Raw genomic sequence first — 230,686 nt, 5'->3', positions numbered from 1 at the left:
CTCCTAGTTGGTGCATGGTCCGGCGCAGGCTTGCGGGCAAGCCTGGCCAGGGGATTAATAGCGGTAGACGCGGCCGTCAACGATGCGCACGCGATTGCCGGGGCGCAAGTCATTCGCGTTGTCCTGCACCACGGTGCGGTATTCGCCGTTATCGAGGCGCACGCTGATCTGGTAGCCCTGCGCTTGCTGCCTGCGGCCTTCCACCTGATTGCCCACGACGCCGCCGGCGACGGCGCCCGCCACGGTGGCGGCCGTGCGTCCGCCGCCCGAGCCGATGGTGTTGCCCAGCAGGGCGCCCGCGATGCCGCCCACGACGGCGCCGGCGCCGCTGGTTTGCCCGCCGCCCTGCACAAGCTGGATGGAATCGACGGTGCCGTACATGGCGGACTCAGGCTGGTTGGCTGGATAGTATGGTTGTTGTGACTGGTAAGAGGGGCCGGTGGCGCAACCGCTCAGTACGGCGGTGGCGGCGAGCATCAGTGCAGCCATGGTGGCGTTGGTTTTCATTTTATTCTCCTGACGAGGTGAGGGTGTAGTGCCATCTTAGTCATGCCCCCGTCCCCGGTCTGTACGCTGCCGCACGTACTTATTTCGTGTCGAAATGGTATTTTTTACCACGGCGATCCCGCGAAACGTTGTTATTTCTCCCTGTCTGCCTCCCGCTTTCAAAATAAATTACTTGTGTACGGCAGCGTACAGAAGAGAGGCGGCGATCCACGTAAAACGGTAGTCATGCCAAGCAGACATGCTTGCTACCACCAGGGAGAAATACATGAACAAGAATAAGCTTTTCACCGCCATCGTCGTCAGCCTGGCGTGCGCCGCCTGGGGCGGCCAGGCAGTGGCTGCCACGCCGGAAGCGAAAGCGGCGTACAAGGCGGCCAACGAGCAGGCGGGCCTCAATTACAAGCTGGCGCATGCCGAATGCGAAAAAATCACGGGCAACCCGAAGGATGTCTGCATCGCCGAAGCGAAGGCCGTGCGTGCTTATGATGAAGCCGTGGCCCAGGCGCAATACACGAATACCCTGCGTGCCTACACCAAGGCGCGCATCAAGATTGCCGATGCCAACTACGACGTCGACCTGGCGCGCTGCAATGCGCTGACGGGCAACGACAAGGATGTCTGCGTCAAGCTGGCCAAGTCCACCAAGGTGGCGGCCCTGGCCGACGCCAAGGCGGACAAGAAAGTGATCGAAGCGCGCAGCGATGCGCGCGAAGCAAAAAGAAAAGCCGAGTACAAGGTCGCGACAGAAAAATGCGATGCATTAGCCGGCGCAGCCAAGGATGACTGTATCAAGGCTGCAAAAACCCAGTTCGGTTACTGAGCTCCCTCCGGCGCGCAGTCACCAGACTGGTATAAGAAGCTCATTGTGAGCACATTGATTGACCACTCCTAAGGAAACCACCATGAAATTCACTAAATCTATCGCTACTGGCCTTTTCGTCGCTTCCCTGTTCGCCGTTGCAGGCTGCGCTTCGACCCCAACCAAGGAAGGCACGGGCGAGTACATCGACGACGCGGCCATCACCACCAAGGTGAAAGCCAGCATCTTCAACGAGCCTACCCTGAAATCGACGGAAATCAACGTTGAAACCTTCAAGGGCGTGGTTCAGCTGAGCGGCTTCGTGGCCCAGCCGTCGGATGCCGCCAAAGCAGGCGAAGTCGCCCGTGGCGTCAAGGGCGTGAAGTCGGTGAAAAACGACATCCGCGTCAAGTAATGGCCTGACCTGCCGCAGCGGCCCGCCCCACGGCTGGCCCTGCGGCCCACCACCGACCGTCGCGGGAATCGCATGCATATCCAGCCTACAGATACCCCGCCCGAGCCGGTGGCGGCCGCCTCCACCGAGCCTGCCGGGCCACCTCCCGGCGCGCCCGTGGAGAATCCGGACGCATCCCTGCGTTTGCCGCTGCATGTCAATGCGCGTGGCATGGCGCTGGGCATCATCGCCACCGTCAGCTTCATTTATGCGCTGCAGTGGGCACAGAAATTCCTCATTCCCGTCATCTTCGGCATTTTCATTGCCTATACCCTCAATCCCGTCGTCGCCTGGCTGGAAAAGCTGCGCCTGCCGCGCGCCATCGCCGCCACCGCCGTGACGGCCCTGATCCTGTTCGGCTCCATCGTCGTCGTCGAGCGCGTGCAGGGCGAATTCGAATCCATCGTGGAAGAATTGCCGGCCGCCACGCATAAACTGTCGCGCCTGATCGCCGCCAATACGGGCGGCAAGAACAGCACCTTCCAGAAGATGCAGGCCGTCGCCAATGAAATCGAGCAAGTGGCCGCCGGTGCCGAGGCGCGCCGCAACAACCGCCGCGCCGCCGCGGCCGAGGCGCCCAACTTCAAGATCATGGACTGGGTCTGGGCCGGCTCGCTGGGCCTGGTGGGCTTCCTCAGCCAGGCCACCATGGTCATCTTCCTCGTGTTTTTCCTGCTGCTGTCGGGCGATACCTTCAAGCGCAAGCTCGTCAAGCTGACGGGGCCGTCGCTGAGCCGCAAGAAAGTCACCGTGCACATCCTGGAAGACATCAATACCTCCATCCAGAACTATATGTTCATGCTGCTCGTCACAAATGGCTTGCTGGCCGTCCTGATGTGGATCGCCCTGCGCGTGATCGGCCTGGAAAACGCGGGCGCCTGGGCCATCGTGGCCGGCTTGCTGCACATCATGCCGTATTTCGGCCCCTTGCTCATCACCATCGCCACGGGCCTGGTGGCCTTTTTGCAGTTCGAATCGCTGGAAATGGTCTTGCTGGTGACGGGCACGTCGATGGCGATTGCCACCCTGGTGGGCACCTTTGTCACCACCTGGATGACGGGGCGCATCGCCCGCATGAATCCCACGGCCGTGTTCATCAGCCTGCTGTTCTGGGGCTGGCTGTGGGGCGTCTGGGGCTTGCTGCTGGGCGTGCCCATCATCGTCATCGTGAAAGTCGTGGCCGAGCGCGTGCAGGGCATGGAAGTGGTGGCCGAGCTGCTGGGCGAATAGTTTGCGGTAACTCAAGAAAAACGGCGCCCGCGGGCGCCGTTTTGACTTGCCGCAGCCGGCTCAGGATTGGTGGCGTTTCAATATCTTGACTTGCACGTCGCCATCGTCCGTCTTCGGCATATCCTTCATGCTGCCCAGCTGCAGGGCGAACTGGCGCGTGAATTCGGCGCCCAGGAAGAAGATTTGCGCCGAGTAATATACCCACAACAGCAGGGCCACGAGCGAACCGGCCGCGCCATAGCTGCTGGCCACGCCGCTATTGCCGATATACACGCCAATTGCATATTTCCCCAGGGAAAACATGAAGGCCGTGCCCACGGCGCCGATCACCACGTCGCGCCAGGACAGGCGCACGCGCGGCAGCATTTTATAGATGACGGCAAACAGGCTGGCGATGACGGCAAAGCCGATCAGGTTCGACAGGATGGTAAACAACACGGCCGTGTCTTTCCACACGCCTTCCCAGAAATTGGCGAGGATGGCCATGGCTGCATTGACCACCAGCGACACCATCAGCAGGAAGGCCAGCACCAGCACGAGGCCAAAGGACAGCAAGCGCGTGCGCAGCATGTCCCAGGCGCCCGCTTCCTTCAAGGGCGGCACTTGCCAGATTTCATCCAGGCTGGCTTTCAGTTCGGCAAACACGCTGGTGGCGCCAAACAGCAGCAGGGCGCTGGCGATGAGGGTGGCGATGCGGCCCTGCTCATGATTCTTCGCGCCGGCCAGCACCAGCTGGATGGCTTCGGCGCCCTGCGTGCCCAGCAAGCCCTGCAATTGCCCCATCAGCTCGCCGCGCGCGGCGGCTGGACCATAGAAAAAGCCCGCGATGGCGATCACCAGCACGAGGATGGGGGCGATGGAAAACAGGGTGTAATAGGCGAGGGCGGCGCCCTTGCTCGAGGCGCGGTGTTCCAGCCATTCGGTGACGGAACAGACGATGACGCTGCGCATCTGCTTGCTGAACGGCGCCAGGCCGGCCAGTCTGGGATAGCGGGGGGAAATATTCATGATGGCTTTCAATGCAAAAAAGGGGCGCGAGCCCCTTTTTCTATTCACGAGTGGCGTACCACTGTTGAGCTTACTGCACGCGGCGTTCGATGGTGATCTGTTCCACTTCAACGCGGCGGTTTGGTTCCAGGCACTTGATCAGGTCGGCACGCTTCTTGTTATCGCAGGTGACGACAGGATTGGTGGAGCCCTTGCCTTCGGCCGTCAGGCGGTTGGCGGCGACACCGTGAGCGACCAGGTATTCCTTGACTGCATCAGCGCGCTGCTGCGACAGTTTCAGGTTGTACTTGGGCGAACCGATGCGGTCGGCATAACCGCTGATGACGACGTTGTTGACGTCCGGCGCTGCGTTCAGCACGCGGGCGATTTCGTCGAGCTTGGTCTGTGTCGGACCCAGCTTGGCGCTGTCGAACGCGAACAGTTCCGTTGCCGCCATCGTCACTTTTTCAAAGCGTGGCGGCGGTGGTGGCGGTGGTGGCACGACCACGACGACTTCTTCACGCACTGGCGGCGGTGGCGGTGGTGGCGGCGGTGCAGGCGGTTTGTCGAACGCGTAGTTCAGGCCCACGGTGACGTAGTAGTTGTTGGACTTGCTGCTCGGGTCGAAGGTGTTGCCACGCAGGAAGCCGTGCACATTGCGTACGTCAGCTTGGAGGGACAACTGATCCGTGATGCTGGACTGGAAACCCAGGCCCACGCTGGCGTACGGCGAGCTCTTGCTGCGTTCACCGAAGGCGAAGCTGGTGTCCTTGTCGCGCTGCATGCCGGCACCGACCAGCAGGAAGGGGCGGAAGGCTTTGCGCGAGAACATGTACAGGCCGTCTACGCCCAGCGTATTTTGCTGGTAGCGCTGACCGCCATCCTTGGAGCGGGCATACGTGGTGCCCAGCTGGATATCCCAGTCCGGCGAAACGGGTTTACCGAAACGCAAGCCCGCGCCATAGCCGGTTTTATCCGTGGCGAAGTCGGAATCTGGCTTGAGTGCGTTGATGCTAGGTTGAATGTACCAGGAGGGATTGATTTCCTGGGCCTGTGCGCCGAGGGCGGAGCACAGTACTGCGGCGGCGACGGCGATTTTTTTTAGATTATTCACAAGTAACTCCCAACGTTGATAAGAGATTTTCTCTACTGCATCAATGCGACAACTGCCAGACATGCTATTGCTAGAGGTAGACAACAATTCCAGGTGCGCTTTCTTGCGATAAATGCACTGCTGTTGGACTAGAGAATACGGTTGCAGGTTCAACTGGTCGGTGCGTTGGCGCACAAAGCATTGTTGTATATCAATGGTGTTGCAGATTCACGACAAAGACTTCGGTGTTGAAAAAAACTAATTCGCCTCGGGAAACTTTTGCAATCACGGCCACTTCCTGGCGCCGCGACCAGAGGCAATCGTACGACTTGTTACCAGCGTGCCACTGTATATTAGCAACAATGATGAGCTTGATAACTAATATTACATTGATGTTGTATTCCTGCCGCGTTCTGTTGCCTTGCCGGGCTTCTTCCAGGCAACTTTTACGCGCCGCAGCCAGCTCCGCCACTTTTCATCAAGGAGTCACCCGTGCCTGATCACCCCCGTGTTGTTTCCTCCCCGCTGTCTGGCAAACTGGGCCCGCTATGTCTGCTGGGCCTGCTGCTATCGCCGGGTCTGGCCATGCCGGCCTGGGCCGATAGCGGCGTGTCCCTGTTTTCGCCCAGCGGCACGGTCAAGGCCGTGCGCCAGGTGCGGGCCCAGTTCGCCACGCCGATGGTGCCGTTCGGCGACATGGGCTTGCCCGCGCCGTTCGCCATCGATTGCGGCAAGGCCGAGCCTGCCGTCGTGGCGGGCGCGGGACGCTGGGCCGACGAGCGCAACTGGAACTACGATTTCGAGCGCGACTTGCCGGCCGGCGTGGCCTGCAGCTTTACCTTGAAAGCGGGGCTGAAGGACGTGGCGGGCCAGGCATTGCAGGGCACTGGCGCTTACCGCTTTTCCACGGGCGGCCCGGCCATCGTCGAGGCCGTACCATATGACGGCCAGCCGTATATCGATGAAAACCAGATCTTCGTGCTGGGCCTGGACGCCGCGCCGAACGAGGCCAGCGTGGCCGCCAACGCGTATTGCCGCGCCGATGGCATCAATGAAAAGATTCCCGTGCGCTTGCTCAAAGGCAAGGAACTGGAGCAGGTATTGACCCTGCGCAAGAGTTTTCTCGACCGCTACCTGACCGTGTATTTCAAGAAGCGGGGCACGCTGTGGAAGGTGGGCATGCCCGTCGCCAGCAAGGGCGCGCCGCCGCTGCCCGTTACCGTGCTGCAATGCAAGCGCAGCTTCCCCGCCAACGCCAAGGTGTCGCTCGTGTGGGGCGAGGGCATTGCCAGCGCCAGCGGCATCGCCACGGACAAGGCGCAAACCCTGCAGTTCAAGACGCGGCCCGACTTTACGGCCAAGTTCAGCTGCGAACGCAGCAACCCGAAGGAGCAGTGCATTCCCTTCCTGCCCATGCGCGTGCAGTTTTCCGCGCCCGTGAGCGCGGCGCAGGTGCGCGCCATGACCTTGAAGGGCGGCGGCAAGACGTATGCGCCGACGATATCAAAAGACGAGGAAAAGGCGGAATTCCTGTACGGCGCCACCTTCAACGGTCCGTTTCCCGTGCAAGCCAGTTTCGTGCTGAATTTGCCGCCGAAATTGACGGATGACGCGGGCCGCGCCTTGCTCAACCGCGCGCGCTTCCCCATGACGGTGCGCACGGGCGAACAGCCGCCGCTGCTCAAGTTCCCGGCCCCGTTCGGCATCATCGAAGCGAAGGGCGACGGCTTGCTGCCCGTCACCGTGCGCAATATCGAGCCCGTGCTGTCTGGCAAGGAAATCGCCCAGCCAGCCGCCGCCACGGGCGCCACCTTGCGCGTGCCCGACAATGACGACAAGTTCGTCATCGAGTGGATGCGGCGCCTGGCCGGCAATGGCGACGGGGGAGAGTACTGGCAGCCGTACGCCCAGTATGCGGGCAACATGAGCAAATCCGTGCTGGCGGACGCGGCCGGTACGCGCCCCCTCAGCTTGCCCCGTCCGGACGGCAAGAAAACCTTTGAAGTGATCGGCATCCCGTTGCAGAAGCCGGGCTTTTACGTGGTCGAGCTGGCCAGCCCCATCCTGGGCAAAGTGCTGCTGGGCAAACCGACGACGGCCTACATCCGCACGGCCGCGCTGGTGACGAACCTGGCGGCCCACTTCAAGCATGGCGCGCAATCGTCGCTCGTGTGGGTGACGTCGCTGGACAAGGGCGCGCCTGTTGCGAAAGCGCAAGTGGCCGTGCGCGACTGCGCCGGCAAGCTGCTGTGGCAAGGCGCCACGGGCGCGGACGGCGTGGCACACATTCCCGGCGAGCTGGCCAATTCCAGCTGCAAGAACAATGGCCGCTACTTTATCAGTGCGCGCAGCGGCGGCGACATGACGTTCACCCTGTCGGACTGGGTGGGCGGCATCGAAGCCTGGCGCTTCAATTTGCCCACGGACGACACGCGCGCCGACAACACCTTGCTGGCCACCGTATTCGACCGCACCTTGCTGCGCGCCGGCGAAACCGTGCACATGAAGCATTTCATCCGCAAGCACACGGGCGAAGGCATGAGCCTGGTCGACAAGAACAACGGCCCCGGCAGCGCCACCTCCATCGTCATCACGCACCAGGGCAGCGACCAGAACTACCAATTGCCCCTGCGCTGGTCGGCCGGCGGCACGGCGGAAAGCGACTGGCTCATTCCCGCCGACGCCAAGCAGGGCGAGTACAGCGTGACGATGGCGGGCCGTCCTTCCGGCAGTTTCCGCGTAGAAGCGTTCCGCGTGCCCACCATGAAAGCCGTGCTGCAGGGACCGAAGGCCCCCGCCGTGCAGGCGAAGCAGCTGGCCCTGGATGCGCAAATCACCTATCTGGCCGGCGGCGCCGCCACGAATGCGCCCGTCAAGCTGCGCACGGTGCTGCAAGACAAGAGCGTGACGTTTGCCGACTATCCCGATTACAGCTTCAGCAATGGCGACGTGAAGGAGGGGCTCGTCAAGCAGGGCACGGGCTACGACGACGATGAGGGCGAATGGCAGGACGAAGGCCATGGCGCGGCCGGCGCGGGCGCGGCGGCCGCGCGCACGCAAAGCTTGACCCTGGACAAGGCGGGCGGCGCGCGCATCGTCATCGACCAGCTGCCGCAGCTGTCCACGCCGCGCGACCTGGTGGCGGAAATGGCCTTCCAGGATGCGAATGGCGAGACAGCCTCGGTGGCTGCGCGGGTGCCGCTGTGGCCGTCCAACTATGTGATCGGCATCAAGCCCGACGCCTGGGCCTTGAGCAAGGATGCGTTCAAGTTCACTGTGGCCGTGCTGGGCACCAATGGCAAGCCCGTGGCGAACGCCCCCGTTGCCGTGGATTTCTTCCAGCGCAACAGCTATTCGCACCGCCGGCGCCTGATCGGCGGCTTCTATGCATATGAAAACAGCAGCGAAGTGGTCAAGCTGGGCCCCGCGTGCTCGGGCAAGACGGACAACAAGGGCCTCTTGATCTGCGACGTGAAGGCGCCCGCCAGCGGCAATCTGATACTGCGCGCCCGCACGCAGGACAGTGCCGGCAATGCGGCCGTCGCCAACCGCGAAACCTGGGTGGCCGGCAGCGGCGACTGGTGGTTCAACGCCAGCGACAATGACCGCATCGACGTCTTGCCTGAAAAGAAACGCTATGAACCGGGCCAGGAAGCGAGCTTGCAAGTGCGCATGCCCTTCCGCTCGGGCACGGCCCTGATCACGGTCGAGCGCGAAGGCATCCTCGACACCTATGTGCGCCAGCTCAATGGCCGGGAACCGGTGGTGGCTATCCCTGTCAAACCGAATTACGCGCCGAATGTGTATGTATCCGTGTTTGTCGTGCGGGGCAGGGTCGATGGCGTGCAGCCGACGGCCCTGGTCGACCTGGGCAAGCCAGCCTACAAGATGGGCATCGCACCGCTGAACGTGGGTTGGCAGGCGCATGAACTGAACGTGATGGTCGTGTCCGACAAGGAGGTGTACAAGACGCGCGACAAGGCGGAAGTGTCCGTGCGCGTGCGCCGCGCCGACGGTAAAGCCTTGCCGGCCGGCGCGGAAGTGGCGCTGGCGGCCGTCGACACGGGTTTATTGGAACTGATGCCCAACGATAGCTGGAAGTTGCTCGATACCATGATGGCGCAGCGCAGCCTGCAGGTGGAAACGGCGACGGCGCAGATGCAGGTGATCGGCAAGCGCCACTTCGGCCGCAAGGCCTTCCCGGCCGGCGGTGGCGGCGGCAAGGGCGCCAGCCGCGAACTGTTCGACACCCTGCTGTTCTGGAAGGGCACCGTCAAGCTCGACGCCAAGGGCGAAGCGATGGTGCAAGTGCCGCTCAACGATTCGCTGACGGGCTTCCGCATCGTCGCCATCGCCAGTGCCGGCAAGGAATTGTTTGGCACGGGCAGCACGGACATCCGCAGCTCGCAAGACTTGATCCTGCTGTCCGGCTTGCCGACCCTCGTGCGCGAAGGCGACCAGTTGCGCGCGGGATTCACCGTGCGCAACACCTCGGCCACATCCTTGAACGTGGACCTCAACGCCACGGCGGCCGGCAAGGCCTTGCCGCGCCAGAGTGTGACCCTGGCGGCGGGCGAGGCGCGCGAAGTGGGCTGGGATTACCAGGTGCCGCTCGGCGCGGCCAGCATTGTGTGGGAGATCGGCGCGAAGGCGGGTAGCGGGTCTGGCAACACTACGGACAAGCTGAAAATCACGCAAAAAGTGGGCCAGGCCACGCCCGTGCGCACGTATCAAGCCACCTTGCAGCAGATCGACAAGCCCGTCAATATGTCCGTGCAAATGCCGGCCGGCGCCTTGCCGGGCCGGGGCGGCATCCAGACCAGCTTTGTCGCCAAACTGGGCGGCGAACTGCCCGGCGTGCGCGAGTACATGGCTGCGTATCCGTACACCTGCTTCGAGCAAAACACGTCGAAAGCCATCGCCCTGCAAGACCAGGAGGCGTGGAACAAGCTGGCCGCCAGCTTGCCCGCCTACCTGGACAGCGATGGCATGCTGAAATACTTCCCCATCATGGAGCAGGGCAGCGACAGCTTGACGGCGTATGTGCTGTCGGCAACGAGGGAGGCGGGCTATGCGATTCCCGAACAGACGAAGAACCGCATGGAAGAAGCCTTGACGGCCTTCGTGCAAGGCCGCCTCGTGCGCCGTTCCGCGCTGGACACGACCGACTTGGCCGTGCGCAAGCTGGCCGCGCTGGAAGCGCTGTCGCGTTCCAACAAGGTGCCGCCCGACGCCCTGGAGAGCATCAGCATCAACCCGAACCTGTGGCCGACGTCGGCCATCATCGACTGGAGCTTGTTGCTGCAACGCACGCCAAGCCTGGCGCGCCGCGATGCATTGCTGGCCGAGGCGCAGCAGATTCTGCGTTCGCGCCTGAACTTCCAGGGCACGACCATGGGCTTTTCCACCGAGCGCAAGGATAACTGGTGGTGGCTGATGGTGTCCGGCGACGTCAACGCCAACCGGCTGTTGCTGGCCGTGATGGACAATCCCGCTTGGAAAGATGACATCGGCCGCCTCGTGCGCGGCAGCATGGGCCGCCAGAAGAAGGGCCGCTGGGATACCACGGTGGCCAACGCCTGGGGTACCCTGGCGATTGCCAAGTTCTCGGCCAAGTTCGAGTCCACCCCCGTGACGGGCGCCAGCGCCGTCAAATTGGGCAGCGATACGCAAGCGCTCGTGTGGAATGGCGCGGCGAAAGTGGGGCCCGTGCTGCAAGCGTGGCCGAAAGGCACGGACACCCTGGGTCTGGCGCACAGCGGCACGGGCAAGCCGTGGGCCACCGTGCAAAGCCTGGCCGCCATCCCGCTCAAGGCGCCCGTGTCCAGCGGTTACTCGATCAAGAAAACCATTACGCCCGTGGAACAGAAGACGGCGGGTGCGTGGTCGCGCGGCGACGTCTACCGCGTGCGCCTGGACTTGTCGGCGCAGGCGGACATGAGCTGGGTGGTGGTCGACGACCCGATCCCCGCCAGCGCCACGGTGCTGGGCAACGGCCTGGGCCGCGATTCGCAGCTGCTGACGGCCGGCGAAAAATCCACGGGCTGGGTCTGGCCCACGTTCGAGGAACGGGCCTTCGACGCCTTCCGCGCCTATTACGCCTTCGTGCCGAAGGGTAACTGGAGCGTGGAATACACGGTGCGCCTGAACAATGCCGGGGATTTCAGCCTGCCCGCCACGCGCATCGAAGCCATGTATTCGCCGGAAATGTTTGGCGAGTCGCCGAACGCGAATGTGAAGGTGGGGCAGTGAAGAGTTTGATTTTTGTCACGGGCTGCCTGCTGGCCGGCCAGGTTCTCGCCGAGGTGGTCCTGACGCAGGCCCAGGTGCAGGCCGCCTACCGCAGTTCGGAAGCGCAATTGCTGGACCGCAGCGGCGCGCCCCTGCAATCCTTGCGCGTGGATATGAAGGTGCGGCGCTTGCCGTGGGTGCCGCTGGCCGACATCTCGCCCGCCGTGCAGCAAGCCGTGCTGCTGGCGGAAGACCAGCGCTTCATGCGCCACGGCGGCGTGGATGTGTCCGCGCTAGCCACGGCCGTCTGGGACAATCTGTTTTCCAAGAAACCCCGGGGCGCTTCCACCATCACCATGCAGCTGGCGGGCCAGCTGGATGCGGACTTGCAGGCATCCTCGGGCGGACGCAGCCTGCGCCAGAAGTGGGACCAGATGCGCGCCGCCCAGGCGATCGAGGATAGCTGGAGCAAGGCGCAGATTTTCGAAGCGTATTTGAACCTCGTGTCGTTCCGCGGCGAATTGCAGGGCATCGCGTCCGCCTCGTACAGCCTGTTCGGCAAGGCGCCGTCGGGCCTGAACCAGACGGATGGCATCATTTTGGCCAGCCTCGTGCGGGCGCCGAACGCGCCGCCGGCCACCGTCACGCGCCGCGCCTGCGCGCTGGCGAAGGAATGGCGCATGGACAGCAGTTGCCAGCTGATCGGCCAGCGCGTGCAGACGGCCTTGCAGCGCAACGCGCTGTACGCGGACCTGGCGCCGGCGCCGCAAGTGGCGCAGCAACTGTTGAAACAGCCGGGCGCGCAAGTGGCCAGCACGCTCGACGGTCCCTTGCAGCGTTTCGCGCAGGAAAATCTGCGCCAGCAACTGGCATCCTTGCGCGAGCGCAATGTCAACGATGGCGCCATCATCGTGCTCGACAACCGCAGCGGAGAGATTCTCGCCTATGTCGGCAATGCGGGCGGCAGTCATGTGGATGGCGTGGCGGCCTTGCGCCAGGCTGGTTCCACCTTGAAACCATTCCTGTATGAACTGGCCATCGAGCGCCGGCTGATGACGGCCGCGTCCGTCATGGACGACTCGCCGCTCGACGTCGCCACGGCGTCCGGCATGTATGCGCCGCAAAACTATGACCGCAATTTCAAGGGATACGTCAGCGCCCGCACCAGCCTGGCCAGTTCGCTCAATATTCCCGCCGTGCGCACGGTATTGCTGACGGGGCAGGACGGCTTCTACAACCGCCTGACGGACGTGGGCCTGTCCAGCTTGACGGAACCGGCCGAATACTACGGCCCTTCGCTGGCGCTGGGCTCGTCCGAAGTGACCTTGCTGGAACTGGCCAACGCCTACCGCGCGCTGGCGAATGGCGGGCTGTACAGCACGGCCAGCCTGCAGCCGGGCCAGGCTGGCAAGGACAAACGCCGCGTGATGGAAGCGGGCGCCGCCTTCATCGTGGGCGACATCCTGGCCGACCGCGCCGCGCGCAGCATGACCTTTGGCTTGCGCAACGAACTGGGGACGAATTTCTGGAGCGCCGTCAAGACGGGCACGAGCAAGGACATGCGCGACAACTGGTGCATGGGCTATTCGGCGCGCTACACGGTGGGCGTGTGGGTGGGCAACTTCGATGGCAAGCCCATGTGGGACGTGTCGGGCGTGACGGGCGCCGCGCCCGTGTGGCGCGACGTCATGGATTACCTGCACAAGAACGTGCCCAGCCATGCGCCGAAAGCGCCGCCCGGCGTGCTGCAGCAAATGGTGGCGTACCAGCCCGCGCTGGAAGCGCCGCGCCGCGAATGGTTTATTGCCGGCACGGAAAGCCCCGTCATCGCCGTCGTGGGCGACACGGTGAAGCCGCCCGCCATCGTTTATCCGGCCGACGACAGCATCCTCGCCATCGACCCCGACATCCCGCCCGCTTTGCAGCGCGTATTCTTCCAGGCCCAGGGCAGCCACGCCTTGCGCTGGGTGCTCGACGGCAAGGACCTGGGCGGTGCAGCGGAGAGCATCAGCTGGCGCCCCGTGCCCGGCAAGCACGCGCTGGCCCTCGTCGACGACGCCGGCAAGACGGTGGCGCGGGTGGCGTTCCAGGTGCGGGGAAATGCGCTGGCGCAGCTTGCCGCACAGGGTAAGTAATCAGTTCGATGGATAGTTCGCCGGGTCGATGGCTGGCGTGACGTAATGCCGCAATACATCGCCGCCGTGCGGGTGTTTTTGCGTGCGGCGTCTTTCGTCCGATGGCGGACTGACCAGCACGATGGTCGCTTCTTCCGGATTACGCAGATTCACCACGGCGCTGACGCCGCCGTCGCGGTAGCTGCCCATCACGCCGACGGCCATTTGCACGAACAGAGTGGCCGCGCCCGTGTTGCCCAGGCGCTGGTCCGTATCGATCCACTGCTGCGGCTTGCCGCTGTCGAGTTCCGTGCCGCCGTCTTCCGCATGTTTCAACAAGGTCTTGTGCAATGCAATTAGTTGCGCCTGCTTGCCGCCCGTGGCGGCGACCAGGCGTGCCGGGGCGGCGGGGCGCTCGGCTTCCGGCAAGCTGTGCAGGGCCTCCTGCCAGCCCGCCTGCAAGGCCTGTTCGCGCTGGTCGCGGCGCGTGAGCGGCTTGCCGTGTTCATCCGTCATCCTGACGAACGTGGGCCTGTGGATGAAGCCGAAGGTCGGCAGGCGGTCCAGTTGCGCCAACTGTTCCTTGTTGAAGGGCACAGGAAACCAGGGCGTGGGCTGCCACTCTTTCGGCGGATGATAGGTCTTGTGCTGGAGCTTGTCGAGCATGCTGAAGCTGCCTGTGCCACGGATGTCGGGACGCTGCGCGAATTGTGCGGCGACGGGCAGCCATTCGGCGATTGAGGGCTGGCGCCGGGTGGTGGCTGCCGGGTCGCTTTCCAGACGTTCCTGGGGCACGGTGCCCATCAAGTCATAGTAGGCCAGATACAGGCGCCGCGCCACGCCGTAGGTATTCAAGTCATCGACGCTGTCCTCGGGCGGCGCATCGTCGTAGGCGAACTTTCGCACGGCATCGATGCGTTCGCGCCGGGCCAGCACGAACAGGGCCGAGGCGTCGGGCATTTCGGGAATGTAGCGGCCGTCATGTGTGAGCGACGGAGAGTTGTCCGGGCTGTACAGGTTGCGCGTGGGCATGCTGTCTTCGGAATTGAGCACGATGTAAGGCACGTCGGGATGGGCATCGAAAAAGGCGAACACGTCTTCCAGGATGCGGTCCGGATGTTCGCTCAGGCGGCGTGGACCACTGGCGAACAGATGCCAGTGCAGACCGGATGACGCGGCGCCACCGGCCAGGCCTATGGCTGGAGAGTCGGGGCTGTCCAGCATGCGCGAATTAAAGATTGGTGGCTCAGCATTGAAAACGGGGACGCCAAAATACATGGGAGTATCCCTCGCCCCATTCTCCAGTGTGTCGCCACCGCGGCCACCTGCTATTCCAGCTCTTTGCATGGCATCCCAGGTGTACTTTTCCTTGTCCCGTTCGCGGATGCTGGCATAGGCGTTTCCCTGCTGCAGCGCTTCCCACAGTTTTCCCTGCCGGTATTTGTCCAGGGTGACGCCGAGACCGATCACTTCCAGCACATATTCCCGCTTGTCCTGTTCGCTAGGCGCCGCCTGCTGCACTTGCGGCTTTGCGACGGCCACGGGCTTGGGCGAATGCAGCCAGCGAGAGCCGAGCAATGTAGCTGCCACGATGGGGGGGATCAGCAAGAACCATTGCAGGTGCTTCCATATTTTTCTGCTCATTGTGAACTCCAGCAAGAAAGGGGATGGAATGAACATTAGTAGCAGTGCCAACACGATGGCAGCTGCACCAATCGAATACTGCCAGCGTGGGAATAAATTTTTCATCTTGGAATATCGTCGCTTGATTTATGGACGACCGGAGTGATGAGCGACTCAGTGCGTCTACCGTTGACTATTTCACAAATGACGGTAGACGGCAGGCCTGCTTGCAATGCGGGCACAAAGGCTGGTAACTCTCCCGAACTGTAATAATGGGCATTACCTTCAATGATTTGCTTGCGTTGTAGAGGTTCTGCAGCCCAATAGGCTGCAAATTTTTTCATGAAATCCTCCCATCTCAGGATGGATTGTCTTATAGGATTTTTTTTGTCGTTTTGCAGCCGCCAATCCGCCACCGCACACAAATACCGGTAAAACCTCGGATCGCTGCTCGCCTTCCCGCTGCCGATGGCCACGTCATACGCAGTCACGTTGCGGTGGTTTTCCGCGTTGCCGATGATGGCGCCGTGGAAGGATTTGGGGCTGACCTCGTTCTGCCAGCGCTGGCGCGCCTCGTTCGGGGTTTCTTCGCGGTCCACGCGCAGCCTGTCGCCGCCGCCCGGGTGGCGCGAGACGCGGTCGAGCTTGCATTGGTCGCCCGCTTCCTTGCCCAGGTTCAGGGCCTTTTCCACTTGCTCGCGCTCGCCCGCGCCGAACATGCCGGCGCCGAATTCGGGAATGCGGTGTTTTAGCGGGCGCGGGTCGGCGATGATTTCCTGCTTGCGCATGCGCAAACCTTGCTTGCTGGTCACCGCGATGGCCGCGTCGATCGGGTCGACTTCCTCGCACGGTCCTTGCTGGTCGCGCGGCAGCCTGGCCTGGTCGGAATCCTTCGGGAATTGCCCAGGGCGGATCTCGCCGCCGTCCAGCACGGCCGCCCTGGGTACGCGCAGCGCTTCGCCATTGATCGTGCGCAAGCCTTCGCGCCTTCCCGCTGCCGTGGAAAAGACATTCCATTTGCTGGGCTTGACGGGCGGCCAGGGCGCTTCGTCATGGCTGGCGCGGTGACCCCGGTTGGCGCCCGCCACGTGGGCATGGTCATCCTCGCCTTCCACGCGCAGGGCGAAGTCGTGCGGCGGCAGGCCCACCGGCACCGGCCCGCGGTTCTTGCCGGCCGCATCGGGGCGTTGTTTGTTGGTAAATACGCGCTGGTAAAACCCTTTGCCCAGTTCCGCCAGCGGCTGGCGGCGCTGGAATTCCTTTTCCCAGTAGGTGGGGCCGTCGCCCCAGATGCTTTTGTTCGTCTTGCCCTTGGTTTTGGACAGGCCATGGCCATCGACGTGGTCGGGTATGCCTTGCCAGCCTATGCCCTGCATATTATCCAGCGCCACAGTCATGTCTTCGGGGCAAAAGTACAGATAAACCTTGCCCCGGTTGTCGCGGTCCGCTTCCGCGCGCCATGCGGCGCCCGCCATGCCATGGCAGATCGTGTGATCCTTGATGTGCGCAAAGGCGGGCGTGGCGTGCTTTTTTGCCACCACGCCCTGCACGATCTGTACGAGGGTTTGCAAGCGTGCATGCAGGGTCTGGCGGTTGTCGATGGCGTCGTACTGGCTTTCCATCACAGCATCGCGGCCGCCGCCGAAGATGCGGCTCGCCTCCGCCGCGCCGAAAAACATCGTCGTGTCTTCCACCAGGCTGTAGGGCGGATGCGTGAGGATCAGGGTGTCGGCGGGGCGCTTGCCCTCATCGAGCAGGAAGGCTTGCGCCAGCAGCGAGATCAGACAGCCCTGGCTGTGCGCGACGATGGATACCACGTCGTTGCTGTCGTAGTCGCGGATCATGGCGATCAGCGCGGCCAGGCGCTTGGCCGCCAGCACCATGTACATGCGGCCCGGCGCCGTCATCAGTGGACGCACGGGGTCGCCGCCCACATCGTAGGGTGAAAACAGCCCCTTGTTCCACATGTCGGGCAGGGTGTTGGTGGCATTGCCGAACGGACCGCCGTTCTTCGACATGTCCTTGTCCAGGCGGTTGCCGTAGCGGTCAGTGTTTTGGCCGTTGACCACTTTGCTGGCGTTGCCGCGTTCGCGAAAGCCCCAGTAAAACGGAATGACGGGGCTGTACGTCGCCTCATCAGGCTTGCGCTTGAAATACACATCGTCCGGGTCGGCGATGGTTTCACGCTTGTCGGCCTCTTGCGGCAGGCGGTAGGCGGCTGGGGTGAAAACGTGGCCGCCGCCGTACATGCGCGCGTCGAGTCCCTGGCACAGCCCCTTTTCCACGGCACTGAAACTCGTGCCCACGTCATTGACGCCATGGATGACGATGACGTTGCCCGGCAGTTCGGGGCGGATGCGCACGATGGCTTCCTGCGTGCGGTCGCAGTGCAGCAGGGCGGTGCTCTTGCCGCTGATATACGGAAGTTTGGGATACGCCATCGCCGCTCCAGGCTGACCAGACAGGTCAGTGTAGAGGGGCGGGATGACTGATTAATTGCGTTTCCGCAAGCATTGCGGAAAAGAAGGCGTCCTTACGGCGCGCTGATGATCTTCGTCAGCGCGATGCGGTACGCGGGCTGCACGTCGCCATCCTTGTCCAGCTTGTCCGTCATGATCGCGCCATAGCCTTGCGCGTACCACACGTATTCGCCGCTTTTACCACGGCTCTTGCCGCCGACGTCGCGCAGTTCGAACTTGCAGGCGTCTGGGAAGCGGCGGCCGCCCAGTTCCAGGCGTTCCCAGCCGAGGAAGGTGATGGAGAAATCGCGTTTATCGGTGCGCGTGGAGGTGGTGATCTTGTCGGACAGGCCCGCCAGCGGGTAGTGGGTGCTCGTTTGCGTGTCCGTGAACTGCACGCGCACTTCCTGGCCCGGGCGCATGTTGGCGGGGATGGCGGACTGCGGCGTGTAGACGTTCTTGCTGCGCACGGTGCCGTCTTCGTTGTAGTGGATGGCGCCCGTCAGGAAGACCTGGCCGTCGCGGATATCCTGGTAGGACGTGGCCAGCAGCACGCCGCCGTCGAGGATCAGCTGCGTGCCTTTCTGTTTCTTGCCCTCGAACATCTCTTCGACGTTGACTTGCGCGTCGCCATTGTTCTTGCTGAATTTGATGCCTGTCGTCAATTCCATGCATTCGCCCACCGTGGGCGCCGCCTGTACGCTCGCGGCCGCGAATACGCTGGCCGCCGCCATTCCACACCATGCTGCTTTCATTGTCATCCTGGATATATTGCAAAGGCGCGATGATAGCGTGCCTTGGAGCAATGTGGCGCAGCGCTGGAGGCAGACTTAGCGGGCCGGTGCGACTGGCGTCGCTGACGGCGCGGTGGCCGGTCCGCTGGCGGCCGGGGTGTCCGGCGTGGCCACGGGCTTGCCGCGCCGCGTGCGCTTGTCCGTGCGCGTCTTGCCGGGCTTGGCGTCGTGGATCGGCTTGCCTTTGTTATCGAGCTTGTCGGATTGGTCCGATTGCTGGCCAGGGTCCCTGGCATTGTTGGTGTGGTTGCCCGTCTGGTTCACATTCGTCGTCGACTGGGCTTGCACCCAGGCGCCGCCGACGGTCATCAGGGTGGCGGCCAGCAAGAGAGCGGCGGTTTTCATGGCGGTATCCTGTGAGAAATGAGGTTGAGCTTGCATTCTCACACAGGAGTCCGTCCGCACGGGTAGGACGCCGCCTCATGGCCGTGTCGGCTATTTGCTTCAGATCAACGGAACTGTTCCGTCGAGATATCGAAGCGCTTGAGCTTGTCGTACAGGGTCTTCTTCGGGATATTCAGGCTGGCAGCCGCGTCGATGACGTTGCCATTGTGGCGGCGCAAGGCTTCCTCGATGATGGAAATTTCGAAGGTGTCGACTTGTTCGGCCAAGGATGCTTCGCGGCAGCCTGCCGGGCTCAGGGTGTCGTCGAGCAGGCCCAGCACGAAGCGGTCGGCCACATTGTGCAGCTCGCGCACATTGCCGGCCCAGCGCTGCGCCATCAGCGAGGCGATCAGTTCGCCGCTGACGAGGGCGGCCGGCTGACCGTAGCGCAAGGCCGCCTGCAGTACGAAGAATTCGAACAGCAGCGGGATATCCTCGCGCCGGTTGCGCAGGGCGGGCAGGGTCAGGCTGGCCACGTTCAGGCGGTAATACAGGTCGGGCCGGAACTTGCCCTGTTCCGCCAGCACATTCAAATCCTCCTTGGCGGCGGCGATGACGCGGAAATTGACTGAAATCAATTTGTTGGAGCCGAGCCGTTCCACTTGGCGTTCCTGCAGCACGCGCAGCAGTTTCACTTGCAGGGCCAGCGGCATGCTTTCGATTTCGTCTAAAAACAAAGTGCCGCCGTTGGCGTATTCGATCTTGCCGATGCGCTGGCGCTGCGCGCCCGTGAATGCCCCTTCCTCGTGGCCGAACAGTTCCGATTCGAAGATCGATTCGGGCAGGGCGCCGCAGTTGATGGCCACGAACGGGTGGTCGCGCCGCTCGCTGAAATCGTGCAGGCAGCGGGCGATGAGTTCCTTGCCGGTCCCCGTTTCGCCGAGGATGATGATGTCGGCCGATTTCGGCGCCAGGTTCAGCACCAGCTGGCGCACCTTGGCCATGGCCGCGCTGCGGCCCACGATGCGCGCCTCGATGCCGACCCGCTGTTCGAGCTGGCGGCGCAAGTTCATGTTTTCCAGCACCAAATGGCGTTTATCCAGGGCGCGGCGGCACACTTCCACCAGCAAGTCGGCGGAAAACGGTTTTTCGATGAAATCGTAGGCGCCACGGCGCATGGCGCCCACGGCCATCGACACGTCGCCGTGGCCCGTGACGAGGATGACGGGCAGGCTGGCATCCTGCGCCACGGCGATATCGAGCAGTTTCAAGCCATCCATGCCGGGCAGCTTGATATCGCTCAATAAAATGCCCGCAAATTCCGGCACCAGGTAGGGCAGTGCTTCCTCGGCCGTGGCGACGGCCGTCACTTGCAAGCCCGCCAGCTCCAGCGATTGCCGCGCGCCCTTGCGCACGACGGCGTCGTCTTCCACCAGCAGCACTTGCATGCCTTCAAAATTATTCTCGTGCATCGGGTGTTTCCTCTGTCTCTTTATTCTTTTCCCCCGGGGCGCAGCTGAGGGTGATGGTAAATTGCGCGCCGCCCCCTTCCTGCGCGCTGCGGTTGCGCACGGCCAATGCGCTGCCGGCCGCGCGCAGTATGCCAGCGCTGATCGACAATCCCAAGCCCAGCCCGTGTTCCTTGGTGGTATAGAAGGGGTCGAAGATCTTGTCCAGCGAAGCGAGCGGGATGCCGGGGCCATTATCGGTGATATGCAGCACGGCGAGGTCGCCTTCGCGGCGCACCTGGAACCAGATCTGCACGGGCTCGTTTTCCGGCACGGCATCCATGGCGTTCGTGATCAGATTGGTAAACACCTGTTCCAGGCCGATGGCGTTGCACAGGACGATGATGTCGTCCTCCAGCCAGCTTTCATGCAGGGTCAGCCGCTGCGAATGCTTGCGCGTGCGGATTTGCAGCATGGTTTGCGCAAACGCCTGGCGCACGCTGACGGGTTTGCGGGCATCGTCGCTGCGCCGCGCAAAGCCTTTCAATTGCGACGTGACGTAGCCGAGACGCTTGACGAGGTCGGAAATGGTCGACAGGTTGTCGAGCGCGTCGTCGATGCGCCCGCGCGCCAGGAACACCTTGGCATTGTCGGAAAAGGTCTGCAGGGCGGCCAGCGGCTGGTTCAGCTCGTGCGTGACGCCGGCCGCCATCTGGCCGATGGCGGCCAGCTTGCCGCTTTGCACCAATTCCGCCTGGGCATAGCGCAGGGTCTGCTCGGCCCGCTCGCGCTCGGCCACTTCCGCCTGCAGGCGGCCATTCGCGTGCACGAGGTCGGCTGTGCGCTGCTCGACCTTGATTTCCAGCTGTTCATAGGCGCGTGCCAGCGTCTGTTGCGCATTGAGCTTGTCGGCGATGCGGCGCCGGCGCTGACGCGCATACATCAGGGCCAGCAACAGCAAGGCCCAGCCCAGCGCGGCGGCGATGGCAGCGTTGCGCGCCGCCTCGTCGACCTGGTCGAGCTCGGCCAGCACGGTGATCTTCCATTGCAGCGGGCCCAGGGCGCGGTTCACGGCCAGATAGTCTGCGTTGCCGGACAGGGCGGGCGTATCGCCCGTCTGCGGACGTTCCAGCGTCATCACGCTGGCGCCATCGGCGAACTGGCGCCGCAACCGGTGCGGCAAGATGGGTAGGTTTTCCTGCAGGAACTGGCGCTGCGCGCTGATATCGTTCTTCGCGGCCGGCGACAGGGGCGCCAGGGTCTTGAACTTGAAGGCGGGCGTGGTAGCCAGGATCAGCACGCCATTTGCATCCTTGACCCAGATCTGCTCGCCGGCGCCGGGCGTGCGCCACGATTGCTCGATCCAGTCCAGGTTGACCTTGGCGGCGACGATGCCGATGATGCGCCCGTTGCGCTGCACAGGTTGCGAAATGAAATAGCCGGCCTCGAAGGTGGAGGCGCCGATGCCGTAGAAGCGCCCGATGCCGCCCGCGATCGCATCCTTGAAGTAGGGCCGGAAACCGTAGTTGACGCCCACGTACGAGCTGCGGTCTTGCCAGTTGCTCGACGCCAGGGTCGTGCCCTTGTCGTCGAGCACGTAGACGGCAAAGGCGCCCGCGCGGCGGTTCATGTCGACCAGGTAGGCGTTGATCTGCGTGACCTTGTCGGCGCTGGGCTGTTCCAGCAATTGCGCCACGGCATCGCTCTGGGCCACGGCCAGGGGCAGGAATTCGTACTTGTTGAGGGCGCCGCCGATGGACGCCGCATACAGTTCCGCGCGCGAATCGAGCGTGCGGTGCAATTCATCGAGCTGGCGCTGCTTGACCCAGGCATACGACGCCCACGTCAGCACGACCAGCGATCCCACGGCCAGCAGGGGGCCGAGCGCGGGTCTCAGGGTCCATTTGCCGAATGCCATGGTGCTCCGTGTGTCGGGTTAAGCTTGCGTGTGCCGCAAAGAAGGAATGGTAGTGTACGGCGGGATTCACCCGAATGGGTGAATCCTGATTTACGACTGACATGCAAAGTTGCAGTGTCTGACAAAACCGTAGCGAGCGGAAGGGAGAGGTGGCCGAGAAGCGGAACCGTACTCTAGTACGGTGAGCATCGCAGGCCGCCTATACCGACGCGCAGTAGGTTTGGTCAGACACCACTAATCAGCGGTGCTGGCCATCGTCTCGGCGTTATGATGACGCTGTTGCTCTTCCATCACCATCTCGCCCAGCATGCGCTTCAGGCGGTTGAACTCCGGGTCGCTCGGGTCGCGCGGGCGGGGCAGTTCGATGGCCACGTCGCGCTTGATGGTGCCGGGACGGTAGGTCATGACGATGGTGCGGTCGGCCAGGTAGATCGATTCCTCGATCGAGTGCGTGACGAACACGATGGTGGTGCCGAAGACTTTCCAGATTTTCAGCAATTCATCTTGCAGGTTGCGCCGCGTCAAGGCGTCCAGCGCGCCGAACGGTTCATCCATCAGCATGATCGGCGAATCGAGGGCCAGCACGCGGGCAATCGCCACGCGCTGGCGCATGCCGCCCGACAAGTCTTTCGGGTAGCGGGCACGGAATTCCGTCAAGCCCAGCATGCTCAGCAGCATGTCGACCCGTTCCTTGATTTCGGCTGGCGTCTTGCCGGCGATTTCCAGGCCGAAAGCGATATTGCTTTCGATGGTCATCCAGGGGAACAGCGCGTATTCCTGGAACACCATGCCGCGGTCGGGACCGGGTTCGGTGATCAGCTTGCCGCCGGCCAGGATCTGGCCCGACGTCGGCTGCGAAAAGCCGGCGATGGCGTTCAGCAGGGTCGACTTGCCGCAGCCGGATGGTCCCAGCAGGCAAATGAACTCGCCGCTGGCGATTTCCAGGTTGATATCCTTCAGGGCGATGACGTCCGCGCCGCCCGTGGTGAAGATTTTATTGACTGCATTGATATTGATCGTGGTCATGGCCGTTCCTCTCAGTGTTCCAGGCCGCGGTGCCACTGCAGCAAATGATTATTCAGGGCATTCATGGCCATGTCGATGGCCAGGCCGAACAGGCCGATGGTGAACATGCCGGCGATAATCTTGTCAGACCAGAAATATTCGCGCGCTTCCAGGATGCGGAAACCGAGGCCGCTATTGACGGCGATCATTTCCGCCACGATCACGACGATGAAGGCCGTGCCCATGCCGATGCGCGCGCCCGCCAGGATGTAGGGCGTGGCGGCCGGCAGGATGACGCGGCGGAACATGGTCATCTGGCTGGCGCCTAGGTTGCGCGCGGCGCGGATGTAGATGCCGTCGACCTGGCGCACGCCGGCGATGGTATTCATCAGCACGGGGAAGAAGGAGCCGATGCTGATCAGGAAGAAGGCGGGCGGGTTGCCCAGGCCGAACCACAAAATGGCCAGCGGAATGTAGGCGATGGGCGGAATCGGGCGCAGCACCTGCACCAGCGGGTCGAACAGTTTATAGATGGTCTTGTTGGTGCCCATCAGCAAGCCCAGCGGCAAGGCCAGGCCGGCGCCGATGGCGAAGCCGCCCAGCACGCGCGACAGGCTGGCCCAGGCGTCATGCGGCAACTCGCCGGAGAACATCCACACCAGGTAATTGCCCGTTTCGGGCGTGTAGGCTTCCATCGGCACCAGGTATTCATACCATTTCACCAGTACGGCCACGGGCGAGGGCAGGATTTGCGGGTTGATCCAGCCGAACGTCGACATGGCTTGCCACAGCAGCAGCACGGCCACGGGCACGGCGGCACCGTGCGCGAAGCGTTTCATCATTTGAATATTCATCGTGATACTTTCAGATTAGCGTGGTCATGGTTAGCGTGGAACATAGGACTTCTTGGCTTTGTCCAGCAGGTCCAGCTTGACCCAATCCTGTGCTGCAGGCGGTTTGGCCATGCGGCCCACGCCGAATTTCACCATGTAATCGGTGGTCAGCTGCACGTGGCTTTGCGTGATGTCTTCCGTGAAGATGGCGTTGTCGATGGCGTCGCGGTAATCCTCGGTGGTGATCTGGTTCTTGAACATCGATTCGCGCACGTATTTTTCCGCCAGTTTCGGGTCGGCCAGGAAGGCGCGCGTGGCGGCGACGAAGCAATCCATGAAGCGCTGGGCCACGGCAGGTTTCTCTTTGTACATCTTTTCCGTCATCACGAGGGCGCGCACGGGCTCGCCCAGCGGCGTGTCGTAAGGCTTGATGATGGCCGCGCCGTATTTCTTGTGGATGGCCTGGGTCGAGTACGGCTCGGACTGGCTCATGACGTCGATATCCTTGGTCAGCAGCGCCTGGTTCAAGTCCGGGTAGCCCATGTACAGGATTTGCACGTCCTTGCCCGGCTTGTCGGACCAGGTCAGCTTGGCCTTGGTCAATTCGGCAAACAGCAGGATTTCCTGCGGGCCGCCGCGCGTGACGCCGACTTTCTTGCCTTTCAGGTCGGCGATGCCCTTGATGTTCAGGTCGGGACGGCCGACGATCTGCACGCCGCCCTTGGCGAAGCCGCCCACCAGGTACACGGGCAAGCCCGTGGCGCGGCCCGTGATGGCCGCTTCCAGCGCGCTGGCGGACACGTCGATTTCACCGGCAATCATGGCCGGCACGATGTCGAGGCCCTTGGCGAAGATGCGCTCTTCAATTTTCAAGTCGTATTTGGGCGCGATTTCCTTCATGTAGGCGACGGCGCCGTAATGGGCGAATTTCAGGTTGCCCAGGCGGACCAGGTCGGCCGCATGGACGGCCAGCGGGAATTGCGCGGCCAGTGCGACGGCGACGGTCAGTGCCTTGGTGTTCAGGAAGGACGAGATGCGGAAGGTGCGTGCCATGCTGTTGTCTCCAAAAGGTAGATGGTTTTATATAGTGGGTCGGGCTGCCGCTCTGACGGCGGTTATGAAAATATAAAAGCATCTTCCGTGCCAGTGGAGCGCATTTTGACGTTTATTGCAAGTGATTGTTTATAAAGGTTTAATTTGAATCTAGTGAAAATAGGAAATGGCGTGATTCCGTCTTTCCGCACGACGAGGGGAAAGGCTGTGCGGATTGCCGCATTTTCGGGGCCGCATGCCGGTGAACCTTCAGGGCGTGGCCGACTCCAATCGTAAAAAAACGCGTTGCAAACAGGCTGGCAACGCGTAACTCCCCCGTGGAGTAGGGATGGCGCCGCGCGGGCGCCCGTCTGAGGCCGTGTGCCGGCCTCGACTGTAGGCTTACTTCGGCGCCGTGGCCGGCGGCAGGGCGGGCGCGGTGGCGGGATCGGTCAGCGGCGCAGGCGGCGTCGTGCTGCCGGCACCCGCTTCCGGCATGGCTGGCGCGACGGGGGCAGGCATCACTTGTGGCGTGGAAGCGGGATTGGGCGCCGTTTCGGGCAGGGGCGGCTCGGCCGGTTTTTTACAGGCGGACAGGGTGACAAGCAAGGCGGCGGCCAACAGGGCGGGCATTTTCATGATGTTTCCTTTGCAAGAGTCGAAGATTCGCGATGCGGGCGGCAGGCGCCGCGCGCGAAGCTTGAATTTATTGCAATGGCGTTTCCGCTTCTGTTCGCTATTTCACTTTGCGCCACGAATGGCGGCACAGGCTCGTCATGCCGGTTTTTAGATGTCTTTTTTAGATGCCACGAGAGAAAGAATTCAGTAGGGCAATATTTTTCACTTTCTTGCTTCTAATGTTCGTTAACGCACAGACCGCAGCCGCCGACACGGGCATTCTGTGCCCAGACGCTCAGGATTCGTGGTGTTCTGGTATAAAAATTGCCAAGAACTTAACAATCCGGGCTACCGGCAATCGTTTAAAAGGAGTATTCAAATGCATGCAATGACTCAGTCTCACGTGAAGAGCGAATTAAAGGCAGCGCACCAGGAACTTCGTAGCCCCGAAAAAGGCTCGCAAATGGTAGAACGCGCAGCACCTATCCCCCCGGAACGCATGAATCCCATTTCCATGGCACCGATCGAGCGCGTGCGTTCGACGTCGGCCACCCTGCGCCGCATCGAAAACATGCAAAAGCTGATCGGCGAATTGTCGCTGCACGAGATGCTGGCCGACGAAATCGCCTGGTTCCTCAAGTTTTCGCCATCGGGCGCCCGCAAATACATCCGCGACCTGCGCGAAGCGGGCGTGATCGAACTGGCCCGCTACATCGAAGGCACCGCCACCTACCTGGGCAAGGCAGTGTACCAGCTGACGCCAGACCCTGAGCGCGTGCGCGCCTTCCTGGCCGCCATCGTCCAGCCAAAACGCGAAGGCGCGCCACCGCGCAAGGATCGTCCAGGCTTGCGCGAGCAAAGCATGGCAGGCAGCGGCCGTCACTTCCACATCCTGGCCGATGACACGCATTACGCCATCCGCGTCAACCGTGGTCCCGTGACGCGCGATCCGCTGGTCGCCGCCCTGTTTGGTGCGCCGCAGCAAAAGGCTGCCGAGTAATACGGCGCTTGAACGGCCGCCTGGCGGCTGGCGGGCGTCGCTTGTAGTTCGTATTATCAGACGCATGTCGAAAGCCGGGTTGCGACCCGGCTTTTGGCGTTATGCCGAACCATCCGAGGTGAGTCGATTGAACGTGGTCTGATTGAAAAGACTGCAAGCATCCCCATGTGGGCTGGACTGCTGCCCGCGCCGTGCGGGTTCACTTGAAGGAGCTTGTCCTTGTCTGCCTACGCCGTGTTCTCCTGCATTGCTCTTATTGTCCTGAAACGGGCCGCCGCATGAACCCGCTGCTGTGGATCGCCCTCGTCACGGTGGCCATCGTCTTTTCGCTGTGGTTCCCCCGCTGGCGTTTGAAGCGGGCCCTGGCGAAACCCTTGCCGGCCGCAGGCCTGGCCGTGCTGGAGAACAATATCCCCGTCTATAAGCATATGCCGGCGCCGCTGCAGGAGCAGTTGCGCCGCCTCGTCGTGCAATTCCTGTATCAAAAGAAATTCGTCGGCTGCGGCGGCCTGGAAATCACGGACGAGATGCGCTATACGATTGCCGGCCAGGCTTGCTTGCTGCTGCTGAACCGCCAGACGCAGGTGTATCCCGAACTCGACACCATCCTCGTGTATCCGACGGAATTCATCGTCACGCGCAATGAAGTGGGGCCGGGCGGCGTGGTGACGCCGTCGGCGAATGGCTTGCTGGGCGAATCCTGGGGCGATGGCCGCGTGGTGCTGGCCTGGGACCACGTGCAGCGGGGCGCGGCCGACTGGAGCGACGGCCACAATGTCGTGCTGCATGAATTCGCCCACCAGCTCGACAGCGAATCGGGCGCCGCGAATGGCGCGCCCTACCTGCCCAGCGTGTCGAGCTACCGCAGCTGGGCCACCGTGCTGTCGCGCGACTTCGACAACCTGCGCCACGACGCCATGTACCAGCAGCAAAGCGTGATGGACCATTACGGCGCCACCAATCCCGCCGAATTCTTTGCCGTGGCCACGGAAACCTTCTTTGAAAAGCCGTACCAGATGGCGGAACACCATGAAGAACTGTATGCGCAATTCTTGCAGTACTACAAGGTCGACCCGCGCGACTGGATGGCGCCGCCCGTGGAAGCCGAACACATGGCCTCGCCATTCCCCAACTACGCACCGCACTGGTAAGCGGGAACGTCAGCCCAGCAGCCGCTGTTTCAGCGCGGGATAGCTGCTGCGCGACACGGGGATGCCCGTGCTCGTCTGCGTGTCGAGCGCGTATTTGCCGCCCGCGCCGATCTGCAGCCGCTTGAAGCCCAGGCTGTTGACGATGTAGGAGCGGTGCACGCGCAGGAAGTGGGGCGGCAGCAGGGCCATGAGCTTGTCGATAGGCAAGTCGTGAAAGCACTGCTCGCCGCTGCACAGCACGATATTGCTGTAGTGGCCATCGGCTTGCACGTGGTCGATGTCGGCCATGGCGATCCATTCCAGCGCCCCCCGTTTCTTGACGGCCAGCGAGGCCGCTTCCGTGTGCCGCCCCGTATAGCGTTGCAGCGCCTTGTGCAGGCGTTCGCGGCTGAAGGGCTTGGCGACGAAATCGAGCACGCCGAATTCGAAGGCCGTGATCGAGCGTTCCGCGTGGGCCGAGACGATGATGGTCTGGAAGCGCGCATCGGCGGCCAGGCGCAGCAAATCATAGCCGTTCGCGCCGTGCAGGTTCAAATCCAGCAGCAGCAAGTCGATCTGCTCCTGCGCCAGGGCGGCCAGCGCTTGCGGCACATTGTCATGCAGCACGAGATTGCCGAGGCGCGCGCCGAAATGCGCGCGCACTTCGCGTTCCAGGCCTTGCGCGATCAGCGGTTCATCTTCCAGTATCAACACATTCATGGCGCCGCCGGCAAGGTAAAGGTGAGGCGCCAGCCTGCTGCTTGCTGTGCGCTGGCATAGTTGGCCGCATCGCCGAACACGGCGTGCAGGCTGGCGCGGATGTACTGTTCGCCCACGCCGCTGCCCGCATGGGGGCGCGCCTCGCCTTCGGGCAGCAGCAAGGTAAGTATTTGCGTTTGCGCATGTTGTGCGATGCGCAGGATAAAGGCCGCGCCGTGGCGGTAGCGGTTGTGGCTGAACGCATTTTCCAGCGCCGTCAGCAACAGGGCGGGCGGCACGGTGATGCCCGCCGCCTCGCCGTCGAGCTGCAGGCGGCACGGCTGCTGCAGGCGCGTGCCCATGATGCTCAGGTAATTCTCGCACAGGGCCAGTTCCTGCGTCAGGGCAATGCTGGGCTGCTGCGCGAATTCGTTGAGCATGCGCAATTCGGCCCCCAGCGCCTCGATGAAGGTTTCGGCCGCTTGCGGCGATTGCGCGTTGAGTTCGCTGATCAGGCTGAGGGAATTCATCAGGAAGTGCGGTTGCATGCTTTTGCGCAAGAGCTGGTTTTCCAGCTGCTGGGCGCGCGCCGCCTTGCTGCGTTCGCGCAATAGCTGCGCCAGCAATTGCGCGCATACAGGCAGCAGCAGGAAGCACACGACGAGGGCGAAGCCGCCTTCGGCAAACTGGCTGCCCGTCAGCAGGAACAGGGCGCACGACGCCAGCGCGATCAAGGTGCCGCCGCGGCTGCCCGGCAGGCGGCGCCACAGGGCGCCGAGGTTGAGCGCCAGGCTGGCCGCCAGGCCCGTCAGAAACATCAGCCAGCAGCGCGCGTCGAAATGCGTGGGCAGCGCGCCGGCCAGCGCGATGCCCGCCAGCAGGACCGCCGCCGCCAGCGGCCAGCGGGGCAGGCGGTAAGCCGTATAAAAATACAGGGGCAGCAAGGCGGAAAACAGCCAGGTCAGGGCGCTGACGGCGTACAGGCGCGGCATGTGCGAGGGATAGGCATAGCCGGCAAAGCTGCGCCACAGTTCCGCCACCAGCAGCAGCGCCGCCGCCAGGCACAGCGCCGCAAACATGGCCCAGTGCCGCTGTCGCTGGTACAGTACCGTCAAGGCGAGAAACAGCAGGGCGACGGCGCCCAGCGCCCCGGCCAGCAGCAGTGGCGGCAACCGGTACCAGGCCAGCGCCGCGCGGTAATCTTGCCGGTCGACCAGGTACAGCGCATAGAATGGCGATGCAAGGTGGGCCGGCACCTGCTGCGTCGACAGCAGCAGGCGCAGGTGGTGCGTGCCCATGGCCAATTGCTGCGGCCTCAGGTGGAGGGCGAAATCGACGTCGCCCGCGCGTTCCCCGCTGGCCTGGCGGGCCGGCTGGCCATTGCTGCCGATCAAGACCCCATCGAGCCACAGCTCGCTGGAAGCCAGCGCCGACAGCACCAGCAATTGCGTCGACGACGGCGTGGCGGGCAGGGCGACATCGCGCTCGACGCACAGCAGCTGGCCCGGCCGGACCAGCTGCTGCAGCGAGGCGGGCGCGGAAGCCGTGTTGCCGCAGGTGCGCCAGCCGTCGTCCAGCGAGAGCGGATGCATGGCGCAGGCGAAAGAGGGCAAGGCCAGGCAGCACAGCAACAGGTAGCGGAAGAGGGAGGGCATGGCGGGCATTGTAGCTGCTCATATGCTACCCCGTTGCTACTCCTTTGCAACATTTTTATCGACGCCGGTGCCGTTCGTGCGGGCCACGTGCATTTCGTGCACGGCCCGCCAACGGCGTGTGAAAGACACTTACCATGCATTAGCGCCGTGCTGTGCACACGGCCCTCACCATGGAATCATGACTATGCAAAGCAGCAAATACTACGGTTTCGCCAGCGCGCTGGCGCTGTTCTGCGGCGTGGCGCAGGCCGCTTCCGCCTCTTCCTCTGTTTTACCCGCTGCTCCTTCCGCCGCGCTGGCCGCGCGCCTGGCCGATTTCGACGGCTGGGCGGCCCGGCGCATGGCCACGGAGCGCATTCCGGGCGTCACCGTCGGTTTCAGCCAGGGCGATGTGGAATGGGTAAAAGGCTATGGCTATGCGGACCTGGAAAACCGCGTGCCGGCCACGGCCCAGTCCAGCTACCGGCTGGCGTCCGTCACCAAGCCCATGACGGCGGTGGCCATTTTGCAACTGGTCGAACAGGGCAAGATCGACCTGGATGCGCCCGTGCAAACCTATGTGCCGTATTTCCCCGTCAAGCCGTTTCCCGTGACGGTGCGCCAGCTGCTGGGCCACCTGGGCGGCATCGACGCCTACCGCGATAGCCGCGTCGAGCAGCATTTCAAGGAACACAAGGATACGCGTCAGTCGATCGCCGTCTTCGAGCAGTTCGACCTGATCGCCGAACCGGGCACGCGCTTCCGCTATACCAGCTATGGCTACAACTTGCTGGGCGCCGTCATCGAGGCCGCCTCGGGCGAAAGCTATGGCGGCTACATGCGGCGCCACGTGTGGGGGCCGCTGGGCATGGACGCCACCGTGATGGACGACCCGGACGCCGTGATCGCGCACCGCGTGCGCGGCTACCGGCTGGCCGGAAAGGAGTTGAAGAATTCGGAATTCGTCGACATCAGCAGCCGCTTTTCGGCCGGCGGCACGCGCGCCAGCGTGCCCGACATGCTGGCCTTCGGCCGGGGCGTTCACGCAGGCAAGATCCTGTCGGCGGCCAGCGTGGCCGCCATGGTGCAGCCGATGGCCACGCGCGCGGGCCGCTTGACGAATTACGGCATGGGCTGGGAAATCTTGCCGACGGGCGGGCGCTACGCCATCGCCCACGGCGGCCAGCAGCCGGAAACCGTTACCTACCTGTACAGCTTTCCTTCGCGCAAGCTCACCATCGCCGTCGCCGCCAATCTCGAGCGCGTCAATCCCGAGGCCTTCGTGCAGCGCCTGTTCGAAGTGGTCACGGGTGAACCGTGGCAGCTGAACACGTATATCGCCGACGCGGGCGCGCAGCGCGCCTACCAGGTGGCGCAAGGCCTGTTCGAGGAGGGCCGGGCCTACGCCGAACGCACGGATCAGGCGTATGCCGATGCGGCCGCCACGCGCGCAGCCTTCACGCACATCAACCGCCAGGCGCTGGCGCCCGACGCCCAGGCGGCGCGCGCCTACATCGAGGCGGCCCGCCATCCCGCGGGCGGCCGCGTGTTTCTCGTGGCCGGCGCCAGCATGGCCGGGGCCTTGCGCGCATCGGGCGTCGACCTGAATACCTACTCGCGCGGCGGCGCGCTGGCGTTTGCGCGCGACTATATCCGCTTGTCGCAAGATGCAAAGGCCGGCACCGTGCCCCGTTTCGATCCCGCCTTCGAGCAAGCCATCGTGGCCCTGGCCGCCAGCTGGGACCGCACGGCCGCCATCGCCTGGCCGGCCGCACCCGCCTCGGCATCCATCGCCGCCCTGGATAGCCGGTTGCGCACGGCCTTCCGCGGCCAGCGCGCCTATCCCGATTTCGTGCCCGAACTGCTTGATCTGGCGCAAGCGTCGGCCGCGCGCGGCGAGGCGGACGCGGCGCTGGCGGCCAGCCGTCTGGCCGTGGAACTGTATCCGCTCAGCGACCGCGCGCATGCGCTGCACGGCTTGACCTTGTTGCGCGCCGGAAAGACGGAACCCGCCCTCGCGGCCCTGCGCCTGGCGCTGGCCCGCGACCCGCTGGGCGCGGCCAGTCCGGCGGCGCTGAACGGGGAAGCGTACCGCTTGAAAGGCAGCGGCGCCGTGGCGCAAGGCATGGCCGTGCTGCAGGCGGCCGCCAGCCTGCATCCGCGCGACGCGAATCTGCAGGACAGCCTGGCCGAGTTTTATGTGGAGCAAGGCTTGCGCCCGCAAGCGCTCGAGGCGTACAGGCAGGCGCTGCAGCTCGACCCCCGCTATCCGGGCGCCGTGGGGGCCAGGGCGGCGATCATCCGCCTCGGCGGCGAGACGAAGGCGCTGGCGCCTTAGATGACGCCTTACAACACCTAACAAAACCGTAGCGAGCGGAAGTAAGGCTCGGCGCCCCCGTTGGCTTGAGAAGCGCAACTGTACGAAGGTACGGGGGCGCCGAGCCAGTGAGCATCGCAGACCGCAAATTACGACGCGCAGTAGGTTTTGATAGGTGTTCTTAGATGAATTCTGCATAAGCAAGGGTGAAAAGATTCCTTTTTGGAAATAAGAGCGCTGCGGTCTAATGGCGGCATTCATTGTCCACCAGAGGAATTTCATGCAGACCCGCCTACACTTCGCCGCGCTTCTTTTCACCTCCATCGCCTTCACGCAGGTGGCGCAAGCGGATCAGCTGGCCGCCATCAAGGCGAAGGGCGAGCTGGTCTGCGGCACCCTGGGCACGGACGAGCCGAACAGTTTTATCGACGCCAAGTCGCGCCAGCTGGTCGGCTATGAAGTGGACCTGTGCCGCGCCATCGCCCAGGGCCTGGGCGTCAAGCCGGTGATCAAGCAGCTGGCCGTGGCTGCCCGCATTCCGGAACTGCAGCAGGGCCGCATCGATATCCTGACGGCATCCTTGACGCACAACAAGGAACGCGAAGCGCTGGTCGATTTTTCCCTGTCCACGTTTTACACGGGCCAGCGCGTACTGGTGAAAAAAAGCAGCAATATCACGACGGTCGCTGGCCTGGCCGGCAAGAAAGTGCTGACCGTCAAGGGCGGCACGCAGGAACCGAATATCCGCAAGGCCGTGCCCGGCGTGGACGTGGTGACGTTCGAGACGGCGGGCCAGGCCTATCTGGGCTTGCAGCAAGGCAAGGGCGTTGGCTATGTCGACGATGAAGTATCCCTGCTCAACAACTACGCCAAGCTGGGCGCCGCGCAAAAGGATTACATTGTGCTGCCGCAAAACATCAGCCAGGAAGTGTTTGCCTTCGGCATCCGCAAGGGCGAGACGGGCGTGAAAACCGCCGTCGACAAGGTGCTGCGGGAGCTGGAAAAGTCGGGCGAGGCGGAAAAACTGTTCTTCAAATGGTATGGCCCGACGAGCAATGTGAAATTCCAGAAACGCACATTTAAAATTGAATCGGACAAGATCGACGCCTGAACCTTGCCTGACTCTTCCGCATGTTTGATCTGAATTTTTTGCTGGCCGGCGACTACCGCGACTGGTTGCTGTCCGGCTTGCTGCTGTCATTGCAACTGATGGGCATCACCTTGCTGTTGTCGCTGCCGCTGGCGTGCGGCGTGGCCATGCTGCGCCTGGCGCCGTCGCGCCTGCTCAACGGGCTGGGCGCCGCGTATGTCGAGCTGATCCGCAACGTGCCCTTGCTGGCCCACTTCCTGTTCTGGTATTTCGGCGCGCCCGAACTGCTGCCCGACGCCTGGAAGGAGCGCTTGTATGCCGGCAATATCGAAGCCGTCAGTGCCGTCACGGCCCTGACTTTATATACGGCCGCCTACATGGCGGAAGACATCCGCAGCGGCATCCGCGCCATTCCTGCCCAGCAATTCGAGGCGGGCCGGGCGCTGGGCTTCGGCTTTCTCGCCACCATGCGCCTGTGCATCGTGCCGCAAGCCTTGCGCCTGGCCGCGCCGCCGCTGCTGTCGCAAACCCTGAACCTGTGGCAAAACACCAGCATCGCCACCGTCATCGGCGTGGCTGAGCTGATGTACCAGACGCAGCGCGTGGAAGCGGCCTCGTTCCGCAGCGTGGAAGCGTTCGTCTTCGCCAGCGTGGCTTATCTGGCCGTTTCGCTGGTGATCGCGGGCCTGGCGGCCTTGCTGCAAAAGAAGGTATCCTGATGCTGGAACTGATCCACGATTACTGGCTGTATTTCCTTGTGGGACGCTATCCCGAGGGGCCGCTGGGCGGCCTGGCGCTGACGGTGCTGCTGGCCAGCCTGGCGCTGGCGCTCAGCCTGCCATTCGGCTTGCTGCTGGGGCTGGCGCGCCTGAGTCCCTGGCGCCTGCTGCGCTGGCCCGTCGCCGCGCTGATCCACGTGGTGCGGGGCATCCCCTTGCTGCTCGTCATCTTCTGGGCGTATTTCTTCCTGCCCAGCATCACCGGCCATGAAAGCGGGCAATTCGGCACCATGCTGGCGGCCCTCGTCATCTTCGACGGCATTTATCTGGCGGAAATCGTGCGCGCCGGCGTGCAAGCCGTGCCGCGCGGCCAGGTGGAGGCGGCCCGTTCGCTGGGCTTGAACTATCTGGACAGCATGCGCACGGTGGTGCTGCCGCAGGCGCTGCGCCACATGCTGCCCTCGCTGGTGAACCAGTTCGTCTCGACCATCAAGGAAACCTCGCTCGGCACCATCATCGGCCTGGCCGAAGTGTCGTTCATCGCCTCGCAAGTCAATGGCCTGGTGCTGACGAAACCCATGCAAGTGTATTTCTTGTTGGGCATGACGTACTTTGTTTTATGTTTCAGCCTGTCGCGCGCCGCCTTCTGGCTTGAGCGGCGCCAGGCGCGACTCTTGAAAGCGGCTGCATGATTACCTTTGACAACGTCAACAAATACTATGGCGAGTATCACGCCTTGAGCGGCATCAATGAACACGTCGCCAAGGGCGAAGTGCTGGTGGTGTGCGGGCCGTCCGGTTCCGGCAAGTCCACCCTGATCCGCACCATCAACCGGCTGGAACCGATCGCCTCGGGCCGCATCACGGTGGCGGGCCAGGACATCCACGCGCCGGGGCTGGACGTGAACGCCTTCCGTTCGCATATCGGTTTTGTCTTTCAGCAATTCAACCTGTTTCCGCACCTTTCCGTGCTGGACAATTGCGCACTGGCGCCGCAGCGCTTGCGCGGCCTGAGCCGCAAGGAAGCGGAAGAGCGGGCGCTGGCCCTGCTGGAACGGGTGGGCCTCGCGCACAAGGCGTGCGCCATGCCGGCGGCCCTGTCGGGCGGGCAGCAGCAGCGCGTGGCGATTGCCCGCGCGCTGGCCATGCAGCCGCCGCTGATGCTGTTCGATGAACCGACCAGCGCCCTGGACCCGGAAATGGTGGGCGAAGTGCTGCAAGTGATGCGCGACCTGGCGCAGGGCGGCATGACGATGGTGTGCGTGACGCATGAAATGGGCTTTGCGCGCGAAGTGGCGGACCGCGTGTGGTTCATGGATCACGGGCAAGTGCTGGAACGGGCCGCGCCCGAGGATTTCTTTGCGCGGCCTCAACATGCGCGCGCGCAGCAATTCCTGTCGGATATCCGCAGCCCCTTCAGCGCGTCTGCTTGAGTGAGCATATGATTGGGCATGGGAGTAAGCGGCTGTGTGCGTAAGCGAACGGTATCCTGGCGTTGTCTGGCGCACGCTATCGAGGCGGCGCATGGTGCGCCAGCAGCCGACGAGGAGGGCCGTATCATGTCACGCATCATCGCAGGTCATTTTCAGTTGCAGGAGCAGATCGACGTCGCGCGCGCCGCGCTGAACCAGGCGGGCTTTTCCGACAGCCGCATCAGCGCCTTTTTTGTCAACCAGCCGGGGCAGCATGATCTGCACGCGCTGGGCGGCGACCGCGACATGTCGCCGGGCGCGAAGGAAACGCCGGAGGGCGTGGTGGAAGGCGTGGCCGTCGGGGCCGCCTTGGGCGCGGGTATCGGCGCGGCCACCGCCCTGGCGACAGGGCCGCTGGGTCCGGTCGTCGGGGCGCTGGTGGGCGCCCACGTGGGCTCGCTCTACAGTTTCAACAAGATGAAGGAAGCGGGCGAAGCCGAGAAGAATGGCGAAGACAACGGTGAAAACCGCCGCCAGCCACGCCATCCGGGCATGCTGATCGCCGTCGCGCTGGGCGGCCTCGACGAGCGCGAACGGGCGCTCGAGGCGCTGCACCGGCTGGGCGCCGAGCATATCGAGGAAGCGGAAGGCACGATCGCCAATGGCGACTGGCATGATTTCGATCCGCTCAGCATTCCCGTGCTGGTGGCGTGAATTGGCGCTTCTGTGGCGCAAGATGCATAAATTCCGCGCTGCATGAAATTTAGGTATGATCCTTGTTAGTATTAGTAATTATTGGTAAACAATGCCGACAGGGATAGTTTCCGCGCGCCCGAAGTGACACTGGACCAAGGTGACTGCCCGTAGTACTTGCCTCGCATGCTAACGAGTATGGATAGGAGGGCGCGTCATGACACAGGCATGGTTCATTCTGACACGGGCCGATGGGCGCGACATCTGCGCGCCCTCGCCGGCACAGCTGGCCGATGCGCTGGCCGAGGTGTACCGCGGCGGCGCCGTCACGCCGGACGGCAGCCCGGCCGCCGTCCTGTTGCGCTTTGGCTACGACGATGGCTTGATGTATCAGGTCGAGGTCGCTAGCGGAGGCGAAGTCACTTTCGAGGAATGGTCGGACCGCGATTGTGAAATCGCCCTGGCCACGCCGCGCCACATGTCGGCGCTGCCGCAGGACGCGGCCCTGCAGCTGTGGCAGTGGCTGGCGCAGCGCCAGGTGGCGAAGATCCGCAGCCAGCCCTGGCAGGGCGGCTAGTCCTGCCATCAGTCCGCCCGCCTAGTGCGCCATCAGCACGGGGATCGTCATGCTTTGCAAGATCGTGCGCGTGACGCCGCCCAGGATGGTTTCGCGCAGGCGCGAATGGCCATACGCCCCCATCACCAGCAAGTCGGCCGACAGGTCGGCCGCCTGCGACAGCAGCGCTTCGCCGATATCGCCGCGCCGCACGCCACCGCCATCGAGCAAATGCAGCCGCGCTTCCACGCCGTGGCGCGCCAGGTAGTGCGTCAGTTCGGCGCCCGGCTGTTCGCCGTGCTCGGCGGTATGTACCTGGGCGTCGAAGATGGCCACGTGGACTTGTCCGGCGCGCTGCAGCAGGGGCAGGGCGGCGCTCACGGCGCGGCTCGCTTCCTTGCTGGCGTTCCAGGAAATGAGCACATTGCGCGCGGCCGCCGGCGGCGCCAGCCGGGGCAGCGGCGGCGCATACGGCACGATCAGCACGGGACGTCCCGAATGCAGCAGCACATAGGCGGGAAAGTCGCGCATCACGGACGGCGATCTATCGCTGGCATTGTATTGACTGATGACGACCAGGTCCGCATAGCGGGCCAGCAGGCTGATGCCGCCCGCCGCCTCGTCGTCGAGCACGCGCTGTTCGAACGAAGCGACGCCGGCCGCGCGCACCTGCGCCTCGAAACCGTCGAGGGCGCGCGTCGCCCGCTCGCGCAGAAAATTGAGGTGCAAGCTCAGGTTCGGGTCCGCATCGAGGTCGGGCTGGTTCTGGTACAGCAGGCGCGACACGCCCGTCAGCGTCACGCCCGTCAGGTGGCCGCCGCACGCCTGGGCGATGCTGGCCGCCGCGTCGATGCGGGCGGCGCGCCCGGCGCTGTCGTCGATGTGGAGCAATACGGTCTTGTAGGTCATGGCCTGTCCTCTCGCTGTGCAGTAGTGGCCATTCTGGCACAGTCCCGGGTGCCGGCCGCGCACGACTGCGGCCGGTGCTTGTTGCCTCAGCTCATGGCGATGATGATGATGTCGGCGTCGCAGTTGCGGTAATGAATCACGATGACGATGACGCGCCGCAATTGCGCCGCCTTTTGCGCCACCTCCAGCATGGCGCGGCTGGCGCGGTTCTTCATCGTCACCTGCACTTGCGAGGCATCGCTGACGGGAATGCCCATGGCTTTCAGCGCCGCTTTCGGATTGGCCATCAAGGCCAGCGCATGCTGTGGATCGAGCTCCGCCTGATGCACGGATTCCACGTCGCTCATGCCGGGATTGATATCGTTGAACAAGTCCCTCAATGCTTCTGTGTCGTCCTGGATTTCCATCGCGTTCTCCCTGTGAATCCTACCGTCAAGCAAGGTTTGCACGACTTGCCTGTCGAGGTGCCATCACCTCTTTGAGGAGTATAATTTTGATAATTGTCTCTGCATGGATGCAGCGCAGACGGACGCTGCAATACGCAGGCTCAGCCTTTGATCTGGCGCAATGCCCGCTTCAAAAGTGCCACCTACACTTGATCCCACGCAGAACAACCATAACAAGCGGGGAGAGACAGCAATGAAGGAACAAAAGGTAGCACTGGTCACGGGCGGCATGGGCGGCCTGGGCACGGCCTTGTGCCGGCGCCTGCATGCGGCGGGCTTTGCCGTCGTGGCCGCGCATACGCCGGGCAATGCGCGGGTGGGCAGCTGGCTCGACGAACAACAGGCGCAGCAGTATTATTTCCACCCGCTGGCCCTCGACGTGAGCGATTTCGATGCCTGCAGCGAGGCCGTGGCAAGCGTGCTGGCAAAGTTCGGCCGGATCGACGTGCTGGTCAACAACGCCGGCATCACGCGCGACCAGAGCATGCGCAAGATGGAATTGCCGCACTGGGCCGAGGTCATGCGCACCAATCTCGACAGCCTGTTCAACATGAGCAAGCAAGTGCTCGAACCGATGCTGGCCAACCGCTGGGGCCGCATCATCAATATCTCGTCCGTCAATGGCCAGAAGGGCGCGTTTGGCCAGTGCAACTATGCGGCCGCCAAGGCGGGCGTGCACGGCTTCAGCAAGGCGCTGGCGCTGGAAGTGGCGCGCCACGGCATCACCGTCAACACGGTCTCGCCCGGCTACCTGCGCACGCAGATGGTGACGGCCGTGCCGGCCGATATCCTGGAAACGAAGATCCTGCCGCAGATTCCCCTGGGCCGCCTGGGCGAGCCGGACGAGGTGGCGGCCCTGGTCGCTTACCTGGCGTCCGACGAGGCGGCCTTCGTCACGGGCGCGAATATCGCCATCAATGGCGGGCAGCACATGAGTTAGGCAAGCTGGCAGCTTGCAGGAGGGCAATGGCAGTAGAGGAGACCCGTCCACCCAGCCGGCGCACAGAAGCTGGCGGGGGACGCAAGGCAGCAGCAAGGAAGGAAAGCAGGGGGCAGGGCAGTGATGCCTTGCCCTTTGTCATGCTGCAACGGCTGGTGACATGCGGCACCGCTGCCCGGCCTAGCGCTGGGCTTTTTCCAGTCGCGTCTGGCAATCGATGCACAGGCGTGCTTCGGGGCGGGCATTCAGGCGCGACAGGCCGATGGCTTCGCCGCAGTTGTCGCACAGGCCGTAGCTGCCGTCGGCAAACTTGGCCAGCGCGTGCTTGATGATGGCCAGCTGCGCCACGTTGTGTTCGGCCGCTTCGCTGACGAGGGCGTTCAAGGTGCGCACGCTGGCGTTGTCGGCCGGTGAGGCTTCGATTTCATTGAGCAGCGAGGCGCGCGCGTCCGCTTCGGCCGCTTCATTCTCGATCTGTTCCAGCAACGCCAGCTTGCGTTGCTCCAGCACGCCCTGCAGGCGCTGCAGCTGGTCTTGCGGCAATCCATTCATGGCCATCACCCGTTAAGAGTCTGTCCTATATGGTAGTCCAGGATGGGCGACTCTGCTTGCGCTACCACCCGCGCCGCGTTTGACGCGGCGCAGGCTGGCAGCGGCCGTTCTATGCTGGTTCTTTCAGGCAGTTGATCATCCAGGCGACGCCGAACTGGTCTTTCAGCATGCCGAAGCGCTTGGCCCAGAATGTTTCCGCCAGGGGCATCTGGATGGTGCCGTCGCGCGCCAGCGCGTCGAAGGCCCGTTCCGCCTCTTCCGGCGTGTCGACGGTCAGGCAAATCGCGCTGCCGCTCATGCCCTTGGCGCCCTCGTCGCAGCCGCCGTCCGAGCCCATCAGCATGGTCGGCCCCAGCTGCACGGAGCCGTGCATGATCTTGTCGTACCAGTCTTCCTTGACTTGCTCCTGGGCCGGCGAGCCCCGATACGGCATCAGGCACAGGTCGCTGCCATGCAGGTGCTGGCGGTAATATTCCAGCGCTTGCGCGCAGTTTCCATCGAATTGCAAATACGGTTCGATACGCATGTTGGTCTCCTCTGGTCATCGTCCCGCAGGCACGATTGCCAGGCGGGGACGTCCCAGTATAGGCGCTTGCCAGCCGATTTCAATCAGTCCGGCGCCATCTCTTGCAGCCGCTCACGCACTTTGCCCAGGGCGCCGAGGATGCGCTCGGGATTGCCGGCGAGAACGGCGCTTCCCAGGTGCAACAAGCTCGTCGCCAGGCTGATCCAATGCCGCACGTCGTCGTTGCGGGCGATGCGCAGGCGCACCGTGTCGAGCAGGCCGCTGAGCTGGCGCTGCGCCGTTTCCAGTCCCGCCACCGTGTGCCCGGCCGCATCGGCATACAGCTGGTTGGCTTGCTGGCGCAAGGCCACTTCCAGGGCGAAGACGGCTTGCGCCTGGCTCAGGCTGATGCCATTTCCCCCCTGGCTGGCGCGCTTGCGGATGGCGCGCATGACGGCGCCGTGCAAGGTGACGGCCGCCTGCGACAGGCTGTCGGCCAATTGCTCGACGCGCATGGCGCTGCTGAGAGCCGCTTCGCGGCGTTCGCTGCCTACCGATCCGTCCATCTTGCCTCCGTGGTGGTGAGGGCGGCGGCGAGCTGGGCGTGTTCGCGCCCCAGTGCCGCCAGTTGCCGGCGCGCCAGGGTATGGCGCAGGCCAGCCAGGCGGTATTCCTCGATCTTGCTTTGCTGCATGTTTTTCGCCAGCACGGCCAGCAGCCGCTGCTGCGGCGTGTCCGCATACGCGATTTCCACGTCGAGCAAGCCGAGCACCATGTCGCGTTCGTTGTCGCCGCTTTTGTCGTACAGCGCCAGCAAGCTGTCGAGCGCGGCCAGCAGGGCTTGCAGCGGCGCATCGCCCTCGTGCAGCACTTGTGCCAGGTGCGCCTGCTGGCCGGCCGCGCCGCCCAGGCGCGATAGTTGCTGCAGCAACAAGGTGTAGGCGCTGACATGGCGGTCGTCGATGCCGCTGCCCGGCCAGGCGCGGATGGCGGCGCCGGCGCCGGCCAGTTCGGACTGCACGTCATACGCATCGGCATCGGCCAGCCGGCCCAGTGCCTGCAGGTACAGGCGCACGGCTTGCGCCAAACGCGCCACGTCCGCCTGTGCGGCGCGGCGCTGCGCATCGAGCAGGCGCTCGCGCGCGTCTTCGGCCGGCGACAGATAGGGGCGGGCGCGCTGGTAAGTGTCCACGTGGCGCTGCGCCAGTTCGTTGAAGGCGGTCAAGGCATCGGTGCCGGCAGCCAGGGCGCGCACTTGCGCCAGCTCGGGGCGCGCGGTGGCGCAGCCGCACAGCGCGGCAGCCAGGAAGAGGCTCAGGCACAGCTTCAGGCAAAGGGCGCGGCGATGGCGGGCGGGCAGGGTGGACACGGCACCTCTCGACAGGAAATACTGTATGGAAAGGTATTGTCGTGCCGGCTTGCGCCGGCCGCCTTGTGCGGGCGCAAGCGCGCTGCGATCAGGCGCCCAGCGTGCCCGCTGTGCCCGTCAATTGTTCGCGCCAGCCCAGTCCCGCGACGGTGTCGCTGGCGGGGCGGTATTCGCAGCCGACCCAGCCTGCGTAGCCGACCTGGTCCAGCAGTTTGAACAGATGGCGGTAGTTGATCTCGCCCGTGCCCGGTTCGTGGCGGCCCGGCGTGTCGGCGATCTGGATGTGGCGGATCAGCGGCAGCAGGGCGCGGATGGTGTTGCTCAGTTCACCCTCCATGCGCTGCATGTGATAAATGTCGTATTGCAGGAAGACATTGCCGCGCTGGCAGTCGGCGATGATGTCGGCCGCCTGCTGGCTATGGTTCAGGAAGTAACCGGGCATGTCGTAGCGGTTGATCGGCTCGATCAGCACGTTGATGCCATGCGGACGGCAGGCGTCGGCCGCATATTGCAGGTTGGCAATCAGGCTTTGCCGCGCCCGCTCCAGGCTCATGCCGGGCGGCACGATGCCGGCCATGCAGTGCAACTGCTTCGCCCCCAGCGCCAGCGCGTAATTGAGCGCCAGTTGCACGTTGCCGCGGAATTCCTCGCCCCGCCGCGGATCGCAGGCGATGCCCCGCTCGCCGTGTTCCCAGTCGCCGGGCGGAAAGTTGAAGAGGGCCAGATGCAGCTGGTGGCGTTCCAGCCGCATGGCGATCTGCCGCGCCTCGACGGCATAGGGGAAAAGAAATTCGACGGCATCGAAGCCCGCTTCCCTGGCGGCGGCAAAGCGGTCCAGGAAGGGCAGTTCGGTAAACATCATGCTGAGGTTGGCAGCGAAGTTCGGCATGGCAGCACGCAGGTGAGGATGATGGACACTATCCTAGCCCAAATCGGCAAATGGTGGCGTGCATAAAAAAACCGTCCCAGAAGCAAGTCCTGGAACGGTTTTTAGCGTTGCGTTCAATACATGGTTGAAAACCGTAGCGAGCGGGAGTGATATCGGTTCGAGTAGCACAGCCGTACTGAAGTACGGCGCGCAACGGAGAATCGATAGCGCCCCGCGCAGTAGGTTTGCAACCGTGTATTAGCGGCCGCGGCCGCCGGAGCGATGGTTCGCCGCCGAACGCGGCGCATTGCCCGAACGGTTGCCGCCGCCACCGCCGCCCGATGGGCCGGCGCTGCGTGGCTTGGCACCGCTGCCGCCCGTTTTCACGCGCACCACGGCGCCCGCTGGCGCACGGCTGTTGTTGCGGTGACCGCCGGTGCCGCTGCGCAATTGCACAGGCTGGGCGCGGGCGTTCAGGTCCGGCTCGAAGCCTTCGATGACTTCGCGCGGCAGGGTTTGCTTGATCAGCTTTTCGATGTCTTTCAACATTTCGTGCTCATCCACGCAAACCAGCGACACGGCTTCGCCCTTGGCGCCGGCACGGCCCGTGCGGCCGATACGATGCACATAGTCTTCCGGAATGTTCGGCAAGTCGTAGTTGACGACGTGCGGCAACTGGTCGATATCGATACCGCGCGCGGCGATGTCGGTGGCGACCAGCACTTGCAGGGTGCCATCCTTGAACTCGGACAGCGCGCGCGTGCGTGCCGACTGGCTCTTGTTGCCGTGGATGGCCAGGGCGCCGATGCCGTCCGCGCCCAGTTGCTCGACCAGTTTATTCGCGCCATGCTTGGTGCGCGTAAATACCAGCACTTGCGTCCAGTTGTTCGACTTGATCAGGTAGGACAGCATCGGGTGCTTCTTGTCGCGGTCGACGGGATGGATCTTTTGCTTGATCACTTCCACGGTCGAATTGCGGCGCGCCACTTCGATCATGGCCGGCTTGTTCAGCAAGCCGTCGGCCAGGGCCTTGATCTCTTCCGAGAACGTGGCCGAGAACAGCAGGTTCTGGCGTTTTGGCGGCAGCACGGCCAGCACTTTCTTGATGTCGCGGATGAAACCCATGTCCAGCATGCGGTCGGCTTCGTCCAGGATCAGGATTTCCACTTTCGACAGGTCGACGGTGCCCTGGCCCATATGATCTAGCAAGCGGCCCGGCGTGGCGACGAGGATGTCGACGCCATGTTTCAGTTGCTTGATTTGCGGGTTGATGCCGACGCCGCCGAAGATCACGGCCGAGTTCAATTTCGTGTACTTGCTGTAGGCGCGCACGCTTTCCTCGACCTGCGCGGCGAGTTCGCGCGTCGGTGCCAGGATCAGGGCGCGGATCGGGCGCGTCGAAGTGTTGCTGGTGATGGCCGCGCCATTGGCGTCGGTCGACAGGCGGTGCAGCACGGGCAGGGTGAAGCCGGCCGTCTTGCCGGTACCGGTTTGTGCGCCGGCCAGCAAGTCGCCGCCAGCCAGCACGGCGGGAATCGCCTGCGACTGGATCGGGGTCGGCACGGTGTAGCCGTGTTCGGTAACGGCACGTACGATAGCGTCGGACAATCCGAGGGAGGAAAAGGACATGGTAACTTTATTGTGAGATCGGCCTGTCGCCATCGTGGGGCGCCAGTCGCAGGCAATCAGATTAGGGGTCGAAAGACAGCGGCAAGGGGACTGGTCATATGTGCCGCACACGCGAAGTATAACAGCATGGCAAAAACGCGCCTGTTTTGTTTCAGGTTTGCAATGCCGCAAGTAAAGAAAAATGCGGCAAGGGCGCGCTGCCCTGGCGTAAATCTGGGTAGAATTCCCGCCTGCACCCCTTGCGCGGGGGGATCGCCGCGCTGCCGGGGTTCTTGTTCCTGGAGGAATACCATGCGCATTGCCGACCTTCGCATCGCCACCCGCCTGTACGGCGGCTTCGGCGCCATTGCCTTGCTGCTGGCCGTCCTGGTCGCAGTGGCCACCTTGAATTTCTCGAAACTGGCCGATGCCAACGCCATCAATACCCACACCTACCAGGTGCTCGGGGAAAATGACGCCATCCTGGAAAGCCTGATCAATATGGAAACGGGGCAGCGCGGCTACGTGATCACGGGCGCGGAGGCGTCGCTGGAACCCTACACCGTGGGCAAGACTTCGTTTCGCAGCCACCTCGACAAGACGCGCGCCTTGACCAGCGACAATCCTGTCCAGCAGCAACGCCTGGCGAAACTCGATGCCGCCCAGCAAGCCTGGCTGGCCGGCGCGCTCGACCCCGTGATCGCGCTGCGGCGCGCCGTGGCGCAGGGCACGGCCCCCATCGAACCCGTGCTGGCGCTGGAAAAAGAGGGCCGGGGCAAGCAGGGCATGGACGCCATGCGCGCGTTGCTGAAGGAAGTGGGCGACGCGGAAACGGCGCTGCTGGCGCAGCGTTCGCAGGCGCAGACGCGCTGGGTCTTGCTGGGCGGCGGCGCGGTGGCCGTGTTGCTGGCCGGCATGATCGCCATGTGGCTGGCCAGAAATATCAGCCGGCCCCTGCGTTCGGCCATCGAGGTGGCCAGGCAGGTGGCGCAAGGCGACTTGACGGTGCCGGTGGCGGTGGGCTCGAAGGATGAGACGGGCGAGCTGATGCAGGCCTTGCAGGACATGACTGCCAGCCTGCTGCGCATCGTCACCGAGGTGCGCAGCGGCACGCAAACCATCGCCACGGCTTCGCGCCAGATCGCTTCGGGCAACCTCGACCTGTCGGCGCGCACGGAACAGCAAGCCAGTTCGCTGGAAGAGACGGCGTCGTCGATGGAAGAACTGACGGGCACGGTCCAGCAGAATGCGCAGAACGCCCACGAAGCCAATGGACTGGCCGCGTCGGCCGAGTCCGTGGCGGGCAAGGGCGGCGCGGTGGTGGCGCAGGTGGTCGACACCATGGGTTCGATCAACGATTCCTCGCGCAAGATCGTCGACATCATCGGCGTGATCGACGGCATCGCTTTCCAGACGAATATCCTGGCCTTGAACGCGGCCGTGGAAGCGGCCAGGGCGGGCGAGCAGGGACGCGGCTTTGCCGTCGTCGCCACGGAAGTGCGCAACCTGGCACAACGTTCGGCCAGTGCCGCCAGGGAAATCAAGGCCCTCATCAACGATTCCGTGGCACAGGTGGAGAGCGGCGCGCGCCTGGTCGACGAGGCGGGCCGCACGATGCACGAGATCGTCGACAGCGTGCACAAGGTCAGCAGCATCGTCGGGCATATCTCGGCCGCCAGCGACGAGCAGCGCTCCGGCATTGAGCAAGTCAACCGGGCCATCGGCCAGATGGACCAGGTGACGCAGCAAAACGCTGCGCTGGTGGAAGAGGCGGCCGCGGCGGCCGAAGCCATGCAGGAGCAGGCGGCCCGCCTGGCCGACGCCGTGGCCGTGTTCAAGACGGCGCAGGCGGCCGCCACGCCGGCGCTGGCGTCCCGTCCCGCCGCGCGCCGTCCAGTGCCGCTCAAGGCGGCGCGCGCCGCCGTCCGCCTGCCCGCCAAGGGGGCGCAGCCCCATGCGCCGCAAGTTTCAGCCAGGAAACAGCGTCCGGAGGACGATGCGTGGGACGAGTTCTAGGGCGAGCGCCGCAAGCCTAGTCGTCGACCTCCGCGACGGCGTAGTCCACGCCCTGCGCATCGAGCCAGGCGCGCACGGCGTCCAGGCCGTGCCACGGTTCCGGGCGCAGGTACTGGCATACATACAGGCCGGCCTCCGTCAGCCTGGTGTCCGTGCCGGGCATGCCGTCGGCCGCTTGCGGCAGCGCCGCCAGCAGCTGTTCGATGTGCTGGCGCTGGCCGGCCGTCAGGCTGGCCGCGATCCTGAATTCAAATCCCATGTTTTCCTCCGTGCGATTGGTTGCGGTGCGCTTATTTTATATCATCGAAAAAATCGAATATAGCTTGGCATTCTTTCCGTTTTTGTTTTCCTTTTTGTGCGTGCATACTGCCTATCACTGACACGCAACATGGCAGCGCAAGAAGGAAAGCGCAAGATTGTGCGGGCCGGATACCACTACTTTGATATTCAATTATTTTCACTGAGGAAAACATCATGCCTATCGCTACCGCCCAAGCCGCCCAAAAACTGCTGACCCCGAACGACCATACCCTGATCATGATCGACCACCAGTCGCAGATGGCGTTCGCCACGCGCTCCATCGACCTGGCCTTGCTGCGCAACAATGCGGCCCTGGTCGCCAAGGCGGCCGCGGAATTCAAGGTGCCGACGATCCTGACGACGGTGGCGGCCAAATCGTTCTCCGGCCCTATTTTTGACGAAATCCAGTCCGTCTTCCCGGAACAGGCGCCCATCGACCGCACCAGCATGAATACCTGGGAAGATGCGCGCATCGCCGACAAGGTGAATGGCTACGGCAAGGGCAAGATCGTGCTGGCCGGCCTGTGGACGTCCGTGTGCATCGTCGGCCCCGCGCTGTCGGCGCTGGAACAGGGTTTTGACGTGTACGTGATCGCCGACGCCAGCGGCGACGTCTCCGACGAAGCGCATGCGATGGCCATGCAGCGCATGATACAGGCGGGCGCGCAGCCGATGACGTCCGTGCAATACTTGCTGGAACTGCAGCGCGACTGGGCCCGCGGCGAGACCTACAACGAGACGGTGGCGACGGCCGTGGCGCACGGCGGCGGCTATGGCCTGGGCTTGATCTACGCCAAATCCATGTTCAATGCCAGCGAAGGCCATTGAGATTTTATTGATATCGCGCCACCGCCGCCCGCCGGCGGGGGCGTATCCTTCACCTGAATCGGGAGTTCCCATGCATGCACACACGATCTTGCTCAATGGCCGTTTCCACACGGTCGACAGGGCGCAGCCGCTGGCGTCCGCCGTCGCCATCGCCGATGGCAAATTTCTCGCCGTGGGCGACGTCGAGGACGCGATGCGTCATCGCGGCCCCGCCACGCAAGTGATCGACCTGGCTGGCCGCACCGTCATTCCCGGCCTGAACGACTCGCATTTGCACCTGATCCGCGGCGGCTTGAACTACAACCTGGAATTGCGCTGGGAAGGGGTACCCTCGCTGGCCGATGCCTTGCGCATGCTCAAGGAACAGGCGCTGCGCACGCCGAACCCGCAATGGGTGCGCGTGGTGGGCGGCTGGACGGAATTCCAGTTCGCGGAAAAGCGCATGCCGACCCTCGACGAGATCAATGCCGCTGCGCCCGACACGCCCGTCTTCATCCTGCACCTGTACGACCGCGCCCTGCTGAACCGCGCCGCCCTGCGCGCCGTCGGCTACGATAAAAATACGCCGAACCCGCCCGGCGGCGAAATCGTGCGCGACGCTGCCGGCAACCCCACGGGCTTGCTGATCGCCCGGCCGAACGCCATGATCTTGTATGCGACCCTGGCGAAAGGCCCGACCCTGCCGCGCGAATTGCAAGTCAATTCCACGCGCCAGTTCATGCGCGAACTCAATCGTCTGGGCATCACCAGCGCCATCGATGCAGGCGGCGGCTTCCAGAATTATCCCGAGGATTACGCCGTCGTCGACGAGCTGGCGCAAAAAGAGCAGCTGACCATCCGCATCGCCTACAACCTGTTCACGCAGAACAAGGGCGCCGAATTGCAGGACTTCCAGAAGTGGACGGGCATGGTCAAGCCGGGCGACGGCACGGACTTTTACCGTCACAATGGCGCCGGAGAGATGCTGGTGTTTTCCGCCGCCGACTTCGAGGATTTCCTCGAACCGCGCCCGGAGCTGGCGGCCGGCATGGAAGACGAGCTGGAAAAGGTCGTGCGCCACCTGGTCGAGCAGCGCTGGCCGTTCCGCCTGCACGCCACCTATGACGAGTCGATCGGCCGCATGCTCGACGTGTTCGAAAAGGTCAACCGCGACACGCCGTTCGGCGGCTTGCACTGGCTGTTCGACCACGCGGAAACCATCAGCCCGAAAAATATCGACCGGGTCAAGGCGCTCGGCGGCGGCCTGGCCATCCAGCACCGCATGGCTTTCCAGGGAGAGTACTTCGTCGAGCGCTATGGCGCCGACGCGGCGAAGGCCACGCCGCCCGTGCAGCGCATGCTGGACGCGGGCGTGCCCGTGGGCGGCGGCACGGACGCCACGCGCGTGGCCAGCTACAACCCGTGGACGGCGCTGTACTGGCTCGTCTCGGGGCGCACCGTGGGCGGCCTGGCCCTGACGGATGCGGCGGGGCGCCTGTCGCGCGACACGGCGCTGGAACTGTGGACGGCGGGCAGCGCCTGGTTTTCCAGCGAGCAAGGCAAGAAGGGGCGCATCCGCGAGGGCATGCTGGCCGACCTGTCCGTGCTGTCGGCCGATTATTTCACGGTGCCGGAAGAGGCGATCAAGTCCATCGAATCCGTGCTCACCATCGTCGGCGGCAAGGTCGTCTACGGCCAGGCGGAATTCACGACCCTGGCGCCGCCCCCGATTCCCGTGCTGCCCGAGTGGTCGCCCGTGCGCGCGGTGCCGGGCCATTACCGGCCCGTGGCCAGGCCGGCGCAGGCGGCCATGCCGCACCAGTGCGCGGGCGCCTGCGGCGTGCACGCGCACGCCCACGACCGGGCGCGCAAGTCGGCCGTGCCGATCAGCGATTTCTCCGGCTTCTGGGGCACGCTGGGCTGCAGCTGCTTCGCTTTCTAGTAGAGGACAGAGCCATGCGCTACAAGAAAGTCATCCTGGGCCTGCTGCTGGCCTTTGTCGTGGGATTCGTCTGCCAGCTGGCGCACATCCCCGTGCCGGCGCCGCCCGTGCTGGGCGCCGCGCTGCTGGTGTTCCTGACCAGCTGCGGCTACTGGCTCACGGGCCTGTATTTGCAGCGCCGTGAAACGCAAGGGGAGGCGCCATGAACGTCATGCTGGCAGGATCGGTACTGGGCTTGCTGGTGGGGGCCGTGTGCCGCTGGTTCGACCTGCCGTCGCCCACGCCGCCCACGCCCACCGGCGCGGCGATGGTGGTAGCCATGACCCTGGGTTTTGTCGTGGCGGGGCAGTGGCAGGGGTAGGCGCTTATTTGGACAGGCGCAAAATGGCCGAGGCGAGCCGGGTGAAGCAGGGACTCAGGTCGCTGTCGCTGGCCGCATAGCAATACAGGCCCACGGGTTCGGCCGGCTTGCGGCAAGCCGCTTTCGCATCGGTGGTATTGGCCAGGCAGCGCAGCAAGTCTTCGCCCAGCTCGTTGTCCGGCCCTTCCTTGGTTTTCAGCGATGCGCCCATGCCCAGGGTAAAGACGAAAATGCCTTCCTGGCGCGCCTTGGCCGCCATCGCTTCGACCAGGTTGCGCGAGGCGCGGTGCACATTCGTCCATTGCGCCTGCGCCGTGGCGGTGGAAGCGGTCACGACGCGGGGCGAGTTGGTGACGATGGGAAACTCACGCAGTGCCGCGTCATTCGTCGCGTTATACCATGCGGGAAGCGCGGTGATCTGGCTGGCGGCGCAATCGCCGTACTGGAGCGAGTCGCTCACTTTCATCCTGTACAGGCCCGCCAATGCCGGGTTTTGCAGTTTCGGAAAGGTGGCGAGGCCGCCTGCGTCCTTGCATTTGTTGTCCTTGTTGGGGAAGTACGAGGAAAACGCCGCCGGCGAACCATCGGAGAAAAACACGATGACGCGCAGGCTGGAGCGGTCGACCTGCGCGATATCGTTCAGCTGCTTGCGCGCCTGGAACATGCCGGCGGACGAGTTGGTGCCGCCGACGAAGGCGAATTGATCGATCTTTCCATCTTTCATGGTCATGCCGCTGCGGTCGAAACCGCGGTCGGTCTGCCTGATCGGGACGTCGATTTGCGCTTCCGAGGCGAAGTGCAGCAAGCCGACCCGGTCGACCGTGGCGTTGAACTTGTTCAGGAAGGACTTGCCCGCCGCCCGCACGGCGTCCGCATTGTGTTCCAGCGAACGCGACGTATCCATCACCAGCACCATGTCCAGGTCCTTGCGGATGGTTTGCGCGCTGGCGGCCACGTCCAGGGTCTTGAAGCCGAGTACGCCCATCAGCGAGACGGGCAGCGAGGCGCTGGCCGAGACGTCGATGGTGACGGTACCCTTGTCGAACGTGACGTCGACGGGATGGAGGGTCGGCGTCGACAGCAGGAAGTGGTCCGGATAATTGACGTCAAAAAAATCCTTTGCCGACTGGCGCGCCCTGGTCCGCTGTTCCTCTTCCGAGTTGCCTGCGGTGACGCCGCGCGCCGCCGCCAGGCTGGCCGAGTCGACGGCCGCGTTGAGCTTGGCCTTGACGAAGTAGCCGAGGGCCGAATCGAGGGCCAGGCCCACGGAGGCGATCAGGACGACGGCCGACAGCGCCACCATGACCAGGACTTGCCCGCCTTGCCGCTTGTGTGGAATGCGCATCAGAATACCGTCATCGAAGTCAGGTTGGGCGCCAGCACGGGCGTCGTGCTGTTGCCAAATTTCAATGTGCCGAACAGCATGTCGAAATTGTAGAAAGTTTCCACGGCGTAAATCAGTTCGCCGTCGGCCAGCTGGTTCTGCATCAATGACACCGTGGGGGCGTATTCGTCCTTGGCGATGCCGGTGCACGTGCCATCGCGCCAGCTGCCGCATTGCCACACCTGGCTGGCGGGCAGGTAGCCGCTGGCCTTCGCGCCGGCGTCCCAGCGGTACTGTTCCAGCACGATATTGCGCAAGCCGCTCTGCGCCGTGTAGCCCATGATCTTGGTGATGTAGATCATGCCGCGCCCGTGCATGTCCAGCGGCGGCGTGCTGGCGGCCAGCGCATTCATGATGCCCTGGCTGGAGCCGCTCAGGTCGGACGTGGCGCGCGCGGACAGGTTGGCGCCTTCGCGGCTGATATTGAGCAGGATGGTCTTGGCCTGGATGGCGCGCGACAGGTCGGCCAGCATGAACAGCAGCAAGGCCAGCAAGGGCAGCACGATGGCAAATTCGATGGCGGCGATGCCGCGCGCGGCGCGGCGCGGAAAACGGGGAGCGGGTGCGCGCATCACAGACCGCCAAAGCTTTCATTGCGCATGGTGGCCGCCACCACGAAATGCGCCTGGCCATCGCGGAACAGGGCACGGATCATGGGCGTGGCAAACGCCCAGCGGCAATCGACGGAAATGACGACGATATCGCCGGCCTGGCCGAACATGGCGGCGCCTACCGCATCGCTGCCGTTGACGGAGATCACGGGGCTGACCTTGTCATACATGCCCATGGAGCTGTCGCGTATTTTTTGCATGACGGCGTGGTAGCGCTGCTGGTTGGCGCTGTCGGGGTCGAGGTCCTTGGCCCCCGTGACGGCATAGCGCGCGCCTTCGCGCACCGCGTGCTGCATGGTCATATTGGCAAAATAAGCCATGCTCAATTCAATGATGCCGATTATCAGCATGAGAAAGACCGGTGTTATCAGGGCCAATTCGACCAGGGTGGCGCCAGCCTGTCCGCTTTGCTTGCGGAATATGCGGGAATCGGCCTGTTTTAAGCGCATGGGAATAATCCGGTTAAGTTCCGCGATGACGAATGTCGGGCGGATGGCATTGCGCCATTTGACTGGCAATTATTCTATATCGATTTTCAAGGGCGTGTCCGCCATTTAAATTATTACAGGTCAAGATAATCGCAATTAACTGCGTTATTTCAAACGTGCCGGCCCCGTCGCTACAGGGCCGGGAGTAATATGCGCGGGTATGAAAACAGGCCTGGTGTCAGGATTGTCCTGCGTGCAGGCAAGGACTTGTTTTGCAAGGTGATGCAACAAAAATGCTGCAATGTAAGCAACAGCAGCGGTGGCAGCAGCGATGGCGCGCCCGTGGCGCACCCGCCCCGGCCACGCTGCCCATCCATCGGTTCACGCCCGGCATGCGGCGACCGCTGCCCTGGGGCACGCACCGCGTTGGCGCGTGCCGGCCCAAGGCCTCTTCCTTTGTGCCCCCATGACTTCTTTCCCCCGCGTGCGGCAGCAGAAGGCGCGCGCGGATGAGGCAGGCAAGCCGATTCGGATCAACAGCATTCCCCGATGGGAGTGGGCTACAAGTAAAGAGGTAAAGCATGTCAACAAACAATGTCATACGCGTCATGCTGGTGTCGGACCACAAGACCTGGCTGTGGGGCCTGGAGCAGTTGCTCGCCGGCGCGCAGCCGCCGATGCAGGTGGTGGCCAGCTCCACCGAGATCGACAGCGCGCTGCTGCTGGCGCGCACCCTGTGTCCCGACGTCATCGTGCTCGACGCCGATCTGGGCTGCGGCGGCGCCTGCGCCATCGATTATCTGCCGCAGCTGCTGGGCAATGGCGTGTCGCGCGCATTGCTGTTCAGCGGCACGCAGGACCAGGCCGCCTGCGGGCGTGCCGTGCGCAGCGGCGCGCGCGCCGTGGTGGGCAAGGAAACGCCCGTCAAGCAAATGGTCGACGCCATCGCCCGCCTGCATCAAGGCGAATTGTGCCTGGACCCGGCGCTGCTCGACAGCATGCTGGGCGTGCTGAACAAGCCGGAAGCGGCGCCCGACCCGGAAGAGCAGCGCATCGCCAGGCTGACGCTGAAGGAGCGCAAGATCGTGGCCATGATGGTGGAAGGAAATGGTGCGCTGAACCGTGCGATCGCCCAGCGCGCTTTTATCTCGGAGCAAACCTTGCGTAATCATTTGACATCGATCTACAGCAAGCTCGATGTCACCAACCGCCTGGAATTATATGTGTACGCCACCCGCAACCGGCTGGCCGAACCCGTCCATGCGGAGTGACAGTACATATGTCCTGATTATAGACAAAAAATTAAGATGGTTTGTACTGCGCATAAAATGACTTTTCTCTGATTCGATTTAATGTTTGTTTATATAAAATACACGCATCAGAAATTGGCAAATAAAAACAAAGAGAATGTTTTTATTTTCAGACTGTATTTTCAGTTTTTATCATGTTTAAAACTTGACCTGAAAGGGAATAATATGAATTTCATTAAAAACTTTATCGCCGAAGAAGATGGCGTGACGGCCATCGAATATGCGCTGATCGCTGCGCTGGTGGCTGCGGCGCTGGTCACGGCCGTCGGCTATTTCACCACCGGCCTCGATGGCGCCTTCAAGGCGATTGGCACCAAGCTGACGGGCGCGGCGATCTAAGGCGCCTGCCCACCGCGCTGCACCCCGACAGGCCGGCTGCCCCTGCGCACCGGCTTGTCGACTTCCCGCCCAACGATGCGCATGCCGTCATGCCATCGGCTTGCATCAGGTACACGATGGACCCTCATTCTTTCTGGACGTTCAGCCCCGCCTTAGTCTTGTGGGGGCTGCTTGCCGCGGCTGTCTGGCATGACGTGCGCCGCCGGCGCATTCCCAACCGGCTGGTGTTTTCCGGCGCCTTGCTTGGGGTGCTGCTCAACAGCGTGGCCTGGCCCGGAGCGGCGCCGGCCGGGCCGTGGCTGGCGCTGGGCGGCCTGGCCGTCGGCCTGGGCTTGTTGCTGCCCATGTATGCGATGAAGGCGCTGGGCGCGGGCGACGTCAAGCTGATGGCGATGGTGGGGGCTTTTCTTGGTCCGCGCCCCGCCGTGTTTGCCGTGCTATGCAGCCTGCTGGCGGGCGGCGTGCTGGCGCTGGCCGTCGCCCTGTGCCAGGGCACGCTGCGCCAGGCGATGAGCAATGCCCGGCAATTGCTGCTGCAAGGCTGGCTGCGCGCCGCCGCAGGCGAAGTGCCGCGGGTCGATGCGCCCGCCGTGCCGGGCGGCAAACTGCCGTACGCGATCGCCATTGCCGCCGGCACCGCCATCTGGCTGGCCCTGGCGGCCGGCGGCTATGCATGATGTGCTTGTCCGGAAACCCAAGTTTTACCAAGAGGAAAAATCATGAGAAATAGCCGCGTTGCGATCGTGCTGCTGCTGGCGCTGCTGATGGCGGGGGGGGCCGTGCTGGCGGCGGCGCGCTGGATGTCGGGACAAGGCGCGCCGGCCAGCCAGACGGTGATGGTCGCGCTGGTCGATATCGGCGTGGGCGCGAAGGTGACGCCGGCCATGCTGCGCGGCATGGACTGGCCGGCGGGCGCCATGCCGCCGGGGGCGTTTGGCGAGGCCGGCGCGCTGGACGGGCGCATCACGCGCACGGCCGTCAGCAAGGGTGAGCCTGTGATGGAAAGCAAGCTTGCGCCGCCCGGCGCCACGGGCGGCCTGTCGGCCATCGTGGCTGCCGGCAAGCGCGCGATGACCGTGCGCGTCAACGACGTGGTGGGCGTGGCCGGTTTCGCCCTGCCGGGCAACTTCGTCGACATTCTCGTGCATACGCAGGATGACCGCGCCAGGCCGGCGGGCGGCGGGCCGCTGGCCATTTCCAAGATCGTGCTGGAACGCATCCTGGTGCTGGCCGTGGCGCAAGAGTCCGGCCGCGACGACAACAAGCCCAAGGTGGTCAATGCCGTGACCCTGGAGCTGACGCCGGAGCAGGTGGAAAAGCTGGACCTGGCGCGCAGCGTGGGCAGTCTGTCGCTGGTGCTGCGCAACCAGGTCGATCCGGCGCCCGTCATCACGGGCGGCGCCACCAAGGAGTCGCTGCTGGAACTGAAGGCGCCGGCGGCCGCGCCGGTGCGCGCGGCGCGGCGCCAGGCGGCCCCGGCACGCGCTCCCGCGCGCGACAGCATCACCGTCATCAAGGGCATGGATACGAGCGTCCAGCAATTTTAAAAATCAGCAGGCAAGCGAGCAAGGATGATCGATGAACAAATTTCGTAAGCACGCCGCGAGTGCGGGCATGCGCCTGGCCCTGACGCTGGGCGGCGCGGCGGCAAGCCTGGCCTGGCCGGGCGGCGCCAGCGCGGCGGCGCCGGCCAGGCAGGCCGTCATGTCGCCCGTCGCGGCGCCGGCCATGTCGCTGGGCGCCGATATCGCCCGCCTGGGCGCGCCCGTGCGCATCGCCGTGGGCAAGTCCACCTTGCGCAGCCTGAGCCTGCCGGTGTCGCAGATCGCCGTCAACGATCCGCGGGTGGCCGGCGCCAGGATGCTGGGCTCGTCCAGCCAGCTGTTCGTCTGGGGCCTGGCCCCGGGCAGCACCAACCTGATCCTGTGGGACCGGCAGCAGCGCCCCGTGATCGTCGATATCGAAGTCGAGATCGATGTCGAGGGCTTGCAGGCGCAGCTGGCCTATGTCTTCCCTGGCGAGCGCGCCGTCAAGGCCGGCGCGGCCGGCGGCAGCATCGTGCTGTCGGGGCAGGTGAGCGACAGCGTCAAGGCCAGCCAGATCCTCGACATGGCGCAAGCCTATGCGCAGCGCGGCGCGGGCGAAGCGGCCGCGCCGGCCGACGGCGCCGCCAGCGCGGCCGGCGGCGTCAAGGTCATCAACATGCTGACGATCGCGGCGCCGCAACAGGTCATGCTGGAAGTGAAAATCGCCGAAGTGTCGAAGACCCTGGTCGACCAGCTGGGCGCCAGCGTGGGCATCAGCGGCACGCGCGGCAACTGGAGCTACGGCTTGCTGTCGAACTTGCTCAGCGGCAACCCCAGCCAGCTGGGCGCCGTGCACGGCAAGAATGGCAACGGGCTGACGCTCGACGCGCAAAAGCGCGACGGCCTGGTGAAGGTGCTGGCCGAACCGAACATCATGGCCATCAGTGGCCAGGAAGCCAGTTTCCTGGCGGGCGGCAAGATTTTCATTCCGGTCGCGCAAGACAGCACCACCAACAAGATCACGCTGGAGGAAAAGGAATTCGGCATCGCCGTCAAGTTCACGCCCACCGTGCTGGAAGGCGGGCGCATCAACCTGAAGGTGGCGCCGGAAGTATCGGAGCTGAACCGCGAAGGCATCGGCATCACCACCGGCGGGGGCGCTGCCACCAATGCCGTGTTGCCGGCCTTTACCACGCGGCGCACCACCACCACGGTGCAGCTGTTCGACGGCCAGAGTTTTGCCGTTGGCGGTTTGATCAAGAACAATGTGACGACCAATATCAAGGCATTGCCCTTCCTGGGCGAGATCCCCGTGCTGGGCGCGTTGTTCCGCAGCAGCGATTTCCAGACCGACCGTACCGAGCTGGTGTTCATCATCACGCCACACCTGGTCAAGCCGCTCGACGGCACGCTTGACGGCGATATTGTCTTGCCGACCGATGCCTATGTGGCGCCCAGCCGCAGCGAGTTCTTCTTGCAAGGAAAAATGGAAGGCGCTGGCGCGCCACGGCCACGGCAGGAAGCGGCCACGCAGACGGCGCCCGCCGGCCCGGACACTCACTAGGAGCACCTCATGCAGCATTCCCTTTCCCTCTCTGTGCTGCTGGCCGCCCTGGCCGCCAGCGGCTGCGCCGCCACGCCGAACCTGGACCGCCAGTTCGGCCACAGCGTCGAGCAGCTGCGCCTGCGGCAAGTGCTGTCGCCGCAGGCGGGCGCGAACCGCGATCCCGTGGCCGGCATGGACGGCAAGGCCGCCCAGGCCGCCTACGCGGCGTACCAGAAAAGCTTTGCCGCGCCCGCGCCGCAAGGGGCCGCCTTCACCATCGGCGTCGGGGGGCGCCAGTGAAGCTGGCACCGTCACCACAGAACCAGCAAGGCATATCGTGAAAATCGCCATCCATTCCACGGATCAAAAAACGCTGTCCGAACTGGGGCGGCTGCTGCGCAGCCGCAACCGGCTCGACGAGATCAACGCCGGCGGCGAAACGCTGGAACCGCTGCAGGCGGCGCAATCGCTGCCCGACGTGCTGATCTTCGACCGCCCGTCGAACGACGGCGCCGACCTGGCCGCCATCGAGCGCCTCAGCAACCAGCATCCGCGCATGGCCTTCATCGTGCTGTGCCACCAGCAGGCGCCTGAATTCCTGCTGCAGGCCATGCGTGCAGGCGTGCGCGACGTGCTGCCGTTTCCCGCCGCGCCGGCCAGCCTGTATGCGGCGCTCGAACGCATCGAGGAAAAGCTGGAGCGGCGCGAGCATGGCAACGGCAAGGTGCTGGCCTTCATCTCCTGCAAGGGCGGCAGCGGCGCCACCTTCATCGCCAGCAACCTCGGTTATGCGCTGGCCGCCGGCGGCCAGCAGCGCGTTGCCCTGATCGACATGAACCTGCATTTTGGCGACGCCTCGCTCTTCGTGTCCGAGAACAAGCCGCTGGCCACGCTGTCCGACGTCACGCGCGACATCCACCGGCTCGACGCCTCGTTCCTGGCATCGAGCATGCTGCACATTCTGCCCAACTACAGCGTGCTGGCCGCGCCCGAGGATCCCGCGCACGCCAGCGAAGTGGCGCCCGAGCACATCGACGCCGTCATCCGGCAAGCCAGGCGCCAGTACGATTTCATCGTGCTCGACGTGGGCCGCAACCTCGACGCCGTCAGCGTGCGCGCGCTGGACCACGCCGACATGATCTTCCCCGTCCTGCAGGCGACCTTGCCGTACATCCGCGACGGCAAGCGCCTGCTGGGCATGTTCCGCTCGCTCGAATACGCGAACGACAAGGTGCATATCATCGTCAACCGCCACGACAAGGGCGGCGAAATCCGCCTGCGCGACCTGGAAGCGGCGTACGGCACGGCGGTCTACCGCACGGTGCCGAATCACTACGCCTCGGCGGCCGCCTCGGTCAACCAGGGCGTGCCTATCCTGCAGCTCGACAAGGCCAGCCCGATCACCCGCTCGCTGCAGGAGTTCGCCGCCAGCCTGGCCGGCGGCGCGGCCAGCACGGCGCGCCAGGGCTGGCTCGGCCGCGTCCTGCGGCGCGCCTGATCCAGGCGCTTGATCCCCATCCCAGAACAGGAGCACTTCATGGCTACTTCCCCCATCGCCGCCTTGTCCATCCGCGAACGGCTCGGCAGCGCCAAGATCGCCGCGCTCGCGCCGCAACGCATGGCCGTCATCGACAACCACGGCTACCGCGACCTCAAGCTGCGCATCCATGGGCTGCTGCTCGAACGGGTCGACCTGGAAAGCATGCAGCGCCTGTCGCAGGAGCGCATCCGCGAAGAATTGCGCGGCCTGGTCGAGCGCCTGCTGGACGAAGAGGCGGTGGTCATCAACGACGCCGAGCGCCGTAGCCTGACGCGCGACATCCAGCACGAGATGCTGGGCTTCGGGCCGCTCGAAACGCTGCTCGCCGATGCCAGCGTGTCGGACATCCTGGTCAACGGCCACAAGCAGGTGTATGTGGAGCGGGGCGGGCGCCTGGAGCTGACCGACGTCTGCTTCGACGACGATGCCCATTTGATGAAGATCATCGACAAGATCGTCTCGCGCGTGGGCCGCCGCATCGACGAATCGAGCCCCATGGTCGACGCGCGCCTGCCCGACGGTTCGCGCGTCAACGCCATCATCCCGCCGCTGGCCATCGACGGCCCCGTGATGTCGATCCGGCGTTTCTCCGTCGATCCGCTGCGCCTGGCCGACCTGGTCGCCTACCACAGCATGACGGCCGAGATGGCCGAGGTGCTGCAGGGCCTGGGCAAGGCGAAGATGAATATCCTCATTTCCGGCGGCACGGGCAGCGGCAAGACCACCATGCTCAATGTGATTTCCGGCTTTATCGGCCAGACGGAACGCATCGTCACGGTGGAAGACGCGGCCGAGCTGCAATTGCAGCAGCCGCACGTGGTGCGCCTGGAAACGCGGCCCGCGAATATCGAAGGCAAGGGGGAGGTGAGCCAGCGCGCGCTGGTGCGCAATGCGCTGCGCATGCGCCCGGACCGCATCATCCTGGGCGAGGTGCGCGGCGCCGAGGCGCTCGACATGCTGGGTGCCATGAACACGGGCCACGAAGGCTCGATGGCCACCATCCACGCCAATACGCCGCGCGACGCCATCACGCGGCTGGAAAACATGATCAGCATGGCGGCGGCCAACCTGCCCAGCAAGGCCATCCGGCAGCAGATCAGCTCGGCCGTGTCGGTGGTGGTGCAAGTGTCGCGCCTGATCGACGGCAAGCGCAAGGTCACGTCGATCCAGGAAATCACGGGCATGGAAGGGGAAGTCATCACGATGCAGGAAATCTTCAGTTTCCGGCAGACGGGCGTGGCCGAGGGCGGCGCGGTGGTCGGGCATTTCTCGGCCAGCGGCATCCGCCCGCGCTTCCTCGATCGCTTGAACAGCTTTGGCATCGGCGTGTCCGCCGCCCTGTTCGAACCCACCGCGGCGGGGCGCTGACCGGCCATGCTTTCCTACCTTGTCTATCTGTTCCTTTTCCTGGCCGTGCTGCTGGTGGCTGGCGCCTGGCTGGCGTGGCAAGCGGCGCGGGGAGCGGGCGCGGCGCGGGTGGCGCGGCGCCTGCAAGCCATGTACACGGCCAGCGATGGCGAACAGGCGCTGTCGATCACCAAGCAGCGCCCGCTGAGCGTCCATCCCTTGCTGCACGGCGTGCTGGAAGGCTTGCCCGGCGCGCGGCGCCTCGACCAGCTGCTGCTGCAGGCGGGCATGCGCTGGTTCGTGGCCACTTTTCTGGGCTATTGCCTGCTGGGCGGGACGGCCGGCCTGCTGCTGGCCGGCGCGCTGCCGCTGCCATGGTATGTGCGCCTGGGCCTGGCCGCGGGCGGCGCCGCGCTGCCATATCTGCTGGTGCGCCGCGCCAGAAGCAAGCGGCTGGTGCGCATCGAGCAGCAATTGCCGGACGCGCTCGACCTGATGAGCCGCGCCATGCGCGCCGGCCATACCTTTCCCACCGCACTGAAAATGGTGGGCGAGGAAATGACGGGACCGCTGGCCGACGAATTCCGCGCCGTGTTCGACGAAGTCAGTTTCGGCGTCGCCATGGCCGATGCGCTGGGCAATCTGGCCGCGCGCGTGCCCAGCACGGACTTGCGCTATTTCGTCATCGCCGTGCTGATCCAGCGCGAAACGGGCGGCAACCTGACTGAATTGCTGAGCAGCATCAGCGCCATCATCCGCGACCGCTTGAAATTGCTGGGCCAGGTGCGCGTGCTGTCGGCCGAAGGGCGCATGTCGGCCTGGGTCCTGGGTTTGCTGCCGTTCGGCGCGGCGTTGATGATGCATTTGATGAATCCGCAGTTTATTGCCGTGCTGTACACGGATGGGGGCGGGCGCAAGATGGTTGGAGTATCGCTGGGCTTGCTGATGCTGGGCGTGATCTGCATCAGAAGAATTATCAATATCCGGGTGTAAGATGAAAGAACAGACACGATGAGCACGATGAGTACGGCGCAGCTGGCCTTGCTGGGCCTGCTGTTCCTGATTGTTTTCGCGCTGGCCTTGCTGGTGTTGCGCCTGTGCACGGGCAGTGCCGTGCAGGAGCGGCTGCAGGCGCTGGGCGATGCAGGCGCCGCCGGCGATGGCGGGCGCCATGCCAGGCGGCGCTGGCTGGCGCACGCCGTCAGCCTGACGCGCCCGCTGGCCAGGCTGTCGCTGCCGGACGAGGGCTGGGAAAGTTCGCCCATCCGCAGCCGCTTCGTCCATGCGGGCTGGCGCAGCCAGGCCGCGCCCGCGCTGTTTTACGCGGCCAAGACAAGCTTGTTCGTGGGCTTGCCGCTGCTGGCGTATTTTCTGCTGCGCCAGGGCGGGCACAATATGCTGTTGTGGCTGGTCGCGGCGGCCGCCCTCGGTTACTACCTGCCCAATGCCTGGCTGTCGCACTGCCTGAAACAGCGTCAGCGCGAAGTGTTCGAAACCTTTCCCGATGCGCTGGACCTGATGACGGTGTGTGTCGAAGCGGGGCTGGCGATGGATGCGGCGCTGGCGCGCGTGGCGCAGGAAATCGGCCTGAAAAGCGCCGTCCTGGCCGAAGAGCTGCAACTGGTGACGCTGGAATTGCGCGCCGGCAGCGCCAAGGACAAGGCCTTGCGCAACCTGGCTCTGCGCACGGGAGTGGAGGATGTGGACGCGCTGGTGACCCTGCTGATCCAGGCCGAGCGCTTCGGCACGAGCATCGCCGCGTCGCTGCGCGTGCAGTCCGACCAGCTGCGCACCAAGCGGCGCCAGCGCGCCGAGGAAACGGCGGCCAGGATCGCCCTCAAGCTGCTGTTTCCGCTGATCTTTTTCATCTTCCCCTCGCTGATGGTCGTGCTGATGGGGCCGGCGTTCCTGCAGATTTACCGCGTGCTGCTGCCGGCCATGCGGGGCAGCTGAAGACTGGCCGGGGCGAAAAAAAAGCTGCCGGAGGCGACTCCGGCAGCTTTTGTTACATCAGCGCGGGCCTGGCAATCAGGCGAATGGCGTCAGCAGGGTGATCATCTGGCCAAAGATCTTCGGGCTGGCGGCGATGACGTCGCCCTTGTACAGGTAGTCCGATTCGCCGGAAAATTCACCGACGATGCCGCCCGATTCCGTGATCATCAGGGCGCCGGCGGCGATATCCCAAGGCTTCAAGCCTTTTTCGTAGAAGCCGTCCAGGCGGCCGCAAGCGACGTAAGCCAGGTCCAGCGCGGCCGAGCCGGCGCGGCGTACGCCCTGGCTGCGTTCGCCCATGATCGCGTACATCTTCAGGTATTCGTCCAGCGCGCGGGCGCTGCCGGCCACGTAGCCGGTGCCCAGCAAGGCGTTCGAGATACGGTCCAGTTTGGTGACGCGGATGCGTTTTTCGTTCAGGTAGGCGCCGGCGCCCTTGGTGGCCGTAAACAGGTCGTTGCGGACCGGATCGTAGATGACGGCTTGCGTGACGACGCCGCGATGCGCGAGGGCGATCGAGATGCAGTATTGCGGGAAACCGTGGATGAAGTTGGTGGTGCCATCGATCGGGTCGATGATCCACTGATATTCATTCTCGTCGTGCGAGTTGGCGGAAGCTCCCGATTCCTCAGCCAGGAACGCGTGGTCCGGGTAGGCTTTGGACAGCACCTCGATGATGGCTTGTTCGGCCGCCTGGTCGACGTCGGTGACGAAATCGTTATGTTGTTTTTCCGTGACGACGACGCGGTCGAGGTCAAAAGAGGCGCGATTGATGACGGCGGCGCCGCGGCGGGCGGCTTTGATCGCCGTGTTGAGCATTGGGTGCATGTGAGCTTCCGTTAAAAGCACGCGACCGCCCAGCGTCGCCTTTCGGCGCCGGTACGATAGAGTGCAAGAATGAATTAAAGAGCGGAGCGGTGCCGAAGTGGTTAAAATCCCGGCCTGGAGTCAGCGTTTTGTGACTCCGTTTCCCGAAATTTCCTGTATCGATACCGCGCAATAGCGCTATTTTAAATGAATCTGCCCGAAATCAACACGTCTCTTTTCAAACGCCTGCGATTTATTCTTGTCGAAACTAGTCGATCCGGCAACATTGGCGCCGTCGCGCGGGCCATGAAAACGATGGGTTTTTCCGATCTGGTGCTGGTCAATCCCCGCTTTCCCGATGCCTTGACGGACGCGGAAGCGGTGGCTTTCGCCAGCGGCGCGCAGGATATCCTGTCCGGGGCGCGCATCGTCGGCTCCATCGCCGAGGCGCTCGAAGGCTGCAATTACGCGGCGGCCGTCTCGGCCCGGCTGCGCGAATTTTCGCCGCCTGTCACGGCGCCGCGCGCCATCGCCGCGCAGCTGGCGGCCAGCGAGGACTTGCACGCGGCCGTCATCTTCGGCAACGAGCGCTTCGGCTTGCCCAACGAGATCGTCGAGCAGTGCAATGTGCTGATCAACATCCCCGCCAATCCCGAGTATTCCTCGCTGAACCTGTCGCAGGCGGCGCAGGTCGTCGCCTACGAATGCCGCGTGGCGGCCCTCGGCGATGGGCAAATCGCCAGTCCCGTTGGTTTTCACGGCGACGCGGCCAGCCTGGCGCAGGTCGACGGCATGTATGCGCACCTGGAACAGGCGCTGGTGGCCATCGATTTCCTCGACGCCGACAACCCGAAAAAACTCATGCCAAGGCTGAAACGCCTGTTTTCGCGCACGGGGCTGGAAACGGAAGAAGTCAATATCCTGCGCGGCATCGCGCGGCATATCCTGGCGGTGGCGAAAAAAGGCCCATGATAGAAACCCGGCTGCTGCGCCAGTTCATCGCCGTCGCCGAGGAACTCAATTTCCGTCGCGCGGCCGAACGGCTGCACATGGCGCAGCCGCCGTTGTCGCAGGCGATATTGCGGCTGGAAGAAGCGCTCGGCTATCCCGTATTCGAGCGCACCAACCGCAAGGTCAGCCTGACGCCGGCCGGCACGACTTTCCTGGCCACGGCCCGCCAGGTGCTGGCCAGCCTGGAAGAGGGCGTGGCCGCCACGCGCCGCGTGGCGCAGGGCATCGAGGGCCACTTGCGCCTCAGTTTCATCCACATCACGCCCTACGCCCACGTGTTGACGGCCTTGCGGGCCTTCCGCGCCGCCTCGCCCGCCGTGCAATTCACCTTGCGCGAAGCGTCGACGCAGCAGCAGGTCGAGTGGCTGGAAAAAGGCGAGGTCGATGTCGCCCTGCTGCGCGCGCCGGGGCGCAGCACGCCGGGACTGCGCTTCGAGCGCCTGTCCGGCGAAGACATCGTCGTTGCGCTGCCGTTGAACCACCGCTGTGCGGGCCAGGCGCGGGTGGACCTGGCGGACCTGGCCGCTGACGATTTCGTCGCCTCGCCGCGCGAACTGGGCCAGGGTTTCCACGACCAGCTGGCCAGCCTGTGCCTGCATGCGGGCTTCGTGCCGCAGGTGGCGCAGCAGGCGCGCCGTTTGCAGACGGTGCTGGGACTGGTGGCGGCCGGTTTTGGTGCGGCCCTGCTGCCAGCCAGCCTGGCGGCGTCCATGCCGGCGGGCGTCGTCATGCTGCCGCTGGCAAGCAGCGCGCCCGCGCCGCTGCGCCAGCTCGACCTGTACATGGCGTGGGACCCGCGGCGCACATCTCCCGTGCGCGAGCGGCTGCTGGCGCAATTGCGGCACTTTTCCCCGCATTGAGACTTTGAACGTCTCGTTTCAAGATAAATAAGATATTTTACAGATGGTGATCGCGGGGCCAGCATGGCGTTTTGATTGTCAGGAACTGCCATGTCCACTTTGTCCTCGCGCACAGTGCTGCCGTCCGCCGCGCTGCCACTCTCCATTTATCTGCTTTCCCTGTGCAGCTTTGCCTTCGGCTTGTGCGAATTCATCGCCGCCGGCCTGTTGACGCCCATGGCGCGCGACTTGCACGCCAGCGTGGCGGCGGCCGGCGGCGCCATCGCCGCGTATGCACTGGGCGCGGCCATCGGCGCGCCCGTGCTGACGGCCCTGTTGGCGCGCCGGCCCGTGCGCCAGGTGCTGGTGGCCACCATGCTCGTGCTGGCGGCCGGCAGCGTGGCCATGGCGGCCGCGCCGGCGCTGGGCGCGCTGCTGGGGGTGCGCTTTGCCGTCGGCCTCGCGCATGGCGTGTTCATGGCCATCGCCTCGCATGCGGCCACCAGCCTGGTCGACCCGTCGCGCGCGGGCCGGGCGCTGTCCATCGTCTGGTTGGGCCTGACCCTGGCGCTGGCGGGCGGCGTGCCGCTGGGGACGTGGCTGGGCGCCGTCGCGTCGTGGCGCTGGGTATTTGCGGTGATCGGCGTGCTGGCCCTGTGCGGCGGCGCGGGCTTGCGCCTGGCCATGCCGGCCGCGCGCCAGCAGGCTGCCGCCACATCTGCCCTGGCCAGCCTGCGCGCCATCCTGCAACCGCCCCTGCTGCTGGCGGCCGGCGTGGCGGCGCTGGTCAGCGTGGCCACCTTCAGTTTTTTCACGTATGTCTCGCCCTTCCTGCTGCAGCTGGGCGGACTCGATGCGGGCTGGCTGGGCGCCGCCATGCTGTGCTTTGGCGCGTGCGCCATCGGCGGCAACCTGCTGGGCGGCTGGTGCGCGGACCGCCCCCACGCGCTGCGCGCCACCATGCTGGCCCTGGCCGCGCTGGCGCTCAATCTGCTGGCCTTTTATCTGTTGCGCGCCTGGCCCCTGGCCATGCTGGCCCTGTGCGGCACTTTGGGCTTGCTGTTCTTTGCCCTCGTCACCCTGTCGACCATGGGTTTGCTGCGCCTGGCGCGGCGGCATTGCCCGGGCAGCGACGCCGTGGCGGCGGGCTTGAATATCGCCGCCTTCAATGCGGGCACGGCGCTTGGCGGCGCACTGGGCGGCGCGCTGATCGTCGCCTGCGGCTTGCCCAGCATCGCCATCGGCGGCGCGCTGGCTGCGCTGCTGGCCATGCTGCTGCTGTGGTTTCAGTCGCAAAAACTAGACTCTCCGCTCTAGTTTTTGCATTCAAACGCCCACTGCCTTTGGCGTACACTGGCTTGCAAAAGGCGGTATAAAACAAGGGGAGACATGGCAATGCAACGCAGATCGTTTCTGAAACTGGGTGTGCTCGGCGCCTGCGCGCTGGCCGCCGGCGGCGCCGCGTACCGGCTGGTGCGCGGACCGGCGCCGCCTGGCCGCTTCGTGCTCGATGGCGCGGCGCGCGCGGCGCTGGCCGCCATCGTGCCGGCCATGCTGGGCAGCGCGCTGCCGCGGGAAACCCCCGCGCGGGCCACAGCGCTCGATGGCGCCATCGCCGGCGTGGACACGGCCATCCGCGGCTTGCCCCTGGCGGCGCAGCAGGAAGTGCAGGATTTGTTCGGCCTGCTGGCGCTGGCGCCCGCGCGGCGCTTCGTCGCCGGCGTAAAAGATGGCTGGCGCGAAGCCGACCCCGCCCAGGTGGCGGCCTTCCTGCAGGCGTGGCGCACGCATCGCCTGGCCACCTTGCAGACGGCCTACCTGGCCCTGCACGACCTGATCCTCGGCGCCTGGTATGCCGATGCCGCCCACTGGGCCGCCATCGGCTATCCGGGACCGCTGCCCGAACTGAGCGCATAAGGCATCCATGAGCACATCCCCCATTCCTGACCCCATCGCCATCGGCGTGGCCGGCGGCTGGAGCGTCACCGACGCCAGCACCCTGAATGCCGACCGCACCCTGGAGGCGGATGTCGTCGTCATCGGCAGCGGCGCCGGCGGCGGCGTGACGGCGGAAATCCTCGCGCTGGCCGGCCTGAAGGTCTTGATCGTCGAAGAGGGCGGCTTGAAGTCTTCGCGCGACTTCAAGATGCGCGAAGCGGACGCCTATCCCGCGCTGTACCAGGAATCGGCCGCGCGCAAGACGCGCGACAAGGCCATCAACATTTTGCAGGGGCGCACCGTGGGCGGTTCGACGACCGTCAACTGGACGTCGAGCTTCCGCACGCCGCCCGGCACCCTCGATTACTGGCGCAAGCATTTTGGCTTGTCCGGCTATTCCGTGGACGCCATGGCGCCGTGGTTCGCCATGATGGAAAAACGCCTGCACGTGAGCGACTGGGCCGCGCCGCCGAATGAAAACAACGACTTGTTGCGGCGTGGCGCCGCGGCGCTGGGCATTCCCACGGCCGCCATCCGGCGCAATGTGAACGGCTGCTGGAACCTCGGCTACTGCGGCATGGGTTGCCCGACCAACGCCAAGCAATCGATGCTGGTGACGACGATCCCCTCGGCGCTGGCGCTGGGCGCGGGCTTGCTCGTGCATGCGCGCGCGGAACGCTTCAGCTTCAAGGGCGAGCGCATCGACAGCCTGCAGGTGACGGCGCTCGATGCTGCCGGGCAGGCGCCCACGGGCGTGCGTCTGACGCTGCGCGCCAGGCACTTCGTGCTGGCCGGCGGGGCCATCAATTCGCCCGCGCTGCTGCTGCGTTCACAGGCGCCCGATCCGCACGGCTTGCTGGGGCGGCGCACCTTCCTGCATCCGACGGTGATTTCGGCGGGCTTGTTCAAGCAGCGCGTCGACGCCTATGCGGGCGCGCCGCAGACGATTTATTCCGACCATTTCCTGCACACGGCGCCCATCGATGGCCCCATCGGCTACAAGCTCGAAGCGCCGCCCCTGCATCCGCTGCTGATGGCCACCACCATGGGCGGCTTCGGCGACGAGCATGCGCGCACCATGCGCGACTTCCCCCATGCGCACGCCTTGCTGGCGCTGCTGCGCGACGGCTTTCACCATGAAGCGGCGGGCGGCAGCGTATCGATCGACAGCTTCGGCGCGCCCGTGCTCGACTATCCGCTCACGCCCTTCATCTGGGATGGCGTGCGGCGCGCGCTGCTGTCGATGGCGGAAATCCAGTTCGCGGCCGGCGCGCGGAGCGTGTATCCCGTGCACGAGCTGGCCAGCCATTACACCAGCTGGGCGCAGGCGAAACAGGCCATCGGCGATTTGCCGATGAAGGCACTGCTGGCGCGCGTGGTGTCGGCCCACGTGATGGGCGGCTGCGCCATGTCGGACGATGCGCGCCTGGGCGTGACGGGCGCCGACGGCCGTTACCACGGCGTGCGCAACCTGTCCGTGCACGACGGCTCGGTGTTCCCCACCTCGATAGGCGCCAATCCGCAATTGACGCTGTATGCGCTGGCCGCGCGCCTGGCCAGCGGCCTGGCGCGGGAACTGACGGGCAAGCCCGCGCCCGTTCCCGTCGCAGGCACGGCATGATCGCGCGCATCCTCAAGTGGCTGATGCTGCTGCAGGTGCTGGCCGTGTTGGCGGTGGCGTACCTGGCCATGCATGTCTGGGGCTTGGCGTCGCCGGTGCTGGCCCTGCTGCTGGCGGGCGCCATGCTGCTGGCCGTGCGCGCGCTGGTCGTGGCGCGCAATTTCCGGGAAAGCCGGCATCTTGGCAGCCCCGTGCCGGCGGAATATCAATTGGGTGCCGGGGGCGCCGCGCGCCTGTTTTTCGGCGAACTGCGCGCCACCCTGTGGACGTCGTCGTGGGGCATGCTGCGCCCGCGTCTGCATGCGGCCGACACCGTCGCTGGCCAGGGCTTGCCGGTGCTGCTGATCCACGGCTATGTGTGCAACCGCGGCTACTGGGCGCAGCTGAGCCGGCAGCTGGCGCGGGCCGGCATCGCGCACGACGGCGTCGACCTGGAACCGATAGGCGCCGATATCGAGGAGTTCGTGCCGCAGGTCGAGCAAGCCATCGCGGCGCTGTGCGCCCGCACGGGCAGCGACCGCGCCATCATCGTCGCCCACAGCATGGGCGGCCTGGTGGCGCGCGCCTGGCTGCGCCATTACGGCGCGGCCCGCGTGGCGCGCATCGTCACCATCGGCACGCCGCACCACGGCACGGCGCTGGCCAATGTGGCGGCGGGCGCCAATGCGCGCCAGATGAGCCGTATCCATGGCGCGCCCAGCGGCTGGCTGGCGCAGCTGGCCGCCAGTGAGACGCCGGAAACGCGCGCCATGATCACCTCGATTTACTCGCACCACGATAATATTGTCGCGCCGCAATCTTCCGCGCATTTGCCCGGCGCGCGCAATCTCGCCTTCGGCGGCATCGGCCACGTGGCGCTGGCCAGCGATGCGCGCGTGCTGCGTCAGCTGTTGGCGGAAATCACTATCAAGACCGAAGTCGCCCAGCCCCCATCTTCCCCCGTTTTGCCTGACTCCTGTTGTGTTTTATCTGCATGGCAAGAATGTCTCTTTTGACTCTGCTGTTGCCCGTGTTTAACAGCGTCACGGGCAGAAAATGCTGTTTTCCACTGGCGTACTGTATTAAGCTAACGTCAGAAGACGGCCGGCGGAAATTTGTTCCCGAGGCCGCTTGCGAAGCTCTGCAGGTACCCTGCGCACAGATATTTTTCTGGATGTATGGCAAGATGTTATAGGATTGTTATGTTAGCCGCGCATGCGGAAAGTTGAACGCAGGCGGAAAATGAGTCCATGCAGTTTTTATTGGGGGCGCTAATTGTCCGCACGTATCCTGATTATTGAAGATAACGCCACCAATATGGAATTGATGGTGTATTTGCTGCGTGCCTTCGGGTACACGCCGCTGGCAGCCTATGACGGCGAAGAGGGCGTGCGCATGGCGCGCAGCGAATTGCCGGACTTGATCATTTGCGACGTGCATTTGCCCAAGCTCGATGGCTACGGCGTGGTGGCGGAGCTGAAGAAAGACCCGCGGCTGCGCGCGATCCCGGCCCTGGCCGTGACGGCGCTGGCCATGGTGGGCGACCGCGAACGCCTGCTCGAGGCGGGTTTCAATGGCTACATCGGCAAGCCGATCGAGCCCGACCTTTTCGTTGCGGAGCTGGAGTCTTTTTTACCCGGGGCGCCGTCGACGCCAGTTAAAAACGACATAGCCACCATCCTGATCGTCGATGATCATGTGCTGAACCGCGAATTCCTGACCGCGCTGCTGGGTTATGGCGGCCACCGCCTGCTGGAAGCGGCGAATGGCGCCGACGCGCTGGAAATCCTGCGCACCGAGCGGCCCGACCTGATCATTTCCGACATCCTCATGCCGAACATGGACGGCTACGAATTCGTCACGCGCGTGCATGCCGATCCCGCGCTGACCGACGTGCCCATCATCTTCTATACGGCCACCTACCGCGAGCAGGAAGCGATCTTGCTGGCGCAGGCCTGCGGCGTGCGCTGGGTGCTGCCCAAGCCGTCCGACCCCGAGGTCATCGTGCGCACCGTCAACGAGGCGCTGGGGCTGATGCCGGCGGCGGCACAGGTGCCGGGGGCGCCGGGCGCCGGCGGCGCGGCGCTTCCCGCCTCGGGCAAGCTGGCGGGCATCGAGCACCAGGTCAGCGGCTATCTCGATGAACTCGAATCGAGCAGCCAGCAGATTTCGCAGCTGGCCAGCCAGCGCGAGGGCCAGGCCGCCATCCCCGAAGACCTGGGCGTCATGACGGAGCGCCTGTCGCGTTCGCTGTCGAGCCTGCAGGCGGTCAGCCTGCGCCTGACGGCCTTGATCGAACTGGGCATCGAGCTGGGCGCCGAACGCGATCCGCGCGCCCTGATCGAGGCGGGCTGCAAGGTGGCGCAGAATATCTGCGTCTCGAAGTACGCCTGCATCGGCGTGCTGGAAGAGGGCGCCGAAAAGCTCAGCTATTTTTCTTCGTGCGGCGCCGAGAAAAACCTCGAACGCATCGCCAGCGCGCCGCGCACGGGTATCCTGAACCGCTTGCTGGAGCAGCGCCAGCCCTACCGGGTCAATGGCTTGAAGGGCGACCCCGGCGCGCTGGGCCTGCCCGACACGCACCCGCCCGTGCACTCCTTCCTGGGCGTGGCCATCGCCTCGCGCGAACGCAGCCACGGCTGGCTGTACCTGGTCGACAAGCTGGGGGCGACTGAGTTTTCCGAAGTCGACGAGCGGGTCGCCGCCACGGTGGCGGCGCAGATCGCCGTCGCCTACGACAACCTGCTGCTGTACGACGAGATCAAGCGCCATCACGAGCAGCTGACACTGGACATGGCGGCGCGCATCCGCCTCGATGAAGACTTGCGCCGCTTCCGCCTGGCGATGGACGCCACGGCCGACGCGATTTTCCTCGTCGACCGCGCCGGCATGTGCTTCGTCGACGTCAACCAGACGGCTTGCCGCATGCTCGGTTTCGAGCGCGAGGATTTCCTGCGCGTGGGGCCTGGCCGCGCGCACGAGGGCGAATCCCAGCTGGAAGAGCTGTACAACAAGCTGCTGGCCGGCGACCAGGGCGGGCCGATGACGGAATTGCAGCTGCAGCGCAAGGATGGCTCGCCGCTGTCGGTGGAAGTGCAGCGGCGCACCCTGCGCTCGGGGCAGAGCTGGATCCTGGTGGCCGTGGCGCGCGACATCACCGAGCGCAAGGATGCCGAGCAGCGCCTGATGAAGCTGGCCCATTTCGACACCTTGACGGGCTTGCCGAACCGCAGCCAGTTCTACGTCTCGCTGACCCATTCCCTGGCCCAGGCGGCCGAACACCAGTGGGCCGTGGCCGTGCTGTTCATGGATATCGACCGCTTCAAGAATATCAACGACACCCTGGGCCACACCATCGGCGACGACCTGCTGCGCCAGTTTTCCAGCCGCCTGGTCGATTGCCTGCGCGTGCGCGATACCATCGGCCGCTTTGGCGGCGACGAATTTGCCACCATCCTGGTGCTGCCCGACGGCGCCCAGCATGCCGTGGGCGTGGTCCACAAGGTGCGCGAGGCGATGCGCAAGCCCTTCGACTTGCAGGGCCATGAAGTGACGGTGACGGTCAGCATCGGCATTTCCGTGTACCCCGACGATGGCGTCGATGCGGACACCCTGATTCAATATGCCGACACGGCCATGTACCGCGCCAAGGAGGCGGGCCGCGACGCCTTCCGCTTCTTCACGGCGGAAATGAATGCGCAGTCGATGGCGCGGCTGGACATGGAAAACGCCCTGCGGCGCGCCATCGACAACGAGGAATTCGTGCTGTTCTTCCAGCCCAAGGTGAATATCATCTCGGGGCGCATCAGCGGTGCCGAAGCGCTGATACGCTGGCGCCGCCCCGGCCACGGCATGGTTTCGCCGGCCCTGTTCATCCCCCTGCTGGAAGAAACGGGACTCATCGTGCGCGTCGGTAACTGGGTGCTCGACGAAGCGTGCAAGAAAATCAGCGAGTGGGGCGCCAGCAGCATCGGGCCCGTGCACCTGTCGGTGAACGTCTCGGGCATCCAGTTTTTCGTCGGCGGCCTGGAAGAGGAGGTGCTCAAGGCCATCCGCAAATACGAAATCGCGCCCGAGCTGCTGGAACTGGAGCTGACGGAAAGCTCGCTGATGTCGAACGCCGAGGAAACCATCGCCGTGCTGCGCAACTTGAAGGCGCTGGGCATCCAGATTTCCATCGACGATTTCGGCACCGGCTATTCCAGCCTGGCCTACCTGAAGCGCTTTCCCATCGACAAGCTGAAGATCGACATCGCCTTCGTGCGCGAAGTCACCAGCAATCCGGATGACGCGGCCATCGTGCTGGCCATCATCAGCATGGCGCACAGCATGAAGCTGGAAGTGATCGCCGAAGGCGTGGAAAACGATGCGCAGCTGGCCTATTTGCGGCGCCACGGCTGCGACGAGATGCAGGGGTATTATTTCAGCCGCCCCGTGCCGCACGAGGAATTCGAACAGATGTTGATGGGCGGCAAGTTGCTGCAGGCGCCTGAGGATGCTGCCGGCGAAGAGCAGCAAACCCTGCTGATCGTCGACGACGATGTCTTCATGCTCGACGTGCTCAGCGACTTCCTGGCGCAGGACGGCTACCGCATCCTCACGGCGCAGACGGCCGCCGAAGGCTTCGACATCCTGGCGCGCCACAAGGTGCAGGTGATCCTGTGCGACCAGTGCATGCCGCTCATGAGCGGCACCGAATTCATGGAGCGGGTCAAGCACCTGTGTCCCGACACTTTCCGCATCATGCTGTCGGCCTTTGCCGACCTGACGCCCATCATGGCGGCCATCAATCGCGGCGCCGTCGACCGCTTCTACACGAAACCGTGGAAAGGCGCCGTGCTGCGCGAGAATATCCGCGAAGGTTTCCGCCTGCACAAGCTGCTGCATGGCCAGGTGAAGGCGGCGGCCTAGGCGCTGGCCGCTGCGTGCGCTGGCGCACCTTCTGAGGCAGCTTTCTATCGGATTAGACTCCCGTCTCTAGTTTTGCTCACTAGAATAAAAAGTATCCATGAAGTGGCATGGCCTTTCATATGACGGGAGCTGGCGATGGTGAAGAAATTGAAGGAATTGGCGGAAGACAAGGAATTGGCGAACGCCGTGCGCTCGTCGGCACAGCAGATATGGCAAGCGGGCCTGGGCGCCTTCGCCAAGGCGCAGGAAGAGGGGGGACGCGTGTTTTCCCGGCTGGTGAAGGAAGGCACGGAATTCCAGAAGCGCGCCGAAGACAAGGTTTCCGGCGTGAGCGACAGTGTCAGCAAGCTGGCCGATGGCGTGGGCAAGCAGGCCAGCGGCTCCTGGGACAAGCTGGAACAGGTGTTTGAAGAGCGTGTCGCGCGCGCCCTGGCCACCATCGGCGTGCCCACGCAACAGGATATTTCCGCACTGCATGCGCAGATCGACGCCTTGAGCCGGCAAGTGGCGGCGCTGTCGGCCCAGGCCGCGCCGGCGCCCAAGCCGAAGGCCGCGGCCAAGCCCGCCGTGAAGGCGGCGCCGAAAATTGCACCGAAAACTGCGCCGAAAGCGGCCGTCGCCAAGGCCCCGGCCAAGCCGGCAGCCCGGAGCGCGCCGCGCGCCGCGGCCAAGCCGGCGAGCAAAGCGGCGAGCAAGCCGGCGGCGAGACCGGCGGCGAAGAAAAAAGCGCCGGCCGCCTGAGCCGGCGCCGCATCCCTCCAGCCTGCGCGAGCAGGCTTTTTCTTGCCCGGGCTTTTCGCCGGCGCCCGGGGGCGGAGTGTTTCATTACAGCTATCTTAGGTGGTATGCTTGAGGCAGAACACAGAGAGATTGCCCGCCATGCTACAAAAAGCACCACGCCGTACCCGCGAACGCATCCTGGAGTTGTCGCTGCGCCTGTTCAATGAGTTTGGTGAGCCGAATATCACGACGACCGTGATTGCGGAAGAGATGAACATTTCGCCCGGCAACCTGTATTACCACTTCCGTAACAAGGACGACATCGTCAATTCCATCTTCGTCCAGTTCGAGGCGGAAATCGAACGCATCCTGACCGTGCCCGACGGGCGCCGCTCGAATATCGAGGATGTCTGGCTGTATTTGCACCTGATGTTCGAACTGATCTGGCGCTACCGCTTCTTCTATCGCGACCTCAACGATTTGCTGTCGCGCAACCGCAAGCTGGAATTGCACTTCAAGCTGATCCTGGCGCACAAGATCAAGGTGGCCACGCAGCTGTGCGAAGACTTGCGCAGCGAACAGTCGCTGGAAGCGTCGGACATGGAAGTGGCCGCGATGGCGACGAATATGGTGGTCGTCGCCACCTACTGGCTGTCGTACGAATATGTGCGCAACCCGCGCAAGTACAGCGAGCAGCAATCGATGTCCGACGCGCTGGCGCGCGGCTGTTACCAGGTGCTGTCCCTGATCGGGCCGTATTTACGCAATGAAACGCATTTGCTGTTTCGCAAACTGTCGGAAGAGTATGTGACAAAACTCAAGAACGACTGACGCGACTGCTGGCGCCACGTCGTCATTTACAGGAGAGATATATGGCTTGGAAACAATTTCCTTATCCGGACGAAGCATATGTCTACACCCCGCAAACCCTGGAAGCGGCCTGGGCGCGCCTGCATGCGGGCGATGTGGAACCCTTTCCCACGCACCCGGCGCTGGTGCAGGCGTGGCTGGCCTTCCATGCGGGCGACTTCGAGCGGGCCGTGAAACTGGGCCTGGCTGTCGGCGTGCCCGGCTATGCGGTGGCGCACAAGGCGACCTGCATCTATGCCACGCACCTGGAAGTGGATGACAGCCGGAAACTCGACATGTACGAGGAAGTGGCGGAGCGCTGCGAACGCCAGCAGAGCGAGCAGCCGGACAATCCGGCCGGCTACTACTGGCACGCCTACAGCCTGGGCCGCTATGCGTTGGGCACGTCCGTCGTCAAGGCCCTGGCGCAGGGCATGGGCGCGCGCGTGCGCAATAGCCTGGACCGCACGATGACGGTGGCGCCCATGCATGCGGAAGCGCATATCGCGTTTGGGATTTATCATACGGAAATTATCGACAAGGTCGGCGCCATGATAGGCGGCCTGACCTACGGCGCCAACAAGGAAGATGGCTACCAGCACTTCAAGACGGCGCTGGCCCTGACGCCGTATTCGGCGCTGGCGCACAGCGAATATGCGCGCGCCTTGAATATGCTGGACGGAAAGAAAAAGCTGGCGGAAGCGCTGGCCCTGTATGAAAAGGCGGCCGAGTGCGTGGCACTGGACGCCAAGGAGCGCCTCGAGGTCGAGGCGGCGATCGATGAATTGAAAGGGTAGGGAATACTGTGATCAAGGCTTTATGTGTGTATTGCGGCGCCAACGCGGGCGTCTCGCCGGACTATGCCGTGGCGGCGCGCGAACTGGCGCGCGTGCTGGTGGCGGAAAATATCTCGCTCGTGTATGGCGGCGGCAAGGTGGGACTGATGGGCGTGATCGCCGATGAAGTGCTGCGCCTGGGCGGCGAGGTGACGGGCGTGATTCCCACCCAACTGGTCGAGCGCGAAGTGGGCCACACGGGCTTGACGCGGCAGTTCATCGTGAAGGACATGCACGAGCGCAAGGCGATGATGGCCAGCCTGTCCGACGCCTTCATCGCCATGCCCGGCGGCTATGGCACCCTGGAAGAGCTGTTCGAGATGCTCACCTGGGCGCAGCTGGGCTTGCACGCCAAGCCCATCGGCTTGCTCAATGTCGACCGTTTTTATGACGGCTTGATCGCTTTCGTGCAAAACGGCAAGGAGCAGGGCTTCATCCGCCCGCAGCACGCGGCGTTCCTGAACGCCGATGCCGATCCTGCGGCCCTGGTGCAGCGGTTGAAGGATAGTGCGCCGTAAATCTTCTTTGTGAAGTCTCATCCAGAGCCATGCATTGTGAAATGCATGGCTTTTTTATTTCTGTGCGGGAAAATTGATCAAGATCAATTAATTAATTAATATAAATATAGCTAGAATGTTTCCACACAGGCATGTTTTTTTGAAAATGAAGATGCTTTTTATGTATGAATGTGTTCTACTGCAATTGTTCAAAAGACAGGCATGTCGGACACCCAGCGAGGCGCCTCCCGTTTCCCGCTACGACGCCTAGATATTGCAAGTTGCCACAACCTCGCTACTTCATCATCTTGAAAGGATACTATTGTGAAACCAATGACTCTCTTGCGCGCGACTGCCGTCGCCGCCATTCTCGCCGCCGGCGGCGCCCACGCACAAACCACCGTCATCGGCTTCGATGCGCTGGAACACCCTGGCATCCTCGGCTCCGTCTTCGATTCCTATTCCGAAGGCGGCTACGATTTCGACAGCAGCTTCCTGGGCCTGTTGAGTTCCGCACATCAAAGCAACTTTGCCTATGCCGGCTCGGCCGGTCTTGGCGCCACCGTGCTGACGACGACAACCTTGAGCCGTACCGATGGCGCCGCTTTCTCGCTGAGCTCGATCCGCCTGGCTGATTTCGTGAGCTTGCCTGGCCCTTACGACGTGACGTTCTTCGGCCATCAGGTGGGCGGCGGCACGGTGACCCAGACCTTCAGCCTCGATGGCAGCCATAACTTCAGCGATTACACGTTCACGGGTTTCAATAACCTGCTGTCGGCAACGTGGCAGGAGGGCGCCTTGCACACCTTCCAGGTCGACAATATCGCCGCCAGCGTGAGCGCCGTGCCGGAACCGGCCACCTACGGCATGATGCTGGGCGGACTGGGCCTGCTGGCCTTCCTGCGCCGCCGCAAGAACGCCGCCTGAGCCTGAGCACGCTGCCGGTCCCGCCGGCACATGCGTCATGAGCCCCCCGTCTTGCCGGGCGGCTACTCTGACCCACACCAACAATGCCGCCCAATGGATGCCCGGGGCGGCATTGTTATGTGGATGTCATGACCACAGGCGCTGGCCGGACAGGTCGAGCTGGGTCAGGTACAGGCGCACGTCGAATTCGTACTGGTGGTATTGCGGTTCCATATATGTGCACAGCTTGTAGAACGCCTTGTCATGCTGCTTTTCCTTCACGTGCGCCAGTTCGTGCACGGCGATCATGCGCAGGAATTCCAGCGGCACTTCCTTGAACATGGTGGCCACGCGGATTTCATGCTTGGCCTTGAGCTTGCCACCTTGCACGCGCGAGATCGAGGTATGCAAGCCCAGCGCGTGCTGGATCACATGGATCTTGCTGTCGAACGCCACCTTGTTGATGGGGTCGGCATTGCGCAGGAATTCATTCTTCAAGTCCTGTACATACTGGTATAAAGCCTTGTCGTTGCGTACATCGTGCGCGTTCGGATAGCGTTTCAACAGGACGTCGCCCAGCTTGTCTTGCGCGATCAGTTGCTGCACTTGCGCTTGCGTTTGTTCGGAATAGGCGCTCAGGTATTTCAGGGATGGCTGCATGCGGGGAAGGGCGGGGCGTGGCGCGGAGGTGTCGGTAAGGCGAGAATGTACCATACCGCCGCCCCCCGCGCTGCGCCAGCCCTTGCACGGGGCTGCCTGGGCTGCCAGGGCCGCCCCTGCCTACCTGCATCAGGCCGCGCGCCGCAGGGGCAGCCCGGCGGCCTGTCCCGCTCAGCCCGCTCCGCCTGCTCCACCCTTGTCGTCCTCGTCCTTGCCGCCTTGCCGGCCAGTGCGGCCCTGCTCGGTGCCGCTGCTGCGCGTGGCCGTGCCGCTGCTGCGCGTGGCCGTGCCGCTGCGGCTTTCATTGGCGCGCTGGGCCGATTGCCGGCTTTCGCCGCCCTTGCGGCCGATTTCCGCCATGTGTTCGCGGTTGCGGCTGACGGCTTCGCCGCCTTTCTGTCCGGCCCGGCGCGCTTCTTCCGAGTCGAATTCATGCGCCGTGCCCTTTTGATGGGCTGCCTGGCCGCCCTTGCTGGCGATTTCGCGTTGCTGTTCCTCGTTCATGGCGGCGAAACCGCGCTTGCTCGGGCCTTTGCCGCTGCCCGATTCGCCGGCTTTCTGGCTGCTGCCAGCGCCTTTGCCCTGTTCATTACCTTGATTGCTAGCCATGTCGCTCTCCTTGCTGTCGAGTGGGGTCAAGTGGTCAATTCAAGTGCTCAATGCGCCTGATCGGATTGCCTGCCGGTATCGCGGCTGCGGCCGGCGCCATTGCTGGGGGCCGTGGCGTGCATCTTTTCGATCATTTCACGCTGGCGCTGCGTGGCTTTTTCCGTTTCCTCGGCCGTCTTGCGCACCACTTCGTCAGCGAAGGCTACGGCCGTGCGCCTCGCTTCGGGCAGGTGGTTCTCTGCCGTGCGGTTCATTTCGACATTGGCGTTGGCGACGAGGTTGCCGAGCTGCTGCTGGTACTGCTGCAGCTTGTTGCTGCTCGGCTGCAACTGGGCCGCGGCCAGCGACATGAACTCGCCCGTGTCGCGCGCGCACAGCAGTTGCTGGCTGGCGCTGCTCCATTCCTGCAGCAAGTCTTGCGCCAGCCGCAGATGCAGCTCGCTCAGTTGCTGCGCCGTATCGACCAGCTTGCGCGATAGTTCCGTGGCGAAATTGCACTGGGCCTCCAGGTGGGACTTCAGGGCAGGGCTGAAACTGGGGGAAATACTGTTTGTGAACATGTTCTACCTCAATGAAAAACGGATCCAGGAAACACCCGGTGCACCGGATGCGGCGTATGGTGAAACAAGCAAAGGGATAGACGCCGGATGGCGTGCCAGGTTCCACGCCAGTGGCCCGTTTGGCGGGGGAATGGCGCCTGGCAGGCGGAAAAATGCGATGACTTTGTGTTAGATCAAATGAACGTGAATCGGCCTGCCGCTGCCGGCAGCCACGTTGCTTGTGTGGAAAATGCGGGTTGACTGGCCTGGCCGTGCGACAATAGTCGGCTCGCGGCAGCGCAGCCGATGGCCGGCGCGCGTGGCTGAGCCGAGCATAGCCCACTTTTTTTGCTTTATTCCGCGACCATGACGCATCCCGAATACATCCTGACCCTGTCCTGCCTGGACCAGCGCGGCATCGTGCACCGCGTGTCCGGCTTCCTGGCCGAACGCGGCTGCAACATCCTCGATTCCGCCCAGTTCGGCGACCAGGAATCCCAGCTGTTCTTCATGCGCGTGCATTTCGCGCTGGAAGACGGCGCCGTCAGCGACGCCCAGTTGCGCAGCGACTTCGCCGACCTGTCGCAAGCCATGCAGTTGAACGGCCCCTTCCACGGCCAGCTGCACGATGCGCGCGTCAAGCCGCGCGTCATGCTGATGGTGTCGAAGATCGGCCATTGCCTGAACGATTTGCTGTTCCGCTACAAGAGCGGCTTGCTGAACGTGGAAATTCCCGCCATCGTGTCGAACCACATGGAGTTCTACCAGCTGGCGGCCAGCTACAATATTCCGTTCCACCACCTGCCGCTGGCCACCGGCGCGCCGGAAGCGGCCAAGCTGGCGCAGGAAGCGAAGATCATCGACTTGATGGACACGCACAAGATCGACCTGGTGGTACTGGCGCGCTACATGCAGATCCTGTCGCCAGGCCTGTGCCAGGCGCTCGACGGCCGCGCCATCAATATCCACCATTCCTTCCTGCCCAGCTTCAAGGGCGCCAAGCCGTATGCGCAGGCGCATCACCGCGGCGTCAAGCTGATCGGCGCGACGGCCCATTTCGTCACGGGCGACCTGGATGAAGGCCCGATCATCGAGCAGGACGTCGAGCGCGTCGACCATGCGATGGATGCGGAAACCCTGACGGCCATCGGCCGCGACGTCGAGTGCGTGGTGCTGGCGCGCGCCGTGAAATGGTTCGTCGAGCACCGCATCCTGAAAAATGGCGACAAGACCGTGGTTTTCCGCTGATACCGACTTCACTATTTACTTTACCGAGACAGAAACACGATGGCCCTCAAAGCAACAATTTTCAAAGCCGATCTGCAGATCGCCGACATGGACCGCAATTACTACCAGGATCACGCGCTGACCCTGGCACGCCACCCGTCCGAAACGGACGAGCGCATGATGGTGCGCCTGCTGGCGTTCGCCATCCACGCCGACGAGGCGCTGACGTTTACCAAGGGCCTGTTCGACACGGAAGAGCCCGACCTGTGGCAGAAAGACTTGACGGGCGCCATCCAGCTGTGGATCGAAGTGGGCCAGCCGGACGAAAAGCGCATCCTGAAGGCGTGCGGCCGTTCGGAACAGGTCATCGTCTACAGCTATGGCGCAACCAGCCACATCTGGTGGAAGCAGATCGCGAACAAGCTGGAACGGGCGAAGAACTTGACCGTGATCAACTTGCCGTCGGAAGCGGCGCAAGACATGAGCAAGCTGGCGCAGCGCACGATGCAGCTGCAATGCACGATCCAGGATGGCCAGATCTGGCTGACGGACAGCGTCAATACGGTCCTGATCGACCGCGAACCGGTGAAGCCGGCCCGCTGATGTAGCCTGTCTGAAACGCAAAAAGCCCGGATCGCTCCGGGCTTTTGTCATTGCGGGGGCTTAATTCGGCGCCGCGCCCAGCCGCTTGATGCTGCTCGAACGCTGCATGCTGCGGCTGATGCGCGGGTCGCCGTAGTAGCTCACTTCGCCCGAGCCGCCGATGCTGATGGTCAAGTCATCCTTGGCCCACACTTGCGCCTCGCCCGAGCCGCCGATGCTCACCTGCACGTCGCGCGCGGCCAGCTTGCCCGCCTGGATATTGCCCGAGCCGCCGATGGAGGCCGTCAGTTGCTCCGTCTTGCCGCTGGCCTTGAAGTTGCCGCTGCCGCCGATGGCGATGGAAACCTGGCGGCTGTCGAGGTCGCGCGCGTGGATGGAGCCGGAGCCGCCCACGTCGAAGCGCAGATTCTCGCCGCGCAAGCCCGTGGCCGTGATGTTGCCCGAGCCGCCCACGCTGATGCGTTCCACCTGACGCGCCTGGATGACGATGTTCAGGCTGCTCTGGCGGAAGTTGGCGTTGCGCTTGGCGGGGCGGATGCGCAAGGTGCCGTTTTCCACCGCCGTCTCGATCAGCGGCAGGATATTGTCGTCGGCCTCGATGGTGATGCTGTCCGTGTTGCCGATACGCAATTCGACCGTGCCCGGCACGTTCAGCGCCACGGCATGGAAATTGCCCACTTCGCGCGTCTGCTTTTGCAGCTTGCCGCTGCCCTGGATGCTGTTGCCGGAAATCCAGTCGAGCGGCGAGGCCAGCGCCGGCACGGCCGGGAGGGCCAGCGCGCAGGCGGCCAGCAGCAGGACGGTGGCGGCGCGGGCACGGCGTGGGTGGAAAAGTGTCGGTGTCATTCTTGCTCCCTGTTTGGAATTGGTATACTTGCATGGTATGCCAGCCGGCCGCGCCTGCGTAGTGCGCTGCGACAGACTGCACCGGCAGCGGCATGGAATGCAGGAGGATGCGACAGGATGGCATGAGGTATCATGCCGGTATTGGATATACGACGACCGGCACGCGCCGGTCACACTACTGGAATTACATGCTGATCATCACCATCAAACAGGGCAAGGAAAAGAGCTTGCTGGGCCAATCGTGGATTTACGCGTCCGCGATTGAAAAAGTCGAAGGCAAGCCGCAGGAAAAAATGAAGCCCGGCTCGACGGCCATCGTGCAAAGCTCATCGAAGCAATTCATCGCCCGCGCCGCCTACAATTCGAAGTCGCAGATCCGCGCGCGCATCTGGAGCTTCAAGGAAGACGAACCGGTCGACCACGCGCTGATCAAGCGCCGCGTCAAGGCCGCCATCGAGAAAAAATTATCTGCCATCAAGAAGGCGGGCGAAAACCAGCTGTTGACCCTGATCAAGGGCGAAGACGAGGGCTTGCCCGGCCTGGTGGTGCAGCTGTTCGGCGGCGTGCAAGGCTACCTGATCTGCGAATTCAATGCGGGCGGCGTCGATGCGTGGAAAGTGGCCATCGTGCAATCGCTGATGGCGTCCACGGGCTGCGCCAACGTGTACGAGCGCTGCGACGACCTGATGCGCAAGGGCGAAGGCTTGCCCCTGATCGACGGCGCCCTGGCCGGCGAAGAGCCGCCCGATGAAGTCATGCTGACGGACAACGGCGTGCGTTATGCGCTGGACCTGAAGACGGGTCACAAGAGCAAGTTCCGCTGAGAACGGCTGTTTGACGTGAAAAAACCGGCGCTGGCCGGTTTTTTTCGTATGCGCGCCGGCAAAACGTTCAGGGCAAGGAGATGCAACGCCGCCATGGACGTTTTTCAGGCGCGCTACTCCAGCGGCACGCTGCGGTATTTATTGACTTCCAGGGCCGACACGGCCGGCGCGTCATTGCCCCACGAGGCGCGCAGGTACGTGACCACGGCCGCCACTTCCGCGTCATCCATGACGGGGCCGAACGGCGGCATGCCGTAGGGGCGCGGGTTGCCTTTTGTCCCGGGCGCGAAGCCGCCGTTGAGCACGAGCCGGATGGCGTTGACGGCCGACTCCGTCGTCAGCGCGCGGTTGCCGGCCAGCGGCGGGTAGCCGGGCGGCACGCCCTTGCCGTCGGCCAGGTGGCAGCTTGCGCATTGCGCCTCATACAGTTTCGCGCCCAGCGCTAGTTGCTGCCGGGCTTGCTCTGACGTGTCGCGCGGCGCCCGTTGCGCGGGCTGCGCGGGGCCGGGCAGGCTTTTCAGGTAGACGGCCATCGCTTGCACGTCGGCATTGCTCATGTGCTGCAAGCTTTGCCGCACGACTTCCGCCATGGGGCCGAAGACGGTGGCGCGCGGTGACACGCCCGTTTGCAGCAATTCCACGATATGCGCCGTGTCCCAGTCGCCCAGGCCCGCTTCCGCATCCGACGTCAGCGACGGCGCATACCAGCCCAGCACGGGAATCAGGCCGCCCGACAGGCCGTCGTCGCTGCCGCCCAGGGTCGTGCGGCTGCTATGGCAGGCGCTGCAGTGGCCCAGGCCCTGCACCAGGTAGGCGCCGCGGTTCCATTCCATGCTTTTGTCCGTCAGCGGCTGGTACACGCCCGGCTTGAAATACAGGGCGCGCCAGGCGGCCAGCGCGATCTGCTGGTTGTAGGGGAAGCGCAGCGCGTGCGGTGCGTTTGCTTGCCGGTGCGGCGGCACGCTCTGGAAGTAGGCGTACAGGGCGTCGCTATCCTCGCGCCGCACCTTGGTGTAGCTGGTGTAGGGAAAGGCCGGATACAGCAGCCGGCCATCCTTCGACTTGCCGTTGTGGATCGCGCGCCAGAAATCGTCGGCCGTCCAGCTGCCGATCCCTGTTTCCCTATCGGCCGTGATGTTGGGCGAAAGCACCTTGCCGAACGGCGTCTGCAAGGCCCGGCCGCCTGCGTAGGGCACGCCGCCGCGCGTCGTGTGGCAAGCCATGCAGTCGCCCGCCTTGGCCAGGTAGGCGCCGCGCGCGACCAGCTGTTCCTGGCTCAGGGTGCTGGCGGTGGCCGGCGGTCCCACGTCGTCCGCCGGCCACAGCAGGAATTTGGCGCCGGCTGCGCCGATGGCGACGATGGCGGCCGCGAATATCCATTTTTTCATGGCGCCACCTGCGCGCCGGAGCCTGGCACGCCACCGCAATGCAGCGGCAAGGGCAGGGCGATGTTTTCCGCGGGACGCGCGTCGGCGCTGGCCACTTGCGTGCCCAGCCAGGCCGAGACGGCGCCCACGTCCGCATCCGACAGGCGCTGCGCCACTTGCGCCATGCAGTCTGGCGCGTGGGCGCGGCGGATGCCGTTCTTCCACGCGCCCAGCTGGGCGTTGATATAGTCGCGCGGCAAGCCCAGCAAGCCGGGGATGGCGGGCGCCACGCCGGCCAGCTGCTGGCCATGGCAGGCGATACAGGCGGGAATCTTCTTGCCGGCATCGCCATGCAGCACCAGCTGCTTGCCCCGCGCCAGGGCCGTCGTGCCGGCGCTGCTGGGCTGGGCCGGCGGCGGGGCAGGGTGCTGTGCCGCAAAATAGTCGGCAATTTCGCGCAAGTAATCGTCAGGCAAGTGTTCCACCATATAGTTCATCATCGGATACTGGCGCCGTCCCTCGCGAAAGTTCAGCAGCTGGTTGTACAGGTAGCCGGCCGGCTTGCCCGCGATGCGGGGAAAGAAGGCGTCGTGGCGTTCCTTTTGCGCATGACAGGCCGTGCACGCCTTGATGCGCTGTTCCAGGCTGTCGTGGCTGGCGGAAATGCTGGCGGGCGCGGCCAGCGCCATGCCGGGCAGTGCGACGGCCAGAGCCAGGGTCAGCACCGGCACGAGGGGGGAATGCAGTAGCATGGAGAGTTGCATGGAAAAGTAACCTGTCTCGTCGGTCGATTATGGCGTGCCGGTGTTGCTGCCCGGATGTTGTTACCCTAGCATATAACGGGTGCTGTCACTGTGACAGGATCAGTTGTGCAATAAAACTACGGATCAGTTTGAGGAGCAGGGTTGAAACGATATGAGGAATTGGCGGAAGAAGTCGCCGCCATGATCAGCACGCAGCTGTTGTTGCCTGGTGATAAGTTGCCTTCCGTGCGCCAGCAGCATGCGCGCAGGGGCGTGAGCCCGTCGACGGTGTTCCAGGCCTATTATTTGCTCGAAGCGCGCGGCATGATCGTCTCGCGGCCCCGCTCCGGTTACTACGTGGCGCCGCAGCGCGCCGCGCTGGCCCCCGAGCCGGACAGTTCCCGCCCGCTCGACGCCAGCACCACGGTCGATGTCAGCGACCTTGTGTTCGAAGTACTGGGCGCCGTCGGCGCGCGCGATATCGTGCCTTTCGGCTCGGCGTTTCCCAGCCCGCATCTGTTTCCGATGGAAAAGCTGGCGCGGGCCGTGTCGGCCAGCATGCGCCGCCTCGACCCGTGGAGCACGGTCACGGATCTATCGCTGGGCAATGCCGAACTGCGCCGCCAGATCGCCCTGCGCTACCAGCTCGACGGGGTGCTTGTTTCCAGCGACGACATCGTCATCACGAATGGCGCGCTGGAAGCGCTGAACCTGTGCCTGCAAGCCGTCACGCGGCCCGGCGACACGGTGCTGATCGAGTCGCCCAGCTTCTATGCGTGTTTGCAGGCGCTGGAGCGGCTGGAACTCAAGGCCGTGGAAATTGCCACCAGCCCCCGCGACGGCGTCGACCTGGCGGCGCTCGAGGAATTGCTGCTGCGCCACCGGCCCAAGGCGTGCTGGCTGATGACGAATTTCCAGAATCCCCTGGGCAGCCTGATGTCGCCGGAAAAGAAGCGCGCGCTGGTCGAACTGCTGGCGCGCCATGGCGTGCCGCTGATCGAGGATGACGTGTATGGCGAGTTGTATTTCGGCAAGCAGCGCCCCGGCTTGACGAAAAGCCATGACAGCGCGGGTCTGGTGATGCATTGCAGTTCGTTTTCCAAGACCCTGGCGCCCGGCTTTCGCCTGGGCTGGGCCGTGGCGGGCCGCTACGCGCGCCAGGTCGAGCGCCTGAAGCTGACGACCAGCCTGTCTGCGCCCATCCCGCTGCAGATGGCGCTGGCCGATTACCTGGCGGCAGGCGGCTACGACCGCCATTTGCGCCAGCTGCGCCTGACCCTGGCGGCGCAGCAAAATACCATGCTGCAAGCCATCGCCGTGCATTTTCCGCCCGGCACAAGGGTTACGCGGCCGCAGGGCGGTTATTTCGTCTGGGTGGAGATGCCTGCCGGTATCGACGCGCTGGCCTTGCACCGCAGCGCGCTGGCGGCCGGCATCAGCATCGCGCCCGGCCCCATTTTTTCCGCCACGCGCGCGTTTCGCCACTGCATCCGCCTCAATTACGGCCACCCGTGGAACGCGCAACTGGAAGAAGCCATCGCCACCTTGGGGCGGCTGGCGCTGGCGGCGGTATAGCGGCGAAAAAAAAAGTCCCTTGCGGCAGCAAGTGTTCCATTCCAAAAAGAAATATTACTGTTATATTGATGTATCTATAACTAATGATGGGAATCATAATGGATAACACGCAGCCGGAAGTGGGTCGTACACAAGATACGACGATCGCCATTCTGTCCCACGTTGGCGGCCTGTTCACCAGCTGGGTGGCGCCGCTGATCATTTATTTGATCAAGAAAGATGATGCGGATAAATTCTCGGCCGAGAACGCCCGCGAAGCGCTGAATTTCCAGATCACCCTGATCATCTGGTATTTCGCCTGCTTCATCCTGTCGTTCGTGCTGATCGGCCTGTTCCTGTTCTGGATCGTGGCGCTGGCCAACCTGGTGTGCTCGATCGTCGCGGCCGTCAAGGCCAGCAATGGCGCCACTTACCGCTATCCCTTGACCTTGCGCCTCGTCAAATAAGGCTGTGCCGGCCGCCGGGTGTCAGCCCGGGCGGCCGGGCAGCGCGAGGAATGCGGCAAAGCCGGGCGCCACCGCGGTGGTGGCGCCTGTTTCGTGCGACCACAGCACGACCACGGGTTCGCCCGATGGCCCCGTTTGCGCATAATCAAAACAGTAGTAATCGCCCGTGCCGAACTGGGCGAAGGGCAGCAGGCTGCCGGCCTCGTCGCCTGTCCCCGCATTCTCCAGCCATTCCTGCCAGCCTTCGCGGTAATGGCGTGCTATCGATTCCCACGTCTTGCGCGCATTGGCCGCGTCGTAGACGGGAAACACGCTCAAGGCGCCCAGCGCGCGGCCATTGTTCTCCAATAACCATTGCACATGGGATGCGGGCAGCTGCCGCCCCAGCGCCTGTTCGGCGGCGGCGATCGCGTCAAGCGTGGTGCCGATGGACTTGTTCTTGCTCATGCTGCAGGAAGGCGCGCCGGCTCAGGCGGCGATAGGCGGCGGGGCTGGCGGCGTGCTGGCGCGCGGGGCTTTTTGCGGCGCGACCTTGCCGCCGTCGGCGATCCAGCGGCGGTACACGCGCAGGGCCACTTGCGCATCGTCGGCCGCATACAGGATCTGCTTTTCCGTCAGGCGCGACGTGGCCCAGTTGGTGGTGGAAATCTTTTTCGATTTCTGCAGGTGCAGGCCGAAGAACTTGGCCACGGCCGTCTTCGCGCCCAGGTCGTTGCGCTGGCCGCCGCGCAGGGCGACGGACAGGTCGAGCACCTGGGCCGGAGCGATGCCCAGCTTGTTGCGCAGGCGCTTGACGTCGTCGGACAGGCCGAAGCCCACCTTCAGGGTGGTGGTCGATTCGAGGATGGCCTTGAGTTCGGCCAGGGCAGGCGCCGGCGTGCTGCCCACCTGGAACAGGTAGGCGATGTCGTCGGTGGCCAGCTGGATCAGGTGCGGTCCCGTGGAGGATTCGCCCTTCACAAAGGTCGGCTTCGATTCCGTATCGAAGCCGATGGCGTCCGCTGCCAGCAGGGCGGCCATGGCCGCCTGCGCATCATCGCTGGTGCGTACCAGCTTGACGTGGTCGAGTGCAATGCCTTGATAGGGGGGCAGTGGCGGTGCGGCAGCTGTGTCCATGAAACCGGATCAGCCTTTGCGCGAGAATTTCGCGGTCAGCTGATTCAGTTTTTCCAGGCGCAAACGGTTCGCTTCTTCGGCGGCCGCGGCATCGCGTTCGGCTTTCTTGCGCTCGGCTTCCTTCTTGAAGCGCTGCTGCAATACTTGCGTGGCGTGGTCGCGGTGGGTTTGCGTCACTTCCGCGCCGGCGGTGCCGTCGAGGTCGTAGCGTACCTTGGCTTTTTCCATCACGCGCAGGTAGCGCAGCGAACCCGTGTGGATGCCCAGCGCCGTGCGCATCAGCTTGCGGTCCAGGTCCGGCAGGCGCGCGAGGATCTGCTTGTCGATACCGATCGACAAGGGCAGGCAATCGCGGAATGGCGGGAATTGCTCCTGGAACTGTTTCAGCAGCGCGCGCGCGGTCAGGCCGGCAGGCGCCGGCGTGGTCGCTGCGGCCGGTGCCGCCGCAGGGGCTGCATCGACTGGCGTGTCAGGAGTGGTGGCTTGCTGGTCTGGCGTGGAGCTGGTCATCGACATCATTGGTTGGGCTATAAAAGGGGAGCATAGCACGCGCCACAGGCAAGTGCATTGTCTTTTTTGGCAACTTGACCTGCGATAAGCGGGTTCGCACTACAGCCGGCACAGCGCGAAATACGGGAAATGTGTATAATGTCGGCTTGCGCTGATGACTGGACCCTGTTTTTGAAGGTCTGGCTCAGGTGTGCAGGGGATAGGAGCAGTGCGGCGCAGGGCCACCATTATTGATATTTTTGATATCGGTTATTCCACTTATCAATTATTCAGATAACGGGCCTTCGTGCATAATCTTGCTCTCCGCTGTGTCTTCACTGAACAACAATAGATTCAAGCCCGTTCTGGTACGGGCTTTTTTTCATTCCGCAATGTACATCGCTTATTTATCTGACCCGGCTTCGGCCCCGCGCTCCTCATGCCGGATGCGCGGGCTATGAACGTCACGATAGACAGGCGCCGCTGCCCTTGACGGCAGCCGCAACAATACGCTCCATCGAGTCCGGTTTCGCAGGCTTAGGTGGAATCATTCACTTCGCGCCGACACCATCTGGTCTCGCATTAAGAGATATCTCATGAAGAATACGCCAAAAACTTTAACGTTGTCCGCCAAGGCGCCACGCCCAGCCGCGGCGCCGCTTGCCGTACCCAAAACGACTTTATCTTACTTCATCGATAATGCGCAAGCGAATCCGGAAGCCACCGTCACGACGGCGCCGACCGTCGTCACCGTGGTGAAGAAAAGCCGCTCGCGCCTGGCTGCCGTGCCGCCGGCCGAAACGGTAGCGGAAGCCGCTGTTGCCGCGCCCGTGGCCGACGCCGCCGACGCCGTGGAAGCGGCGCCCGTCAAGACGCCGAGCGTCAAGGTGGCGCCAAGCGCCAAGGCGGCGCCTGCGCCGCGCAAGGTCAGCGAAAGCGCCGCCACGAACAAGGTGGTGACGGCAGCCCGTTCGAAGGTCGTGCGCGCCAAGCCAGAAGCGGCGCCCGTGACCATCATCACCGGCGCGCAAGTGGTCAGCAAGACCACGGACGCCGACGCGCTGGCCGCTATCGATACCTCGAATTACTTCTTGCCGACCGTCAAGGTGCCGGGCCGCCGTGGCCGCAAACCGAGCGAATTCACGCCGGAAAACGACGAAGTGGCAGCACTGAACGCCGTCGAGCGCGCCGAACTGAAGGCCGTCTCGAAAGCGCGCGACCGCAAGGCCAAGGGCGGCCTGGCCGATGCGCTGGGCGATCCGGAAGCATCGGCAGCGGACCTGGAACGCCGCCGCAAGCAGATCACGGGCTTGATCAACATGGGCAAGGAACGCGGTTTCCTCACCTATGCCGAGATCAATGACCAGTTGCCGGAAAACATCATCGATCCGGAAGCGATCGAAGGCATCATCGCCACCTTCAACGACATGGGCATCGCCGTCTACGAGCGCGCCCCTGACGCGGAAAGTCTGTTGTTGACCGACAACGTCGCCACCGTCACCAGCGACGATGAAGTGGAAGCGGCTGCCGCGACCGCCCTGTCGACGGTCGATTCCGATTTCGGCCGCACCACCGACCCCGTGCGCATGTACATGCGTGAAATGGGCGCCGTGGCGCTGCTGACGCGCGAAGGCGAGATCGAGATCGCCAAGCGCATCGAAGGCGGCTTGAAGGACATGATCCAGGCGATTTCCGCTTGCCCGACCACCATCGGCGAAATCGTTGCGCTGTCGCAAAAAATCGCGCGCGACGAAATCAAGGTCGATGAAGTGGTCGACGGCTTCGTCGATTTGAACGAAAGCAATGCCCCGGCGCCTGCCGCTGCCGCCGCGCCCGCCGCCGCCAGCGGTGACGACGAGGAAGAGGAAGAAGAAGCCGAGGAAGAAGACGGCGACGCCAATGGCGGCGCGGCCGGTTTCTCCAGCGAGCAATTGGCCCAGCTGAAAAAGAATGCGTTGGAGAAATTCAACGTCATTTCGACGCAGTACGACAAGATGCGCAAGGCGCCCGAGGGTTACAACTCGAAAGCCTACGTCAAGGCGCAGGAAGCCATTTCGCAGGAATTGCTGGGCATCCGCTTCACGGCCAAGGTCGTCGAAAAGCTGTGCGACACCCTGCGCGGCCAGATGGAAGAAGTGCGCCACATCGAGCGCGCCGTGCTGGAACTGTGCGTGAACAAATGCGGCATGCCGCGCGCCCACTTCATCAAGGTGTTCCCGGGCAATGAATGCGACCTGGAATGGGTCGACCGCGAAGTCGATTGCAAGTATCCGTACAGCGCCATCCTCAGCCGCAACGTGCCTGCCGTCAAGGAACTGCAAAAGAAGATGATCGACCTGCAAGCCCGCGTGGCCCTGCCGCTGGCTGACTTGCGCAAGATCAACAAGCAGATGGCTGCCGGCGAAAAGCGCGCCCGTCACGCGAAACGCGAAATGACGGTCGCCAACTTGCGCCTGGTCATTTCGATCGCCAAGAAATACATCAACCGCGGCTTGCAATTCCTCGACCTGATCCAGGAAGGCAACATCGGTCTGCTGAAGGCTGTCGATAAATTCGAGTACCGCCGCGGCTACAAGTTCTCGACCTACGCCACCTGGTGGATCCGCCAGGCCATCACGCGTTCGATCGCCGACATGGCCCGCACCATCCGCGTGCCGGTGCACATGATCGAAACGATCAACAAGATGAACCGCATCTCGCGCCAGATCATGCAGGAAACGGGCAGCGAGCCGGACCTGGCGACCCTGGCCGTCAAGATGGAAATGCCGGAAAACAAGGTGCGCGAGATCATGAAGATCGCGAAAGAGCCGATTTCCATGGAAACGCCGATGGGCGAAGATGGCGATTCGCAACTGGGCGACTTCATCGAAGACAACACGACCCTGGCGCCGCTGGACGCCGCGCTGCACGCCTCGATGCGCAACGTGATCAAGGAAGTGCTGGACTCCCTGACGCCGCGCGAAGCGAAAGTGCTGCGCATGCGTTACGGCGTGGAAATGTCGAACGACCACACGCTGGAAGAAGTGGGCAAGCAGTTCGACGTGACGCGCGAGCGCATCCGCCAGATCGAAGCGAAAGCCATGAGCAAGCTGCGCCAGCCTTCGCGTTCGGACAAGCTGAAAACCTTCTTGACGCAAAATTAAGTAGTCAGCAGGCAATAAAAAAGAGGCGCAAGCCTCTTTTTTTTCGCCCGTGCCGTGCGCGGCCTTACAGGAAATGCATGCGCTGGCCTGACACGCCGGCGCGGTGACGGCGCTGCAGTTGATACAGCGCCACGCCGCTGGCGGAGATGAGGAAGGTGACGACCAGCCATTCCAGCGGGTTGCGGCGCGGCGGCGGCGGCGACGCTTGCGACGGCACGGCGAAGGCCTGGAATTTATGCCCCGTGTAGATGGCGCCCACCACGAGCCCGGCGTCCGTGATCTTGTTCGTCAGGTACAGGCCGTCGTCGCGGCGGCGCACCGTCATCACGCCTTCCTTGTAGACAAAGGTCATCGGTTCAAAGCCGTTGATGCTGACGCTGCCGACGACGTGTCCGGCCGCGTTGACTGCCGTGGCGTAGCTGTCGCCCTGGCCGATCATGGCGCCCAGGTCGAGCATGCGCTTGCCGTCCCAGGCAAAGGCGTGCCAGCGGCGCTTCTCCGTTTCTGAAGCGCCCACGATCAGGCCTGCGTCATTGATGGCGGTAGCCGAGCTGATGCGTCCGCCGGGCAGGGTGCCGATTTCCTGCATGCCCGTGCCGGGGCGGTAGACGAAGGCGCGGCGGTAGCCATCGCCGCGCTGGGCCGTGCCCACCACCACGCCATGGTTGTTCAGGCCGCTTGCATAGCTGCTGGCGCCGCCCAGGGTGCCCAGGTCTTGCAGGCTGTGGTCGGCTTTCGTGACAAAGGCGTGGAAATCGCCGCCGCTGGTATCGGCATAGCCGGCCACCTGGCCGTCGCGCGCGATGGCCGTGGCATAGCTGCTGGTGCCGCCCAGGGTACCCAGGTCGCGCATGCCGCCCGCCACATCGTAGTGGAAGGCATGCCAGGCGCCACTGGCCGTCTGTGCCGAACCGACCACCACGCCATGGGTATTGATGGCCTTGGTGAAACCTTCATTGCCACCCAGTGTGCCCAGCTCGCGGATGCGGCCATGCTGATACGTGACGGCGCGGCGCCGTCCTTCTTCCTCCATGATGATGCCGGCCACCAGGCCCGCCGGGTTCAGGTCGGACGCGATACTGCCGTTGCCATCCCTCTCGCCAAAGCCGCGTTCGGCATAGATGGCGGCGCTGGCGGTGGGGACGACGGTCAGCAGGCACAGACCGAGCAGTGAGGCATGGAAGCGTAAGAACCGTGGCTGCATGATGGTTTCCTCAAAGAAAAAAACTTACTATACTTTCTTATGTTGAAAATACATACTTAATTTGCTACTGTTTTTGCTAATTTTTGTATTTCATCATGCTCGGCCGGCGCGCCTTTCCTCGCGTGCGGCAGGCGGATGGCCAGCGCCGTGCCCTGGCCCTCCTGGCTGTCGATGCGCAGTTCGCCGCCCAGCGCATGGACGCGTTCGCGTATGCTCTTCAGGCCGAAGGCGGCCTTCTTGCCGTGGGCGTCCGGCTGCATGCCGATGCCGTTGTCGCTGATGCGCAGCACGATGGCATCCGTATCTTGCGCCAGCGCCACTTCCACCTCGCTGGCCTGGGCGTGGCGCACGATGTTCGACAGCGATTCCTGCAGCACGCGGAAGATGGCCGACGTCTGGCGCTGGTCCAGGCCCAGGTCGGGCGCCTCGCTGTCGAGCGAGAGCTGGTAGCGGATGGCGCCGCGGCTTTCCATCTGGCGTATCAGCCATTCGGCTGCCGGGCCCAGGCCCAGCTCCAGGGTGCTGGGATGCAAGTCATTGATGATGGTGCGCACCGAGCGGATGGTGGCGTCGATGGTGTCGAGCACGCGCTGGGCGTGGCGGTGCAGGCGCGGGTGGGTCCTGGCCGTGCGCGCGTGCAGCAGCGACACGTCGATGCGCAGCACCATCAGGTTCTGGCCCAGGTCGTCATGAATGTCGAGCGCGATGCGGCGCCTTTCCTCTTCCTTGATGGTCTGCTGGTGGTCGGTCAGTTCGCGCAGCTGGGCCAGGGTGCGCTGCAGGTTCTCCTCGTTGCGCTTGCTTTCCGTGATGTCGATGCCCATGGCGATGATCATCTGCGGCCGGCCTTGCGCATCGAAGATGGGTTTTTTATGCGTCTGCAGCAGGCGGTTTTCCTGCAGCCGCGCATTCCACACGAGTTCTTCGCGGATCACCACCTGGCGGCTGGCAAACGCTTCCTGGTCCGCCGCGTGGAATGCCTGGGTCTGGTCCGAGGGAAAGTGCTGCACGTCGCGTCCCTCGGCGATATCCTGGAACAGCACGCCCCATTGCTGCTCGCAGGCCTGGTTCATCAGCAGCATGCGCGAATCGGCGTCTTTCAGGAACAGCGACAGGGGCATCATGGAAATGATGTCCTGCAGCCGCTCTTCGCTGCGCGCCAGGGCCGCTTCCGTTTGCGCGCGCATGGCGATTTCCGCGGACAGCTGGAGATTGACGTCGAGCAACTGGGCCGTGCGCAGGGCCACGCGGCTTTCCAGCTCCGCATGGGCGACGGTCAGTGCATGTTCGGCCCGCTTGTGTTCTGTGATGTCGCTGGCCATGACCAGCGCTCCCGTCAGGGTGCCGCGCTGGTCGTACAGGCGGCGTCCGCTGAGCATGGCCCAGCGTTCCGAGCCGTCGCCATGCTGGTAATGCAGTTCTCCCATGCAACTATCCGTCGCCGTCTGGCGCAGCGGACACAGGCGCAGCAAGGTGGCTTCGTCGTGGAATTCGTCCATCGAGTGGTCCAGCAGCTGTTCCGCGGGGACGCCCAGCATGTCGCACAGGCGCTGGTTGACGTGCAGGATGCGGCCGTGCGCATCCGTTTGCCACATGCCGTCCTGCGCCGTTTCGCTCAGGTGCTGGTAGCGCATCAGGCTATCGTCGAGCTGCGCGCGCGTCAGGGCCAGGTGGCTGCGCAGCTTGCGCATCAGCCAGAGGACGGCGACGGCGGCGGCCAGCAGCAGCAGGGCCAGCCAGACATGCTGCCAGAAATCGAGTTCTTGCCAGGCTGCGCCGGCGAACCAGCCCAGCATGATCAGGATGAGGGCGCCGCAAGCGCCACTCAGGGTTTCAATCGACCATTTGCTCATCCGCGTCCCTGGCGTCGTGGTTGGCCGCTGCCGTGCGCCTGGCGCCGGAGAGGGGAAGGTATCCGACGCTAGTGTAATACCAATTGTTGTTTTCTTGAGAATATTTTTCCATTGGGCAAGCAAAAGGGCCGGCCCTTGCGGTGCCGGCCCTGTTTGCAGATGGCAAGGCGGTGCGATCAGCCCGTGTTGCGCAGGCCGGCCGCCACGCCATTGATCGACAGCTGGATGCCGCGGTGCACCCTTTCGTCGATCCGGCTTTCCGCCGACAGGGCGCGGTTGCGCTTGATCAACTCCACCTGCAAGTGGTTCAGCGGGTCGAGATAGGCGAAGCGGTTCTGGATCGAACGGGCCAGCAGCGGATTGCCCGCCAGGCGTTCCGTGTTGCCGGTGATCAGCTCCAGGCAGCGCAGGGTGTTGCCGTGCTCGTCCGTGATGCGCTTGTAGATGCGTTCGCGCAAGCCCTGATCCGCCACCAGTTCCGCATAGCGCGAGGCGATCGCCAGGTCCGTCTTGGCCAGCACCATGTCCATGTTCGACAGCAGGGTGGCGAAGAATGGCCATTCGGCGTACATGGCGCGCAGGGTGGCGATCTTGTCATCTTTCGCGGCCCCGTCGGCTTGATTGATCCACGTTTCGATGGCGCTGCCGAAGCCGAACCAGCCCGGCAGCAGCAAGCGGCACTGGCCCCAGGAAAAGCCCCAGGGAATGGCGCGCAAGTCTTCGATGCGCTGGTTGGCCTTGCGCGAAGCGGGGCGGGAACCGAGGTTCAGCTCGGCGATTTCCGCGATCGGCGTAGCCGAGAAGAAATACTCCGTAAAACCCGGCGTTTCATACACGAGGTGGCGGTAGGCGTGATAGGCGAGGTCCGACAGTTGCGCCATCACGGCTTCGAACTGCGCCAGCTGGCCGTTGCGGGCCGGATTGGCTTCCTGCGGCGCCAGGCTCGCTTCCAAGGTGGCGGCCACCAGCAATTCCAGGTTGCGCCGGCCGATTTCCGCGTTGGAAAACTTCGAGGCGATGATCTCGCCTTGCTCCGTCAGGCGGATCTGGCCGTTGACGGTGCCCGGCGGCTGGGCCAGGATGGCTTCGTAGCTGGGTCCGCCGCCGCGGCCCACCGTGCCGCCGCGGCCATGGAACAGGCGCAGCTTGACGCCGGCCTTCTGGAAGTCGGCGACCAGCGCCAGTTCCGCCTTGTACAGTTCCCAGTTGGACGTGAGGAAGCCGCCATCCTTGTTCGAATCCGAATAACCGAGCATGACTTCCTGCAACTGTCCCTGCTTGGCGATCAATTGCTTGACCAAAGGCAAGGCCATGACCTGGCTCATGATGCCGGCCGCGCGCTGCAGGTCGGGGATCGTCTCGAACAGGGGGATGACCATCAGCTCGCAGATGCTGTCGCCAGTTTGCCAGTCGGTGCGCAGCAAGCCCGTTTCCTTTTGCAGCAGCAATACTTCCAGCAAGTCGGACACGGTTTCCGTGTGCGAGATGATGTAGTTGCGGATGGCCCGCGCGCCGTAGCGCTGGCGGATGTCGCGCGCCGCGCGCAGGATCGCCAGTTCGGAATCCGTTTCCGCCGCGTAGGCGATGTAGGGCGAGTACAGCAGGCGCGGCTGGGCCAGTTCGTTCAGCAGCAGCGCCTGCTTATCTTCCTCGGACAGGGCCGTGTAATCGGCGGCCACGCCGCTCTTGGCGAACAGGTCGGCCAGCACGCGCTCGTGCACGTCCGAGGTCTGGCGCATGTCCAGCGACGCCAGGTGGAAACCGAAGATGTCGGCCGCGCGCGCCAGGGTGGCCAGGCGCGGGCGCACGAGGGCGGCGCCGTGGTGCGACTCGAGCGAGGCGACGATGGTGAGCAAGTCGGCCACAAAGGCGGCCGCGTCCGGGTAGGCGGCCGCTGCGCCCACTTCCTTGCGCAGGATGTTGGTGGCGCCCAGGGCGCGGGCCGTGGCGGCCAGGCGCGCATAGATGCCGATCAGGGCGCGGCGGTACGGTTCGTCGCTGCGGTGGGGCGAGGCGTCCGGCGACTGGTCGGCCAGCGCCTGCAGTTCGGCGCTCACGCCCACCATCAGGGTTGAGACGGACAACTCCGCGCCCAGCGCGTGCGCTTCGTCGAGGTAAAAGTCGAGGATGGTGGTGGCGTGACGCGCCAGCGCGTGCTGCATGGTGCCCGCGTTGACGTTCGGGTTGCCGTCGCGGTCGCCGCCGATCCAGCTGCCCATCTGCACGTAGGCGGCGTTGATGGGCTCGATCGTGCCGTCGCCGTTCGGGTACTCGGCGGCGATATCGTCCTCGATGTCGTCATACAGGCCCGGCAGTTCGCGCAGGAAGGTGATGCGGTAGTAGGACAGGGCGTTTTCGATCTCGTCGGCCACCGTCAGCTTCGAGTAGCGCAGCATGCGCGTCTGCCACAGGGTGGCCACGCGCGAGCGCAGCAGCTGCATGTTGGCGTGCCGTTCTTTCGGCGTCTGCGGCAAGTCGCGCTCGGCCAGCAGGCGGGCGATGTCGTGCTCGGCGTCGAGGATGCTCTTGCGCTGCACTTCCGTCGGGTGGGCCGTCAGCACGGGGGCGATCAGGGCGTCCTGGAAGAAGGTGTCGACCGTCTTGCGCGGCACGCCGGCCAGGCGCAGTTTTCTCAGCGCGAAGCTGACGCTGCCCTTTTGCGCCGGCGAGCCGGCCAGCAGGTGGGCGCGGCGGCGGCGGATGTGGTGTTGATCTTCCGCAATGTTGGCCAGGTGCGAAAAGTAGGAAAAGGCGCGCACGACGGAAATCGTCTGCTCGCGGCTCAGTTCCTTGAGCATGGCGTCGAGTTCCAGCGCGGCACCCGCGTCCGCTTCGCGGCGGAAGCGCACGGACGTCTGGCGTATGGTTTCCACCACATTGAAGACGGCGTCGCCTTCCTGTTCGCGCAGCACGTCGCCCAGCAGGCGGCCCAGCAGGCGGATGTCTTCTTTCAGCGGCGCGTCCTTGTCGGAGCCGGCCGCTGGAACTATTTCTGGTGCTACTGCGTCATTGAGCATAATAAAGAACCAAAGTAAGTGTAAAAGCAAGGGAATGTGGATCGCACCGGGCGTTTGGCCGCAGAGGGGAGGGGGCGCATGATAAAATTTGTGGTCTTCAACATGGACGCTAGCCTGACTTGGCCTTCTAGGCTAAGCGATAACGATTATAGCGACGCCAGGCGCCACCCGATACAAAATTGATATCAGACGGGCGAAATGGCAACGATAATGACAACGACAGCCACAGCGAAAGAACTTGTTTTGAAAGCATCCGAATTGACCCCGAACGAATTGAATATTCCTGCCCGCCTGGTGATCGCCACGCGCGAGAGCCGTCTTGCCATGTGGCAAGCTGAACACGTGCGCGCCCGCCTGGCCGCCCTGTATCCGCAGTGTAGCGTCGAAATTCTCGGCATGACCACACGCGGCGACCAGATTCTGGACCGCGCCTTGTCCAAGGTAGGCGGCAAGGGCCTGTTCGTCAAGGAGCTGGAAGTGGCGATGGAAGAAGGCCGCGCCGACCTGGCCGTGCATTCGCTGAAAGACGTGCCGATGGAGTTGCCGGAAGGCTTTGCCCTGGCCGCCATCCTCGAGCGCGAAGACCCGCGCGACGCGTTCGTGTCGAACGATTACGCCAGCCTGGCCGAGCTGCCGCACGGCGCCGTCGTCGGCACCAGCAGCCTGCGCCGCCAGTCGCTGATCGCCGCGCGCTATCCGCACCTGACGATTCTGCCCCTGCGCGGCAACCTCGATACGCGTTTGGGCAAGCTGGACCGTGGCGACTACGCGGCCATCATCCTGGCCGCCGCCGGCTTGAAACGCCTGGGCCTGGCGTCGCGCATCCGCGCCGTGCTGGCGCCGGAAGACAGCTTGCCGGCCGCAGGCCAGGGCGCCATGGCGATCGAGATCCGCAGCGGGCGCGCGGACGGCGCCGACCTGGTGCGCCTGCTGGCGCCGCTGAACCACACGGCTACGGCGCAAGCCGTCACGGCCGAGCGCAAGGTGTCGAAGATCTTCGGCGGCAGCTGCCAGATTCCGCTGGCCGCGTTCGCCACCGTCGAGGGCGGGCAGATGCGCTTGCGCGCCATGGTCGCCACGCCGGACGGCGCGCGCATGGCCAGCGCCGATGTTAGCGGTGCTGCCGGCGCGCCGGAACAGCTGGGCGAGCAAGTGGCCGAATTGCTGCGCGGGCAAGATGCCGCCGGCATCCTCGCCTCGTGCGCCGTCACTCCCGACAACCATGAAGGCCTGGCGCCGCATGCCTGACACCGTGGTGATCACGCGGCCCGCGGCGCAAGCGGGGCCGCTGGCCGCCCGGATCGCGGCGCTGGGCTTGCCCGTGCAATTGCTGCCGCTGCTGGAAATCCACGCGCTTGACGGCGCAGAGGAATGCGCGCGGCTGCAAGCCGTGCTGGCCCGCCTGAGCGATTACGACCTGGTGGCGTTCGTCTCGCCCAACGCCATCGATTGCGTCTTCGCGCATCTACCCGCCTGGCCCCCCGGCCTGCCGCTGGCCGTGGTGGGCGAGGGCAGCCGGATGGCCTTGGGCGCGCATGGCGTCACGGACGCCAACGCGACCATCACGAGTCCGCTGGACACGGCGCGCAGCGACTCCGAACATTTATTATTGGCGCTGGACTTGCCGGCCCTGCGCGGCAAGCGCGTGCTGATCGTGCGCGGCGATGGCGGACGCGATTACCTGGCCGACGGCTTGCGCGCTGCGGGAGCAACTGTCGAGTTCGTCACGGCCTACCGCCGCAAGGTGCCAAGGCTGACGCCATCCTTGCGGGCGACCCTGGAAAACCTGTTGCAGCATAATAATGACTGGATCATCACCAGCTCGGAAGCGCTGCGCGGCTTGCTGGCGCTGCTGGGCGAAATGGATGCTGAAAAGGCAGCTGTTGTGAAAATGCAACAGCAGCATCTGATCGTGCCGCACGCCCGCATTGCACAAACGGCGGCGGCCCTGGGTTTTGCCCGAGTCACCTTGACAGGATCAGGCGACGCAGGAGTGCTCGCCGCGTTACAATCACGACCATGAACGAAATGCCTACACTCTCCGAACCGAATGCAACGCCTGGCAGCGCCGTGAAGACGGCGCCGCAGGCGGCCGACCAACCTGCCGGCCGCGCGCCGACCCTGCTGGAACAGCTGCAAAAGCCCATGAGCATCGCCGTCATCGTGCTGGCCGTGCTGCTGGCTGCGCAAAGCTGGTCGACCAGCAAGCAGATCCGCAACCTGCGCGAAGAAGTGGCCAAGCGCCTGCAAAAAGGCGATGTCAGCAATGCCGAAACGGGCGTGCTGGCGCGCAACGTGCAAGAAGGCACGAAAGAGCTGCAAATCAAGGTGGGCGCGCTGGAAAACCGCCAGAGCGAAACGCAAAGCCAGCAACTTGCGCTGGAACAACTGTACAACGATTTGTCGAAGAACCGCGACGAGTGGGCGCTGACGGAAATCGAGCAAGTGCTGTCGACGGCCAGCCAGCAGCTGCAACTGGCCGGCAACGTGCCCGGCGCGCTGATCGCCCTGCAAAACGCGGACCGCAGCCTGTCGCGTTCCGACAAGCCGCAATTCATCACCATCCGCCGCGCCATCGGGCGCGACATGGAAAAATTGAAAGCCCTGCCCAGCGTCGATTCGACGGGCGTGGCCCTGCGCCTCGACGCCGTGATCGCCCAGGTCGACTCCCTGCCGATGCTGTCCGACGAAACCCCGGCCTTGCCGGCCGCACCGGAAAAACCGGGCAAGGCCAAGCCCGTGCGCGATGCGAGCGGCAAGCTGATGGGACCGCCTGCGCCGGAACCGCTGCTGCAGAAAGTGCGCGACGGCTTCAATACCTGGAGCGGCGACATGTGGGCCGACGTGCGTCAATTGATACGCATCCGCCGCGTCGATACGCCGGAAGCGCTGATGCTGTCGCCGACGCAATCGTATTTCTTGCGTGAAAACGTCAAGTTGCGCCTGCTCAATGCCCGCATGGCCTTGTTGTCGCGCAATGAAACGGCTTTCCGCAACGATTTGATCGCCGCGCAGGATGCGCTGGCCAAGTATTTCGACACCCGCGCCAAGAGCACGCAGACGGCGCAAGCCCTGCTGCGCCAAGTGCAGGGCAGCAACCTGGCCATCGAAATGCCAACCTTGTCCGACAGCCTGACGGCTGTGCGCAACTACAAAGCGAAGTCCTGAGCCCATGCGTCTATTTCTCTGGTTACTCGCCCTGATGGCCGCGGCGATCGGTATCGCCGTGACGGCCCGTTTCAATCCCGGCAACGTGGTGCTGTTCTATCCGCCATACCGCATCGATTTGTCGCTGAATTTCTTCCTGTTGCTGCAGGTCGTGCTGTTCGTGCTGCTGTACCTGCTGGTGCGCGCCGTGCGCGCCACCGTGCGCATGCCGGCGCAAGTGGCGGCCTACCGCCAGCGCAAGCGTGAGCGCGACGGCAACAAGGGCTTGCGCGAAGCCTTGAAAGCCCTGTTCGAAGGCCGTTTCGGCCATGCCGAGAAGGCCGCCTTGCGCGCCGCCGAGCTGGAAGAGAACGCCGGCCTGGCCGCGCTGATCGGCGCGCGCGCCGCGCACCGCATGCGCCAGTCCGAACGCCGCGACAGCTGGCTGTCGCGCGTCGAAGGCGATGCCAGCCTGAAAACGGCCCGTTTGATGACGGTGACGGAATTGCTGGTCGACGACCACCAGCCGGAAGCGGCCCTGGCCGCCGTGCGCGAACTCAATGCCAGCGGCACGCGCCACATCCACGCGCTGCAATGGTCGCTGAAAGCCGAGCAGCAGGCGAAGAACTGGCCGGAAGTGCTGCGCCTCGTGCGTTCGCTCGACAAGCACCGCGCCTTGCATCCGGCCCTGTCGTCGCGCCTGCGCGAACTGGCCTACGACCATCTGCTGTCCGACCCCTCGCATGACGCCGAGTCGCTGATGCGCGTGTGGTCCACCGTGCCAAGCGCCGACCGGGTCAAGCCGTACATCGCCTGCCGCGCCGCCACGGCCCTGAATGCGCGCGGCTTGCACGATGAAGCGCGCCTCGTGTGCGAAGAATCGCTGGCCGCCGACTGGGACGAGCGCGTCGTGCGCGCCTACCGCGAAGCGGCGGCGCCAAGCGGCACGCCGGCCCTGCTGCTGCAGATCGAACATTGCGAGCAATGGATGAAGCAGCGTCCGCTGGATGCGGAACTGGCGCTGACCCTGGGCACCTTGTGCCTCAAGCAAAAACTGTGGGGCAAGGCCCAGCGCCACCTGGAGCAGGCCTTGTCGGATGCGAACGAGCCGCAAATGGTGCGCGACGCCCACCTGAAGCTGGCGCAGATGCACGACGCCCTGCAGCAGACGGAACAGGCTGCCGCGCATTACCGGCAGTGCGCACTGGCTACCATCCTGTAAGCCACGCGCAGACGTAAAAAAGCCGTTCAGTGCAGACTGAACGGCTTTTTCTTTGCGCGCACCCCATGGCGGAGTGCGCTGCTACCTTGCTAATTTACTTCTTCGAGCTTTACTTCTTCGTTACCGCAGTGCCTTCCGGCAAGGCATATGCGACCAGGGTGTCGCTCATCTTCGTGCCCAGCGAACCGTGGCCGCCGGCCATGACGACGACGAACTGGCGTCCCGACTTGTTCGACACATAGCTCATCGGCGTAGCCTGGCCGCCGGCTGGCAAGCGGGCTTTCCAGATCACTTTGCCGTTGCTGACGTCGTAGCCGCGGATGTAGTAGTCGAGCGTGCTGCTGAGGAAGGTCACGCCGCCGCCCGTGGTGACCATGCCGCCCAGGCTGGGCACGCCCAGTGGCAAGGGGATCGGCACGGGACCGCTGTCGCGCGTGGTGCCGTTCTTGTGCATCCACACTTTCTTCATGGTACGCAGGTCGACGGCGGCCACATAGCCCCACGGCGGTGCCTGGCATGGGAAGCCCAGCGGCGACAGGAAGGCCTTGATTTCCACGGCGAACGGTACGCCCGTCTGTGGCTGCAAGCCCATTTCGCCACCCGTGCCGCCCTTGGCCGTCGTTTCCGCGCGCGGCACGAGTTTTTCCAGGAAGCCCATGTAGTCTGGGTTGACGATCAACAACTGGCGCACGGGGTCGATGGCCGCGCCACCCCATTCGAAGATGCCCAGCGGGCCCGGCGAGATGACGGCGCCCTTGCCAGCCGTTTGCGGCGTGAACGGGCCTTCATAGCGGCGTTCCTTGAAGATGATGCGGCAGGCGAGCTGGTCGAACGGCGTGGTGCCCCACATGTCCGCTTCGCTGATATTGCGTTCTGGCAAGAAGGTCAGGGCCGAGAACGGCTGCGTGGGCGACAGGGTGTCGCCGGCGGCAGGATTGCTCGTTGGTACGGGTTTTTCCGGCGCCGGCACGACCAGGCTGCCGTCGCGGCGGTCGATCACGTAGATGTCGCCGCGTTTCGTCGTGGCAACAACAGAGGGCACTTTACCTTTCGGCGTGTCGATGTCGACCAGGCTCGGCTGGCCGCCGATGTCCATGTCCCAGATATCGTGGTGCACGGTCTGGTAGACCCAGCGTACTTTCCCCGTCGCCAGGTCCAGCGCGACGATGGCGCTGTTGAATTTCTCGCCATTCTTATTGCGGTTGCCGCCCCAGGTATCAGGGGTTTCATTGCCCATCGGAATGTAAACCATGCCCAGCTTTTCATCGATGCTGGCCACGCCCCACGAGTTGGGCGAGTTGTTGGTGTAGTTCTTGCCTTCAGGGAAAGGCGCCGTATCTTCCGGCGTGGCCGGGTCCCAGTTCCACATCAGCTTGCCGGTGACGGGATCGTAGCCGCGGATTACGCCCGATGGCTCTTCCGTCGAATGGTTGTCCGTCACGCTGGCGGCGATCACGGCCATTTTCTGCGAGACGGCCGGCGGCGACGTTGGCATCAGGAAACCGCGCTTGATCATGGCCATGTTTTTATACAGGTTGACGACGCCGTTGTTGCCAAAGCTCTTACACGACTCGCCCGTATCGGCATTGACGGCGATCATGGTGCCGTCCATGGTCGGCGCCAGGATGCGGCGCGGGCATTCCATGCTGGCAGCTTCGGGAGCCGGATTGTTCTTCGCCCGGCCCGCGTTCACGTCCCAGTAGGCGACGCCACGGCAGATCATGTGCTGGTAGCTGGCCGCATCGCGGTTGATCTTTGGATCGTGGCGCCAGATTTCCTTGCCCGTGTCCGGGTTCAGGGCGATGACGATATTGTGCGGCGTGCACAGGTACAGCATGTCATTGACCTTCAGCGGCGTGACTTCGTTGGCGATCTCGCCCGGGTCGTTGGGACCCTTGAAGTCGCCCGTGTGGTAGGTCCAGGCTTCTTTCAGGCCGGAAATATTCGCGGGCGTGATTTGCGCGGCCGGGGCATAGCGGTCGCCATAGCCGGAGCGGCCATACGCGGACCAGTCGTTGTGCTCGACGCCGGGCGCGAAATCGCCGGAGGCCGTGGCGGCCATGTTTTCGGCCGGCACGTCGCCATGCAGGTCATGGTAATCCTGGAACAGGGCGATGACGCCGGCGATGACGGTCAGGGCCACGGCGGCGGAGAGGGCCGTCTTGCCCGCTTGCGGCTGTTTCGCTGCGCCGGCGGGAGGAGCCAGGCGGCGGCTGACGAAGGGCAGCAGCAGCCAGACGGCGGCGGCAAACCAGATGTCCAGGCGCGGCAGCAATTGCCACCAGTCGAATTTCACTTCAATGAGGGACCAGATGAGGGTGGCGAGCAGCAGCAGCGCCATGAACGGTTGCGCGCTGCGCTTGCCCTGGAATACCAGCGCGCCGGCGATCAGCATGCCTATGCCGGCCAGCAAGTAGTACCAGGAGCCGCCGAGCGTGGCCAGCCAGATGCCGCCGCCCAGCAGGGCGAGGCCAAACAGAATGAAAATAACGCCGGTGACCTTTAATAAAGGACCGGGCCGGAAAGAGGGAATCATCATATTCCTTTTTGCAAGGATTTATCGGTGGCGCGTGATGCGCCATATTGAATTCAGGGAAGGCGTCGATTGCAGAATATACAAAGTTTGGAATCACCAGAATGTGACAGTTTATCAGAATTGATGATTGTCTTCCGGTAGCGCCATTTTTTGGCGGGGCTCTTATTTGAATCAAATAAACACTTCAAATAAGAACAAATATTATGCTGGATAACGATTTTGCGGGGCTGGCAGGCCGCCTGGAGGGCAGGGGACGGGGTGTCGCGCAATAATGCAGGGGCGCCGCGGAATGAATGAGAATAAGACTGTTGTTATAAGTGGCTGCAAAAAATGCAATGCGGATTATAATAACCATGCCTGGCGTGTGGCGATATTCAAATGAAAATACGCAGATATTCCATCGGCATTAATTCAAGGAATCGGTAGTATTGCTTAGGTGTTTATACTTATTATTGCCGATGGTTTGTTTATTCTCTCGATGGCCGGCTGCGCGCGCCGGCGGGCCATGCACGCCACTGTTGCTGGCTGGACGCGCAAAACGCCGGCGGGCCGCTGCTGCATCGCACAAGCTGCCTGTACTTCGCTATAATTGCGCGGTTAAAACACAATCCGCTAATGAGGAACCCCATGAGTTTGAATAACGTCTCTTCCGGCCGCGATCTGCCGAACGATTTCAACGTCGTCATCGAAATCCCGATGAACGCCGATCCGATCAAGTACGAAGTCGACAAGGAAAGCGGCGCGATTTTCGTCGATCGCTTCATGGGTACCGCCATGCATTACCCGTGCAACTACGGCTACGTGCCGAACACCCTGTCGCCGGACGGCGACCCGGTCGACGTGCTGGTCATCACCCCGTTCCCGCTGATCCCGGGCGTGGTCGTGCGCTGCCGTCCTATCGGCGTGCTGAAAATGACCGACGAGTCGGGCGAAGACGCGAAAGTGCTGGCCGTGCCAGTCGACAAGGTCCTGTCGATCTACAGCCACTGGCAAAAGCCGGAAGACCTGAACGAGCTGCGCTTGCGCCAGATCCAGCATTTCTTTGAGCACTACAAGGATCTGGAAAAAGGCAAATGGGTCAAGATCGACGGCTGGTATGGTCCTGAAGTGGCCAAGGAAGAAATCTTGAACGGCGTTGCCGCCTTCAAGACCGACGCCGCCAAAGCCTAAGAACACCCGGTAAGAAAAACGCTCCCCGCCTGCGATGGCCGGGAGCGTTTTTTTATGCGCGAAACGGGCTGTGCTCGTTCAATTCATCGAGGTAGGCGTCGATGCCGCCCCGTTCGCGCTCGAGGAAGCGCTGCACGGCGTCCGCAAAGGCCGGGTGCGCCAGCCAGTGGGCGGACCAGGTCTTTTGCGGCAGGAAGCCGCGCGCCATCTTGTGCTCGCCCTGGGCGCCCCCTTCGAAGGTGGCGATGCCGTTGGCGATGCAAAACTCCAGCGGCTGGTAATACGCCGTCTCGAAATGCAGGCAAGGCACGTGTTCGAGCGCGCCCCAGTAGCGGCCATACAGGGTGTCGGCCGTGTGGATCACCAGCGAGGCGGCAATGGCCCGGCCTTCGCGCTCGGCGATCACCAGGAGTATGTTCTGCGGCATGCTGAAGGCTATGCGCCGGAAGAAGTCCAGGCTCAGGTAAGGCGAGGAGCGGTGTTCCGCATAGGTATTGCTGTAGCAGCGGTGGAACAGTTTCCAGTCAGCATCAAGAGCATCCACCCCGCGCACCTGGCGCAGGGTGACGCCCGCTTCGCGCACCTTGCGCCGCTCGGCGCGGATATTCTTGCGTTTCTTGTGTTCCAGGGTGGCGAGGAATTGCTCGAAATCCGTGTAGCCCGGATTGAGCCAGTGAAACTGCACGCCACTACGCATCAGGTAGCCAGCTTCCTCCAGCTGGCGCGCTTCGCTTTCCGGCGGGAACAGGATGTGGCAGGACGATACCTCGCTGGCTTGCTGCTGGGCCTGCAGGAAGGCCAGCAGGGCCGCGCGCGCCTCGCCATCGCGGGCCAGCAAGCGCGTGCCGCTGACGGGCGTAAACGGTATCGCGGACAGCAGTTTCGGGTAATATTCGAGACCATGTTGCTGATATGCATCGGCCCAGGCCCAGTCGAACACGTATTCGCCGTACGAGTGCATCTTCAGGTACAGGGGCAGGGCGGCGGCCAGCACCTCGCCTTGCCACAGCACCAGGTAATTCGGTTGCCAGCCCGTGTCCGCGCTGGCGCAGCCGGACTCGTGCAGCGCGTGCAAAAAGGCGTAGGAAAGGAAGGGAGTGGCGTCCGCCTGGCTTGCCAGCAGTTCAGACCAGGCCGCTTCGCCAATTTCAGCCAGGGTAGTGACGATAGCCGTGCGATAATTCATTGTTGTAGTGTGCATTCATCACTCTCGGGGCGCCGCCATCGGCCTGCGCGCCCCTGTCTTGTTTAATAGAACGAAATATCCATCATCATCATGACAGTCAAAGTCGCAATTGCTCAAATGAATAGTACGGTCGGCGATCTGGCCGGCAACCGTGCCAAGATCTTCGACCTTTCCCGCCGCGCGTTCGAGGCGGGCGCCGATATCGTGCTCACGCCGGAACTGTCGCTGGTCGGCTATCCACCCGAGGACCTGTTGTTGCGCAATGCATTCTACGCAAAAACGCAGGAAGCGTTTGCGGGACTGGCTGCCGACCTGGCCCAGTTCAAGGATTTGCACGTGGTGGTGGGCTTGCCCCTGCAAGACGAGAAGGGCGTGCGCCACAATGCCGCCTCCGTGTTGCTGAACGGCGAAGTGCTGGGCACCTACCGCAAGCACGACTTGCCGAATACGACCGTGTTCGATGAAAAACGTTACTTTACGTCATCCGACCAGGCTTTCGTGTTTGGCGTGAAAGGCGTGCGTTTCGGCATCAATATCTGCGAAGACACGTGGTTCGAGCGCGCACCGATGCGCGCCCGCGCGGCCGGCGCGCAAGTGCTGCTGGTGCCGAACGGCTCGCCCTACCACATGAACAAGCAGCATCTGCGCTATGAAACCATGCGCAAGAACGTCAGCGCGCAAGGCATGGCCCTCGTCTACGCCAACCTGGTCGGTGGCCAGGATGAGCTGATTTTCGACGGCGACTCGTTTGTCATGGATGCGGCCGGCACGATTTGCGCCCAGCTGCGCCATTTCGGGGAAGACTTGCAGGTCGTCGACTTCGACGGCGCCACCCCCGTGCCGCAGCCGCTGGCCGCACCGTTGACCACCGAAGCGCAGGTGTACCAGGCGCTGGTGCTGGGCGTGCGCGACTACATAGGCAAGAACGGCTTCCCTGGCGTGCTGATCGGCATGTCGGGCGGCGTCGATTCCGCGCTGACCCTGGCCATCGCCGTCGATGCGCTGGGCGCCGACAAGGTGCGCGCCGTCATGATGCCGTCGCAATTTACGGCCGATATCTCGTGGATAGACTCGCGCGACATGGTAAAACGCCTCGATGTGCGCTACGATGAAATTCCGATCAAGCAAACTTTCGACGCCTTCCGCGCCACCCTGGCCGAGGAGTTCGCGGGACTGGCGGAAGACGCGACGGAAGAGAATATCCAGGCGCGCATCCGCGGCACCTTGCTGATGGCCCTGTCGAACAAGCATGGCAGCATCGTCTTGACGACGGGCAACAAGAGCGAGATGGCCGTTGGCTATTGCACCCTGTACGGCGACATGGCGGGCGGCTTTGCCGTGATCAAGGATATCGCCAAGACCCTCGTCTACCGCCTGTGCGCGTACCGCAACAGCGTGTCGGACGTGATACCCGAGCGTATCCTGACGCGCGGACCGTCGGCCGAGCTGCGCGCCGACCAGCTGGACCAGGATTCCTTGCCGCCGTATGAAATACTCGACGGCATCATGCAGTTGTACATGGAAGAAAATCGGCCGATCGCCGACATTATCGAGGCTGGCTACCCGCCGGCCGACGTGGCGAAAATCACGCGCCTGATCAAGATCAATGAATACAAGCGGCGCCAGTCGCCGGTGGGCATCCGCGTCACGCACCGTGGCTTCGGCCGCGACTGGCGCTATCCCATCACTTCCAAGTTCTACGAGTAAGCAGCCATCTGTCCACAATCCAACAATTTTAAGGAGTAGCCATGAAACAGATTACCGCCATCATCAAACCATTCAAGCTCGACGAAGTGCGCGAGGCCCTGGCCGATGTGAACGTGACGGGCTTGACCGTGACGGAAGTGAAGGGCTTTGGCCGTCAGAAAGGCCATACCGAGCTGTACCGTGGCGCCGAGTATGTGGTCGACTTCTTGCCGAAAGTCAAAGTCGAAGTGGTGGTGGACGACAGCGTGTCGGAACTGGTGGTCGACGCCATCATCAAGGCGGCCCGCACGGGCAAGATTGGCGATGGCAAGATCTTCGTGCGCGACGTGGAGCAGGTCATCCGCATCCGTACGGGCGAAACGGGTCCAGACGCCGTCTAGCACCAGCCATAAGCTACTGCGCGTCGTGCTTTGCGGCCTGCGATGCTCACCGTGCTTCAGCACGGTTGCGCTTCTTAGCCACAAATCGCTGCCGCTCGCTACGCTTCTGGCAGGCGCTATGTAGATGTTCTTCAGCAGACCGTAGGTCGGATTAGCGCCAGCGCGTAATCCGACATGAGTTGCCAATAATATTATGGATTACGCATCAGCACCGTTCAGCGCCCCAAGCGCATGTCGAATTTCCAGCAGATCAGGCGCAAGATGGTGATGCCGCTGGCGCTGGTCCACAGCGCGAAGTCGTGCTCGGCGCCGAAGTGCATCTGCAATAAATAAGCCCAGCAGCCGAAAAACGCGCAGATCGCATACGGTTTGCCGTCGCGAAACACCATCGGCACTTCGTTACAGACGATGTCGCGCATCACGCCGCCGAAAATCCCCGTAATCACCCCCATCATCGAGGCAATAAAGATCGGCATGCCGGCGCGCATGGCTTCGGCCACGCCCGCGATGGCGAACATGCCCAGGCCGATGGCGTCGGCGATGACGATCAGGCGTTCCGAGACGATCTGGCGCAAATGCTGGATCAGGGGCGCGGCCGTCAGGGCCAGCACGAAGATCAAAATTGCGTATTCCTGGTGCGACACCCAGAACAGGGGCCGCTTGTCGAGCAGGATGTCGCGCAGGGTGCCGCCGCCGAATGCCGTGATGAAGGCCACGACGAACACGCCGACCAGGTCCATGCGCTTGCGGCGCGCTTCGATGAAGCCGGAAAACGCGCCCACCAGGATGGCGATGACCTCAATGATCTTGATCAGCGAGCCAGGCGGCAATTGGGGTGGCATCATGGGTGGAGCGCTTGAGCAGGAAATAATTGTCACAGGTTAACATGACACGGCCCCGAATGGTGACAAACGGGGCCGTGTGCAGTGCGGAACTGGTGACTGAATTGTAATTGCTTGCTGTCAAGCCTAGCGGATGGGCTGCAGTGCGGAAGAAAGCAATACCACCAGCGCGCCATCGCCCCCTTCGGAGCGGCGCGCCTGGCAAAAGGCCACAACTTCATCCTTTTGCACGAGCCAGCTGTGCACCATCGATTTCAAGACCGGTTCCTGGCCTTTCGAGCCGAAACCCTTGCCGTGGATCACGCGCACGCAGCGCAGCTTGCGCCTTGTCGCCTGGTTCAGGAAGGCGCCGATGCCGTCGCGCGCCTCGTCGCGGCGCAAGCCGTGCAAGTCCAGCTCATCCTGCACGGGCCAGTGGCCCTTGCGCATCTTTTTCACGACGTCCGGTCCCACGCCGGGGCGGGCGTAGTTCAGGGCCGGATCGTTTTCCAGGTAATGGTCGACTTCGAACAAGTCCGACAGCGATTCGCGCAGCACGGCCGCGTCGTCCTCTTCCGGAGAGAGCTTGCGCGCCGGCTGCTGGGCCGTCATGGCGCCGGCCTTGGGCAGGCTGGGCACGTAGCGGTCCGACTCGGGCAGGCGCTTGACGCCGCCGATGCTGGCCTTGAACAGATTGCTTTCCACGGCCTGCACCTTGGCTTGCTGGACGCGCTCCGCCGCAGCTTGCGCGCGCGCGTCCGCCTGCTCCTTGAGCTGCTTGCTGACCGCTTTCAGGTCGGCAAAGTCTTTCATCGACGCCATGCGACGCTTACTCCTGGCCTTCCAGGTAGCGCTGGGCGTCCAGTGCTGCCATGCAACCCGTGCCGGCGCTGGTGATGGCCTGGCGGTAGATGTGGTCTTGCACGTCGCCGGCGGCAAACACGCCCGGCGCGCTGGTGGCGGTGGCCATGCCTTCCAGGCCCGTCTTGGTCTTGATGTAGCCGTTGTGCATTTCCAGTTGGCCTTCGAAGATGCCCGTGTTCGGCTTGTGGCCGATGGCGATGAACACGCCGTGCACGCTCAGCGCTTCAACCTTGCCGTCGATGGTCGACTTGATGTTCAAGCCCGTCACGCCGCCTTCGTTGCCCGTCACTTCGTCCAGGGTGTGGTTATATTTCAACACAATCTTGCCTTCGGCAACCTTGGCGTTCAGGCGGTCGATCAAAATCGCTTCCGCGCGGAACTTGTCGCGGCGGTGGATCAGGGTGACTTTATTGGCGATGTTCGACAGGTACAGCGCTTCTTCGACGGCCGTGTTGCCGCCGCCGACGACGGCTACTTCCTGGTTGCGGTAGAAGAAGCCATCGCAGGTGGCGCAGGCGGAGACGCCCTTGCCCATGAATTCCGCTTCCGATAGCAGGCCCAGGTATTGCGCGGATGCGCCCGTGGCGATGATCAGGGTATCGCACGTGTATTCGTGGCTGTCGCCCTTCAGGCGGATCGGTTTTTCATTCAGGAAAGTGGTGTGGATGTGGTCAAACACGATTTCCGTATTGAAACGCTCGGCGTGCTGCAGCAGGCGCTGCATCAGGTCCGGACCTTGCACGCCCATCGGGTCGCCTGGCCAGTTTTCCACGTCGGTGGTGGTCATCAGCTGACCGCCTTGTTCCACGCCGGTGACCAGCATCGGGTTCAGGTTGGCGCGGGCGGCGTAGACGGCGGCGCTGTAGCCGGCTGGGCCGGAGCCGAGGATCAAAACGCGGGCGTGTTTGGTAGTGGTCATAATGAGGCTTCTCTATGAGTGGGGTCTATCCGAATTGGGGGCATACGCGCGAAGAACAAGGGCGTATTGCGCTTGCGCAAGCAATCCACGATTATAGACCAAGCCGCCTGTAGCGACGAATCGTGGGGCCGTCCGGGGCATATATGGCTTAGAATACTTCCTTATTATGGGAAATTCCCTTTCAGAAACATTTTTCACCTTGCAGCGCTTCCCAGAATGACTAAACCAGCCCAGGCCAATCAAAATAGCTATACCCGAAAACCGGTCGAACGCCGGCCCCTGCCCAACCGGCTGGTGCGGCTGTTGTCCGAGGCGCGCTGGTTCGCGCTGGCCGCGTTTGCCTTGTATTTCGTGCTGATCCTGGCCAGCTTCAACAAGCTTGACCCGGGCTGGTCGCACGCCACCAACGTCGACAAGGTCGCCAACCTGGGCGGCAAGCTCGGTGCCACCTTTTCCGATCTGTTGCTGTATATCTTCGGCTTTTCCGCCTGGTGGTGGTGCGTGTGGCTGCTGCGCACGGTGTGGCATGGCTATCGCCGCCTGAGTAAGCGCTTCCTGCTGGAAGAGGAAGAGGTGGAGCGCGAGCACCATGTCGAGATGCTGATCCGCATCGTCGGCTTCTCCATCATGCTGATCGGCAGCATGGGCCTCGAATACCTGCGCATGGCGAAAAGCCTGCACGTGCAGCTGCCGCGCGATCCGGGCGGCGTGCTGGGCCAGCTGGTGGGCCACTCGGCCCACGTGGCGTTCGGTTTCACGGGCGCCACTTTATTGCTGTTGCTGCTGTTTGGCCTGGGTTTCAGCCTGTTCTTCCATGTGTCCTGGCTGCAAGTGGCCGAGCGCATCGGCGGCGCCATCGAAGACGCTTTCAACTGGTTCGTGCTGCGCTACCAGGACCGCGAAGACCGCCGCCAGGGCGAAGTGGCCGCCGTGCGCCGCGACGAAGTGGTGGTCATCGAACGGGCCAAGCACGTGGAAAAGCATGTGGCCGCGCCGCCCGTGAAGATCGAGCCGCAGGTGGTCACCGTCGTGAAATCGGAGCGCGTGGAAAAGGAACGCCAGGCCCATCTGTTCGAGAACCTGGGCGATGGCAAGCTGCCGCCCTTGTCGCTGCTCGACGAGGCGCCACCCGTGGTGGAAACGGTTTCCGTGGAAACCCTGGAATTCACGAGCCGCCTGATCGAAAAGAAACTCTCGGACTTTGGCGTGGATGCCAAGGTAGTGGCCGCTTACCCCGGCCCTGTGGTCACGCGCTATGAAATCGAGCCGGCCACGGGCGTCAAAGGCAGCCAGATCGTCGGCCTGGCGCGCGACCTGGCCCGTTCGCTGTCCTTGACGTCGATTCGTGTCGTGGAAACTATTCCTGGCAAGAATTACATGGCCTTGGAATTGCCGAACAGCAAGCGCCAGATCGTGCGCCTGACGGAAATCCTCGGCTCCAAGGTCTACAACGATGGCGTGTCCAGCCTGACGATTGCGCTGGGCAAGGATATCGCCGGCAAGCCCGTCGTGGCCGACCTGGCGAAAATGCCCCACTTGCTGGTGGCCGGCACCACCGGTTCCGGTAAGTCGGTCGGCATCAATGCGACGATACTGTCGCTGCTGTACAAATCCGACCCGCTCGACGTGCGCCTGATCCTGATCGATCCGAAGATGCTGGAAATGTCCGTCTACGAAGGCATTCCGCACTTGCTGGCGCCCGTCGTCACCGACATGCGCCAGGCCGGCCACGCGCTGAACTGGGCCGTGAACGAGATGGAACGCCGCTACAAGCTGATGAGCAAGATGGGCGTGCGTAATCTGGCCGGCTACAACGCGAAGATTGCCGACGCGAAAAAGCGCGAAGAACACATCCCGAATCCGTTCAGCCTGACGCCGGATGCGCCGGAGCCGCTGGAAAAACTGCCGACCATCGTCATTATCATCGACGAGCTGGCCGATTTGATGATGGTGGTGGGTAAAAAAGTCGAGGAATTGATCGCGCGTATCGCGCAAAAGGCGCGCGCCGCCGGTCTGCACTTGATTCTGGCCACGCAGCGCCCATCTGTAGACGTGATCACGGGTTTGATCAAGGCCAACATTCCTACGCGTATCGCCTTCCAGGTGTCGTCGAAGATCGACTCGCGCACCATTCTGGACCAGATGGGCGCGGAAACCCTGCTGGGCATGGGCGACATGCTGTACATGCCGCCCGGCACCGGCTTGCCGATGCGCGTGCACGGCGCGTTCGTGTCCGATGAAGAAGTCCACCGCGTCGTCAGCCATTTGAAGCTGCAGGGCGAACCGAATTACATCGAGGGCATCCTCGAAGGCGGCACCCTGGAAGGCGACGGTGCCGAAGGCGGCGCGCCGGGCGAGGGCGGCGGCGAGGCCGATGCCCTGTACGACCAGGCGGTGGCGGTGGTGCTGAAAAACCGCCGCGCCTCGATTTCGCTGGTGCAGCGCCATTTGCGCATCGGCTACAACCGCGCCGCCCGTCTGCTCGAGCAGATGGAGCAGAGCGGGGTGGTATCAACCATGCAATCCAATGGCAACCGGGAAATCCTGGTGCCGGCGGCAAGTGCCGAACAAGGGTAAAGAATGAAAAGCAATACTTTCGCAGCAAAAATGATGATCGGCGCGGCCAGCGTTGCCTGCAGCCTGCTGTTCGCGGCCAGCGCCTCGGCCAGCGCGCTCGAGCAATTCAAGAGCTTTGCGGCCGGCACCAAGTCGGCCAAGGGCGAGTTCGTGCAGCGGCAAGTCAAGAAGGCGGACGCCAGCGGCAAGGCGAAAGTGTCGACGCCGGCCAGCGGCACGTTCGAGTTCGCCCGTCCGGGCAAGTTCATCTGGACCTACCTGAAGCCGTACGAGCAGTTGCTGCAAGCGGACGGCGACAAGCTGTATATCTACGACAAGGACTTGAGCCAGGTGACGGTCAAGAAACTGGGCGACGCGCTCGGTTCCTCGCCGGCGGCCATCTTGTTCGGCAGCAACGACCTGGAAAAGAATTTCACCCTGGCCGAAGCGGGCACGCGCGATGGCCTGGAATGGCTGAAAGCGACGCCGAAGGCCAAGGATACGACCTTCGATGAAATCACCATCGGCCTGCGCAACGGCGTGCCGGAAGCGATGGAATTGCGCGATTCGTTCGGTCAGACCTCGGTGCTGGCGTTCAAGAACTTCCAGAAGAATCCGGCGCTTTCGGCCAATCACTTTAAATTTGTCATGCCCAAGGGCGCCGACGTCATTAATAATTAAGACTGTCGCGCCTTGCGTATGAGCCGGCCTCGCAGCAATGCGGGGCTTTTGCATTCTTATTAGGTAACTCATTATGGCGGATCTCTTTTCCACCGCGCCTCGCCAGCCGCTGGCCGAAGCCTTGCGGCCAGCCACCCTGAACGAAGTCATCGGCCAGATGCATCTGTTGGGCGCGGGCAAGCCGCTGCGCCTCGCGTTTGAAGCGGGCAAGGCCCACTCGATGATTTTATGGGGACCGCCCGGCGTGGGCAAGACCACCCTGGCGCGCCTGATGGCGAATGCCTTCGACAGTGAATTCATCGCCTTGTCGGCCGTATTTGCTGGCGTGAAAGATATCCGCGCAGCCATGGACCAGGCCCGCCACAGCCTGGACCAGTTCGGCAAGCACACCTTATTGTTCGTCGATGAAATCCACAGGTTTAATAAATCGCAACAAGACGCCTTGCTGCCCTTCGTTGAATCGGGCCTGGTGACGTTCATCGGCGCGACGACGGAAAACCCCAGCTTCGAAGTCAATTCGGCGCTGCTGTCGCGCGCGCAAGTGTATGTGTTGAAATCGCTCAACGAAGACGAGATGAAGCAGTTGCTGGCCAAGGCGCAGTCCACGGCCTTGATGCACCTGAGCTTCGACGAGGCGGCGGCCGACACCCTGATCGGCTACGCGGACGGCGATGCGCGGCGCTTCCTGAATTTGCTGGAGCAGGCCGAGACGGCCGCCAGCTCGACGGGCACGACCAAAATCGACGCGGCCTTCGTCGACAATGCGCTCACCTTGAATTCGCGCCGCTTCGACAAGGGCGGCGACAATTTCTATGACCAGATTTCCGCCCTGCACAAGTCCGTGCGCGGTTCCAACCCGGACGCGGCCCTGTACTGGTTTTGCCGCATGATCGACGGCGGCGCCGACCCCCGTTATTTGTCGCGGCGCATCGTGCGCATGGCCTGGGAAGACATCGGCCTGGCCGATCCCCGCGCTTTGACCATGGTCAATGACGCGGCGGAAACATATGAACGGCTCGGTTCGCCCGAAGGCGAGCTGGCGCTGGGCCAGGCCGTGATTTACCTGGCGATTGCCGCGAAAAGCAATGCCGGCTACAACGCGTTCAACACGGCCATGGCCTTCGTCAAGAAAGATAAATCGAAGGAAGTGCCCGTGCACTTGCGCAATGCGCCGACGAAGCTGATGAAGGAACTGGGCTACGGCCACGCCTACCGCTATGCGCACGATGAACCTGATGCGTATGCGGCCGGTGAAACGTATTTTCCGGACGGCATGGCGGAACCAGGCTGGTACCAGCCCGTGCCGCGCGGCCTGGAAAGCAAGATCGCCGACAAGCTGGCGTGGCTGCGCGAGCTGGACAGGAAGGCAGGGAAGGGCTGAGGCTTACAGGCCCAGCAAGGTAAAACCGTCATCCTGCGGCGCGTAGCCCACCAGCTGGCGCGTCGCCGCGATCGACAAGCGTTTATAACGGTTGTCCGACACGCCATGCACGACGTGGTAGCCGGGCGGCACGTCGGCGGCGATGCAGCGGGCCAGCAATTGCACCACGTCGCGCTCGCTGATGAAGGCGGCGATGTCGCGCGCGCTGTGTTGTTGACCTTTCTCAAACTGCGCCACGTTGGCGATGCGCACGGCGATCGCCGTCATGCCATGCTGGTGGGCGAACGCGGAGGCCACGCCTTCGCCGAAGGCCTTGCTGGCGCCATACATGTTCGCCGGGCGCGCCGGCATGTGCTCGTGCACCTGCACATCGAGCGGATAGCCTTCCACGGCTTGTGCGCTGCTGGCAAACACGACTCTTTTCACGCCTTGCGCCTGTGCCGCGCGGAAGATATTGTGCGTGCCGATGACGTTCGGTTGCAGCAGTTGCGCATCGAAATCGGCGCTGGCGTGCGGCACGCCGGCCAGGTGCAGCACCATGTCGATGCCGGCGCAGGCGGCCAGGCAGGCACTATAGTCGCTCACGTCGAGCTGAATGAACGGGCAGGGCGCTTCGGCCAGCTTGCCTGTGTGCAGGTCGGCCAGGCGCAGGGAAAATTCCCCGTGCCGGCTCTTCCAGAAAACGGTGCCGATAACGCCGGCGGCGCCCGTGACGAGGACGCGCGGTGGTGGTGCTTGAGTCATGTATTCCTAATATTCAAGGTGTGAGGCAGTGCCAGGTTCAGCCAGCGCAGCAGGGCGGGGCGCGGTGCGGCCGTGCCATGGACGCGGATGTGTCCGCTACCCACGGCTTCGACCAGCACCAGGCCGTCATTCGGTATCGTGTAGCGTTCGCCGCTGCGCAGCACGCAATCCTCGAACTGGGCGTAGGCCGTGATCCACGCCGTGCCGGACAGGCATTCGATGACCTTGGCGTGCGCTTTTTCCAGGCGCAAGGGCCGTTCGTTGCGTAATTCGTGGTCGGTATGCATGGCGTCGCTCCTGTTGTGCTGACAGGAACAGCTTAGGCCCTTGCCGTGAACCATGACAGATGCAGGAAATCGAAATTGTGATGAATACAGTACACTTCGCCGTAGACTGTGCTTATCAAAAAAGCGGACAACTGTATCTGTGCCGGCCCCGCGCGGCCGCCGCATACTGAAGGGATGAACATGAGCGCGCATTTGAATCTGTACGAACACCTGGCCAACGAGCTGGGTGCGCTGATCGACTCGCGCGTGTTCGCGCCCGGCGACCGCCTGCCGTCGATACGCCACCTGGCGCAGCAAAAGCGCATTTCCATCAGTACCGTGATGCAAGCCTTGCGCCTGATGGAAGACCGGGGGCAGGTCGATGCGCGGCCCCAGTCCGGCTATTTCGTGCGCCACCGGGCGCCGCGCCGGCCCTGCAGCGCCGACGCCCAGCACCTGAAGGAGCCGGCCTTTGTCGGCATCAACAATCTGTTGATGCGCGTGCTGAAGGATAACGAAACGGCGAATATCGTGCAGTTGGGCACGGCATGGCCGCCCGACGAGATCCTGCCGATCAAGCGCATGCAGCGCACCATCAGCGCCGTGGCGCGGCGCGATCCCGTCCTGCTGAGTAAAGTCAGCTGCTACGACATCAGCGAAGGCAATTTCCTGCGCCAGGTGGCGCGCCGGGCGCTGGACTGGGGCAAGCTCGACCCGCACGAGATCGTCGTGACGAATTCCTGCACGGAAGCGATCAGCCTGTGCCTGCGCGCCGTCGCCAAGCCGGGCGACACCATCGCCATCGAGTCGGCCACGTATTTCGTGCTGCTGCAGATGATCGAAAGCCTGGGCATGAAGGCGCTGGAAATTCCCACCGACCCGAAGACGGGGCCGTCGCTCGACGCGCTGGAACTGGCCCTGCGCGCCGGCCTCGTGCAAGCGTGCCTGTTCGTGCCGAACGCGAACAACCCGCTCGGCTGCGTCATGCCGGAAGTAAACAAGAAGCGGCTGGCGGGGCTGCTGTCGGAATTCAATATTCCGCTGGTGGAAGACGACGTATATGGCGACCTGTGCTTTGCGCCGCAGCGTCCGTGGCCCGTGAAGGCCTATGACACGAGCGGCAATGTGCTGTTGTGCTCCTCGTTTTCCAAGGCGATCACCCCCGCGTCGCGCGTGGGCTACGTGCTGGCCGGGCGTTTCGCGCAGGAAGTGGCGCTGCTGAAAACCGTGTCGAGCGGCGCCACCAGCCATTTCTTCCAGGCCGTGCTGGCCGACTTTCTGGAAGGCAGCAGCTACGACCAGCAGCTGCGCAAGATGCGGCGCACCCTGGTGCAGCGCATCGCCCGCATGTCCGACGCCGTGGCGGCCAGCTTTCCGGCGGACTGCATGCTGTCCGAGCCGCAGGGCGGTTTCGTGCTGTGGGTGCAGATGCCGCCGCAAGTCGATGCGCTGGCCCTGCATGGCCAGGCGATCGCGGACGGCGTGGCGTATATGCCGGGCCAGCTGTTCTCGGCCTCGGGCAAGTTCGGCAATTATCTGCGCCTCAATTGCGGCAATGCGTGGACGCCGCGCATCGAGCAGGCTATCGGCCGCCTGGGGCATCTCGTCAAGGACGCCTTGTAGAACGCCTGTCAAAACCTACTGCGCGGCGCGCTTTGCGGCCTGCGATGCTCACCGTGCTCTAGCACGGTTGCGCTTCTTAGCCACAAATCACTGCCGCTCGCTACGGTTTTGTCAGGCGTTGTTCATTCCCTTGTTTTCCCTTCAGTCCCCGTTTTTCACCGTTCGCTCCCTGTTTTTCGCCGCTGGTCGCAAGCCGGTGGCGTTGTTTGCGGCCGTTGGCTAAAGTACCACCATACCAGCAGCAGTCAACGAAACAAACTAACCAGGAGTCACATCATGAACGCACTGAAAAACATGGAAATCACCTTTGTCGCCGCCGCCATCATCGCCATCGGCGCCAGCTTCGCCACCGCCGGCGCGAATACCCTGGAAGTGAGCGCCAGCAGCAGCGTGATCGCCCAGGCCGCAGACATGCCTGTCGTTACCGTCAGCGCCCGCCGCCTGACCGCTGCCGAAAAAGCCGCGTTCATTTAAGCAATAAGCCAAGCAGAAAATGTAAAGCGGGCGCGAGTGCCCGGCCAGGCCGCCATGACGATGGTTGACCTTGCGCAAAACTCATCGAAGTGAACTGGGTCTTGGTACAATGAGTGCTTTCGATACATCGGCACCGCCATCCACCCATGATAGATATCCAACTTCTCCGTAAAGACATCGCCACCGTCGCAGAACGCCTGGCGACGCGCAAATTCCAGCTCGACGTGGCAGGCTTTACCGCCCTCGAAGCCGAACGCAAGGCGATCCAGACGCGCACCGAAGAGCTGCAGGGCAAGCGCAATGCGCTGTCCAAGCAAATCGGCATGTTGAAAGGCAAGGGGGAAGACACCTCGGCCGTGATGGCGCAAGTGGCCGGCCTGGGCGATGAGTTGAAAGCCGATGAAGCGGCCCTGACCCTGGTGCAAGCCAAGCTGAGCGATTTCATCATGGCCGTGCCGAACTTGCCGCATGAATCGTCGCCCCTGGGCACGGACGAGTCGGGCAACGTGGAAGTGCGCAAGGTCGGCACGCCACGCACCTTCGATTTCGAGGTCAAGGATCACGTCGACGTGGGTGGCCCGCTGGGCCTCGACTTCGAAGTGGCCACGAAGCTGACCGGTTCGCGCTTCTCCGTCATGAAGGGCGGCATCGCCCGCCTGCACCGCGCACTGGCGCAATTCATGCTCAACACCCACGTGGACGAGCACGGCTACACGGAATGCTACACCCCGTACATGGTCAACGCCGATTCCTTGCGCGGCACGGGCCAGCTGCCGAAATTCGAAGCCGATCTGTTCTCGGTGAAAAAAGGCGGCGCGGAAGGCGAGGGCGAGACCTTCTACCTGATCCCCACGTCGGAAGTGTCGCTGACCAACATCGCGCGCGATGAAATCCTGGCGCTCGATCAACTGCCCCTGAAAATGACGGCCCACACGCCATGCTTCCGCTCGGAAGCGGGCAGCTACGGCCGCGACACGCGCGGCATGATCCGCCAGCACCAGTTCGACAAGGTGGAAATGGTGCAAGTAGTGCATCCGGACACGTCGTACCAGGTGCTGGAAGAAATGGTCGGCCATGCGGAAAGCATCTTGCAACGCCTGGGCCTGCCATACCGCGTGATGTCGCTGTGCACGGGCGACATGGGTTTCGGCGCTACCAAGACCTTCGACCTGGAAGTATGGCTGCCGGCGCAAAACACCTACCGCGAGATTTCGTCCCTGTCGAACTGCGAAGCCTTCCAGGCCCGCCGCATGCAGGCGCGTTTCCGCAACGCGGCCGGCAAGCCGGAACTGGCGCACACCCTGAACGGCTCCGGCCTGGCAGTGGGCCGCACCTTGGTGGCCGTGCTGGAAAACTACCAGCAAGCGGACGGCAGCGTCGAGATCCCGGCCGTGCTGCGCCCCTACATGGGCGGCCTGACGCACCTGAAGGCCTGAAAGGCTCACGCAGCCCGGTGAATGGAAGGCGCAAAATAGTCCTTCCATTTTTTCAAGCGGCTGCTATAATCTTGCCTTCTCGCAGCAATGCGGGAAAAGACCGCAGCAAATGGAGAGGTGGCAGAGTGGTCGAATGTACTTGACTCGAAATCAAGCGTACGTTAAATCGTACCGTGGGTTCGAATCCCACCCTCTCCGCCAGAACAAATAGAGAAAGCTCCCGCAAGGGAGCTTTTTTTATTTGTGGCGGCGAAGAGGAGCAAGGCGCCTGCGCGCCTTGCGCGTGGGATTCGAAGACGAGCGCGTACTCGCGCGAGGCTCCCCGAATCGTCAAATTGGTTTTCACGCGTGCGCCAAGGTGGCGTCTACAAAGGCGAGCCGCGCCTTGTACGAGGCTCCCCGAATCGCCCGATCAGTTTTTTGGTTTGGCTACCAGCCCTCAGTTGCAAATCGCCAATAAAACCCCTACCCAACCCAACAATCCCCATGCTAAAATAGCGCCTCGTTCAAACAGGCACGTCAGTTTGAACGAATAGACCGCAGTAAACGGAGAGGTGGCAGAGTGGTCGAATGTACTTGACTCGAAATCAAGCGTACGTTAAATCGTACCGTGGGTTCGAATCCCACCCTCTCCGCCAGAATACATAAGAGAAGCTCCCGCAAGGGAGCTTTTTTTATTCCCCCAAGGTCAAAAGACCACCAGCGCAAAGTCCAGGTAGAAAAACCGCCCAAAGCGCGCAGCGCAAGGCGTTTTTTCCTCCATTCAGACTTTGAAAGCCAGCGTCCCCACTACCGCAAGCTAGTGCACGAGCTTGGCCACCGCAAACGCGACGCCCGACATGGCAATGATCGTCCCCACGCACGACAGGATGACAGCCGACTTCGCCTCAGCCACATCTGACTTGGTCGCATAATTGGAGCGCACCACAGCGAGGTCCAGTTTCAAGCCACTGACATCCGTCTTGAGAACGCCGACATCGGTCTTGAGAGCAGCGACATCCGTTTTCAGACCAGCAACATCCACCTTGAGGCCAGTGACATCCGTTTTCAGACCAGCAACATCCACCTTGATGTCAGCCACATCGACCTTTACATCCTTTACGCCCAGTTTCACACTGGCCATGTCTTTTGCCAGTGCGTTGACTTGCTCGTCCATGGCGCAATCCTCCGTGCTTGTCACTGCATGCTCCTCGCTTTTTTCACCGCTGTCAAACAGTGTCCCGAGGGTATCGCGCATGGCTTTGCTATTGCTTGCCAGGCGTTGCGCCAGCGCCGTCACGCGCTGCAAGTCGGCCATTCCTTCGCCCTGTAGCTGCTCCGTGGCAGTCTGCAACTCCACGGTGATCTGCTCGCTGAGACTGGCTGCGACCTGCAGCCACGCATCGATCTTGCGCTGGCGTGACTGTGGCGTCAGCGCGCCATGCCGCACCTGCGTATCGCTCAGCTTGTGCATGCTGTTCATGCTGCGTCCTCTTCACGTTGGGGCCGATGTCGCCCACGCTACTCTTCGCCGATGGTGTCCGCCTTGACCCCGCTCACCCTATGGTAATCTACCGTATCCCCATCCTGCCCCCACCAATAAATAATGAGCCGATTCTGGAGCACCATCGTCAGCGAGCTGACCCCCTACATCCCGGGCGAGCAACCGAAACTGCCCGGCCTGGTCAAACTCAACACCAACGAAAACCCCTACGGCCCTTCGCCCCAGGTGCTGGCCGCGCTGCGCGCAGCGGCCAACGACAGCCTGCGCCTGTATCCGGACCCTTCCGCCAGCGAATTGAAGCAAACCCTGGCCGATTACCACGGCTTGAGCAGCGCGCAAGTGTTCGTCGGCAACGGTTCCGACGAAGTGCTGGCGCTGGCCTTCATGGCCTTGCTCAAGCACGATGCGCCGCTGCTGTTCCCGGACATCAGCTACAGCTTCTATCCCGTGTATTGCAAGCTGTACGGCATCGATTACCGCACGGTAGCGCTCGACGATGCCATGCGCATCCGTCCGGAAGACTACCAGGGGCCGTGCGGCGCCATCATCTTCCCCAATCCCAACGCGCCGACAGGCGTGGACTTGCCGCTGGCCGGCGTGGAAACCATGCTGCGCGACCATCCCGACGCCGTCGTGGTGGTCGATGAAGCGTATGTGGATTTCGGCGGCGAGAGTGCCGTGGCCCTGGTCGAGCGTTATCCGAACTTGCTGGTGGTGCAGACGTTCTCGAAGTCGCGCTCGCTGGCCGGCTTGCGCGTGGGCAGTGCTTTCGGGCACCCGGACCTGATCGAGGCGCTGGAAAGGGTGAAGAACAGTTTCAATTCGTATCCGCTGGACCGGCTGGCGCTGGCCGGCGCCGTCGCGTCGCTGCACGACGAAGCGTATTTCCAGCAAACGCGCCAGGCCGTGATCGCCAGCCGCGAGCAGTTGACGGCGGACCTGGCGGCGCTGGGCTTCGAGGTGCTGCCCTCGGTGGCCAATTTCGTGTTTGCCCGCCACCCGCAGCATGACGCGGCGCAACTGGCCGCCGGCTTGCGCGCCCGTTCCGTGATCGTGCGCCATTTCAATGCACCGCGCATCAGCCAGTATTTGCGCATCAGCATAGGCAACCCGGACGAATGCGCAGCCCTGGTGGCGGCGCTGCGCGAACTGCTGTGCTGACCTTCTTGCCTGCCAGCCTGGCCGATGGCGAGGCGCTGGCCAGCCTGCGCGTGGCTGCCATGCGCGCAAGCCTGGAGCGCATCGGCCGCTATGACCCGCAGCGGGCGCGCCAGCGCTTCCTGGCCACGTTCGACCCCGATTGCACCTGGCAGTTGCGCCATGACGACACGCTGGCCGGCTTCTATGTGTTGCGGCCGCAAGCGGACTATCTGTTGCTCGACCACCTCTACCTGGCGCCCGGCTACCAGCGGCAAGGCATGGGCGCGGCCGTGCTGGCGCGCGTGTTTGCCGAGGCCGATGCGGCCCGCAAGAGCGTGCGTGTGGGCGCCTTGCGCGGCAGCGAGGCGAACCGTTTCTATGTGCGTCACGGCTTCGTGCCCGATGGCGAGGAAGAGTTCGACCTGTATTATCGGCGCGCCCCCGCGCCTTGAGGCTGCCGGCGGCGACTGTTTGTGCAACAATAATCGGATTCATTCATCGACAGGACGGACAATATGGCAAAAGTGGCATTCATCGGTTTGGGCGTCATGGGTTTCCCCATGGCAGGTCACCTGGCGGCGGGCGGGCACGACGTCACCGTGTACAACCGCAATCCGGCCCGCGCGGCCGCCTGGCTGGAACAGCACAAGGGCAGCAGCGCCGCCACGCCGGCCGCCGCCGCTGCAGGCGCCGAGTTCGTGTTTACGTGCATCGGCAACGATAATGATCTGTATCAAGTCATCCTGGAAGAGGGCGGCTTGCTGTCCGCCATGGCGCCGGGCAGCATCCTGATCGACCATACGACGGCCTCGGCCGAAGCGGCGCGCACCATCCATGCGGCGGCGAAAGAGCAGGGCGTGTTCTTCCTCGACGCGCCCGTGTCCGGCGGCCAGGCGGGCGCGGAAAACGGCAAGCTGACCGTGATGGTTGGCGGCGATGCGGAAGCGTATGCAAGGGCCGAGCCCGTCATCGCGCTGTTCTCGCGCGCCGTCACCTACATGGGTGCCTCCGGTTCCGGCCAGCTCACAAAAATGGTCAACCAGATCTGCATCGCGGGCCTCGTGCAAGCCTTGAGCGAAGGCATCGCCTTTGCGGAAAACGCGGGCCTGGACGCGGCCCTCGTCGTCGACGTGATTTCCAAGGGTGCGGCGCAGTCGTGGCAGCTGGAAAACCGGGGCAAGACCATGATCGAGCGCAAGTTCGACTTCGGCTTCGCCGTCGACCTGATGCGCAAGGACCTGGGCATCTGCCTCGCCGAAGCCAAGCGCAACGGCAGCGACTTGCCCGTGACGACCTTGACGGACCAGTTCTATGGCGAAGTGCAGCAGGCGGGCGGTAACCGCTACGATACATCCAGCCTGATTACCCGCCTGAACAAAAAGTAAGCCCTCAGGCTCATAGTTAAAGAGCGGCGCGTCCCTGCAAAGGGCCGCGCCGCTTGTCGTTTACGCCAGCATCAACCTTAAAACGTCAGTTTCCGGAACATCCGGTTTCAATTTTCATGGAAAAGCATGGACTTCGCTAGCTCATCGTGTATTATTAAAAAACGAGATGAAATGTCCCAATTTTTAAAACATTATGAGCGGACCCGCATGAAAACCAACTCCTCAGCGATAACACGCGTTGTCGACAAGAACATTCCCTACCTGTCTTCCGCCGTCGCCATCTGGCGTCCCCGCGCCGTGCTGCGCAGCTGGCCCGGCGTGGCCATCGCGCTGGTGATCGCCCTGTCGGCCACCTTTATTTCCAGCAATTACGGCGGCCCCCAGTTGCTGTATGCGCTGTTCTTCGGCCTGGCCTTCCACTTCCTCGCATCCGACCCTACCTGCAAGCCCGGCATCGAGTTTTGCAGCAAGGTGCTGCTGCGCACGGGCGTGGCCCTGCTGGGCGCGCGCATCACCTTCAACCAGATCGCTTCCGTGGGCGTGACACCCTTATTGATCGTCGTCGGCGGCCTGGTGGCCACCCTGGGCTTTGGCTATATGCTGGCCAGGTGGCTGAAACGGCCCATCACGGAAGGGATTTTGTCCGGTGGTTCCGTGGCCATCTGCGGCGCCTCGGCCGCGCTGGCCATCTCGGCCGTGCTGCCGCAAACCAAGGAAAACGAGAAATTCACGCTGCTGACGGTGGTGGGCGTGACGTCGCTGTCGACCCTGGCCATGATCGTCTACCCGCTGCTGGTCAAGCTGCTGGGCTTTGACCCGACGGAAGCGGGCGTGTTCATCGGCGGCACCATCCATGACGTGGCGCAAGTGGTGGGCGCCGGCTACCTGGTCAGCAACCACACGGGCGACGTGGCCACCTTCGTGAAACTGACGCGCGTCGCCTGCCTCGTGCCTGTCGTGCTGGGCCTGTCGATCATGTTCAAGCGCAAGGACGGCAAGAGCGAAGTCGATGCGCCGCCGCTGGTGCCGTTTTTCCTGATCGGCTTTGTCTGGCTCGTCATTACCAACAGCCTGGGCCTGATCCCGCAGGAAGTGAATGGCTGGATCAACAATGCTTCGCGCGCCTGCCTCGTCATCGCCATCGCCGCGCTGGGCGTGAAAACGTCGTTCCAGTCGCTGGCCTCGCTGGGCTGGCGTCCCGTGATCATGCTGGTGATGGAAACGGTGTGGATTGCCGCCTTCGTCGCCATTGCCGTCCTGCTGACGCGCTAAGCGAACCGGGCCCGCCATGAAGATCCTCGTCCTCGGCGCCGGCGTGGTCGGCACGGCATCGGCCTGGTATTTGCGCCAGGCGGGCCACGACGTGCGCGTGTTCGAGCGCCAGGCGGGCGCCGCGCAGGAAACCAGCTTCGGCAACGGCGGACAGATTTCCGTCTCGCATGCGGAACCGTGGGCCAATCCCGCCACCCTGCGCAAGGTCGTGCGCTGGCTGGGCAAGGACGATGCGCCGCTGCTGTTCCGGCCCCGCCTCGATACGCTGCAATGGCAATGGGCCTTGCACTACCTGCGCGAATGCCTGCCGTCGCGGGTGGCGCGCAATATGCGCCAGATCGTTGCCCTGGCCGAGTACAGCCGGCAGAGCCTGCAAGCCTTGCGGCGCGAGACGGGCATCGCGTATGACCACCTGGAGCGGGGCATCCTGCATTTTTATACGGAGCAGCAAGAGTTTGACAAATCGCAAGCGGGCGCCGCGCTCTTGCGCGAACTGGGCTGCCCGCGCAACACCGTCAGCGCGGATGAAGTGATACGGCTGGAGCCGGCCCTGGCCCATGCCCGCCGGCACATCGTCGGCGGCGATTTCACGGCCAGCGACGAGTCGGGCGACGTGCATCTGTTTACCACGGCGCTGGCGGCCCGCGCCGCGGCGGCCGGCGCGGATTTCCAGTACGGCACCACAGTGACGCGCCTGCTGGCGGACGGCGAACGCATCACGGGCGTGGAATGCATCGATGCGCACGGGCGCCACCGCCTGGAATACGCGGACGCCGTGGTGGTGGCCATGGGCAGCTTTTCCGCGCCCCTGCTGCAGCCGCTGGGCATACGCTTGATGTTGTATCCGGGCAAGGGTTATTCCGCCACCTATCCGATCCTTGACCCATCCGCCGCACCGACCGTCTCGCTGACGGACGACGGCTACAAATTGGTGTTTTCGCGCCTGGGCGAGCGCTTGCGCGTGGCGGGCACGTGCGAGCTGAACGGCTACACGCGGGAACTCAATCCCGTGCGCTGCGCCGCCATCACGCGCCGCGTGCAGGCGCTGTTTCCCCACGCCTGCGATTACAGCGACCCCGTCTACTGGGCTGGCTTGCGCCCCCTGACGCCGTCGAACGTACCCTACATCGGCGCCACGCGCTACCGCCAGCTGTTCCTCAACACGGGTCACGGCACCCTGGGCTGGACCATGGGCTGCGGCGCGGGCAGGGCGATCGCCGACCTCGTGTCGGGACGCCGGCCGGAAGTCGATTTTGCGTTTTGCGGCGAGCCGCCCCGGCAAGAGACCGCTTTGGTTCAACTTAGGAGAGCACCACGATGAGAGACGACGCCACCCCCAGCCAGCCACCCAGCGGCCTGACCCTGGCCGGCACCACCTACCAGTCGCGCCTGCTGGTGGGCACAGGTAAATACAAGGATTTCGAGGAAACGCGCCTGGCCATCGAAGAGAGCGGCGCCGACATCGTCACCGTGACGATCCGCCGGGTCAACATCGGCCAGGAAAAGGGCGAGCCGAACTTGCTCGACTTCATCCCGCCATCGAAATACACGATCCTGCCCAACACGGGCGGCTGCTACAACGCGCGCGACGCCGTCTACACCTTGCAGCTGGCGCGCGAGCTGCTGGGCGGCCACCCGCTGTGCAAGCTGGAAGTGCTGGGCGATGAAAAGACCTTGTTCCCGAACATGCCGGAAACCTTAAAGGCGGCCGGGGAGCTGGTGCGCGACGGCTTCCAGGTGATGGTGTATTGCAGCGACGACCCCATCCAGGCGCGCATGCTGGAAGACCTCGGCTGCATCGCCGTCATGCCGTTGGCGTCACTGATCGGTTCGGGCATGGGTATTTTGAATCCGTGGAACTTGTCGCTGATCATCGAGCAAGCCCGCGTCCCCGTGCTGGTCGACGCGGGCGTGGGCACGGCGTCGGACGCGGCCATCGCCATGGAACTCGGTTGCGACGGCATCCTGATGAATACCGCCATCGCGGCGGCGCGCGAACCGATACGCATGGCGCGCGCCATGAAACTGGCAGTGCAGGGCGGGCGCGAGGCTTACTTGGCCGGACGCATGCCCCGGAGAGCGAACGCCATGAGCGCTTCGCCCTCGTCGCCGATGGCCGGGCTGATCGCCTGAGCCACCGCATTTACCCGCAATTGCAGCACCGTAGTCGATTATCGTTTCAAGCGTTTATAAAAACCACAATACCTGGAGATGACATGAAACACACACTCGTAGCGGCAGCCATCCTGGCTTCCTTCCTTGCCGGCAACGCCAGCGCCCAATCGTCCGTCACCGTGTACGGCTTGCTCGACGCGGGCCTGACGTCCGAACACGGTGGCGCGGACGGTTCCGTCACCAAGCTGGCCACCGGCGTGCAGTCGGGCAGCCGCATCGGCTTCAAGGGCACGGAAGACCTGGGCAATAATCTGAAAGCTAACTTCTTGCTGGAAAATGGCCTCGACCTCGACACGGGCGCCAACCGCCAGGGCGCCTTGTTCGGACGCAAGGCTTACGTGGGCCTGTCGGGCGGCTTCGGCGCCGTGAACCTGGGCTTGCAGCACAACCCGCTGTTCACCGCGCTGGACAATATCGACCCGTTCGAGACGGGCATGACGGGCGCCTCGATCAACCTGATGAGCGTGGCCAGCCTGCGCACGAAAAATTCCATCATGTACGAGACGCCGAAGGTGAACGGCTTGTCGGCCGCCGTCATGTACGGCCTGGGCGAAAAGCCGGACAGCAACACGCTGGGCCGCACCATCGACTTTTCCATCGACTACGCCAACGGCCCGCTCGTGCTGACCCTGGCCCACGACAACCGCAAGGATACGCCGCTGAACACGGCGAAAGTCACCTTGCTGGGCGGCACCTACGACTTCGGCCCCGCCAAGCTGCACGCCGCGTATGAGACGGACAAGGACGATGCGGGCACGGATTTCCGCAACTACATGCTGGGCGCATCGGCCCCCGTGGGCGCGGCGGGCAGCGTGATGGCTTCGTACATCCGCAAGGATGACCGCACGAATGCGCGCCGCGGCGGGCGCCAGCTGGCCATCGGCTACACGTATGCCTTGTCCAAGCGCACGAATCTGTACACCTCGTACGGCCGCATCAGCAACGATGGCGCGGGTACCAACTTCGTCGGCGATGCATCGAGCGGCGGCAGCGTGCCCTTGCCTGGGCATAACTCGAGCGCCTTTACGGCCGGCATGCGCTTGAAGTTCTAAGCGCGACGGCGCGGCGAGGGATGGCGGCTTGTCTGTTGCGGATAAGCCGCCATTGTTGTTTCAGGAGTGGGGCAAAGTCACGGATTCCGGATTCAGGAATGAAACAGTCCGATTTTTCATGAAATTTCATTGACAGCGCATTTCGCAACCGTTAAATTGAACAAGTATTTCAAATATCGGAACAAAATATACCGATTTTTCATAAAACCGTAAGGAGACTGAGCCATGACCGATTTGTCCGACCAAAAAGCCGCCGCCGCTGCCGTTCCAGTGGGCCCGCAAAAGATGACGCCTTCCGAAGCGTTCGTGGAAACCCTGGCCGCCAATGGCGTGACCGACATGTTCGGCATCATGGGCTCGGCCTTCATGGACCCGATGGATATCTTTGCCCCCGCCGGCATCCGCCTGATTCCCGTCGTGCATGAGCAGGGCGCCGGCCACATGGCTGACGGCTATGCGCGCGTTTCGGGCCGCCATGGCGTCGTCATCGGCCAGAACGGCCCCGGCATCAGCAATTGCGTGACCGCCATCGCCGCCGCCTACTGGGCGCACACGCCCGTCGTGATCATTACTCCCGAGACGGGCACGATGAGCATGGGCCTGGGCGGCTTCCAGGAAGCGAACCAGTTGCCGATGTTCGAGGAATTTACGAAATATCAAGGCCACGTCACCAATCCCGCCCGCATGGCGGAATTCACGGGCCGCTGCTTCGACCGCGCCATGTCGGAAATGGGCCCGACCCAGCTGAATATCCCGCGTGACTATTTCTATGGCGAAATCAAGGCGGAAATCCCGAAACCGAACCGCCTGGACCGCGGCGCCGGCGGCGAGCAAAGCCTGAACGATGCGGCGGAACTGCTGGCCAAGGCCAAGTTCCCCGTGATCATCTCGGGCGGCGGCGTCGTCATGGGCGAAGCCATCGAAGAGTGCAAGGCTCTGGCCGAGCGCCTGGGCGCGCCCGTCGTCAACAGCTATCTGCACAATGACTCGTTCCCCGCCAGCCACCCGCTGTGGTGCGGCCCGCTCGGCTACCAGGGTTCCAAGGCGGCAATGAAACTGATCGCCCAGGCCGACGTCGTCGTCGCCCTCGGCTCGCGCCTGGGACCGTTCGGCACCTTGCCGCAGCACGGCATGGATTACTGGCCGAAGAACGCGAAGATTATCCAGATCGATGCGGACAACAAGATGCTGGGCCTGGTCAAAAAGATTTCGGTGGGCATCTGCGGCGACGCCAAGGCGGCCGCCAAGGCGATTATTGCCCGCCTGGATGGCAAGCAGCTCGATTGCGACGCCACGCGCGAGGAACGCTATGCCACCGTGCAAGCGGAAAAGGCCGCGTGGGAAGAGGAATTGACGAACTGGACGCACGAGAAAGATGCGTACAGCCTGGACATGATCGAAGAGCAAAAGAAAGAGCCGGGCAATTACCTGCACCCGCGCCAGGTCCTGCGTGAGCTGGAAAAAGCCATGCCGGAAGACGTGATGGTGTCGACCGACATCGGCAACATCAATTCGGTGGCGAACAGCTATTTGCGCTTTGAAAAGCCGCGCAGCTTCTTTGCGGCGATGAGCTTTGGCAATTGCGGTTATGCCTTCCCGACGATTATCGGCGCCAAGGTTGCCGCGCCGCACCGTCCGGCCGTGTCGTATGCAGGCGACGGCGCCTGGGGCATGAGCTTGATGGAAACGATGACTTGCGTGCGCCACAACATTCCCGTGACGGCCGTGGTGTTCCACAACCGCCAGTGGGGCGCGGAAAAGAAAAACCAGGTCGATTTCTACAACCGCCGCTTCGTGGCAGGCGAGCTGGACAACCAGAGCTTTGCCGAGATTGCACGGGCCATGGGCGCCGAAGGCATCACGGTCGACAAGCTGGAAGACGTGGGTCCGGCCCTGAAAAAGGCCATCGACATGCAGATGAATGAAGGCAAGACCACCATCATCGAAATCATGTGCACGCGCGAGCTGGGCGACCCGTTCCGCCGCGATGCCCTGAGCAAGCCGATCCGCCACCTGGACAAGTACAAAGACTACGTGTAATCAGTCTGCCCGATCCTTGTATGACCCCGGTAATCGCGCCGGGTTTTATGTGCCGGAACCATGTTTCATGCTTCCATGGTTCCGGCATTTTTTTACCGAATTGGAGTCGCCATGAAAGCCCTGCACCGCATCATCGCGCAAGCCCGCGCCGTGCCGAAAAACATCGTCTTGTGCGAGGGCGGCGACGTGCGCGTGCTGCAGGCGGCCGCGCGTGCGGCCAGCGACGGCCTGGCGCACATCACCATCGTCGGCAAGCCGGCCGCCATCCTGGCCCTGGCGCGCGAACAGGCGCTGGACCTGGATGCCGTGCGCCTGGTCGACCCGGAAACGTCCGACGAGTCGGAACACTATGCCCAGCAATTGTTTGTGCTGCGTCAAGCCAAGGGCATGACGGTGGAGCAGGCGAGGATCGCCGTGCAAGATCCCTTGTGCTACGCCAACCTGATGGTGCGTCTGGGCGACGCGGACGGTTGCGTGGCGGGCGCCGTGCACACGACGGCCGACGTGGTGCGCAGCGCCATCCAGATCATCGGCGTCGCCCCGGCCTTCAAGCTCGTGTCGAGCTTTTTCCTGATGATGCTGTGCGAACCGTTTCACAGCCTGAAGGGCGGTTTCATCTTTTCCGACTGCGCCCTCGTCGTCGACCCGAAGGCGGAGGAATTGGCCGACATCGCCATGGCCGCCGCCGACAGCGCGCAAGCCTTGCTGATGGAAGAGCCGCGCGTGGCCATGCTGTCATTTTCCACCAGCGGCAGCGCCCACCATGCGGCCGTCGACAAGGTGCATGCAGCAACGGACCGGGTCAAGGCCCAGCGTCCGCTGCTGGCCATCGATGGCGACGTGCAGCTCGATGCGGCCATCGTGGCCGAGATTTCGCAAAGAAAAGTCAAGGATTCCGTCGTCAACGGCCGCGCGAACGTGCTGGTGTTCCCGAATCTGGACGCGGGCAATATCGGCTATAAATTGGCCGAACGCATGGGCGGCGCCGTCGCCATCGGCCCCTTGCTGCAAGGCTTGAACAAACCGGCCAACGATCTGTCGCGCGGTTGCTGCGCCGACGACGTGTATAACGTGATTGCCGTCACGTCCGTGCAGGCCCAGGGTGGGCGCTGAGTTGTTCAGCCTGCCCGTGCTGGCGCTGCTGGGCGTGGTGGCGGCGGGCACATATTTCCAGACCGTCACGGGTTTCGGACTGGGCATGATCGTCATGGGCGTGGCCAGCGGCCTGGGCCTGGCGTCTGTGCCCGCGCTGGCGGCCCTCGTCAGTTTGTTGTCCCTGGCCAATTGCCTCGTGGCCTTGCCGGGCGCCTTGCACCACCTGGACTGGCGCGCCATCCGCGCCGCCAGCATCGGCTTGCTGCCGGCCATGGCGGCCGGTGTCTTGCTATTGGGATATCTGGACCAGGCGTATGCGCCCATCCTGAGGCTCTTGCTGGGCGCGGCCATCGTGTATGGCGGCGTCAGCATCCTGCTGCAGGCGCCGCCGGGACCGGGCGCGGCGGATAAACGCAGCTTCTTCATCAGCGGCGTGTGCGGCGGCCTGTTCTCGGGCCTGTTTTCGCTGGCGGGACCGCCGCTCGTGTACCAGTTTTATCGCCAGGAAATGAGTCTGACCACCATCCGCTACAGCCTGATCTTCCTGTTCGCCATCAGCGCGGGCGGGCGCTCGCTGATGGCGGGCAGCCAGGGCCAGCTCGATGCGAAAGTCTTGCTGCTGTGCACGCTGGCCTTGCCCGTCGGCGTGCTGGCCACGATGGCCGGCAAGCGCTATCCGCCACCGATCGCCCAGCGCGGCATGCGCCGCATCGCGTTTGCCGTGCTGACCGCCATCGGCATTTCGCTGATGGCGGCGGCCGTGCCGCAGCTGCTGACCTAGGCCTTGAACGTCAATAAAGGTTTCAGGCGGGCCACCGATTGCAGCAAGCCCGCTTCCTCCTGCGCGGCGATGACGGGACCGATCTTTTTATACGCCATCGGCGCTTCCTCGACGCGGCGCTCTTCGCGCAAAGTCACGCACTGGAACGCCATTTCGTCGCCGCCCACCGTGGGCCGCATGGCGCGCATGGCCTGGCGGCGGATGCTGCGTCCCGCGCCGTGCGAGCACGACCACAGCCAGTCGGGATTGCCCATGCCCGTGGCTACATAGGAATAATCGCCCATGGAACCGGGGATCAGCGCCAGGTCGCCTTCGCGCGCGGGCGTGGCGCCCTTGCGGTGGATGTTCATGTCGTGTTCGCGCAGGATGACGTTGTGCGGCACGTCCACCACCAGGCGGGACTGATCCTGCGCAAACACCTGCGCCAGGCTGTCGCGCACCAGCTCGGCCAATACCATGCGGTTGACCCAGGCATAGCGCGACGCCACGCCCATGGCGTCCATGTACTCGCCGGCCAGTTCACCCGTCAAGCCGTACAGGCCGGACTTCGGATGGCGCACGCCTGCCGGCCACGCTTCTTTGGCGCGGTCCATCCAGCGGCTGCCGACAAAAAAGCCCACGTCGCGGCTGCCGCTGTGGATCATGACGACCACTTCGCCGGGCACCAGTCCGTGCCGGTACGCGGCATGGCGGTCCATGACGGCATCGACCACCTGGATTTCCACGAAGTGGTTGCCCGATCCCGTGGTGCCCAGGCTGGGGTCGCGTATCACTTCGCGCGTGCCCACCAGCGCTTCGGGCGCATGGCGCAAGCCTCCGCCCAGTTCGCGCAAGGCGATGCAATCGTCGAGCTCGCGCAGCAAGCGCTGCTTGTCGACCCGTGGCCACAAGCCATCATTGTGCAGGCTGTCGATGAACGCTTCCGGCCCCACGTCGAACAGGGCGGCAAACGCTTTCGAGCGCAGCGGCACGTTGCGGCCGTCTTCCAGCAGCACATGCTTGAGCTTGGCGAGCAGTTGCGGCTTGCGCGCCTCGAACTGCGCCAGGGTCAAACCCGTCGTGATCAGGCGCATGCCGCAGGCGATGTCCGTGCCGGGGATGGCGGGAATCACCATGTCGGGGCTGGTGGCGACGATGCTGCCTACAGGGGCGATGCTGCCCGGGTGAAAGTCGGGCGTGGCGCAGGCCTTGCAGACATGGCCATCCTGGCCCGGCACGGCGACGGCGGCGAATGCCATCAGCTGGCGCACGGCTTTTTCCTCGATGGGAAAGTTGTGGGGCAGCAGCACGGACGCCTGGGCGTGCGGATTGCTGAGTGTATAAATGCCGTCGGCATAGGCGACAGCGATGCCCTGGCGGCGCAGGGCTTTTTGTAATCTGGATAGGGGAAACACGATTCTGCTCCGGAAATAACGAATGCACGGCCTTTTTGCAAGGGCCATGTTTGTTTTCCACGCAGCAGCGACAGGAAGTGCCGCCAGCTTAGCAAACTTTGTGCGGATTGCAAAGCCGCCGGCCCCGACAGTGCGCACAAGAGGGCGCACGATACGCAGCGCCACTTGCAAAATAATCAAACAGCCCTTATATTCGCGGTTCTTTCTCGAACCTCTTCCTTATTGGAGCCAAAAGTGCCTCGCTTCTTCGCCATCACCTGCTAACGCTGACGAAATGCTCTCTGCAGCATCGTTCGGCGCGTTGACGCCCCCGATTGCTGCGGCACTGTTTTTGCTCCTTCCGCACACGTATCCGAGACGCTAGTCTCGATCGTCCACGCCCGAACACGTCGTCAGCACCCCTGACCCTGTATGGACACGCCCCGGTGAACGCGGCGTGGGACGCTATGTTTTTACAATCTTTGCCCTTATTCAAATACCCGCGCACGCCGCACCTGGAAGGCTCGCGCCTGCAGGATGGCGACGACGGTTCCGACCAGATGCCCCTGAAAAAGCTGGCCGGCCGGTACGTCGTCATCGAGGAAAAAATCGATGGCGCCAACTCCGCCGTGTCGTTCAGCGATGCGGGCGAGGTGCTGCTGCAGTCGCGCGGCCACTACCTGGCGGGCGGCGGCAGCGAACGCCAGTTCAACCTGTTGAAACCGTGGGCGCATGCGCATGAACACGCTTTGCTGCATCTGCTGGAAGATCAATTTGTGCTGTTTGGCGAATGGTCTTACAGCAAGCATTCCGTGTTTTACGACCGCTTGCCGCATTATTTCAACGAGTTCGACGTGTACTGCCGCCGCACGCAGATGTTTTTGTCGACGGCGCGCCGCCACGCCATGCTGGCCGGCTCGCCCGTGCTGTCCGTCCCCGTGCTGTACGCGGGATTGATGCCGACTTCGCCGAAACAGCTGTGGCAGCTGCTGCGCCATTCGCTGGCCAAGTCCCGCCTGTGGCGCGACGCTTTCGAAGGCGTCGTGGCGCGCGAACGGCTGCCGCTGGACCTGTGCTGGAAGCAGACGGACAAGTCCGACCACGCGGAAGGCCTGTACCTGAAGGTGGAAGACGACGAGCAAGTGCTGGCCCGCTACAAGCTGGTGCGGCATGACTTTACGCAAACCATCCTCGACAGCGGCTCGCACCACAGCACGCGTCCATTGATCCCGAATCTGCTGGCCGAGGGCGTCGACCTGTACGCGCCGCAGCCGCTCGTCACGTGGGAGAGCCTGGGCTTGCACACCTGCCAGTCGCTGGACGAACTGGCAACATTTTCAAGGAGTACTAGATGAACTGGAAACAGTTACAACAACTGGTGCCGCCGGCGGGCCAGTCGCCCGATTTCGATGCCTGCCTGGCCGCCTTCCCGCAGCTGGAACTGGCGAAGACGACGCCGCAAAACCCCGTGTACCACGCGGAAGGCGATGTGTGGACGCATACGATGATGGTGGTGGAATCCCTGCTGGCCATGCCCGATTACCAGCAAGCCACGCGGGCGCAGCAGGAAATCGTGTTCCTGGCCGCCTTGCTGCACGACGTGGCCAAGTGCAGCACCACCGTGATCGACCCCGTCACGGGCGCCATCGGCCAGCCCGGCCACTCGCGCAAGGGCGCCCTCGATGCGCGCATCGCCCTGTGGGATGTGGATGTGCCGTTTGCCGTGCGCGAGGAAATCTGTCGCCTGATTAACGTCCATCAAGTGCCGTTCTTTGCGCTGGAACAATCGCGGCGCGGCGTGACGCCCGAGTTCACCGTGCGCGAACTGTCGTGGCAAGTCGATATCCGCTTGCTGGCCATGCTGGCCGAGGCCGATATCCGCGGCAGGATCTGTCCCGATCCGCAGCGCATTCTGGACGCCATCGAACTGTTCCGCGAACTGGCGCGCGAGGAGGGGTGCTATGGCCAGCGCCGGGTGTTTGTCGACGATCACACACGCGTGAAATACTTTCGCGGCGCCGAGGCGCACCCCGATTATTCCCTGTTCCAGGAGCCGGGCTCGCACGTGATCGTCATGTCGGGCTTGCCCGCGTCGGGCAAGAATACGTGGGTGGAGAAGCACCATCCGCGCCTGCCCGTCGTCTCCTTCGACGATGCGCGCATCGCCCTGGGATTGAAGCACGGCAAGAATGAAGGGCAGGTGGGCGACTATGCGGAAGAGCGGGCGCGCGAACTGCTGCGCAAGGGTGAACCGTTCGTGTGGAACGCCACGCATCTGTCCAAACTGATGCGCGAAAAGACGCTCAACCTGCTGTACAAATACCATGCGCAGGTGGAACTCGTGTACCTGGAGCAGCCGCGCAAGGAGCTGCTGCGGCGCAACGGCCAGCGCGACACGTCGCTCAGCAACAAGAAGTTGCAGTCGATGCTGTGGAACTGGGAAATCCCGCTGCCCATGGAAGCGCATGCCGTGCGTTACTGCGTCGATTAGCTCATGCCGGGCTCAAGCGCTCCGAAAGCGCTTGACCGGGCGGGCGCCACGCGCCATGCTGGGCGCATGACACTTGTTTTCCCTTCTTTCCTGTAAGCCTGCCGCAGTTTCGCCCCGCAAGGGGCGGGCCGCCGCATGGCCGCCTTTGATTCCCCTACATCATCGTCGCGCGTTGCCGCCCCATCCGGGGTGCGCCTGCGCGCGCCACAAGGAAAAGAACATGAAAACAATGCATCTCGCCGTCGCCGGCGCTTCCGGCCAACTGGGGTCCCTCGTCGTCAATGAACTCATCGGGCATCGCGCCGGCCGGCCCGGCATGGCGCTCACGGCCATCACCCGCACGCCTGAGCGCCACGCGGCTTGGCAGCAGCAGGGCATCAATGTGCGCTGCGGCGACTTTGACCAGCCGCAAGGCCTGGCTAGCGCCTTCCACGGCGTCGAGCGCCTGTTGTTGATCAGCACGAATACCCTCGACGGTACGGGCCGCCGCGTGGCACAGTACCGCCATGCCATCGAGGCGGCGCGCCAGGCGGGCGTGGCGCATATCGTCTACACCTCGTTCCTGCAGCCGCAGGAGGGCAAGCGCTCGCTGCTGAACGACGACCACCGGGCCACGGAAGCGTTGCTGGCGGGCAGCGGCATGGCCCATACGATCTTGCGCAACGCGTTTTACCAGGATTTGCTGCTCGTGGTGCTGGGCACTGCCGCCGTGGATGGCCGGCTGCAAACGGCCATGGGGCAAGGCCACGTGTCGTACGTGGCGCGCGAAGATTGCGCGCATGCGGCTGCTGCGGCGCTATCGGATGGCTATCCTGGCAGCCGCATCCTGGACATCACGGGGCCCGCCGCCCCCGATGCGCCGGCGCTGGCCGCCATGGCCGCCTTGCTGTCTGGCAAGCCTGTCGAGGTCGTGAATCTCGATGCGGAGGAACGGGCGCGCCATTTCATCGCCACCGGCATGCCGGCGCCGATGGCGCAGATGCTGGCAGGCATCGAGCGCTGGCTGGCCACCGATGCGATGCACATCGTCAGCGATGACTATCGCGCGCTGACGGGCCGGCAGGCGTCACCCGTGCCAGCCTTCCTGCATGCGCATCGCCGCCAGTTGCTGGCGCTTCCGCCGGCATAGCGGCTACTTTTTGCGTCCACCGAGCAACTGCGCGATCTCGCTGAACAGCTCATTGTTCAGCGAGGCGGGCAGGGTGGTGGCCAGGCTGCGGCTGTAGTAGGCGCCCAGGTCCAGGCCCAGTCCCAGCCCGCAGATTTCCACCGCGCCCTGCGCTTCGCGGCGCGCCACCACTTGCTTTAAATGTTGCGCCAGATAAAACTCGTCGTTGGCCAGATTCGTGGCTGTATCCATCGGGCAACCGTCGGATACGACGAGCAGGATGCGCCGCCGTTCCGGGCGCGCCAGCATGCGCGTGCACGCCCAGTCCACGGCTTCGCCATCGACGCCTTCGCGGTACAGGTCCGCTTTCAGCAGGGCCGCGATGTCGGGCCGCGCGCGGCGCCAGCTCGTATCGCCCTCCTTGAAGACCATGTGCACCAGTTCGTTCAAGCGGCCCGGCTGGGCGGGCGAGCGGGCGCGCATCCAGTCGCGCTTGACTCTTCCCCCGTTCCAGGCACCCGTCGTAAAGCCCAGCAACTCCGTGGCGATGCCCGCCTGGTCCAGCGCGCGCAGCAGAATGTCGAGCAGCACGGCCACGGATTCCGCATGCGTCTTCATGGAGCCGGAGCAATCGACGAGGAAGGTGACGAGGCAATCGGCTTGCGGCAGGAATTGTTCCTTGCGGAACAGCCGGCGTTCGGACGGCGAACTGATCAGCTGAGCCAGGCGCCGGCCATCGATATAACCCTCTTCCTCGCCGAACGACCAGCCGTCGCGTTGCGGCACGGCCAGCAATTGCGTGAAACGCCGCGCCAGGCGGGCCGTGTTGATGCCCAGGCTGGCGATGCGCGCATCCATGCGTTCGCGGTACTCGAGCAGCAGGGCGCGGCGCACCAGTTCGCCCGCTTTTTCTTCGCGGTCATAAGCCGTGGAGTACGCCCTGTAGCCGCCGTTGCCGTCGCTATCGTTGAAAGCGCGGCTGTCGCCCAGCGGCGCGGCATCGGGCAGGTGGTCGTTGTCGCTGTCGAAATCGAGCAGCAGCTTGAAGGCCGCCTGCGCCCTGGCGTCGCCCGCGTCGTCCTGGTCGCCTTCGCGCTTCGCCTGCTCGTCTTGCAGCATGGCGTCGACGGCGTGGGCGATGGCCAGCGCGTGGCGCGCAAAGGCCGCCTGGTCCGTTCGGTGGCGGCGCAAGCCCGCCAGGTCGCCGCTCAGTTGCGAAGACACGGACCAGCGCGTGGCCTCGATGAAATCCTCCGTCTTTTCCAGCACGGGCCGGGCCGTCAGGCGCGACCAGCACATCTGGAACACCGTGTACAACAGCAGGCCCGACGCGCCTTCGGCCAGGCCGGAATCGTAGAACGCATGCGACCAGGCCGTGAAACGGTGGCGCAGGTTGTGCGCCACGCCCGCATGTTGATCTGGCGCAAGCGTTTCCACCCTGAGCTGTTCCAGCAATTCGAAGACGAGCCGCGCCACGGGTTCCACCGGGCACAAGGACTTGTGCAGGGCGGCGTCCGTGTGCAGCAAACGCAGGGCCACGCTGTCGGCCGCGCCGCGCAGCGAGGGCAAATCCTGCAGCGTGGCATTGGGCTGCAGATGGGCGGAGTGGATGGGCAGCGGGCGGTGGCCGTCGTGCAGGCGCCGGCCCCGGTAGCGGATGGAGGCAACGCCGCTCAGCGCGCGGATGGCGCCCGCGCACAACTCGTCCGTTTCCTGCTGCTCGCGCGTGTAGGCGGCAGGCGCGGTCGCTTCCGTGCTCATGCCTGGCTCGCCAGCAATTCCTCATTGAAACAGCGCTGGTAGTACTCGGCCACCATGGGCCGCTCGGCCTCGTCGCATTTGTTGAGGAAGGACAGGCGGAAAGCCAGCGCCGGGTCGCGGAAGATCTGGCAATTTTCCGCCCAGGTAATCACCGTGCGCGGCGACATCAGGCACGCCAGGTCGCCAGCCGCATAACCGTGGCGCGTCAGGCTGGCCACGGCCACCATGGCGGCTGCCAGTTGGCGGCCCGCCTCGTCGTTCATGGCGGGGACCCTGGCCAGCACAATCTCGGCTTCTTCCGCCTGCGGCAAATAGTTCAGGGTGGCAACGATGTTCCAGCGGTCGATCTGCGCGTGATTGAGTACCTGCGTGCCGTGGTACATGCCGTTCAAGTTGCCGAGTCCCACCGTATTCGACGTGGCGAACAGGCGGAAGTGGGGATGCGGCGTGATGACCCGGTTCTGGTCGAGCAGGGTGAACTTGCCGTCGCGTTCCAGAATGCGCTGGATGACGAACATCACGTCGGGGCGGCCCGCGTCGTACTCGTCGAAGATCAGGGCCACGGGGCGTTGCAGCGACCAGGGCACGATGCCTTCCTGGAATTCCGTCACCTGCTGCTGTTCGCGCAGCACGATGGCGTCCTTGCCGACCAAGTCCAGGCGACTGATGTGGCCGTCGAGGTTGACGCGCACGCAAGGCCAGTTCAGGCGCGCCGCCACCTGCTCGATGTGCGTGGACTTGCCCGTGCCGTGCAAGCCTTGCACCATCACGCGGCGGTTGTGGGTGAAGCCGGCCAGGATCGCCAGGGTCACATCCTTGTTGAAGCGGTAGGCGGGGTCGATGTCGGGCACGTGCGGGTCGCGTTCCGTGAAGACGGGCACGAGCAGGTCGCTGTCGATGTGGAACAGGCTGCGCACGGACTGCAAGGTTTGCGCCGCTGCGGCGGGGGGATGTTGGCGTGAATCTGGCACCTTGTTCTCCTGTGAAACCGCAGCGGGGGCGCTACGGGGTTATGAATTACCTGCCTGCAATGCGTCGTCGTCCCCGCCCGTCGTCGGCATGGTTTCCGATTCGATGGCGGCCAGGGCTTGCGCGGCGCGTTGCAATGCTGGCAAGAAATGTAAAGCCTTGTCGTGCGTCAAACGGATGATGGGCGCCTGGATGGCCACGGCCAGGTTCGAGCGGCCGTTCGGGTTCGGCACCAGCACGGCCACGCACAGCAGGCCGGGCAAGAATTCCTCGTCGTCCAGCGCATAGCCGTTGCGGCGCACCAGTTCCAGTTCGCGTTCCAGCTTGACGGGGTCCGTTTCCGTCTTGTCCGTAAAGCGCGTCAATTCCATGTGGCCCAGCAGGCGGCGCCGTTGCACGGGCGTCATTTGCGCCAGGAACAGCTTGCCGCTGGACGAGCAGTGGGCCGGCACCCGCGAACCGGGATGCAGGTAGAAGCGCAGCGGGGCCGCCGTTTCCACCCGGTCCAGGTACACGACTTCGCTGCCGCTGAAGGCCGTCAGGTTGCAGCTTTCGCCCACTTCCTCGACCAGCTGGCGCAAGACCATGCGGCGGGCGCCATGGAAAGTGTTGTTAATCAGTAGGTTCGATGCGAGGCGGCGCAGGCGCACGCCCGTGCTGTAGTGGCGGCCATCGCTTTCGCGCTGCAGCACGCCCACGCTTTCCAGCTGTTGCAGCATGCGGTGCAGGGTGGGCTTCGGCAAGCCCGTTTCTTCCACCAGCGCTTGCAGCGACAGCAACTGGTCTTTTTCGGCAATCACTTCCAGCAAGGCAAACAAACGCATCGTGGGCGTGTCGCCTTCCAGTTTTTCCGGCTCAAGTTTTGGGGATGAAATCATGTCCATGGTGGCCTCGGTTGGGTAGCTCTGAGTGTGACGTCAGCTTATTTCATTTTCGAACTCAAATTGTACCGTTTCCTTGAAAATCTGTTTGACTTTTGATTGCCGAACGCTTAAATTGAATTGTATATCAAATTTCGGAACAAAATATACCGATTTTTGATAAATTAATTGATAATTCGCTGCACTTCATCACCACAGACTAGGAGACACCCATGAATGACATGACCGAGCAAAAAGCCGCCGCCGCAGCGGCCATCCCCACCGGCCCGCAAAAGATGACGCCTTCCGAAGCGTTCGTGGAAACCCTGGCCGCCAATGGCGTGACCGACATGTTCGGCATCATGGGCTCGGCCTTCATGGATCCGATGGATATCTTCGCCCCCGCCGGCATCCGTTTGATCCCCGTCGTGCACGAGCAGGGCGCCGGCCACATGGCCGACGGCTATGCGCGCGTTTCGGGCCGCCACGGCGTCGTCATCGGCCAGAACGGCCCCGGCATCAGCAATTGCGTGACCGCCATCGCCGCCGCCTACTGGGCGCATACGCCGGTGGTCATCATTACTCCCGAGACGGGCACGATGAGCATGGGCCTGGGCGGCTTCCAGGAAGCGAACCAGTTGCCGATGTTCGAGGAATTTACGAAATATCAAGGTCACGTGACCAATCCCGCCCGCATGGCGGAATTCACGGGCCGCTGCTTCGACCGCGCCATGTCGGAAATGGGGCCGACGCAATTGAATATCCCGCGTGACTATTTCTATGGCGAAATCAAGGCCGAGATCCCGAAACCGAACCGCCTGGACCGTGGCGCCGGCGGCGAGCAAAGCCTGAACGATGCGGCGGAATTGCTGGCGAAGGCCAAGTTCCCCGTGATCATCTCGGGCGGCGGCGTCGTCATGGGCGAAGCGATCGAAGAGTGCAAGGCCCTGGCCGAGCGCCTGGGCGCGCCCGTCGTCAACAGCTATCTGCACAATGACTCCTTCCCCGCCAGCCACCCGCTGTGGTGCGGCCCGCTCGGCTACCAGGGTTCCAAGGCGGCCATGAAACTGATCGCCCAGGCCGACGTCGTCGTGGCCCTCGGTTCGCGCCTGGGACCGTTCGGCACCTTGCCGCAGCACGGCATGGATTACTGGCCGAAAAACGCCAAGATCATCCAGATCGACGCGGACAACAAGATGCTCGGGCTGGTCAAGAAAATCTCGGTGGGCATCTGCGGCGACGCCAAGGCGGCCGCCAAGGCGATTATTGCCCGCCTGGATGGCAAGAAGCTCGATTGCGACGCCACGCGCGACGCACGCTATGCCACCGTGCAAGCGGAGAAGGCCGCATGGGAAGAGGAATTGACGAACTGGACCCATGAAAAGGATGCGTACAGCCTGGACATGATCGAAGAGCAAAAGAAAGAGCCGGGCAATTACCTGCACCCGCGCCAGGTCTTGCGCGAGCTGGAAAAAGCCATGCCGGAAGACGTGATGGTGTCGACCGACATCGGCAACATCAACTCGGTGGCCAACAGTTACCTGCGCTTCGAAAAGCCGCGCAGCTTCTTTGCGGCGATGAGCTTTGGCAATTGCGGTTATGCGTTCCCGACGATTATCGGCGCCAAGGTTGCTGCGCCGCACCGTCCGGCCGTGTCGTATGCGGGCGACGGCGCCTGGGGCATGAGCTTGATGGAAACGATGACGTGCGTGCGCCACAACATTCCCGTCACGGCCGTGGTGTTCCACAACCGCCAGTGGGGCGCGGAAAAGAAAAACCAGGTGGATTTCTACAACCGCCGCTTCGTGGCAGGCGAGCTGGACAACCAGAGCTTCGCGGAAATCGCCCGGGCCATGGGCGCCGAAGGCATCACGGTCGACAAGCTGGAAGACGTGGGCCCGGCCCTGAAAAAGGCCATCGACATGCAGATGAATGAAGGCAAGACCACCATCATCGAAATCATGTGCACGCGCGAGCTGGGCGACCCGTTCCGCCGCGATGCGCTGAGCAAACCGATCCGCCACCTGGACAAGTACAAAGACTATGTTTAATTAAGTGAGCCAGCCTGTGGGAATGGGCTGTGACCAAATTCTCACAGATTGTCACGAAAGCATCATAATTTCATTAAAGAATACAAGGCGTCCCGTTTTTTGAATTATTTGATTTGACAAGGCCATGCTTAAGGCTTAAATTCAATAAAAGACAAAAAACGGAACGTAGCGTATCAAAAACGATTTACGGAGACAACCATGAACCACCCTGTACCGCACACTGACGCCGTCACCACGGATTTCCTGCAAGCGTTCGGCGATGCCTGGAACCGCCACGATATCGAGGCCCTGATGGCCGCCATGGCCGACGATTGCGAATTCCATGCCGTCGCCGGTCCTGAGCTTCTGGGCAAGAGCTTCATCGGCCGCGACGCCGTGCGCGCCGGCTTCGAGCTGGCCTGGCAAACCTTCCCCGACGCGGCCTGGCTCAACCCCGTGCATTTCGTCAGCGGCGAACGCGGTGTGACGGAGTCGACCTTTGCCGGCACCAAGGCGGACGGCACGCGCATCGAAGCGCGCATGGTCGATATCTTCACTTTCCGCGACGGCAAGATCGCAGTCAAGAATGCTTTCCGCAAGGATCGCCCACCCGTCGTCACAGTCTGAGCCAGCACGTTCACCAGGAATGACCATGAACAAACCTGTCGACACCCCGCCTGGCGTAATGGGCAACAACAGCACCGCCGCCCGCTCGCCCTACGACCCCGCCTTCGATCCGCTGGTGGCCCAGCGCCCCGGCCATGGCAATGCCTACGCGCCCACCTACTGGATCGGCACGGCCGGCGAGCCGCCCGCCGACGACGGCCCCATCACGCATGACATCGACGTCGACGTGGCCATCATCGGCTCGGGTTTTACCGGCCTGTCCTGCGCCATCTTTTTGGCCCAGGAACACGGCATCAAGGCCACCGTGCTGGAAGCGAACCGGGTCAGCTGGGGCTGCAGCACGCGCAATGGCGGCCAGGCCCAGTGCACGACGGGCCGCCTGAAGCGTTCGCAGTGGATAGACCGTTATGGCCTGGACACGGCCCTGAAACTGCACGCGGAAGTGTGCGACGCGATGGAAACGTTCAAGAAGATCACGGCCGACATCGATTGCGACCCGCAGCCGGGCGGCCACCTGTACATCGCCCACAAGGCGAAAGCCATGCCCGCGCTGGAAAAAGAAGCCAAGGTGATGCGCGAGATCTTCAAGTACGACGCCCGCATCCTCGACGCCGACACCGTCAAGCGCGAGTACGTCGACGACAAGGAAGCGGCCGGCGCGCTGCACGAGCCGGAAGGCATCGGCATCCATGCGGGCAAGCTGGCCTTCGGCTACCTGCGCAAGGCGCGCGCGCTGGGCGCCAAGGTGCATCCGTCCAGCCCCGTGATGGGCTGGGAGACGCGCAATGGCGTACATTATCTGCAAACGCCGGGCGGCGTGGTGCGTGCCCGTTCCGTGGCCGTGGCCACGGGCGGCTACACCTCGCCGCACTTGCATCCGCAAGTGAAGAACCGCTTGCTGCCGATTCTGTCGAACTCGCTCGTCACGCGCCCGTTGACCCCGGCGGAAATCGAGGCGTGCAACTTCCGCACCCACCAGGTGATCACGGATACGCGCATCTTGCGCCACTACTACCGCTTGATGCCGGACAACCGCGTGCAGATCGGCAGCCGCAGCGCCATCACGGGCGCCGACGCGCCGGACGACAAATACAAACAGTTTTTGATCAACGATCTGCACCGCAAGTTCCCCGCGCTGACGGGTATCGGCATCGATTACTCGTGGTGGGGCTGGGTCGACGTCAGCCACGACATGATGCCGCGCATCGTGCAACCGGACCCGAAGCAATCGATCTTCTATTCGCTCGGCTACGGCGGCAACGGCGTCATGTATTCGGCGCAGGCGGGCCGGCGCATGGCCGAGCGCATCGCCGGCAAGGCCAGCGACACGGGCTTGCCGATCTTCAATTCGAAACTGCCGTATCCCAACATGATGGAACTGGTCGAGTCGCAAGCGTTCGCCCCGTTCCGCCGCCTGGGCCAGCGCTTCCTGTACCGCTGGTATCACCTGAAGGATGAAGTGTTTTAAATAGTAATAGCAGTAGCCGTACTAAGCCGCCGTATGAGTTGACATAGAGCAACCAACGGCGCCTCCCGCAAGGGATGAGATTGCCCGCACGTTCACACATAACAATAACTTGGAGTGAGACATGAACACATACACGAGCAAAAACACGGTATTTTCAACGATGCGCCGCGCCGTCCTCGGCACCCTGGTGCTGGGTGTCGTTGCCGCCTCCAGCGGCACGGCCTTCGCGCAAGGCAAGGAAGTGACGATTGCCTACCAGGAAATCAACGGTCCCTTCCTGGTGGCCATCGCCAGCGGCGAAGTGGAAAAAACCACCGGCTACAAGATCAATTGGCGCAAATTCGATTCGGGCGCCAAGGTGGCCACCGGCATGGCGTCCGGCGACGTGCAGATCGGCGTCATCGGTTCGAGCCCATTGACGGCGGCCGTCAGCCGCGGCGTCGACCTGCAGCTGTTCTGGATCATCGACGACATCAACGAAGCCGAAGCGATGGTGGCGCGCAACGGCGCCGGCATCAGCAAGCCCACGGACTTGCGCGGCAAGAAGATCGCCGTGCCATTCGTTTCCACCACGCATTTTCACACCATGTTCGCGCTGGAAACGTGGGGCATCAAGCCCACGGAAGTGAAATTGCTGAACATGCAGCCGAACCAGATCGCCGCCGCCTGGGAGCGGGGCGACATCGACGCCGCCTTCGTGTGGGACCCGGCCTTGAGCAAACTCAAGCAAAACGGCAAGGTGCTGGTCACTTCCGGCGAACTGAGCAAGAAGGGCAAGGCCACGTTTGACGGCATGGCCGTCGAGCGCGCCTGGGGCGAAGCGAACGCGGACTTCATGGCCAAGTTCGTCAAGGTGATGGCCGCTGCCGACGCCGACTACCGCGCCAATCCGAAGGCGTGGACCATTGACTCCCCACAAGTGAAAGCCAACGTCAAGCATTCGGGCGCGGCCGCCAAGGACGTGGCCGCTTCCGTGGCCCTGTACGCCTATCCCTCGCTGCAGGAACAGGCGTCGCCGGCCTGGCTCGGTGGCGGCGCGAAGGGCGGCGTGGCGCAAGCCTTGCTGGCCACGGCGCAATTTTTGAAGGGCGAAGGCAAGATCGACACCCTGGCAAGCGATTACGCCAAATATGTGACACCCAAGTATGCACAGGCCGCCGGCCTGCTGAAGTAAACGTTGTGCGATGGTGCGCCTGCAGGCGCGCTGACTGAACAGAATACGTTGAACTGAAGTGACTACACCTATGCGGGGCACACGATGGAAAATCTCTACGTCAAGGATGTCAGCGTGATTTATCCGGGCAAGACGGCCGGTGAACGCGTACATGCCTTAAATAATATCAATCTCACCATTAATAGCGGCGACTTTGTCGTCGCGCTGGGCGCCTCGGGCTGCGGCAAGACTACCTTGCTGAGCCTGATGGCAGGCTTTATCGCCCCGTCCAAGGGCGAAATCATGCTCGGCGACAATAAAGTGGAAGGGCCGGGCGCCGACCGTGGCGTCGTATTCCAGAAACATGCCTTGCTGCCGTGGCTGAACGTGATGGAAAACGTGGAATTCGGCTTGAAGCTGCAAGGCGTGCCGAAATCCGTGCGGCGTGAACAGGCGGCCAAGAACCTGGCGCTGGTCGGCTTGAAGGACTTTCACGACAATATGATTTATCAATTGTCGGGCGGCATGCAGCAAAGGGTGGGCATCGCCCGCGCCCTGACCAGCAATCCCGCCATGCTGCTGATGGATGAACCGATGGCGGCGCTCGACGCGCTGACCCGCGAAACCATCCAGGAGTTGCTGCTCGATATCTGGGCCAAGTCCAGCACCATGTTCTTCTTCATTACCCACAGCGTCGACGAAGCGCTGTTCCTGGCGAACCGGCTGATCGTCATGTCGCCCCGTCCGGGCCGCATCACGCACACGTATGAACTCGATTTCAACAAGCGCTTCCTCGAGTGCCGCGATGCGCGCGCCGTGAAATCGAGCCCGGACTTCATCAAGATGCGCGAAACGGTGCTCAACATCATTTATGGCGACGAGCGCGCAATGAACCAAGAGCGCGCCGTCAATAAAGAGCTGGAGGTGTCCCATGCATAGCCCATCCGTCGTGGGATTTCCTCCCACCACCGCCAAGCGCGCCGGCTTCTTCGGCCGCCTGTTCGCCCCCCGCTGCGCCATGCCCGGCGAAGCGTTCGGCGCGCCGGGGCAGGGCAATTCCAGCCGCATCGCCACCGTCACCGTCATCGCCGTGCTCTTGCTGTGGTTTGGCGTGACGGCCAGCGGCATGGTGAAACCCTTGTTTTTACCTTCTCCGCAAGCCGTGTATGAAAAATTCATCATGGCGGCCACCACCGGTTTCGGCGGAGCCACCCTGTGGGAACACACGGTGGCCAGCCTGGTGCGCGTGTTCGGCGCCTTTGGCCTGGCTTGCCTGTTTGCCATTCCCGTCGGCGTGATGATGGGCGTCAACCGCGTGGCGCGGGGGATCTTCGATCCCTTGATCGAGTTCTACCGTCCATTGCCGCCGCTTGCTTACTTGCCACTGGTCATCATCTGGTTCGGCATCGGCGAGTTTTCGAAGGTCTACCTGATCTTCCTGGCCATCTTCGCACCGATGGCGATCGCGGCCCGCGCGGGCGTCAGCTCTGTTTCACTGGAGCAAATCCATGCGGCCTACTCGATGGGCGCCACCCGTTTCCAGGTTATCGTGCACGTGATTTTGCGCGCGGCGATACCGGAAATCCTCACCGGCATGCGCATCGGCATCGGCGTGGGCTGGACCACCCTGGTGGCGGGCGAAATGGTGGCGGCCACGCGCGGCCTCGGTTACATGGTGCTCAGCGCTTCCGAGTTCCTGGCCAGCGACGTGGTGATCATGGGCATTATCGTGATCGGCTTCTTCGCTTTCCTGTTTGATTTGATGATGCGTTACCTCGAACGTACCCTCGTGCCATGGAAGGGCAAGGTGTAAGACGTTCCCGGGAGTGGCGTGCACGCCACAAGTGTTGCCGCCGCTCCTTTTTTTAATCCGCAATAAGCCGTACTTACCCTCCAGCGCGCTTGTCCCTCGGGCGCCGCGCCGGGCCGCTGCATTTCCAGATTGACTTATGGAATGCGGCCAACCAGACTGATTCACACGATGTATCGATGCTGCTTGACGGTGTTGCCTAAATAAAACAAAGCCGCGCGGCAAGAACAAGCCGCAGCAGGCAGGGCGCACCGAGCTTCAGAGATTTTCAGGAGACAAAACATGATTAGCGAATCGCATAACAGTACCGGCTTGCAGCACTCGCTCAAGCAACGCCACATGAGCATGATCGCCATCGGCGGCGTGATCGGCGCCGGCCTCTTTGTCGGCAGCGGCGTCATCGCCAAGGCCGCCGGCCCGGCCGCCATCCTTTCCTTCCTGCTCACGGGCGGCCTCGTCGTCCTGATCATGCGCATGCTGGGCGAGCTGGCCTCGTCCCTGCCCGTGGTCGGCTCCTTCTACGAATATGCGCGCCTGGCTTTCGACGACAAGCCGAAGGTGTCGAAATTCCTCGGCTTCATGAGCGGCTGGATGTACTGGTATTTCTGGGTCGTCGTCGTGGCCCTGGAAGCCATTGCCGGTGCGAAATTGGTCAACTTCTGGCTGCCCGACGTGCCGTCGTGGTCGATCAGCCTGGTGCTGCTCGTGTCGATGACCATCCTGAACCTGTTCTCCGTGAAGGCGTTTGGCGAATTCGAGTTCTGGTTCGCCTCGATCAAGGTGGTCGCCATCATCGTCTTCCTGTTTATCGGCGCCTTGTTCATCACGGGAAGCTTGCCTAACAGCATCCCGACCCTGGGCTTTTTGACCAGCAACGGCGGCTTCATGCCGCATGGCTGGGGCCCCGTGCTCAGCGGCGCCGTCGCCGCCACGGCCTTTTATTCGGGCGCCGAAATCGTCACCATCGCCGCCGCCGAAACGTCGGACCCGGCCAAGGCCATCGCCCGCGCCACCAATTCCGTCATCACGCGCGTGCTGATGTTCTATGTCGGCTCCATGTTTGTCGTCGTCTGCATCGTGCCCTGGGATTCGCCAGCCATCGCCACGCCTTTCGTCAGCGCCCTGACCGTCATGAACATCCCGTACGCGGCCCACATCATGAACGCTATCATCCTGACGGCCGTGCTGTCGGCCTTGAATTCCAGCCTGTACGCCTCGTCGCGCATGATCTTTGCGCTGACGCGCCGCGGCGATGCGCCCACAGGCCTGGTCAAGCTGAGCAAGAACGGCGTGCCGATCCGCGCCATCCTGTTCAGCACCTTGTTCGCCTACTTTGCCATTGCCGTCTCGTATGTGTCGGCTGACCTCGTGTTCCCCTTCATCGTCAACTCTTACGGCATCCTGATCCTGTTTGTGTACCTGCTCATTGCGATATCTCAATTGCGTCTGCGTCGCCGCCTGGAACGCGAATGCCCGGAACGCATCAAGGTGCGCATGTGGCTGTTTCCTTACCTGACGTATTTCACCATCATCGCCATGCTGGTGATCCTGGGCGCCATGAGCGTGTCGTCCGATACGGAGCAGCGCGTGTCGTTCTGGTTCGGCCTGCTGAGCGTGGTCATCCTGAGCGTCATGTATTACATCAAGAAGCTGGTCAACGACGACCGCAACGGCGGTGAGGCGGCCGACACCAAAGTGGAGCTCAAACATGTCTGACACGACCTTGTTGCCCGCAGGCCGGCGCCGCTTCCTGCGCACGACGGCCGCCCTGGGCGCCGCCGCAGTGGCGGGGCCGGGCCTGGCCGCTTCCGTCACCTTGCCGTTTGAAAACGGCGAGCGCGAGCTGGTGGCCTTCCCGCAAAAGCGCCCGCTGATCCTGCTGACCAGCCGTCCGCCGCAGCTGGAAACGCCGTTCGGCGTGTTCAATGAAGGCGCGATCACGCCCAACGATGCGTTTTTCGTGCGTTATCACTGGAGCGGCTTGCCCACCAGCATAGACGGCGACAGCTACCGGCTGCGCATCGCCGGCCTCGTCAAGACGCCCTTGGAACTGTCGCTGGCGGAACTGAAGCAGCTGGCCGAGCCCGTTGACGTGGTGGCCGTGACGCAATGTTCAGGCAACAGCCGCGGCTTTTTTGCCCCCCGTGCGAATGGCGGGCAGCTGGGTAATGGCGCCATGGGCAATGCCCGCTGGAAGGGCATCCCCCTGAAAATCGTGCTGGAAAAGGCCGGCATCGCGGCCAATGCCGTGCAAGTGGCCTTCAATGGCCTGGAAACGCCGCCCGTGGGCGACGGTCCCGACTTTCAAAAGGCCCTGTCCGTCGAGCACATCATGGCCGGCGACGTCATGCTGGCCTGGGCCATGAATGGCGAGGACATTCCTTTCCTCAACGGCTACCCGCTGCGCCTGATCGTGCCCGGCTATTACGGCACCTACTGGGTCAAGCATCTGAGCGACATCACCGTGCTGGACAAGCCCTTCGACGGCTTCTGGATGAGCACGGGCTACCGCATTCCCGACAATGGTTCCGGCTTCATCGAACCGGGCGCGCCCGTGGGCAAGACGACGCCGATCAGCCGCCTCAACGTGCGCTCCTTCATTACCAGCGTGCAAGATGGCGCGCAAGTGAAGGCGGGACGCGACCTGGCCCTGCGCGGCATCGCGTTTGATGGCGGCCAGGGCATCAGCGAGGTGACCGTCTCGGTGGATGGCGGCCAGAGCTGGCAGGAAGCCAGGCTGGGCAAGGACCTGGGGCGCTTTTCGTTCCGCGAGTGGACGATGCTCATGAAGGCGCCGCGCAAGGGCAAGCATGTGCTGATGGTGCGCGCCGTCAACCGCATCGGCCAGAGCCAGCCCATGAAAGCCCTGTGGAATCCCATGGGTTATATGCGCAACGTGGTGGAAACCACGCGCATCCAGGCAGTCTGAGGAGAACCATATGAAGATATTACTTGCCGCGCTGGCACTGTCGGCGGCGGGCGGCGCGTGCGCGCTGGACATCCACTTGCCGCCGGAAACGGCGACCTATAAACCCAGCGAATTGCCTGGCTACCAGCTGGTGCAGCGCAACTGCATGACGTGCCATGCGGCCCAGTACGCATCGACCCAGCCGCCCGCCTCGCCGCGCGCCTACTGGGAAGCGACCGTCAAGAAGATGAAAAAGCCGTTCGGCGCCCAGTTTGACGACGCGGACGTGCCGGCCATGGTCGATTACCTGGTGAAAACCTATGGCGCGGAGCGGGGCGCCGCCATGCCTGCCGCCGCCGTCGCCAAACCCGTGGCAGCCGCCGTCCCGGCTACGGGCGGCAAGGATGTCAAAACCTTGCTGGCGGCGAATGGCTGCATGGCATGCCACGCCCTCGACCAGAAAGTGGTCGGCCCCGGCTTTGCGGAAGTGGCGGCCAGGTACAAGGGCAAGGACGGCATTGCCTCCGTGGCGGCCAACATCCGCAGTGGCGGCGCGGGCAAATGGGGCCCCGTGCCCATGCCGCCGTTCAGCCAGCTCAGCGAAGCCGATGCGGCGACCCTGGCGAAATACGTGCTGTCCAGGTAGCATCTGGCCAGATCGGCGCGCTAGCGCTCTTCCACCCATCTTCCTCTCCACAGCCTGCCGGTATGTCAGCCTTGCGCTCGACATGCCGGCAGGCTGTCACGCCGCTACTCTGCACATTCGATTTCCAACATTAATGGATTGGTAATTCATTTTTACAAGAATGTTACATGTTCTCATGGCGCAAGAAATTGTGTCTTGGACAGAGATCCATTGTATGTAAAACATAACATTGTTTTGTATTGCGACAATATCAATGGTTCATCATCGAAACCAATATTTTCGCTGGGTAAAGTTGCATGTCGATAGTGAAGTGACGGGAGTTTTGTTGCACGAAGACAACGAATTTCTCAGTGGAAAGGTGCATTTTCAGGCGGCTTTGGGGATGTTACTGACACCGACGTTTCGGCTGCACCAATGTAGTGAATGAGCCATCCAGATAGGTATTCTCCCGTCGCATGGCGCGCTAAAATGGATCAATGTTGCTGGTGAGAATTTTATTTTTTCATTGTCATTGTATTTAACATTGATATCAAAAAAGTATTTCTCCGTTCAGCTCTTGTATTCCCCGTCAGTGCAGCCGGAAGCGGCGAGCCTGGCGCGGGCGCGCCGCCTGAAAGGATGACCTTGAACACCAAATTACTTCCGTTGACCCTGCTGCCCTTGCTGGCGCTGATACAGACCGCCTGGGCCGTCGATCCCCCCGGTGCCGGCAGCCAGCTGCAGCAGATTCCCGTGGCGCCCTCGCTGCCGAAAGCGCCGCCCGCCATCCGCGTGCAGCAGGGCAATGTGCCCGCCGCCACGGTGGGCGACACGACGCGCATCACCGTGCAGCGCCTGCAGATCGCGGCGCCGCCAGTCTTCACCGAGAGCGAACTGGTGGCCGCCTCGGGATTTACTCCGGGCAGCGAGCTGACCCTGGGCGAGCTGCGCGCCATGGCGTCCAACATCGCCAGCTATTACCAGAACCGCGGCTATTTCCTCGCGCAAGCCTATTTGCCCGCGCAAGATATCCAGGATGGCGTCGTCACGATCAGCGTGTTGCCAGGCCAGTATGGCCAGGTGCAACTGCGCAACCAGAGCAATCTGTCCGACGGCCTGGCCGGCACCGTGCTGGCGGGCCTGGACGGGCAGGTGATCGCCACGGCGCCGCTGGAACGCCGCTTGCTGCTGCTGTCGGATTTGCCGGGCGTGCAGGTCAGCTCGACGCTGGCGCCGGGGGCCTCGCTGGGCGCGTCCGACCTGATCGTCGACGTGCAGCCGGGTTCGCGTTTCAACGGCAGCATCGATCTGGACAACCAGGGCAACCGTTACACGGGCCGCAACCGCATCGGCGCCACCCTGAACATCAATGAACTGGCCGGCATCGGCGACGTGGCCACCGTGCGCGCGTTCACCTCGGCCGACGGCCTGAACTATGGCCGCCTGGCCTACCAGGGGCAGGCGGGCTTGCTGCGCCTGGGCGGCGCCTACACCTATATGGACTACAAGCTGGGCAAGGAATTTGCCGTGCTCGACGCCAAGGGCACGGCGAAGATCGCCAGCGCGTATGGCAGTTATCCGCTGATCCGCTCGCGCAGCAATAACCTGTACGCACAGGTCAGCTATGACGACAAGACCTTCCAGGACCGCACGGAATCGACGGGCAGCGTCAACGACAAGAAGGCCAAGGTGTGGATGCTGAATCTGAATGGCGACAGCAAGGATGGCTGGGGCGGTGGCGGCGCCAGCACGTATTCGCTGACCTTCACCACGGGCAAGATCGATATCGAGACGCCGGCAACCCTGGCGCTCGACCGCGCGACGGTGAACAGCAATGGCCACTTCAACAAGCTGGCCTTCAACGCGGCGCGTGTGCAAAGCCTGGGCGGCGAGACGAGCTTGTTCGGCACCGTCAGCGGCCAGGCGGCGTCGAAAAACCTCGATGTTTCCGAAAAGATGGGCATCGGCGGCGTGGGCGGCGTACGCGCCTATCCGGGCGGCGAAGCGTATGGCGACCAGGGCTATGTGCTGAATGTGGAGCTGCGCCAGAACGTGACGGCGTTCACGGCCTTTCCCGGCCAGCTGCAAGTGCTGGCCTTTGCCGACACGGGCACCGTCAAGCTGAACCGCGATGCCTGGAGCGCCGGCGACAACCGCCGCACCCTGAGCGGCGCGGGCGTGGGCGTGACGTGGACGGGCGCCAACGCGCTCGTGCTGAAGGCGTATTACGCGCACAAGCTGGGCAATGCCAAGGCGACTTCCGCCCCCGATGCGGCAGGACGCTTCTGGCTGCAAGCCGTCAAGTATTTCTAAATTACTACATCAATAAAAACATCAGGACACTGCCATGAACCGCATCTACCGCTCCATCTGGAACCAGGCCACCGGCGCCTACGCCGCCGTTTCCGAAAACGTCAAATCCGCCGGCAAGCGCTCGATGCCGGGCAGCAGCGGGGGCGGCGCGCATTTCGCCCTGACCGGCATGGCGGCGGCGCTGATGCTCGGTTATGGCTCCCTGGCCCTGGCGGGGCCGGCGGGCGGCACGGTGGTGGCGGGCCAGGCTTCCATCAATGGCGCGCCGGGAAATACCGTGATCCAGCAGGGCAGCCAGAACGCCGTCATCAACTGGGCCAGTTTCAATATCGGCAAGGGCGAATCGGTGCAGTTCCAGCAGCCCAACAGCAATGCGGTGGCCTTGAACCGCGTGCTGGGCAGCGACGGCACGACCATCCTGGGCAATCTGTCGGCCAATGGCAAGGTGTTCATCGTCAACCCGAACGGCGTGCTGTTCGGCCACGGCGCGTCCGTGAACACGGCCGGCCTGGTGGCCTCGACCCTGGATATCAGCAATGCCGACTTCATGGCGGGCAAGTACCAGTTTTCCGGCAATGGCAGCGGTAAAGTCTTGAACCAGGGCAACATCAGCGCGCCGGGCGGCTATGTGGCCTTGTTGGGCGCGAACGTATCGAACGAAGGCACGATCCAGGCGCGCCTGGGCTCGGTGGCCCTGGCGGCGGGCCGCGCCATCACGCTGGACGTGGCGGGCGACGGCTTGCTGAACGTGGCGGTGGACCGGGGCGCCGTGGGCGCGCTCGTGAACAACGGCGGCTTGATCCAGGCCGATGGCGGCAGCGTCGTCCTGACGGCGCAGGCGGCGGGCGACTTGCTGAAAACCGTCGTCAACAACACGGGTGTGATCGAGGCGCACAGCATCGACACGCGCGGCGGCACGATCAAGTTGCTGGGCGACATGCAAAGCGGCACGGTGAACGCGGCGGGCACCCTGGACGCCAGCGCGCCTGCGGGCGGCAATGGCGGCTTCATCGACACCTCGGCCGCGCACGTAAAGATCGACGATGCGCTGAAGGTAACGACGGCATCGGCCAAGGGCTTGTCCGGCACATGGCTGATCGATCCGACCGACTTCAATATCGCCGTTTCCGGCGGCGACATGACGGGCATTTTCCTGAGCAACTCCTTGAAGTCGGGCAATGTGCAGATCCAGAGCGTGTCGGGCGGCAGCGGCACGCAAGGCAATATCAACGTCAACGACAATATCAACTGGACGGCCAACAAGCTGACCCTGACGGCGCAAAACAATATCAACATCAACAAGGCCATGCGCGGCGCGGGCACGGCCAGCCTGGCCCTCGAATATGGCCAGAGCGCGCTCGCGGCCGGCAATCTGTCCACCTATAACGTCAAGGCGGAAGTCGATTTGCCATCGGGCAATAATTTCAGCACCAAGCTGGGCAGTAACGGCAGCGTGACCGTGTATCAGGTGATCAACAGCCTGGGCGCTTTCAACAGCACGAGCGGCAACGATGTGCAGGGCATGCAGGGCAATTTGTCCGGCAACTATGTACTGGGCAGCAATATCGATGCCAGCGCCACGGGCAGCTGGGACAGCGGCAAGGGATTTGTACCCATCGGCAGCGCCGGCACGCCATTCACGGGCAAGTTTGACGGCCTGGGGCATGAGCTGTATGGCTTGACCATCAACCGCCCCGAGATGCCGGTGGGGATGTTCGGCAACATCGGTGCCGCCGGCAGCGTGCGCAACCTGAGCTTGAGCAATGTCAACATCACGGGTTCGCAAGCCGTGTCTGGCGCCACCTACACGGATGTTGGCGCGCTGGCTGGCTACAATGCGGGCACGATCAACAATGTGAGCAGCAGCGGCGCCGTGCATGGCGCCGGTTACGTCAATATGGGCGGACTGGTGGGCACCAATGCCGGCACGGTCAGCAACAGCCGTGCCGCAGGGACGGTCGCCGCCACGAATATCAGGGTTGGCTATGGATACGGCGCCGCTGCAGGCCTGGTCGGCGTGAATGCTGCCGGTGGTTTGATCAAGAGCAGTTCCAGTTCGGCCGCTACCAGCTCGATCAGTTATTTTGCCGGCGGCCTGGCCGTGTACAACCGAGGCACGATCAGCGATAGCTACGCCACGGGCGCCGTCAGCGTCGGCAGTGCTGGCGGCAGCTATGGCGGCGGCCTGGCCGCCATCAATACGGATGGCGGCACGGTCACGAACAGCTATGCGACGGGCAATGTCACGGGTGTATCCGGCCTGGGCGGCTTGCTGGGCCGGATAGAAAGCGGCACGGTCGATAACAGCTATGCCACCGGCAACGTGACGGGGACGGGCAACAATATCGGCGGCCTGGTTGGCGTGTCCGCCGGCCCTGTAAGCAATAGCTATGCCACTGGTAATGTGACAGGCAATTCCACCGTGGGTGGCGTGGTGGGCTATAACATTGGTACTGCCCTCACTAATGTATATTATTCGGGCAAGCTGACGACGACCGGCGTTAATAACGGCGCCATTGTCGGTGACCACAATGGTGGTTCCATTGTCAATGCCTACTTCAACAACACGCTGAACTCGGGGGCAACTGCCGTTGGCCATGTAGGCAATGGTGCAAGCACCGTTGCCCAAGGCTTGAGCGCGGCGCAGATGTTGCAAGGCAGTAATTTTACAGGTTTCAATTTCACCAACACGGCCGGTGCGGCGGGCAACAACTGGGTGATCGTCAGCGGCGACGGTTCCATCAATGGCGCGAGCGCCGGTACGCGCCCCATGCTGGCGTCGGAATGGTCGAACACCATCAATTCCACGCACCAGCTGCAATTGATGGCAATGAACAAGGCCGCCAGCTACACGCTGGGCAGCAGCTTCAGCGCAGCCAGCACGGCCGCGAACGGCAATGACGTGTGGGGCAGCACGGGCTTCATCCCGGTCGGCACGGCAGGGTCGGCCTTCACGGGTAGCCTCGACGGCACCGGGCATATCATTTCCAGCCTGAACATCGCCAAGGCGGGCGCAAGCAATGTTGGCCTGTTCGGCGCCATCGGCAGCGGGGGCGTGGTGGCGAATATCGGCTTGTCCGGCGGCAGCGTGGCGGGCGGCACCAACGTGGGCGCCCTGGCCGGCAGCAATGCGGGCACCATCAGCGGCAGCTTTGCCACCAGCGGCGTGACGAGCACCTCCACCGGCGGCGGCCTGGTGGGCAGTAATACGGGTACGGTCGTGGACAGCTATGCCAGCGGCGCCGTGAGCGGCACGAGCGCCATTGGCGGCCTGGTGGGCAGCAATAACGGCAGCATTGCGAACAGTTACGCGAACGGCAGCGTGAGCGGTGTCAGCAGCGTAGGTGGCCTGGCGGGCGCCAATGCGGGCAGTGTCACGGGCAGCTACTGGGACACGCAAAGCAGCGGCCAGGGGACCAGCGCGGGCGGCACGGCCATGACGACAACGCAGCTGAAGAACCTGTCGAACTACACGGGCGCCGGCTGGGAATTGGCGCAGATGTGGGTGGTCTACGATGGCCAGAGCGCGCCTTTCCTGCGCTCGTTCATGAAGCAGATCACCGTGCGCGTTTCCTACGACAGCAAGGTGTATGACGGCGTGGCCTACGCGGGCGGCAGCAATAGCCTTACCTACTCGAACACGGTGGCAGGCGCCAGCCTGCTGGGCACGCCCGTGTATGCGGGCAATGCCGCTGGCGCCGTGAATGCGGGCACGTATGGCGTGTCGGCCAGCGGCCTGTACTCTTCCGGCGGGCAGTCCGGCTATGCGATCAGCTATATCGATGGCGGTCTGGTGATCACGCCCAAGTCCGTCACCCTGAATGGCGCGGCCGTGACTGGCAAGGTGTACGACGGCACCACCACGGCTTCCATCAGCGGCACCCTGAGCGGCGTGCTGGCCGGCGACCTGGCCAATGTGAGCTCGACCGTGAATGGCACGTATGCGAGCAAGAATGCGGGCAACGGCATTGCCGTGACGATCGACGCCGCCCTGGGCGGCAGCGCCGGCGGCAACTATGCGCTCGCGCCTGTCGTTGGCTTGACGGGGGATATCAGCAAGGCCACCATCAGCGCCGTGACCGGCATCGTCGCCGGCAACAAGACGTATGACGGCAACGCCAACGCCAGCCTCAACACGGCGGGCGCCACGTTTGCGGGCATGGTGGGCGGCGACAGCCTGAGCGTATCGGGCGCCAGCGGCAGCTTCGGCGACAAGAATGCGGGCAACGGCAAGACGGTCAGCATCAGCGGTATTGTTCTGGGCGGCACGGACGCGGGCAACTACAACCTGACCGGCACCACGGCCAGCACGACGGCAGACATCAGCAAGGCCACCATCGCCAGCGTGGGCGGTATCGTCGCCGGCAACAAGACGTATGACGGCAGCGCCGCCGCCAGCCTGAACACGGCAGGGGCCACGTTTGCGGGCATGGTGGGCGGCGACAGCCTGACGGTGTCGGGCGCCAGCGGCAGCTTCGTCGACAAGAATGCCGCCAACGGCAAGACGGTCAATATCAGCGGCATGACCTTGGGCGGCACGGATGCCGATAACTATACTTTGGCCAGCAGCACGGCCAGCACGACGGCCAACATCAGCAAGGCCACTATCAATGGCGTGACGGGCATCGTTGCTGAAAATAAAGTGTATGACGGCAATGCCGCTGCCAGCCTGAACGCGGCGGGCGCCGCATTTGCCGGCATGGTGGCCGGCGACAGCCTGACGGTCTCGGGCGCCAGCGGCAGCTTTGCCGACAAGAACGCCGCCAGCGGCAAGACGGTCAGCATCAGCGGCATCGCGCTGGGTGGCACGGACGCGGGCAATTACAACCTGGCCAGCAGCACGGCCAGCGGCACAGCCGATATCAGCAAGGCCACCATCAGCGGCGTGGCTGGCATCGTAGCCGGCAACAAGGTGTATGACGGCAGCGCCGCCGCCAGCCTGAATACGGCGGGCGCCTCGTTTACGGGCATGGTGGGCGGCGACAGCCTGACGGTGTCGGGCGCCAGCGGCAGCTTTGCCGACAAGAACGCCGCCAACGGCAAGACGGTCAATATCAGCGGCATTACCTTGGGCGGCACGGATGCGGGCAACTACAACCTGACCAGCAGCACGGCCAGCAGCAGCGCTAATATCAGCAAGGCCACCATCAATGGCGTGACCGGCATCGTTGCTGAAAATAAAGTGTATGACGGCAATGCCACTGCCAGCCTGAATACGGCGGGCGCCGCATTTGCCGGCATGGTGGCCGGCGACAGCTTGAGCGTGTCGGGCGCCAGCGGCAGCTTTGCCGACAAGAATGCGGGCAATGGCAAGACGGTCAGCATCAGCGGCATCGCGCTGGGCGGCACGGATGCGGGTAATTACAACCTGACCGGCAGCACGGCCAGCAGCAGCGCCGATATCGCCAAGGCCACCATCGCCAGCGTGAGCGGCTTGGCGGCCGGCAACAAGGTGTATGACGGCAGCATGGCCGCCAGCCTGAACACGGCAGGCGCCGCTTTCAGCGGCATGGTGGCCGGCGACAACCTGACGGTGTCCAACGCGGTCGGCACGTTCAGCGACAAGAACGCCGGCAATGGCAAGGTCGTCAATGTCAGCGGCATCGTGCTGGGCGGCACGGATGCCGGCAATTACAACCTGGCCAGCGACACGGCCGCCAGCAGCGCCAATATCAGCGCCAAGGCGTTGACGTTGACGGGCTTGAGTGGCGGCAATAAAGTCTACGACGGCACGGCCAATGCGAGCCTGGCCGGCGGCGCCTTGAATGGCCTGATCAACTCGGAAACCCTGGCCTTTATCGTCCAGGGCGCCAGCTACAGCGACAAGAACGCGGGCACGGGCAAGACCATTACGGTTGGCGGCGTGACCTTGAGCGATGGCACTGGTCTGGCCGGCAACTACACGCTGAGTGCGCCTGCCAGCCTGACGGGGGATATCGCGAAGGCAACGATTTCCGGCATTAGCGGTTTGACTGCCCTGGACAAGGTCTATAACGGCAACCTCAACGTCAGTCTCAGCCCCAGCTCGGCCGTGATTAATGGCAAGATTGCTGGCGACGATGTGCAGCTGTTCAGTGCGAACGGGGCGTTCACGGATAAGAACGTGGGCAGCAACAAGGCCGTCAATATTAGCAATATCGCCTTGTCCGGCAGCGACGTGGGAAATTATATTTTCACTAATAATTCTGCCACTGCCACGGCCAGTATCACGCCCAAGGCCGTCACCCTCTCCGGAGTGACGGCAGGCAATAAGGTCTACGATGGCACGACGGCGGCCGTGTTGTCGGGCGGCACCTTGAGCGGCATGGTCGCGGGTGAAACGCTGGGCTTCAGCGGCGGCGTCGGCACGTTCAGCGACAAGAACGCCGGCACGGGCAAGCTGGTCACGATCAGCGGCACTATCTTGCAGGACGGCACCGGCCTGGCCAGCAATTACACCTTCAGCAGCCCGGGCAATGTGAATGCCGACATCAGCAAGGCAAGCATTAGCGGCGTGACGAACGTGGGCGTCAATAACAAGACTTACGACGGCCTGGCGGATGCCACGCTCACCGGCACGGCGACCTTCAATGGCAAGATTGGCAACGACAGCCTGACGCTGGCCGGCAATGGCGCCTTCAGCGACAAGAATGCGGGTACCGGCAAGACTGTCAATGTGAGCGGCATCACTCTCGCTGGCGCCGATGCGGGCAACTACAACCTTGTCAGCACTGTTGCCAGCAGCACGGCCGACATCGCCAAGGCGGACATCAGCAGCGTGACGAATGTGGGCGTCAACAACAAGATCTACGATGGCTTGACCACGGCCACGCTGAACGGCGCGGCGACCTTTAATGGCAAGATCAGCGGCGATGTGCTGACGTTGGCCGGCAGCGGCGCCTTCGGCGACAAGAATGCGGGCACGGGCAAGACGGTGACGGTCAGCGGCATCACCCTCGGTGGCGCGGATGCGGGCAACTACAATCTTGTCAGCAATGCTTCCAGCGGCACGGCCGATATCGGCAAGGCAACTATCGGCAGCGTGACGGACGTGGGCGTGAACAGCAAGACCTACGATGGCTTGAGCACGGCCACGCTGAACGGCGCGGCGACCTTCAATGGCAAGATCGGCGGCGATACGCTGGCGCTGGCCGGCACCAGTGCCTTCAGCGACAAGAATGCGGGCACGGGCAAGACGGTGACGATCAGCGGCATCACGCTCGCTGGCGCCGATGCGGGCAACTACATTCTTGTTAGCAATACCGCCAGTGGCACGGCCGATATCACGCCAAAAGCCCTGACGGTCGTGGGCCAGCTGGCGGCCGACAAGGTGTATGACGGTAATGCTGTGGCGCAGCTGAGCGGCGGCAGCCTGGCTGGCCTGGTGGCGGGCGAAACCCTGGCCATCGCCGGACAGACGGCAGCGTTTGGCGACAAGAACGCGGGCAATGCCAAGGCCGTGACGGTCAGCGGCACCACCTTGCTGGACGGCTCCGGCTTGGCCAGCAACTACACGGTCAGCAATCCCACAGGCTTGACGGCCAACATCACGCCGGCGTCCATCAGCGCCATTTCCGGCATCGTGGCAGCGAACAAGGTGTACGACGGCGGCACGGCAGCCAGCCTGAACCTGGCGGGCGCCAGCTTCAATGGCATGGTGGCCGGCGACGCCTTGAGCCTGGCTGGCGGCCCCGTCCTTGGCGCATTCGGCGACAAGAATGCCGCAACGGGCAAGACCGTGACCATCAGCGGTCTGGGCCTGGGCGGCGCCGATGCAGGCAACTATGTGCTGGCCAGCAACCTGGCCAGTACCACGGCGGATATCACGCCAGCCACGCTGACGGTGAGCGTCAGCGGCGTCAACAAGGTGTATGACGCTACGACGAATGCCCTTGTCTCCCTGCGCGACAACCGTATCGGCAATGATCAGCTGAGTATTGCCAGCAATGGCGCCAGCTTCGGCGACAAGAATGCGGGCGTGGGCAAGACGGTGACGGTGGCGGGCATACGCCTGAGCGGCGCGGACGCGGGCAATTACGTGGTCAACGGCACCGCCAGCACCACGGCCACGATTACGCAGGCAGCGCTGACGGTGAAGGTCGATAACGCCGAAAAAGACCAGGGACGCGCCAATCCCGACTTCAGCGCCGGCTACAGCGGCTTGCTCGGTGGCGATACGCTGGCCGCTGAAGTGAGCGGCAAGCTGGCGTTCGGCACGCCGGCGACGACGGCTTCCGCGGCAGGCAGTTATCTGGTGTCGGCATCGGGCCAGGCGTCGACCAACTACGCGCTGAACTATGTTGACGGCGTGCTGACAGTCAAGCCGACGGAAGCGCTGCAAAGCGCGGTCGCGAGCGTGATCGCGGCTGTTGCCGTGGCGCCGTCGCAGGGTAATATGGTGCAGGCCGACATGATCGCCAGCGGCGAGGCGGCGCCAGGCAAGTCCGCCGCCACGCAGGATGCGCCGCGCGAGGCAGAGCAGGGCGCCGCGGGCAGCGCACCGGTGGTGCAGCTGGCGGGCAATGTCGTCAACAATGTCCTGCCCGGCTTGCGCCTGAGCGTGGTCGATAGCGGGCTGCGCCTGCCGGTCGAAGCTGGCGGCAACACGCGCCAGGACAGCCAGTAAGGCACGTGGCGTCTCCTTGCGGGGACGCCGGAGATGCCGCTTCGTGTTTCGAAGCGGCATTTTTTATGCCGGCGCGCCGTTGCAACGCTCATATAATTGCTGCACCATCGTTGTTTTCCATCAGAAGCGCAGCGCCGAACTGAAAGTACAATCGCATGACATCCAATTTCATCGGCGTGGCCGGCCTGCCGCGCGCCGGTTCCACCTTGCTGTGCCAGTTGCTGGCGCAGCATCCCGACCTGCATTGCGAAGGCAATAGTTCCCCCTTGTGCAACGCCTTGCTGGGCATGCGGCGCATGGTCAGCGACGATGCTTTCTTCCTGTCGCAACTCGATACGACATTCGAGACCAGCTACGGTCACCTGAAAACGGCCATGCAGGGTTTCTTGCGCGGCTGGTACCAGGACTGCGGCAAGCAGGGCGTGGTCGACAAGAACCGCGCCTGGCTGCACTGCGTGGAAATGCTGCTGCAACTGGCGCCGGAAGCGAAAATCATCGTTTGCGTGCGCGAACTGGGGCAAGTCTATGGCTCCATCGAGGCCCAGCACCAGCGCACCATCCTGCTCGACTTCGTCGATCACCTGGCCGACTTCGACCGCCTGGGGCGGGCCGACATGCTGTTTGCCAAGGACCGCACCATCGGTGCCCCATTGAGTTCGCTGCATGCCGTGCTGGACCTGCCCATCGAGGTGCAGCAGAAACTGTATTTCGTGCGCTTCGAGGACTTGATGGCGCGGCCAGTGGAATGCATGTCGCACCTGTATACATGGCTGGGGCTGGCACCATTCCAGATCGATCCGCAGGCGCTGGCGGTCGGCATCCAGGAAAGCGACAGCCACTACCGCATGAAATACACGCACCGCCAGCAAGCCACCATCAGTGCGCCCAAGCAGCATGCGATTCCGCCGCGCATCCAGGCGCAAATCGAAAGTGCGTACGGCTGGTTTTATGAGCTGTATTATCCGGAAAGAGTGCAGGCGGCGCCGAAACCGGCCTGATTCTGGCGCGGCAGTGCTAATACCACTTGCCGCGCCATCGTTTGCGCGGTATTGCCGCTACCGCTCGCAGAATCTTCTTTTTTTCCTTTCCTCATTCTTCGCCTGCCACAGCGTGGCCAGACCGCCTGAAGTCACTGGTATTGTAAAAAACACCGTTATATAAAACCACTTGACTACCAATTTTTAGCGTCGCATTCTCTGTGCAGAAAGCCGACGCTTCGCTGTGCTTTCTTTACGTACAACATAAAAGCTACTTCGATAGTTTTCGTATAACGTTCAGGAGACATTGTGAAGACACGGCAAATTAGCCGGCTGGCCTCGCCTTTGATGGCTGGCCTGCTGGGCAGCGCGCTGCTCGCTTGCGGCGGCAATTCCACCACCGAACCCCCATCGACCCTGCTGGCCGCCACGGCCGCCAGCGACAGTTGCGCGGCCTGGAGCGCCGCTGCCGTCTACACGGCGGGCCAGTGCGCCGTCTACGACGGCAAGGTGTACCGGGCCAAATGGTGGGTGCAGGGCACGGCGCCGAACAACGACCAGTGGGGACCGTGGAGTCTCGATAGCACCACGCCGACACCGACTCCCACGCCGACCCCGACACCGACTCCCACCCCGACGCCCACTCCAACACCGACGCCTACGCCTACGCCTACGCCCGGCATTCCCACCAAGGCCCAGGCCGAAGCGAACGAGGCGGCGCTGACGAATAACGATTTCTTCCGCAAGGTCAAGGCATCGATCCGTACCCTGGGCAATGCGGCCGTCGAAGCCGTGCAGCCCGGTCTGGCCAGCAATCCCCTCAACGTCAAGCGCGTCGAGCGCCTGTTGCCGGCGGCGAAGTGGGATTACTATTTTGCCGCGCGCGACGCCAGCTATACGTATCAGCGCTTCCTGCAAGCGGTGGCCAAGTTCCCCGCCGTGTGCGACGACTACAGCGACGGGCGCAATGCGGACGCCATCTGCCGCCACAGCCTGGCGACCATGTTCGCCCATTTCGGGCAGGAAACGGGCGACCATAACGCCAGCAGCCCGCTGCCGCAATGGCGCCAGGGCTTGAAGTATTTGCGCGAACTGGGCTGCGACGAGACGGGCGCCGGCTGCGGTTACAACATCGAGTGCGCCGATCCCGTCTTCAACAAGGTGTGGACCTGCGGCAAGAATGCCGACGGCAGCTTCAAGAAGTATTTCGGCCGTGGCGCCAAGCAGCTGTCGTACAACTACAACTATGGACCGTTTTCGCAAGCCATGCATGACGGCGATCAATCCGTGCTGCTGAAAAATCCGGACCTGGTGGCCTCGACGTGGCTGAACCTGGCGTCGGCCACGTTCTTCTTCGTTTATCCGCAACCGCCGAAACCGTCGATGCTGCACGTGCTCGATGGCACGTGGGTGCCGAACGCGGCCGATACGACGGCTGGCGCGGGCAATAACTTTGCCACCACCATCATGATCATCAACGCCGAATGCGGGCAGGGCACGGAAAAGCAGGCCGCGCAAAACCGCATCGATTACTACAAGCAATTTGCCGCCGACATGGGCTGGGATTATTCCGGCGAACAATTGTCTTGCGCCAACATGCAGCGCTTCACCCCGGCCAGTTCCGCCTCCTACAACATCTATTGGGAGAAAAACTGGAGCGCGGGTGGCGAGAACCAATGCCAGCTGGTCAGTTACCAAACCCCGTACAGCGCCTTGCTGGCCGGAAACTACGTGAAATGCGTGGAAGCCAACTGGAATGTGAAGTTGCAGTAGCAGTAAATGCAGGAATAGCCGGCCAGGGATAACAGTTGACAAGAGCCCCTTCAGGGGCCTGCAACAGCTCACAACGTACAACCTGTACAACCATAACGGAGACCAATACAACATGAAATCGAATGCATTATTGATGGCCCTGCTCAGTGGCGTGCTCGTCGCTTGCGGCGGTGGCCAGGAAGGCACGACCGCCACGCCCAACACCTTGCTGGCCGCCGCGGAAGCGTGCGCCGTCTGGGATGCCGCCACCGTCTACACGGGCGGCCAGTGCGTGCTGTACCAGGGCGTCACCTACAAGGCCAAGTGGTGGACGCAGGGCAATGTCCCCAGCGCCACCGACCAGTGGGGCCCATGGGCCGTGACGGATACCCCGACGCCAACGCCGACCCCGACACCGACCCCGACCCCGACCCCGACACCGACGCCAACGCCGACACCGACACCGACACCGACACCGACACCGACACCGACCCCAACGCCGACACCGACACCGACGCCAACCCCCACGGCTTGCCGTCCGGACGGCTTGATCTCGGCCGTGCCGAATGTGCCGTATTGCAAGGTGTACGACGCGAATGGCCGTGAAGTGCTGGGCAATGGCTTGAACCGGCGCATCGTCGGCTATTTCGCCAGCTGGCGCACGGGCGCCGATGGCAGTCCGACTTACCTGGTGAACAATTTGCCGTGGGATAAGATCACCCACTTGAACTATGCGTTTGCCTCCGTCGATCCGGCCACGTCAAAAATCGCCATCGGCAGCGGTGCGGCCAATCCTGATACGGGCCTCACGTGGCCGAACGTGCCTGCCGCCGCCATGGACCCGTCGCTGCCGTACAAGGGCCACTTCAACTTGCTGTCGCAATACAAGAAGAAATATCCGGGCGTGAAACTGATGATTTCCGTGGGCGGCTGGGCCGGCAGCGGCGGCTTTTACACGGCCACGACGAACGCGGACGGCAGCATCAACACGGCCGGCATCAACACCCTGGCCGATTCCATGGTGGCCTTCGTGCGCCAATACAACTTCTTCGATGGCGTCGATGTCGATTACGAACATCCGACCACCAACAATGAAGCGGGCAATCCGAACGACTTCGCCGTCTCGAAGCCGCGCCTGGCCGGCTTGATGACGAGCTACAACGTGCTGCTGAAGGTGCTGCGCCAGAAGCTCGACGAAGCGGCCGTGCAGGACAATAAATATTACCTGCTGACCATCGCCGGTTCCGCCTCGGGCTGGGTCTTGCGGGGCGAGGAAAACATGTCGGGATTGAAATATCTCGATTACGCCAGCCTGATGTCGTACGACTTGCACGGCGCGTGGAACCAGTACGTGGGACCGAACGCGGCGCTGTTTGACGACGGCAACGACGGTGAGTTGCGCGCCGGTAACGCCTACCAGTTCCAGAACATCGGCTATCTGAATACGGACTGGGCCTACCGCTATTACCGTGGCGCCATGCAGGCGGGGCGCATCAATATCGGCGTGCCGTTCTACACGCGGGGCTGGAAGGATGTGACGGGTGGCACGAATGGCTTGTGGGGCACGACGCCGTTGATCAGTTCCACGGTCACCTGCGCCGGCACCAAGACGTGCGGCACGGGCGCCACCGGCATCGACAACGTGTGGTACGACCTGGATTCGCAGGGCAAACCGACGCCAGGCGGCGGCAACCCCATCTGGCATGCGTTGAACTTGCAGAACGGTATCGTGCCGAGCTACCTCGATGCCTATAAAGTCACGGACAAGGCGCTGGTGGGCACGTATGTGCCGTATTACAGCAGCACCATGGTGGCGCCGTGGCTGTGGAATGCGACCAAGAAAGTATTCATTTCCACGGAAACCACGCAGTCGATCGCGGCCAAGGCCCAGTACATCGTCAACAACAATATCGGCGGCGTAATGATCTGGGAAATGGCGGGCGACTATGCCTGGGATGCCACGCGCAACGGCGGCAAGGGCGAGTATTTCATGGGTACCACCCTGACGGACGTGCTGTACCAGGCCTTCCGCACGGCTGGCGCGTATGGCAACAAGCGCGCCGAAATCGCCATGCCGGGCACGGCGGCCAATGTCAGCATCACCCTGGGCGGCTGGAAGCTGGGCGACAACAACTTCCCCATCAATCCGGTGATGACGGTGAAGAACAACACGGCATCGACCTTGCCGGGCGGCACCGTGGTGGAGTTCGACTATCCCGTCTCGGCGCCGTCGGACATGAGCGACCAGTCCGGCTTCGGCTTGACGGTGATCAATGCCGGCTACACGGGGCCGAACAATATCGGCGGCTTCACGAAGAACTACAACCGGGCCCGCTTTGCGATTCCCGCCTGGCAATCGCTGGCGCCGGGCGGCTCCGTGGCGCTGACCTTGAATTACCGCTTGCCGATCTCGGGACCTGCCAACTACACGGTCACCGTGGGCGGCACCAAGTATGCACTGACGCAAGAGTATCCGGAATTGCCGGTGGCGCTGCCGTAAGTTGAATCCGGTAGTGTAAACAGAGAAGGGCGGAACCGCGGTTCCGCCCTTTTTTGTTTCTGGCGTTAGCTAAGCTGGCTTAGAACCACGTTTCCACCTGGAAGCCGTACGAGGTGCCGCTGGTATTGTTGTTGTAGATCGGGCCGCCGTTGTTCGACGCATTGACCGAGGCGGTGGCCGCATCGTTCCATTTGCCGTAGGTCACGAAAGCGCGCAGCTCAGGACGCGACCACAGGCCAGGACCGGCCGAGATCGTCGGCGCGATGGTCAGCTTGGTCAGGCGCTTGGCCGGCAGGCCGCCCGCTTGCGTCACGCGGTCCGTGCCCAGTTCGCCCACCAGCTTGAAATTGTCGGTGAATGCGTACACGGGACGCACGCCGACCGAGGTCCAGGTCGAGGAGCCTTTGGCGTTCGACTCGTCTTTTTGCCACAGGGCGACGAATTCCATGCCGAAGTTGGCCATTGGCTGGATCGCCATGTCATTGAAGATACGTGTGCGTTTCACGTCCGAACCGAAATTGGTGTCGCCCGAAGCGCCGAACTGCGCACCCTGGCCGGTGCCGGGACCGACGCCGTACTGCACGCCGAAGGTATTGCCGCCGCCAAACACTTTACTTTGACGGTGGAAGGCCGACAGCTGCCAGCCATTATTGCGCTTGCCAGTGGCGACGTCATCCTTGCCTTCGCCGATGATGTAGGTCGCGGCCAGGTCCAGGGTGCCGTTTTCATTGACGGGAATCTCGCCAAAGATGAAGTTCTGACGCACGGCCGATTTGGTGTTGACGCCGCCGTTCGGCAACGCGACCTTGACGTCGTTGTCCTTGAAGAAAGCATACGAGAATTTACCCGGGCCAGCGGGAATGCGGTCCAGGCCGGCGCCCGTGCCGTTCATATTGATGTATTGCAAGTCCAACATGTGGATGTCAGGACGGTAGTAGAAGCGTTTACCGATCCAGGCCGTGCCGCCGTTCAGGAAATCGAGTCCCTGCGCTTCGACGTAGGCCTTGACGATGCCCAGCTTGTTGTCGCCGAAATCCGAGTTTGGCGCGTAGGCGTTGACCCAGATGGTGGCCAGGTAGTTCACGCCGCCGGACTTGGCGACGGACTTGGTGTAGCCGAATTCCGTGTAGGCGTCGCACTCATTGCCCAGACGGTATTTCATGGTATTGCCACCCAGGCCGAAGCAGCCTTGCGAACCGCCGTCGCCCGACGTATTGCTGCCAGCGCCGGCGCGCAGGTAGCCGTGGAAGCCTTCGGAGTCGGATGGGTACATCGGGTCGGCCATGGCGGAAGCGCTGGCGATGGCGAGGAGCAGGGCAGGCAAGGTTTTCAAGGCAGTGCGGTTCATGCGGTCTCCAGAAAAATGTAGGTGGTAGCGGTGGCGCCCCGGAAGGCTGTCACCGCACACGGTCTAATGCCGAAAACCAAGTCTAGCAGCGCTTTTTTAACCACCCTGATACAAAACGAACAAGTGACGATACTTTCTTTCAAAGTGTTGTTTTTATCCAATGTCGATACTCTTGCGCATAGTGGGCTTGCAAAGGAGTATCGAATTGCGGTTTTGGAGTATCAGAAAGTATCAAAGTCTGGTGCTACATTGTGGTCGTGGTGCTAAGTACCTGAGCATTGCCAACGACAAAAAACACTGGAGACACACAATGAAACGTTCCGCCATTGCCGCGCTGTGCGCCGGCTTCCTCAGTTCGTCCGCCTTCGCCGCAACCGACCTCGTCATCGCCACCGTCAACAATGGCCACATGATCGAAATGCAAAAGCTCAGCAAGTTCTTCGAGCAAGCCAATCCCGACATCAAGCTCAAATGGGTGACCCTGGAAGAGGGCGTCTTGCGCCAGCGCATGACCACCGATATCGCCACCAAGGGCGGCCAGTTCGACGTGATGACCATCGGCCTGTATGAAACGCCCATCTGGGGCAAGAAAAACTGGTTGATCCCCATCAAGCCGGACGCCAAATACGATATCGACGACTTGCTGCCCGCCATACGCGAAGGCCTGTCCGGCGACGGCAAGCTGTATGCGTCGCCGTTCTATGGCGAAAGCTCGATGATCATGTACCGCAGCGACCTGGTGAAAAAAGCCGGCGTGACGATCGAGGACCGTCCTTCCTGGAACCAGTTGCGCGACGTGGCGGCCAAGCTGCACGATCCGGCCAACGGCGTGTACGGCATCTGCCTGCGCGGCAAGCCGGGTTGGGGCGACAACATGGCGCTGATCACCACCATGGCCAATTCCTATGGCGGCCAGTTGTTCGACATGCAATGGAAGCCGCAATTTACCAGCAAGCCGTGGAAAGACGCGGTCAACATGTATGTCGACCTGATGAAGAAATACGGCCCGCCGGGCGCGGCAGCCAACAGCTTCAATGAAAACCTGGCGCTGTTTAACCAGGGCAAGTGCGGCATCTGGATCGACGCGACCATCGCCGCTTCCTTCATCACCGACCCCAAGCAAAGCAAGGTGGCCGACAAGGTAGCGTTCGCCCAGTCGCCCGTCGGCGTGACGGAGCGGGGCGCCAACTGGCTGTGGATCTGGTCGCTTGCCATCCCGTCCAGCTCGAAGCACCCGAATGAGGCGCAGCGCTTCATCAACTGGGCCACCTCGCCCGACTACGTGAAACTGGTTGCCAAGGAAACGAGCTGGGCCAACGTGCCGACGGGCACGCGCAAGTCGACGTATGCGAGCCCCGAATTCCAGAAAGTGGCGAAATTTGCCGCCGCCGAAGGCAAGGCCCTGGCCACCACGCGCGCCGTGCAAAGCACCTTGCCGCCGTCGCCGTACGTGGGCGTGCAATTTGCGTCGATTCCCGAATTCCAGGTGATCGGCGTGGCGGCCGGTCAGCAGATGGCGGCGGCGCTGCTGGGCAAGGTGACGGTGGACCAGGCGCTGGAATTGTCGCAGCAGACGGCTGAAAGAGAAATGCGTAAAGGCGGGTACTACAAATAAGACGTCTCCGGTCTTGCTGTGCCATTTGCTTTGTCAACAGGTGATGTGATCGGCCTTGCTGTTCAGCGGGCCGTCACTCCCTCACGTCCCAAGAGTATCCTATGAAACGCATTATCCCCCGAACTTTGCTGACGCCGGCCGTGGTCGCCGTCTCCGTCATTTCCGTGATCCCGCTGCTGATCACCCTGTATTACTCGTTCGTGCGTTATTCCATGCTCGATCCCAGCGGCCATCCTTTCCATGGCCTGGCCAATTTCCACTTTTTCTTTACGGATGCCTCGTTCCTGCCGGCCCTGCAGAACACGTTTACCCTGCTGTTTTCCGTCATGCTGATCACGGTGGTGCTGGGCACGGCGCTGGGCTTGCTGATCAATGAAGCGTTTCCGGGGCGCGCCGTCGTGCGCGTGCTCTTGATTTCGCCGTTCCTCGTCATGCCGGCCGTGAATGCCCTGATGTGGAAGAACATGCTGCTCAACCCGATCTACGGCTTGTTCGCGCAGATCAGTCTGTTTTTTGGCGCCACGCCCGTCGACTGGCTGTCGGCCCACCCCCTGTTTTCCATCATCATGATGGTTTCGTGGCAATGGCTGCCGTTTGCCTGCCTGATCTTCATGACGGCCCTGCAATCGATGGACCGCGAGCAGCTGGAAGCGGCCCGCATGGATGGCGCCACGTATCTGCAGCAGTTGCGCCACCTCTACATTCCCCACCTGGGACGCGCCGTCTCGGTGGTGCTGATGATCGAAATGATCTTCTTGCTGTCGATCTTTGCGGAAATCTTTACCACCACGGGCGGCGGTCCCGGCTTCGACACGACCACCATCACTTTCATGATTTACCAGCAGGCACTGCTGTCCTATGACGTGGGAGCGGCCTCGGCCGGCGCCCTGTTCGCCGTGCTCATCGCCAACATCGCCGCCTTCTTCCTGATGCGCGTCATCGGCAAGAATCTGTCGAAATAAGGAGACCTTGATGCATAGCAAACTTAACTTATATGGCCGCACGGCTGCCGCCTGGCTGTTCGCGCTGCTGCTGTTCTTCCCCATCTTCTGGCTGGGCCTGATGGCCTTCAAGACGGAAGGGCAAGCCATTTCCACGCCGCCGCTACTGTTTTTCACGCCCACGCTCGACAGTTTCCGCGAAGTGCTGGCGCGCGACAATTACTTCGGCTACGCGTGGAACTCGCTGTTTACCAGCGTGCTGTCGACGGCCATCGGCCTCTTGATCGCCATCCCTGCCGCGTATTCGATGGCCTTCTTTCCCACGGGCGGCACCATCGGCTTGCTGAAATTCATGCTCAGCTCGCGCTACATGCCTGGCGTGGGCGCCTTGATGCCGATCTACATCTGCTACCAGTACTTCGGCCTGCTCGACACGCGCATCGGCCTGACCATCATGTTCATGCTGATGAATTTGCCCATCATGATCTGGCTGCTGTACACGAGCATGAAGGAGTTGCCGCGCGAAATCCTGGAAGCGTCGCGCATGGATGGCGCCACCGTGTGGGACGAATTCCGCCACGTCGTGCTGCCCCTGTCCGTGGGCGGCATCGCTTCCACGGCGCTCGTGTGCATGGTGTGGTCGTGGAATGAATCGTTCTGGTCGCTGAACCTGGGCGCGTCCAACGCGGGCACCCTGGCCTGGCTCATCGCTTCATATTCCAGCCCGGAAGGCTTGTTCTGGGCGAAATTGTCGGCCGCTTCCCTGATGGCCATCGCGCCCATCATGGCGCTGGGCTGGTTCTGCCAGAAGCAGTTAGTCCAGGGTATGACCTTTGGCGCAGTCAAATAAACTACAGAATAGAGACACACATCATGGCTTACCTTCAACTGAGCAATATCGAGAAATTCTTTGGCGAGCACCGCGCCATCAAGGGCATCGACCTGGAGATCCGGCAGGGCGAGTTCGTCGTCTTCGTGGGACCGTCGGGTTGCGGTAAATCAACCCTGCTGCGCCTGATCGCTGGCCTCGAACCGATCGACGGCGGCAAGCTGTCGCTCGATGGGCGCGACATCACGGCCCTGCCATCGTCCAAGCGCGACCTGGCGATGGTGTTTCAGTCGTATGCGCTGTACCCGCACATGACGGTGTTCCAGAACATGTCGTTCGCGCTGAAGCTGGCCGGCGTCGATCCGGCCATCATCCGCGAAAAAGTCGACAAGGCGGCCGCCATCCTCGACCTGGGGAAGTACCTGGAGCGCACGCCGAAGGAACTGTCGGGCGGGCAGCGCCAGCGCGTGGCCATCGGCCGCGCCATCGTGCGCGACCCGAAAGTGTTCTTGTTCGATGAACCGCTGTCCAACCTCGATGCGGCCCTGCGCGTGCAGACGCGCATCGAGATCGCCAAGCTGCACCGCGAGCTGGGCGCCACCACCATCTACGTCACGCACGACCAGGTCGAGGCGATGACCCTGGCCGACCGCGTGGTGGTGCTGCGCGACGGGCAGATCGAGCAGCATGGCTCGCCCCTGGAACTGTATGACCGTCCCGCCAACCGCTTTGTCGCGCAATTCATCGGCACGCCCAGCATGAACGTGGTGCCGGCCGACGCGGCGCCGCAGCTGCTGGCGCAGGCGGGCAGCGCGGCGCAGGCCGACGGCTTTGTCGGCATCCGTCCCGAGCACGTGCACCTGGGGGCGGCGCAGCCGGGCAGCGTGCCCGTCACCGTCGACCTGGTCGAATCGCTGGGCGTGGAAACCCTGACCTATGTGCGCCTGCCGAACAATGTGCAGGTGGTGTCGCGCGGCGCGGAGCGCAGCAGCCTGCAGCCGGGCCAGCAGACGCACCTGACGTTCGAGCCGGGCTTCGTGCATTATTTCGACCGCGCCGGCAAGACCTACGCGGCAGCGAAAGGAGCGCTGTAATGGACGCCATCGCCTTGAACCAGGCAAACCTGGCAACGCTGCCAGGGACCGTGGCCGTGCCAGCGTATGCGCGCGGCGCGCTCGTGCCCAGCATCGTGCATATCGGCGTGGGCGGTTTTTTTCGCGCCCACCAGGCCGTGTACCTCGACGACTTGCTGGCGCTCCAAGGCCAGGAGCATGCGCAGTGGGGCTATTGCGGCGTGGGCTTGCTGGCGCATGACGCGGCCATGCGCGACGCCATGCAGGCGCAGGATGGCTTGTACACGGTGGTCGAGCGCAGCGCGGCCGGCGATAGCGCGCGCATCATCGGCAGCATCGCCGAATACCTGTATGCGCCCGACGAGCCGCAAGCCGTGCTGGATAAGCTGGCCGACCCCGGCACGCGCATCGTCGCGCTGACCATCACGGAAGGCGGTTATTACGTGAACCAGGGCACGGGCGAGTTTGACGCCGGTCATGCCGACATTGCGTACGAACTGGCGCACCCGGAGGCGCCGCGCTGCTCGTTCGGCTACCTGGCCGCGGCGCTGGCCCTGCGCCACCAGCGTGGCCTGGCACCGTTTACCATCATGTCCTGCGATAACCTGCAAAACAATGGCGACGTGACGCGCAAGATGCTGCTGGCCTTTGTCGCCCTGCGCGACGTGGAGCTGGCGCGCTGGCTGGCCACGCATGGCAGCTTCCCCAACAGCATGGTCGACCGCATCACGCCGGCCACCACGGACGAACACCGGGCGCTGGTGCGCGAGACCTTCGGCATCGTCGACGCCTGGCCCGTCGTCTGCGAGCCGTTCCGCCAGTGGGTCATCGAAGACGAATTCCCGCAGGGCCGTCCCGCCTGGGAACAGGTGGGCGCGCAGATGACGCACGACGTGCTGCCGTACGAAAAGATGAAGCTGCGCTTGCTCAATGCCAGCCACCAGGCCCTGTGCTACATTGGCATGCAGCTCGGTTACACGTTTGCGCATGAAGCGATGGGTGATCCTGGCATCCGCGCGCTCGTGCGCCGCATGATGGATGACGAGGTCACGCCCTTGCTCGGCGAAGTGGAAGGCATAGACTTGGACAGCTACAAAGATACGCTGATCGAGCGCTTCTCGAATCCGGCCGTGCGCGACCAGCTGGCGCGCATCGGCACGGAAGGCTCGGCGCGTATCCCGAAATTCGTGCTGCCATCCGTGCGCGAAGCACTGGCCCGTGACGGCGCCATCACGCTGCTGGCGTTTACCGTGGCGTGCTGGTTCCGCTACCTGGAAGGCCACGACGAGCAGGGGCGCGAGATGCCCTTGAACGATCCGTATGCGGCGCGCCTGCGCGCGCTGGCGCTGCAGGGCGGGGCGGACGCGAAGGCCTTGCTGTCGCTGCGCGAGCTATTCGGCGAGTTGAGCGACACACCCGCCTTCACGCTGGCGGTGGGGCAGTCGCTGGCCAGCCTGTATGGGTTGGGCGCGCGCGCGGCGCTGGAACAGATCGTCGCCTGACGGGGGAGGGCGCGCCATGCAACGCAAGGCCGAATATCCGCAACCGCAGATGGAGCTGGAACAGCAGCGCGACGCGACGCCCGGCTTCGAGCCGAAAGGCAGTTTCGGCTTCATCCGCTACCTGGAGCACGGCTTTCCGAATTCGCTGGTGCGCTGGCATTACCACGACGAGTATGAGCTGCACCTGATCGTCGAGAGCAGCGGCAAGGTGTTTGTCGGCGACTACATCGGCCAGTTCGCGCCCGGCCACCTGGTGCTGACGGGGCCGCGCGTGCCGCACAACTGGGTGTCGCTCGGCACGCCGCCCGAAGGCGTGGCCTTGCGCGACATGGTGATCCAGTTTTCGCACGCGCCGCTGGCGTCGATGGCCGCCGCCATTCCCGAGTTGAAGGATATTTTCCCGCTGCTGCAGCGCGCCCTGCACGGCGTGGAATTCTTTGGCGTCAGCGAACAGTCGCTGCGGCGCTTCCGGCGCATCCGCGACAGCAGCGGCTTGCCGCGCCTGATCGAATTTTTGAGCCTGCTGGGCGAACTGGCGCAGACCAGCGATTACCAGCTGCTGTCGACGGTGCCGATGCAGTCGAGCGACGACGACGTGGCCCTGGCGCGCATCAGCTCCGCCATCAACTTCATCGTGCACAATTACAGCAGCCAGTTTTCGCTGAAACAGCTGGCCGAGCAGGTGGACATGCCCGAGCGGACGTTTTCGCGCTTCTTCCGCCACGCCACGGGCAACAGCTTCACGGACTTCGTCAACCGCCTGCGCATCAACAAGGCGTGCCAGCTGCTGATGGAGACGGAGCGCTATGTCAGCAACATCTGCTACGAGGCGGGATTCAACAACGTGGCCAATTTCAACCGGCGCTTCCTGGAATTGAAGGGCATGACGCCGAAGGAGTTTCGCCAGCAGGCGCTGGGCCGTTTTGGCGAGTGAGGCTTTTTGAGGTACATTGGATGGCACAGGCGGGGACAGCCTGGGAGAGACGAGCATGGAACACCTGTGGCAGAAGGACAGCGAGCGCAAGGCGCCCGAACTGGAACGCGAAAGCTATGACGGCATCATCAATTACCTGGAACACGGCTATCCCAGCTCGCGCGTGCGCTGGCACTGCCATGAAGAGTACGAGCTGCACCTGATCGTCGCCACCAGCGGGCGATTGTTCGTGGGCGACTATATCGGCGAGTTTTCGCCCGGCCACCTGGTGCTGACGGGCCCGCGCCTGCCGCACAACTGGATTTCCAACGTGATGCCGGAAGGCGGCGTGGCCCTGCGCGACATGATCGTGCAATTCGCCCACACGCCGCTGGCGGGCGCCGCGCGCGTCATTCCCGAATTGCGCGAGTTGTTGCCGCTGCTGGAGCGCTCCAGCTATGGCGTGGAGTTTTTCGACATGGGCGCGGAAGCGGAGCGGCACCTGGCGCGCATCCGCGTCACGCATGGCGCCGAGCGCTTCGCCGAATTCGTGCAACTGATGAGCAAACTGGCGCGCACGGCCAATTACCGCTTGCTGTCGAGCGCCTCCCTGCGTTCGTACGACGACGATGCCACCCTGGCCAAGGTCAATTCCGTCCTCAACTACATCACGGACAATTACCGCGAGCCGATTTCGGCGGAAATGCTGGCCGAGCAGGTGGGCATGTCGCTGAGTAAATTCTCGCGCTTCTTCCGCAAGGCGACGGGTAACAGTTTTACGGATTTCATCAGCCGGCTGCGCATCAACAAGGCGTGCCAACTGCTGATGGATACGGACCAGTATGTGTCGAACGTCTGCTACGACGTGGGTTTCCAGAACGTGGCCAATTTCAACCGCCGCTTCCTGCAGGTGAAGGGCGTCACGCCGAAGGAATTCCGGCGTCAGGCCGATGGCCGTTTTGGCGGCATCGGCGGGCCCGTGGCGGATATGCCACAGGCCTAGCCGCTGTCATTGCCTTGTCACTTTGATTAGTTATGCTCCACGGCTACTCCACCCACCTTAGCCGAGGAATGCATGAATACTGCCGTAACGCCTATCCCGAAACTGACCCTGTTGGCCATCGCCGCCGGCCTGGCCCTGGCCGCGTGCGGCGGCAGCGACAATCCGCCGGCGGAGCCTTCCAAGCCTGTGGCGCAGACGGGCGTGTTCCTCGATGGCGCGGTGGAAGGACTCGATTACGTGGCGGGCAGCGCGGCCAAGGCCAGCACCAATGCCAAGGGCGAATTCGTTTGCAATCCGGGCGAGACGGTCGCCTTCAGCGTGGGCGGCCTGGCCCTGGGCTCGGCGCCGTGCGGCGCCGTCGTCACGCCGCTGGCGCTGGCCGCCAGCACGAATGTGGCGGACGACAAGGTCGTCAACCGCCTGCTGGCGCTGCAATTGCTGGACGATGACAGCGATCCGTCGAACGGCATCAGGCTGACGGCCGAAGTGAAGGCTGCGCTGGCCGGCAAGACCCTGGATTTCGCCGCCGCCCCGGCAGCTTTCAACACGGCCCTGGCCGCGCATCTGGCAACGGTGGGCGCGAAATTCGCCGGCCGCACGGTCGATGCGGAGCGCCGCGCCCTCGTGCGCGAGCATTTCGAAGACACTTTGGCTTCGAAAGCGGGCGCGCCCGTCAACGAGGCGCTGACGCAAGCCAATCCGTTGGGCGAAGTGAAAGTGACCGTGACGCGCTACCAGATCCAGGCGGCCGACAAATTCTACGTGCCGTACGAAGGCGCGAACGCGAAGATCAAGGGCGAATTCCCGAACGGCTTCCTGCCGTCGTACGGCTCGGGCCTGGCCTACAAGGGCAAGAATGCGGCCGGCGACCTGGAATTCTATGGCTTGACGGACCGCGGCCCGAACGGCGACGGCCCGCTGGTACCCGATCCCTCGGGCAAGGGCACCATCGGCAGCAAGATCTTCCCGTCGCCCAGTTTTACTCCGTCGTTTGGCGTGATCACGGTGGGCAAGACCGGCGCCGTGCTGGCATCGAGCACGCCGATCAAGGTGTCGGCCGCCGTCAACAGCTCGGGCTTGCCCGTGCCCGTGGGCGCGGTCGGCAATTCGGCCGAGATTCCCGTCATGGATGCGATGAAGTTCGATGCCGCCGGCAAGGCCGTCTTCAACGCGGGCGGCCTCGATTCGGAAGCCATCGTCGTCGATGCGAAGCGCAATGCGCTGTGGGTATCGGACGAATACGGCCCGTTCATCATCAAGATCGATGCGGCCACGGGCATCATCCAGGCCAAGTACGAGCCGGGCAAGGGCTTGCCGGCGCTGTTCGCCAAGCGCCGCGCGAACCGCGGCATGGAAGGCATGACCCTCGACACGAGCAACGACAAGCTGTACGCCTTCCTGCAAAGCCCCTTGAGCGACGGCACGGCCATGTATTCGGTGACGAAGAAGGCGGAGCAGGTGGAGCGCTTCGCCCGCTTCACGCGCTGGATCGAATTCGACCCGGTGACGGGCACCAGCGGCAAGATGTATGCGTATCCGCTCAATGCGGCCGACTACCAGGATGGCCGCACGGGCAATGCCAAGCTGGGCGACATGGTGGCGCTGGGCGGCGGCAAGTTCCTCGTCATCGAGCAGGGCGCCGCGCCGTCGGGCAAGGTCTTCAACAAGCTGATGCTGGTCGAATTGAAGGGCGCCACGGACATTTCCTCCGCCGCCTTCAATGCGACGACGTCCGACCTGGAGAAGAGCAGCATGGGCGGCGCTGGCGTCAACGGCGCCGACTGGGCCGCCGTCACGCCGCTGAAGAAAACCCTGCTGCTGGACTTGAACGCCATCGGCTGGGCGGCGGAAAAGGCGGAAGGCCTGACCCTGATTGACGACTCCACCATCGCGCTGGCCAACGACAATGACTTCGGCCTGAAGACGAAGATCTTTGACGCGAATGGCGTGGAAGTCGATGGCGCCGACGTCACGAAGTGCACGGTCGACGCCAACGGCACCATCGTCACGAGCAGCGCCGCCGGCTGCAACGCCGCCAACACCATCCGCGTGGCGCGCGGCGACGACCGCGAGCGTCCTAGCCGCTTGTGGATCGTGAAGTTCGCCAAGGCGCTCAATTCATATTGATGGCGTATTGATTTGGCTTAATTGATGGATGAAAAAAAGCCGCACAGTGCAAACTGTGCGGCTTTTTTACGCTGGAACAGGCTTACTTTTTAGTGTAGGTGTTGAGCCAATCGAGCACCGTGTGATGCCACAGCAGCGAATTGGCCGGCTTCAGCACCCAGTGGTTCTCGTCCGGGAAGACCAGCAGCTTGCTCGGGATGCCCTGGCGCTGCAGCGCCGTGAAGGTGCCCAGGCCTTGCGCGGTAGGGATGCGGAAATCCAGGTCGCCCTGTACCACCAGCATCGGCGTCTTCCAGTTCTTCACGAAGTTGACGGGGTTGAACTGTTCGTGCTTGGCCGGCGCGTCGTAGTACGGGCCGCCGTTTTCCCACTCGGTGAACCACAGTTCTTCCGTCGCGTAAGCCATGCCGCGGTTGTCGAACACGCCGTCGTGGTTGACCAGGCACTTGAAGCCGTCCGGCCAGTTACCGGCGATCCAGTTCATCATGTAGCCGCCGTAGGACGCGCCCAGCGCGCAGCTGCGCTCGCGGTCCAGCCATGGGAACTTCTTGGTGGCCGCTTCCAGGCCCTTCTGCAAGTCGACCAGCGGCTTGCCGCCCCAGTCGCCGCTGATGGAATCCGTGAATTTCTGGCCATAACCGGTCGAACCGTGGAAGTCGATGAAGACGGTGGCATAGCCGGCGCCCGCATACACTTGCGGGTTCCAGCGGTAGCTCCAGCTGTTGCCAAAGCTGCCTTGCGGGCCGCCGTGCACCAAAAAGGCAACCGGATACTTTTCGCCGGCCTTGGCGTTCCACGGCTTCATGACGTGGCCGTAGACGGTTTCGCCATTCGCGCCCGCGAACGAGAACTGTTCATATTCGCCGAAATGCACGTCGGCCAGTGCCGCCGCATTCTGCTTCGTCAGCTGCACCATCGGCGCGTTTTCCGACTTCGCATCGAGCTTGCGCGTGTACAGCTGCGCGCCCGAGGCCAGGTTGGCTTGCGCCAGCACGATGGTATTGCCGCGCACGTCGAAGTCGCCCACGGCGCCCTTGCCCGTCAGCGCAGCGACCTTGCCGCTGGCCGCGTCGATGTGGAACAAGCGGTGCTGGCCCACGTCATCGGCGGCGACGAGGAAAGCCTTGCTGTCCGGCGTCCAGCGGAAGTCGGCCACGGAACGGTCCCAGTCATCGGCCACGGTACGCTTCTTGCCGGTGGCGACATCCATCAGCACCAGATGAAAACGGTCCGCTTCGAAGCCCGGCTTGGTCATGGCGACATAGGCCAGGGTGCGGCCATCGGGCGACCAGGTGGCTTTCGCATCCCAGGCCGGATTGTCGGCCGTGAGGTTGCGTGGCGCCTGGCCGCCGGCGGCAGGAATCGTGTAGACGTCGAAGTTGGTCGACCACGATTCCGTGCGGCCGGCCACGCGCACGGAGAAGGCCACCGTCTTGCCGTCCGGGCTGAAGTGGTATTCGCCATTGTCGCCGAACGGTTTCGAGGGCGCGTCGCCGTCGAGGGTGCCGCTCAGGCTCACGGGCGCGGCGCTGACCTTGCCCGTGGCGTCGATGGGCGCCGAGTACAGCGCGTTGCGGCGGCCATCGGCCCAGGTATCCCAGTGGCGCACGAACATCTGGTCGTAGACCATGCCGCTGGCCTTGTTTTTCGCTTTGTCATCGAGGCGCTTCTTCGTGCAGGCGAGGTCCGCGCAATCGAGGAAGACGCCCATGCTGAAGGCCAGGCGGTCGCCCTGCGGCGACAGGCGGTAGGTGTCGACGTCCAGCGGCAGGTCGGTGACCTTGGCCGCTTCGCCGCCGTTCAGGGGCAGCTGCCACACTTGCGAGGAGCCGGAACGGCCGGACAGGAAGTAGATGGCGTCGCCGTTCGGCGACCATTGCGGGTCGCTGGCGCTCGCTTCGCCGCGCGTGAGCTGGCGTGGCGCCGCGTTCGGCGCGCGCAGGTCGATCATCCACAGCTGCGTGTTGCCGCGGTTCTTGTCCAGGTTGGTGGTGCGCACCGTGTAGACGACGCGCGTGGCGTCCGGCGACAGCACGGGGCTACCCACGCGCTCCATGGCAACCATGTCTTCCACGGTGAAACCGCGCGGCGCAGCCAGAGCCGGCACGGCGGCGGTGGTGGCCATGGCGGCACTGAATGCTCCCAAGAGCAGCAGACGTAAACTCATTCAAACTCCCGATTTTTATGACGACGTTATCGATATGGTATTGATGTGGCCGGCTGTACCGCCGGCAGCCCGACATCATAGCAATAAAGACGCGCCTGCTGCGGGAGTTGACCGCCGGTTAGCCGGCCGGCAGTGCCAGTTGGTCGAGCGCCACGTGGCCCAGGAAGCCGCCCTGGCTGGTGGCCGGCAAGCCGTCCTCGATGGCATGGGCAAAGCGAATGCCGGGGTCCTGTTCCAGCGCCGCCAGCACGCGCGCCGTGTCCGGATAGTCTGCCAGGCGCGCCAGCTGCAGCGGTTCGGCCCAGCGCGCCGTGGCGGCCAGGTAGGCGTCGGCGATGGTGGGGGCGGTATCGGAAGCGAGCCAGGTGCGGCCGGCGAGCAGGCGCTCCAGGTGCGCCAGGCTTTTGTTGACCTTCTCGACGGCCATCTCGCGCCAGACGGCCGCGCGCGCGTCGGTTTCCGGCGCGCGCGCGGCCTGGAAGGCGGGCATGAAGGCTGCGTGGAAGGTCGTGTGCAAAAACGAGAGCACGCTGTTCAGGCGGTCGTATTGCGGCGTGCCCTGCGCAAAGCCCAGGCCGCTATTGGGCGCGCGCGCGGCGATGTGCAGCAGGATCGCCATGCTTTCCAGCAGCGGCGCGCCCGCGTGCGTGAGCAGGGCCGGCGTCTGGCCCAGGGGATTGATGGCGAGAAAGGCGGGATGCTGCTTGCTGGCCGGGTCGCGCGCTTCCACGCGGGCAAGTTGGTACGGCAGGCCGCTCCATTCGAGGGCGGCGATGGCGGCAAACGAGCAGCCGAACGGCACGCTGTAGATCAGGGTGGTTTCCATGCTGGAGCTCCGGTGAGATAAAAGAAGGGCAGTCTAATCGTGATGGTTACTATTTGGAAGAAGGCAGAATAATGTGGTATAGGTACATTTTTTATACCAGGTGGGAAGGCAACCATGAGAGACAATGTCTCCGGCTGCGCCGTGGAAGAAGCCATGCGATTGCTGGGCGGGCGCTGGCGCATCGTGCTGCTCAGCTATCTGATGGCGGGGCCGAAGCGCTTCAGCGAAATCCGCCGCGCCGTGCCGAATATCTCGCAGCGCATGCTGACCCTGGACTTGCGCGCGCTGGAAGAGGCGGGCTTGCTGACGCGTACGGTCTATGCGGAAGTGCCTGTGAAAGTGGAATACCGGCTGACGGACGAGGGATTGCGCTTGCGGGAGCTGGTCGAGATGCTGCGCGCCATCGGCTTGCGCCTGTGCGGACAGGCGGACGGGGGCGGCGCCTTTCTCGCGCCCGATGGCGACGATCATTCTCAATAGAAACAACTGTCTTTATGTAAAGTGCTAGACTGCCGGCCTTTGCTCACTACTCTCGACACCCATGCGCCTGACTTCCCTCGCCCTGACCGCCGCCGCCCTGTTTGCCGCCTTGCCGGCCCAGGCGGCCACCATGCCGACGCTCGAACAAATCCACGCCGCCGTGCAGGTGGGCGTGGCCAAGACCCGGGCCAAAATGCAATCGACTGTGACGGTACCGATCGCCGTCAAGGTCACCAGCTTGACCGGCTGCCAGGATTCGCAGGAAGTGCCGGGCGAAGTGGTGTGCCTGGTCGCCATGAGCGCGGGCATGCGCGATGCTTTCATGGTGCTGCCGCTGCGTAACGAGAACGGTACCTGGGTGGGCGTCGAGCGCAAGGATGCCAAGTTCGCGGGACCGTCGCCGGCCGAGGCGCAAGCCATGATACGCGCCTGGGCCAAGGAAGAAGTGGCGCGCAATCCGGAAGCGGCCAAGGATGTGCAGATGCAGGAAGCGCAGAGCACCATGCAGGTCAAGGCCATCAACGAGTGCGAGGTCAAGCGCAAGACGGGCTATCTGGTGTGCGATACGGAATTGAGCGTGCCAAGCCGTCCGGAAGCCATCAAGACGGAACTGACCTTCATGCTGGAAAACGCCAACTGGCGCTACGTGCCGCGCTAAGCCGCCGCGTTGTTTGCCGCCGGGACAGTCACGCTGTTCCGGCGCCGTTCCCGCCATTCCCCTGCGGCCACGCTGCCGCCTGCAATATTTGCAGATTCGCAAGGCAATTTCGCCAGTGAAAATTGCCGATTTAAATTAATAATTAGATATTAAAATTAATGTATCGGTGCAGATTGCCGCCGGCTTCCTGCCGCCTTGCATTTGCCCGCTTCCCCGTGCCTGCACGGGCTACCTCTGAGGATGTGACCATGCGACTCAATCTTCCCGTCAGCGATACCGAAATCAACCTGAGCGATACCGAGACCATCGTCTCGACTACCGACTTGCAAGGCAATATCACCTATGCCAACCCGTATTTCATCGCCGTCAGCGGTTATAGCGCGGAAGAATTGATCGGTGCGCCGCAGAACATCCTGCGCCATCCGGACATGCCGGTCGAAGCGTTTGCCGATTTCTGGGCCACCATCCGTTCGGGGCATTCGTGGAGCGGCATGGTGAAAAACCGCTGCAAGAATGGCGATTACTACTGGGTGCTGGCGAACGTGACGCCGGTGGTGGAAGACGGCGTGGCCGTCGGCTACATGTCCGTGCGCACCAAGCCCACGCGCCAGCAGGTGGCGCAGGCCTCGGCCCTGTACGCGCGCATCAAGGCGGGGCAGGCCGACGGCATCGTCATCAGCCAGGGCGCGGCCGTGCGGACTGACTGGCTGGCCAGGTTCGCGCGCCTGCGCGACTTGCCGCTGGGCAAGCGCATCGGCTGGAACCTGGGCTTGCTGAGCCTGGTATTGCTGCTGCAACTGGCGTGGAATGCGGGCCTGCTGCCGGCCGGCGCGGCCGGCTGGCTGACGTGCCTGTCCGTGGCGGCCTTGGGCGCGACCCTGTATTTCTGGCGCAGCCTGCACCGCGCCGTGCTGCAACCGTTGCAGCAGGCGCGCCAGGCTTGCGACGTGATGGCGGGCGGCGACCTGACGGGCGAGCTCGACACCACGAGGCGCGACGAGATGGGGCAACTGCTGCGCTCCCTGCGCCAGCTGCGCGTGAACTTGCATTCCATCGTCGGCGACGTGCGCGGCAATTTCTTGCGTATCAGCATGGCCAGCCAGGAAATCGCCGCCGGCAATATGGACTTGTCGGGCCGCACGGAAGCGCAGGCGTCAGCCCTGCAGCAGACGGCGTCGAGCATGGAGCAGCTGGCGGCCACGGTGCAGCAAAACAGCGGCAACGCCGTGCAGGCCAGCGACATGGCGGGCAAGGTCCACGGCCTGGCCGGGCGCGGCGGCGAGATCGTCGGCCAGATGGTGAGCATGATGGCTGATATTGACGCCTCTTCGAAGAAGATCGGCGACATTACGGGCATTATCGAAGGCATCGCCTTCCAGACGAATATCCTGGCCCTGAACGCGGCCGTGGAAGCGGCGCGCGCCGGCGACCAGGGGCGGGGCTTTGCCGTGGTGGCGGGCGAAGTGCGCAGCCTGGCCCATCGCAGCGCGGCGGCGGCCACGGAAATCAAGCAATTGATCACGGCGTCGTTGGCGCAGGTGCAGGCGGGCGCGAAGCTGGCCCAGCAGGCGGGCGCCAGCAGCGCCGAAATGCTGGGCGCGGTGCAGGGCGTGCACGGCATCATGGAAGAGATCGCCTCCGCTTCGCGCGAGCAAAGCCACGGCATCGGGCAAGTCAACATGGCCGTCACGCAGATGGATGAAGTGACGCAGCAGAACGCGGCGCTGGTGGAGGAGTCGGCGGCCGCCTCGGCGTCGCTGCAAGACCAGACCTTGCAGCTGGAGCAGGCGATGGCCCTGTTCAAGCTGGAACGGCGGCGCGGCGGCCAGGCAGGCTCCGCCACGCCCCCGCGCACGGGGGAGCGCCGGCGTGCTACAGCAGGCGCTCTGACAACGCCTTGAAGGGAACCTTGGGCACGAGAAAGGCAAACGGCTGGGAGACGGGCGGCAACTGCGCCAGCAAGCCGCAGTCGGCGCGCAAGACCGTCAGCGCTTGTACTTGATCCAGATCAACGGGCAAGTCGATTTCGCCGAAGACCAGCTTGCCGTTGCGCGGCACGTGCGCGATGGCCGCATCCTGGCAGGCGAGGAAGGCGACGGCGTCGCGCCAGTTGCCGAACAGCGCTTGCCAGCCGGCATCGAGGGCATGGTCGGTTGCGATGTCCGCCTGCACGTCCAGCGAGGGCGCGCTGCCGGCACCGCTTGTAACGCTGCAGCGGGCTTGTGTGGCCGTGACTTCCAGCGTCATGCCGGCGGCCAGGTGGGTCGGCAGGATGTCGCTGAACAGCCGCGTGCCCAGCGCATGCGGCAAGCTGTCCATGATGTTTTTCAGAAAGTACACGCAGGGCACGGCCGGCGCGCCCGCTGGCGTGTGGTCCAGATATACACGCCAGTTGCTTTGCAACGGAGACGGCAGCATCCGGCGCAGGGGGCCGGGCAGGGCCGGGCCGAAGTGTCCGTGACGGTAGGTCAGGACGGTAAACGGCGTCTTGCCGTCGCGCTGCCACAGGGTCACGCCGGGGGGCAGCAGTTGCTGCGCGGCAGCGGCGTCGACCAGCCAGCTCACGTAGACGACGTCGCGCACGTCGCTGTGCAGGGTCAGGAAGGGCAGGCGGGACATGATCGCCTGGCGTAGGTTGGCAAAGCGCGTGGAATTGGCGAGCGCGGCAAACAGGCGCCCCGGCCAGCCCGCGCGCGGGTTGCGGTAAGTGTTGTCTTGCAATTGGGAACTTTCGGGGTAGATGCCGGGGGAATACGCTGATGCAAAAGCACCCGTCCACATCATCGCGAGCGGCAGCGATATGTGGCCGAGACGCGCAGCTGTGCTGGAGCACAGCGAGCATCGCAGGCCGCACAGGGCGCCGCGCAGCCGATGTGGGCGGGCGTCACTATTATTGCATGTGCCAGCCGTGGCTCACGACGATCGATTGGCCGCTCAGGGCGTTCGACGGGAAGGCGGCCAGGAAGACGGCCGTTTGCGCCACGTCTTGCGTGGTGGTGAATTCGCCGTCAATGGTGTCTTTCAGCATGACTTTCTTGATCACGTCTTCTTCGCTGATGTTCAGCTGGGCCGCCTGTTCGGGGATTTGCTTGTCGACCAGCGGTGTGCGCACGAAGCCGGGGCAGATGACGTTGGCGCGGATGCCATCCTTGGCGCCTTCCTTGGCCACCACCTTGGCCAGGCCCAGCAAGCCGTGCTTGGCGGCAACGTAGGCGCTCTTGAACGGCGAGCCTTCGTGCGAGTGCACGGAACCCATGTAGATGATGGCGCCGCCGCGGCCCGCCTTGATCATTTCGCGCATGCAGGCGCGCGTGGTAAGGAAGGCGCCGTCCATGTGAATGGCCAGCATCTTTTTCCATTGGTCGAACGGGTAGTCGACGACGGGGCTGATGATCTGGATGCCCGCATTGCTGATCAGGATATCGATGCCGCCGAAGTGGGCGGCGGCATCGGCCACGCCCTTGTCCACTTGTTCTTCGCTGGAGACATCCATGGCGACGGCAAACGCCTGGCCGCCCGACTGCTTGATTTCCTCGGCCGTCTTGCTGGCCGCTTCCAGGGCCAGGTCGGCGATGACGACCTTGGCGCCTTGTTTCGCGTATTCAATAGCCATTTCCTTGCCGATACCACTGGCGGCGCCGGTAATCAGTGCGACTTTGTCTTTGAGTTGCATATTAATCCTTTGCATTGCGGGTTGGAGTGATCGTGGAAAACCTGACTATGCCAGTATAGCCAGAAAACGCGCCGCGCATGCCCCGCGCACGCCTATGGGGCTTGCTGCCGGTCAAGTTGTCTCTCTTGTATTTCCTGCAAGCGCCAGGCGCCGGGATTGGTACCCGCCCAAGTGCGGAACGCGTGATTGAACGCGCTTTGCTCCTGGTAGCCGAGCAGGAAGGCGATATCGACCAGCGACAAATCCGGCGCGCGCAGATAATCGCGCGCCAGGCCGTACCTGGCCTGGTCCAGCAGGGCCTGGAAGCTGGTGCCCGCGTCGGCCAGCTTGCGCTGCAGGGTGCGCGGCGTGACGGCCAAGGCGGCGGCAACGGTGGCCAGCCGCGCCGACCCGTGGCGCAAGCCCGCGACGATGGCCGCGTGGACTTGCGCGTCGATGGCGCCGCCAGTGCCGGTTTCAGCCTGGCGCTGCGCCAGCAGTTGTTCCGCATGCTGGCACAGCACGGGGTACAGGCTGACGTCGGCGTTCGGCACGGGCCAGTCCAGCAATTGCGCGTCGAATGTGGCCGTGTTGGCAGGGGCGTTGAAGGCGGGCAGGCTGCCCAGCACGCGCACGTATTCGTCGCGGTGCGCCGCGTGGCGCAGCAGGTCGCCGCCGCCATCGTGCGTGAACGCCAGCCGGGCCGGCGGCAGCGGCATGCCCGCCAGCCAGTCGCCGCACACGCGGATGCCGGCAAAGACGCTGTCGACCAGGTGCCGGCTGGCGCCCGGGTAGTTACTTGCCCAGCGGTAATGTGCGACGGCGCCGTCGCGCTGCAGGGTCGAGCGGCCCAGGTCGTGCGCCAGCCGTTCATAGCGGGCCGTCTGTTCCAGCGCCTGGCCCACGTTGCTGCAACTGAGCAATATCAAACCGTAGGCGCTGTAGGTGCCCATGCGCACGCGCTGGCCTACGTGCAGGCCGAAATGCGCATCGCCCGCCAGTTGCGCGCCCGCATCGAGCAGGCGCACGTAGTCGCGCGCGGCCAGGCTGGCTGCGGACGCTTCCAGGCTGTGCGGCGCCACGCCGGCCGCCTGCGCCAGGGCGGCAACGGGGATGCCGTGCGCGCCGGCCGCTTCCAGCAGCGGCTGCAGATAGGCGCCGGCGACCCGGCCGTCAGTGCTTGTCATGATGGAACAATGCGATTGTCATGAAAAACCAATACCCTTGGCCTGTGGCGGCATATGCTGTTGAACAGGCAAGAACAGTATAGCAAGCCGCCGTGGCGCGCAACTGGCCGAACACAGGGGATGTCGATGCAACGCTGGAATGGCTGGGGAGACGAGAGCATCACGTATGCGCTGAGCGAGGACGCGCTGGCCTTCCTGGGCGAGCGCCTGGGGCCGGGCAGCGCCATCGTCGACGCCACCTTCGACGACGCCTGCGCGCAAGTGCCCGCTTCGCGTCTGGCGCCGCATCCGCTGATCGACACCCAGCCTGCCACGCGCGTGCGCCATGCGCTCGGTCAAAGCCTGCCCGACTGGTTTAAATTACGCCATGGCCGCATCGGCGCCGTGCCCGATGGCGTGGCCTTTCCCGACAGCGCGCTGCAGGTGCGCCAGCTGCTCGCGTATGCGCGCCAGGCGTGCGTGGCCGTGATTCCCCACGGTGGCGGCACCAGCGTGGCCGGGCATTTGACGGTGGCGGCGGGGCCGCGCCCCGTGCTGGCGCTCAGCCTCGCGCGCCTGTGCGCGTTGGGCCACCTGGACCGCGAAGCGCAGCTGGCCACGTTCGGCGCGGGCGTGTATGGTCCCGACCTGGAAGCGCAGTTGCGCGCGCATGGCTACACCCTGGGCCACTATCCGCAGTCGTTCGAGTATTCGACCCTGGGCGGCTGGATCGCCACGCGCTCGTCGGGCCAGCAATCGCTGCGCTATGGCCGCATCGAGCAATTGTTCGCGGGCGGCGAAGTGGAAACGCCGGCCGGTACCTTGAGCATCCCCACCTTTCCCGCTTCGGCGGCCGGCATCGACCTGCGCGAAATGGTGCTTGGCTCCGAAGGGCGGCTGGGCATCCTGACGCAGGCTACGGTGCGCGTTTCGCCGCTGCCGCCGTATGAAGCATTCCACGCCGTGTTTTTCGCCGACTGGGGCCAGGCGCAAACGGCCGTGCGGGCGCTGGCCCAGTCGCGGCTGTCCTTGTGCATGCTGCGCCTGTCGAATGCGCTCGAAACGCAGACCATGCTGACCCTGGCCGGGCACAAGAAGCTGGTGGGCTTGCTGGAGCGCTATCTGTCGCTGCGCGGCTGCGGCGAAGGCAAGTGCATGCTGATGCTGGGCGTCAGCGGCGAAACCGGGCCGGCGCGCGCGGCCCTGCGCGGCGCCCTGGCGCTGGCGCGGCGGCACAAGGGCGTGCACGTGGGACGGCACATGGGCGACAAATGGAAGCAGGGGCGCTTTCGCAACGTCTACCTGCGCAATGGCGCGTGGGAACACGGCTATGTCATCGATACGGTGGAAACGGCCGTCGACTGGCCGCGCGTGGCGCCCATGATGGCGGCGCTGGAGCAGGCGGGCACCAAAGCGCTGGCGCGGCACGGCGAGCAGGTGCACGCCTACACGCATTTGTCGCACGTGTACGCGCAGGGCGCCAGCGTCTACACCACATATGTGTACCGGCTGGCGCCCACCTTTGAGGAAAACATGGCGCGCTGGCGCAATCTGAAGGATGCGGCCAGCGCCGCCATCGTCGCCCATGGCGGCACCATCAGCCACCAGCATGGGGTGGGCACGGACCACGCGCCATGGCTGGCGGCGGAAAAGGGAGAGCTGGGCATCGCCGCCATGCGCGCGCTGCTGCGCCAGTTCGACCCGCAGGGCATGATGAATCCCGGCAAACTGCTGCCCGAAGCGGGAGGCGGCTTGTGAACGGGGCCAGGCGCCGCGACGGGCTGCCCGCGCTGCTGGCGCGCGAGTGGGATGTCTTGATCGTCGGCGGCGGCATCACGGGCGCCGGCATCCTGCTGGAAGCGGCGCGGCGCGGCTTGACGGCGCTGCTGGTGGAGCAGCGCGATTTCGCCTGGGGCACGTCGAGCCGCTCCTCGAAGCTGGTGCACGGCGGCTTGCGCTACCTGAAGCAGGGACAGTTCGCGCTGACGCGCGAATCGGTGCATGAGCGGCAAGCCTTGCTGACGGATGCGGCGGGGCTGGTCGAGCCGCAGGGCTTTGCCTTTGGCGATTACACGGGCCGGAAGCCGGGCCGGCGCCAGTTCATGCTGGGCCTGGCCATCTATGACGTGATGGCGGGCCGGCGCGCGCGCCGCTATGTCGATGCGGCGGATTTCGCCATGCTGGCGCCGCATGTCAACCGCGATGGGCTGCGGGGCGGCATGCTGTACCAGGATGCCAAGACGGACGATGCGCGCCTGGTGCTGCGCGTGCTGCAGGAGGCGCGCCGCCATGGCGGCATGGCCGTCAATTACCTGGGCGTGAACTCGCTGCTGCGCGACGATGGCAAGGTCGCCGGCGCCACCTTGAACGATGCGGTCGATGGCAGGGCACTCACTGTGCGCGCGCGCCTGGTGATCAGCGCCACGGGCGCCTGGGCCGACGGCTTGCGCGGCCAGGTGGGAGAGCCGCCGAAACTGCGGCCCCTGCGCGGCAGCCATCTGCTGCTGCCGGCCTGGCGCCTGCCGCTGGCGCAAGCCGTCAGCCTGATGCACCCGCACGATGGCCGCCCCGTGTTTGCGTATCCCTGGGAGGGCGTGACCCTGGTGGGCACCACCGATGTCGACCATGGCGCCAGCCTGGACCTGGAGCCGGCCATCACGCGCGGCGAACTCGATTATCTGCTGGCGGCGCTGCGCTGGCAGTTTCCGCAGCTGGCGCTGGGCGAAGACGATGTGCTGGCCACGTTTGCCGGCGTGCGCCCCGTGATCGACAGCGGCCAGCTTGACCCGTCGAAGGAAGCGCGCGAACATGCGCTATGGCTGGAAAACGGCTTGCTGACGGTGGCGGGCGGAAAATTGACGACGTTTCGCGTGATTGCCCTGGACGCATTGCGCCGCGCCGCGCCGCTGCTGCCGGGCTGGCAGGCGGATTTGCGCCCCTTGCCGATCTTTGACCCGTCGCCACCCTTGTCGGGCAAGGCCTTGGCGCTCGATGGCGAGCAGCGCGAACGCCTGCTGGGCCGTCATGGCGCGGCCGCGCAAGCGCTGTGCGATGCGGCGCAGGACGGCGAACTGGATCCCATTCCCGGCACGCAGACCTTGTGGGCGCAGCTGCGCTGGGGCGCGCGCAACGAGGACGTGCAGCACCTGGACGACTTGCTGCTGCGGCGCACGCGCCTCGGTTTGCAGCTGGCCGGCGGCGCGCTTGCTATCATGCCGCGCCTGCGCGCCATCTGCCAGCAGGAACTGGGTTGGGACGATGCGCGCTGGGAGGACGAGCAGCAGCGCTACCTGGCCTTGTGGCGCCACCATTACAGCGTGCCGCAAGGCGAATGAAGCAATGATAAAAACAGCGATAAATGCGGCGATACAAGCAGCGATAAGAATATAAAAGAGGAGAGCATCATCGAAACTACCCTGTTTGGCCAGCTCCTGGCGCTGGGCGACGCCCGCATCACCTACGACAGCCTGTCGCCGCTGGACTTGCGCCTGCCCGTGGATGCCCTCGCCGACGACCTGGGCGAAGACTTGCTGCAAATCACGTGCGCGAATGGCGACATCGTCGACGTGGGCTGGTATCCGGCCTGGAATGCGCAGGGACGCTTGCGCGTGGTGGCCGTGCGGGGGCAGGACTGGGACGCGCCCGTGTTCAGCGCGCAGCCGGACAAGGATCCGCAGGCGCTGCTGCAGGCGCTGCGCGCCGCGCTGGCCAGCGTGGCCTGAGCCATGACCTCCGCAGCGGGCGATGGCCCGTATATCCTCTCCATCGACAATGGCACGCAAAGCGTGCGCGCGCTGCTGTTCGACCGGGACGGCAAGCTGGCGGCCAAGGCGCAAGTCTTCCTGGAAGCGTATTACTCCGACCACCCCGGCTGGGCAGAGCACGACGCCGACGGCTACTGGCAATCCGTATGCGAAGCGTGCCAGCAGCTGTGGCGCGGCACGGACATAGCCAAATCCTCGGTGGCCGGCGTGGCCGTCACCACGCAGCGCGGCACGGTGGTCAACGTGGATGAACATGGCGCACCGTTGCGGCCCGCCATCACCTGGCTGGACCAGCGCAGCACGCGCGACATTCCCCGGCTGGCGCCGTGGTGGCGCGCCGCCTTCCGCGCCACACGCCTCGACGGCACGATCGCGTACTTCCGCCGCGAGGCCGAGATCAACTGGATCAGCGCGCACCAGCCCGACATCTGGCGCCGCACGCACAAATTCCTGCTGCTGTCGGGTTTTCTGAATCACCGGCTCTGCGGCAACTACGTCGATTCGACGGGCTCGCAAGTGGCGTACATCCCGTTCGACTACAAGCGCCACGCCTGGGCCGGGCGCTTCGACTGGAAATGGCAGGCGCTGGCGATTCGACGCGCCATGCTGCCCGAGCTGGTAACGCCTGGCACGCGCATGGGCGCCATCACGGCATCCGCCGCCGCGGCGACGGGCATCCTGGAAGGCACGCCCTTGCTGGCGGCCGCCGCCGACAAGGCGTGCGAGGTGCTGGGCGCCGGCTGCGTCGAACCGCACGTGGCGTGCCTCAGTTACGGCACCACGGCCACCATCAACACGACCAACCGCAAGTATGTGGAAGTGACGCGCTTCATTCCGCCGTATCCGGCCGCCATGCCGGGCGCCTACAGCACGGAAGTGCAGATATTCCGCGGCTACTGGATGGTCAACTGGTTCAAGGAGCAGTTCGGCGACCGCGAACGGGCGGCGGCCGCCGAAGATGGCACGGGCCTGTCCGCCGAAGCGCTGTTCGACCGCCTGGTCGAGGCCGTGCCACCCGGCTCCATGGGCCTGATGCTGCAGCCATACTGGAGTCCCGGCATCAAGGTGCCGGGACCGGAAGCGAAGGGCGCCATGATCGGCTTTGGCGACGTGCACACGCGCGCGCACATCTATCGCGCCATCCTCGAAGGACTCGCGTATGCGCTGCGCGAAGGCAAGGAGCGCATCGAGCAACGCAGCGGCATCGCCATCACGGAGCTGCGCATCGCGGGCGGCGGTTCGCAAAGCGATGCGGCCATGCAGCTGACGGCCGACATCTTCGGCTTGCCCGCCGCGCGCGCCCACGTGTATGAAAGTTCGGGCTTGGGCGCGGCCATCGCCGCTAGCGTGGGCCTGGGCTGGCATGCGGACTTTCCCGCCGCCGTGCAAGCCATGACGCGCAAGGGCAAGGTATTCCAGCCGGATCCCGGGCACAGCAAGGTCTATGAAAAACTGTACCGGCGCGTGTACCGCAAGATGTATGCGCGGCTGCAGCCTCTGTACCGCGAAATCGCCGACATCACCGGCTATCCTGAAAAGTGACCGGCTAGCGCAGGACGAGCGCCTTGACCGTTTCCCAGGCCGCGCTGCCCGATTGCGTGACGCGGACCTGGTTGCGGCCCCCTTCCTTGGCCACGTACAGGGCGCGGTCGGCGGCGACGAACAGCGCTTCGCGGTCGTCCAGCTGGTGCGGGCGGATGGTCGCCACGCCGATGCTGACGGTGATCCACGGAGAAGTGATCGATCGCGGGTGCGGCAGTTGCAGCGCTTCGATGTGCGCGCGGATGGCTGCGGCCAGGTGCAGGGCGCCTTCGGCATCCGTGTCGGCGAACAGCAGGACGAATTCCTCGCCGCCGTAGCGGGCCGCCAGGTCGCCGGGGCGTGCGGCGTGCGAGGCGATGGCTTGCGCCACCTGCTGCAGGCAGCTGTCGCCGGCCGGATGGCCCAGGCTGTCGTTGTACAGCTTGAAGTGGTCGACATCGAGCACCACCAGCGACAGGACGCCGCCGCCGCGCACGGCGCGCTGCCATTCCTTTTCCAGGAAGCTGTCGAAATGCCGGCGGTTGGCGATCTGCGTCAGCGGGTCGAGATAGGCGGCGCGCTGCAAGGCGTCTTCCGACTGCTTGTGGTGCGTGATGTCGTGCAGCAGGCCGATATACAGGGGCTGGCGCAGATACATGGGCGTCAGGGTCAGGTCCATGCTCAGCGCCTCGCCGTTGCGGTGGCGGATCGCCACTTCGCGCGTGCCGTGGTTGTGCGCTTTTTCCGGATTGGCCGCGTGCATGGCGAAGTAATCGAGGTATTCCTGCGTCACCAGGGGGCTGAGCAACTCGCCGATGGAGCGCCCGGCCAGTTCGTTTTCGCGGTAACCCAGGTACTGGTCGCAGGCCGGATTGGTGTACTGGATGCGGCCATCGGCTTCGATGATCAGCAAGCCCTCGGCCATGTTGTTGACGATGGTGCGCAGGCGCTCGGCCTGTTCCTGCTGGGTTTCATTGTTGCTGCGGATTTGCAGCTGGGCGCGCACGCGCGCGCACACTTCGGCCATGCGCAACGGCTTGCTGATGTAATCGACGGCGCCGCAGTCGAAGCCGGCCACCACGTCTTCCGTTTCCGTCTTGGCGCTCATGAAGATGACGGGGATACCCTGCGTCAGCGGGTGCTGCTTGAGGCGGCGGCACGTTTCGATGCCGTCCATGTCCGGCATCAGCACGTCGAGCAGGATCAGGTCGGGGTGGGCGCGCTGGGCGATCGCCAGCGCCCGTTCGCCGGACGTGGCGACATAGGTTTGATAGCCTTGCTCGCTCATCAGTTTGCGCAGCAGCTCAAGGTTGGCCGGCGCATCGTCGACAATCAAAATGGCGGCCTCGCGCCGCTGGGAATGCTCCACACTGCCTGGACTCATTGCTTCCGGCCTTCTCGATGTACTTTGCGATGCCAGCGATTGCTGCACTTTCGGTGATGCTGACCGGGTTCAAATCTGCGACAGCGGTCAAATCATACCGCCTTGCCAATTTTTTGGGTGAAAAAATCGACGTTGCACGAGGTGGTAAAATATTATTTTTATGCTATTTTTAAAAATAAATACACGCAATTGCTATCGTGAAGGCGGGTTTTGGGCGAAAAAGACGCGTGCCCCCTGGAGCTGGGGCAGCTGGGACACGCCCCGCGGCAGGCGGGGCGTGGGGAGTGCAATTACATTTTTGCGGCGATCAGTTTGCCGAGGATGGCGATGCCTTCGCGGATGCGTTCCGGCGGCACCGTCACGAACGACAGGCGCAGGGTGTGCGTTTCCGGCGTGTTGGCGTAGAACGGCGCGCCCGGCACGAAGGCGACCTTGTTGGCGATGGCTTCATCGAGCAGTTTCATCGCATCGATGTGCTTCGGCAGGGTTACCCAGATGAACATGCCGCCTTCAGGCTTGGTCCACGTGACGCCTGCCGGGAAGTGTTCTTCCAGCGCCGACAGCATGGCCTGGCACTGGTTGCCGTACAGGCTGCGGATGCTGGGGATATGCCGGTCCAGGAAGCCATCCTTGATCACTTCATGCACGACCATCTGCGTCAGTTGCGACGTGTGCAGGTCGGCCGCCTGCTTGGCCAGTTCCAGGCGGCGCACCAGCGGCATCGGCGCCACCACGTAGCCGAGGCGGATGCCGGGCGTGAGCACTTTCGAGAACGAGCCCATGTAGATCACGCCATCCGGATTCATGTTGATCATCTTCGGATACGGCTCGCCGCTGTAGCTCAGGGCGCCGTACGGATCGTCCTCGATCAGCGGCAGGCCGTGGCGGGCGCAGGTTTCCACCAGTTCCACGCGGCGCGCCACGGACAGGCTGCGGCCCGTCGGGTTCTGGAAGTTCGGCAGCGCGTACAGCAGGCGCGCGCCATCGGCGACGGGGTTGACCGACGACGGCACCAGGCCTTCGTCATCGGTATCGACGGAAACGAATTCGGGACGGTAGACGGAAAACGCCTGCAGGGCGCCCAGGTAGCTGGGGGTTTCCACCAATACCTTGCTGCCTTCGTCGATCAGGACCTTGCCCAGCAAGTCCAGTGCCTGCTGCGAGCCGGACGTCATCAGCACTTGTTCCGGCATGATGGTGCTGCCGTTGGCGGACAGGGAATCGGCGATCCACTGGCGCAGCGGCAGGTAGCCGTCGGTCGGGCCGTATTGCAGGGCGACCTTGCCATTGTTCGACAGGACCTTGTCGAAGGCGGTTTTCATTTCTTCCACGGGGAAGGTGGCGGGCGAGGGCAGGCCGCCGGCAAACGAGATGATCTCGGGACGCTGCGTGATCTTCAGGATTTCGCGGATGAACGAGCTTTGCAGCTGTTCCGCGCGTTCGGCAAAGCGCCATTGGATCGGATTCGGATTTTCAATTTTCATACGAGTCTCACAGAAGATGCCGAGCTGCGCCGGCTGGATTTGTTGGCCCGCTTGTGGCGGTGCGTGCGCAAGCGGCGCCGGATAGGCGTCGCCATGGTGCTGCGGTATTGTACGGCTTGCACGCCGCTCTGCCCATCCGCACGCGCAACGGCGTTGCAAATGGGCGTCAGGGAGCGTTACTTCAGCTTGCGCCCGATCCCCACCACGGCGATCACGGCGCCCGCAAACAGCAGGCTTTCACCCGTCAGGGGTTCGTGCAGCAGCAGCGCCGCGCCCAGCAGGGTGAGGAAAGGCTGCAGCAACTGCGTCTGTCCCACGCGCGCCACGCCGCCCAGCGCCATGCCCCGGTACCAGAAAAAGAAACCGATAAACATGGAAAACACGGAAATGTAGGCAAAGCCCAGCCAGGCCGCGCTGCTGGCCTGCGCCATCAGCGCGCGCTGCGGCCAGGCGTTCCACAGCACCACGGGCAAGACAAATGGCACGGCCAGCAGCAGCGCCCAGGAAATCACATGCTGGCCCGGCATGGCTTGCGCCAGGCGCCCGCCTTCGGCATAGCCGAGCGCGGCCAGCAGTACGGCGGCAAAGATCAGCCAGTCGGCCAGGTGGAAGCTGCCGCCGCCCTGGCGCAGCGCGAAGGCCACCACCAGCGCCGTGCCGAGCAGGGCCATCAGCCAGAAGCCCAGCGATGGGCGCTCCTTGCCGCGCAATACGGCAAACACGGCGGTGGCCAGCGGCAGGATGCCAACCAGCACGGCGCCGTGCGAGGCGGGCAGGCTGCGCATGGCGATCGACGTCAGCCAGGGGAAACCCAGTACGCAGCCCAGCGACACGAGCGCCAGCGGCAGCCATTGTTCGCGGCGCGGCATCGGCGCGCGCTGCTGCCATAGCCACAGGCCGGCCAGGACAGCGGCCACCAGGGCGCGGCCCAGGGCGACGAAGGTGGGGTCGAGTTCGGCCACCGCCAGCCGCGTAAAAGGCAGGGTCAGGCTGAAGAGGGCGACGGCAATCAAGCCCAGCAACAGGCCGGTGCGGTCGGCGCCGAGGCGCGGTGGGTGGTTGGAAACGATGGTGCTGGTGTGCGAAGACATGGGATTCCCGAGGCTGGCGTGACAAGGTATGGGCATGGATTAAACTGCCCGATACTGCTATCCTAGGGCGCAATAGCAATACAGTACAAATACACTTCCACGCATAATTTCACATACTGTGATGGTCATATGAGCAATACACTCCCTTTGCTGTCGCGCGTCTCGGGCGAAACCCTGATCGACCAGATCGTGCGCTCGCTGGCGGCGCGCATCGACGACAAGCTGCTGCGCGGCGGTGCGCGCATGCCGTCGATCCGCCAGTGCGCCGCCAGCCTGAGCGTGTCGTGCGCCACGGTGGTGGCCAGCTACGACAAGCTGGTGGCGCGCGGCTACCTGGAATCGCGGCGCGGTGCCGGCTTTTTCGTGTGCGAGCGCTCGCCGTTGAACACCCCCTTGCCGCCCGCTGGCGCGCAGGATGCGGCGGCGCAGCCGATGGACGTGGTGTGGCTGATCCGTAACATGTTCCGCCAGACGCCGGCCATCCCCGCGCCAGGCTCCGGCATGCTGCCCGCCGAGTGGCTCGATGGCGACCTGGTGGCGCGCGCCTTGCGCGACGTCAGCCGCCAGCCCGGCAGTTTGCTGCTGGGCTACGGCGCGCCGCAGGGTTTCCTGCCGTTGCGCCAGCAGTTGCAGCTGAAGCTGGCGGGGCTGGAAATCGCCTGTCCGCCCGAGCAGATCGTCACCACGGTGGGCGTGATGCAGGCGCTGGACCTGGTGGCGCGCGAGTTTGCCCGTCCCGGTGAAACGATTTTCGTCGACGATCCCGCGTATTGGCTGATGTTCGGCGCTTTTGCCGCGATGGGCATGAATGTCATCGGCATCCCGCGCTTGGCCGACGGCCCCGATATCGCCGTGCTGGCCGAGCTGGCGGCGCTGCACCGTCCCAGGCTGTACGTGATCAATTCGGTGCTGCACAATCCCAGTTCGACGTCGCTGTCGGCGGCCAAGGCTTTCCAGGTGCTGCGCCTGGCCGAACAGCACGATTTCCTGATCGTCGAGGATGACATTTATTGCGACATGCACCCGGGCGGCGCGGTGCAGCCGGCCACCCGCCTGGCCGCGCTGGACCAGCTGCGCCGCGTAATTTACCTGGGCGGCTTTTCCAAGAGCCTGGCGGCGAACCTGCGCGTGGGCTTCATCGCCACCTCTGCGGAGCGGGCGCAGCGCCTGGCCGACCGCAAGATGCTGGCAACGCTCACCACCAGCGACATCGGCGAGCGCGTGGTGTATAAAATCCTCTCGCAGGGGTTGTACCGCAAGCATGCGGAGCGCCTGCGCGCGCGGCTCGACAAGGTGCGCGAGGGTACGTACCGCAAGGTCGAGCAGGCGGGCTTGCGCTTCAACCCGGCATCGGCGGGCATGTTCGTGTGGGCCGATGCGGGCTGCGACACGAATGTATTGGCCGAAAAGGCGCTGGCTCAGGGCCTGGTGCTGGCGCCGGGCAGCCTGTTTTCGCCGCGCCAGCTGCCGTCGACCCGCATGCGCCTGAACCTGGCCACGGTGCAGGACGAGCGCATCTGGGCGTTTTTTGACCGCGCACTGGGGTAAACTGGGCATTGCAGGACATTCGGCTGGGGCTCTTGAAATCGCTTGGACCATCCCCAACTCCGTAGAATCCGTCCCATCCACAAGACTATGAGGTAAAAATGGCTGTCTCCGAAAAGCAAACCCTGGGTTTTCAGACCGAAGTGAAGCAAATGCTGCACCTGATGATCCATTCCCTGTACTCGAACAAGGAAATCTTCCTGCGCGAATTGATCTCGAACGCGTCCGACGCGGCCGACAAATTGCGCTTTGAAGCGATCGATAACGACGCCCTGTACGGCAACGATCACGAATTGAAGATCAAGGTCAGCTTCGACAAGGATGCGCGCACCATCACCATTTCCGACAACGGCATCGGCATGACCCGCGACGAGGCGATCTCGCACCTGGGCACCATCGCCAAGTCGGGCACCAAGGAATTCTTCGGCAAGCTGTCGGGCGACCAGCAGCAGGACGCGGCCCTGATCGGCCAGTTCGGCGTGGGCTTCTATTCGGGCTTCATCGTCGCCGACAAGATCACCGTCGAAACGCGCCGCGCCGGCGTCGACGCCTCCGAAGGCGTGCGCTGGGAATCGGCCGGTGAAGGCGATTACAGCATCGAGACCATCGAAAAAACGGGCCGCGGCACGGACATCATCCTGCACCTGCGCGAAGGCGAAGACGAATTGCTGTCGAGCTGGAAGATCAAGTCCATCATCCGCAAATACTCGGACCATATCTCGCTGCCGATCGTGATGCAGAAGGAAGAGTGGGACGACGAGAAAAAAGAAACCGTCCTGAAAGACGAATTCGAAACCGTCAACCAGGCCAGCGCCCTGTGGGCCCGCAACAAGGCCGACATCACGCCGGAACAGTACGACGAATTCTACAAGCACGTGTCGCACGACTTCCAGTCGCCGCTCACGCACACGCACAACCGCGTGGAAGGCCGCAGCGAGTACACGCAGCTGCTGTACATCCCGGCCAAGGCGCCGTTCGACATGTGGGACCGCAACAAGCGCGGCGGTATCAAGCTGTACGTCAAGCGCGTCTTCATCATGGACGATGCCGAGCAGCTGATGCCGACGTACCTGCGCTTCGTGCGCGGGGTGATCGACTCGGCCGACCTGCCGCTGAACGTATCGCGCGAAATCCTGCAGGAATCGCGTGACGTGAAAGTGATCCGTGAAGGCTCGACCAAGCGCGTGCTGGGCATGCTGGAAGAACTGGCGAACGCGGACGAGCAGGACAAGAAGGACAAGTACGCCGTCTTCTGGAAGGAATTCGGCCAGGTGCTGAAGGAAGGTATCGGCGAAGACGCGGCCAACAAGGAACGCCTGGCCAAGCTGCTGCGCTTTGCCTCGACGGCCAACGACAGCGACGAGCAAATCACCTCGTTCGCCGACTACGTGGCGCGCATGAAGGAAGGCCAGGACAAGATTTACTACGTCACGGCCGACAATTACGCCGCCGCCAAGAACAGCCCGCACCTGGAAATCTTCCGCAAGAAGGGCGTCGAAGTGCTGCTGCTGACGGACCGCGTCGATGAATGGATGCTGTCCTTCCTGCAGGATTTCGAAGGCAAGGAACTGGTCTCCGTCGCCAAAGGCGGCCTGGACCTGGGCGCGCTGGAAGACGAAGCGGAAAAGAAAGAGCACGAAGAAACGGAAACCTCGTACGCCGACCTGGTGGGCAAGATGAAGGCCGTGCTGGCCGACAAGGCCAAGGACGTGCGCGTCACGTTCCGCCTGACCGATTCGCCAGCCTGCCTGGTGGCCGATGAAAACGAATTGTCGGGCAACCTGCTGCGCATGCTTAAAGCTGCTGGCCAGAGCGCGCCGGAGTCGAAGCCGATTTTGGAAATCAACCCGAACCACCCGCTGGTGACGCGCCTGAAATACGAAGATGCCGAAGGCGGCAAGTTCGGCGACTGGGCCAACATCCTGTTTGATCAGGCCATGCTGGCCGAAGGCGGTTCGCTGGCCGACCCGGCCAGCTTCGTGAAACGCCTCAACGAATTGCTGCTCAATTCGGCGAAGTAAACACCTTGCTGTTGACGTAAGCAAGCCGGCCCTTTCTGCGTGAAAGGGCCGGCTTTTTTTATGCTACAGTGCGCGATTATTTTATTTTATGGAAAAAGCAATGGCGCATTGCCCGGCATGTGACAGTTCCAACGTTCAACGCCTCTCCATGGTGCATGCCTCCGGCATTTCAGGCACATCGACCCATATGTCGGGCAGGATCGATGGTGATTTCATCCACGGCCATGCGCATACGCGCAGCCAGACCTTGCTGTCACGCCAGGCCGCAGGGCCGACGATGCAGACCCACCAGAAGGCAGGGCTGATCGTGTTGGGCGTGATCATTTTTATCATCGCCGCCGTCGTCTTTTACCAGGCCGGCGCGAATGGCCTGTTCTGGATCTTCGTGGCAGGGGGCGTTGCCTCCATCGCCTTGTCGCAAACGACCTTCGTCGCCAATTGGGACAAGGAGGCCGCCGCCTTGCAGGACACGTATGCGCGTACCTTCATGTGCCATGCCTGCGGCCACCGCTTCATTCCTGTACTCAGGCAACTGTGAAAATTCGCCTGATGGCCGGCCTGGGCGCGCATGCGCTGGGCTGCCTGCTGTTTATCGCATTGAGCTGGCTGGGTTTTTACCTGTACACGCAGCTGTTCGGCAGTCTCGGCTCGCGCGGCGTGGCCGGCGGCCTGGCCCTGCTGCTGGTGTTTTACGTGTATGCGGGCACGAATCTGCTGCTGGCGTTGCTGCCGCCCGGCAGGGTGAAGCCGCTGCTGTGCGGCTTGCTGGGCGCGGCCGTGCTCGCGTATCTGTTGCCCCAGCATCCGCTGCGGGCGATTTACTTCAGCGTGCTGGCGGGCGGCTTGAGCTGGTTGGCCGTGCTGGCCGGCACGCGTTTAAGCGGATACCTGCGCGGCTGACAGGGCGTTGACAAAGGCGGCGACGGCGACGGCGGCCGCTTCCGGCGCCGCCTGCAGCAGCATGTGCGGCGCGGCGATGTCGGCCAGTTGTGCGCCGGGTGCCAGGCGCAGTATCTGCAATGCGTTCGCCGGCGGCACCAGACGGTCGTGGCGGGCGCGCAGATACAGCACCGGCAGGCTGCCGCGCGCGAAGCTGCGCGAGGCATCGGTTTCCAGCACGGCGCGCAGGCGCTGGCGCAGCACGCTGGGAGGCACTTGCGCCAGCGCCACTGCCAGTTCCGCCTGCAGTTGCGGCGTGGCGCAGGGCGCCAGCAGCGCCTGGCGCAGGGCGAAGCCGGGCATGGCGCCAAAGGGCACAAGGCCGAGCAGGTGGCGCAGTGGCGCCAGCATCGGGCGCGGATTGCGCACGAATGAACAGCACAGGATCAGGGCGCGCATGCCGGGCGGCGGATCGGCGCGCAGGGCGGCCCCCAGCGGCCCGGAAAACGATTCGGCCAGCACGACGAAAGGGCGGTCCTGCGGCAAGCGCTCGCGCACGAACGCTTCCAGCGCCGCGTAATCGAGTGGCGCGGCCGGATAGGCGATGGCCAGGGTATCGATGGCGGCCTGCGCGCGCAAGGCGGCGTCAAAACTGTCGAATAGCCGGGCCGTGCCATCCATGCCGGGCAGGAGGACAAGCAGGGGCGAGGCGTGGGTTTGTGTCGTCATTGCGGCCATCATAGCAGCCGCGCCGGCATATGCGCCGTCCGCCAGCCGCACGGCATGGGCGCTGGCGCCATGCTAGAATCGCCAGCGCGCCCTGCGTGGCTGCAATTGCGGCCAAATCCCCGACAGACAGAATCATGCATATCATTTTTTCGAATTACCGTACTCTGGGCGGCGCCTTGCTGACAGCGGCCTGCGTCCTTTCCCAGCCCGCCCGCGCCACGGCGGCGCCCTCTGCGCCGGCCGGGAAAAGCCTGTCCTCCTTGCTGGCCGGCGGCCCCTTGCCGCGTCTGAGCGATGATGCGCAGGTGCGCGCCGCCCTGTTCGACTTCTTCGGTTACGCGCGCGGCAGTTACACGGAAGACGATGAATTGCTGCTGGCGCAGGCGCTCGAAGCGATCAGCGAAAAGCGCGATGCTACGCGCACCGTGCTGGCCGACGGCCGCCAGTTGCTGGCGTCGATGAATGACCGCAAGCAGGGCCGCGAACGGGGTGCCATGCTGCTCGACAAGCGCGGCGCCATCATCGCTTTTGGCCTCGTCAACGGGCATTGCCACCTCGAGGGCCAGCCGCTGGCAAAAGTCTGCAATCCCGATCCGAACGCGGTACTGACGGTGTTCCACCGCAAGGGCATGCTGGTCGGCGAAGCGGCGCCCTTGCTGGCCTGGGCCCGGCAATTGCCGCCCATGCTGGCGCTGATCGCGGGCGACAAGGAAGCGGGCGCCGATGGGCAAAAGATCGCCAGCGTCGAATATGTGCTGGCGCAGCCGGCCCTGCCGGGCTGGAACCGCGCCCAGCTGCCGCCCGCCTATCCGCCGGCGCTGCTACCGCTGCTGCTCGATAAGTCCACGGTGCTGACGTCGGCCGGCGCCGGCGTGTTTGCCTATCCGCTCACCTTGAAGGGCAAGAAGCAGAACAATGTGCTGGACCATGCCGAAGGCCGCCCGCCGCGCGACCTGGAAGTGGCGCTGCGCAGCTATGCCAGTTTCGACACGGTGGTGGAGCGCTACCGCCAGCTGGCCAAGGGCGCCAGGCTGCAGCGCAACGAGCGCACGGCCTACCTCGATGGCGACATGGGGCAGGGCAGCTACCGCGTCTACATCCGCAACACGGGCGCCGACGGCGTGATGATCGACGTGGCCTTGTGGCAGCGCAAGCTGGCGGCCGGTCGCTGATTTCAGGCAGGGCGCGCCGGTTCGTAGCCCAGTTGCACCAGCTGCGCGGCGATGGCGTCGTCGCGCGTTTTCCTGCCGGTGCGCAGGCGCGCATGCGTCAGGGACGCGGGCAAGCCATGCGCCAGCAATGCGTCGATGTCGAGCATGGTCTCGGATGCCGACAACTGGCGCAGGGCGGGCAAGGTGGCGAGGCCGGGCAGGTTGTCGAGCGTCTTGCAGGTGTGCAGGTTCAGGCGTTCGAGCACGGGATTGGCCCCCAGCGCGATCTGCCGCAGCTTGATCTGGTCTTCCACCCATAGCGCCTGCAGCAACGGGAAGCGGCCGATATCACCCAGCGTTTCCAGGCCGCGCACGCGTATCACTTCCAGTTTCTTCAACAGCGGCGCCTCGATGTGGGCGAGCGATTCGCGGCCGCCCAGCTGCAACAGCAGCCTGTCCAGGCGGCCCATCTCCGAGATGAAATCCAGCGGCACCTTGTTCTTGATGCGGTACAGCGACAGCTCGTGCAGCGCCGGCAGGCCGGCCAGGGTGTCGATGCGCTGGTGGTGGCCTTCGAGGACCAGGCTGGCCAGGTGCGTATAGTGGCGCAGGGGAGCCAGGTCGATATTGTTCTTTGCCGACTCGCCCAGATGCAGGTATTCGAGCCCGCGCAAACTCTCCAGCTGCAGGATGTCGGCTTGCGCCAGCTCGTACACGCCCAGGCTCAGGCGCTTGAGATGCCGCAGCTCGCCCAGTGCTTCCAGATGGATGGCTTGCCGGTGGTAATCGATGGACAGGCTGGCCACATGCGGCAGCGCGCGCAGGATGCGGGCATCGAACACCCTCGGGTCGTAGCCGTAGATGCGGATGGTCAGTGCCGTGCCGCAGGTGGCGGCCAGGGCGTCGAGGTCGGCCAGCAGCGGTTCCGGCTCGGCCAGGGTATTGAATTGCACCAGCACCTGCTTGCCAGCGGCAATGGCGGCGCGGATCGCCCCGGCGTCTATGTGCTCGGGGTTCTGGATGCACTGCGGCCGTTCTGCTTGCGTCATCGTCACAATCCTATGGGGTAGGTTACCTGCCTGGGGGGCGGACAGCCTTCTGGGCCCGGAAACGTCTGCTTGCCCGTGTCATCGTAGCGCTTGCCGCAATCGACGAGCACGCGCTTGCGGAAGGTGTAGATGCTGGCCACCTTGCCGTTCGGGTGGTAGCAGATATAGTCGCCGTCGCGGTCGGCCGACGCGTAGCTGTTCATGGTTTGGCCATTCACCGTGCGCGTGCTGTGGCCGCTGCGCGGCTCCGTGCATTTGAGCTGGCCGCTTTCGTAATACACGTTGAAGACAGAGGTGTCGGCGGCGCGGTCGACCAGCAGTTCGTCCTTGCGCTTGCCGTTCGGGTAGTTCTCGTATCCTTCCTGGCGCTGGCCGTACTGGAAGGCGTAGTAAGACTGCGGCTTGCCGTCCGGGTAGTACATGTGGTGGTACTCGCACACGTCGTCGCGCGTGCTGCCGTACTCCTGGAAGGTGCAGCGGTGGATGTCGTTGAACAGCTGGCCGTCTTCATAGTATTCGCGCAGGTGCGTGAGCAGGCGGCCCTGATCGATGACGGCCAGGCGTTCCGGCTTGCCGTTCGGGTAGTAGCGCGCATCCAGGCCCTGCTTCTTGCCGTTGTCCCACAGGGTATCGAGGCGCAGGATCTTGCCGCTGTCGTCGAACGCCTGTTCGCGCCCATCGAGCTGGCCGTTGCGGTAGGTGGCCGTGTAGACCACGTATTCCTTGCCCGCCGGGCCAAGATAGCGCGTGCGGCTGCCATCGAGCACGCCGGCCTGGTAGTGGTCGCGCACGCGCAGCGCGCCTTGCGCATCCGTGTCGACCGCCTCGCCCTGTTTTTTGCCTTGCACAAAAGTGACACTTTGCGTGACCTTGTCCTTGAGCCTGAGTTTCCACGGCCCGTCGCGCAAGCCGTCGATGAAGCTGCCGTCGCCGTCTTCCGTGATCCACGCGCCATGGCGCGCGCCGTTGACGTAGTTGCCGCGCGTTTGCAGCTTGCCGCCCATGCTGCGCTCGTGCGGACCATTGAGCTGGCCGCCCGTGTAGGTGTCGAAGCCCGTCACTTCCTCTGCATCGGCATAGTTGACGACCGTCCAGCGGCCTTCGCGCTTGCCGGCCCGGTACATGCCGCTCTCGCTCTGCCTTGGATAATCGAAGCGCCACAGGCCTTCCTGCAGGCCGTTGACGAAATGTCCCTTTTCGCTGCCTTCGTGCATGCCTTCGCGTACCCACAGTCCCTGGCGCTTGCCCTTCACGTACTGGCCCCGTTCGACCACCGAGCCATCGTCCCAGGCCAGGCTGTAAATGACGGACGGGCCGTCTGCGCTGCCCGTGAACTGCCGCGGCGCCGTTTCCCACGTCACTTGCCACAGGCGGTAGTTGGGCAGGATGCCCGCGCCCGCGTCGCTGTACATGGTGTAGCTGGCCGTCAGGTAGTGGTCACCTTTTTTCAGGAATGTTTTCTTGTAGGTGATGGCGTCCTTGCCGCCAGCGGCCACGGGCTTGCCGTCATCGCTGTAGTAGCCGACGATGGTGCCTTGCGTATGGTCGATGGCGTCGAAGTCCGCATTGCCGCTCTTGCCTCGGGCGACGCTGTAGTCCATCGGCGCCAGTTTCGCCAGCGCGGCCTTGACCAGTCCCGCGTTGGGACTGGCGCTTTGCGCCGCGATGCGGTTCAGGGCCGGCTGCAAGCCATCGAGGCGCCGGTATTTGCCGGAACTGCGGTGGTAGCGGTAGGCGCGCAAGCCGTCCTTGCCACCCTGGCGGAACAGCACCAGCATGGTTTGCACGCTGTCGTCCGTTTCCTTGTCCAGCGAGGCGTAGAAGACGGAGCGGATGACGGCATTGCCGAACTGGTCGAGCAAAATCGGTTTCGCGCTGCCGCTCTTGCACCCGCAGTAATAGCCGTTGACGCCATCCTTTTCCTTGAGGAAGGCGATATCGAAGCCGCTGTCCTGCGATGCGCTGATGGCGGGATGGGCGAGGCTCTTGCCTTCATAAAAGGGCGCGCCATGGGCCAGCGCGGAGCAGAGGAGCAAGGGCAGAAGCAGACGTTTCATCGTGTGGCTGGCGCCGGGGCGCCGCAATGGAAAGGCCACGATTCTGCCTGCGTTCTTACTTGTGGGCAAATATGCGCCTATCGTGCGCAGGTGTTCGCCCTGCGGGTCAGGGCTGGTGCGCGGCGCAGAAGTCCAGCAGCAGCTGCTCGCCGTCCGGCCACGGGCCGTAGCCGGCGTCGCCGTTGATATGGCCGGCGTCGCCGATCAGGGTGAAATCGCTGCCCCAGGCGGCGGCAAATGCGCGTGCGCGCGCGAAGCTGACGTAGGGATCATCGCCGCTGGCGACCACCAGGCTGGGGAACGGCAAGGCTTGCAGCGGCATCGGCGCAAAGCCCGTGGTGCCGGATGGGTAGGAGGGCGCTTCCACATCGCTGGGGGCGACGAGGAAGGCGCCGGCGATCCTGTGCGGCGAGCCGCTGGCCGCCCAGTGGGCCACCAGCGTGCAGGCCAGGCTGTGCGCCGCCAGCACGGGCGGACGCTCGCAGGCGGCGATGGCGCGGTCGAGCTCCGCCACCCATTCGTCCTTGTCCGGCGTCTGCCATTCCCCGTGCGGCACGCGCGACCATTGCGGGTGGCGCGCTTCCCAATGGGTTTGCCAGTGCTGCGGCCCCGAATTCCACAAGCCGGCCAGGGTCAGGACGAGAGGCGACATCATTTCTCCTTATAAATAAAATGCCAGACAAAATCGTAGCGAGCGGCAACGTATTGTGGCCGAGACGCGCAGCTGTGCGCATGCACAGTGAGCATCGCAGGCCGCAAGGCGCGCCGCGCAGTAGATTTGGTCTGGCATTTTTATAGCTCCGTGCGCAGGGCGAACAGCTCCGGGAACAATACCACGTCGAGCATCTTGCGCAAATAGCTCACGCCCGCCGTGCCGCCCGTGCCCGTCTTGAAGCCGATGATGCGCTCCACCGTCGTCACATGGCGGAAGCGCCAGAAGCGGAAGGCCGTTTCCAGGTCCACCAGCTTTTCGGCCAGTTCGTACAGGGCCCAGTGTTTCGACGGGTCGCGGTAGACTTCCAGCCACGCCGCCTTGACCGAGGCGTCGGAGGCGGTCGGCAGGGTCCAGTCGGCGTTCAATCGTTCGGCGGAGATGGGCAAGCCGCTGCGCGCCAGCAGCTTGATGGCTTCATCGTAGACGGAGGGCACGCGCAGGGCGGCGTCGAGCACCGCATAGGTTTCCGGCGCCGTCGTGTGCACGCTGAGCAGGGCGGCGTTCTTGTTTCCCAAAATGAATTCGATTTCGCGGTACTGGAAGGACTGGAAGCCGGACGAGGCGCCCAAGTAGGGGCGGATGGCCGTATATTCGGGCGGCGTCATGGTGGCCAGCACGTCCCAGGCATGCACCAATTGATCCATGATGCGCGCCACGCGGGCCAGCATCTTGAAGGCTGGCGCCAAATCGCCGCTTTGCAGGTTGGCGCGCACGGCGTGCATTTCGTGCAGCATCAGCTTCATCCACAATTCGCTCGTCTGGTGCTGCACGATGAACAGCATTTCGTTGTGGTTCGGCGACAGCGGATGCTGGGCCGTGAGGATGCGGTCCAGCGCCAGGTAGTTACCGTAGCTCATAGATTCGCTGAAATCCATCTGTGCGCCATGCCACTGCGCGTCCTGGGCGCCGGCATGCATGGGGCAGCCGCTGGTGTTTTCCTTGTTCATAGTCTTGTCGTCGCTCATGGGATGGTTCAGGTGACCGCATCGCGCTTGGCGGCGATGTCGTAGGCTAGTGTGTCGAGTATGTCGCGCAGGATCTCCACGGCATCCCATACGTCGGCAAAACTCGTGTACAGGGGCGTGAAGCCGAAACGCATGATGGCCGGTTCGCGGTAGTCGCCGATCACGCCGCGCGCGATCAGCGCCTGCATCACGGCATAGCCGTGCGGGTGCGTGAAGCTGACCTGGCTGCCGCGCCGCGCATGTTCGCGCGGCGTGACGAGGCCCAGCGGATGGCTGGCGCAGCGCTGCTCCACCAGCGCGATGAACAAATCGGTCAGGGCCAGCGACTTGTGGCGGATGGCTTCCATGCTCGTTTGCGCAAAGATATCGAGGCCGCATTCGACCAGGGCCAGCGAGAGTATCGGTTGCGTGCCGCACAGGGCGCGGGCGATGCCGTCGGCGGGCGCGAAGCCCGGATCCATGGCGAACGGCGTGGCGTGGCCCCACCAGCCGGACAAAGGCTGGCGGAAGCGCGCCTGGTGTTTTTCCGGCACCCAGATGAAGGCGGGCGAGCCGGGGCCGCCGTTCAGGTATTTATAGGTGCAGCCGACGGCCAGGTCGGCGCCGGCGCCATTCAGGTCCAGCGGCACGGCGCCGGCCGAATGGGCCAGGTCCCACAGTGCCAGCGCGCCGTGCGCGTGGCAATGGCTGCTGATGGCGGCCATGTCGTGCTGGTAGCCGGTGCGGTAGTTGACGTGCGTGAGCATGGCGACGGCGCAATCGGCGTCGATGGCTTGCGCCAGTTCCTCGGGATTGTCGACCAGGCGCAGCTGGTAGCCACGGTCCAGCCAGGCAGCCAGGCCCTGTGCCATGTACAGGTCGGTGGGGAAGTTGCTGCGTTCGCTGACGATGATGCGCCGCGCTGCCCGCGCCGGATCGCCGGCCTGCATCTGCAGGGCGGCGGCCAGGGCCTTGAACAGGTTGACGGAGGTGGTGTCGGTGATCACCACTTCGCCTGTGCCGGCGCCCAGCAGCGGGGCCAGGCGGTCGCCCAGGCGCTTGGGCAGGTCGAACCAGCCTGCCGTATTCCAGCTGCGGATCAGGTCCGTGCCCCATTCGGCCGTGATGACGTGCTGGGCGCGGGCCAGGGCCGCTTTCGGCCGCGCGCCCAGGGAATTGCCATCGAGGTAAATCACGCCTTGCGGCAAGTCGAATTGCTGGCGCAGGGGCGCCAGGGGATCGTCGAGGTCGCGCGCGCTGCAGTCATGTCGAGAAATCATGGTGGCTTTCATATTGATACTTGTCTGGATGGCATGATATTGCTTGAGGCTTAAAGTATCACGCGGAAGTGGCAGTGTAGCAAATCCCCGTCGCAAAACGTGTTTCCTGGCATGGACAGGCGGCGAAAAAAATGCCTGCTTGTGGGGCGTCAACGAAAAAAATCACGATTTTTAAAAATATTTTCAAATAGCCCTAAAGTTTTGCCAGGCGCCGCCGTCAACGATTACATGAACGGCGTCAAACCGACGGAAAAAGAATGCAGCTTTTTTAAATATTTTTCAAAAAAGCCCTAAAGTTCCTGCCAAGGCAGCCGTTATCTCAGTAGACAGGCTTGATTCTTATCAAGTTGTTGTAAAAAAGTGATATTTTTTACAGGCCAAAAGTCGGGCAAATCCGGCACAGAGCCAACCTCCCACATCCGCGCCGTTGCTGGCGTGCGACCATGATCGAGCAGTGTTTGTCAGACAAACACCTACGATCCCATCCGCTATTCCCCGACCAAAAATACAGCGCTTTGCCTCTGTTGCGTTTAATGTTGCTCCTGCAGAATGTATCTCACTGGCAACACACAACGCCAGCTGAATTCAACGGATTGAGGAGATGGAAATGACTGCTAACGACATGATGGCTGAGATTCGCGACGCTAACCTGAGCTACCTGATGCTGGCCCAGCAAATGATTCGTGCGGACAAAGTAACGGCCATCTTCCGTTTGGGCATTGCCGCCGAAATCGCCGAACTGATCGAGGGCATGAGCAATGCGCAGATCCTGAAACTGGCAGGCGGCAACATGATGCTGGCCCGCTTCCGCTTCGACGACAGTGCCATCCTGGGCATGTTGACGAACTACAATAAAGACCGCTCGCTGGCCCAGTCCCATGCTGCCATCCTGATGGCCGGCCAGGGCGTCGAAGAAATCGCTTAAGGTTTCCGACCTTATCAGTCAGTATCAGTCAGTAGTGGAGTACACAGCATGGCCAAGAAAAGTGTCGTATCGGAAGCGCAGGAAATCCAGCTGGCCATCGAATTGATACAGCTGGGCGCCCGTTTGCAACTGCTGGAGACGGAAGTCTCGCTGTCGCGCGAACGCCTGCTGAATCTGTACAAGGAATTGAAGGGCGTCTCGCCGCCCAAGGGCATGCTGCCGTTTTCCACCGACTGGTTCATCACCTGGCAACCGAATATCCATTCCTCGCTGTTCATCAATATCCACAAATTCCTCGTCGACCACGCCGGCGCTACCGGCATCGAAGCCGTGATGAAGGCATATAAGCTGTATCTGGAGCAGATGCCGCCCGAAGCGGGTGAAGAGCCCCTGCTGTCGCTGACGCGGGCCTGGACCCTGGTGCGCTTTTTCAGCAGCAAGATGCTGGACATGGCGCCCTGCGGCAAGTGTGGCGGCAAATTTGTCGTCAACTGCCTCGACCTGAACGCCGATTATGTGTGCGGCCTGTGCCACATGCCTTCGCGTGCTGGCAAGACCAAGAAGGCGCGCGATGAAGCGGCCGCTGTCGCGCCGCCGGGTGTCGCCGCCTGATGCTGCCTTAATAGCTGCCCGAATAATAGCCTCAGTGAAAACCGGAGCGGTCGCCAGACCGGACTCCGGTTTTTTCATGGTGCTTTCGCTTACACTGGCGTTTTCCTCCTTTGACTGCCCCATGCTGCAACAAATCCTGCGCGCGCCCGCGCTCAAGGCCATCCTGATCCAGGTGCTGGCCTTTCCCTTGATGTTGCTATTGGTATATGGCCTGGCGCGTGCCGGCGTGGCCATGTCGTTGCCGGCCGTGGCGTTGGTGCAGGGCATGCTGGCGGCGCTCATCACGTGGCGCGCGGGACTGGCGCGCTGGTGGTGCGCCATCGGCCTGCTGTTTGCGCCCGCCTTGCTGGCGGCCAGCCTGCTCGATTTGCCGCCGGCCGTGTTCCTGGTGGCCTTTGTCTTCCTGCTGAGTTTGTACTGGTCGACGTTTCGCACGCAAGTGCCGTTTTATCCGTCGGGGCCGAAGGTGTGGCAGGCGGTGGCCGAGCTGATCGCGGACCGTCCCGGCGTGCGCCTGGTCGATATCGGCAGCGGCCTGGGCGGCCTGGTGCTGGACCTGGCGCGGCGCCGGCCCGATGGGCAGTTTTCCGGTATCGAGCTGGCGCCGCTGCCGTGGCTGGCAAGCCGCTTGCGCGCAGGACTGGCGGGCAGCCGCGCGCGCTTCCTGCGCGGCGACTACGAGGCGCTCGATTTCGGCCGCTACGATGTCGTCTTTGCCTACCTGTCGCCGGCGGCGATGGCGGCCCTGTGGCGCAAGGCGGAAAGGGAAATGTTGCCCGGTAGCATGCTTCTTAGTTACGAATTCCAGATTGCGGCACGCGAGCCCGATAAGACCATCGCCGCCACAGAGGGTGGCCCTTTACTTTACATATGGTGCTTTTAAGCAATTGTCTGCGTTATTTGCTTGCCCGTGGGGCAATCTCACGTTATTGTAGTTCCACACGGCATTTTCTCGGAATTGCATTGAAAAGCAGCGCATTTCAATTAACTTCCGGTTGCTTTTTTTGCCGCTGTCTTTGCCGGCGGCGCAGCCGCCAGAAGACAGGAACAGGTTTGAACACGCCGGGCATATAGCCCCGGCCATTATTGGGAGTCAGGGCACTTGTTAGTCATAATCGGATACATCATCGTCTGCGCCTCGGTCTTTGGCGGCTTCGCGTTGGCCGGCGGCCATCTGGCGGCGCTGTTCCAGCCGCTGGAGTTGCTGATGATCGGCGGCGCCGCCCTGGGCGCCTTCCTTGTTGGTAACAATAACAAGGCCATCAAGGCGACGATCGCCGCCTTGCCCAGCCTGTTCAAGGGTTCGCGCTATACCAAAGAACTGTACATGGAACTGATGTCGCTGCTGTTCGAAGTGCTCAGCAAAGTGCGCAAGGAAGGCTTGATGTCGATCGAAGGCGATATCGACAAGCCAGAGGAAAGCCCGCTGTTTTCCAAGTATCCGGCCGTGCTGGCCGACCACCACATCGTCGAATTCATGACCGATTACCTGCGCCTGATGGTGTCGGGCAATATGGATGCGTTCCAGATCGAAAACCTGATGGACAACGAAATCGAAACGCACCATCACGAAGGCGCCGTGCCGGCCCACGTGATCGCCAAGGTGGGCGATGGCTTGCCCGCCTTCGGTATCGTCGCTGCCGTGATGGGCGTGGTGCACACGATGGAATCGGTGGGTATCCCGCCGGCCGAACTGGGCATGCTGATCGCGCACGCGCTGGTCGGCACCTTCCTCGGCATCTTGCTGGCATATGGTTTCGTCGGACCGCTGGCCAGCCTGCTGGAACAGAAGCTGGAAGAGTCGAGCAAGATGTTCCAGTGCGTGAAAGTGACCCTGCTGGCCAGCCTGAACGGCTATGCGCCGGCGCTGGCCGTGGAGTTCGGCCGCAAGGTGCTGTTCTCGACCGAGCGCCCGACGTTCAATGAGCTGGAAGACCACATCAAGAAATCGAAAACGAAGTAAGCAGTGAATATACGCCTGGACACCATGAGTCATTTGCAGCACACGGAAGGGGGACGCCATGGCCGATGAAGGCATGCGCCCGATTATCGTCAAGCGTATCAAGAAGACGGCTGGCGGACACCATGGCGGGGCGTGGAAAATCGCCTACGCCGACTTTGTCACGGCCATGATGGCCTTCTTCCTGCTGATGTGGCTGCTGGGCTCCACCTCGAAGGGCGACTTGAACGGCATTTCCGAATTCTTCAAGACCCCCTTGAAAGTGGCCATGGCGGGCGGTTCCGGCAGTGGCGAAAGCAATTCCGTGATCCAGGGCGGCGGCCAGGACTTGTCGCGCCAGGATGGGCAAGTGCGCAAGGCGCAGGAAGAGCAGCAGCGCAAGTCGTTCGACCTCAATTCCGCCAAGGCCGCGCTCGAACGCGAGGAAGGCAAGCGCCTGCAGGCGCTCAAGGCGCGCATCGAAGCGACCATCGACGCCAATCCCCTGCTGAAAAAATACAAGAACCAGTTGTTGCTCGATATCACCAGCGAAGGCTTGCGCATCCAGATCGTCGACGAGCAGAACCGTCCGATGTTTGCGCTCGCCAATGCGAATCTGCAACCGTACACCAAGGAAATCCTGCACGCCATCGGCTCCGTGCTCAATGAAGTGCCGAACCGCATCGGCCTGTCCGGCCATACGGATTCGACGCCCTACATGAGCGATGCCGGCTATAGCAACTGGGAATTGTCGGCCGACCGCGCAAACGCGTCGCGTCGCGAACTGGTGATTGGCGGCATGAAGGAAGAGAAAGTATTGCGCGTGGTGGGACTGGGCTCGGCCGCCCACCTGGACAAGCTCGACCCCTTCAATCCGATCAACCGGCGCATCAGCATCATCGTCATGAATAAACGCACGGAAGAAAATGTCCTGCGCGATGGCTCGGCGATCGAGCTGCCGGTGACCGATGCCGCTGCCGCCGCTGTCGCTTCAGGGCTGGCGGCCGGTGCGCCGCCCGCGGCGGCGCCAGCCCCCAGCCCGGTAGCGGCGAAAAAATAACACGCAAGGCTGTCGACGCGTGGTGTATTGAAACAATGAGACCTTTATGACAAGAAAGAAAATACTTGGCTCGCATGTAAAGCGCCTGCTGTCTGGCGTGTCGGACCATGGCCGCAAGCACTTGACGGAGGTGGAAACCGACCTGGTGCAGACCGGCATCTTGCTGGAAGAGGCGATCGAGAAGCTGTCCTTCAATTTCATGGCGATACACGCAGCTGTTGCTGCGCAGCAAGATACCATCGCCTTGCTGCTCGACGGCGGTATTCCGGCCGAGCAGCAGCGGGAAAAACTGCTGGCGTTGCAGGATGAGGTGGGGGGCTACGTGAATGCCGCCATCACCAGCCTGCAGTTCCAGGACATGACCAGCCAGCTGATCGAGCGTACCTTGAAGCGCGTGACGGGCTTGCGCGAGTTCCTCGGAACCCTGGGCTCGCATGGCGCGGAGATGTTGCCGGAGAGCGACAATGAAGAAATTGTCGCCTTGCTGGGGCGGGTCAGCATGGCGCTGGCGATTCAAAGCCTGGAGTTGCGCAGCGTGCTGCGCAAGGCTGTCAGTCAACAGCATTTGGAAAGTGGCGACATCGAGCTGTTCTAGCATGCCAGTGCGGAACGCTTGTGGTTGCATGGATTGATTAATCAAATACTCGGGCAGGATGCCCGGAATAAGTGGGAGCAAAGATGGCCAAAACGATACTTGCAGTGGACGATTCCAGCTCATTGCGCCAGATGGTGGCGTTCAGCCTGAAAGCCGCCGGTTACCAGGTGGTGGAGGCCGTCGACGGCCAGGATGGACTGGAAAAAGCCAAGCTGCAAACCGTGGACCTGGTATTGACGGACCAGAACATGCCGCGCATGGATGGCCTGGAGCTGATCAAGCTGCTGCGCGAACTGCCGACCTATCAGAAGGTACCCATCCTGATGCTGACGACGGAGTCGTCGGACGAGATGAAATCGAAGGGACGTGCCGCCGGCGCCAATGGCTGGCTGGTCAAGCCGTTCGATCCGCAACGCCTGATCGAAGTGGTCAAGAAGGTGATCGGCTGATGCCAGCCGCGCAGCACAACGATGCAATTGACGGAGTCACCCTATGACCATCGATATTAGCCAGTTTTTTCAGGTCTTTTTCGATGAGGCCGAAGAACTGCTGGCTGAAAAAGAACGGCTGCTGCTGGCCGTTGATATTGCGGCGCCCGACGCCGAAGACCTGAATGCCATTTTCCGCACCGCCCATTCGATCAAGGGCGGTGCATCGACGTTCGGCTTGAGCGACATGAGCGAGGTAACGCACATCCTCGAGTCGCTGCTCGACCGCATCCGCCAGGGCCAGATGGCCCTGACAGCGGAACACGTCGACGCCTTCTTGGCGGCCAAGGATATCCTCAAGATGCAGCTCGACGGCCACCGCCTGGGCAGCGCCGTCGACCAGGATGCCGTGGCCAATGTGCGCATGATGCTGCAGTCGTTCTCGCAGGACGTGCCCGTGGCCGCGCTCACGCCCGTCGCGCCGGCCTTCCATACGGCGGAAAAGGCCGCCGTCAGTCATGCCGGCGGCCATCGCATCCGCCTGGAGCTGCCGGCCATGGAGCCGCGCGAAGTCGATGCGCTGGCGGCCGAACTGGGCTTGCTGGGCGACGTCGTGGTATCAAGCCTGCCCGACGCGCGCAAGGTGCTGGAAGTGACGACGCATGAAAGCCTGGACGATATCCTGGCCATCTGCTCCTTCGTGCTCAATCCGGACGACATGGTGATCACGCAGGCGCCGCCACTGGCGCCAGGTGAAGCCGAAGCGGCCCGCGCGGCGCAGGAAAAAGCCCAGGGCTACGGCTTCTTCGACCCGCTGCCCGGCGCGCAGGGCGCGGCCGATCCCGGCTACGGCTTCTTCCAGCCGCTCGAGGACATCCGCGCCGCCGCAGGCGTGCAGAGCGAGGCCGAACAGGGCTACGGTTTCTTCCAGCCGCTCGAACAGATTCGCGCCGACGCGGCCAAGGCGGGCAACGCCGGCGCCGCCGCCACGCCGGTCGTGGCCAGCGCCGCGGCCGAAGCGGAGCTGGAAAAGAAACCGGCCAAGAGAGAAGGCGACAAGGCCGGCGCCGAGTCGTCGTCGATCCGCGTCTCGATCGAAAAAGTCGACCAACTGATCAACCTGGTGGGCGAACTGGTGATCACGCAGGCGATGATCGAGCAGCGCGCCAGCGCGCTCGACCCGATGCTGCATGAAAAACTGCTCGACAGCGTCAGCCACCTGACGCGCAATACGCGCGACTTGCAGGAAGCGGTGATGTCGATCCGCATGATGCCGATGGATTTCGTCTTTTCGCGCTTCCCGCGCATGGTGCGTGACCTGGCGACGAAACTGGGCAAGAAGGTCGACTTCATCACCAATGGCGCCGCCACGGAGCTGGACAAGGGCCTGATCGAGCGCATCGTCGATCCGCTCACGCACCTGGTGCGCAACAGTATCGACCATGGCGTGGAAATGCCGGCCGCCCGCGTGGCCGCCGGCAAGACCGAAGCGGGCCGTTTGTTCCTCTCGGCCAGCCACCAGGGCGGCAACATCATCATCGAAGTATCCGATGACGGCGCTGGACTGAACCGCGAGCGCATCCTGGCCAAGGCCGCGCAGCAGGGCCTGGACGTGTCCGAGACGATGAGCGACGCCGACGTGTGGCAGCTGATCTTCGCGCCCGGCTTTTCCACCGCCGAAGCGGTCACCGACGTGTCGGGCCGCGGCGTGGGCATGGATGTCGTCAAGCGCAATATCAGCGCCATGGGCGGCGTCGTCGACATCCGTTCGGCGAAGGGTTTCGGCACGACGATTTCCATCTCGCTGCCGCTGACCCTGGCCATCCTGGACGGCATGTCGATCCGCGTCGGCGACGAAGTATATATTTTGCCTCTGGGCTTTGTCATCGAATCGCTGCAGCCGGCCGTTGAGGATATCAAGGACATCAGTGGCAAGGGCCAGGTGGTGAAAGTGCGCGGTGAATACCTGCCTTTGATCCCGCTGTACCAGATGTTCGACATCGCGCCGCGCTTTACCAGTCCCTCGGAAGGCATCTGCGTGATCCTCGAGACGGAAGGGCGCAAGGCGGCCCTGTTTGTCGACGACCTGGTGGGACAGCAGCAGGTCGTGGTGAAAAACCTCGAATCGAATTACCGCAAGGTGGTGGGCATTTCCGGTGCCACCATCCTGGGCGATGGCGGCGTGTCGCTGATTCTCGATGTCGCCGCCCTGATCCGTTCCTCTCGCCAGCTGGCCGACGAGTCCATTTTTTCGTAATACCGATAGATAAAGATAGGAAAACGCACCATGTCAGATACTCAACAAACATCCGGAAGCAATGCGGGCGACGGCAAGGACATCGCCGGCCGTGAATTCCTGGCCTTCACCCTGGGCTCCGAAGAGTACGGCATCGATATCCTGAAGGTTCAGGAAATCCGCGGCTACGAAGCGGTTACCCGCATCGCCAACGCGCCTGAATTCATCAAGGGCGTGATCAACCTGCGCGGCATCATCATTCCCGTGGTCGACATGCGCATCAAGTTCAACCTGGGCACGCCCGTGTACGACCAGTTCACGGTGGTGATCATCCTGAACATCGGCGGACGCATCGTCGGCATGGTGGTCGACAGCGTTTCCGACGTCACCACCCTGACGCCGGAGCAGGTCAAGCCGGCGCCGGAAATGGGCACCGCCTTCTCGACCGACTACATGATCGGCCTGGGTACCATCGACGAGCGCATGCTGATCCTGGTCGATATCGACAAGCTGATGTCGAGCAGCGAGATGGGCCTGATCGACAAGCTGGCGGCGTAAGAGGTCGCATGGCAGCAAGGCGGCGCCCGGTGCGCCGCCGTTTTGGCACGCAAAGAATCACTACAGATATGCATGTACCGGCGCGAGCAGAGGCGCGCCGGCAGGCTGCAAGGTCCGTCAGAGACCAGGCCACAACACGGCGCCGTCCGGTTGAACTGGCGCCGTTCACATAAATATTGGAGACTGTAATGAGTTTGCGCGATTTCAAGATAGGCACCCGGCTGGGGATAGGTTTTGGCAGCATCCTCGCCATCCTGGTGGTAGTGATCGTTTCGGCGAATGCACTGAATTACCGTAACAAGGCCCAGCTGCTCACGGGTCTGGAGCTGGCAAGCGAAAAGAATACGCAGGCGTCGCTGATGAAAAGCGCGATGCTGGAAACGGGTATCGCCATGCGCAATATCGGCCTGCAGGGCGATGTGGGGCTGATGCAGGTGGAAGAGGGCAAGGTGCGCGAGCAGCGCAAGCTGTACGACGGCGCGCGCGGCAAGCTGGCCAGCCTGGGGCTGTCCGAGGGCGAGAAGGCGCTGCTGGCCAATATCGCCAAGGTTGACGGCGAAGTCGATGCCGCCTTCAAGGAAGCGATGGGGCAGGTGCTGGCGTTTAACAGCGAGGGCGCGGCGAAGGTGATTGCCACCCGCATCGATCCCTTGAACAAGACGACCCTGGCCGACATCAACAAGCTGCTCGACTTGCAGCATGTGGCGCAGCAAAGCTTCATGGACGACTCGCTGGCGGCCGATGCGCGCCTGATGACGGTGCTGTTCATCCTGGGTGGTGCGGCGGTGGCGATCGGTGCCTGGTGCGCCATCTTCATCACGCGCTCGATTACGGTGCCGTTGTCCGGCGCCCTGGCCGTGGCGCAGAAGGTGGCTGCCGGCGAGCTGACGGCGCGCGTGGTGGTCGAAGGCAAGGATGAAACGAGCGCCTTGCAGCAGGCGCTCAAGGACATGAACGCGAGCCTGGTGCAGACGGTCAGCGACGTGCGCCAGGGAACGGATACGATTACCGTGGCGTCGCGCGAGATCGCCAGCGGCAATGCGGACCTGTCGGCGCGCACGGAAACGCAGGCCAGTTCGCTCGAAGAGACGGCATCGTCGATGGAAGAACTGACGTCCACCGTGAAGCAGAACGCGGACAACGCACGCCAGGCCAACCAGCTGGCCGTGTCGGCGTCATCGGTGGCGGAGCAGGGCGGCAAGGTGGTGGCGCAAGTGGTCGATACCATGGGTTCCATCAAGGACAGTTCACGCAAGATCGTCGACATTATCGGCGTCATCGACGGCATCGCGTTCCAGACGAATATCCTGGCCTTGAATGCGGCCGTCGAAGCGGCACGCGCCGGCGAGCAGGGACGCGGCTTTGCGGTGGTGGCGTCGGAAGTGCGCAACCTGGCGCAGCGTTCGGCTGGTGCAGCGAAAGAGATCAAGGGCCTGATCGGCGACTCGGTCGACAAGGTCGATGCGGGCAGCCGCCTGGTGGACGAGGCGGGGCAGACCATGGGCCTGATCGTTACGTCGATCCGGCAGGTGGCCGACATCATGGGCGAGATCACGGCGGCAACGCAGGAACAGAGCCATGGCATCGAGGAAGTGAACCAGGCCATCGCGCAGATGGACCAGATGACGCAGCAGAACGCGGCGCTGGTCGAGGAAGCGGCGGCGGCGGCCGAAAGCATGCAGGACCAGGCGCAGAAACTGGCCGACGCCGTCAGCATCTTCAAGCTCGATGGCGAGAGCGGGGCGCAGGCGGCCATGCCCGCACCCGCGCCAGTAGTCAAGATGGCTGCACGGCCGGCACCGAGTGTGGCGGCAAATACACGGCGGTTGGCAAAGACGGCGCAAGCCGGCACGCCACCGCCCGCGAAAAAGCTGGCGGCGGCCGGCGGCGACGATTGGGAAGAGTTCTGACGCCAACCCGGTCCCGCTAGTTATACTTGCAAAGGCATTGGTCAGAGTAGTCATAGAGAGGTAAAAACAAAATGCCGCAAACTAAAACGGATTCGGTCAAGGAATTTGATTTCACCGGCAAGGACTTTGAACGGGTCCGCGCCATGATTTACAAGCGGGCCGGCATCGCGCTGGCCGACAGCAAGCAGGAGATGGTCTACAGCCGTCTGGCGCGGCGCCTGCGCGCGACCGGCATTTCCTCGTTCGTCCGCTACCTGGACGACCTGGAAGCGGGCCGCATGGGCGATGAGTGGGAAGCGTTCACGAATGCGCTGACGACCAACCTGACGTCGTTCTTCCGCGAGGCGCATCACTTCCCGCTGCTGGCCGAGCATGTGAAAAAACTGAGCGGGCCGATCACCATCTGGTGTTCGGCCAGTTCCACCGGCGAGGAGCCGTATTCGATCGCCATGACGGTGTGCGAGGCATTCAATACGCTCACGCCGCCCGTCACCATCATCGCCACGGACATCGACACGAACGTGCTGGCCACGGCCGCCAATGGCGTCTACAACCTGGACCGGCTAGACAAGATGCCGGCCGACCGTGCGCGGCGCTTTTTCTTGCGCGGCAAGGGCGATCGCGAGGGGCAGGTGCGGGTGCGCCCGGAACTGCGCCAGATGATCACCTTCAAGCCGCTCAACCTGCTGGCCGACAGCTGGCCGGTGACGGGCCAGTTCGACGTCATCTTTTGCCGTAACGTGATGATTTATTTTGACAAGGCGACGCAGCGCAAGATCCTGTCGCGCTTTGTGCCGTTGATGAAGCCGGATGCCCTGCTGTTTGCGGGCCATTCGGAGAATTTTCTGTACGTGTCGGATTCATTGAAGCTGCGCGGTAAAACAGTCTATGAGCTCGATCAGCCTCGGGGCACCGCGCCCAAGGCATCGTCGCATCGTACATGAGAGTGAAATATGAGCCTGGAATCCAAAGAGCAATTCGCCACTAACGTCTATTACGACAGGACGTTCAATTGTGACGCCGCCAAGATCTTGCCTGGTGAGTATTACTTTACCAACAAGGACATGCTGATCGTCACCGTGCTCGGCTCCTGCGTCTCGGCCTGCATCCGCGACCGCGTCACGGGCCTGGGCGGCATGAACCACTTCATGCTGCCCGACGGCGGCAGCGATCCGAATAGCCCGATTTCCGCGTCGATGCGCTATGGTACCTACGCCATGGAGATCCTGATCAACGATTTGCTGAAGGCGGGCGCGCGGCGCGAGAACATGGAAGCGAAAGTGTTCGGCGGCGGCGCCGTGCTGCGCGGCTTCACGGCGATCAACGTGGGCGAACGCAATGCGGCTTTCGTCATCAATTACCTGAAGGCGGAAAAGATGCGCGTGGTGGCCGAGGACTTGAACGACATCCACCCGCGCAAGGTGTATTTTTTCCCCCGCAGCGGCAAGGTGCTGGTGAAAAAGCTGATGCAGACGCATAACGATACGCTGGTGCGCCGCGAACTCGATTACGCAAGCCGTCTCAAAGTCGCGCCAGTCGGCGGCGAAGTCGAGCTGTTCTGACAAACACCAGACCAAACCTGCTGCGCGTCGCGCCGTGCGGCTTGCGGCGATTTTGTCCGGTGTACTAATTTAATAAAGAATAAGGGCCGCAAGGCCTGGAAGGATAACTATGAAGATCAAAGTATTGATCGTGGATGATTCGGCCTTGATCCGCAGCGTGATGACGGAAATCGTGAACAGCCAGCCCGACATGGAAGTGGTGGGCGCTGCGCCCGATCCGCTGGTGGCGCGCGAGATGATCAAGCAGACCAACCCCGACGTGCTGACCCTCGACGTCGAGATGCCGAAGATGGATGGCCTCGACTTCCTGGAAAAACTGATGCGCTTGCGCCCGATGCCGGTATTGATGGTGTCGTCGCTGACCGAGCGCGGTTCGGAAATCACCATGCGCGCGCTGGAGCTGGGCGCGGTCGATTTCGTCACCAAGCCGAAGATTTCCATCCAGAGCGGCATGCGCGAGTACACGGACATGATCGCCGACAAGATCCGTGCCGCCTCGAAGGCGCGCATCCGTGCGCGCACCCTGCCGTCGGCCAGCGACAAGGTCGCCGCGCCGCTGCCTGCGCTGCGCAGCCCGTTGACGTCGAGCGAAAAGCTGATCATCGTCGGCGCCTCCACGGGCGGCACGGAAGCAATCCGCGAATTCCTCATGCAGATGCCGTCCGATTGTCCCGGCATCCTGATCACGCAGCACATGCCGGAAGGCTTTACGCGCTCGTTTGCGCGCCGTCTCGATTCGCTGTGCAAGATATCGGTGCAGGAAGCGGCAGGCGGCGAACGGGTACTGCCCGGCCACGCCTACATCGCGCCCGGCCATTCGCACCTGACCCTGACGCGCAGCGGCGCCAACTACATGACCAAGATCGACCAGGGTGAGCCGGTAAACCGCCACCGCCCGTCCGTCGACGTGCTGTTCCGTTCGGCCGCGCAATCGGCCGGTAAAAATGCCGTCGGCGTGATCCTGACCGGCATGGGCAAGGATGGCGCACAAGGCATGTTGGAGATGAAGGCTGCAGGAGCGTATAATTTTGCGCAGGATGAAGCCAGTTGCGTGGTGTTCGGCATGCCGCGCGAGGCGATCGCCGTCGGTGCTACGCATGAGGTCGGCGCTCTGACGGCGCTGCCTGGCATGGTGCTGGGACACCTGGCTGCGCATGGCATGCGTGCTTTGCGCGTGTAAGCCACGTTTTATATGATCTGAGGCAAGTTTGTTCGCCTAAAAGCAACGAAAATGCTATCCTACAACTTGCTGCCGTAGTGTCGACCATAATGTCGGCATTCATGTCGATATTATTAACAAACCGCTACAGAAACAACGGAGTTATTCATGGCTGATCCAAAGATGAAATTTTTAGTCGTTGACGATTTTTCGACGATGCGCCGCATTGTCCGGAATCTGTTGAAGGAACTGGGTTATGCCAACGTCGATGAGGCGGAAGACGGCGTGATGGGCCTGGCCAAGCTGCGCGCGGAATCCTACGATTTCGTCGTGTCGGACTGGAACATGCCAAACATGGATGGCCTGACGATGCTGCAGCATATCCGCGCCGATCCCGCACTGGCCAAGCTGCCCGTGCTGATGGTCACCGCCGAAGCGAAAAAAGAAAACATCATCGCCGCCGCCCAGGCTGGCGCCAGCGGTTATGTCGTCAAGCCGTTCACGGCCGCGACCCTCGATGAAAAGCTGAACAAGATTTTCGAGAAGCTGGAAAAAGCCGGCGCCTGATCACGGCTTGATACCGATCAAGAAAAACGCTGCCAATGCGAATTGGCAGCGTTTTTTTTCGTCCGCAAAAAACTCAGACCAGCCCGCCATTTGCGCGCAGGGTCTGGCCATTCACCCAGCGGCCATCCGGCCCTGCCAGAAAAGCCACGGCGGCGGCGATGTCGTCCGGCGTGCCCAGGCGCTCCAATGGCGCCATCTTGCCCATGCGCTGTATCGTTTCTTCCGTCTTGCCGTTCAAGAACAACGCCGTGGCCGTGGGGCCGGGGGCGACGGCGTTGACGGTGATGTTCTTGCCGCGTAACTCTTTTGCAAAGATATTCGTCATCGTCTCGATGGCCGCCTTGGTAGCGCCGTAGACGGCATAGCCGGGCAGGGCCAGGCCGATCACGCTGGTGGAGAAATTGACGACGCTGCCGCCGTGGCGCAAGCGCGTCGCCGCCTGGCGCATGGTGTTGAAGCTGCCCTTGACGTTGATGGCGAACAGGCTGTCGAAGGTGGCGTCGTCCGTGTCGGCCAGGGCCGGCAGCGCGGGCGGCATGATGCCGGCATTGTTGACCAGCACGTCGACGCCGCCGTAAGCCGCCTCGGCCGCATCGAACAGGGCTTGCACCTGGCCCGCGTCGGCGACGTTGGCCTTGACGGCGATGGCGGTGCCGCCGTCGGCCACGATGGCCGCCACCAGCTGCTCCGCTTCCACGTTGCCGCTGGCGTAATTGACGACGACCCGCATGCCGTCGCGCGCCAGGCGGCGGGCGATGGCCGCGCCGATGCCGCGCGAAGCGCCCGTGACGATGGCGACCTTGGCCGGTATAGCTGCTGTGTTCATGGGTGTTCTCCTGTCGTGGTGGGAGGCCCGCATGCTGTCGCTGCGAGCCAGTACAGCCATTGTCATCTTTATTGATTGATGGATAAAGATGGGTTTGATGACTTCAGTGTGCAAATTGCATTAACAATTATCCCAAGCTTGCCGAGTACGGACAGAGAAGATCCCGCTGCCTGTAGATAATTGCGTAAGGGAATGAAATATTTCCCAAAGTTAACTTTACACGTCAAATAATTTGGCCCATGATCGCTGCAGTATTTCCCCTTTGTCCCCGACCCCGACAAGAAGGAGCGCACGATGCGCCGAGCACCCGTATTATTTTTCGCCCTGAGCACGGCCCTGTTAACGGCCTGCGGCGTGAGCCTGGAGCAAACGGCCGTTGCGCCCGTCGCGTCGGTCGAGATGCAGGAGCCTGCCGCGCAGCCGGTAGCCGAAGCCGATGGCCGGCATGCCTATTTGCACCGCGTGGGCGGCCATGACTATGTCAGCCTGAGCCAGCATGGCCCGCAGGGCGGCTTGCCGATACTCACGGGTACGCAGCGTCATGCGCACGCCATCCGCCTGCTGGCGGCCGATCCGGCCCAGGCTCGGGCCATCCTGCGCAGCCTGAGGCTGCCTGCGAACCAGCGCAAGCTGTGGGCGGGAGAAGAAATCGTGCTCGATGCGGCCAGCTATGACATGTTGCAAGCGGCACGCGGCAGCAACAGGCCGCTGTTTGCCGAACTCAAGCTGGTAGGGATGGAGAAGTAAGGAAAAGAAACAGAAACAGAAACGGGACCGAATGGCCCCGTCGCGGTGACGCTTGGAGATGGCGCTTAAATTTCCAGGTTGTCGATCAGGCGAGTCTGTCCCAGCTTGGCGGCGGCCAGCACCACCAGCGGTTCGCCGGCAGCCAGTTCGGCGGCGTTCGGCGCCTGCAGGTTGGCGCGCTTGCGCACGGCGATGTAGTCCGATTTCCAGCCGCGGCCGTCCAGCAGCTGCATGGCCGCCTGTTCCAGTTCGCCGACGGCCAGGTTACCCTTGCGCACTTCCTCGGCGACGAAATTGAGGCCCTTGTACAGTTCAGGCGCTTCCGCGCGTTCGCTTTCCGATAGGTACATATTGCGCGAGGACAAGGCCAAGCCATCGTCTGCGCGGTAGGTCTCGGCGGCGATGATTTCCGTCGGCAGCGCGAACTGGCGCGCCATGTTGCGGATGATCATCAGTTGCTGGTAATCCTTCTTGCCGAACACGGCCACTCTCGGACCCACGCACGAAAACAGCTTGGTGACGACCGTGCACACGCCTTCGAAGAAGCCGGGACGGAATTCGCCTTCCAGGGTATTGCCCAGGTCATCGGGCGGGCGTACGCGGTATTCCTGCGGCTCCGGGTACAGTTCCTTTTCCGTGGGCGCGAACAGCACGTACACGCCTTCCTTTTCCAGCTTGGCGATGTCGGCCGCCATGGTGCGCGGATATTTCTCGAAGTCTTCGTTCGGGCCGAATTGCAGGCGGTTCACGAAGATCGAGGCGACGACGGGGTCGCCATGCTTGCGCGCCAGGCGCATCAGCGACAGATGGCCTTCGTGCAGGTTGCCCATGGTGGGGACGAACGCCGTGCGCAGCTGTCCGCTGAGCTGGTCGCGCAATTCTTCGATGTCGGAAATAATTTTCATGGATTGCTTTCGCTAAAACCCCGTTGTACGGTGGTCAGTGACAAAGGGAAGGGATCAGGCGGGCGAATAGGCCAGCCGGACGTAGATGGGGGCAAACGGTTCTGCCTGTGTGATTTCGATCAGGGTTTCCTTGGCCAGTTCCAGCAGGGCCACGAAGTTGACCACCACCACGGGCACGCCGCCGGCAATGTCGAACAGCTCGCTGAATTCGACGAAGCGCGACGATTGCAAGTGGCGCAGGATGCTCGACATGTGCTCACGCACGGACAGTTCCTGGCGGCTGATGCGGTGATGCTGGGTCAGTTTCGCGCGTTTCAGCACGTCGAGCCACGCCTGCTGCAAGTCCACCGGTTCCACGTCGGGCCAGGTGGGCGTCAGGCTTTGCTCGATGAAAATCTGCGTGCGCACGAAATCGCGTTCGAACTGCGGGATGGCGTTCAGGTCGTAGGCGGCCAGCTTGATCTGCTCGTACTCGAGCAGGCGGCGCACCAGTTCGGCACGGGGATCGCCGCCATCTTCCTCGACGTCGCTCTTGCGCGAAGGCAAGAGCATGCGCGACTTGATCTCGATCAACATGGCCGCCATCAACAAATACTCGGCGGCCAGTTCCAGGTTGCGCACGCGGATCTGGTCGACATATTTCAGATATTGCAGGGTCACCTGCGCCATCGGGATATCGAGAATGTTGAAATTTTGCTTGCGGATCAGGTAGAGCAGCAAGTCGAGCGGGCCTTCGAAGGCTTCGAGGAAGATTTCCAGCGCGTCCGGCGGAATGTACAAATCCGTCGGCATGCGCATCATCGGCTCGCCATACAGGCGGGCGATGCCCAGCGGGTCGGCGGCGGGCGCCGCGTCCGTTACTGCCGTGGCGGATGCTGCAGGGTCGCCGCTGCCGTCGCCGCCAGCGGCGGGTTCGGGCGACTCGATGACTGCGCCGGCGCCGGAAGCGTCGGCTTCCGGCGTGACTGCAGACTCTTCAGGCAACATCGTGCCGGTTCCAGATCTTAGTTCTTGTTCTGGTAAACGTAAGCCTGTTGCTTGACGGCCGACGCCAGCTGGCGCTCCTGCTCATCGATGCTGACGGCCGGCTTGTCCCACAGCAGGGCGCGGCCCGCTTGCTGGCCCGCTTCCATGCCAGGATTCTTGGCCTTCAGTTCAGCGATGAACAAGGTGTGGTCGGATACGTAGTTGTTGTGTTTTGCAGGCAGTTTCATATTCTCTTCTGAGTGTCTTATAGGTAAGGTCAGCCGGCCGTATTTTACCGCGCCGTGCCGCCTGGCGGGTTGTTGTATCGGCAAGTCCGGGGCGAAATTGCTAAAAATCAATAACGCAACAAACGCCGCATCACCATCGGCGCCGGTTCGGCGGGGTTGGCGTGCGAATATTCCAGTTCTTCGGCCAGGTCGAATTCGAAGGCCGCATAAAAATCGATCAGCTTGCGCTGGTCGCGCCGCACGGCCAGGCGCAATTCCTCCGCCTGGCACGACAGGCCGTGATGAATGATGGCTTCCAGCAAATGTTGCGAAACGTGGCTGCCCCGGTAGGCGGGCAGCACGCCCATGCGTGAAATCTTCCAGATGGCGGGATCGCTGTCGAGCGGCATCCAGCGCAGCGAGCCGGCTGGAATGTCGTCGATCAGCAACAGAAAACCGCCGCCGTGGCGCAATTGCTCTTCCACCTGCTGCGCCGTCTCGTGGTGTCCACTGGACGAGGCCGCCACCTTGCCGGCCCACGCGGCGCGGGTCAGTTCGGCCATCAGTTGTGCATCGGCATTCGTTGCTTCGCGCACCACGATATTCATCATCGGTCCTTGTGCGGGCTTAGCGGATGCGCATGCCAGGTTCGGCGCCTGGCCAAGGGTTCAGGATGTAGATGCCTGGATTGGCTTTCTCGTCGGCGCTTGATGCGGCCATGACCATGCCTTCGGAAATGCCGAACTTCATCTTGCGCGGCGCCAGGTTGGCCACCAGCACCGTCAGCTTGCCGACCAGCTCTTCCGGCTGGTAGGCCGAACGGATGCCGGAGAAGACATTGCGCAAGCGGCCTTCGCCCGCGTCCAGGGTCAGGCGCAGCAGCTTGTCCGAGCCGTCGACCAGTTCGCAGTTGACGATTTTCGCGATGCGCAAGTCGACCTTGAGGAAGTCGTCGATCTTGATCTCGGGCGCCAGTTCCTCGATGGCGGAGGCCGGTGTTTCAGCGACCGCTGCGGCGTCGTTCGCGGCATCGCCAGCCGGCGCCGCGATGGCGGCAGCTTGCGGTGCGTCAAACAGCGCTTCGATCATCTTCGCATCCATGCGCGTCATCAAGTGGCTGTAGGCGCCGATGGTACGGCCCAGCATGCTGTTCGAGACGGCGTCGCCGAACACTTGCGTATCGGCCCAGGTGAATTGCTCGTCGTTGAGGAACGAGGCCACGTTCTTGGCCACGCCCGGCAGGACCGGCGACAGCAGGATCGTCAACTGGCGGAACAGGATCAGGGCCGTCGTGCACACGTCGTGCAGTTCGGCTGTCTTGTCCGCATCCTTGGCGAGGATCCACGGCTTGTTTTCATCGACGTACTGGTTGGTGATGTCGGCGATTTCCATGATCTCGCGCAAGGCCTTGCCGAATTCGCGGTTCTCGAAGTGCGCGGCGATGCTGGCCTGGCGCTCGACGATGACGCCGTTGGCGTCCACCGTCAGCGCGCGGTTGATCCAGCTTTGCGCGCCTTCCGACAGCGTCGATGCCAGCTTGCCGTCGAAACGCTTTGCGATGAAGCCGGCGCAGCGGCTGGCGATGTTCACGTATTTGCCGATCAGGTCGCTGTTCACGCGGGCCACGAAGTCGTCGCCGTTGAAGTCCAGGTCTTCCACTTTCGAGTTCAGCTTGAAAGCGATGTAGTAGCGCAGCCATTCCGGGTTCATGCCCAGGTCCAGGTAGCGCAGCGGCGAGATGCCCGTGCCGCGCGACTTCGACATCTTTTCGTTGTTGACTGTCAGGAAGCCATGTACATTGACTTTCAGTTTGTCGATCACCGGGTGGCCGGCGAATTTCAGCATGGCGGGCCAGAACAGCAAATGGAAGGAAACGATGTCCTTGCCGATGAAGTGGATTTGTTCCGTGGCAGGATCGTTCAGCAAGGCGTCGAAATCGAGGCCTTTCTTGTCGCAATAGTTTTTCAGGCTGGCCAGGTAGCCGACCGGCGCGTCCATCCACACATAGAAGAACTTGCCCGGCGCATCGGGAATCGGGATGCCGAAATAGGGTGCGTCGCGCGAGATATCCCAGTCGGCCAGCTTTTCGCCCGCTTCGCCCAGCCATTCGCTGACCTTGTTGACCATTTCAGGCTGCAAGCGGCCTGGCGTGTTGAGCCAATCCTTAAGGAATTCGAAGCAGCGCGGGTCGGACAGCTTGAAGAAGTACTGTTCCGACGGCTTCATTACGGGCGTCGCGTTGGTGAACACGGAGAACGGGTTGACCAGGTCGGTCGGCTGGTAAGCGGCGCCGCACACTTCGCAATTGTCGCCGTACTGGTTCTTGGCGCCGCATTTCGGGCATTCGCCCTTGATGTTGCGGTCGGCCAGGAACATGCCCTTGACCGGATCGAAGAAGCGGTCGACGGTTTTCGTGACGATCAGGCCCGTATCGCGCAGTTTGCGGTAGATCGATTGCGACAGATCAACGTTTTCCGGCGAATCGGTCGAATACCAGTTGTCGAAGGCGATATGGAAGCCATCGAGGTACTGGGCGCGGCCGGCCGCGATGTTGGCGACGAATTGCTGCGGCGTAATGCCTTCCTTTTCGGCGGCGATCATGATGGGCGTGCCATGCGTATCGTCGGCGCCCACAAAGTGCACTTCACGGCCGGCTGCGCCATCGCGTTGCATTCGCTGGAACCGGACCCAGATATCGGCCTGGATGTATTCCATGATGTGGCCAATGTGAAAAGCGGCGTTTGCGTAAGGCAGGGCAGTGGTGACGAACAGCTTGCGAGTCATGATTGATGCACTTTTGGGATGGATAATAGGTCATTTTAACAGCGGAAAGGCAATATGAGCAGATGCAGCGCTGGCAAGTGATGCTTTTGCCGCCATCGCGCCATGCAAATTTGCGCTAGACTGCGCGTATTGCACATATGTAGTACACACGGAGATTTACATGAGCATCACAGTAGAAGACGTCAAGGCCGCGCTGGCCCAGGTTATTGATCCAAATACACATAAAGATTTCGTTTCCAGCAAAACCGTCAAGAATCTGAAGGTCGATGGCGATGATATTTCGCTCGACATCGAACTGGGCTACCCCGCCAAAAGCCAGATCGACCTGATCCGCAAATCCGTGTTGGCCGCCCTGCGCGTGCTGCCGGGCGTGGGCAACGTCAGCGTGGGCGTGTCGTCGAAAATCATTTCGCACACGGTGCAGCGCGGCTTGAAGCCGATGAGCAACGTGAAAAACATCATCGCCGTCGCTTCCGGTAAGGGCGGCGTTGGCAAATCGACCACGGCCGTCAACCTGGCCCTGGCCCTGGCGGCCGAAGGCGCCACCGTCGGCATGCTGGACGCCGATATCTATGGCCCGTCGCAGCCGATGATGCTGGGCATCAGCGGCCAGCCGAAGACCCTCGATGGCAAGAGCATGGAACCGATGGAAAACCACGGCCTGCAAGTGTCGTCGATCGGCTTCATGATCGATCCGGACGAACCGATGGTGTGGCGCGGCCCGATGGTCACGCAAGCCTTGCAGCAATTGCTGGACCAGACCAACTGGCGCGACCTCGATTACCTGATCGTCGACATGCCGCCTGGCACGGGCGACATTCAATTGACACTGTCGCAAAAAGTGCCCGTCACGGGCGCCGTGATCGTCACGACGCCGCAGGACATCGCGCTGCTGGACGCGCGCAAGGGCTTGAAAATGTTCGAGAAAGTCGGCATCCCGATCCTCGGCGTGGTGGAAAACATGAGCACGCACATTTGCTCGAACTGCGGCCATGCGGAAGAAATCTTCGGCGCCGGCGGCGGCGCGAAGATGTGCGCGGACTTCGGAGTGGAATTCCTCGGCGCCTTGCCGCTGACCATGGCGATCCGCCAGCAGACGGATTCCGGCACGCCGACCGTCGTGGCCGAGCCGGAAGGCCCCGTCGCCGTGATCTACAAGCAGATCGCCCGCACCATCGCGATCAAGGTGGCGGAAAAGGCGAAGGATATGACGAGCAAGTTCCCGTCGATCGTCATCAAAAACGACTAGTGGCTGGGTGGCCTTGCAAACCTACTGCGCAGCTCACTTTCGGGTCGGCGTTACTCACCGTACTAAAGTACGGTTGCGTTACTCAACCCGACATTGAGCTTGCTCGCTACGG

198 protein-coding genes and 2 tRNA genes are annotated in these 230,686 nt (G+C 63.4%); 126 read left to right on the top strand and 74 right to left on the bottom strand.

What is annotated here, in order from left to right; genetic code table 11:
• Positions 1–54 precede the first annotated feature (54 nt).
• On the bottom strand, positions 55–507 hold the full coding sequence (locus tag O0881_RS15290; RefSeq protein ID WP_077401560.1) for a glycine zipper 2TM domain-containing protein: 453 nt from the start codon (positions 505–507) through the stop codon (positions 55–57).
• A gap of 265 nt (positions 508–772) precedes the next feature.
• On the opposite strand from O0881_RS15290, the gene O0881_RS15285 reads away from it, so the two are divergent.
• From O0881_RS15285 to O0881_RS15275, 3 genes are all read left to right on the top strand, one after another.
• A complete protein-coding gene (locus O0881_RS15285; RefSeq protein ID WP_071078642.1) occupies positions 773–1,327 on the top strand; it encodes a hypothetical protein in 555 nt (184 codons plus the stop codon).
• A gap of 82 nt (positions 1,328–1,409) precedes the next feature.
• Positions 1,410–1,721: a BON domain-containing protein gene (locus tag O0881_RS15280; protein WP_046682432.1), complete on the top strand. Its 312-nt coding sequence runs from the start codon at positions 1,410–1,412 to the stop codon at positions 1,719–1,721.
• A gap of 177 nt (positions 1,722–1,898) precedes the next feature.
• Entirely contained in the window at positions 1,899–2,990 is a 1,092-nt protein-coding gene (locus tag O0881_RS15275) for an AI-2E family transporter (RefSeq protein ID WP_251350953.1), read from the top strand.
• Between the two features lie 60 nt (positions 2,991–3,050).
• Here O0881_RS15275 and O0881_RS15270 read toward each other — a convergent pair whose 3' ends face one another.
• The 3 genes from O0881_RS15270 to O0881_RS15260 form a co-directional block, all read right to left on the bottom strand.
• A complete protein-coding gene (locus tag O0881_RS15270; RefSeq protein WP_099664884.1) occupies positions 3,051–3,998 on the bottom strand; it encodes a YihY/virulence factor BrkB family protein in 948 nt (315 codons plus the stop codon).
• A gap of 70 nt (positions 3,999–4,068) precedes the next feature.
• Positions 4,069–5,091, bottom strand: coding sequence for an OmpA family protein (locus O0881_RS15265; RefSeq protein WP_289911999.1), 1,023 nt, complete (start codon positions 5,089–5,091; stop codon positions 4,069–4,071).
• Positions 5,092–5,281: 190 nt separating this feature from the next.
• Complete coding sequence (locus O0881_RS15260; RefSeq protein ID WP_289911998.1) at positions 5,282–5,542, bottom strand: hypothetical protein; 261 nt, start codon at positions 5,540–5,542, stop codon at positions 5,282–5,284.
• A gap of 20 nt (positions 5,543–5,562) precedes the next feature.
• Here O0881_RS15260 and O0881_RS15255 point away from each other — a divergent pair, with 20 nt between their 5' ends.
• Positions 5,563–11,322 carry an MG2 domain-containing protein gene (locus O0881_RS15255; RefSeq protein WP_289911997.1) on the top strand — a complete coding sequence of 1,920 codons (5,760 nt, stop codon included), beginning with the start codon at positions 5,563–5,565 and terminating at the stop codon, positions 11,320–11,322.
• Positions 11,319–13,436 carry a penicillin-binding protein 1C gene (pbpC, locus tag O0881_RS15250; RefSeq protein ID WP_354670215.1) on the top strand — a complete coding sequence of 706 codons (2,118 nt, stop codon included), beginning with the start codon at positions 11,319–11,321 and terminating at the stop codon, positions 13,434–13,436. The genes O0881_RS15255 and pbpC overlap by 4 nt, the downstream gene beginning before the upstream one ends.
• Here pbpC and O0881_RS15245 read toward each other — a convergent pair whose 3' ends face one another.
• The 10 genes from O0881_RS15245 to O0881_RS15200 all read right to left on the bottom strand — a co-directional run bounded on the left by O0881_RS15245 (position 13,437) and on the right by O0881_RS15200 (position 25,490).
• Positions 13,437–15,059 carry a DUF2875 family protein gene (locus tag O0881_RS15245; protein ID WP_289911996.1) on the bottom strand — a complete coding sequence of 541 codons (1,623 nt, stop codon included), beginning with the start codon at positions 15,057–15,059 and terminating at the stop codon, positions 13,437–13,439.
• A 101-nt stretch (positions 15,060–15,160) separates the two neighbouring features.
• Positions 15,161–17,479: a DUF3274 domain-containing protein gene (locus tag O0881_RS15240; protein WP_289911995.1), complete on the bottom strand. Its 2,319-nt coding sequence runs from the start codon at positions 17,477–17,479 to the stop codon at positions 15,161–15,163.
• A 92-nt stretch (positions 17,480–17,571) separates the two neighbouring features.
• Positions 17,572–18,252 carry a hypothetical protein gene (locus tag O0881_RS15235; RefSeq protein ID WP_289911994.1) on the bottom strand — a complete coding sequence of 227 codons (681 nt, stop codon included), beginning with the start codon at positions 18,250–18,252 and terminating at the stop codon, positions 17,572–17,574.
• Positions 18,253–18,327: 75 nt separating this feature from the next.
• Positions 18,328–18,636, bottom strand: coding sequence for a hypothetical protein (locus O0881_RS15230; protein WP_289911993.1), 309 nt, complete (start codon positions 18,634–18,636; stop codon positions 18,328–18,330).
• Between the two features lie 104 nt (positions 18,637–18,740).
• Positions 18,741–20,087 carry a sigma-54 dependent transcriptional regulator gene (locus O0881_RS15225; protein WP_034758888.1) on the bottom strand — a complete coding sequence of 449 codons (1,347 nt, stop codon included), beginning with the start codon at positions 20,085–20,087 and terminating at the stop codon, positions 18,741–18,743.
• A complete protein-coding gene (locus tag O0881_RS15220) occupies positions 20,074–21,981 on the bottom strand; it encodes an ATP-binding protein (protein ID WP_289906481.1) in 1,908 nt (635 codons plus the stop codon). Before O0881_RS15220 ends, O0881_RS15225 begins: the two co-directional genes overlap by 14 nt.
• A gap of 234 nt (positions 21,982–22,215) precedes the next feature.
• Positions 22,216–23,007, bottom strand: a complete 792-nt coding sequence (locus O0881_RS15215; RefSeq protein ID WP_077401587.1) for an ABC transporter ATP-binding protein — start codon at positions 23,005–23,007, stop codon at positions 22,216–22,218.
• A gap of 11 nt (positions 23,008–23,018) precedes the next feature.
• Positions 23,019–23,840, bottom strand: coding sequence for an ABC transporter permease (locus O0881_RS15210; RefSeq protein WP_099380440.1), 822 nt, complete (start codon positions 23,838–23,840; stop codon positions 23,019–23,021).
• Positions 23,841–23,870: 30 nt separating this feature from the next.
• Positions 23,871–24,872, bottom strand: a complete 1,002-nt coding sequence (locus O0881_RS15205) for an ABC transporter substrate-binding protein (protein ID WP_289906482.1) — start codon at positions 24,870–24,872, stop codon at positions 23,871–23,873.
• A gap of 381 nt (positions 24,873–25,253) precedes the next feature.
• Positions 25,254–25,490: a hypothetical protein gene (locus O0881_RS15200; RefSeq protein ID WP_289911992.1), complete on the bottom strand. Its 237-nt coding sequence runs from the start codon at positions 25,488–25,490 to the stop codon at positions 25,254–25,256.
• 478 nt (positions 25,491–25,968) lie between these two features.
• Between O0881_RS15200 and O0881_RS15195 the strand changes: the two genes are divergently transcribed.
• Together O0881_RS15195 and O0881_RS15190 are read left to right on the top strand one after the other, a co-directional pair.
• Positions 25,969–26,469 (top strand): winged helix-turn-helix domain-containing protein, encoded by a 501-nt coding sequence (locus O0881_RS15195; protein ID WP_010396453.1) that lies wholly within the window; start codon positions 25,969–25,971, stop codon positions 26,467–26,469.
• A 278-nt stretch (positions 26,470–26,747) separates the two neighbouring features.
• Entirely contained in the window at positions 26,748–27,620 is an 873-nt protein-coding gene (locus O0881_RS15190) for a M90 family metallopeptidase (RefSeq protein WP_289911991.1), read from the top strand.
• A gap of 9 nt (positions 27,621–27,629) precedes the next feature.
• On the opposite strand, the gene O0881_RS15185 is transcribed toward O0881_RS15190, so the two are convergent.
• Positions 27,630–28,319, bottom strand: coding sequence for a LytTR family DNA-binding domain-containing protein (locus tag O0881_RS15185; RefSeq protein WP_289911989.1), 690 nt, complete (start codon positions 28,317–28,319; stop codon positions 27,630–27,632).
• Positions 28,316–29,953, bottom strand: a complete 1,638-nt coding sequence (locus tag O0881_RS15180) for a sensor histidine kinase (RefSeq protein WP_289911988.1) — start codon at positions 29,951–29,953, stop codon at positions 28,316–28,318. Before O0881_RS15180 ends, O0881_RS15185 begins: the two co-directional genes overlap by 4 nt.
• Positions 29,954–30,131: 178 nt before the next feature.
• Between O0881_RS15180 and O0881_RS15175 the strand changes: the two genes are divergently transcribed.
• The 7 genes from O0881_RS15175 to O0881_RS15145 all read left to right on the top strand — a co-directional run bounded on the left by O0881_RS15175 (position 30,132) and on the right by O0881_RS15145 (position 36,739).
• Positions 30,132–32,270 carry a beta-lactamase family protein gene (locus O0881_RS15175; RefSeq protein WP_289911987.1) on the top strand — a complete coding sequence of 713 codons (2,139 nt, stop codon included), beginning with the start codon at positions 30,132–30,134 and terminating at the stop codon, positions 32,268–32,270.
• A gap of 259 nt (positions 32,271–32,529) precedes the next feature.
• The gene (locus O0881_RS15170; RefSeq protein ID WP_289911985.1) at positions 32,530–33,360 is read left to right on the top strand and encodes a transporter substrate-binding domain-containing protein; all 831 of its coding nucleotides are present in this window, start codon (positions 32,530–32,532) and stop codon (positions 33,358–33,360) included.
• 20 nt (positions 33,361–33,380) lie between these two features.
• Positions 33,381–34,058: an amino acid ABC transporter permease gene (locus O0881_RS15165; RefSeq protein WP_289906489.1), complete on the top strand. Its 678-nt coding sequence runs from the start codon at positions 33,381–33,383 to the stop codon at positions 34,056–34,058.
• Positions 34,058–34,750 (top strand): amino acid ABC transporter permease, encoded by a 693-nt coding sequence (locus O0881_RS15160; protein WP_289911983.1) that lies wholly within the window; start codon positions 34,058–34,060, stop codon positions 34,748–34,750. Before O0881_RS15165 ends, O0881_RS15160 begins: the two co-directional genes overlap by 1 nt.
• Positions 34,747–35,490 (top strand): amino acid ABC transporter ATP-binding protein, encoded by a 744-nt coding sequence (locus tag O0881_RS15155; RefSeq protein ID WP_289911981.1) that lies wholly within the window; start codon positions 34,747–34,749, stop codon positions 35,488–35,490. The genes O0881_RS15160 and O0881_RS15155 overlap by 4 nt, the downstream gene beginning before the upstream one ends.
• Positions 35,491–35,616: 126 nt before the next feature.
• Positions 35,617–36,183 (top strand): glycine zipper domain-containing protein, encoded by a 567-nt coding sequence (locus O0881_RS15150; RefSeq protein ID WP_099664866.1) that lies wholly within the window; start codon positions 35,617–35,619, stop codon positions 36,181–36,183.
• Between the two features lie 196 nt (positions 36,184–36,379).
• Positions 36,380–36,739: a hypothetical protein gene (locus O0881_RS15145; RefSeq protein WP_077401630.1), complete on the top strand. Its 360-nt coding sequence runs from the start codon at positions 36,380–36,382 to the stop codon at positions 36,737–36,739.
• A 21-nt stretch (positions 36,740–36,760) separates the two neighbouring features.
• Here the strand turns inward: O0881_RS15145 and O0881_RS15140 are convergent, their stop codons facing one another.
• Together O0881_RS15140 and O0881_RS15135 are read right to left on the bottom strand one after the other, a co-directional pair.
• On the bottom strand, positions 36,761–37,627 hold the full coding sequence (locus tag O0881_RS15140) for a universal stress protein (RefSeq protein WP_289911980.1): 867 nt from the start codon (positions 37,625–37,627) through the stop codon (positions 36,761–36,763).
• An 86-nt stretch (positions 37,628–37,713) separates the two neighbouring features.
• Positions 37,714–38,034 carry a hypothetical protein gene (locus tag O0881_RS15135; RefSeq protein ID WP_150130844.1) on the bottom strand — a complete coding sequence of 107 codons (321 nt, stop codon included), beginning with the start codon at positions 38,032–38,034 and terminating at the stop codon, positions 37,714–37,716.
• A gap of 232 nt (positions 38,035–38,266) precedes the next feature.
• Here O0881_RS15135 and phbB point away from each other — a divergent pair, with 232 nt between their 5' ends.
• On the top strand, positions 38,267–39,013 hold the full coding sequence (gene phbB, locus O0881_RS15130) for an acetoacetyl-CoA reductase (RefSeq protein WP_289911978.1): 747 nt from the start codon (positions 38,267–38,269) through the stop codon (positions 39,011–39,013).
• 180 nt (positions 39,014–39,193) lie between these two features.
• Here phbB and O0881_RS15125 read toward each other — a convergent pair whose 3' ends face one another.
• From O0881_RS15125 to O0881_RS15100, 6 genes are all read right to left on the bottom strand, one after another.
• A complete protein-coding gene (locus O0881_RS15125; RefSeq protein ID WP_251350759.1) occupies positions 39,194–39,565 on the bottom strand; it encodes a TraR/DksA family transcriptional regulator in 372 nt (123 codons plus the stop codon).
• A gap of 109 nt (positions 39,566–39,674) precedes the next feature.
• Positions 39,675–40,091: a VOC family protein gene (locus O0881_RS15120; protein WP_289899228.1), complete on the bottom strand. Its 417-nt coding sequence runs from the start codon at positions 40,089–40,091 to the stop codon at positions 39,675–39,677.
• Positions 40,092–40,174: 83 nt separating this feature from the next.
• A complete protein-coding gene (locus O0881_RS15115; RefSeq protein ID WP_099664860.1) occupies positions 40,175–40,636 on the bottom strand; it encodes a hypothetical protein in 462 nt (153 codons plus the stop codon).
• Positions 40,621–41,439: a hypothetical protein gene (locus tag O0881_RS15110; protein WP_289911976.1), complete on the bottom strand. Its 819-nt coding sequence runs from the start codon at positions 41,437–41,439 to the stop codon at positions 40,621–40,623. Before O0881_RS15110 ends, O0881_RS15115 begins: the two co-directional genes overlap by 16 nt.
• Before the next feature lie 88 nt (positions 41,440–41,527).
• Positions 41,528–42,328, bottom strand: coding sequence for a 2-oxo-tetronate isomerase (otnI, locus tag O0881_RS15105; RefSeq protein ID WP_251350756.1), 801 nt, complete (start codon positions 42,326–42,328; stop codon positions 41,528–41,530).
• Positions 42,329–42,565: 237 nt separating this feature from the next.
• Positions 42,566–43,936 carry a DEAD/DEAH box helicase gene (locus tag O0881_RS15100; RefSeq protein WP_099664857.1) on the bottom strand — a complete coding sequence of 457 codons (1,371 nt, stop codon included), beginning with the start codon at positions 43,934–43,936 and terminating at the stop codon, positions 42,566–42,568.
• Between the two features lie 291 nt (positions 43,937–44,227).
• Between O0881_RS15100 and O0881_RS15095 the strand changes: the two genes are divergently transcribed.
• Positions 44,228–45,931, top strand: coding sequence for a methyl-accepting chemotaxis protein (locus O0881_RS15095; RefSeq protein ID WP_289911973.1), 1,704 nt, complete (start codon positions 44,228–44,230; stop codon positions 45,929–45,931).
• A gap of 16 nt (positions 45,932–45,947) precedes the next feature.
• On the opposite strand, the gene O0881_RS15090 is transcribed toward O0881_RS15095, so the two are convergent.
• Positions 45,948–46,190 carry a hypothetical protein gene (locus tag O0881_RS15090; protein WP_289911972.1) on the bottom strand — a complete coding sequence of 81 codons (243 nt, stop codon included), beginning with the start codon at positions 46,188–46,190 and terminating at the stop codon, positions 45,948–45,950.
• Between the two features lie 215 nt (positions 46,191–46,405).
• On the opposite strand from O0881_RS15090, the gene O0881_RS15085 reads away from it, so the two are divergent.
• From O0881_RS15085 to O0881_RS15070, 4 genes are all read left to right on the top strand, one after another.
• Positions 46,406–47,059, top strand: a complete 654-nt coding sequence (locus O0881_RS15085) for a hydrolase (protein ID WP_251350751.1) — start codon at positions 46,406–46,408, stop codon at positions 47,057–47,059.
• Positions 47,060–47,129: 70 nt separating this feature from the next.
• On the top strand, positions 47,130–48,980 hold the full coding sequence (locus O0881_RS15080) for an amidohydrolase (protein WP_289911971.1): 1,851 nt from the start codon (positions 47,130–47,132) through the stop codon (positions 48,978–48,980).
• A 14-nt stretch (positions 48,981–48,994) separates the two neighbouring features.
• Positions 48,995–49,186 carry a DUF1427 family protein gene (locus tag O0881_RS15075; protein WP_099664848.1) on the top strand — a complete coding sequence of 64 codons (192 nt, stop codon included), beginning with the start codon at positions 48,995–48,997 and terminating at the stop codon, positions 49,184–49,186.
• Entirely contained in the window at positions 49,183–49,341 is a 159-nt protein-coding gene (locus tag O0881_RS15070; protein ID WP_077401676.1) for a XapX domain-containing protein, read from the top strand. The genes O0881_RS15075 and O0881_RS15070 overlap by 4 nt, the downstream gene beginning before the upstream one ends.
• 4 nt (positions 49,342–49,345) lie before the next feature.
• On the opposite strand, the gene O0881_RS15065 is transcribed toward O0881_RS15070, so the two are convergent.
• Genes O0881_RS15065 through O0881_RS15055 form a run of 3 tightly spaced genes read right to left on the bottom strand, consistent with a single transcriptional unit; the run spans position 49,346 to position 51,785 of the window.
• Complete coding sequence (locus tag O0881_RS15065; RefSeq protein ID WP_289911970.1) at positions 49,346–50,686, bottom strand: VWA domain-containing protein; 1,341 nt, start codon at positions 50,684–50,686, stop codon at positions 49,346–49,348.
• Positions 50,686–51,297 carry a TadE/TadG family type IV pilus assembly protein gene (locus O0881_RS15060; RefSeq protein ID WP_289911969.1) on the bottom strand — a complete coding sequence of 204 codons (612 nt, stop codon included), beginning with the start codon at positions 51,295–51,297 and terminating at the stop codon, positions 50,686–50,688. Before O0881_RS15060 ends, O0881_RS15065 begins: the two co-directional genes overlap by 1 nt.
• Entirely contained in the window at positions 51,297–51,785 is a 489-nt protein-coding gene (locus tag O0881_RS15055) for a TadE/TadG family type IV pilus assembly protein (protein ID WP_099668172.1), read from the bottom strand. The genes O0881_RS15060 and O0881_RS15055 overlap by 1 nt, the downstream gene beginning before the upstream one ends.
• Before the next feature lie 560 nt (positions 51,786–52,345).
• Here O0881_RS15055 and O0881_RS15050 point away from each other — a divergent pair.
• The 10 genes from O0881_RS15050 (at position 52,346) to O0881_RS15005 (ending at position 61,325) form a co-directional block, all read left to right on the top strand.
• Positions 52,346–53,035 carry a response regulator transcription factor gene (locus O0881_RS15050; RefSeq protein ID WP_253192842.1) on the top strand — a complete coding sequence of 230 codons (690 nt, stop codon included), beginning with the start codon at positions 52,346–52,348 and terminating at the stop codon, positions 53,033–53,035.
• Positions 53,036–53,239: 204 nt separating this feature from the next.
• On the top strand, positions 53,240–53,413 hold the full coding sequence (locus O0881_RS15045) for a Flp family type IVb pilin (RefSeq protein WP_071650303.1): 174 nt from the start codon (positions 53,240–53,242) through the stop codon (positions 53,411–53,413).
• Positions 53,414–53,529: 116 nt separating this feature from the next.
• Positions 53,530–54,090: an A24 family peptidase gene (locus O0881_RS15040; protein WP_289911968.1), complete on the top strand. Its 561-nt coding sequence runs from the start codon at positions 53,530–53,532 to the stop codon at positions 54,088–54,090.
• A 42-nt stretch (positions 54,091–54,132) separates the two neighbouring features.
• Positions 54,133–54,960: a Flp pilus assembly protein CpaB gene (gene cpaB, locus O0881_RS15035; RefSeq protein ID WP_289911967.1), complete on the top strand. Its 828-nt coding sequence runs from the start codon at positions 54,133–54,135 to the stop codon at positions 54,958–54,960.
• A gap of 31 nt (positions 54,961–54,991) precedes the next feature.
• On the top strand, positions 54,992–56,503 hold the full coding sequence (locus O0881_RS15030; RefSeq protein ID WP_289911965.1) for a type II and III secretion system protein family protein: 1,512 nt from the start codon (positions 54,992–54,994) through the stop codon (positions 56,501–56,503).
• A gap of 9 nt (positions 56,504–56,512) precedes the next feature.
• Positions 56,513–56,785 carry a hypothetical protein gene (locus O0881_RS15025; RefSeq protein ID WP_289911964.1) on the top strand — a complete coding sequence of 91 codons (273 nt, stop codon included), beginning with the start codon at positions 56,513–56,515 and terminating at the stop codon, positions 56,783–56,785.
• A 37-nt stretch (positions 56,786–56,822) separates the two neighbouring features.
• Positions 56,823–57,983 carry an AAA family ATPase gene (locus O0881_RS15020; protein ID WP_289911963.1) on the top strand — a complete coding sequence of 387 codons (1,161 nt, stop codon included), beginning with the start codon at positions 56,823–56,825 and terminating at the stop codon, positions 57,981–57,983.
• A 120-nt stretch (positions 57,984–58,103) separates the two neighbouring features.
• Positions 58,104–59,393, top strand: coding sequence for a CpaF family protein (locus tag O0881_RS15015; RefSeq protein ID WP_289899369.1), 1,290 nt, complete (start codon positions 58,104–58,106; stop codon positions 59,391–59,393).
• A 6-nt stretch (positions 59,394–59,399) separates the two neighbouring features.
• Positions 59,400–60,365 carry a type II secretion system F family protein gene (locus O0881_RS15010; RefSeq protein WP_289911962.1) on the top strand — a complete coding sequence of 322 codons (966 nt, stop codon included), beginning with the start codon at positions 59,400–59,402 and terminating at the stop codon, positions 60,363–60,365.
• Positions 60,366–60,383: 18 nt separating this feature from the next.
• Positions 60,384–61,325 (top strand): type II secretion system F family protein, encoded by a 942-nt coding sequence (locus O0881_RS15005; RefSeq protein ID WP_289911958.1) that lies wholly within the window; start codon positions 60,384–60,386, stop codon positions 61,323–61,325.
• Between the two features lie 75 nt (positions 61,326–61,400).
• Here the strand turns inward: O0881_RS15005 and O0881_RS15000 are convergent, their stop codons facing one another.
• Positions 61,401–62,183: an inositol monophosphatase family protein gene (locus O0881_RS15000; RefSeq protein ID WP_035826389.1), complete on the bottom strand. Its 783-nt coding sequence runs from the start codon at positions 62,181–62,183 to the stop codon at positions 61,401–61,403.
• A gap of 195 nt (positions 62,184–62,378) precedes the next feature.
• On the opposite strand from O0881_RS15000, the gene O0881_RS14995 reads away from it, so the two are divergent.
• The 12 genes from O0881_RS14995 to O0881_RS14940 all read left to right on the top strand — a co-directional run bounded on the left by O0881_RS14995 (position 62,379) and on the right by O0881_RS14940 (position 76,299).
• Positions 62,379–63,143 (top strand): RNA methyltransferase, encoded by a 765-nt coding sequence (locus tag O0881_RS14995; protein ID WP_070254993.1) that lies wholly within the window; start codon positions 62,379–62,381, stop codon positions 63,141–63,143.
• Positions 63,140–64,042, top strand: coding sequence for a LysR substrate-binding domain-containing protein (locus O0881_RS14990; protein WP_289911955.1), 903 nt, complete (start codon positions 63,140–63,142; stop codon positions 64,040–64,042). The genes O0881_RS14995 and O0881_RS14990 overlap by 4 nt, the downstream gene beginning before the upstream one ends.
• A 90-nt stretch (positions 64,043–64,132) precedes the next feature.
• Positions 64,133–65,338, top strand: a complete 1,206-nt coding sequence (locus O0881_RS14985; protein WP_289911954.1) for an MFS transporter — start codon at positions 64,133–64,135, stop codon at positions 65,336–65,338.
• A gap of 72 nt (positions 65,339–65,410) precedes the next feature.
• The gene (locus O0881_RS14980; RefSeq protein ID WP_289911953.1) at positions 65,411–65,938 is read left to right on the top strand and encodes a hypothetical protein; all 528 of its coding nucleotides are present in this window, start codon (positions 65,411–65,413) and stop codon (positions 65,936–65,938) included.
• 7 nt (positions 65,939–65,945) lie between these two features.
• On the top strand, positions 65,946–67,580 hold the full coding sequence (locus tag O0881_RS14975) for a GMC family oxidoreductase (protein ID WP_289911952.1): 1,635 nt from the start codon (positions 65,946–65,948) through the stop codon (positions 67,578–67,580).
• Entirely contained in the window at positions 67,577–68,575 is a 999-nt protein-coding gene (locus tag O0881_RS14970) for an alpha/beta fold hydrolase (protein ID WP_289911951.1), read from the top strand. The genes O0881_RS14975 and O0881_RS14970 overlap by 4 nt, the downstream gene beginning before the upstream one ends.
• A gap of 259 nt (positions 68,576–68,834) precedes the next feature.
• Entirely contained in the window at positions 68,835–72,470 is a 3,636-nt protein-coding gene (locus O0881_RS14965) for an EAL domain-containing protein (RefSeq protein ID WP_289911950.1), read from the top strand.
• Positions 72,471–72,605: 135 nt separating this feature from the next.
• A complete protein-coding gene (locus tag O0881_RS14960) occupies positions 72,606–73,211 on the top strand; it encodes a phasin family protein (protein ID WP_289911949.1) in 606 nt (201 codons plus the stop codon).
• A gap of 138 nt (positions 73,212–73,349) precedes the next feature.
• Positions 73,350–74,021 (top strand): TetR/AcrR family transcriptional regulator, encoded by a 672-nt coding sequence (locus O0881_RS14955; protein WP_034758777.1) that lies wholly within the window; start codon positions 73,350–73,352, stop codon positions 74,019–74,021.
• Positions 74,022–74,062: 41 nt separating this feature from the next.
• Positions 74,063–74,836 carry a hypothetical protein gene (locus O0881_RS14950; RefSeq protein ID WP_099664834.1) on the top strand — a complete coding sequence of 258 codons (774 nt, stop codon included), beginning with the start codon at positions 74,063–74,065 and terminating at the stop codon, positions 74,834–74,836.
• Positions 74,837–74,847: 11 nt separating this feature from the next.
• A complete protein-coding gene (locus O0881_RS14945) occupies positions 74,848–75,393 on the top strand; it encodes a TIGR00730 family Rossman fold protein (protein ID WP_180278808.1) in 546 nt (181 codons plus the stop codon).
• Between the two features lie 312 nt (positions 75,394–75,705).
• Entirely contained in the window at positions 75,706–76,299 is a 594-nt protein-coding gene (locus O0881_RS14940; protein ID WP_289912239.1) for a PEP-CTERM sorting domain-containing protein, read from the top strand.
• A 126-nt stretch (positions 76,300–76,425) separates the two neighbouring features.
• Here O0881_RS14940 and O0881_RS14935 read toward each other — a convergent pair whose 3' ends face one another.
• From O0881_RS14935 to O0881_RS14925, 3 genes are all read right to left on the bottom strand, one after another.
• Positions 76,426–76,938, bottom strand: coding sequence for a M48 family metallopeptidase (locus O0881_RS14935; protein WP_289912238.1), 513 nt, complete (start codon positions 76,936–76,938; stop codon positions 76,426–76,428).
• Positions 76,939–77,109: 171 nt separating this feature from the next.
• Positions 77,110–77,547 (bottom strand): KGG domain-containing protein, encoded by a 438-nt coding sequence (locus O0881_RS14930; RefSeq protein ID WP_289911947.1) that lies wholly within the window; start codon positions 77,545–77,547, stop codon positions 77,110–77,112.
• A gap of 47 nt (positions 77,548–77,594) precedes the next feature.
• Positions 77,595–78,107 carry a phasin family protein gene (locus tag O0881_RS14925; RefSeq protein ID WP_099664830.1) on the bottom strand — a complete coding sequence of 171 codons (513 nt, stop codon included), beginning with the start codon at positions 78,105–78,107 and terminating at the stop codon, positions 77,595–77,597.
• 345 nt (positions 78,108–78,452) lie between these two features.
• Here O0881_RS14925 and purU point away from each other — a divergent pair, with 345 nt between their 5' ends.
• Complete coding sequence (gene purU, locus O0881_RS14920; protein WP_077401742.1) at positions 78,453–79,334, top strand: formyltetrahydrofolate deformylase; 882 nt, start codon at positions 78,453–78,455, stop codon at positions 79,332–79,334.
• Positions 79,335–79,373: 39 nt separating this feature from the next.
• A complete protein-coding gene (locus O0881_RS14915; protein ID WP_070291303.1) occupies positions 79,374–79,916 on the top strand; it encodes a YaeQ family protein in 543 nt (180 codons plus the stop codon).
• Between the two features lie 60 nt (positions 79,917–79,976).
• Here O0881_RS14915 and O0881_RS14910 read toward each other — a convergent pair whose 3' ends face one another.
• Positions 79,977–80,762, bottom strand: coding sequence for a head GIN domain-containing protein (locus tag O0881_RS14910; RefSeq protein ID WP_289911945.1), 786 nt, complete (start codon positions 80,760–80,762; stop codon positions 79,977–79,979).
• A 188-nt stretch (positions 80,763–80,950) separates the two neighbouring features.
• On the opposite strand from O0881_RS14910, the gene O0881_RS14905 reads away from it, so the two are divergent.
• A complete protein-coding gene (locus O0881_RS14905) occupies positions 80,951–81,586 on the top strand; it encodes an SAM-dependent methyltransferase (RefSeq protein WP_152253319.1) in 636 nt (211 codons plus the stop codon).
• Between the two features lie 113 nt (positions 81,587–81,699).
• Here O0881_RS14905 and O0881_RS14900 read toward each other — a convergent pair whose 3' ends face one another.
• Both O0881_RS14900 and O0881_RS14895 read right to left on the bottom strand, forming a co-directional pair.
• Positions 81,700–82,974: a cytochrome c gene (locus tag O0881_RS14900; RefSeq protein WP_289911942.1), complete on the bottom strand. Its 1,275-nt coding sequence runs from the start codon at positions 82,972–82,974 to the stop codon at positions 81,700–81,702.
• Positions 82,971–83,642, bottom strand: a complete 672-nt coding sequence (locus O0881_RS14895) for a c-type cytochrome (RefSeq protein ID WP_289912237.1) — start codon at positions 83,640–83,642, stop codon at positions 82,971–82,973. Before O0881_RS14895 ends, O0881_RS14900 begins: the two co-directional genes overlap by 4 nt.
• Positions 83,643–83,858: 216 nt before the next feature.
• On the opposite strand from O0881_RS14895, the gene O0881_RS14890 reads away from it, so the two are divergent.
• Together O0881_RS14890 and O0881_RS14885 are read left to right on the top strand one after the other, a co-directional pair.
• The gene (locus O0881_RS14890) at positions 83,859–85,271 is read left to right on the top strand and encodes a PLP-dependent aminotransferase family protein (RefSeq protein ID WP_289911941.1); all 1,413 of its coding nucleotides are present in this window, start codon (positions 83,859–83,861) and stop codon (positions 85,269–85,271) included.
• Between the two features lie 98 nt (positions 85,272–85,369).
• The gene (locus tag O0881_RS14885) at positions 85,370–85,717 is read left to right on the top strand and encodes a DUF4870 domain-containing protein (protein WP_289911940.1); all 348 of its coding nucleotides are present in this window, start codon (positions 85,370–85,372) and stop codon (positions 85,715–85,717) included.
• Positions 85,718–85,738: 21 nt separating this feature from the next.
• On the opposite strand, the gene O0881_RS14880 is transcribed toward O0881_RS14885, so the two are convergent.
• The 3 genes from O0881_RS14880 to O0881_RS14870 are packed head-to-tail and all read right to left on the bottom strand — an operon-like array spanning position 85,739 to position 87,352.
• Positions 85,739–86,164 carry an SMI1/KNR4 family protein gene (locus tag O0881_RS14880; RefSeq protein WP_289911938.1) on the bottom strand — a complete coding sequence of 142 codons (426 nt, stop codon included), beginning with the start codon at positions 86,162–86,164 and terminating at the stop codon, positions 85,739–85,741.
• 21 nt (positions 86,165–86,185) lie between these two features.
• Positions 86,186–86,833, bottom strand: a complete 648-nt coding sequence (locus tag O0881_RS14875) for a 3'-5' exonuclease (protein ID WP_077401767.1) — start codon at positions 86,831–86,833, stop codon at positions 86,186–86,188.
• 9 nt (positions 86,834–86,842) lie between these two features.
• A complete protein-coding gene (locus tag O0881_RS14870; RefSeq protein WP_034758713.1) occupies positions 86,843–87,352 on the bottom strand; it encodes a ProQ/FINO family protein in 510 nt (169 codons plus the stop codon).
• A 566-nt stretch (positions 87,353–87,918) separates the two neighbouring features.
• Here O0881_RS14870 and rpoD point away from each other — a divergent pair.
• Positions 87,919–90,465, top strand: coding sequence for an RNA polymerase sigma factor RpoD (gene rpoD, locus O0881_RS14865; protein ID WP_099664823.1), 2,547 nt, complete (start codon positions 87,919–87,921; stop codon positions 90,463–90,465).
• Between the two features lie 64 nt (positions 90,466–90,529).
• Here rpoD and O0881_RS14860 read toward each other — a convergent pair whose 3' ends face one another.
• The 3 genes from O0881_RS14860 to ppc form a co-directional block, all read right to left on the bottom strand.
• Positions 90,530–91,669, bottom strand: a complete 1,140-nt coding sequence (locus O0881_RS14860) for an HAF repeat-containing protein (RefSeq protein WP_289911937.1) — start codon at positions 91,667–91,669, stop codon at positions 90,530–90,532.
• Between the two features lie 56 nt (positions 91,670–91,725).
• Entirely contained in the window at positions 91,726–93,522 is a 1,797-nt protein-coding gene (locus O0881_RS14855; protein WP_289911935.1) for a PAS domain S-box protein, read from the bottom strand.
• A gap of 176 nt (positions 93,523–93,698) precedes the next feature.
• Positions 93,699–96,539, bottom strand: coding sequence for a phosphoenolpyruvate carboxylase (ppc, locus tag O0881_RS14850; protein ID WP_289911934.1), 2,841 nt, complete (start codon positions 96,537–96,539; stop codon positions 93,699–93,701).
• Positions 96,540–96,782: 243 nt separating this feature from the next.
• Between ppc and hemC the strand changes: the two genes are divergently transcribed.
• From hemC to O0881_RS14830, 4 genes are read left to right on the top strand one after another with little or no spacing between them, the layout of a single operon-like run.
• A complete protein-coding gene (gene hemC / locus O0881_RS14845) occupies positions 96,783–97,787 on the top strand; it encodes a hydroxymethylbilane synthase (protein ID WP_099664820.1) in 1,005 nt (334 codons plus the stop codon).
• The gene (locus tag O0881_RS14840; protein WP_099668167.1) at positions 97,780–98,562 is read left to right on the top strand and encodes a uroporphyrinogen-III synthase; all 783 of its coding nucleotides are present in this window, start codon (positions 97,780–97,782) and stop codon (positions 98,560–98,562) included. Before hemC ends, O0881_RS14840 begins: the two co-directional genes overlap by 8 nt.
• Positions 98,559–99,707 carry a uroporphyrinogen-III C-methyltransferase gene (locus O0881_RS14835; protein WP_077401782.1) on the top strand — a complete coding sequence of 383 codons (1,149 nt, stop codon included), beginning with the start codon at positions 98,559–98,561 and terminating at the stop codon, positions 99,705–99,707. Before O0881_RS14840 ends, O0881_RS14835 begins: the two co-directional genes overlap by 4 nt.
• A gap of 4 nt (positions 99,708–99,711) precedes the next feature.
• The gene (locus O0881_RS14830) at positions 99,712–100,908 is read left to right on the top strand and encodes a heme biosynthesis protein HemY (protein WP_071653290.1); all 1,197 of its coding nucleotides are present in this window, start codon (positions 99,712–99,714) and stop codon (positions 100,906–100,908) included.
• Positions 100,909–101,017: 109 nt separating this feature from the next.
• Here the strand turns inward: O0881_RS14830 and O0881_RS14825 are convergent, their stop codons facing one another.
• The gene (locus tag O0881_RS14825; protein WP_289911933.1) at positions 101,018–103,447 is read right to left on the bottom strand and encodes a membrane-bound PQQ-dependent dehydrogenase, glucose/quinate/shikimate family; all 2,430 of its coding nucleotides are present in this window, start codon (positions 103,445–103,447) and stop codon (positions 101,018–101,020) included.
• A gap of 624 nt (positions 103,448–104,071) precedes the next feature.
• Between O0881_RS14825 and ppa the strand changes: the two genes are divergently transcribed.
• Positions 104,072–104,614 (top strand): inorganic diphosphatase, encoded by a 543-nt coding sequence (gene ppa / locus O0881_RS14820; protein WP_034786159.1) that lies wholly within the window; start codon positions 104,072–104,074, stop codon positions 104,612–104,614.
• Between the two features lie 52 nt (positions 104,615–104,666).
• Here the strand turns inward: ppa and O0881_RS14815 are convergent, their stop codons facing one another.
• On the bottom strand, positions 104,667–105,800 hold the full coding sequence (locus O0881_RS14815; RefSeq protein WP_289912236.1) for a GNAT family N-acetyltransferase: 1,134 nt from the start codon (positions 105,798–105,800) through the stop codon (positions 104,667–104,669).
• A gap of 90 nt (positions 105,801–105,890) precedes the next feature.
• Between O0881_RS14815 and O0881_RS14810 the strand changes: the two genes are divergently transcribed.
• Both O0881_RS14810 and O0881_RS14805 read left to right on the top strand, forming a co-directional pair.
• Positions 105,891–107,507, top strand: coding sequence for an NAD+ synthase (locus O0881_RS14810; protein WP_289911931.1), 1,617 nt, complete (start codon positions 105,891–105,893; stop codon positions 107,505–107,507).
• Positions 107,508–107,548: 41 nt separating this feature from the next.
• The gene (locus O0881_RS14805; RefSeq protein WP_034758685.1) at positions 107,549–107,887 is read left to right on the top strand and encodes a P-II family nitrogen regulator; all 339 of its coding nucleotides are present in this window, start codon (positions 107,549–107,551) and stop codon (positions 107,885–107,887) included.
• A gap of 215 nt (positions 107,888–108,102) precedes the next feature.
• Here O0881_RS14805 and O0881_RS14800 read toward each other — a convergent pair whose 3' ends face one another.
• The 3 genes from O0881_RS14800 to trxB form a co-directional block, all read right to left on the bottom strand.
• Complete coding sequence (locus tag O0881_RS14800; protein WP_034786156.1) at positions 108,103–108,732, bottom strand: trimeric intracellular cation channel family protein; 630 nt, start codon at positions 108,730–108,732, stop codon at positions 108,103–108,105.
• Positions 108,733–108,855: 123 nt separating this feature from the next.
• On the bottom strand, positions 108,856–109,530 hold the full coding sequence (locus O0881_RS14795; protein WP_289911929.1) for a Smr/MutS family protein: 675 nt from the start codon (positions 109,528–109,530) through the stop codon (positions 108,856–108,858).
• A gap of 7 nt (positions 109,531–109,537) precedes the next feature.
• Complete coding sequence (gene trxB / locus O0881_RS14790) at positions 109,538–110,491, bottom strand: thioredoxin-disulfide reductase (RefSeq protein ID WP_289911927.1); 954 nt, start codon at positions 110,489–110,491, stop codon at positions 109,538–109,540.
• 216 nt (positions 110,492–110,707) lie between these two features.
• On the opposite strand from trxB, the gene O0881_RS14785 reads away from it, so the two are divergent.
• From O0881_RS14785 to O0881_RS14775, 3 genes are all read left to right on the top strand, one after another.
• Complete coding sequence (locus O0881_RS14785; protein ID WP_289911925.1) at positions 110,708–113,068, top strand: DNA translocase FtsK; 2,361 nt, start codon at positions 110,708–110,710, stop codon at positions 113,066–113,068.
• 3 nt (positions 113,069–113,071) lie between these two features.
• Positions 113,072–113,728, top strand: a complete 657-nt coding sequence (lolA, locus tag O0881_RS14780; protein ID WP_035826475.1) for an outer membrane lipoprotein chaperone LolA — start codon at positions 113,072–113,074, stop codon at positions 113,726–113,728.
• Positions 113,729–113,801: 73 nt separating this feature from the next.
• On the top strand, positions 113,802–115,109 hold the full coding sequence (locus O0881_RS14775) for a replication-associated recombination protein A (RefSeq protein WP_289911924.1): 1,308 nt from the start codon (positions 113,802–113,804) through the stop codon (positions 115,107–115,109).
• Positions 115,110–115,112: 3 nt separating this feature from the next.
• On the opposite strand, the gene O0881_RS14770 is transcribed toward O0881_RS14775, so the two are convergent.
• Both O0881_RS14770 and O0881_RS14765 read right to left on the bottom strand, forming a co-directional pair.
• Positions 115,113–115,853 carry an NAD(P)-dependent oxidoreductase gene (locus tag O0881_RS14770; RefSeq protein ID WP_289911923.1) on the bottom strand — a complete coding sequence of 247 codons (741 nt, stop codon included), beginning with the start codon at positions 115,851–115,853 and terminating at the stop codon, positions 115,113–115,115.
• The gene (locus O0881_RS14765) at positions 115,850–116,140 is read right to left on the bottom strand and encodes a DUF2917 domain-containing protein (RefSeq protein ID WP_289911921.1); all 291 of its coding nucleotides are present in this window, start codon (positions 116,138–116,140) and stop codon (positions 115,850–115,852) included. The genes O0881_RS14770 and O0881_RS14765 overlap by 4 nt, the downstream gene beginning before the upstream one ends.
• Positions 116,141–116,320: 180 nt before the next feature.
• Here O0881_RS14765 and O0881_RS14760 point away from each other — a divergent pair, with 180 nt between their 5' ends.
• The 5 genes from O0881_RS14760 to O0881_RS14740 all read left to right on the top strand — a co-directional run bounded on the left by O0881_RS14760 (position 116,321) and on the right by O0881_RS14740 (position 120,290).
• Positions 116,321–117,742, top strand: a complete 1,422-nt coding sequence (locus O0881_RS14760; RefSeq protein WP_289911920.1) for a PLP-dependent aminotransferase family protein — start codon at positions 116,321–116,323, stop codon at positions 117,740–117,742.
• Positions 117,743–118,018: 276 nt separating this feature from the next.
• A complete protein-coding gene (locus O0881_RS14755; RefSeq protein WP_099664811.1) occupies positions 118,019–118,216 on the top strand; it encodes a hypothetical protein in 198 nt (65 codons plus the stop codon).
• Positions 118,217–118,362: 146 nt separating this feature from the next.
• Positions 118,363–119,652, top strand: a complete 1,290-nt coding sequence (serS, locus tag O0881_RS14750; RefSeq protein ID WP_289911919.1) for a serine--tRNA ligase — start codon at positions 118,363–118,365, stop codon at positions 119,650–119,652.
• Between the two features lie 111 nt (positions 119,653–119,763).
• A tRNA-Ser gene (locus tag O0881_RS14745) sits at positions 119,764–119,853 on the top strand.
• A 347-nt stretch (positions 119,854–120,200) separates the two neighbouring features.
• Positions 120,201–120,290, top strand: a tRNA-Ser gene (locus O0881_RS14740).
• 161 nt (positions 120,291–120,451) lie between these two features.
• On the opposite strand, the gene O0881_RS14735 is transcribed toward O0881_RS14740, so the two are convergent.
• A complete protein-coding gene (locus O0881_RS14735; protein ID WP_289911918.1) occupies positions 120,452–121,114 on the bottom strand; it encodes a hypothetical protein in 663 nt (220 codons plus the stop codon).
• Positions 121,115–121,237: 123 nt separating this feature from the next.
• Here O0881_RS14735 and hisC point away from each other — a divergent pair, with 123 nt between their 5' ends.
• The 10 genes from hisC (at position 121,238) to O0881_RS14685 (ending at position 132,075) form a co-directional block, all read left to right on the top strand.
• Entirely contained in the window at positions 121,238–122,296 is a 1,059-nt protein-coding gene (gene hisC, locus O0881_RS14730) for a histidinol-phosphate transaminase (RefSeq protein ID WP_289911917.1), read from the top strand.
• Positions 122,290–122,727, top strand: coding sequence for a GNAT family N-acetyltransferase (locus O0881_RS14725; RefSeq protein ID WP_289911916.1), 438 nt, complete (start codon positions 122,290–122,292; stop codon positions 122,725–122,727). The genes hisC and O0881_RS14725 overlap by 7 nt, the downstream gene beginning before the upstream one ends.
• Before the next feature lie 63 nt (positions 122,728–122,790).
• Positions 122,791–123,660 carry an NAD(P)-dependent oxidoreductase gene (locus O0881_RS14720; RefSeq protein ID WP_099664806.1) on the top strand — a complete coding sequence of 290 codons (870 nt, stop codon included), beginning with the start codon at positions 122,791–122,793 and terminating at the stop codon, positions 123,658–123,660.
• Between the two features lie 207 nt (positions 123,661–123,867).
• Positions 123,868–124,932 carry a YeiH family protein gene (locus O0881_RS14715; RefSeq protein ID WP_251352042.1) on the top strand — a complete coding sequence of 355 codons (1,065 nt, stop codon included), beginning with the start codon at positions 123,868–123,870 and terminating at the stop codon, positions 124,930–124,932.
• A 16-nt stretch (positions 124,933–124,948) separates the two neighbouring features.
• A complete protein-coding gene (locus tag O0881_RS14710; protein WP_289911915.1) occupies positions 124,949–126,253 on the top strand; it encodes a D-amino acid dehydrogenase in 1,305 nt (434 codons plus the stop codon).
• Positions 126,250–127,065, top strand: coding sequence for a thiazole synthase (locus tag O0881_RS14705; protein WP_289911914.1), 816 nt, complete (start codon positions 126,250–126,252; stop codon positions 127,063–127,065). The genes O0881_RS14710 and O0881_RS14705 overlap by 4 nt, the downstream gene beginning before the upstream one ends.
• An 83-nt stretch (positions 127,066–127,148) precedes the next feature.
• The gene (locus O0881_RS14700; RefSeq protein WP_289911913.1) at positions 127,149–128,159 is read left to right on the top strand and encodes a porin; all 1,011 of its coding nucleotides are present in this window, start codon (positions 127,149–127,151) and stop codon (positions 128,157–128,159) included.
• Between the two features lie 225 nt (positions 128,160–128,384).
• Complete coding sequence (xsc, locus tag O0881_RS14695; protein WP_289911912.1) at positions 128,385–130,199, top strand: sulfoacetaldehyde acetyltransferase; 1,815 nt, start codon at positions 128,385–128,387, stop codon at positions 130,197–130,199.
• Between the two features lie 111 nt (positions 130,200–130,310).
• Positions 130,311–131,312 carry a phosphate acetyltransferase gene (gene pta / locus O0881_RS14690; RefSeq protein WP_289911911.1) on the top strand — a complete coding sequence of 334 codons (1,002 nt, stop codon included), beginning with the start codon at positions 130,311–130,313 and terminating at the stop codon, positions 131,310–131,312.
• Position 131,313: 1 nt separating this feature from the next.
• A complete protein-coding gene (locus O0881_RS14685) occupies positions 131,314–132,075 on the top strand; it encodes a TSUP family transporter (RefSeq protein WP_289911910.1) in 762 nt (253 codons plus the stop codon).
• Here the strand turns inward: O0881_RS14685 and O0881_RS14680 are convergent.
• The gene (locus O0881_RS14680; protein WP_289911909.1) at positions 132,072–133,469 is read right to left on the bottom strand and encodes an RtcB family protein; all 1,398 of its coding nucleotides are present in this window, start codon (positions 133,467–133,469) and stop codon (positions 132,072–132,074) included. The genes O0881_RS14685 and O0881_RS14680 overlap by 4 nt on opposite strands.
• Positions 133,470–133,915: 446 nt before the next feature.
• Between O0881_RS14680 and O0881_RS14675 the strand changes: the two genes are divergently transcribed.
• From O0881_RS14675 to O0881_RS14665, 3 genes are all read left to right on the top strand, one after another.
• Positions 133,916–134,803 carry an RNA ligase family protein gene (locus O0881_RS14675; RefSeq protein ID WP_289911908.1) on the top strand — a complete coding sequence of 296 codons (888 nt, stop codon included), beginning with the start codon at positions 133,916–133,918 and terminating at the stop codon, positions 134,801–134,803.
• On the top strand, positions 134,800–135,939 hold the full coding sequence (locus O0881_RS14670) for an AAA family ATPase (protein ID WP_289911906.1): 1,140 nt from the start codon (positions 134,800–134,802) through the stop codon (positions 135,937–135,939). Before O0881_RS14675 ends, O0881_RS14670 begins: the two co-directional genes overlap by 4 nt.
• 220 nt (positions 135,940–136,159) lie before the next feature.
• Positions 136,160–137,068: an NAD(P)H-binding protein gene (locus tag O0881_RS14665; protein WP_289911905.1), complete on the top strand. Its 909-nt coding sequence runs from the start codon at positions 136,160–136,162 to the stop codon at positions 137,066–137,068.
• A gap of 3 nt (positions 137,069–137,071) precedes the next feature.
• Here the strand turns inward: O0881_RS14665 and O0881_RS14660 are convergent, their stop codons facing one another.
• The 3 genes from O0881_RS14660 to O0881_RS14650 are packed head-to-tail and all read right to left on the bottom strand — an operon-like array spanning position 137,072 to position 140,661.
• A complete protein-coding gene (locus tag O0881_RS14660) occupies positions 137,072–138,808 on the bottom strand; it encodes a cobalt chelatase (RefSeq protein WP_289911904.1) in 1,737 nt (578 codons plus the stop codon).
• A complete protein-coding gene (locus O0881_RS14655) occupies positions 138,805–139,779 on the bottom strand; it encodes an AAA family ATPase (RefSeq protein WP_289911903.1) in 975 nt (324 codons plus the stop codon). Before O0881_RS14655 ends, O0881_RS14660 begins: the two co-directional genes overlap by 4 nt.
• 39 nt (positions 139,780–139,818) lie before the next feature.
• Entirely contained in the window at positions 139,819–140,661 is an 843-nt protein-coding gene (locus tag O0881_RS14650) for an IclR family transcriptional regulator (RefSeq protein WP_099664793.1), read from the bottom strand.
• 218 nt (positions 140,662–140,879) lie between these two features.
• On the opposite strand from O0881_RS14650, the gene xsc (O0881_RS14645) reads away from it, so the two are divergent.
• The 14 genes from xsc (O0881_RS14645) (at position 140,880) to O0881_RS14580 (ending at position 167,405) form a co-directional block, all read left to right on the top strand.
• On the top strand, positions 140,880–142,688 hold the full coding sequence (gene xsc, locus O0881_RS14645) for a sulfoacetaldehyde acetyltransferase (protein WP_289906731.1): 1,809 nt from the start codon (positions 140,880–140,882) through the stop codon (positions 142,686–142,688).
• Between the two features lie 198 nt (positions 142,689–142,886).
• On the top strand, positions 142,887–143,294 hold the full coding sequence (locus O0881_RS14640; protein WP_034788413.1) for a nuclear transport factor 2 family protein: 408 nt from the start codon (positions 142,887–142,889) through the stop codon (positions 143,292–143,294).
• 58 nt (positions 143,295–143,352) lie between these two features.
• Complete coding sequence (locus tag O0881_RS14635) at positions 143,353–144,762, top strand: FAD-dependent oxidoreductase (protein ID WP_289912235.1); 1,410 nt, start codon at positions 143,353–143,355, stop codon at positions 144,760–144,762.
• Positions 144,763–144,922: 160 nt separating this feature from the next.
• Positions 144,923–145,936: a taurine ABC transporter substrate-binding protein gene (gene tauA, locus O0881_RS14630; protein ID WP_289906734.1), complete on the top strand. Its 1,014-nt coding sequence runs from the start codon at positions 144,923–144,925 to the stop codon at positions 145,934–145,936.
• Between the two features lie 84 nt (positions 145,937–146,020).
• Positions 146,021–146,854, top strand: a complete 834-nt coding sequence (locus O0881_RS14625; protein WP_289911901.1) for a taurine ABC transporter ATP-binding protein — start codon at positions 146,021–146,023, stop codon at positions 146,852–146,854.
• 79 nt (positions 146,855–146,933) lie between these two features.
• A complete protein-coding gene (locus O0881_RS14620; protein ID WP_058049276.1) occupies positions 146,934–147,728 on the top strand; it encodes an ABC transporter permease subunit in 795 nt (264 codons plus the stop codon).
• Between the two features lie 279 nt (positions 147,729–148,007).
• The gene (locus tag O0881_RS14615; RefSeq protein WP_289911900.1) at positions 148,008–149,441 is read left to right on the top strand and encodes an amino acid permease; all 1,434 of its coding nucleotides are present in this window, start codon (positions 148,008–148,010) and stop codon (positions 149,439–149,441) included.
• Entirely contained in the window at positions 149,434–150,654 is a 1,221-nt protein-coding gene (locus tag O0881_RS14610) for a molybdopterin-dependent oxidoreductase (RefSeq protein ID WP_289911899.1), read from the top strand. Before O0881_RS14615 ends, O0881_RS14610 begins: the two co-directional genes overlap by 8 nt.
• A gap of 10 nt (positions 150,655–150,664) precedes the next feature.
• A complete protein-coding gene (locus O0881_RS14605; RefSeq protein ID WP_289911898.1) occupies positions 150,665–151,279 on the top strand; it encodes a c-type cytochrome in 615 nt (204 codons plus the stop codon).
• Between the two features lie 624 nt (positions 151,280–151,903).
• Positions 151,904–153,571, top strand: coding sequence for a ShlB/FhaC/HecB family hemolysin secretion/activation protein (locus O0881_RS14600; RefSeq protein WP_289911897.1), 1,668 nt, complete (start codon positions 151,904–151,906; stop codon positions 153,569–153,571).
• 34 nt (positions 153,572–153,605) lie between these two features.
• On the top strand, positions 153,606–162,176 hold the full coding sequence (locus O0881_RS14595; RefSeq protein WP_289911896.1) for a YDG domain-containing protein: 8,571 nt from the start codon (positions 153,606–153,608) through the stop codon (positions 162,174–162,176).
• Between the two features lie 155 nt (positions 162,177–162,331).
• Positions 162,332–163,174: a sulfotransferase gene (locus O0881_RS14590; RefSeq protein WP_289911894.1), complete on the top strand. Its 843-nt coding sequence runs from the start codon at positions 162,332–162,334 to the stop codon at positions 163,172–163,174.
• Positions 163,175–163,462: 288 nt separating this feature from the next.
• The gene (locus tag O0881_RS14585) at positions 163,463–164,926 is read left to right on the top strand and encodes a glycoside hydrolase family 19 protein (RefSeq protein WP_289911893.1); all 1,464 of its coding nucleotides are present in this window, start codon (positions 163,463–163,465) and stop codon (positions 164,924–164,926) included.
• 112 nt (positions 164,927–165,038) lie between these two features.
• The gene (locus tag O0881_RS14580) at positions 165,039–167,405 is read left to right on the top strand and encodes a glycosyl hydrolase family 18 protein (protein ID WP_289911892.1); all 2,367 of its coding nucleotides are present in this window, start codon (positions 165,039–165,041) and stop codon (positions 167,403–167,405) included.
• A 79-nt stretch (positions 167,406–167,484) separates the two neighbouring features.
• Here the strand turns inward: O0881_RS14580 and O0881_RS14575 are convergent, their stop codons facing one another.
• Positions 167,485–168,753, bottom strand: a complete 1,269-nt coding sequence (locus tag O0881_RS14575; protein WP_289911891.1) for a carbohydrate porin — start codon at positions 168,751–168,753, stop codon at positions 167,485–167,487.
• A gap of 310 nt (positions 168,754–169,063) precedes the next feature.
• Between O0881_RS14575 and O0881_RS14570 the strand changes: the two genes are divergently transcribed.
• The 8 genes from O0881_RS14570 (at position 169,064) to O0881_RS14535 (ending at position 178,756) form a co-directional block, all read left to right on the top strand.
• Positions 169,064–170,368, top strand: coding sequence for a sugar ABC transporter substrate-binding protein (locus O0881_RS14570; protein ID WP_099664784.1), 1,305 nt, complete (start codon positions 169,064–169,066; stop codon positions 170,366–170,368).
• Between the two features lie 101 nt (positions 170,369–170,469).
• Positions 170,470–171,330, top strand: a complete 861-nt coding sequence (locus tag O0881_RS14565) for a sugar ABC transporter permease (protein WP_289911890.1) — start codon at positions 170,470–170,472, stop codon at positions 171,328–171,330.
• Between the two features lie 10 nt (positions 171,331–171,340).
• Positions 171,341–172,159 carry a carbohydrate ABC transporter permease gene (locus tag O0881_RS14560; RefSeq protein ID WP_034777945.1) on the top strand — a complete coding sequence of 273 codons (819 nt, stop codon included), beginning with the start codon at positions 171,341–171,343 and terminating at the stop codon, positions 172,157–172,159.
• A 23-nt stretch (positions 172,160–172,182) separates the two neighbouring features.
• A complete protein-coding gene (locus O0881_RS14555; RefSeq protein ID WP_099664782.1) occupies positions 172,183–173,232 on the top strand; it encodes an ABC transporter ATP-binding protein in 1,050 nt (349 codons plus the stop codon).
• A complete protein-coding gene (locus O0881_RS14550) occupies positions 173,232–174,713 on the top strand; it encodes a mannitol dehydrogenase family protein (protein ID WP_289911888.1) in 1,482 nt (493 codons plus the stop codon). The genes O0881_RS14555 and O0881_RS14550 overlap by 1 nt, the downstream gene beginning before the upstream one ends.
• A gap of 16 nt (positions 174,714–174,729) precedes the next feature.
• Entirely contained in the window at positions 174,730–175,647 is a 918-nt protein-coding gene (locus tag O0881_RS14545; RefSeq protein ID WP_289911887.1) for an AraC family transcriptional regulator, read from the top strand.
• 55 nt (positions 175,648–175,702) lie between these two features.
• Positions 175,703–176,629: an AraC family transcriptional regulator gene (locus O0881_RS14540; RefSeq protein WP_289906559.1), complete on the top strand. Its 927-nt coding sequence runs from the start codon at positions 175,703–175,705 to the stop codon at positions 176,627–176,629.
• Between the two features lie 72 nt (positions 176,630–176,701).
• A complete protein-coding gene (locus O0881_RS14535; RefSeq protein ID WP_289911885.1) occupies positions 176,702–178,756 on the top strand; it encodes an esterase-like activity of phytase family protein in 2,055 nt (684 codons plus the stop codon).
• An 82-nt stretch (positions 178,757–178,838) separates the two neighbouring features.
• Here the strand turns inward: O0881_RS14535 and O0881_RS14530 are convergent, their stop codons facing one another.
• Complete coding sequence (locus tag O0881_RS14530; protein ID WP_289912234.1) at positions 178,839–180,881, bottom strand: S9 family peptidase; 2,043 nt, start codon at positions 180,879–180,881, stop codon at positions 178,839–178,841.
• A 160-nt stretch (positions 180,882–181,041) separates the two neighbouring features.
• Positions 181,042–181,749 (bottom strand): glutathione S-transferase family protein, encoded by a 708-nt coding sequence (locus tag O0881_RS14525; RefSeq protein ID WP_289911883.1) that lies wholly within the window; start codon positions 181,747–181,749, stop codon positions 181,042–181,044.
• Between the two features lie 114 nt (positions 181,750–181,863).
• Here O0881_RS14525 and O0881_RS14520 point away from each other — a divergent pair, with 114 nt between their 5' ends.
• The 3 genes from O0881_RS14520 to O0881_RS14510 all read left to right on the top strand — a co-directional run bounded on the left by O0881_RS14520 (position 181,864) and on the right by O0881_RS14510 (position 184,788).
• Entirely contained in the window at positions 181,864–182,229 is a 366-nt protein-coding gene (locus O0881_RS14520; RefSeq protein WP_289911882.1) for a helix-turn-helix domain-containing protein, read from the top strand.
• Between the two features lie 61 nt (positions 182,230–182,290).
• On the top strand, positions 182,291–182,887 hold the full coding sequence (locus O0881_RS14515; protein WP_289911881.1) for a hypothetical protein: 597 nt from the start codon (positions 182,291–182,293) through the stop codon (positions 182,885–182,887).
• A gap of 248 nt (positions 182,888–183,135) precedes the next feature.
• The gene (locus O0881_RS14510; RefSeq protein WP_289911879.1) at positions 183,136–184,788 is read left to right on the top strand and encodes a PAS domain-containing methyl-accepting chemotaxis protein; all 1,653 of its coding nucleotides are present in this window, start codon (positions 183,136–183,138) and stop codon (positions 184,786–184,788) included.
• Here O0881_RS14510 and O0881_RS14505 read toward each other — a convergent pair.
• The 3 genes from O0881_RS14505 to O0881_RS14495 all read right to left on the bottom strand — a co-directional run bounded on the left by O0881_RS14505 (position 184,760) and on the right by O0881_RS14495 (position 187,726).
• A complete protein-coding gene (locus O0881_RS14505) occupies positions 184,760–185,608 on the bottom strand; it encodes a DUF2071 domain-containing protein (protein WP_289911878.1) in 849 nt (282 codons plus the stop codon). The two genes, O0881_RS14510 and O0881_RS14505, sit on opposite strands and share 29 nt — an antisense overlap.
• Positions 185,609–185,777: 169 nt before the next feature.
• Positions 185,778–186,560, bottom strand: a complete 783-nt coding sequence (locus O0881_RS14500) for a 3-hydroxybutyrate dehydrogenase (protein WP_034777971.1) — start codon at positions 186,558–186,560, stop codon at positions 185,778–185,780.
• A gap of 92 nt (positions 186,561–186,652) precedes the next feature.
• Positions 186,653–187,726 carry an AraC family transcriptional regulator gene (locus O0881_RS14495; RefSeq protein ID WP_289911877.1) on the bottom strand — a complete coding sequence of 358 codons (1,074 nt, stop codon included), beginning with the start codon at positions 187,724–187,726 and terminating at the stop codon, positions 186,653–186,655.
• A 126-nt stretch (positions 187,727–187,852) separates the two neighbouring features.
• Between O0881_RS14495 and O0881_RS14490 the strand changes: the two genes are divergently transcribed.
• The 4 genes from O0881_RS14490 (at position 187,853) to O0881_RS14475 (ending at position 193,011) form a co-directional block, all read left to right on the top strand.
• Complete coding sequence (locus O0881_RS14490) at positions 187,853–189,463, top strand: FAD-binding oxidoreductase (protein WP_289911876.1); 1,611 nt, start codon at positions 187,853–187,855, stop codon at positions 189,461–189,463.
• Positions 189,460–191,040, top strand: a complete 1,581-nt coding sequence (locus O0881_RS14485) for a glycerol-3-phosphate dehydrogenase/oxidase (protein WP_289911875.1) — start codon at positions 189,460–189,462, stop codon at positions 191,038–191,040. Before O0881_RS14490 ends, O0881_RS14485 begins: the two co-directional genes overlap by 4 nt.
• Before the next feature lie 159 nt (positions 191,041–191,199).
• Positions 191,200–191,427 carry a hypothetical protein gene (locus O0881_RS14480; RefSeq protein ID WP_289911874.1) on the top strand — a complete coding sequence of 76 codons (228 nt, stop codon included), beginning with the start codon at positions 191,200–191,202 and terminating at the stop codon, positions 191,425–191,427.
• A gap of 3 nt (positions 191,428–191,430) precedes the next feature.
• Positions 191,431–193,011, top strand: a complete 1,581-nt coding sequence (locus tag O0881_RS14475) for an FGGY-family carbohydrate kinase (protein ID WP_289911873.1) — start codon at positions 191,431–191,433, stop codon at positions 193,009–193,011.
• 4 nt (positions 193,012–193,015) lie between these two features.
• Here O0881_RS14475 and O0881_RS14470 read toward each other — a convergent pair whose 3' ends face one another.
• From O0881_RS14470 to O0881_RS14460, 3 genes are all read right to left on the bottom strand, one after another.
• Entirely contained in the window at positions 193,016–194,374 is a 1,359-nt protein-coding gene (locus O0881_RS14470; RefSeq protein WP_289911872.1) for a diguanylate cyclase, read from the bottom strand.
• A gap of 290 nt (positions 194,375–194,664) precedes the next feature.
• Complete coding sequence (locus O0881_RS14465) at positions 194,665–195,858, bottom strand: PLP-dependent aminotransferase family protein (RefSeq protein ID WP_289911871.1); 1,194 nt, start codon at positions 195,856–195,858, stop codon at positions 194,665–194,667.
• A 176-nt stretch (positions 195,859–196,034) separates the two neighbouring features.
• Positions 196,035–196,949 (bottom strand): DMT family transporter, encoded by a 915-nt coding sequence (locus O0881_RS14460; RefSeq protein ID WP_289911870.1) that lies wholly within the window; start codon positions 196,947–196,949, stop codon positions 196,035–196,037.
• Between the two features lie 129 nt (positions 196,950–197,078).
• On the opposite strand from O0881_RS14460, the gene O0881_RS14455 reads away from it, so the two are divergent.
• The 4 genes from O0881_RS14455 to O0881_RS14440 all read left to right on the top strand — a co-directional run bounded on the left by O0881_RS14455 (position 197,079) and on the right by O0881_RS14440 (position 201,415).
• Entirely contained in the window at positions 197,079–198,497 is a 1,419-nt protein-coding gene (locus tag O0881_RS14455; RefSeq protein ID WP_289911869.1) for a PLP-dependent aminotransferase family protein, read from the top strand.
• A gap of 98 nt (positions 198,498–198,595) precedes the next feature.
• Positions 198,596–200,515: a molecular chaperone HtpG gene (gene htpG, locus O0881_RS14450; protein WP_289911868.1), complete on the top strand. Its 1,920-nt coding sequence runs from the start codon at positions 198,596–198,598 to the stop codon at positions 200,513–200,515.
• A 187-nt stretch (positions 200,516–200,702) separates the two neighbouring features.
• Entirely contained in the window at positions 200,703–201,053 is a 351-nt protein-coding gene (locus O0881_RS14445) for a hypothetical protein (protein WP_289911866.1), read from the top strand.
• Positions 201,050–201,415, top strand: a complete 366-nt coding sequence (locus O0881_RS14440) for a hypothetical protein (RefSeq protein ID WP_289911865.1) — start codon at positions 201,050–201,052, stop codon at positions 201,413–201,415. The genes O0881_RS14445 and O0881_RS14440 overlap by 4 nt, the downstream gene beginning before the upstream one ends.
• Here O0881_RS14440 and O0881_RS14435 read toward each other — a convergent pair.
• Positions 201,392–202,123: an alpha/beta hydrolase gene (locus O0881_RS14435; RefSeq protein WP_289911864.1), complete on the bottom strand. Its 732-nt coding sequence runs from the start codon at positions 202,121–202,123 to the stop codon at positions 201,392–201,394. The genes O0881_RS14440 and O0881_RS14435 overlap by 24 nt on opposite strands.
• Positions 202,124–202,257: 134 nt before the next feature.
• Between O0881_RS14435 and O0881_RS14430 the strand changes: the two genes are divergently transcribed.
• Complete coding sequence (locus tag O0881_RS14430) at positions 202,258–203,295, top strand: hypothetical protein (RefSeq protein WP_289911863.1); 1,038 nt, start codon at positions 202,258–202,260, stop codon at positions 203,293–203,295.
• Positions 203,296–203,297: 2 nt separating this feature from the next.
• On the opposite strand, the gene O0881_RS14425 is transcribed toward O0881_RS14430, so the two are convergent.
• The 5 genes from O0881_RS14425 to kynU all read right to left on the bottom strand — a co-directional run bounded on the left by O0881_RS14425 (position 203,298) and on the right by kynU (position 209,319).
• Entirely contained in the window at positions 203,298–204,323 is a 1,026-nt protein-coding gene (locus O0881_RS14425; RefSeq protein ID WP_289911862.1) for a hypothetical protein, read from the bottom strand.
• Between the two features lie 2 nt (positions 204,324–204,325).
• Positions 204,326–206,380: a hypothetical protein gene (locus O0881_RS14420; RefSeq protein WP_289911861.1), complete on the bottom strand. Its 2,055-nt coding sequence runs from the start codon at positions 206,378–206,380 to the stop codon at positions 204,326–204,328.
• A 106-nt stretch (positions 206,381–206,486) separates the two neighbouring features.
• On the bottom strand, positions 206,487–207,032 hold the full coding sequence (locus O0881_RS14415; RefSeq protein WP_289906579.1) for an alpha/beta hydrolase: 546 nt from the start codon (positions 207,030–207,032) through the stop codon (positions 206,487–206,489).
• Positions 207,033–207,172: 140 nt separating this feature from the next.
• Positions 207,173–208,042, bottom strand: a complete 870-nt coding sequence (kynA, locus tag O0881_RS14410) for a tryptophan 2,3-dioxygenase (protein WP_289912233.1) — start codon at positions 208,040–208,042, stop codon at positions 207,173–207,175.
• Positions 208,043–208,068: 26 nt separating this feature from the next.
• Positions 208,069–209,319 (bottom strand): kynureninase, encoded by a 1,251-nt coding sequence (gene kynU, locus O0881_RS14405; RefSeq protein WP_289911860.1) that lies wholly within the window; start codon positions 209,317–209,319, stop codon positions 208,069–208,071.
• A gap of 607 nt (positions 209,320–209,926) precedes the next feature.
• Between kynU and flhD the strand changes: the two genes are divergently transcribed.
• The 14 genes from flhD (at position 209,927) to cheY (ending at position 222,870) form a co-directional block, all read left to right on the top strand.
• Complete coding sequence (flhD, locus tag O0881_RS14400) at positions 209,927–210,244, top strand: flagellar transcriptional regulator FlhD (RefSeq protein WP_034758381.1); 318 nt, start codon at positions 209,927–209,929, stop codon at positions 210,242–210,244.
• A gap of 48 nt (positions 210,245–210,292) precedes the next feature.
• Complete coding sequence (gene flhC / locus O0881_RS14395) at positions 210,293–210,856, top strand: flagellar transcriptional regulator FlhC (protein ID WP_099664754.1); 564 nt, start codon at positions 210,293–210,295, stop codon at positions 210,854–210,856.
• 121 nt (positions 210,857–210,977) lie between these two features.
• Positions 210,978–211,739 (top strand): class I SAM-dependent methyltransferase, encoded by a 762-nt coding sequence (locus O0881_RS14390; RefSeq protein ID WP_289911859.1) that lies wholly within the window; start codon positions 210,978–210,980, stop codon positions 211,737–211,739.
• 219 nt (positions 211,740–211,958) lie between these two features.
• A complete protein-coding gene (gene motA, locus O0881_RS14385; protein ID WP_077401985.1) occupies positions 211,959–212,819 on the top strand; it encodes a flagellar motor stator protein MotA in 861 nt (286 codons plus the stop codon).
• Between the two features lie 58 nt (positions 212,820–212,877).
• Positions 212,878–213,855 carry a flagellar motor protein MotB gene (gene motB / locus O0881_RS14380; protein ID WP_077401988.1) on the top strand — a complete coding sequence of 326 codons (978 nt, stop codon included), beginning with the start codon at positions 212,878–212,880 and terminating at the stop codon, positions 213,853–213,855.
• Between the two features lie 46 nt (positions 213,856–213,901).
• Positions 213,902–214,450, top strand: a complete 549-nt coding sequence (locus tag O0881_RS14375) for a chemotaxis protein (protein WP_077401991.1) — start codon at positions 213,902–213,904, stop codon at positions 214,448–214,450.
• Between the two features lie 83 nt (positions 214,451–214,533).
• Positions 214,534–214,899, top strand: coding sequence for a response regulator (locus tag O0881_RS14370; RefSeq protein ID WP_034758362.1), 366 nt, complete (start codon positions 214,534–214,536; stop codon positions 214,897–214,899).
• A gap of 43 nt (positions 214,900–214,942) precedes the next feature.
• Positions 214,943–217,135 (top strand): chemotaxis protein CheA, encoded by a 2,193-nt coding sequence (gene cheA / locus O0881_RS14365; RefSeq protein ID WP_289911858.1) that lies wholly within the window; start codon positions 214,943–214,945, stop codon positions 217,133–217,135.
• A 30-nt stretch (positions 217,136–217,165) separates the two neighbouring features.
• Positions 217,166–217,672 carry a chemotaxis protein CheW gene (locus O0881_RS14360; RefSeq protein ID WP_034758356.1) on the top strand — a complete coding sequence of 169 codons (507 nt, stop codon included), beginning with the start codon at positions 217,166–217,168 and terminating at the stop codon, positions 217,670–217,672.
• Between the two features lie 188 nt (positions 217,673–217,860).
• Entirely contained in the window at positions 217,861–219,582 is a 1,722-nt protein-coding gene (locus tag O0881_RS14355) for a methyl-accepting chemotaxis protein (RefSeq protein WP_289906584.1), read from the top strand.
• Positions 219,583–219,653: 71 nt separating this feature from the next.
• On the top strand, positions 219,654–220,526 hold the full coding sequence (locus O0881_RS14350) for a CheR family methyltransferase (RefSeq protein ID WP_251351875.1): 873 nt from the start codon (positions 219,654–219,656) through the stop codon (positions 220,524–220,526).
• Between the two features lie 9 nt (positions 220,527–220,535).
• Entirely contained in the window at positions 220,536–221,144 is a 609-nt protein-coding gene (cheD, locus tag O0881_RS14345) for a chemoreceptor glutamine deamidase CheD (RefSeq protein ID WP_034758343.1), read from the top strand.
• A gap of 109 nt (positions 221,145–221,253) precedes the next feature.
• Positions 221,254–222,324 carry a chemotaxis response regulator protein-glutamate methylesterase gene (locus tag O0881_RS14340; RefSeq protein WP_034778028.1) on the top strand — a complete coding sequence of 357 codons (1,071 nt, stop codon included), beginning with the start codon at positions 221,254–221,256 and terminating at the stop codon, positions 222,322–222,324.
• 147 nt (positions 222,325–222,471) lie between these two features.
• Positions 222,472–222,870: a chemotaxis response regulator CheY gene (cheY, locus tag O0881_RS14335; RefSeq protein WP_010396677.1), complete on the top strand. Its 399-nt coding sequence runs from the start codon at positions 222,472–222,474 to the stop codon at positions 222,868–222,870.
• 73 nt (positions 222,871–222,943) lie between these two features.
• On the opposite strand, the gene O0881_RS14330 is transcribed toward cheY, so the two are convergent.
• A complete protein-coding gene (locus O0881_RS14330) occupies positions 222,944–223,696 on the bottom strand; it encodes an SDR family oxidoreductase (RefSeq protein ID WP_289911857.1) in 753 nt (250 codons plus the stop codon).
• Positions 223,697–223,990: 294 nt separating this feature from the next.
• On the opposite strand from O0881_RS14330, the gene O0881_RS14325 reads away from it, so the two are divergent.
• On the top strand, positions 223,991–224,443 hold the full coding sequence (locus tag O0881_RS14325) for a hypothetical protein (RefSeq protein ID WP_289911856.1): 453 nt from the start codon (positions 223,991–223,993) through the stop codon (positions 224,441–224,443).
• A 65-nt stretch (positions 224,444–224,508) separates the two neighbouring features.
• Here O0881_RS14325 and panC read toward each other — a convergent pair whose 3' ends face one another.
• The 5 genes from panC to metG all read right to left on the bottom strand — a co-directional run bounded on the left by panC (position 224,509) and on the right by metG (position 229,325).
• A complete protein-coding gene (gene panC / locus O0881_RS14320; RefSeq protein ID WP_289906586.1) occupies positions 224,509–225,348 on the bottom strand; it encodes a pantoate--beta-alanine ligase in 840 nt (279 codons plus the stop codon).
• 54 nt (positions 225,349–225,402) lie between these two features.
• Positions 225,403–226,335 (bottom strand): ScpA family protein, encoded by a 933-nt coding sequence (locus O0881_RS14315; RefSeq protein ID WP_077402012.1) that lies wholly within the window; start codon positions 226,333–226,335, stop codon positions 225,403–225,405.
• Between the two features lie 17 nt (positions 226,336–226,352).
• Positions 226,353–226,562 (bottom strand): DUF3460 family protein, encoded by a 210-nt coding sequence (locus O0881_RS14310; RefSeq protein ID WP_034778041.1) that lies wholly within the window; start codon positions 226,560–226,562, stop codon positions 226,353–226,355.
• Positions 226,563–226,669: 107 nt separating this feature from the next.
• Positions 226,670–227,149 (bottom strand): GNAT family N-acetyltransferase, encoded by a 480-nt coding sequence (locus O0881_RS14305; RefSeq protein ID WP_034778216.1) that lies wholly within the window; start codon positions 227,147–227,149, stop codon positions 226,670–226,672.
• Between the two features lie 19 nt (positions 227,150–227,168).
• Complete coding sequence (gene metG / locus O0881_RS14300; RefSeq protein WP_099664746.1) at positions 227,169–229,325, bottom strand: methionine--tRNA ligase; 2,157 nt, start codon at positions 229,323–229,325, stop codon at positions 227,169–227,171.
• A gap of 160 nt (positions 229,326–229,485) precedes the next feature.
• Here metG and apbC point away from each other — a divergent pair, with 160 nt between their 5' ends.
• Complete coding sequence (gene apbC, locus O0881_RS14295) at positions 229,486–230,574, top strand: iron-sulfur cluster carrier protein ApbC (RefSeq protein ID WP_034758315.1); 1,089 nt, start codon at positions 229,486–229,488, stop codon at positions 230,572–230,574.
• The last annotated feature ends 112 nt before the right edge of the window (positions 230,575–230,686 follow it).

Origin of the sequence: Janthinobacterium sp. SUN100 (assembly GCF_030397705.1) — a bacterium.
Lineage (GTDB): Bacteria > Pseudomonadota > Gammaproteobacteria > Burkholderiales > Burkholderiaceae_D > Janthinobacterium > Janthinobacterium kumbetense.
Note: the sequence above shows the minus strand (reverse complement) of the source record. Positions and strands in the feature narration are given on the sequence as shown.

Coding starts and splice junctions, on each gene's coding strand:
- O0881_RS14770 (WP_289911923.1), bottom strand. CDS start 115,853: ATGACTCAAGCACCACCACCGCGCGTCCTCGTCACGGGCGCCGCCGGC.
- O0881_RS14305 (WP_034778216.1), bottom strand. CDS start 227,149: ATGAATATCGTGGTGCGCGAAGCAACGAATGCCGATGCACAACTGATG.
- rpoD (WP_099664823.1), top strand. CDS start 87,919: ATGAAGAATACGCCAAAAACTTTAACGTTGTCCGCCAAGGCGCCACGC.
- O0881_RS14735 (WP_289911918.1), bottom strand. CDS start 121,114: ATGAACAGCATGCACAAGCTGAGCGATACGCAGGTGCGGCATGGCGCG.
- O0881_RS15040 (WP_289911968.1), top strand. CDS start 53,530: ATGGACCCTCATTCTTTCTGGACGTTCAGCCCCGCCTTAGTCTTGTGG.
- O0881_RS14520 (WP_289911882.1), top strand. CDS start 181,864: ATGAGAGACAATGTCTCCGGCTGCGCCGTGGAAGAAGCCATGCGATTG.
- O0881_RS14805 (WP_034758685.1), top strand. CDS start 107,549: ATGAAACAGATTACCGCCATCATCAAACCATTCAAGCTCGACGAAGTG.
- O0881_RS14535 (WP_289911885.1), top strand. CDS start 176,702: ATGAATACTGCCGTAACGCCTATCCCGAAACTGACCCTGTTGGCCATC.
- O0881_RS14840 (WP_099668167.1), top strand. CDS start 97,780: ATGCCTGACACCGTGGTGATCACGCGGCCCGCGGCGCAAGCGGGGCCG.
- O0881_RS14880 (WP_289911938.1), bottom strand. CDS start 86,164: ATGAGCAAGAACAAGTCCATCGGCACCACGCTTGACGCGATCGCCGCC.
- O0881_RS15050 (WP_253192842.1), top strand. CDS start 52,346: ATGTCAACAAACAATGTCATACGCGTCATGCTGGTGTCGGACCACAAG.
- O0881_RS14435 (WP_289911864.1), bottom strand. CDS start 202,123: ATGACGACACAAACCCACGCCTCGCCCCTGCTTGTCCTCCTGCCCGGC.
- O0881_RS14760 (WP_289911920.1), top strand. CDS start 116,321: ATGAGCGCGCATTTGAATCTGTACGAACACCTGGCCAACGAGCTGGGT.
- O0881_RS15045 (WP_071650303.1), top strand. CDS start 53,240: ATGAATTTCATTAAAAACTTTATCGCCGAAGAAGATGGCGTGACGGCC.
- O0881_RS15230 (WP_289911993.1), bottom strand. CDS start 18,636: ATGAAAACCGCCGCTCTCTTGCTGGCCGCCACCCTGATGACCGTCGGC.
- O0881_RS14545 (WP_289911887.1), top strand. CDS start 174,730: ATGCAACGCAAGGCCGAATATCCGCAACCGCAGATGGAGCTGGAACAG.
- O0881_RS15100 (WP_099664857.1), bottom strand. CDS start 43,936: ATGTCCTTTTCCTCCCTCGGATTGTCCGACGCTATCGTACGTGCCGTT.
- O0881_RS14500 (WP_034777971.1), bottom strand. CDS start 186,560: ATGCAACTCAAAGACAAAGTCGCACTGATTACCGGCGCCGCCAGTGGT.
- O0881_RS15220 (WP_289906481.1), bottom strand. CDS start 21,981: ATGGCATTCGGCAAATGGACCCTGAGACCCGCGCTCGGCCCCCTGCTG.
- O0881_RS14985 (WP_289911954.1), top strand. CDS start 64,133: ATGTCCACTTTGTCCTCGCGCACAGTGCTGCCGTCCGCCGCGCTGCCA.
- O0881_RS14995 (WP_070254993.1), top strand. CDS start 62,379: ATGAATCTGCCCGAAATCAACACGTCTCTTTTCAAACGCCTGCGATTT.
- O0881_RS14835 (WP_077401782.1), top strand. CDS start 98,559: ATGAACGAAATGCCTACACTCTCCGAACCGAATGCAACGCCTGGCAGC.
- O0881_RS14960 (WP_289911949.1), top strand. CDS start 72,606: ATGGTGAAGAAATTGAAGGAATTGGCGGAAGACAAGGAATTGGCGAAC.
- O0881_RS14785 (WP_289911925.1), top strand. CDS start 110,708: ATGACTAAACCAGCCCAGGCCAATCAAAATAGCTATACCCGAAAACCG.
- O0881_RS15155 (WP_289911981.1), top strand. CDS start 34,747: ATGATTACCTTTGACAACGTCAACAAATACTATGGCGAGTATCACGCC.
- motB (WP_077401988.1), top strand. CDS start 212,878: ATGGCCGATGAAGGCATGCGCCCGATTATCGTCAAGCGTATCAAGAAG.
- ppa (WP_034786159.1), top strand. CDS start 104,072: ATGAGTTTGAATAACGTCTCTTCCGGCCGCGATCTGCCGAACGATTTC.
- O0881_RS14870 (WP_034758713.1), bottom strand. CDS start 87,352: ATGATGTCGATGACCAGCTCCACGCCAGACCAGCAAGCCACCACTCCT.
- O0881_RS14310 (WP_034778041.1), bottom strand. CDS start 226,562: ATGAAACTGCCTGCAAAACACAACAACTACGTATCCGACCACACCTTG.
- O0881_RS14570 (WP_099664784.1), top strand. CDS start 169,064: ATGAAACGTTCCGCCATTGCCGCGCTGTGCGCCGGCTTCCTCAGTTCG.
- O0881_RS15000 (WP_035826389.1), bottom strand. CDS start 62,183: ATGCTCAACACGGCGATCAAAGCCGCCCGCCGCGGCGCCGCCGTCATC.
- O0881_RS14670 (WP_289911906.1), top strand. CDS start 134,800: ATGAACTGGAAACAGTTACAACAACTGGTGCCGCCGGCGGGCCAGTCG.
- O0881_RS15200 (WP_289911992.1), bottom strand. CDS start 25,490: ATGAAAATGCCCGCCCTGTTGGCCGCCGCCTTGCTTGTCACCCTGTCC.
- O0881_RS15215 (WP_077401587.1), bottom strand. CDS start 23,007: ATGACCACGATCAATATCAATGCAGTCAATAAAATCTTCACCACGGGC.
- O0881_RS14360 (WP_034758356.1), top strand. CDS start 217,166: ATGTCAGATACTCAACAAACATCCGGAAGCAATGCGGGCGACGGCAAG.
- cheA (WP_289911858.1), top strand. CDS start 214,943: ATGACCATCGATATTAGCCAGTTTTTTCAGGTCTTTTTCGATGAGGCC.
- O0881_RS14445 (WP_289911866.1), top strand. CDS start 200,703: ATGTCGGGCAGGATCGATGGTGATTTCATCCACGGCCATGCGCATACG.
- O0881_RS14355 (WP_289906584.1), top strand. CDS start 217,861: ATGAGTTTGCGCGATTTCAAGATAGGCACCCGGCTGGGGATAGGTTTT.
- tauA (WP_289906734.1), top strand. CDS start 144,923: ATGCGCCGCGCCGTCCTCGGCACCCTGGTGCTGGGTGTCGTTGCCGCC.
- O0881_RS14860 (WP_289911937.1), bottom strand. CDS start 91,669: ATGCAGCCACGGTTCTTACGCTTCCATGCCTCACTGCTCGGTCTGTGC.
- O0881_RS14975 (WP_289911952.1), top strand. CDS start 65,946: ATGAGCACATCCCCCATTCCTGACCCCATCGCCATCGGCGTGGCCGGC.
- O0881_RS14370 (WP_034758362.1), top strand. CDS start 214,534: ATGGCCAAAACGATACTTGCAGTGGACGATTCCAGCTCATTGCGCCAG.
- O0881_RS14720 (WP_099664806.1), top strand. CDS start 122,791: ATGGCAAAAGTGGCATTCATCGGTTTGGGCGTCATGGGTTTCCCCATG.
- O0881_RS14925 (WP_099664830.1), bottom strand. CDS start 78,107: ATGTTCACAAACAGTATTTCCCCCAGTTTCAGCCCTGCCCTGAAGTCC.
- otnI (WP_251350756.1), bottom strand. CDS start 42,328: ATGCCGAACTTCGCTGCCAACCTCAGCATGATGTTTACCGAACTGCCC.
- lolA (WP_035826475.1), top strand. CDS start 113,072: ATGAAAAGCAATACTTTCGCAGCAAAAATGATGATCGGCGCGGCCAGC.
- O0881_RS14475 (WP_289911873.1), top strand. CDS start 191,431: ATGACCTCCGCAGCGGGCGATGGCCCGTATATCCTCTCCATCGACAAT.
- O0881_RS15140 (WP_289911980.1), bottom strand. CDS start 37,627: ATGACCTACAAGACCGTATTGCTCCACATCGACGACAGCGCCGGGCGC.
- O0881_RS14605 (WP_289911898.1), top strand. CDS start 150,665: ATGAAGATATTACTTGCCGCGCTGGCACTGTCGGCGGCGGGCGGCGCG.
- O0881_RS14700 (WP_289911913.1), top strand. CDS start 127,149: ATGAAACACACACTCGTAGCGGCAGCCATCCTGGCTTCCTTCCTTGCC.
- xsc (WP_289911912.1), top strand. CDS start 128,385: ATGACCGATTTGTCCGACCAAAAAGCCGCCGCCGCTGCCGTTCCAGTG.
- O0881_RS14980 (WP_289911953.1), top strand. CDS start 65,411: ATGGCAATGCAACGCAGATCGTTTCTGAAACTGGGTGTGCTCGGCGCC.
- O0881_RS14560 (WP_034777945.1), top strand. CDS start 171,341: ATGCATAGCAAACTTAACTTATATGGCCGCACGGCTGCCGCCTGGCTG.
- O0881_RS15010 (WP_289911962.1), top strand. CDS start 59,400: ATGCTTTCCTACCTTGTCTATCTGTTCCTTTTCCTGGCCGTGCTGCTG.
- O0881_RS14775 (WP_289911924.1), top strand. CDS start 113,802: ATGGCGGATCTCTTTTCCACCGCGCCTCGCCAGCCGCTGGCCGAAGCC.
- O0881_RS14595 (WP_289911896.1), top strand. CDS start 153,606: ATGAACCGCATCTACCGCTCCATCTGGAACCAGGCCACCGGCGCCTAC.
- cheD (WP_034758343.1), top strand. CDS start 220,536: ATGAGCCTGGAATCCAAAGAGCAATTCGCCACTAACGTCTATTACGAC.
- O0881_RS14950 (WP_099664834.1), top strand. CDS start 74,063: ATGGCTTGGAAACAATTTCCTTATCCGGACGAAGCATATGTCTACACC.
- O0881_RS15145 (WP_077401630.1), top strand. CDS start 36,380: ATGACACAGGCATGGTTCATTCTGACACGGGCCGATGGGCGCGACATC.
- O0881_RS14530 (WP_289912234.1), bottom strand. CDS start 180,881: ATGGCCACCACCGCCGCCGTGCCGGCTCTGGCTGCGCCGCGCGGTTTC.
- O0881_RS15085 (WP_251350751.1), top strand. CDS start 46,406: ATGCCTATCGCTACCGCCCAAGCCGCCCAAAAACTGCTGACCCCGAAC.
- O0881_RS15060 (WP_289911969.1), bottom strand. CDS start 51,297: ATGCGCGCACCCGCTCCCCGTTTTCCGCGCCGCGCCGCGCGCGGCATC.
- O0881_RS14425 (WP_289911862.1), bottom strand. CDS start 204,323: ATGACGCAAGCAGAACGGCCGCAGTGCATCCAGAACCCCGAGCACATA.
- O0881_RS15065 (WP_289911970.1), bottom strand. CDS start 50,686: ATGCGCATTCCACACAAGCGGCAAGGCGGGCAAGTCCTGGTCATGGTG.
- O0881_RS14415 (WP_289906579.1), bottom strand. CDS start 207,032: ATGTCGCCTCTCGTCCTGACCCTGGCCGGCTTGTGGAATTCGGGGCCG.
- O0881_RS15005 (WP_289911958.1), top strand. CDS start 60,384: ATGAGCACGATGAGTACGGCGCAGCTGGCCTTGCTGGGCCTGCTGTTC.
- O0881_RS15190 (WP_289911991.1), top strand. CDS start 26,748: ATGAACCCGCTGCTGTGGATCGCCCTCGTCACGGTGGCCATCGTCTTT.
- O0881_RS14930 (WP_289911947.1), bottom strand. CDS start 77,547: ATGGCTAGCAATCAAGGTAATGAACAGGGCAAAGGCGCTGGCAGCAGC.
- O0881_RS15025 (WP_289911964.1), top strand. CDS start 56,513: ATGCAGCATTCCCTTTCCCTCTCTGTGCTGCTGGCCGCCCTGGCCGCC.
- O0881_RS14325 (WP_289911856.1), top strand. CDS start 223,991: ATGCGCCGAGCACCCGTATTATTTTTCGCCCTGAGCACGGCCCTGTTA.
- O0881_RS14935 (WP_289912238.1), bottom strand. CDS start 76,938: ATGCAGCCATCCCTGAAATACCTGAGCGCCTATTCCGAACAAACGCAA.
- O0881_RS14635 (WP_289912235.1), top strand. CDS start 143,353: ATGGGCAACAACAGCACCGCCGCCCGCTCGCCCTACGACCCCGCCTTC.
- O0881_RS15210 (WP_099380440.1), bottom strand. CDS start 23,840: ATGAATATTCAAATGATGAAACGCTTCGCGCACGGTGCCGCCGTGCCC.
- O0881_RS14550 (WP_289911888.1), top strand. CDS start 173,232: ATGGACGCCATCGCCTTGAACCAGGCAAACCTGGCAACGCTGCCAGGG.
- O0881_RS14795 (WP_289911929.1), bottom strand. CDS start 109,530: ATGGCGTCGATGAAAGACTTTGCCGACCTGAAAGCGGTCAGCAAGCAG.
- O0881_RS15240 (WP_289911995.1), bottom strand. CDS start 17,479: ATGGCGTATCCCAAACTTCCGTATATCAGCGGCAAGAGCACCGCCCTG.
- O0881_RS14590 (WP_289911894.1), top strand. CDS start 162,332: ATGACATCCAATTTCATCGGCGTGGCCGGCCTGCCGCGCGCCGGTTCC.
- O0881_RS14715 (WP_251352042.1), top strand. CDS start 123,868: ATGAAAACCAACTCCTCAGCGATAACACGCGTTGTCGACAAGAACATT.
- O0881_RS14800 (WP_034786156.1), bottom strand. CDS start 108,732: ATGATGCCACCCCAATTGCCGCCTGGCTCGCTGATCAAGATCATTGAG.
- O0881_RS14610 (WP_289911899.1), top strand. CDS start 149,434: ATGTCTGACACGACCTTGTTGCCCGCAGGCCGGCGCCGCTTCCTGCGC.
- O0881_RS14540 (WP_289906559.1), top strand. CDS start 175,703: ATGGAACACCTGTGGCAGAAGGACAGCGAGCGCAAGGCGCCCGAACTG.
- O0881_RS14710 (WP_289911915.1), top strand. CDS start 124,949: ATGAAGATCCTCGTCCTCGGCGCCGGCGTGGTCGGCACGGCATCGGCC.
- O0881_RS14555 (WP_099664782.1), top strand. CDS start 172,183: ATGGCTTACCTTCAACTGAGCAATATCGAGAAATTCTTTGGCGAGCAC.
- kynA (WP_289912233.1), bottom strand. CDS start 208,042: ATGAACAAGGAAAACACCAGCGGCTGCCCCATGCATGCCGGCGCCCAG.
- O0881_RS14510 (WP_289911879.1), top strand. CDS start 183,136: ATGCGACTCAATCTTCCCGTCAGCGATACCGAAATCAACCTGAGCGAT.
- O0881_RS14470 (WP_289911872.1), bottom strand. CDS start 194,374: ATGAGTCCAGGCAGTGTGGAGCATTCCCAGCGGCGCGAGGCCGCCATT.
- O0881_RS15225 (WP_034758888.1), bottom strand. CDS start 20,087: ATGCACGAGAATAATTTTGAAGGCATGCAAGTGCTGCTGGTGGAAGAC.
- O0881_RS15120 (WP_289899228.1), bottom strand. CDS start 40,091: ATGCGTATCGAACCGTATTTGCAATTCGATGGAAACTGCGCGCAAGCG.
- O0881_RS15055 (WP_099668172.1), bottom strand. CDS start 51,785: ATGCGCTTAAAACAGGCCGATTCCCGCATATTCCGCAAGCAAAGCGGA.
- O0881_RS14340 (WP_034778028.1), top strand. CDS start 221,254: ATGAAGATCAAAGTATTGATCGTGGATGATTCGGCCTTGATCCGCAGC.
- O0881_RS15080 (WP_289911971.1), top strand. CDS start 47,130: ATGCATGCACACACGATCTTGCTCAATGGCCGTTTCCACACGGTCGAC.
- O0881_RS14955 (WP_034758777.1), top strand. CDS start 73,350: ATGCTACAAAAAGCACCACGCCGTACCCGCGAACGCATCCTGGAGTTG.
- O0881_RS15030 (WP_289911965.1), top strand. CDS start 54,992: ATGAACAAATTTCGTAAGCACGCCGCGAGTGCGGGCATGCGCCTGGCC.
- flhD (WP_034758381.1), top strand. CDS start 209,927: ATGACTGCTAACGACATGATGGCTGAGATTCGCGACGCTAACCTGAGC.
- O0881_RS15160 (WP_289911983.1), top strand. CDS start 34,058: ATGCTGGAACTGATCCACGATTACTGGCTGTATTTCCTTGTGGGACGC.
- O0881_RS15205 (WP_289906482.1), bottom strand. CDS start 24,872: ATGGCACGCACCTTCCGCATCTCGTCCTTCCTGAACACCAAGGCACTG.
- O0881_RS14705 (WP_289911914.1), top strand. CDS start 126,250: ATGAGAGACGACGCCACCCCCAGCCAGCCACCCAGCGGCCTGACCCTG.
- htpG (WP_289911868.1), top strand. CDS start 198,596: ATGGCTGTCTCCGAAAAGCAAACCCTGGGTTTTCAGACCGAAGTGAAG.
- O0881_RS14640 (WP_034788413.1), top strand. CDS start 142,887: ATGAACCACCCTGTACCGCACACTGACGCCGTCACCACGGATTTCCTG.
- O0881_RS15150 (WP_099664866.1), top strand. CDS start 35,617: ATGTCACGCATCATCGCAGGTCATTTTCAGTTGCAGGAGCAGATCGAC.
- O0881_RS14855 (WP_289911935.1), bottom strand. CDS start 93,522: ATGAGCAAATGGTCGATTGAAACCCTGAGTGGCGCTTGCGGCGCCCTC.
- O0881_RS14465 (WP_289911871.1), bottom strand. CDS start 195,858: ATGAAAATTGAAAATCCGAATCCGATCCAATGGCGCTTTGCCGAACGC.
- hisC (WP_289911917.1), top strand. CDS start 121,238: ATGAGCCGATTCTGGAGCACCATCGTCAGCGAGCTGACCCCCTACATC.
- O0881_RS15075 (WP_099664848.1), top strand. CDS start 48,995: ATGCGCTACAAGAAAGTCATCCTGGGCCTGCTGCTGGCCTTTGTCGTG.
- O0881_RS14910 (WP_289911945.1), bottom strand. CDS start 80,762: ATGACACCGACACTTTTCCACCCACGCCGTGCCCGCGCCGCCACCGTC.
- O0881_RS14815 (WP_289912236.1), bottom strand. CDS start 105,800: ATGAATTATCGCACGGCTATCGTCACTACCCTGGCTGAAATTGGCGAA.
- O0881_RS14990 (WP_289911955.1), top strand. CDS start 63,140: ATGATAGAAACCCGGCTGCTGCGCCAGTTCATCGCCGTCGCCGAGGAA.
- O0881_RS14315 (WP_077402012.1), bottom strand. CDS start 226,335: ATGTTGCCTGAAGAGTCTGCAGTCACGCCGGAAGCCGACGCTTCCGGC.
- O0881_RS15270 (WP_099664884.1), bottom strand. CDS start 3,998: ATGAATATTTCCCCCCGCTATCCCAGACTGGCCGGCCTGGCGCCGTTC.
- O0881_RS14575 (WP_289911891.1), bottom strand. CDS start 168,753: ATGAACCGCACTGCCTTGAAAACCTTGCCTGCCCTGCTCCTCGCCATC.
- O0881_RS15170 (WP_289911985.1), top strand. CDS start 32,530: ATGCAGACCCGCCTACACTTCGCCGCGCTTCTTTTCACCTCCATCGCC.
- O0881_RS14915 (WP_070291303.1), top strand. CDS start 79,374: ATGGCCCTCAAAGCAACAATTTTCAAAGCCGATCTGCAGATCGCCGAC.
- O0881_RS15290 (WP_077401560.1), bottom strand. CDS start 507: ATGAAAACCAACGCCACCATGGCTGCACTGATGCTCGCCGCCACCGCC.
- O0881_RS15090 (WP_289911972.1), bottom strand. CDS start 46,190: ATGGGATTTGAATTCAGGATCGCGGCCAGCCTGACGGCCGGCCAGCGC.
- O0881_RS15095 (WP_289911973.1), top strand. CDS start 44,228: ATGCGCATTGCCGACCTTCGCATCGCCACCCGCCTGTACGGCGGCTTC.
- O0881_RS14660 (WP_289911904.1), bottom strand. CDS start 138,808: ATGAGCACGGAAGCGACCGCGCCTGCCGCCTACACGCGCGAGCAGCAG.
- O0881_RS14875 (WP_077401767.1), bottom strand. CDS start 86,833: ATGGACACAGCTGCCGCACCGCCACTGCCCCCCTATCAAGGCATTGCA.
- O0881_RS14430 (WP_289911863.1), top strand. CDS start 202,258: ATGCATATCATTTTTTCGAATTACCGTACTCTGGGCGGCGCCTTGCTG.
- O0881_RS14455 (WP_289911869.1), top strand. CDS start 197,079: ATGAGCAATACACTCCCTTTGCTGTCGCGCGTCTCGGGCGAAACCCTG.
- flhC (WP_099664754.1), top strand. CDS start 210,293: ATGGCCAAGAAAAGTGTCGTATCGGAAGCGCAGGAAATCCAGCTGGCC.
- O0881_RS14905 (WP_152253319.1), top strand. CDS start 80,951: ATGCTGATCATCACCATCAAACAGGGCAAGGAAAAGAGCTTGCTGGGC.
- O0881_RS15175 (WP_289911987.1), top strand. CDS start 30,132: ATGACTATGCAAAGCAGCAAATACTACGGTTTCGCCAGCGCGCTGGCG.
- O0881_RS15185 (WP_289911989.1), bottom strand. CDS start 28,319: ATGAATGTGTTGATACTGGAAGATGAACCGCTGATCGCGCAAGGCCTG.
- xsc (WP_289906731.1), top strand. CDS start 140,880: ATGACCGAGCAAAAAGCCGCCGCCGCAGCGGCCATCCCCACCGGCCCG.
- O0881_RS14940 (WP_289912239.1), top strand. CDS start 75,706: ATGACTCTCTTGCGCGCGACTGCCGTCGCCGCCATTCTCGCCGCCGGC.
- purU (WP_077401742.1), top strand. CDS start 78,453: ATGACGCATCCCGAATACATCCTGACCCTGTCCTGCCTGGACCAGCGC.
- O0881_RS14460 (WP_289911870.1), bottom strand. CDS start 196,949: ATGTCTTCGCACACCAGCACCATCGTTTCCAACCACCCACCGCGCCTC.
- O0881_RS14825 (WP_289911933.1), bottom strand. CDS start 103,447: ATGATGATTCCCTCTTTCCGGCCCGGTCCTTTATTAAAGGTCACCGGC.
- apbC (WP_034758315.1), top strand. CDS start 229,486: ATGAGCATCACAGTAGAAGACGTCAAGGCCGCGCTGGCCCAGGTTATT.
- pta (WP_289911911.1), top strand. CDS start 130,311: ATGAAAGCCCTGCACCGCATCATCGCGCAAGCCCGCGCCGTGCCGAAA.
- O0881_RS14665 (WP_289911905.1), top strand. CDS start 136,160: ATGAAAACAATGCATCTCGCCGTCGCCGGCGCTTCCGGCCAACTGGGG.
- O0881_RS14625 (WP_289911901.1), top strand. CDS start 146,021: ATGGAAAATCTCTACGTCAAGGATGTCAGCGTGATTTATCCGGGCAAG.
- O0881_RS15015 (WP_289899369.1), top strand. CDS start 58,104: ATGGCCGTCATCGACAACCACGGCTACCGCGACCTCAAGCTGCGCATC.
- O0881_RS14970 (WP_289911951.1), top strand. CDS start 67,577: ATGATCGCGCGCATCCTCAAGTGGCTGATGCTGCTGCAGGTGCTGGCC.
- O0881_RS14895 (WP_289912237.1), bottom strand. CDS start 83,642: ATGGCGCTGGCCGCGCCCGCCAGCATTTCCGCCAGCCACGACAGCCTG.
- O0881_RS14755 (WP_099664811.1), top strand. CDS start 118,019: ATGAACGCACTGAAAAACATGGAAATCACCTTTGTCGCCGCCGCCATC.
- O0881_RS14650 (WP_099664793.1), bottom strand. CDS start 140,661: ATGGACATGATTTCATCCCCAAAACTTGAGCCGGAAAAACTGGAAGGC.
- O0881_RS15070 (WP_077401676.1), top strand. CDS start 49,183: ATGAACGTCATGCTGGCAGGATCGGTACTGGGCTTGCTGGTGGGGGCC.
- O0881_RS15165 (WP_289906489.1), top strand. CDS start 33,381: ATGTTTGATCTGAATTTTTTGCTGGCCGGCGACTACCGCGACTGGTTG.
- O0881_RS14330 (WP_289911857.1), bottom strand. CDS start 223,696: ATGAACACAGCAGCTATACCGGCCAAGGTCGCCATCGTCACGGGCGCT.
- O0881_RS15135 (WP_150130844.1), bottom strand. CDS start 38,034: ATGGAAATCCAGGACGACACAGAAGCATTGAGGGACTTGTTCAACGAT.
- O0881_RS15285 (WP_071078642.1), top strand. CDS start 773: ATGAACAAGAATAAGCTTTTCACCGCCATCGTCGTCAGCCTGGCGTGC.
- O0881_RS15280 (WP_046682432.1), top strand. CDS start 1,410: ATGAAATTCACTAAATCTATCGCTACTGGCCTTTTCGTCGCTTCCCTG.
- O0881_RS14810 (WP_289911931.1), top strand. CDS start 105,891: ATGACAGTCAAAGTCGCAATTGCTCAAATGAATAGTACGGTCGGCGAT.
- trxB (WP_289911927.1), bottom strand. CDS start 110,491: ATGACCACTACCAAACACGCCCGCGTTTTGATCCTCGGCTCCGGCCCA.
- panC (WP_289906586.1), bottom strand. CDS start 225,348: ATGAAAATTATTTCCGACATCGAAGAATTGCGCGACCAGCTCAGCGGA.
- O0881_RS14900 (WP_289911942.1), bottom strand. CDS start 82,974: ATGAAAAAATGGATATTCGCGGCCGCCATCGTCGCCATCGGCGCAGCC.
- O0881_RS14525 (WP_289911883.1), bottom strand. CDS start 181,749: ATGGAAACCACCCTGATCTACAGCGTGCCGTTCGGCTGCTCGTTTGCC.
- O0881_RS14490 (WP_289911876.1), top strand. CDS start 187,853: ATGCAACGCTGGAATGGCTGGGGAGACGAGAGCATCACGTATGCGCTG.
- cpaB (WP_289911967.1), top strand. CDS start 54,133: ATGAGAAATAGCCGCGTTGCGATCGTGCTGCTGCTGGCGCTGCTGATG.
- O0881_RS15195 (WP_010396453.1), top strand. CDS start 25,969: ATGAATCCCATTTCCATGGCACCGATCGAGCGCGTGCGTTCGACGTCG.
- O0881_RS14515 (WP_289911881.1), top strand. CDS start 182,291: ATGCGCCTGACTTCCCTCGCCCTGACCGCCGCCGCCCTGTTTGCCGCC.
- O0881_RS14620 (WP_058049276.1), top strand. CDS start 146,934: ATGCCCGGCGAAGCGTTCGGCGCGCCGGGGCAGGGCAATTCCAGCCGC.
- kynU (WP_289911860.1), bottom strand. CDS start 209,319: ATGATTTCTCGACATGACTGCAGCGCGCGCGACCTCGACGATCCCCTG.
- O0881_RS15235 (WP_289911994.1), bottom strand. CDS start 18,252: ATGAAAGCAGCATGGTGTGGAATGGCGGCGGCCAGCGTATTCGCGGCC.
- O0881_RS14675 (WP_289911908.1), top strand. CDS start 133,916: ATGTTTTTACAATCTTTGCCCTTATTCAAATACCCGCGCACGCCGCAC.
- phbB (WP_289911978.1), top strand. CDS start 38,267: ATGAAGGAACAAAAGGTAGCACTGGTCACGGGCGGCATGGGCGGCCTG.
- O0881_RS14830 (WP_071653290.1), top strand. CDS start 99,712: ATGCGTCTATTTCTCTGGTTACTCGCCCTGATGGCCGCGGCGATCGGT.
- O0881_RS15125 (WP_251350759.1), bottom strand. CDS start 39,565: ATGAATGGATTGCCGCAAGACCAGCTGCAGCGCCTGCAGGGCGTGCTG.
- O0881_RS14350 (WP_251351875.1), top strand. CDS start 219,654: ATGCCGCAAACTAAAACGGATTCGGTCAAGGAATTTGATTTCACCGGC.
- O0881_RS15180 (WP_289911988.1), bottom strand. CDS start 29,953: ATGCCCTCCCTCTTCCGCTACCTGTTGCTGTGCTGCCTGGCCTTGCCC.
- O0881_RS14420 (WP_289911861.1), bottom strand. CDS start 206,380: ATGAAACGTCTGCTTCTGCCCTTGCTCCTCTGCTCCGCGCTGGCCCAT.
- ppc (WP_289911934.1), bottom strand. CDS start 96,539: ATGCTCAATGACGCAGTAGCACCAGAAATAGTTCCAGCGGCCGGCTCC.
- O0881_RS14375 (WP_077401991.1), top strand. CDS start 213,902: ATGACAAGAAAGAAAATACTTGGCTCGCATGTAAAGCGCCTGCTGTCT.
- O0881_RS14495 (WP_289911877.1), bottom strand. CDS start 187,726: ATGACAAGCACTGACGGCCGGGTCGCCGGCGCCTATCTGCAGCCGCTG.
- O0881_RS14885 (WP_289911940.1), top strand. CDS start 85,370: ATGGATAACACGCAGCCGGAAGTGGGTCGTACACAAGATACGACGATC.
- metG (WP_099664746.1), bottom strand. CDS start 229,325: ATGACTCGCAAGCTGTTCGTCACCACTGCCCTGCCTTACGCAAACGCC.
- O0881_RS15115 (WP_099664860.1), bottom strand. CDS start 40,636: ATGGACGGATCGGTAGGCAGCGAACGCCGCGAAGCGGCTCTCAGCAGC.
- O0881_RS14390 (WP_289911859.1), top strand. CDS start 210,978: ATGCTGCAACAAATCCTGCGCGCGCCCGCGCTCAAGGCCATCCTGATC.
- O0881_RS15245 (WP_289911996.1), bottom strand. CDS start 15,059: ATGAGCAGAAAAATATGGAAGCACCTGCAATGGTTCTTGCTGATCCCC.
- O0881_RS14615 (WP_289911900.1), top strand. CDS start 148,008: ATGATTAGCGAATCGCATAACAGTACCGGCTTGCAGCACTCGCTCAAG.
- serS (WP_289911919.1), top strand. CDS start 118,363: ATGATAGATATCCAACTTCTCCGTAAAGACATCGCCACCGTCGCAGAA.
- cheY (WP_010396677.1), top strand. CDS start 222,472: ATGGCTGATCCAAAGATGAAATTTTTAGTCGTTGACGATTTTTCGACG.
- O0881_RS14580 (WP_289911892.1), top strand. CDS start 165,039: ATGAAATCGAATGCATTATTGATGGCCCTGCTCAGTGGCGTGCTCGTC.
- O0881_RS14565 (WP_289911890.1), top strand. CDS start 170,470: ATGAAACGCATTATCCCCCGAACTTTGCTGACGCCGGCCGTGGTCGCC.
- O0881_RS14765 (WP_289911921.1), bottom strand. CDS start 116,140: ATGCATACCGACCACGAATTACGCAACGAACGGCCCTTGCGCCTGGAA.